Annotated in this window: 211 protein-coding genes, 5 tRNA genes, 1 other RNA gene, 2 pseudogenes and 1 riboswitch (2 of these 220 running past the window's edge); of the genes and pseudogenes, 139 read left to right on the top strand and 80 right to left on the bottom strand. The window is 59.5% G+C overall.

The genetic code is table 11. The features are described from left to right. A protein-coding gene (gene putA / locus HGT1_RS09255; protein WP_176249624.1) for a bifunctional proline dehydrogenase/L-glutamate gamma-semialdehyde dehydrogenase PutA crosses the window boundary here: on the bottom strand, positions 1-2,245 show its 5' portion. Its footprint begins 1,175 nt before the window's first position; the window shows 2,245 of its 3,420 coding nt (coding positions 1-2,245); the start codon lies at positions 2,243-2,245; the stop codon falls past the left edge of the window. 127 nt (positions 2,246-2,372) lie between these two features. On the opposite strand from putA, the gene HGT1_RS09250 reads away from it, so the two are divergent. From HGT1_RS09250 to HGT1_RS09240, 3 genes are all read left to right on the top strand, one after another. Continuing rightward, the gene (locus HGT1_RS09250) at positions 2,373-2,828 is read left to right on the top strand and encodes an Lrp/AsnC ligand binding domain-containing protein (protein ID WP_176249750.1); all 456 of its coding nucleotides are present in this window, start codon (positions 2,373-2,375) and stop codon (positions 2,826-2,828) included. A gap of 31 nt (positions 2,829-2,859) precedes the next feature. Beyond that, positions 2,860-3,414 carry a hypothetical protein gene (locus HGT1_RS09245; RefSeq protein ID WP_176249623.1) on the top strand — a complete coding sequence of 185 codons (555 nt, stop codon included), beginning with the start codon at positions 2,860-2,862 and terminating at the stop codon, positions 3,412-3,414. A gap of 41 nt (positions 3,415-3,455) precedes the next feature. Continuing rightward, positions 3,456-3,542, top strand: a tRNA-Leu gene (locus HGT1_RS09240). An 83-nt stretch (positions 3,543-3,625) separates the two neighbouring features. Here HGT1_RS09240 and HGT1_RS09235 read toward each other — a convergent pair. The 9 genes from HGT1_RS09235 to HGT1_RS09195 form a co-directional block, all read right to left on the bottom strand. Further along, the gene (locus HGT1_RS09235; RefSeq protein ID WP_176249622.1) at positions 3,626-4,723 is read right to left on the bottom strand and encodes a C45 family autoproteolytic acyltransferase/hydolase; all 1,098 of its coding nucleotides are present in this window, start codon (positions 4,721-4,723) and stop codon (positions 3,626-3,628) included. A 1-nt stretch (position 4,724) separates the two neighbouring features. Beyond that, positions 4,725-5,816, bottom strand: a complete 1,092-nt coding sequence (locus HGT1_RS09230; RefSeq protein WP_176249621.1) for a PHB depolymerase family esterase — start codon at positions 5,814-5,816, stop codon at positions 4,725-4,727. A gap of 30 nt (positions 5,817-5,846) precedes the next feature. Continuing rightward, positions 5,847-6,263, bottom strand: a complete 417-nt coding sequence (locus tag HGT1_RS09225; protein ID WP_176249620.1) for a CopG family transcriptional regulator — start codon at positions 6,261-6,263, stop codon at positions 5,847-5,849. A gap of 77 nt (positions 6,264-6,340) precedes the next feature. Beyond that, the gene (locus tag HGT1_RS09220; protein WP_176249619.1) at positions 6,341-7,762 is read right to left on the bottom strand and encodes a UdgX family uracil-DNA binding protein; all 1,422 of its coding nucleotides are present in this window, start codon (positions 7,760-7,762) and stop codon (positions 6,341-6,343) included. Next, positions 7,762-8,997: a putative DNA modification/repair radical SAM protein gene (locus HGT1_RS09215; protein WP_176249618.1), complete on the bottom strand. Its 1,236-nt coding sequence runs from the start codon at positions 8,995-8,997 to the stop codon at positions 7,762-7,764. The genes HGT1_RS09220 and HGT1_RS09215 overlap by 1 nt, the downstream gene beginning before the upstream one ends. Before the next feature lie 107 nt (positions 8,998-9,104). Next, the gene (locus HGT1_RS09210; protein WP_176249617.1) at positions 9,105-9,476 is read right to left on the bottom strand and encodes a response regulator; all 372 of its coding nucleotides are present in this window, start codon (positions 9,474-9,476) and stop codon (positions 9,105-9,107) included. Beyond that, entirely contained in the window at positions 9,476-10,567 is a 1,092-nt protein-coding gene (locus HGT1_RS09205) for an HWE histidine kinase domain-containing protein (RefSeq protein WP_176249616.1), read from the bottom strand. Before HGT1_RS09205 ends, HGT1_RS09210 begins: the two co-directional genes overlap by 1 nt. Positions 10,568-10,818: 251 nt before the next feature. Further along, on the bottom strand, positions 10,819-12,531 hold the full coding sequence (gene metG / locus HGT1_RS09200; RefSeq protein WP_176249615.1) for a methionine--tRNA ligase: 1,713 nt from the start codon (positions 12,529-12,531) through the stop codon (positions 10,819-10,821). A 55-nt stretch (positions 12,532-12,586) separates the two neighbouring features. Then, positions 12,587-13,825, bottom strand: coding sequence for an MFS transporter (locus HGT1_RS09195; RefSeq protein ID WP_176249614.1), 1,239 nt, complete (start codon positions 13,823-13,825; stop codon positions 12,587-12,589). Positions 13,826-13,988: 163 nt separating this feature from the next. On the opposite strand from HGT1_RS09195, the gene HGT1_RS09190 reads away from it, so the two are divergent. From HGT1_RS09190 to HGT1_RS09165, 6 genes are read left to right on the top strand one after another with little or no spacing between them, the layout of a single operon-like run. Next, a complete protein-coding gene (locus tag HGT1_RS09190; RefSeq protein ID WP_176249613.1) occupies positions 13,989-15,029 on the top strand; it encodes an aldo/keto reductase in 1,041 nt (346 codons plus the stop codon). A 22-nt stretch (positions 15,030-15,051) separates the two neighbouring features. Further along, the gene (locus HGT1_RS09185; RefSeq protein WP_176249612.1) at positions 15,052-15,960 is read left to right on the top strand and encodes a 3-keto-5-aminohexanoate cleavage protein; all 909 of its coding nucleotides are present in this window, start codon (positions 15,052-15,054) and stop codon (positions 15,958-15,960) included. Beyond that, a complete protein-coding gene (locus HGT1_RS09180; protein WP_176249611.1) occupies positions 15,957-16,451 on the top strand; it encodes a lipocalin family protein in 495 nt (164 codons plus the stop codon). The genes HGT1_RS09185 and HGT1_RS09180 overlap by 4 nt, the downstream gene beginning before the upstream one ends. Further along, positions 16,448-17,923, top strand: a complete 1,476-nt coding sequence (locus HGT1_RS09175) for a carnitine 3-dehydrogenase (RefSeq protein ID WP_176249610.1) — start codon at positions 16,448-16,450, stop codon at positions 17,921-17,923. The genes HGT1_RS09180 and HGT1_RS09175 overlap by 4 nt, the downstream gene beginning before the upstream one ends. Further along, on the top strand, positions 17,920-18,666 hold the full coding sequence (locus HGT1_RS09170) for an SDR family oxidoreductase (RefSeq protein WP_176249609.1): 747 nt from the start codon (positions 17,920-17,922) through the stop codon (positions 18,664-18,666). Before HGT1_RS09175 ends, HGT1_RS09170 begins: the two co-directional genes overlap by 4 nt. A gap of 43 nt (positions 18,667-18,709) precedes the next feature. Then, positions 18,710-19,627: a DMT family transporter gene (locus HGT1_RS09165; RefSeq protein ID WP_176249608.1), complete on the top strand. Its 918-nt coding sequence runs from the start codon at positions 18,710-18,712 to the stop codon at positions 19,625-19,627. A gap of 70 nt (positions 19,628-19,697) precedes the next feature. Here HGT1_RS09165 and HGT1_RS09160 read toward each other — a convergent pair whose 3' ends face one another. Beyond that, positions 19,698-20,393, bottom strand: coding sequence for an NUDIX hydrolase (locus HGT1_RS09160; protein WP_176249607.1), 696 nt, complete (start codon positions 20,391-20,393; stop codon positions 19,698-19,700). A gap of 50 nt (positions 20,394-20,443) precedes the next feature. Next, entirely contained in the window at positions 20,444-20,845 is a 402-nt protein-coding gene (locus HGT1_RS09155; protein WP_176249606.1) for a DUF983 domain-containing protein, read from the bottom strand. A 205-nt stretch (positions 20,846-21,050) separates the two neighbouring features. On the opposite strand from HGT1_RS09155, the gene HGT1_RS09150 reads away from it, so the two are divergent. The 5 genes from HGT1_RS09150 to HGT1_RS09130 all read left to right on the top strand — a co-directional run bounded on the left by HGT1_RS09150 (position 21,051) and on the right by HGT1_RS09130 (position 23,767). Beyond that, positions 21,051-21,671, top strand: coding sequence for an EF-hand domain-containing protein (locus HGT1_RS09150; protein ID WP_176249605.1), 621 nt, complete (start codon positions 21,051-21,053; stop codon positions 21,669-21,671). Positions 21,672-21,726: 55 nt separating this feature from the next. Further along, positions 21,727-22,326 carry an RNA polymerase sigma factor gene (locus HGT1_RS09145; RefSeq protein ID WP_255200154.1) on the top strand — a complete coding sequence of 200 codons (600 nt, stop codon included), beginning with the start codon at positions 21,727-21,729 and terminating at the stop codon, positions 22,324-22,326. Continuing rightward, positions 22,313-22,660 carry a hypothetical protein gene (locus HGT1_RS09140; protein ID WP_255200153.1) on the top strand — a complete coding sequence of 116 codons (348 nt, stop codon included), beginning with the start codon at positions 22,313-22,315 and terminating at the stop codon, positions 22,658-22,660. The genes HGT1_RS09145 and HGT1_RS09140 overlap by 14 nt, the downstream gene beginning before the upstream one ends. 3 nt (positions 22,661-22,663) lie before the next feature. Beyond that, the gene (locus HGT1_RS09135; RefSeq protein WP_176249604.1) at positions 22,664-23,170 is read left to right on the top strand and encodes a periplasmic heavy metal sensor; all 507 of its coding nucleotides are present in this window, start codon (positions 22,664-22,666) and stop codon (positions 23,168-23,170) included. 78 nt (positions 23,171-23,248) lie between these two features. Next, positions 23,249-23,767, top strand: a complete 519-nt coding sequence (locus HGT1_RS09130) for a hypothetical protein (protein WP_176249603.1) — start codon at positions 23,249-23,251, stop codon at positions 23,765-23,767. Between the two features lie 71 nt (positions 23,768-23,838). Here HGT1_RS09130 and HGT1_RS09125 read toward each other — a convergent pair whose 3' ends face one another. From HGT1_RS09125 to HGT1_RS09115, 3 genes are read right to left on the bottom strand one after another with little or no spacing between them, the layout of a single operon-like run. After that, positions 23,839-24,396, bottom strand: a complete 558-nt coding sequence (locus HGT1_RS09125) for a TadE/TadG family type IV pilus assembly protein (RefSeq protein ID WP_176249602.1) — start codon at positions 24,394-24,396, stop codon at positions 23,839-23,841. Beyond that, positions 24,396-24,923, bottom strand: coding sequence for a TadE/TadG family type IV pilus assembly protein (locus HGT1_RS09120; RefSeq protein ID WP_255200152.1), 528 nt, complete (start codon positions 24,921-24,923; stop codon positions 24,396-24,398). Before HGT1_RS09120 ends, HGT1_RS09125 begins: the two co-directional genes overlap by 1 nt. Positions 24,924-24,931: 8 nt before the next feature. Then, complete coding sequence (locus HGT1_RS09115; RefSeq protein WP_176249600.1) at positions 24,932-26,365, bottom strand: pilus assembly protein TadG-related protein; 1,434 nt, start codon at positions 26,363-26,365, stop codon at positions 24,932-24,934. Between the two features lie 352 nt (positions 26,366-26,717). Between HGT1_RS09115 and HGT1_RS09110 the strand changes: the two genes are divergently transcribed. From HGT1_RS09110 to rpoD, 8 genes are all read left to right on the top strand, one after another. Further along, positions 26,718-28,148 carry a Glu/Leu/Phe/Val dehydrogenase gene (locus tag HGT1_RS09110; RefSeq protein WP_176249599.1) on the top strand — a complete coding sequence of 477 codons (1,431 nt, stop codon included), beginning with the start codon at positions 26,718-26,720 and terminating at the stop codon, positions 28,146-28,148. A 175-nt stretch (positions 28,149-28,323) separates the two neighbouring features. Next, complete coding sequence (locus HGT1_RS09105) at positions 28,324-29,577, top strand: sarcosine oxidase subunit beta family protein (RefSeq protein ID WP_176249598.1); 1,254 nt, start codon at positions 28,324-28,326, stop codon at positions 29,575-29,577. A gap of 78 nt (positions 29,578-29,655) precedes the next feature. Beyond that, positions 29,656-29,928, top strand: coding sequence for a sarcosine oxidase subunit delta (locus tag HGT1_RS09100; protein WP_176249597.1), 273 nt, complete (start codon positions 29,656-29,658; stop codon positions 29,926-29,928). After that, positions 29,925-32,858, top strand: coding sequence for a sarcosine oxidase subunit alpha family protein (locus HGT1_RS09095; RefSeq protein WP_176249596.1), 2,934 nt, complete (start codon positions 29,925-29,927; stop codon positions 32,856-32,858). Before HGT1_RS09100 ends, HGT1_RS09095 begins: the two co-directional genes overlap by 4 nt. Beyond that, on the top strand, positions 32,851-33,396 hold the full coding sequence (locus tag HGT1_RS09090) for a sarcosine oxidase subunit gamma (RefSeq protein WP_176249595.1): 546 nt from the start codon (positions 32,851-32,853) through the stop codon (positions 33,394-33,396). Before HGT1_RS09095 ends, HGT1_RS09090 begins: the two co-directional genes overlap by 8 nt. Before the next feature lie 40 nt (positions 33,397-33,436). Further along, positions 33,437-33,745: a hypothetical protein gene (locus tag HGT1_RS09085; protein WP_176249594.1), complete on the top strand. Its 309-nt coding sequence runs from the start codon at positions 33,437-33,439 to the stop codon at positions 33,743-33,745. Between the two features lie 145 nt (positions 33,746-33,890). Continuing rightward, on the top strand, positions 33,891-35,864 hold the full coding sequence (dnaG, locus tag HGT1_RS09080) for a DNA primase (RefSeq protein ID WP_176249593.1): 1,974 nt from the start codon (positions 33,891-33,893) through the stop codon (positions 35,862-35,864). Positions 35,865-36,001: 137 nt separating this feature from the next. After that, positions 36,002-37,987 carry an RNA polymerase sigma factor RpoD gene (gene rpoD, locus HGT1_RS09075; RefSeq protein WP_176249592.1) on the top strand — a complete coding sequence of 662 codons (1,986 nt, stop codon included), beginning with the start codon at positions 36,002-36,004 and terminating at the stop codon, positions 37,985-37,987. Between the two features lie 286 nt (positions 37,988-38,273). Here the strand turns inward: rpoD and HGT1_RS09070 are convergent, their stop codons facing one another. Further along, on the bottom strand, positions 38,274-38,693 hold the full coding sequence (locus HGT1_RS09070) for an antitoxin Xre/MbcA/ParS toxin-binding domain-containing protein (protein WP_176249591.1): 420 nt from the start codon (positions 38,691-38,693) through the stop codon (positions 38,274-38,276). Positions 38,694-39,076: 383 nt separating this feature from the next. Here HGT1_RS09070 and HGT1_RS09065 point away from each other — a divergent pair, with 383 nt between their 5' ends. The 3 genes from HGT1_RS09065 to HGT1_RS09055 are packed head-to-tail and all read left to right on the top strand — an operon-like array spanning position 39,077 to position 40,365. Then, on the top strand, positions 39,077-39,487 hold the full coding sequence (locus HGT1_RS09065) for a hypothetical protein (protein WP_176249590.1): 411 nt from the start codon (positions 39,077-39,079) through the stop codon (positions 39,485-39,487). 20 nt (positions 39,488-39,507) lie between these two features. Next, positions 39,508-39,906 (top strand): hypothetical protein, encoded by a 399-nt coding sequence (locus tag HGT1_RS09060; RefSeq protein ID WP_176249589.1) that lies wholly within the window; start codon positions 39,508-39,510, stop codon positions 39,904-39,906. 42 nt (positions 39,907-39,948) lie between these two features. Continuing rightward, positions 39,949-40,365 (top strand): secondary thiamine-phosphate synthase enzyme YjbQ, encoded by a 417-nt coding sequence (locus HGT1_RS09055; protein ID WP_176249588.1) that lies wholly within the window; start codon positions 39,949-39,951, stop codon positions 40,363-40,365. On the opposite strand, the gene HGT1_RS09050 is transcribed toward HGT1_RS09055, so the two are convergent. Next, the gene (locus HGT1_RS09050) at positions 40,362-41,033 is read right to left on the bottom strand and encodes an SDR family oxidoreductase (protein ID WP_176249587.1); all 672 of its coding nucleotides are present in this window, start codon (positions 41,031-41,033) and stop codon (positions 40,362-40,364) included. The two genes, HGT1_RS09055 and HGT1_RS09050, sit on opposite strands and share 4 nt — an antisense overlap. A 195-nt stretch (positions 41,034-41,228) precedes the next feature. On the opposite strand from HGT1_RS09050, the gene nrdR reads away from it, so the two are divergent. Next, positions 41,229-41,696 (top strand): transcriptional regulator NrdR, encoded by a 468-nt coding sequence (gene nrdR, locus HGT1_RS09045; protein ID WP_176249586.1) that lies wholly within the window; start codon positions 41,229-41,231, stop codon positions 41,694-41,696. After that, on the top strand, positions 41,693-42,790 hold the full coding sequence (gene ribD, locus HGT1_RS09040; protein ID WP_255200151.1) for a bifunctional diaminohydroxyphosphoribosylaminopyrimidine deaminase/5-amino-6-(5-phosphoribosylamino)uracil reductase RibD: 1,098 nt from the start codon (positions 41,693-41,695) through the stop codon (positions 42,788-42,790). The genes nrdR and ribD overlap by 4 nt, the downstream gene beginning before the upstream one ends. A gap of 67 nt (positions 42,791-42,857) precedes the next feature. Here ribD and HGT1_RS09035 read toward each other — a convergent pair whose 3' ends face one another. The 3 genes from HGT1_RS09035 to HGT1_RS09025 form a co-directional block, all read right to left on the bottom strand. Next, positions 42,858-44,891: a capsular polysaccharide biosynthesis protein gene (locus tag HGT1_RS09035; protein ID WP_176249585.1), complete on the bottom strand. Its 2,034-nt coding sequence runs from the start codon at positions 44,889-44,891 to the stop codon at positions 42,858-42,860. An 8-nt stretch (positions 44,892-44,899) separates the two neighbouring features. Beyond that, entirely contained in the window at positions 44,900-46,036 is a 1,137-nt protein-coding gene (locus HGT1_RS09030; RefSeq protein ID WP_176249584.1) for a polysaccharide biosynthesis/export family protein, read from the bottom strand. 116 nt (positions 46,037-46,152) lie between these two features. Continuing rightward, the gene (locus tag HGT1_RS09025) at positions 46,153-47,445 is read right to left on the bottom strand and encodes a capsule biosynthesis protein (RefSeq protein WP_176249583.1); all 1,293 of its coding nucleotides are present in this window, start codon (positions 47,443-47,445) and stop codon (positions 46,153-46,155) included. Positions 47,446-47,577: 132 nt separating this feature from the next. Here HGT1_RS09025 and HGT1_RS09020 point away from each other — a divergent pair, with 132 nt between their 5' ends. The 5 genes from HGT1_RS09020 (at position 47,578) to nusB (ending at position 51,031) form a co-directional block, all read left to right on the top strand. After that, complete coding sequence (locus tag HGT1_RS09020; protein ID WP_176249582.1) at positions 47,578-48,165, top strand: riboflavin synthase; 588 nt, start codon at positions 47,578-47,580, stop codon at positions 48,163-48,165. Continuing rightward, complete coding sequence (locus tag HGT1_RS09015; RefSeq protein WP_176249581.1) at positions 48,162-48,737, top strand: hypothetical protein; 576 nt, start codon at positions 48,162-48,164, stop codon at positions 48,735-48,737. Before HGT1_RS09020 ends, HGT1_RS09015 begins: the two co-directional genes overlap by 4 nt. 139 nt (positions 48,738-48,876) lie before the next feature. Further along, entirely contained in the window at positions 48,877-50,001 is a 1,125-nt protein-coding gene (gene ribB, locus HGT1_RS09010) for a 3,4-dihydroxy-2-butanone-4-phosphate synthase (RefSeq protein ID WP_176249580.1), read from the top strand. A 5-nt stretch (positions 50,002-50,006) separates the two neighbouring features. Then, positions 50,007-50,555: a 6,7-dimethyl-8-ribityllumazine synthase gene (locus tag HGT1_RS09005; RefSeq protein WP_176249579.1), complete on the top strand. Its 549-nt coding sequence runs from the start codon at positions 50,007-50,009 to the stop codon at positions 50,553-50,555. Continuing rightward, the gene (gene nusB / locus HGT1_RS09000) at positions 50,552-51,031 is read left to right on the top strand and encodes a transcription antitermination factor NusB (RefSeq protein WP_176249578.1); all 480 of its coding nucleotides are present in this window, start codon (positions 50,552-50,554) and stop codon (positions 51,029-51,031) included. The genes HGT1_RS09005 and nusB overlap by 4 nt, the downstream gene beginning before the upstream one ends. An 88-nt stretch (positions 51,032-51,119) precedes the next feature. Here the strand turns inward: nusB and ssrS are convergent. From ssrS to HGT1_RS08985, 3 genes are all read right to left on the bottom strand, one after another. Next, positions 51,120-51,273: non-coding RNA, 6S RNA (ssrS, locus tag HGT1_RS08995), on the bottom strand. A gap of 47 nt (positions 51,274-51,320) precedes the next feature. Further along, on the bottom strand, positions 51,321-52,088 hold the full coding sequence (locus HGT1_RS08990; RefSeq protein WP_176249577.1) for a hypothetical protein: 768 nt from the start codon (positions 52,086-52,088) through the stop codon (positions 51,321-51,323). Continuing rightward, positions 52,085-53,368: a hypothetical protein gene (locus HGT1_RS08985; RefSeq protein WP_176249576.1), complete on the bottom strand. Its 1,284-nt coding sequence runs from the start codon at positions 53,366-53,368 to the stop codon at positions 52,085-52,087. Before HGT1_RS08985 ends, HGT1_RS08990 begins: the two co-directional genes overlap by 4 nt. A gap of 108 nt (positions 53,369-53,476) precedes the next feature. On the opposite strand from HGT1_RS08985, the gene HGT1_RS08980 reads away from it, so the two are divergent. Continuing rightward, a complete protein-coding gene (locus HGT1_RS08980) occupies positions 53,477-53,935 on the top strand; it encodes an MmcB family DNA repair protein (RefSeq protein ID WP_176249575.1) in 459 nt (152 codons plus the stop codon). A gap of 95 nt (positions 53,936-54,030) precedes the next feature. Here the strand turns inward: HGT1_RS08980 and HGT1_RS08975 are convergent, their stop codons facing one another. Next, positions 54,031-54,234 (bottom strand): DUF6324 family protein, encoded by a 204-nt coding sequence (locus HGT1_RS08975; protein ID WP_176249574.1) that lies wholly within the window; start codon positions 54,232-54,234, stop codon positions 54,031-54,033. A gap of 147 nt (positions 54,235-54,381) precedes the next feature. Here HGT1_RS08975 and HGT1_RS08970 point away from each other — a divergent pair. Beyond that, a tRNA-His gene (locus tag HGT1_RS08970) sits at positions 54,382-54,458 on the top strand. 67 nt (positions 54,459-54,525) lie between these two features. On the opposite strand, the gene HGT1_RS08965 is transcribed toward HGT1_RS08970, so the two are convergent. Beyond that, positions 54,526-54,810, bottom strand: coding sequence for a DUF6476 family protein (locus tag HGT1_RS08965; protein ID WP_176249573.1), 285 nt, complete (start codon positions 54,808-54,810; stop codon positions 54,526-54,528). On the opposite strand from HGT1_RS08965, the gene HGT1_RS08960 reads away from it, so the two are divergent. The 4 genes from HGT1_RS08960 (at position 54,809) to HGT1_RS08945 (ending at position 58,299) form a co-directional block, all read left to right on the top strand. Then, complete coding sequence (locus tag HGT1_RS08960; protein WP_176249572.1) at positions 54,809-55,843, top strand: RluA family pseudouridine synthase; 1,035 nt, start codon at positions 54,809-54,811, stop codon at positions 55,841-55,843. The two genes, HGT1_RS08965 and HGT1_RS08960, sit on opposite strands and share 2 nt — an antisense overlap. 177 nt (positions 55,844-56,020) lie before the next feature. Next, a complete protein-coding gene (gene rpoH / locus HGT1_RS08955; protein WP_176249571.1) occupies positions 56,021-56,917 on the top strand; it encodes an RNA polymerase sigma factor RpoH in 897 nt (298 codons plus the stop codon). Positions 56,918-57,039: 122 nt separating this feature from the next. After that, positions 57,040-58,002: a Gfo/Idh/MocA family protein gene (locus HGT1_RS08950; RefSeq protein ID WP_176249570.1), complete on the top strand. Its 963-nt coding sequence runs from the start codon at positions 57,040-57,042 to the stop codon at positions 58,000-58,002. A gap of 27 nt (positions 58,003-58,029) precedes the next feature. Then, a complete protein-coding gene (locus HGT1_RS08945; protein ID WP_176249569.1) occupies positions 58,030-58,299 on the top strand; it encodes a DksA/TraR family C4-type zinc finger protein in 270 nt (89 codons plus the stop codon). Between the two features lie 94 nt (positions 58,300-58,393). Here the strand turns inward: HGT1_RS08945 and HGT1_RS08940 are convergent, their stop codons facing one another. From HGT1_RS08940 to HGT1_RS08920, 5 genes are all read right to left on the bottom strand, one after another. After that, positions 58,394-60,214, bottom strand: coding sequence for a M3 family oligoendopeptidase (locus HGT1_RS08940; RefSeq protein WP_176249568.1), 1,821 nt, complete (start codon positions 60,212-60,214; stop codon positions 58,394-58,396). Between the two features lie 72 nt (positions 60,215-60,286). Continuing rightward, positions 60,287-61,885, bottom strand: coding sequence for an ATP-dependent DNA ligase (locus tag HGT1_RS08935; RefSeq protein WP_176249567.1), 1,599 nt, complete (start codon positions 61,883-61,885; stop codon positions 60,287-60,289). Next, positions 61,882-62,895 carry a ligase-associated DNA damage response exonuclease gene (locus HGT1_RS08930; protein WP_176249566.1) on the bottom strand — a complete coding sequence of 338 codons (1,014 nt, stop codon included), beginning with the start codon at positions 62,893-62,895 and terminating at the stop codon, positions 61,882-61,884. Before HGT1_RS08930 ends, HGT1_RS08935 begins: the two co-directional genes overlap by 4 nt. A gap of 122 nt (positions 62,896-63,017) precedes the next feature. Beyond that, positions 63,018-63,965 carry an alpha/beta fold hydrolase gene (locus HGT1_RS08925; protein WP_176249565.1) on the bottom strand — a complete coding sequence of 316 codons (948 nt, stop codon included), beginning with the start codon at positions 63,963-63,965 and terminating at the stop codon, positions 63,018-63,020. Next, on the bottom strand, positions 63,965-64,255 hold the full coding sequence (locus HGT1_RS08920; RefSeq protein ID WP_176249564.1) for an SCP2 sterol-binding domain-containing protein: 291 nt from the start codon (positions 64,253-64,255) through the stop codon (positions 63,965-63,967). Before HGT1_RS08920 ends, HGT1_RS08925 begins: the two co-directional genes overlap by 1 nt. A gap of 74 nt (positions 64,256-64,329) precedes the next feature. On the opposite strand from HGT1_RS08920, the gene HGT1_RS08915 reads away from it, so the two are divergent. The 5 genes from HGT1_RS08915 to HGT1_RS08895 all read left to right on the top strand — a co-directional run bounded on the left by HGT1_RS08915 (position 64,330) and on the right by HGT1_RS08895 (position 69,444). After that, positions 64,330-64,896 (top strand): hypothetical protein, encoded by a 567-nt coding sequence (locus HGT1_RS08915; protein ID WP_176249563.1) that lies wholly within the window; start codon positions 64,330-64,332, stop codon positions 64,894-64,896. An 18-nt stretch (positions 64,897-64,914) separates the two neighbouring features. Next, positions 64,915-67,848, top strand: a complete 2,934-nt coding sequence (locus tag HGT1_RS08910; protein ID WP_176249562.1) for a helicase-related protein — start codon at positions 64,915-64,917, stop codon at positions 67,846-67,848. Beyond that, on the top strand, positions 67,849-68,235 hold the full coding sequence (locus tag HGT1_RS08905) for an RNA-binding S4 domain-containing protein (protein ID WP_176249561.1): 387 nt from the start codon (positions 67,849-67,851) through the stop codon (positions 68,233-68,235). A 51-nt stretch (positions 68,236-68,286) separates the two neighbouring features. After that, a complete protein-coding gene (gene fdxA, locus HGT1_RS08900) occupies positions 68,287-68,625 on the top strand; it encodes a ferredoxin FdxA (RefSeq protein ID WP_176249560.1) in 339 nt (112 codons plus the stop codon). A gap of 303 nt (positions 68,626-68,928) precedes the next feature. Continuing rightward, complete coding sequence (locus tag HGT1_RS08895) at positions 68,929-69,444, top strand: CarD family transcriptional regulator (protein ID WP_176249559.1); 516 nt, start codon at positions 68,929-68,931, stop codon at positions 69,442-69,444. 67 nt (positions 69,445-69,511) lie between these two features. On the opposite strand, the gene HGT1_RS08890 is transcribed toward HGT1_RS08895, so the two are convergent. After that, positions 69,512-71,440 (bottom strand): cation:proton antiporter, encoded by a 1,929-nt coding sequence (locus tag HGT1_RS08890; protein ID WP_176249558.1) that lies wholly within the window; start codon positions 71,438-71,440, stop codon positions 69,512-69,514. Between the two features lie 48 nt (positions 71,441-71,488). After that, entirely contained in the window at positions 71,489-71,947 is a 459-nt protein-coding gene (locus HGT1_RS08885; protein WP_176249557.1) for an Lrp/AsnC family transcriptional regulator, read from the bottom strand. A 136-nt stretch (positions 71,948-72,083) separates the two neighbouring features. Here HGT1_RS08885 and hppD point away from each other — a divergent pair, with 136 nt between their 5' ends. Continuing rightward, complete coding sequence (hppD, locus tag HGT1_RS08880; RefSeq protein WP_176249556.1) at positions 72,084-73,178, top strand: 4-hydroxyphenylpyruvate dioxygenase; 1,095 nt, start codon at positions 72,084-72,086, stop codon at positions 73,176-73,178. A gap of 128 nt (positions 73,179-73,306) precedes the next feature. Here hppD and HGT1_RS08875 read toward each other — a convergent pair whose 3' ends face one another. Beyond that, entirely contained in the window at positions 73,307-76,009 is a 2,703-nt protein-coding gene (locus HGT1_RS08875) for a hypothetical protein (protein ID WP_176249555.1), read from the bottom strand. A gap of 198 nt (positions 76,010-76,207) precedes the next feature. On the opposite strand from HGT1_RS08875, the gene HGT1_RS08870 reads away from it, so the two are divergent. Next, positions 76,208-76,900 (top strand): SIMPL domain-containing protein, encoded by a 693-nt coding sequence (locus HGT1_RS08870; protein ID WP_176249554.1) that lies wholly within the window; start codon positions 76,208-76,210, stop codon positions 76,898-76,900. A 78-nt stretch (positions 76,901-76,978) separates the two neighbouring features. On the opposite strand, the gene HGT1_RS08865 is transcribed toward HGT1_RS08870, so the two are convergent. From HGT1_RS08865 to HGT1_RS08855, 3 genes are all read right to left on the bottom strand, one after another. Then, positions 76,979-78,271, bottom strand: a complete 1,293-nt coding sequence (locus HGT1_RS08865; protein WP_176249553.1) for an O-acetylhomoserine aminocarboxypropyltransferase/cysteine synthase family protein — start codon at positions 78,269-78,271, stop codon at positions 76,979-76,981. Positions 78,272-78,415: 144 nt separating this feature from the next. Beyond that, positions 78,416-79,417 (bottom strand): hypothetical protein, encoded by a 1,002-nt coding sequence (locus tag HGT1_RS08860; RefSeq protein ID WP_176249552.1) that lies wholly within the window; start codon positions 79,415-79,417, stop codon positions 78,416-78,418. A gap of 419 nt (positions 79,418-79,836) precedes the next feature. Next, positions 79,837-79,920: transfer RNA gene (locus HGT1_RS08855), tRNA-Tyr, on the bottom strand. Positions 79,921-80,047: 127 nt separating this feature from the next. On the opposite strand from HGT1_RS08855, the gene rlmB reads away from it, so the two are divergent. From rlmB to HGT1_RS08840, 3 genes are all read left to right on the top strand, one after another. Beyond that, entirely contained in the window at positions 80,048-80,824 is a 777-nt protein-coding gene (rlmB, locus tag HGT1_RS08850) for a 23S rRNA (guanosine(2251)-2'-O)-methyltransferase RlmB (protein WP_176249551.1), read from the top strand. A gap of 27 nt (positions 80,825-80,851) precedes the next feature. Then, a complete protein-coding gene (locus tag HGT1_RS08845; RefSeq protein ID WP_176249550.1) occupies positions 80,852-81,163 on the top strand; it encodes a hypothetical protein in 312 nt (103 codons plus the stop codon). Positions 81,164-81,389: 226 nt separating this feature from the next. Continuing rightward, complete coding sequence (locus HGT1_RS08840; protein WP_176249549.1) at positions 81,390-81,857, top strand: CoA-binding protein; 468 nt, start codon at positions 81,390-81,392, stop codon at positions 81,855-81,857. 94 nt (positions 81,858-81,951) lie between these two features. On the opposite strand, the gene HGT1_RS08835 is transcribed toward HGT1_RS08840, so the two are convergent. The 3 genes from HGT1_RS08835 to hisA all read right to left on the bottom strand — a co-directional run bounded on the left by HGT1_RS08835 (position 81,952) and on the right by hisA (position 83,825). Next, entirely contained in the window at positions 81,952-82,257 is a 306-nt protein-coding gene (locus tag HGT1_RS08835; RefSeq protein WP_176249548.1) for a phosphoribosyl-ATP diphosphatase, read from the bottom strand. Beyond that, positions 82,254-83,015: an imidazole glycerol phosphate synthase subunit HisF gene (hisF, locus tag HGT1_RS08830; RefSeq protein WP_176249547.1), complete on the bottom strand. Its 762-nt coding sequence runs from the start codon at positions 83,013-83,015 to the stop codon at positions 82,254-82,256. The genes HGT1_RS08835 and hisF overlap by 4 nt, the downstream gene beginning before the upstream one ends. A gap of 93 nt (positions 83,016-83,108) precedes the next feature. After that, positions 83,109-83,825 carry a 1-(5-phosphoribosyl)-5-[(5-phosphoribosylamino)methylideneamino]imidazole-4-carboxamide isomerase gene (hisA, locus tag HGT1_RS08825; RefSeq protein ID WP_176249546.1) on the bottom strand — a complete coding sequence of 239 codons (717 nt, stop codon included), beginning with the start codon at positions 83,823-83,825 and terminating at the stop codon, positions 83,109-83,111. Between the two features lie 143 nt (positions 83,826-83,968). Between hisA and HGT1_RS08820 the strand changes: the two genes are divergently transcribed. Both HGT1_RS08820 and HGT1_RS08815 read left to right on the top strand, forming a co-directional pair. Further along, positions 83,969-84,358 (top strand): DUF2147 domain-containing protein, encoded by a 390-nt coding sequence (locus HGT1_RS08820; protein ID WP_176249545.1) that lies wholly within the window; start codon positions 83,969-83,971, stop codon positions 84,356-84,358. A 179-nt stretch (positions 84,359-84,537) separates the two neighbouring features. Next, on the top strand, positions 84,538-84,891 hold the full coding sequence (locus HGT1_RS08815) for a DUF2147 domain-containing protein (RefSeq protein WP_255200150.1): 354 nt from the start codon (positions 84,538-84,540) through the stop codon (positions 84,889-84,891). Positions 84,892-84,951: 60 nt separating this feature from the next. Here HGT1_RS08815 and hisH read toward each other — a convergent pair whose 3' ends face one another. Together hisH and hisB are read right to left on the bottom strand one after the other, a co-directional pair. Beyond that, on the bottom strand, positions 84,952-85,590 hold the full coding sequence (hisH, locus tag HGT1_RS08810) for an imidazole glycerol phosphate synthase subunit HisH (RefSeq protein ID WP_176249544.1): 639 nt from the start codon (positions 85,588-85,590) through the stop codon (positions 84,952-84,954). Positions 85,591-85,593: 3 nt separating this feature from the next. Next, the gene (gene hisB / locus HGT1_RS08805; RefSeq protein ID WP_176249543.1) at positions 85,594-86,181 is read right to left on the bottom strand and encodes an imidazoleglycerol-phosphate dehydratase HisB; all 588 of its coding nucleotides are present in this window, start codon (positions 86,179-86,181) and stop codon (positions 85,594-85,596) included. Between the two features lie 146 nt (positions 86,182-86,327). Between hisB and HGT1_RS08800 the strand changes: the two genes are divergently transcribed. Together HGT1_RS08800 and HGT1_RS08795 are read left to right on the top strand one after the other, a co-directional pair. Then, the gene (locus HGT1_RS08800) at positions 86,328-86,567 is read left to right on the top strand and encodes an Lrp/AsnC ligand binding domain-containing protein (protein ID WP_176249542.1); all 240 of its coding nucleotides are present in this window, start codon (positions 86,328-86,330) and stop codon (positions 86,565-86,567) included. Next, entirely contained in the window at positions 86,564-86,899 is a 336-nt protein-coding gene (locus HGT1_RS08795) for a hypothetical protein (protein ID WP_255200149.1), read from the top strand. The genes HGT1_RS08800 and HGT1_RS08795 overlap by 4 nt, the downstream gene beginning before the upstream one ends. A gap of 5 nt (positions 86,900-86,904) precedes the next feature. On the opposite strand, the gene HGT1_RS08790 is transcribed toward HGT1_RS08795, so the two are convergent. Then, on the bottom strand, positions 86,905-87,849 hold the full coding sequence (locus HGT1_RS08790; RefSeq protein WP_176249541.1) for a PleD family two-component system response regulator: 945 nt from the start codon (positions 87,847-87,849) through the stop codon (positions 86,905-86,907). A gap of 273 nt (positions 87,850-88,122) precedes the next feature. On the opposite strand from HGT1_RS08790, the gene HGT1_RS08785 reads away from it, so the two are divergent. After that, complete coding sequence (locus tag HGT1_RS08785) at positions 88,123-88,833, top strand: hypothetical protein (RefSeq protein WP_176249540.1); 711 nt, start codon at positions 88,123-88,125, stop codon at positions 88,831-88,833. A 207-nt stretch (positions 88,834-89,040) separates the two neighbouring features. Here HGT1_RS08785 and HGT1_RS08780 read toward each other — a convergent pair. The 5 genes from HGT1_RS08780 to HGT1_RS08760 all read right to left on the bottom strand — a co-directional run bounded on the left by HGT1_RS08780 (position 89,041) and on the right by HGT1_RS08760 (position 93,310). Continuing rightward, positions 89,041-89,115 (bottom strand) — tRNA-Gly (locus HGT1_RS08780). A 110-nt stretch (positions 89,116-89,225) separates the two neighbouring features. Continuing rightward, on the bottom strand, positions 89,226-89,615 hold the full coding sequence (locus HGT1_RS08775) for an MAPEG family protein (RefSeq protein WP_176249539.1): 390 nt from the start codon (positions 89,613-89,615) through the stop codon (positions 89,226-89,228). 245 nt (positions 89,616-89,860) lie between these two features. Continuing rightward, on the bottom strand, positions 89,861-91,534 hold the full coding sequence (ctaD, locus tag HGT1_RS08770; protein WP_176249538.1) for a cytochrome c oxidase subunit I: 1,674 nt from the start codon (positions 91,532-91,534) through the stop codon (positions 89,861-89,863). A 387-nt stretch (positions 91,535-91,921) separates the two neighbouring features. Then, positions 91,922-92,614, bottom strand: a complete 693-nt coding sequence (gene lipB / locus HGT1_RS08765) for a lipoyl(octanoyl) transferase LipB (protein WP_255200161.1) — start codon at positions 92,612-92,614, stop codon at positions 91,922-91,924. 21 nt (positions 92,615-92,635) lie between these two features. After that, a complete protein-coding gene (locus tag HGT1_RS08760; RefSeq protein WP_176249536.1) occupies positions 92,636-93,310 on the bottom strand; it encodes a DsbA family protein in 675 nt (224 codons plus the stop codon). A 176-nt stretch (positions 93,311-93,486) separates the two neighbouring features. Between HGT1_RS08760 and HGT1_RS08755 the strand changes: the two genes are divergently transcribed. Beyond that, positions 93,487-93,572 (top strand) — tRNA-Leu (locus HGT1_RS08755). A 210-nt stretch (positions 93,573-93,782) separates the two neighbouring features. Here the strand turns inward: HGT1_RS08755 and HGT1_RS08750 are convergent. After that, positions 93,783-94,077 (bottom strand): annotated as a pseudogene (locus HGT1_RS08750) (transposase); the annotation flags it as partial. A 215-nt stretch (positions 94,078-94,292) separates the two neighbouring features. Here HGT1_RS08750 and dctP point away from each other — a divergent pair. From dctP to HGT1_RS08720, 7 genes and pseudogenes are all read left to right on the top strand, one after another. Then, positions 94,293-95,258 carry a TRAP transporter substrate-binding protein DctP gene (dctP, locus tag HGT1_RS08745; protein ID WP_255200148.1) on the top strand — a complete coding sequence of 322 codons (966 nt, stop codon included), beginning with the start codon at positions 94,293-94,295 and terminating at the stop codon, positions 95,256-95,258. 6 nt (positions 95,259-95,264) lie between these two features. Continuing rightward, a complete protein-coding gene (locus HGT1_RS08740; protein ID WP_176249535.1) occupies positions 95,265-95,759 on the top strand; it encodes a TRAP transporter small permease in 495 nt (164 codons plus the stop codon). 4 nt (positions 95,760-95,763) lie between these two features. Beyond that, entirely contained in the window at positions 95,764-97,080 is a 1,317-nt protein-coding gene (locus tag HGT1_RS08735; protein ID WP_176249534.1) for a TRAP transporter large permease, read from the top strand. Between the two features lie 236 nt (positions 97,081-97,316). Beyond that, on the top strand, positions 97,317-97,463 hold the full coding sequence (locus HGT1_RS18465; RefSeq protein ID WP_375708108.1) for a hypothetical protein: 147 nt from the start codon (positions 97,317-97,319) through the stop codon (positions 97,461-97,463). Next, positions 97,448-97,971 (top strand): annotated as a pseudogene (locus tag HGT1_RS08730) (IS3 family transposase); the annotation flags it as partial. The gene HGT1_RS18465 and the pseudogene HGT1_RS08730, both read left to right, overlap by 16 nt. 236 nt (positions 97,972-98,207) lie before the next feature. After that, on the top strand, positions 98,208-98,363 hold the full coding sequence (locus HGT1_RS08725; protein ID WP_176249533.1) for a DUF2182 domain-containing protein: 156 nt from the start codon (positions 98,208-98,210) through the stop codon (positions 98,361-98,363). Positions 98,364-98,500: 137 nt separating this feature from the next. Further along, positions 98,501-98,917: a VOC family protein gene (locus HGT1_RS08720; protein WP_176249532.1), complete on the top strand. Its 417-nt coding sequence runs from the start codon at positions 98,501-98,503 to the stop codon at positions 98,915-98,917. Positions 98,918-98,961: 44 nt separating this feature from the next. Here the strand turns inward: HGT1_RS08720 and HGT1_RS08715 are convergent, their stop codons facing one another. Beyond that, positions 98,962-99,858 carry a DMT family transporter gene (locus HGT1_RS08715; protein ID WP_255200147.1) on the bottom strand — a complete coding sequence of 299 codons (897 nt, stop codon included), beginning with the start codon at positions 99,856-99,858 and terminating at the stop codon, positions 98,962-98,964. 103 nt (positions 99,859-99,961) lie between these two features. Then, positions 99,962-101,584 (bottom strand): thiamine pyrophosphate-binding protein, encoded by a 1,623-nt coding sequence (locus tag HGT1_RS08710; RefSeq protein WP_176249531.1) that lies wholly within the window; start codon positions 101,582-101,584, stop codon positions 99,962-99,964. A gap of 147 nt (positions 101,585-101,731) precedes the next feature. Between HGT1_RS08710 and HGT1_RS08705 the strand changes: the two genes are divergently transcribed. Then, positions 101,732-102,193 carry an Lrp/AsnC family transcriptional regulator gene (locus tag HGT1_RS08705; RefSeq protein ID WP_176249530.1) on the top strand — a complete coding sequence of 154 codons (462 nt, stop codon included), beginning with the start codon at positions 101,732-101,734 and terminating at the stop codon, positions 102,191-102,193. A 208-nt stretch (positions 102,194-102,401) separates the two neighbouring features. After that, entirely contained in the window at positions 102,402-104,489 is a 2,088-nt protein-coding gene (locus tag HGT1_RS08700) for a molybdopterin oxidoreductase family protein (protein WP_176249529.1), read from the top strand. 28 nt (positions 104,490-104,517) lie between these two features. Here HGT1_RS08700 and arsJ read toward each other — a convergent pair whose 3' ends face one another. The 4 genes from arsJ to HGT1_RS08680 form a co-directional block, all read right to left on the bottom strand. Continuing rightward, a complete protein-coding gene (gene arsJ, locus HGT1_RS08695; protein WP_176249742.1) occupies positions 104,518-105,753 on the bottom strand; it encodes an organoarsenical effux MFS transporter ArsJ in 1,236 nt (411 codons plus the stop codon). Positions 105,754-105,779: 26 nt separating this feature from the next. Beyond that, positions 105,780-106,778: an ArsJ-associated glyceraldehyde-3-phosphate dehydrogenase gene (locus HGT1_RS08690; RefSeq protein WP_176249528.1), complete on the bottom strand. Its 999-nt coding sequence runs from the start codon at positions 106,776-106,778 to the stop codon at positions 105,780-105,782. 3 nt (positions 106,779-106,781) lie between these two features. Continuing rightward, positions 106,782-107,624 carry a helix-turn-helix domain-containing protein gene (locus HGT1_RS08685; RefSeq protein ID WP_176249527.1) on the bottom strand — a complete coding sequence of 281 codons (843 nt, stop codon included), beginning with the start codon at positions 107,622-107,624 and terminating at the stop codon, positions 106,782-106,784. Positions 107,625-107,759: 135 nt separating this feature from the next. Next, the gene (locus tag HGT1_RS08680) at positions 107,760-108,908 is read right to left on the bottom strand and encodes a PLP-dependent aspartate aminotransferase family protein (RefSeq protein ID WP_176249526.1); all 1,149 of its coding nucleotides are present in this window, start codon (positions 108,906-108,908) and stop codon (positions 107,760-107,762) included. 257 nt (positions 108,909-109,165) lie between these two features. Here HGT1_RS08680 and purB point away from each other — a divergent pair, with 257 nt between their 5' ends. The 5 genes from purB to HGT1_RS08655 all read left to right on the top strand — a co-directional run bounded on the left by purB (position 109,166) and on the right by HGT1_RS08655 (position 113,471). After that, on the top strand, positions 109,166-110,470 hold the full coding sequence (purB, locus tag HGT1_RS08675; RefSeq protein ID WP_176249525.1) for an adenylosuccinate lyase: 1,305 nt from the start codon (positions 109,166-109,168) through the stop codon (positions 110,468-110,470). A gap of 101 nt (positions 110,471-110,571) precedes the next feature. After that, positions 110,572-110,727, top strand: coding sequence for a hypothetical protein (locus tag HGT1_RS08670; protein WP_176249073.1), 156 nt, complete (start codon positions 110,572-110,574; stop codon positions 110,725-110,727). 100 nt (positions 110,728-110,827) lie between these two features. Further along, the gene (locus HGT1_RS08665; protein ID WP_176249524.1) at positions 110,828-111,349 is read left to right on the top strand and encodes a M48 family metallopeptidase; all 522 of its coding nucleotides are present in this window, start codon (positions 110,828-110,830) and stop codon (positions 111,347-111,349) included. Between the two features lie 79 nt (positions 111,350-111,428). Then, entirely contained in the window at positions 111,429-112,502 is a 1,074-nt protein-coding gene (locus HGT1_RS08660) for a FliG C-terminal domain-containing protein (RefSeq protein WP_176249523.1), read from the top strand. A 66-nt stretch (positions 112,503-112,568) separates the two neighbouring features. Beyond that, positions 112,569-113,471, top strand: coding sequence for a lysophospholipid acyltransferase family protein (locus HGT1_RS08655; RefSeq protein ID WP_176249522.1), 903 nt, complete (start codon positions 112,569-112,571; stop codon positions 113,469-113,471). Between the two features lies 1 nt (position 113,472). On the opposite strand, the gene HGT1_RS08650 is transcribed toward HGT1_RS08655, so the two are convergent. After that, positions 113,473-114,171 carry a thioredoxin family protein gene (locus HGT1_RS08650; protein ID WP_176249521.1) on the bottom strand — a complete coding sequence of 233 codons (699 nt, stop codon included), beginning with the start codon at positions 114,169-114,171 and terminating at the stop codon, positions 113,473-113,475. A 233-nt stretch (positions 114,172-114,404) separates the two neighbouring features. Between HGT1_RS08650 and acnA the strand changes: the two genes are divergently transcribed. The 3 genes from acnA (at position 114,405) to HGT1_RS08635 (ending at position 123,251) form a co-directional block, all read left to right on the top strand. Next, positions 114,405-117,179: an aconitate hydratase AcnA gene (gene acnA, locus HGT1_RS08645; protein ID WP_176249520.1), complete on the top strand. Its 2,775-nt coding sequence runs from the start codon at positions 114,405-114,407 to the stop codon at positions 117,177-117,179. Between the two features lie 280 nt (positions 117,180-117,459). Next, positions 117,460-119,280 (top strand): autotransporter assembly complex family protein, encoded by a 1,821-nt coding sequence (locus HGT1_RS08640; RefSeq protein WP_176249519.1) that lies wholly within the window; start codon positions 117,460-117,462, stop codon positions 119,278-119,280. Beyond that, the gene (locus tag HGT1_RS08635; protein ID WP_176249518.1) at positions 119,277-123,251 is read left to right on the top strand and encodes a translocation/assembly module TamB domain-containing protein; all 3,975 of its coding nucleotides are present in this window, start codon (positions 119,277-119,279) and stop codon (positions 123,249-123,251) included. The genes HGT1_RS08640 and HGT1_RS08635 overlap by 4 nt, the downstream gene beginning before the upstream one ends. Positions 123,252-123,253: 2 nt before the next feature. Here the strand turns inward: HGT1_RS08635 and HGT1_RS08630 are convergent, their stop codons facing one another. Continuing rightward, positions 123,254-123,772 carry a flavin reductase family protein gene (locus HGT1_RS08630; protein WP_176249517.1) on the bottom strand — a complete coding sequence of 173 codons (519 nt, stop codon included), beginning with the start codon at positions 123,770-123,772 and terminating at the stop codon, positions 123,254-123,256. 219 nt (positions 123,773-123,991) lie between these two features. Here HGT1_RS08630 and HGT1_RS08625 point away from each other — a divergent pair, with 219 nt between their 5' ends. Together HGT1_RS08625 and HGT1_RS08620 are read left to right on the top strand one after the other, a co-directional pair. Beyond that, positions 123,992-125,449: a PAS domain S-box protein gene (locus tag HGT1_RS08625; protein WP_176249516.1), complete on the top strand. Its 1,458-nt coding sequence runs from the start codon at positions 123,992-123,994 to the stop codon at positions 125,447-125,449. Further along, the gene (locus tag HGT1_RS08620; protein WP_176249515.1) at positions 125,442-125,852 is read left to right on the top strand and encodes a response regulator; all 411 of its coding nucleotides are present in this window, start codon (positions 125,442-125,444) and stop codon (positions 125,850-125,852) included. Before HGT1_RS08625 ends, HGT1_RS08620 begins: the two co-directional genes overlap by 8 nt. Before the next feature lie 115 nt (positions 125,853-125,967). On the opposite strand, the gene acs is transcribed toward HGT1_RS08620, so the two are convergent. Next, on the bottom strand, positions 125,968-127,920 hold the full coding sequence (gene acs, locus HGT1_RS08615) for an acetate--CoA ligase (protein WP_176249514.1): 1,953 nt from the start codon (positions 127,918-127,920) through the stop codon (positions 125,968-125,970). Between the two features lie 384 nt (positions 127,921-128,304). Here acs and HGT1_RS08610 point away from each other — a divergent pair, with 384 nt between their 5' ends. From HGT1_RS08610 to HGT1_RS08600, 3 genes are all read left to right on the top strand, one after another. Beyond that, positions 128,305-129,309, top strand: coding sequence for a C4-dicarboxylate ABC transporter substrate-binding protein (locus HGT1_RS08610; protein ID WP_176249513.1), 1,005 nt, complete (start codon positions 128,305-128,307; stop codon positions 129,307-129,309). A gap of 108 nt (positions 129,310-129,417) precedes the next feature. Continuing rightward, positions 129,418-130,053 carry a TRAP transporter small permease subunit gene (locus HGT1_RS08605; RefSeq protein ID WP_176249512.1) on the top strand — a complete coding sequence of 212 codons (636 nt, stop codon included), beginning with the start codon at positions 129,418-129,420 and terminating at the stop codon, positions 130,051-130,053. Further along, positions 130,053-131,453: a TRAP transporter large permease gene (locus tag HGT1_RS08600; protein WP_176249511.1), complete on the top strand. Its 1,401-nt coding sequence runs from the start codon at positions 130,053-130,055 to the stop codon at positions 131,451-131,453. The genes HGT1_RS08605 and HGT1_RS08600 overlap by 1 nt, the downstream gene beginning before the upstream one ends. On the opposite strand, the gene HGT1_RS08595 is transcribed toward HGT1_RS08600, so the two are convergent. Then, a complete protein-coding gene (locus HGT1_RS08595; protein ID WP_255200145.1) occupies positions 131,439-132,539 on the bottom strand; it encodes an AI-2E family transporter in 1,101 nt (366 codons plus the stop codon). The genes HGT1_RS08600 and HGT1_RS08595 overlap by 15 nt on opposite strands. Before the next feature lie 157 nt (positions 132,540-132,696). Between HGT1_RS08595 and HGT1_RS08590 the strand changes: the two genes are divergently transcribed. The 9 genes from HGT1_RS08590 (at position 132,697) to HGT1_RS08550 (ending at position 141,212) form a co-directional block, all read left to right on the top strand. Beyond that, positions 132,697-134,151 (top strand): aldehyde dehydrogenase family protein, encoded by a 1,455-nt coding sequence (locus HGT1_RS08590; protein WP_176249510.1) that lies wholly within the window; start codon positions 132,697-132,699, stop codon positions 134,149-134,151. Between the two features lie 42 nt (positions 134,152-134,193). Then, positions 134,194-134,400, top strand: a riboswitch (cobalamin riboswitch). A gap of 134 nt (positions 134,401-134,534) precedes the next feature. Then, positions 134,535-136,400, top strand: a complete 1,866-nt coding sequence (locus HGT1_RS08585) for a TonB-dependent siderophore receptor (RefSeq protein ID WP_176249509.1) — start codon at positions 134,535-134,537, stop codon at positions 136,398-136,400. Continuing rightward, the gene (locus HGT1_RS08580) at positions 136,381-137,271 is read left to right on the top strand and encodes an ABC transporter substrate-binding protein (protein WP_255200144.1); all 891 of its coding nucleotides are present in this window, start codon (positions 136,381-136,383) and stop codon (positions 137,269-137,271) included. The genes HGT1_RS08585 and HGT1_RS08580 overlap by 20 nt, the downstream gene beginning before the upstream one ends. Next, a complete protein-coding gene (locus HGT1_RS08575; protein ID WP_176249507.1) occupies positions 137,268-138,251 on the top strand; it encodes an iron ABC transporter permease in 984 nt (327 codons plus the stop codon). The genes HGT1_RS08580 and HGT1_RS08575 overlap by 4 nt, the downstream gene beginning before the upstream one ends. Next, on the top strand, positions 138,248-139,006 hold the full coding sequence (locus HGT1_RS08570) for an ABC transporter ATP-binding protein (RefSeq protein ID WP_176249506.1): 759 nt from the start codon (positions 138,248-138,250) through the stop codon (positions 139,004-139,006). The genes HGT1_RS08575 and HGT1_RS08570 overlap by 4 nt, the downstream gene beginning before the upstream one ends. Continuing rightward, positions 139,003-139,590, top strand: coding sequence for a MotA/TolQ/ExbB proton channel family protein (locus tag HGT1_RS08565; RefSeq protein ID WP_176249505.1), 588 nt, complete (start codon positions 139,003-139,005; stop codon positions 139,588-139,590). Before HGT1_RS08570 ends, HGT1_RS08565 begins: the two co-directional genes overlap by 4 nt. Beyond that, positions 139,590-139,967, top strand: coding sequence for a biopolymer transporter ExbD (locus tag HGT1_RS08560; protein ID WP_176249504.1), 378 nt, complete (start codon positions 139,590-139,592; stop codon positions 139,965-139,967). Before HGT1_RS08565 ends, HGT1_RS08560 begins: the two co-directional genes overlap by 1 nt. A gap of 4 nt (positions 139,968-139,971) precedes the next feature. Beyond that, on the top strand, positions 139,972-140,349 hold the full coding sequence (locus HGT1_RS08555) for a biopolymer transporter ExbD (protein ID WP_176249503.1): 378 nt from the start codon (positions 139,972-139,974) through the stop codon (positions 140,347-140,349). Continuing rightward, complete coding sequence (locus HGT1_RS08550; RefSeq protein WP_176249502.1) at positions 140,346-141,212, top strand: energy transducer TonB; 867 nt, start codon at positions 140,346-140,348, stop codon at positions 141,210-141,212. The genes HGT1_RS08555 and HGT1_RS08550 overlap by 4 nt, the downstream gene beginning before the upstream one ends. A 15-nt stretch (positions 141,213-141,227) precedes the next feature. On the opposite strand, the gene HGT1_RS08545 is transcribed toward HGT1_RS08550, so the two are convergent. Beyond that, on the bottom strand, positions 141,228-141,782 hold the full coding sequence (locus HGT1_RS08545) for a peptidoglycan-binding domain-containing protein (RefSeq protein ID WP_255200143.1): 555 nt from the start codon (positions 141,780-141,782) through the stop codon (positions 141,228-141,230). 197 nt (positions 141,783-141,979) lie between these two features. Here HGT1_RS08545 and HGT1_RS08540 point away from each other — a divergent pair, with 197 nt between their 5' ends. Continuing rightward, complete coding sequence (locus HGT1_RS08540; RefSeq protein ID WP_176249501.1) at positions 141,980-142,303, top strand: 2Fe-2S iron-sulfur cluster-binding protein; 324 nt, start codon at positions 141,980-141,982, stop codon at positions 142,301-142,303. Beyond that, the gene (locus tag HGT1_RS08535; RefSeq protein ID WP_176249500.1) at positions 142,303-143,085 is read left to right on the top strand and encodes a VCBS repeat-containing protein; all 783 of its coding nucleotides are present in this window, start codon (positions 142,303-142,305) and stop codon (positions 143,083-143,085) included. The genes HGT1_RS08540 and HGT1_RS08535 overlap by 1 nt, the downstream gene beginning before the upstream one ends. 71 nt (positions 143,086-143,156) lie before the next feature. Here HGT1_RS08535 and purD read toward each other — a convergent pair whose 3' ends face one another. Next, positions 143,157-144,422 (bottom strand): phosphoribosylamine--glycine ligase, encoded by a 1,266-nt coding sequence (gene purD, locus HGT1_RS08530; RefSeq protein ID WP_176249499.1) that lies wholly within the window; start codon positions 144,420-144,422, stop codon positions 143,157-143,159. A 94-nt stretch (positions 144,423-144,516) separates the two neighbouring features. Here purD and xseA point away from each other — a divergent pair, with 94 nt between their 5' ends. Continuing rightward, positions 144,517-145,992: an exodeoxyribonuclease VII large subunit gene (gene xseA / locus HGT1_RS08525; RefSeq protein WP_176249498.1), complete on the top strand. Its 1,476-nt coding sequence runs from the start codon at positions 144,517-144,519 to the stop codon at positions 145,990-145,992. Positions 145,993-146,014: 22 nt separating this feature from the next. Here xseA and HGT1_RS08520 read toward each other — a convergent pair whose 3' ends face one another. Continuing rightward, positions 146,015-146,410 (bottom strand): hypothetical protein, encoded by a 396-nt coding sequence (locus HGT1_RS08520; protein ID WP_176249497.1) that lies wholly within the window; start codon positions 146,408-146,410, stop codon positions 146,015-146,017. 52 nt (positions 146,411-146,462) lie between these two features. Beyond that, positions 146,463-147,473, bottom strand: a complete 1,011-nt coding sequence (locus HGT1_RS08515; RefSeq protein ID WP_176249496.1) for an alkane 1-monooxygenase — start codon at positions 147,471-147,473, stop codon at positions 146,463-146,465. Between the two features lie 211 nt (positions 147,474-147,684). On the opposite strand from HGT1_RS08515, the gene HGT1_RS08510 reads away from it, so the two are divergent. The 3 genes from HGT1_RS08510 (at position 147,685) to HGT1_RS08500 (ending at position 152,643) form a co-directional block, all read left to right on the top strand. Further along, entirely contained in the window at positions 147,685-149,397 is a 1,713-nt protein-coding gene (locus HGT1_RS08510; protein WP_176249495.1) for an NAD(P)H-dependent oxidoreductase subunit E, read from the top strand. Positions 149,398-149,677: 280 nt separating this feature from the next. Further along, positions 149,678-150,430 carry an ABC transporter substrate-binding protein gene (locus HGT1_RS08505; RefSeq protein WP_176249494.1) on the top strand — a complete coding sequence of 251 codons (753 nt, stop codon included), beginning with the start codon at positions 149,678-149,680 and terminating at the stop codon, positions 150,428-150,430. Next, positions 150,427-152,643: an ATP-binding protein gene (locus tag HGT1_RS08500; protein ID WP_176249493.1), complete on the top strand. Its 2,217-nt coding sequence runs from the start codon at positions 150,427-150,429 to the stop codon at positions 152,641-152,643. Before HGT1_RS08505 ends, HGT1_RS08500 begins: the two co-directional genes overlap by 4 nt. 25 nt (positions 152,644-152,668) lie before the next feature. On the opposite strand, the gene HGT1_RS08495 is transcribed toward HGT1_RS08500, so the two are convergent. Beyond that, positions 152,669-153,634, bottom strand: coding sequence for a lytic transglycosylase domain-containing protein (locus HGT1_RS08495; protein WP_255200142.1), 966 nt, complete (start codon positions 153,632-153,634; stop codon positions 152,669-152,671). A gap of 33 nt (positions 153,635-153,667) precedes the next feature. Here HGT1_RS08495 and ftsY point away from each other — a divergent pair, with 33 nt between their 5' ends. Genes ftsY through HGT1_RS08480 form a run of 3 tightly spaced genes read left to right on the top strand, consistent with a single transcriptional unit; the run spans position 153,668 to position 156,442 of the window. Then, on the top strand, positions 153,668-154,897 hold the full coding sequence (gene ftsY, locus HGT1_RS08490; RefSeq protein ID WP_176249492.1) for a signal recognition particle-docking protein FtsY: 1,230 nt from the start codon (positions 153,668-153,670) through the stop codon (positions 154,895-154,897). 25 nt (positions 154,898-154,922) lie between these two features. Beyond that, entirely contained in the window at positions 154,923-155,825 is a 903-nt protein-coding gene (locus HGT1_RS08485) for a DMT family transporter (protein WP_176249491.1), read from the top strand. An 11-nt stretch (positions 155,826-155,836) separates the two neighbouring features. Continuing rightward, on the top strand, positions 155,837-156,442 hold the full coding sequence (locus HGT1_RS08480; RefSeq protein WP_176249490.1) for an inner membrane-spanning protein YciB: 606 nt from the start codon (positions 155,837-155,839) through the stop codon (positions 156,440-156,442). Between the two features lie 68 nt (positions 156,443-156,510). Here HGT1_RS08480 and HGT1_RS08475 read toward each other — a convergent pair whose 3' ends face one another. Next, entirely contained in the window at positions 156,511-157,215 is a 705-nt protein-coding gene (locus HGT1_RS08475; RefSeq protein WP_176249489.1) for a glutathione S-transferase N-terminal domain-containing protein, read from the bottom strand. Between the two features lie 272 nt (positions 157,216-157,487). Between HGT1_RS08475 and HGT1_RS08470 the strand changes: the two genes are divergently transcribed. From HGT1_RS08470 to HGT1_RS08450, 5 genes are all read left to right on the top strand, one after another. Next, positions 157,488-158,672 carry an aminotransferase class V-fold PLP-dependent enzyme gene (locus HGT1_RS08470; RefSeq protein WP_176249488.1) on the top strand — a complete coding sequence of 395 codons (1,185 nt, stop codon included), beginning with the start codon at positions 157,488-157,490 and terminating at the stop codon, positions 158,670-158,672. A gap of 95 nt (positions 158,673-158,767) precedes the next feature. Then, positions 158,768-159,862: a GTP cyclohydrolase FolE2 gene (folE2, locus tag HGT1_RS08465; protein ID WP_176249487.1), complete on the top strand. Its 1,095-nt coding sequence runs from the start codon at positions 158,768-158,770 to the stop codon at positions 159,860-159,862. Between the two features lie 217 nt (positions 159,863-160,079). Then, the gene (locus tag HGT1_RS08460) at positions 160,080-160,316 is read left to right on the top strand and encodes a hypothetical protein (protein WP_176249486.1); all 237 of its coding nucleotides are present in this window, start codon (positions 160,080-160,082) and stop codon (positions 160,314-160,316) included. Positions 160,317-160,428: 112 nt separating this feature from the next. Then, positions 160,429-161,877: a TrkH family potassium uptake protein gene (locus tag HGT1_RS08455; protein WP_176249485.1), complete on the top strand. Its 1,449-nt coding sequence runs from the start codon at positions 160,429-160,431 to the stop codon at positions 161,875-161,877. A gap of 53 nt (positions 161,878-161,930) precedes the next feature. Continuing rightward, positions 161,931-163,478, top strand: coding sequence for a thiamine pyrophosphate-binding protein (locus HGT1_RS08450; RefSeq protein ID WP_375708109.1), 1,548 nt, complete (start codon positions 161,931-161,933; stop codon positions 163,476-163,478). Positions 163,479-163,541: 63 nt separating this feature from the next. Here HGT1_RS08450 and HGT1_RS08445 read toward each other — a convergent pair whose 3' ends face one another. Beyond that, entirely contained in the window at positions 163,542-165,383 is a 1,842-nt protein-coding gene (locus tag HGT1_RS08445; protein WP_176249483.1) for a serine protease, read from the bottom strand. Positions 165,384-165,540: 157 nt separating this feature from the next. On the opposite strand from HGT1_RS08445, the gene HGT1_RS08440 reads away from it, so the two are divergent. The 9 genes from HGT1_RS08440 to glmM all read left to right on the top strand — a co-directional run bounded on the left by HGT1_RS08440 (position 165,541) and on the right by glmM (position 176,838). Then, the gene (locus HGT1_RS08440) at positions 165,541-166,479 is read left to right on the top strand and encodes a glycine--tRNA ligase subunit alpha (protein ID WP_176249482.1); all 939 of its coding nucleotides are present in this window, start codon (positions 165,541-165,543) and stop codon (positions 166,477-166,479) included. Then, the gene (locus HGT1_RS08435) at positions 166,476-167,204 is read left to right on the top strand and encodes an FkbM family methyltransferase (RefSeq protein ID WP_176249481.1); all 729 of its coding nucleotides are present in this window, start codon (positions 166,476-166,478) and stop codon (positions 167,202-167,204) included. The genes HGT1_RS08440 and HGT1_RS08435 overlap by 4 nt, the downstream gene beginning before the upstream one ends. Before the next feature lie 9 nt (positions 167,205-167,213). Continuing rightward, on the top strand, positions 167,214-167,735 hold the full coding sequence (locus HGT1_RS08430; RefSeq protein ID WP_176249480.1) for a DUF6446 family protein: 522 nt from the start codon (positions 167,214-167,216) through the stop codon (positions 167,733-167,735). Between the two features lie 87 nt (positions 167,736-167,822). Beyond that, complete coding sequence (gene glyS, locus HGT1_RS08425) at positions 167,823-170,051, top strand: glycine--tRNA ligase subunit beta (RefSeq protein ID WP_176249479.1); 2,229 nt, start codon at positions 167,823-167,825, stop codon at positions 170,049-170,051. A 104-nt stretch (positions 170,052-170,155) separates the two neighbouring features. Further along, positions 170,156-172,678, top strand: a complete 2,523-nt coding sequence (locus tag HGT1_RS08420; protein ID WP_255200141.1) for a putative PEP-binding protein — start codon at positions 170,156-170,158, stop codon at positions 172,676-172,678. Positions 172,679-172,803: 125 nt separating this feature from the next. Continuing rightward, positions 172,804-173,442 (top strand): cell wall hydrolase, encoded by a 639-nt coding sequence (locus HGT1_RS08415; protein WP_255200140.1) that lies wholly within the window; start codon positions 172,804-172,806, stop codon positions 173,440-173,442. Between the two features lie 108 nt (positions 173,443-173,550). Continuing rightward, complete coding sequence (locus HGT1_RS08410; RefSeq protein WP_176249477.1) at positions 173,551-174,474, top strand: dihydroneopterin aldolase; 924 nt, start codon at positions 173,551-173,553, stop codon at positions 174,472-174,474. Between the two features lie 4 nt (positions 174,475-174,478). Continuing rightward, complete coding sequence (folP, locus tag HGT1_RS08405; RefSeq protein ID WP_176249476.1) at positions 174,479-175,495, top strand: dihydropteroate synthase; 1,017 nt, start codon at positions 174,479-174,481, stop codon at positions 175,493-175,495. Continuing rightward, the gene (gene glmM, locus HGT1_RS08400; RefSeq protein ID WP_176249475.1) at positions 175,492-176,838 is read left to right on the top strand and encodes a phosphoglucosamine mutase; all 1,347 of its coding nucleotides are present in this window, start codon (positions 175,492-175,494) and stop codon (positions 176,836-176,838) included. Before folP ends, glmM begins: the two co-directional genes overlap by 4 nt. A gap of 143 nt (positions 176,839-176,981) precedes the next feature. On the opposite strand, the gene HGT1_RS08395 is transcribed toward glmM, so the two are convergent. Together HGT1_RS08395 and ilvC are read right to left on the bottom strand one after the other, a co-directional pair. Then, positions 176,982-177,908 (bottom strand): DMT family transporter, encoded by a 927-nt coding sequence (locus HGT1_RS08395; RefSeq protein ID WP_176249474.1) that lies wholly within the window; start codon positions 177,906-177,908, stop codon positions 176,982-176,984. A gap of 138 nt (positions 177,909-178,046) precedes the next feature. Beyond that, on the bottom strand, positions 178,047-179,069 hold the full coding sequence (gene ilvC, locus HGT1_RS08390) for a ketol-acid reductoisomerase (RefSeq protein ID WP_176249473.1): 1,023 nt from the start codon (positions 179,067-179,069) through the stop codon (positions 178,047-178,049). A 135-nt stretch (positions 179,070-179,204) separates the two neighbouring features. On the opposite strand from ilvC, the gene HGT1_RS08385 reads away from it, so the two are divergent. The 3 genes from HGT1_RS08385 to HGT1_RS08375 are packed head-to-tail and all read left to right on the top strand — an operon-like array spanning position 179,205 to position 181,295. Continuing rightward, positions 179,205-179,660 carry an Lrp/AsnC family transcriptional regulator gene (locus tag HGT1_RS08385; RefSeq protein ID WP_176249472.1) on the top strand — a complete coding sequence of 152 codons (456 nt, stop codon included), beginning with the start codon at positions 179,205-179,207 and terminating at the stop codon, positions 179,658-179,660. Next, entirely contained in the window at positions 179,657-180,118 is a 462-nt protein-coding gene (locus HGT1_RS08380) for an Lrp/AsnC family transcriptional regulator (protein ID WP_176249471.1), read from the top strand. Before HGT1_RS08385 ends, HGT1_RS08380 begins: the two co-directional genes overlap by 4 nt. 49 nt (positions 180,119-180,167) lie before the next feature. Further along, a complete protein-coding gene (locus HGT1_RS08375) occupies positions 180,168-181,295 on the top strand; it encodes an aminotransferase class V-fold PLP-dependent enzyme (protein ID WP_176249470.1) in 1,128 nt (375 codons plus the stop codon). Positions 181,296-181,318: 23 nt separating this feature from the next. Here HGT1_RS08375 and HGT1_RS08370 read toward each other — a convergent pair whose 3' ends face one another. Both HGT1_RS08370 and HGT1_RS08365 read right to left on the bottom strand, forming a co-directional pair. Then, positions 181,319-182,521 (bottom strand): UbiH/UbiF family hydroxylase, encoded by a 1,203-nt coding sequence (locus HGT1_RS08370; protein ID WP_176249469.1) that lies wholly within the window; start codon positions 182,519-182,521, stop codon positions 181,319-181,321. 9 nt (positions 182,522-182,530) lie between these two features. Beyond that, positions 182,531-183,178: a pyrimidine 5'-nucleotidase gene (locus tag HGT1_RS08365; protein WP_176249468.1), complete on the bottom strand. Its 648-nt coding sequence runs from the start codon at positions 183,176-183,178 to the stop codon at positions 182,531-182,533. A gap of 99 nt (positions 183,179-183,277) precedes the next feature. On the opposite strand from HGT1_RS08365, the gene HGT1_RS08360 reads away from it, so the two are divergent. Further along, positions 183,278-183,931: a GntR family transcriptional regulator gene (locus HGT1_RS08360; RefSeq protein ID WP_176249467.1), complete on the top strand. Its 654-nt coding sequence runs from the start codon at positions 183,278-183,280 to the stop codon at positions 183,929-183,931. Here HGT1_RS08360 and HGT1_RS08355 read toward each other — a convergent pair. Continuing rightward, positions 183,928-185,841, bottom strand: a complete 1,914-nt coding sequence (locus tag HGT1_RS08355; protein ID WP_255200139.1) for a glycosyltransferase family 2 protein — start codon at positions 185,839-185,841, stop codon at positions 183,928-183,930. The genes HGT1_RS08360 and HGT1_RS08355 overlap by 4 nt on opposite strands. Positions 185,842-185,916: 75 nt before the next feature. Further along, positions 185,917-187,086, bottom strand: a complete 1,170-nt coding sequence (gene carA, locus HGT1_RS08350; RefSeq protein ID WP_176249465.1) for a glutamine-hydrolyzing carbamoyl-phosphate synthase small subunit — start codon at positions 187,084-187,086, stop codon at positions 185,917-185,919. Positions 187,087-187,281: 195 nt separating this feature from the next. Here carA and HGT1_RS08345 point away from each other — a divergent pair, with 195 nt between their 5' ends. Beyond that, positions 187,282-187,740 (top strand): GatB/YqeY domain-containing protein, encoded by a 459-nt coding sequence (locus tag HGT1_RS08345; RefSeq protein ID WP_176249464.1) that lies wholly within the window; start codon positions 187,282-187,284, stop codon positions 187,738-187,740. Here the strand turns inward: HGT1_RS08345 and HGT1_RS08340 are convergent. From HGT1_RS08340 to HGT1_RS08330, 3 genes are all read right to left on the bottom strand, one after another. After that, the gene (locus tag HGT1_RS08340) at positions 187,737-188,225 is read right to left on the bottom strand and encodes a DUF2244 domain-containing protein (RefSeq protein ID WP_176249463.1); all 489 of its coding nucleotides are present in this window, start codon (positions 188,223-188,225) and stop codon (positions 187,737-187,739) included. The two genes, HGT1_RS08345 and HGT1_RS08340, sit on opposite strands and share 4 nt — an antisense overlap. A gap of 106 nt (positions 188,226-188,331) precedes the next feature. Beyond that, positions 188,332-191,772, bottom strand: coding sequence for a pyruvate carboxylase (locus HGT1_RS08335; RefSeq protein ID WP_176249462.1), 3,441 nt, complete (start codon positions 191,770-191,772; stop codon positions 188,332-188,334). Positions 191,773-191,922: 150 nt separating this feature from the next. Further along, positions 191,923-193,071 (bottom strand): alpha-hydroxy acid oxidase, encoded by a 1,149-nt coding sequence (locus tag HGT1_RS08330; RefSeq protein ID WP_176249461.1) that lies wholly within the window; start codon positions 193,069-193,071, stop codon positions 191,923-191,925. Between the two features lie 163 nt (positions 193,072-193,234). Between HGT1_RS08330 and HGT1_RS08325 the strand changes: the two genes are divergently transcribed. After that, positions 193,235-195,655 (top strand): ATP-dependent helicase, encoded by a 2,421-nt coding sequence (locus HGT1_RS08325; protein WP_176249460.1) that lies wholly within the window; start codon positions 193,235-193,237, stop codon positions 195,653-195,655. 56 nt (positions 195,656-195,711) lie between these two features. Here HGT1_RS08325 and HGT1_RS08320 read toward each other — a convergent pair whose 3' ends face one another. Together HGT1_RS08320 and HGT1_RS08315 are read right to left on the bottom strand one after the other, a co-directional pair. Then, a complete protein-coding gene (locus tag HGT1_RS08320) occupies positions 195,712-197,085 on the bottom strand; it encodes an aspartate aminotransferase family protein (RefSeq protein WP_176249459.1) in 1,374 nt (457 codons plus the stop codon). 406 nt (positions 197,086-197,491) lie between these two features. Beyond that, positions 197,492-197,848: a cupin domain-containing protein gene (locus tag HGT1_RS08315; RefSeq protein ID WP_176249458.1), complete on the bottom strand. Its 357-nt coding sequence runs from the start codon at positions 197,846-197,848 to the stop codon at positions 197,492-197,494. Positions 197,849-197,989: 141 nt separating this feature from the next. Between HGT1_RS08315 and HGT1_RS08310 the strand changes: the two genes are divergently transcribed. Continuing rightward, complete coding sequence (locus tag HGT1_RS08310) at positions 197,990-198,784, top strand: AraC family transcriptional regulator (protein ID WP_176249457.1); 795 nt, start codon at positions 197,990-197,992, stop codon at positions 198,782-198,784. A gap of 310 nt (positions 198,785-199,094) precedes the next feature. Here the strand turns inward: HGT1_RS08310 and HGT1_RS08305 are convergent, their stop codons facing one another. Next, positions 199,095-199,307, bottom strand: coding sequence for a DUF1127 domain-containing protein (locus HGT1_RS08305; RefSeq protein ID WP_176249456.1), 213 nt, complete (start codon positions 199,305-199,307; stop codon positions 199,095-199,097). A gap of 472 nt (positions 199,308-199,779) precedes the next feature. On the opposite strand from HGT1_RS08305, the gene HGT1_RS08300 reads away from it, so the two are divergent. After that, the gene (locus HGT1_RS08300; RefSeq protein ID WP_176249455.1) at positions 199,780-200,850 is read left to right on the top strand and encodes an Mrp/NBP35 family ATP-binding protein; all 1,071 of its coding nucleotides are present in this window, start codon (positions 199,780-199,782) and stop codon (positions 200,848-200,850) included. A gap of 12 nt (positions 200,851-200,862) precedes the next feature. Here HGT1_RS08300 and HGT1_RS08295 read toward each other — a convergent pair whose 3' ends face one another. Next, positions 200,863-201,261 carry a c-type cytochrome gene (locus HGT1_RS08295; protein WP_176249454.1) on the bottom strand — a complete coding sequence of 133 codons (399 nt, stop codon included), beginning with the start codon at positions 201,259-201,261 and terminating at the stop codon, positions 200,863-200,865. A 786-nt stretch (positions 201,262-202,047) separates the two neighbouring features. On the opposite strand from HGT1_RS08295, the gene mraZ reads away from it, so the two are divergent. Genes mraZ through mraY form a run of 7 tightly spaced genes read left to right on the top strand, consistent with a single transcriptional unit; the run spans position 202,048 to position 209,729 of the window. Then, positions 202,048-202,551, top strand: coding sequence for a division/cell wall cluster transcriptional repressor MraZ (gene mraZ, locus HGT1_RS08290; RefSeq protein WP_176249453.1), 504 nt, complete (start codon positions 202,048-202,050; stop codon positions 202,549-202,551). 5 nt (positions 202,552-202,556) lie between these two features. Further along, positions 202,557-203,549: a 16S rRNA (cytosine(1402)-N(4))-methyltransferase RsmH gene (rsmH, locus tag HGT1_RS08285; RefSeq protein WP_176249452.1), complete on the top strand. Its 993-nt coding sequence runs from the start codon at positions 202,557-202,559 to the stop codon at positions 203,547-203,549. Further along, complete coding sequence (locus HGT1_RS08280; protein ID WP_176249451.1) at positions 203,546-203,899, top strand: cell division protein FtsL; 354 nt, start codon at positions 203,546-203,548, stop codon at positions 203,897-203,899. Before rsmH ends, HGT1_RS08280 begins: the two co-directional genes overlap by 4 nt. Continuing rightward, complete coding sequence (locus tag HGT1_RS08275; protein ID WP_176249450.1) at positions 203,896-205,683, top strand: penicillin-binding protein 2; 1,788 nt, start codon at positions 203,896-203,898, stop codon at positions 205,681-205,683. Before HGT1_RS08280 ends, HGT1_RS08275 begins: the two co-directional genes overlap by 4 nt. A gap of 16 nt (positions 205,684-205,699) precedes the next feature. Beyond that, a complete protein-coding gene (locus tag HGT1_RS08270) occupies positions 205,700-207,181 on the top strand; it encodes a UDP-N-acetylmuramoyl-L-alanyl-D-glutamate--2,6-diaminopimelate ligase (RefSeq protein ID WP_176249449.1) in 1,482 nt (493 codons plus the stop codon). Next, positions 207,178-208,614: a UDP-N-acetylmuramoyl-tripeptide--D-alanyl-D-alanine ligase gene (gene murF, locus HGT1_RS08265; RefSeq protein ID WP_176249448.1), complete on the top strand. Its 1,437-nt coding sequence runs from the start codon at positions 207,178-207,180 to the stop codon at positions 208,612-208,614. The genes HGT1_RS08270 and murF overlap by 4 nt, the downstream gene beginning before the upstream one ends. 32 nt (positions 208,615-208,646) lie before the next feature. Continuing rightward, positions 208,647-209,729, top strand: a complete 1,083-nt coding sequence (mraY, locus tag HGT1_RS08260) for a phospho-N-acetylmuramoyl-pentapeptide-transferase (RefSeq protein WP_176249447.1) — start codon at positions 208,647-208,649, stop codon at positions 209,727-209,729. A 130-nt stretch (positions 209,730-209,859) separates the two neighbouring features. Here the strand turns inward: mraY and HGT1_RS08255 are convergent, their stop codons facing one another. Beyond that, positions 209,860-210,771 carry a glutaminase gene (locus HGT1_RS08255; protein WP_176249446.1) on the bottom strand — a complete coding sequence of 304 codons (912 nt, stop codon included), beginning with the start codon at positions 210,769-210,771 and terminating at the stop codon, positions 209,860-209,862. Positions 210,772-210,819: 48 nt separating this feature from the next. Here HGT1_RS08255 and murD point away from each other — a divergent pair, with 48 nt between their 5' ends. Beyond that, positions 210,820-212,214: a UDP-N-acetylmuramoyl-L-alanine--D-glutamate ligase gene (gene murD, locus HGT1_RS08250; RefSeq protein ID WP_176249445.1), complete on the top strand. Its 1,395-nt coding sequence runs from the start codon at positions 210,820-210,822 to the stop codon at positions 212,212-212,214. 66 nt (positions 212,215-212,280) lie between these two features. On the opposite strand, the gene HGT1_RS08245 is transcribed toward murD, so the two are convergent. Next, positions 212,281-213,462: an NAD(P)/FAD-dependent oxidoreductase gene (locus HGT1_RS08245; protein ID WP_176249444.1), complete on the bottom strand. Its 1,182-nt coding sequence runs from the start codon at positions 213,460-213,462 to the stop codon at positions 212,281-212,283. A gap of 164 nt (positions 213,463-213,626) precedes the next feature. On the opposite strand from HGT1_RS08245, the gene HGT1_RS08240 reads away from it, so the two are divergent. The 15 genes from HGT1_RS08240 to HGT1_RS08170 form a co-directional block, all read left to right on the top strand. Further along, the gene (locus tag HGT1_RS08240) at positions 213,627-214,796 is read left to right on the top strand and encodes a putative peptidoglycan glycosyltransferase FtsW (protein WP_176249443.1); all 1,170 of its coding nucleotides are present in this window, start codon (positions 213,627-213,629) and stop codon (positions 214,794-214,796) included. Continuing rightward, entirely contained in the window at positions 214,793-215,899 is a 1,107-nt protein-coding gene (murG, locus tag HGT1_RS08235) for an undecaprenyldiphospho-muramoylpentapeptide beta-N-acetylglucosaminyltransferase (protein WP_176249442.1), read from the top strand. Before HGT1_RS08240 ends, murG begins: the two co-directional genes overlap by 4 nt. Continuing rightward, positions 215,896-217,311 (top strand): UDP-N-acetylmuramate--L-alanine ligase, encoded by a 1,416-nt coding sequence (murC, locus tag HGT1_RS08230; RefSeq protein WP_176249441.1) that lies wholly within the window; start codon positions 215,896-215,898, stop codon positions 217,309-217,311. The genes murG and murC overlap by 4 nt, the downstream gene beginning before the upstream one ends. A gap of 32 nt (positions 217,312-217,343) precedes the next feature. Beyond that, positions 217,344-217,595, top strand: coding sequence for a DUF2484 family protein (locus HGT1_RS08225; RefSeq protein WP_176249440.1), 252 nt, complete (start codon positions 217,344-217,346; stop codon positions 217,593-217,595). Further along, positions 217,592-217,852, top strand: coding sequence for a DUF2484 family protein (locus HGT1_RS08220; RefSeq protein WP_176249439.1), 261 nt, complete (start codon positions 217,592-217,594; stop codon positions 217,850-217,852). The genes HGT1_RS08225 and HGT1_RS08220 overlap by 4 nt, the downstream gene beginning before the upstream one ends. Beyond that, on the top strand, positions 217,849-218,145 hold the full coding sequence (locus tag HGT1_RS08215; RefSeq protein ID WP_176249438.1) for a hypothetical protein: 297 nt from the start codon (positions 217,849-217,851) through the stop codon (positions 218,143-218,145). Before HGT1_RS08220 ends, HGT1_RS08215 begins: the two co-directional genes overlap by 4 nt. A gap of 32 nt (positions 218,146-218,177) precedes the next feature. Next, positions 218,178-219,101 carry a UDP-N-acetylmuramate dehydrogenase gene (gene murB / locus HGT1_RS08210; RefSeq protein ID WP_176249437.1) on the top strand — a complete coding sequence of 308 codons (924 nt, stop codon included), beginning with the start codon at positions 218,178-218,180 and terminating at the stop codon, positions 219,099-219,101. Between the two features lie 129 nt (positions 219,102-219,230). Then, entirely contained in the window at positions 219,231-220,109 is an 879-nt protein-coding gene (locus HGT1_RS08205) for a D-alanine--D-alanine ligase (RefSeq protein WP_373029477.1), read from the top strand. Beyond that, positions 220,097-220,984: a cell division protein FtsQ/DivIB gene (locus tag HGT1_RS08200; protein WP_176249435.1), complete on the top strand. Its 888-nt coding sequence runs from the start codon at positions 220,097-220,099 to the stop codon at positions 220,982-220,984. The genes HGT1_RS08205 and HGT1_RS08200 overlap by 13 nt, the downstream gene beginning before the upstream one ends. A gap of 31 nt (positions 220,985-221,015) precedes the next feature. Next, positions 221,016-222,320 carry a cell division protein FtsA gene (gene ftsA, locus HGT1_RS08195; protein ID WP_176249737.1) on the top strand — a complete coding sequence of 435 codons (1,305 nt, stop codon included), beginning with the start codon at positions 221,016-221,018 and terminating at the stop codon, positions 222,318-222,320. 172 nt (positions 222,321-222,492) lie between these two features. Further along, the gene (gene ftsZ, locus HGT1_RS08190; protein WP_176249434.1) at positions 222,493-224,121 is read left to right on the top strand and encodes a cell division protein FtsZ; all 1,629 of its coding nucleotides are present in this window, start codon (positions 222,493-222,495) and stop codon (positions 224,119-224,121) included. 358 nt (positions 224,122-224,479) lie between these two features. Continuing rightward, positions 224,480-225,403, top strand: coding sequence for a UDP-3-O-acyl-N-acetylglucosamine deacetylase (gene lpxC / locus HGT1_RS08185; RefSeq protein ID WP_176249433.1), 924 nt, complete (start codon positions 224,480-224,482; stop codon positions 225,401-225,403). 187 nt (positions 225,404-225,590) lie between these two features. Further along, positions 225,591-226,463 carry an outer membrane protein assembly factor BamD gene (locus HGT1_RS08180; protein ID WP_176249432.1) on the top strand — a complete coding sequence of 291 codons (873 nt, stop codon included), beginning with the start codon at positions 225,591-225,593 and terminating at the stop codon, positions 226,461-226,463. A 37-nt stretch (positions 226,464-226,500) separates the two neighbouring features. After that, a complete protein-coding gene (gene recN, locus HGT1_RS08175) occupies positions 226,501-228,162 on the top strand; it encodes a DNA repair protein RecN (RefSeq protein ID WP_176249431.1) in 1,662 nt (553 codons plus the stop codon). A gap of 78 nt (positions 228,163-228,240) precedes the next feature. After that, positions 228,241-229,115: the 5' portion of a chloride channel protein gene (locus tag HGT1_RS08170; protein WP_176249430.1), read on the top strand. It continues 811 nt past the right edge of the window; the window shows 875 of its 1,686 coding nt (coding positions 1-875); it begins with the start codon at positions 228,241-228,243; its stop codon lies beyond the right edge, outside the window.

Below are 229,115 nucleotides of genomic sequence, written 5' to 3'. Positions count from 1 at the left end.
ACTGGCGGATCTTGAGGGCCGTCGCGGTCGAGCCGGTAAAGGCCACACCGCCAACGCGCGGATCAGAGGTCAGCGCCGCGCCCACATCCCCGCCACCGGGCAGCAGTTGCAAGGCCTCGCGCGGGACGCCCGCCTCGTGCAGCAGCGACACCGCAAGAAAGGCAATCAGCGGCGTTTGTTCGGCGGGTTTTGCGAGAACGGCGTTGCCAGCGGCCAGAGCGGCGCAGACCTGTCCACAGAAAATCGCCAGGGGGAAGTTCCACGGCGAGATGCAGGTAAAGATGCCAGCGGGGGGGACATCGGTTGCCTGCGATGCATAATAGCGCAGGAAATCAACGGCTTCGCGCAGTTCGCCAACGCAGTCTGGCAGGCTTTTGCCCGCTTCGCGGGTCAGCAGCGCAAAGATTTCACCGTAATGTGCTTCCAGCATATCAGCGGCTTTCAGCAGGATGTCCTGCCGCTCTTCCAAGGGCGCGTCCCAGGTTTTCGCGAGGTCAAATGCGGTTTTCACATCGGCCGGGGATGCATTGCACACGGTGCCGGGGCTGCGCCCTGCGGCTGCGGGGTTTTGCAGGCGGACGGCTTTTTGCGGCTTGGCCTCTCCGGCGATCAGCGGGGTTGCGGCCCAGCGATGGGCCTTCCAGGGAGCGCGCGCGGATTCGATCATATCCAGCGTGGGGGTGTGCATCAGGTCAAACCCCATCGAGTTCACCCGCATCGGCTGGAACAATTCCGGGCCGGTCGGGATCTGGAGCACAGTCTCGGACAGGCTCTCGAACGGATCGGCGGCCACTTGTTCGGGGGTGACGTCCTCGTCGACGATCTGGTTCACAAAGCTGGAGTTCGCCCCGTTTTCCAGCAGACGGCGCACCAGATAGGCCAGCAGATCCTTGTGGGCCCCGACAGGTGCATAGACCCGGCAATGGGTGCCATGCTTTTCCATGACGATGTTGTGCAGGGTCTCGCCCATGCCATGCAGGCGCTGGAATTCGAATTTTTCCTTGTCCTCGGCCATGTGCAACACGGCGGCAACGGTGTGGGCGTTATGGGTGGCAAACTGCGGATAGATCCGGTCTGTCATGCTTAACAATTTGCGCGCGTTGGCGATATAGGACACGTCGGTCGCGGCTTTTTGGGTGAAGACGGGGAAGCCATCGACACCTTTGACCTGCGCGCGTTTGATTTCGGTGTCCCAGTAGGCCCCTTTGACCAGACGGACCATGATCTTGCGGTCGTGGCGGATCGCCATGTCATAAAGCGCGTCGATCACGACACCGGCGCGCGGCCCATAGGCCTGCACAACCACGCCAAAACCGGCCCACCCCGACAAGGCCGGTTCGGACAGCACCTTTTCGATCACATCAAGGGACAGACCCAAACGGTCGGCTTCCTCGGCATCGACATTCAGGCCCATGCCGGCAGATTTAGCCAGCAGCGCCAGCGCCCGCAAACGCGGCACCAGATCGCGCATCACCGATGCTTCCTGCGCGACCTCATAGCGGGGGTGCAAGGCGGACAGCTTGACCGAGATGCCGGGGTTCTTGCGGCTGTCTTTGTTGGTGCAGGCAATCGCAATTGCCGAAATCGCACGGCTATAGCTTAGGTGATACCGTTTGGCATCGGCTTCGGTGCGGGCGGCTTCGCCCAGCATGTCATAGGAATAGGTATATCCCTTTTTCTCCATGCCTTTGGCGCGGTCCATCGCGCCGTTGATGTTTTCGCCCAGCACAAACTGGCGGCCCATTTCCTTCATCGCGCGGCTGACGGCGGTGCGGATAACCGGTTCGCCCAGACGTTTGATGGCGGCGCGGATGTGGCGCACGGGGCCGGGTTGTGCATCATCCAGCACGCGGCCTGTCAGCATCAATGCCCATGTCGACGCATTCACCAACGGCGAGGTCGAGTGGCCCATGTGACGGCCCCAATCGGAGGGCGCGATTTTATCTTCGATCAGCGCATCAATGGTTTCGGCATCCGGGACGCGCAACAGCGCCTCGGCCAGACACATCAGGGCAACGCCTTCGTTTGTGGACAGGCCATATTCGGCCAGAAACACCTCCATCATGCCGGGGGCGGTGTGGTTGCGAATGGCGCGCACGATGTCTGCTGCGTCTTTGGTGATCTTTACCCGATCTTCAGGCGACAACTGAGTATTGCGGACGAGTTCGCGCAAGACGTGATCTTGGTCAGTATAGGTGCCTGCATCAATCTGATGACGCAAAATCGGGGAAGAATCACGTGCCATATCGGCCTCCTTTGTTAATTGGGCTAGCGTAGTCCCGATTTTGAAGTAATAGTGACTGATTGGTGCCTGTTTCATAGGTAAACCGGTTTATTATTGGGTACACCACGTGACAAACGACGACTTTAAGATGGACCGCTTTGACCAGGCTATCCTGACGGTGTTGGCCGAGGATGGGCGGATCAGTATTACCGACCTTGCGAAAAAGATCGGGCTCTCGAAATCCCCCACTCAGGCGCGTCTGCGCCGGCTTGAAATCGCAGGTGTTATTCTGGGCTACCGTGCGTTGCTTGACCCGATCCGGCTGGGGTTGGATCACGTCGCTTTTGTCGAGGTCCGGCTAAGCGACACGCGCGAAGTCGCGCTCAAGGCATTTAACGCAGCGGTGTTAAAGGTGCACGAGATTGAACAGGTCCATATGATCGCAGGCAGCTTTGATTACTTGCTGAAGGTGCGGACCCGCGACATGGCGGCGTACCGGAATTTCCTGGGCGAAACGATTACCACGCTGCCTTATGTGTCGAACACGTCGACCTATGTGGCGATGGAAGCGGTCAAGGAAATCATGCTCGCAGATGTGACTTGACTGAAACAGGGTTACCGCGCTCCATCGGGGTATGCGTATCTTTTGTGTCCTTGCCCTGATTTGCAGCCCCGCGTTTGCGGCTGATTGCCCTGCGCCTGCGGATACGGCGGCCGAGCTGACCGATCTTTTCGAAAAATCCAGAACCGCCGCAGATTTCCGCGAAGGCGCGTCGGTTGCCAGTCAGATGTGGCTGGTCTGGCTGCGCGCGCCTGATGCTGCTGCCCAAGAGGTGCTGGACCGGGGCATTCGCAAACGGGATGCTTATGATTTTATTGGCGCACTTGCGGAGTTTGACCGGCTTGCCAGCTATTGCCCGACCTACGCCGAAGGGTTCAATCAACGCGCCTATATCAATTTCCTGCGCGAAAACTATGACGCCGCATTGATTGATCTGGATATCGCGTTGAAATTGCAACCTTTTCACGTGGCTGCGCAATCGGGCAGGGCACTCACCCTCATGAAGCTCGGGCGCATACCAGAGGCCCGCGCGCAATTGCTGATTGCTGTCCAAAACAATCCCTGGCTGTCGGAAGCGGCGCTTTTGGCCAAGGGCGCACCCCTTGGCCCGGTCGGAGAAGACATCTGACCATTTACACTGCCCGCAAGCTGGCTATTGTGCGCGGCGTTGCGGGCGTGATGGAATGGTAGACATACCAGACTTAAAATCTGTTGGGCCTTGTGCCCGTGTGGGTTCGAGTCCCACCGCCCGCACCACTTTTTCTACCTCACAGGCCCCACCGCCTTCCGGTCGGTTTGCCCGTGTCTGACGGTGGGTTCTGCGGTTTCGCGCGGGCTGCTCAGGCCACATCCACCCAGTCCGGCACAAAGCTGCGCCAGTCGGGGTGGCGTCCGGCGGCATAGTCCATGCCGATCCTGACCCAGTCGATGTTACCGGCCTGCGCACTGGCCCCGCCAGCCCCGCCTCCATAGATCACCTCCCGCGTGCCTTCCTCGAAGGCCTCAATCGACTGCGCCCAGGTGTCGCCGTCCCAATGCAGGGTCATCTGGCGGCGCAGGGGTTCGTATTCGGCGGTGAAAAGCGTGCCGAACCCTTCGGCGTAGCGGTCCTGTTTCAACGGGGCTTGGGTGAACTGACCAACAAGGGTGGATGGCGCTGGCGCGTCTGAAAGCACCCCCACCAGATGGTCGGCGCGCTCGAACGTGCGGGTAAAGCCACCGCGGTCCGGCGCGGTCCCGTTGGTCTGGTGGTTGGTGGCAACCAGACGCGGCTGCACCTTTGCACCGCCGCCTGCGTAAATCTCGACGCTTGCGGCCGCGCCGGATGCATCGGCGACCACCACGTTATAGGGCATGTGCGAGGGTACCCGTTGCAAGACACGCAAGGCTTGGGGGACGGTCTCGCAGGTTTCGAGCACATAGCGCAGGATCGTGGTGATCCCGAACCCGCGCCCGGTTTCCTGCCGCCCGCCATAGGCCAGCGCGATGCTGAGCCCCGCATCGTTGATCCCGTCGGACAGGCCCCACAGGAATTCGACCATGCCCATGACGCGCCGCCCGGTCCATGCGCTGTGCAACAGCAACCCTTCGTTCAGGTCAGGCGACAGGTCATAGTTGCGCACAAGGCGGATGTCGTCGCGTGAGGTGGCCACAGCCAGCGAGCAGCCCCCCAGATAGCTGGGCGGGCACCATGTGGACAAAAAGCGCGCGGCGCGGTCCGATCCACCCGCCAAAGCGGTGAGTTCCGCGTGAACCGGCACCAATTCGGGCATGTAGTCGTGCAAGGCGGCCTCGCAAGCCGCGCGGTCGGGGCCGGTGTCGCCACCATTTGCCACGAACCACGCCTCGTAGGCGGGCCAGGATCGTTGCCAGCGGGCGGCCCATTTGGGGCCGGGGGTGGCTTCGCTGATCGCATCAAAGGTCAGGGAATGGGTCATGTCATGCGCTTTTCATAGGGAGATCGAGGAAGAACCGCACCATTTCGGCGCTGGCATCGGGGCCGTCGGGATCGGTGTAAGACCCCGCACTGTGGCCACCGGACCACGCATGGCCAAGGCCCGCGATGGTCCAATGCTCCATCACCGGATGGCCGTGGGGCGACAGGGTGCTGCTGCGGGTAAAGCTGCGTTTGCCAGCGTTGCCGTCCTCTTGCACTTGGGGGCCAGTGGCGGCGGCACCGGCAATGTGGTGTCCATTCGCGGGGTGGACCGTGCTGTCGGCATCGCCGTGAAAGACGATCGTCGGGATCGGTCGGGCTTTTTGTGCATCAGGACCACCGGAGCCCATCGCCGCAAAGGCTGAACGAGCGTTATGCGCAGCCTTGTAGGGCAGGCCGGAATGGGCACCGACACCGCTGAACACATCCGTATAGGTTTGCCCCAAGATCACCGCCATCGCCGCCCCTGCCGACAGACCGGCGACAAAGCTGCGCCCGTGGGGGATTGCATGGTCGCGCTGCATCTTTTGCGCCAGACCGGCGAGGATCGCGGGTTCGCCCGCGTCCCGCATCTGGTCGGCGGGGCCAAACCAGTTCCAGCAGCTTTGCATGTTCGCCCTGCGTGATTGCGCAGGGTAAACCACGATCAGCCCGTGCCGGTCGGCCAGCGCGTTCATGCCCGTGCCCTTGGCGAAATCCACCGGAGATTGTTTGCAGCCATGCAGCATCATGATCAGGCCCTTGGCGGGCGCACCGCTCAGATCGGGGATATAGGTGCGATAATCGCGGCTGCCTTGCGCACAGGCAAAGGTGTCCCCGTCAAAACGCGCCCCCTGCGGGAGGGGCGGTTCGGTCACATCGGCGGCCGGCATGCGGGATCTCGATAGGGTGCCGAGCCGCGCCAGAGTTTCCCGCAGGCTGCGACCGATCTTGGCCGTGCCGAAGGCTGTAGCGTCGGGGGTTTGGGGCGTGCTGGGGCCGGACACGCCGCCCTTGGCAAGCGCTGCCTGTATCATCTTGGTCGCGTCAGCAGGGTTACCCTTGCGCACGAATTCACTGGCCCGGCGCATGGCCGACTTGAAATCATCAGTCATTCTTAGTTCCTTTAAGGGATTAAATCGGGGTCAGCTGATCCGCGCGCCAAGGGCCTTTTTCACCTCGGCACTGGCCTGAAGCGCGCCCAGCACGGTGATTGACCCGATGGTCGCAAGCGCCAGTTCGGGCGTGACATCGCTGGCGATGCGGGCAAGGCCCACGACCTTGACGTGCAACATTTCGTTCGCGGCGCGCACGGCTTCCAGATCGGCGACGGAGTAATCACGCAACCCCAGTTCCATCGTGTGGCGGTCAATCGATTGCCGCACGGTGTCGGATTGGTGGTCCAACTGGTTGCGAATGGCCGTGCGGATAAAATCGCTACGGTTCGAATAAAAGCCTTCCTGCACCAGCAGATCAATCCGGCCCAGATCGACAAAGCCCAGATTGATGGTGACCTTTTCGTTTTCCGGCATCTTGTCCCGGATCTGTCTGACGTTGGTCATGATGTTTCTCCATCCATGTGGATGGTATATGGATGCCGAATTCCGCATTGCAACAGGCGATTTCGATTTAGCCGCTTTTAGGCCAACATCCGCAGGGCTGTTTCCAGATCATCCCTGAACTGCGCAGTGGCATCTGCCTTGGCGGCGGGGTCGGGCAGGCGCAGCAGATAGGACGGGTGCAGGGTCAGCAGAACGGGTGTGCCGTTTGGCGTTGCCTCAACCGTGCCACGGCGGGCAAGGATCGCGTCACGGCGGCCTGTCAGCCCTTCGGCGGCGGTGGCCCCCATCCCAAGGATCAGCTTGGGCTGCACCTGTGCGATTTCCGCATCGAGCCACCAGCGGCAATGGTCAATCTCGGACCTGTTGGGCTGCTGGTGGATGCGCCGTTTGCCGCGTGGCGTAAATTTGAAATGTTTGACCGCGTTGGTGACATAGGCCTGTGTCCGGTCCAGCCCCGCCTGCGCGGCGATCTGGTCGAACATCTGCCCCGCAGGACCGACAAAGGGGCGACCGCTTAGGTCTTCCTGGTCGCCGGGCTGTTCGCCGACGATCATCAGGTCGGCATCCATCGGCCCTTCGCCCACGACCGCTTGGGTCGCGGTGCAATGCAGCGGGCAGCGGGTGCAGGCGGCAATCGCGGCGGGCAGCGCGTCTTGGGGGCCGTCCCACGCCGAATGATGTGCCGCCAGCTGCGCCTGAACCTGCGCCATGCGGGCGGGGGGCAGCGACGGGGCCGCTTCGGCCATGGCGCGCGCACGGGCGGGGGCATCGGCGATCATCTGGGGGATGAACGCCGCCTCGGGCATGTTCTTCCAGTATTTCTTGGGCATCTCGGATTGCATGGCTTTGACCATCAGCCGCGCGGGGTTAAAGATGTTCTGGAAATAGGTGATCCAAAGCTGTTCGCTGGCGTCTTCGGGCAGGTGCGGCTTTTCCTGCCCTTCGCGAAAGGACAGCTTGCCGTTTTCGAAAATCGCACAGACATCGGGTGTCAGGATGCGCCAGTCCATATCGCTGAAGCGGCGCACGAAAAAATCGGCCGTGGGCTCAACCGTGTGGTAGGTCGGCTCGAACCACGCGGCAAAAGACCGGCGCGGGGCGTCTGCGCTGCCGATCTCGCGGAAACGCACAAAGGCTTTCATCTTGTGCTGGCAGCGATGCACGTTCTTTTCCATCCTGCGCAAGAGCGACAAGTCGGCGTCACCGCGATCCGTCATCAGATGCGGCGCGTCCTTGAGCCGCCAGAGAAACGCATAAAGCCGCGCAAAACGTTCGGGATCACCGTGCCAGACCACGCTGCTGGCCATGCTGACAAAGCTGCGCGGCACGGTGACCTGGCGGTTTGGCCGCAGGGGCGCGTCAGTGCCAAACAGGTCGGGCGCGGTGGTGGCATCCCCCCACAGGATGTCTTCGGGACGGATACCGGCGGCCAGAAACTGCCGCGCCGCATCGCGCCACGCCTGCGCGGTGCCGATCTGTGGCATGACGGCGCGGTGCATCAGAACAGGGTCAACTGTTCTGGCGGTGGTGTGAAACGGGCGCGTAAATCGGCGCTGTCGGTCAGGCTGCCGGGGGACCAGCCTTCGGCGGTGATGAAACTGCGCGCCTTTTTCATCGAGGCACCCATGCGCAGCAGATCCTCAAAACGCAAGGTGCGGTGGCGGCGGGTGGACAGGATGCGGTTGACGGTTTTCACGCCAAAGCCGGGCACGCGCAACAGCATCTCGCGACTGGCGCGGTTGACGTCCAGCGGAAAGACCGCGCGGTGGACCAAGGCCCAGGCCAGCTTGGGATCAACCTCAAGATCAAGGTTCCCGTCGGCGGTCACGGACGTAATCTCGTCCAGCTGGAAATCATAGAAGCGCAGCAGCCAGTCTGCCTGATACAGCCGATGTTCGCGTTGCAACGGTGGCCGGATCAACGGCAGCTTGGAGGAACTGTCAGGGATCGGCGAGAAGGCGGAATAATACACCCGCTTGAGCTTGTAGCTGGAATAGAGCCGCGTGGATTGCCCCAGCACGGTGGCATCATTCGACCCGTCGGCCCCGATGATCATCTGTGTCGATTGCCCCGCAGGCGCAAACCGCGGCGGGCGCTTGCCCGTGTGGGAAGTGTCTTTTGACACCTCTTTGCGCAGCCGGAAATCGGCCATCGCCTTGCGGATCTGGTCGGGCTTTTTCTCGGGCGCATATTGCTGGACGGCGGCATCGGTGGGCAGTTCGACGTTGATCGACAGACGATCCGCCATCAGCCCTGCTTCGGCGATCAGTTCGGGGGCGGCATCGGGGATGGTTTTCAGATGGATATAGCCGCGAAAGTTTTCCTCGTGGCGCAGTTTCCGCGCGATTTGCACCATATCTGACATGGTGGCATCCGGCGACCGGATCACGCCCGAGGATAAAAACAACCCTTCGATGTAATTGCGGCGGTAGAATTCGATGGTCAGCTTCACCACCTCGTCCACACTGAACCGTGCACGGGCGACATTCGATGAGGCGCGGTTGATGCAATAGCTGCAATCGTAGATGCAGAAATTGGTCATCAGGATTTTCAGCAAGCTGATGCAGCGCCCGTCCGGCGCGTAGGCGTGGCAAATGCCGCTGCCCTCGTTCGACCCCAACCCTTTGCCATCCCGCGAGTCGCGTTTCGTGGAGCCTGACGAGGCACAAGATGCGTCGTATTTCGCCGCGTCGCTTAGAATCGCGAGCTTTTGTTCTACCGTATGTTTAACCATACGTTCACTGTATGTTCTTTTTTGGACTGTGTCATGTGAATAGGCTGCGATCAGTCGCCGCAGCCCGCTTTTTTACGCTCACATTTCAGTGGGACCCGCCTGACGCCTCAGGTTTCGAGGTTGGGGTACACACGGCGCAGGGTTTCAATCAGCTTTTGGCTGCTCACCGGCTTTTTTACCACACGGTCGTCTGGCCCAAGAAAGCTGATCTGGTCGCGATCATAGGCGGTGATGAACACAAAGGGGATGCCGCGTTCGCGCAAGATGTCGGCAACCGGTTTCGACGTTTTGTTATGCCCCAAATTCACGTCAAGAAAGGCGATATCAATGTCACCCTCGCGTGCCTTGATCTTGGCATCCTCAAGGTGGATGGACGGGCCAACGACGTTAAATCCAATGTCTTCAAGGATATCGGTCATTTCAAAGGCCACAACGACCTCGTCTTCTACGATGAAAATATTTTGAGGTTTATTGGCCATTAGCTTGCTCGGTCTTCCCTGTGTTGGGGCATCCGCAGATGCCAATTAAATCCTTGGGGCCCGAAATCCGAAGTGATCTCGCCGCCGGTCTCCATCTGCAAGGCGCGACCTGTGATAAAGCTGCCAAAGCCGGTTTCGTCCGGCTTTTCAGCAGCGGGGCCGCCTGTCTCGATCCAGTGCAGTTCTATAACCGAACCATCCGCCGTGTCCGATTGTTCCCACGTCAAATTGACGCAGCCATCGGGCACCGAAAGCGCGCCGTATTTCATCGCGTTGGTGGCAAGTTCGTAAAATGCCATCGAGAAGGACAAAGCCTGACGCGAGGGGACTTCAATTTGAGGGCCGCTCTGAATAATGCGGCCATGTCCGATCGGGTCCAGAACGTCTGCGGCCACGGCACCGATATCGGCGCGGTCCCATTTCGTGCCAACCAGTTTGGAGTGGGCCATGGCATAGGCATTCAGCCGTTGATCAATGGTTTCGCGCAATCCGCGCTGGATGCTCATCTTGCGCAGGGACTGGCTGACGATGGATTTTACCACGCTAAAGGCGTTTTTCACGCGGTGGTTCAGTTCCGCGATCAGGATATTTTGCGCCTCGCGCAGGCGGCGTTCTTCGTCGATGTCGATCAGGGCGACCGACGCGCCGATGCGCGTGCCATTGGCGTCGATCACCGGTCTGCCAATGATCCGCATCCAGAACATCGTGCCGTCACCTCGTTGGTAATGCACGTCAATCTCGGCATGGGCTTCGCCATCACGGATCACGCGCGACAGCGGGTATTCGTGGCTTTCGACCCGAGAACCATCCTCGTGGAAGGACACCCAATCGCCATAATCTTCGGTGTCTTCTGAATGGATCACCGGGTGGCGCACCATCATTTCGACATGGCTGTTGCCATAGATGATCTTGCCTGTGTCATCGGCCATCACCACGCCCACAGGCACGGTTTCCATCATCGCCTCAAGAAAAGTCAGGCGGTTGGAAGTAGCCCCCGAACCATGTCCGGCTGCTTGCGCTTCTTTGGCTGCCAATGCGCCTTGCAGGTGCACAAGTTCTGCTGCCATCTCGTCAATAGATCTTGTAGGCATTGAAATCCCCACGCCCTTTCATTGAATCACATGAGAGGTAAGCCGCGGGAACGATCTGTCCAATGCGAAGATCGCAAAACCTGATTATCAATAGATAATAAAGCCCTGAAACGGGCGTAGGGCGTTGGAACTAAAGCGTAATATATTCATCAAGGTTTATTCCGGAAGGGCGGGTTTCCGCTCTTCCGGAGTGCGAGTTTAATATTTTGCAGCGCCGCCAGTCTGGTTTAGCGCTGGTAGCGCGCCGTGGATCAGGTCCGCACACCTGCGAATTTTTCGGCCCATTCGTCGCGCTGTTCGTCGGTGATTTTCGCGAACAACACTTCTGGCACGTCAAAGGCGTGACCGGGTGCAAGCTGGGCCAAGGCCGCGGGCACATCATCGGGCCAGCCAGCGTTTTCCACATGCATGCTTTCCAACATGCTGGCCGCGGCCGTGGGGATGAAGGGCGCGGACAGAACCGCGTAAAGCGGGATCAGGTTCAACGCCAGACGCACTTGGGCCGCAGCCTTGTCCGGGTCGGTCTTGAAGGTGGTCCAGGGTGCTTCGGCTTGCAGGTATTCATTGCCCGCCGCCCAGATCGCCCGCAATTCAGCGGCGGATTTACGGACTTCCATCGCCTCCATCGCGGTTTGGTACCGCGCGACCCGTTCGGTCAGGTCCGCGATCAGCGCATGTTCGGCGGGCCCGTATTCGCCCGCTGCCGGCACGTCTTCGCTGAATTTCGAGCGGCAGAATTTCGTGATCCGGCTGATGAAGTTGCCCAGAACGTCGGCCAAATCCTTGTTCACCGAGGCCTGGAAATTCTCCCAGGTGAATTCGGCATCGGATGTTTCCGGCGCATGGCTCAGCAGCCACCAGCGCCATGTGTCGGCGGGCAGGATTTCCAGCGCCTGATCCATGAACACCCCGCGCCCGCGCGAGGTCGAGAACTGCCCGCCATCATAGGTCAGGTAGTTGAAGGATTTTATGTAGTCGACCAGCTTCCATGGCTCGTTGCTGCCCATGATCGTGGCGGGAAAGCTGAGCGTGTGGAAGGGCACGTTATCCTTGCCCATGAACTGGGTATAGCGCACGTCGTCGGCACCTTTGTCGGTGCGCCACCAGCTTTCCCAATCGGAACCTTTGCCCGCATCGACCCATTCCTGAGCGCAGGCGATATATTCGATGGGGGCGTCGAACCAGACATAGAACACCTTGCCCTCCATGCCCGGCCAGTCCTCGTCGCCGCGTTTGACGGGCACGCCCCAGCTTAGGTCGCGGGTGATGCCACGGTCTTGCAACCCGTCGCCGTCATGCAGCCATTTCTTGGCGATGGAGGTGGTCAACACAGGCCAGTCGGTCTTGGAATCGATCCAGTCGGACAGCCGGTCTTTCATCTGGGACTGCTTGAGGAACAGATGTTTGGTCGCGCGCATTTCCAGATCGGTGGCACCCGACACGGTGGAGCGCGGGTTGATCAGATCTTCGGGGTCCAGCTGCTTGGTGCAATTGTCGCATTGATCGCCGCGCGCATCCTCGAACCCGCAATTGGGGCAGGTGCCTTCGACATAACGGTCGGGCAGGAAGCGGCCATCGGTTTCGGAATAGATCTGGCGCTGCTCGACTTCCTCGATCAGGCCTTCTTTGTACAAGGCACCGGCAAAATGCTGGGTCAGCTTTTGGTTCTGGATGCTGGACGACCGACCGAAATGATCGAACGACAGGCCGAAACCTTCGGCAATCCGCGCCTGAACCTCGTGCATTTCGGCGCAATATTCCTCGACCGGTTTGCCCGCTTTGGCGGCGGCCAGTTCGGCGGGGGTGCCGTGTTCATCTGTGGCACACAGGAACAACACCTCGTGACCGCGCGCGCGCAGATAGCGGGCGTAAAGATCGGCAGGCAGCTGGCTGCCCACAAGGTTACCTAGGTGTTTGATCCCGTTGATGTAGGGAATGGCGGAGGTGATAAGGTGGCGTGTCATGGTAATGGCCCCGAAAATGCTTTGGCATGTCTCTAACGCAGGGACGGGCCAAGGGCTAGGGGGCGTTGTCGTTGCTTGCGTCGCGCTGGCGGCGCATCAGGCGGCCAATGGTGAAAGATGTGCGTGGCGCATAGACATAAGGCGTGCGCTTTTTCCGGGTGGGGCGGGCGCGCAGACGTGTCAGGCCGAAAATCACCAAGACCCCGTGCCCGACCGATATCATGGTGAACAACGCCGCCGGGCCGTAGCTGTCAATCAGCACCGACGCCAGATAGGGCGCAAAGATCGCGCCGACGGCAAACCAGAACATCAGCGCGGCAGACAGTTCGACGCGTTCCTCGCTGGTGGCAAAATCATGGGCATGGGATGCGGCGACTGAATAGATCGGAAATGTGGTCAGCCCGAAAAATGTTGCCGCGAAAAATACCGCCTGGGTGCCAAGCCCGGCCGTCATCACCGTGACCGCGCAGCTGACGATGGACGCGGCAGACATCCAGATCAGCACCCAGCGGCGGTCGAACTTATCTGCCAGCCAGCCAACGGGGAATTGCGCCAATGCGCCGCCCAGAACAAAGGCCGACAGGAACCACGCAATCTGGCCCGCGCTCAGGCCGACTTCTTCGCCATAGATCGGGCCGACCATGCGAAACGATGCGCTGGACAGGGCGGCAACCACAACGCCCGCCACCGCCAAGGGGGACCGGTCCAGCGCCAGCCGGGGTCGCAGGCGCGGCTGGGCAGGCGTTTCGGGCTGCGGCAACGTGGTCAGGGTCAGCGGGATCAGCGCCGCACAGCACAGGATCGCCAGCAGGTTATACGACACATAGGATGCGGGGGCCAAAACGCCGATGATCATTTGCGCGGCCAGTGATCCGCTCATGTCAACCACGCGGTAGGCCCCCATGGTGCGGCCCCGCGTTTCATTGGTGACTTTGGCGTTCAGCCATGCCTCGACCACGGTATAGCAGCCCGCGACGCACAGGCCCGACGCCACGCGCATCAGCGCCCAGGCATAGGGGTCAAGCACCAGCATATGCGCCATTAACCCGATCGCGCCCGATGCCGTGAACGCGGCAAAGGCGCGGCTGTGGCCGACGCTGCCCATCAGGCGCGGGGCCCACCAGCAACCGATAAAGAACCCCACGAAATGCGCCGAACCGAGCAGGCCGATTTCCTGATTGGAAAAACCCAGCTGAATGCCCGAAAGCACGTCCAGCGGCCCCACACCGCCCGAGGACAGTTGCAGCAGGATGACGGATAAAAACAGGGCGGCAAATGAAATGAGCAAGCGCATGATTTTTACTTTGTCGGCAATCAGGGGGGAAACCAACGGTCAAAACGACATGGTTTTGGAAAAAGCGCCGCAAATGGTGTTTTGTTGCGAAGGGCGGAAAACCCCCTTGCGATGGCGCAGCCGAAACGAGAGGGTGGCGCAAGATTCAGACAAGGATAACGCGATGAAGATGAACAAACTCGGCCGCACCGATATCGAAGTGACGGATTTCTGCCTTGGCTCCATGACATGGGGCACGCAAAACACCCCCGAGGAAGGCCATGCGCAAATCGACCGCGCCCTGGCTGCTGGCATCAACTTTATCGACACCGCCGAGATGTATCCGGTCAACCCGATCAAGGCTGAAACCGTCGGCCTGACCGAAGAAATCATCGGCCAGTGGATCGCGAAATCAGGCAAGCGCAAGGATGTCGTGCTGGCCACCAAACATTCGGGCGCAGGGGCTGCGCCGCGTGACGGGGCGGGGATTTCATCCAAGACGATCCGCCAGACCCTTGAGGGGTCGTTGAAGCGGTTGCAGACCGATTACGTCGATTTGTACCAGTTTCATTGGCCTGATCGCGGCAGCTATATGTTCCGCAAGAACTGGGACTATGACCCGTCCTCGCAAAACCGTGCCGATGTGATTGCCCATATGGAAGACTGCATGGGCGCGCTGCAAGACGAGGTCAAACGCGGCACGATCCGCAGCTTTGGCCTGAGCAACGAAAGCGCCTGGGGGCTGACCCAATGGGCGAATGCGGCGGAACGCACGGGCGGGCCGCGCCCTGTGTCGGTGCAGAATGAATATTCGCTGCTGTGCCGTCTGGCCGATACCGACCTGGCCGAAGCCTGCCACAACGAAGACATCGGATTGCTGTCGTTCTCGCCCCTCGCGGCGGGGTTGCTGACGGGAAAATACCAAAACGGCGCGCTGCCCGACGGGTCGCGCATGGCGATCAACGGTGATCTGGGCGGGCGCAAGACCGACCGCGTGTTCCACGCCACCGCCGCCTATCTGGACATCGCGCAGAAACACGGGCTGGACCCGACGCAAATGGCGCTGGCCTGGGCGCGGCAGCGGCCCTTTATGACGTCAATTATCTTTGGCGCGACGTCTTTGGACCAGCTTGAGGTGGCACTGGGTGCCATTGATCTGGAACTGGGCCAAGACGTTTTGGCCGATATCGCCACCGCGCATAAAGCGCATCCAATGCCGTATTAATCCGATCTAAGGGAGCAACCCCATGCCACTTACCATGAGCAAAGACGTTTTTATCACCTGCGCCGTTACCGGATCGGGAGCAACGCAAGACCGCAGCCACCATGTGCCGCGCAGCCCCGCGCAGATCGCCGACAGCGCGATTGCAGCGGCCAAGGCTGGGGCGGCGGTGGTGCATTGCCACGTGCGCGACCCTGAAACCGGCGCACCAAGCCGCCGGCTGGATCTGTACCGCGAGGTCACCGAACGCATCCGCGAATCTGAAACCGATGTGATCTTGAACCTGACGGCAGGCATGGGCGGCGACATTATTTTTGGCCCGACCGAACACCCGATGCCCCCGATCGCGGGCACCGACATGATCGGCGCATCCGAGCGGGTCCAGCATATCGCCGAATGCCTGCCCGAGATTTGCACGCTCGATTGCGGCACCATGAACTTTGCCGAAGCCGATTACGTGATGACCAATACGCCGGGCATGTTGACCGCCATGGGCCAGATGATGACCCATCTGGGCGTCAAGCCCGAGATCGAGGCCTTTGATACCGGCCATCTTTGGTACGCCAAGCAACTGGTCAAAGACGGTGTGCTGGACAGCCCCGCCTTGGTGCAATTGTGCATGGGCGTGCCATGGGGCGCGCCGGATGATCTGAACACATTCATGGCGATGGTGAACAACGTGCCGGATGACTGGACCTTCAGCGCCTTTGGCTTGGGGCGCAACCAGATGGCTTATGTCGCGGCATCGGTGCTGGCGGGCGGCCATGTGCGCGTCGGGCTCGAGGATAACCTGTGGCTGGACAAAGGCATGCTGGCCGAAAACTGGCAGCTGGTCGAGCGCGCAGGCAGCATTATCGAAAACATGGGCGCACGGTTGATGACCCCGGCGCAGGTGCGTGAAAAGCTGGGCCTGACCAAACGGGCACCTGCGTGAAACGGGCTCTGCTGGCGTTAATTTTGCTGGCAGGCTGCGCGGCACCTGTACCCGAGGTGCGCCAAGGGTATCGTGATCCGGCGGCGCTGATCGGATCAACCAGCCGCTATGATGCGGGGCGGTTCAAAGGCGCGTGGGTGATGCGCGGCAGCTTTGAGGCGGAGGCACCGGCAACGGTCGCCTTTGTCGACAGCACCGGCGGGCCGGCCTTTCAGCTTTGTGATGAGGCGGGCACCTGCGAAGGCCTGTGGCTGGCCACGCCCACAGGGCAGGGCCGTTTTGCCCTGACCCGGCCTGATGGCAGCACCCGCGATCTGTGGGTGCTTTGGGTCGACGAAGGGTTTCGCACGGCGGTCATCGGCAACCCTGCGGGGGATTTCGGCTGGATACTGGACCGCGCGCCCAAGGGCGGGGCGGACCGGATCAAGGCGGCACAAGAGATATTGGATTTCAACGGCTATGACATCAGCCAGTTAAGGATGCGGAAATGACGAAGATTGCAGCAGTTATTGGCGGTGGCGTGATCGGGGGTGGCTGGGCTGCACGGTTTGCGCTGAACGGATGGAACGTGCAGGTCTTTGACCCCGATCCGCAGGCCGAACGCAAGATCGGCGAAGTCATGGCCAACGCCCGCCGTTCCATGCCCGGCCTTACCGATGTGGCCCTACCGGACGAGGGCAAGATCAGCTTTCACGACAGTATTTCCGACGCGGTCGCAGGGGCGTCGTGGATTCAGGAAAGCGTGCCAGAGCGGCTTGAGATCAAGCACACCACCTTTGGCGCGATCCAGCAGGCCTGTGATCCGGATGCGGTGATCGGGTCGTCGACCTCGGGCTTCAAGCCGTCCGAATTGCAAGAGGGCATGGCGCGCCCCAACCAGATCATGGTCGCGCATCCGTTCAACCCCGTTTATCTGCTGCCGCTGGTGGAACTGGTGCCGGGCAATGGCATCGACGGGCCGATGGTGGACAAGGCCAAGGAAACCCTGACGTCGATCGGGATGTACCCGCTGCACCTGAAAAAAGAGATCGACGCCCATGTCGCGGACCGTTTCCTTGAAGCTGTCTGGCGCGAGGCGCTGTGGCTGGTCAAGGATGGCATCGCCACCACCGAGGAAATCGACAACGCCATCCGCTATGGCTTTGGCATCCGCTGGGCGCAGATGGGTCTGTTCGAGACCTACCGTGTCGCAGGCGGCGAGGCCGGAATGAAGCATTTCATGGCGCAGTTCGGGCCTGCACTGGAATGGCCGTGGACCAAGCTGATGGACGTACCCGAGTTCAATGACGAATTGGTCGATCTGATCGCGGGGCAATCCGATGAACAATCCGGCGCATATGGCATCCGCGATCTGGAACGCATCCGCGACAACAATCTGGTGTCGATGATGCGCGCACTGAAGCAGCAGGACTGGGGCGCGGGCCGGTTGATGAAAGCACACGAGGCGACGTTGCGCGCAGGCACTGTGCTGGCCGCACGGGCCGATGACATTGCAGACGCCAGCCAGCCGGTGCTGACCGTGCGCCGTGCCGTGCCGCTGGATTGGACCGATTACAACGGCCACATGACCGAAGCCAAATACCTGCAAGCCTTTGCCGATGCGACCGACCGGTTCATGGAACTGATCGGCTGTGATGCCGACTATATCGCCTCGGGCGGCAGCTATTTTACCGCTGAAACGCACATTCGTCACGTGGACGAGGCACATGCCGGCGCGCTGATCGAGGTCCGCACACGGGTGTTGATGGGGGCGGGCAAAAAGATGCACCTGTGGCACGAGATGTACGAGGGCGACCGCCTGCTGGCCACGGGGGAACATTTCCTGCTGCACGTCAGCTTGCAGACCCGCAAACCGTCCGACCCCAGCCCAGAAATCGAGGCTGCACTGGTGCGCTTTGCCCAAGGTCACGCCAGCCTGCCAAAGCCCGACGGCGTTGGCCGCTATGTCGGTGCACCCCGATGAAACGGGTTCTGATCACGGCGGGGGCGTCAGGTATTGGCCGTGCGATGGGGGATGCCTTTGCCGCTGCGGGGTTCGAGGTCTGGGTGACTGACACCGACCGCGCGGCGCTGGATCATTGTCCGGCCAAATGGCATCACCGCCTGGCCAATGCCACGGATGAGGCGGCGATGGCATCGATCATCGCCGAGATGGGCCATATCGACGTGCTATGTGCAAATGCGGGGATTGCGGGGCCAACGGCGCGGATCGAAGACGTGGCGCTGGATGATTTCCGCGCCTGCGTCAGCGTCAATCTGGAAGGCGCGTTTATCGCCGCCAAACATGCGGCCCCCTTGATGAAGGCGGCGGGCAGCGGTGCGATTGTCATCACCTCGTCAACGGCTGGCATCTATGGCTACCCCAACCGCGCGCCCTATGCGGCGGCGAAATGGGCGATGATCGGCCTGATGAAAACCCTCGCAATGGAGCTGGGCCCCTTTGGCATCCGCGCCAACGCGATCTGCCCCGGTTCGGTCGAAGGCCCGCGCATGGAAGGCGTGCTGGCCCGCGAAGCCGCAGCCAAAGGCATGACCCGCGATCAGGTCTATGAGGGCTATGCGTCGGGCACCTCGATGCGCAGCTTTGTCGAGGCGCGCGATGTGGCGAATATGGCGGTGTTTTTGGGGTCCGACGGGGCGCGGCTGGTGTCGGGGCAGGTGATCGCCGTGGACGGGCATACGGAAAATCCCGACCCCAAATTGTGATTGAAGGCTGGCAAGGGACTGCGAAACGCGCATAAGAGGCAGCATGACACATGCATTGCCTGATCTGTGGATCCTCGTCACCCTTGCCGCGGCGTTTTTTCAAACGGCGCGGTTCATGCTGCAAAAATATCTGGCGACAGCAACCCTGTCAGCCGCAGGGGCGACATTCTCGAGGTTTCTATATTCCGCGCCATTCATCGTCTGCGGTCTGGCAGCCTATCTGTTGGTCAGCGGCACGCAATTACCGCCGATCGCGCCTGCGTTCTGGGCCTATGGCTTGCTGGGCGGCACAGCGCAAATCCTTGCCACGGTCTGCGTCGTCTTGCTGTTCAAACAGCGCAATTTTGCGGTTGGGATCACGTTCAAGAAAACCGAAGTGATTTTGACCGTCCTGACCAGCTGGGTCATCCTGAACGAAGGCGTCAGCGGTTGGGGCTTTGCCGCAATCGGTCTGGGGGTGGTCGGGTTGTTCTTGCTGTCAGGCAATAAAGACGCGGTCGGGTTCCACTTAAGCGATCTGCGCAACCGGGCTGCGGGTTTGGGCATTGCGTCAGGTGGTTTGTTCGCGATCTCGGCTGTGACCTATCGCGGCGCGACGCTGTCTGTGATGTCAGACATGCCGGTGTTGCGCGCAGGGGTGACCCTTGCCGCTGTGGTCTGCATGCAGGCCGCTATTATGGCGGTGTGGCTGCGCTGGCGTGAACCCGCTCAGATGCGCGCGGTGTGGCAGGCGCGCAAGGTCGCGGTCTGGGTCGGGATGATGTCGCTGGGCGGGTCGCTGTGCTGGTTCATCGCCTTCACCCTGCAAAACGCGGCCTATGTCAAAGCATTGGGGCAGGTCGAGCTGATCCTGAGCGTCGCTGCATCGACCCTGTTTTTCCGCGAGAAAATCACCGGCCGCGAGTGGGCGGGGATGGCGGTTCTGGTCGGGTCGATCTTGATGCTGGTGCTCGTCGCCTGAGGCGGGCGCGGAATTTTTCAAAAATTCCGGACCGTTTTTTTTCGGAAAAAAACGGCTGCGCCAACCGGGGTTAGTCTGTCATCGGGCGGCCGCGCAGGCGCAGGAACAGGCTTTCCTCGTCGTTGTTCTTGAAAAACGGGACGGATTCAGGCGGGGCCAGTTCCTTGGCGCGGGCTTCGACTTCTGCCAGCACGACCTCGGTGATGAACGGCATGTCGAAAGACCGCGCATCGGACAGGGCAATCCACTGCAAATGTGAAAGTTCGTCACAGGCGGCATCGAAATCATCCAGATCGGTGGCCACATCATCGGCATCCACCAAAAAGAACCGCGCATCAAAGCGGCGCGGTCTGCCGGGGGGCGTCAGGGCGCGAAACACGAATTGCATGGGTGCCGCGTTGGGAAGGTATCCGCGCTGTGCAAATGTTGCCCAATCGTCAGGGGGGGTGCCATCCCAGGTGCCTTTTTCCCCAAGGATCAGCCCGGTTTCCTCCCACAATTCGCGAATGCCGGCGACAGCCAATGCATGGGCGAGCGACGCATCCGCATCTTCGGCCAGCCGGTCATGGCACATGTCGGGCAGGGGGCGGGCCAGCGGAATATGCGCATCGCCCGCATCCATGGCACCACCGGGAAACACGAATTTATTCGGCATGAAGACCGCCTTGGCCCCGCGTTGCCCCATCAGGATGTGGGGGTTTTCGTGGCGGTCGCGGATCACAATGACGGTGGATGCGTTGCGGATCTGGCTTTTGTCGATGGTCATGTATTGGCCCTTATTCTTGCGGATCGGCAGGGCCCGGGGTGTCTGGCCGACTATGTGTCGCCAAACCCGCCCATGCCTTTTGCCCATTGGAAGCCGATCAAGGCCCCCTTTAGTCTGGGCAGAAGGTAGAGCGACAAGCCGACACAGCCAACAGCAAAGATTGTAAACAGCGTCAAAGGTTCGGGGCGCCATGTCACAAACACGATATGCAGCATCGGGGCCATCAGGTGACCGACGATCAGAATGGTCAGATAGGCGGGGCCATCGTCTGCGCGGTGGTGAAAGAACTCTTCGCGGCAAACGGTACAGCTGTCATTGACCTTGAGATATCCCTTGAGCACAGGACCAGCCCCGCAATTGGGGCATTTACGCCGCCAGCCGCGCAGCAAAGAGGCGGCCAGCGGGCGCTGGTCTTTTTCGGCATGGGTGATTTCGGCGCTGTGATCTGTCATGATTTCTATCCTGAGGTCGGTCACATATGCGGGCGTTTGAGGTCAATTGAAAGGCGACAAGCTGCCCTTGCGGCGGGATGTCGCAAATCGGGGTCACTGAAATTATTTCTGTTTATCTGCGACGGAAGTTTCTGGCCACGCCGTTTGACCCAGTATCACCACGCCAAAACGGTGTGTGAGATTGAGATCACCGAAGGATAAACAAATGACAAACCGAGCAAATTTTCAAATCGCATTGTTGAGTGGCCTGATTGCCTTGGGCGGGACCGCCTTGTTGGCGCAAGAAACGCCGAAGCAGGATCGCTTTGTCCAGATCGACACCAACAGCGACGGTGCGCTGACGCAGGACGAGATGAAGGCCCACGCCGAAGCACGTTTTGCCGCCGCCGATACAGATAGCGACGGTTTCCTGAGCGAAGCCGAAATGCAGGCCGCCGCTGCGGCACGTCGTGTGGCGCGCAGCGAACAGTTGTTGGCAAAGCTCGACAAGGACGGCAACGGATCGCTGTCAGCCGAAGAGTTGCAAGCGATGGGCCAGGACAAGAGGGCCGAGCGGACCGCCAGAATGATAGAACGGAGGGATGCCAATGACGATGGCAAGCTGTCGAGGGAAGAAATGGCAGGTCGCCATTCGCCCGAAAAGATGTTCGCCAAGCTGGATGCGGATGGCAATGGCACGTTAAGCGTCGAAGAATTTGCCAAGGCGCGGAAGGGTGGCAAACACGGTCACGATCGCAAGCATGCTGGCAAGCACGATCGCAAGCATGGCGGCAAGCACGACGGTTATGGCAAACGCCACGGCCATGACGACGAAATGTCCGAGTAATCTAAGGGCACGGGCGCGCTTGAATGGTGCGCCCGCAGCCGTTAGCGCTAGGATTATGAGCTTTGATGCCTCCATTGATGATGTGGTCGACGACCCTGATGCCGCGCTCTTGGCGCGCTATGCGCAGGGCGATGCGGCGGCTGCGCGTTTGTTGACGGTGCAGTTGTCGCCCCGTGCTTTTGGCCATGCTTTCAGGGTCTTGGGGGATCGCTCCGAAGCAGAGGATGTGACCCAGGATGCGTTGATGCGGCTTTGGAAGATCGCACCGGAGTGGCGCAGCGGAGAAGCCAAGGTGTCAACCTGGCTGTACCGTGTTGTGGCAAATCTGTGCACCGACCGGCTGCGCAAACGTCGCGGCGGCGTCCCGCTTGAGGACATCGCCGAACCGGCAGACCCCGCCGAGAGCGCCGAGGCGAAATTGCAGCGCGGTGCGCGCGAGGATGCGCTTCAGACGGCATTGGACGCTTTGCCGGAACGCCAGAGGCAGGCGGTTGTGTTGCGTCATATCGAGGGGTTGGCGAACCCCGAAATTGCCCAGATCCTCGAGATCGGGGTCGAAGCGGTGGAAAGCCTGACAGCGCGGGGCAAACGCGCGTTAACTGCCCTATTGGCAGGACAGCGCGAAGCATTAGGATATGAAGATGACAAAACCTGACACAGATATGCTTGAGACCCTGTTTCAAGACGCGCGCGCGGCACCGCCGGCACTGCCTGACGGGTTGTTGGACCGGATTATGGCGGATGCGCTGGCGCAGCAATCCAATGCCAGATCCCGCGGTTGGCGGGGCATCTGGCAGGCCATTGGCGGCGCTCCTGCCTTTGGCGGGTTGGTCGCGGCGACCGCTGTTGGGTTCTGGATCGGGGTGGCCCCGCCCAGCACTCTGCCCGATATTGCGACGCAGATCATCACCGGTGCGAGCTATGCCGCGCTTGACGACACGGCCACGCCCGACCTCACAGCCTTTGGCTGGGACATTGACGAAGGATAGACCATGGCATCGGATTTGACAAAAAACGGCAAGTGGATGCGGTGGGCCTTGGGGCTATCACTGGGGGTCAATCTGCTGGTTGTCGGCCTGGTCGCTGGGGCTGCATACCGCTTTGACGGCCCGCATGGCGGACCCGGCGGCAGCGCGCGCGACTTTGGCACGCCCTATATTGCCGCCCTCGAGAAAGACCGCAGGCGCGAGATATTCAAGGGGCTGCGGCAGGACAGGCCCGCAGGTCATCTGGACCGCGCCGCGCGCCGCGCGCTGTATTCGGAGGTTGTGCAGGCCCTTCGGGCGGACCCGTTTGACGTCACGCGGGTCCGGTCGGTGCTGGATCAACAGGCCAGCGCCAGCGTTACCGTCCAGCAGGCCGTTCAAGACGCCTGGCTGGCAGAGATCGCATCGATGGATGCGTCAGAGCGCGCGGCCTATGCCGATCGCCTGCAAGAGGTCTTGGCCCGCGGACCCAAGCATAAGAAGGATCAGCGCAAAAGCCGTCAGGACGACTAATGCGCGCAAACACCCATTTGGCTTGCCAAGCGGGGACAGGGCAAGGTACGCAAAGCGACCCAAACCGGAGGCTTTGCCATGACGCTCGATTTTCCTGACACCGACACTGTTCTTGCCACTGCGCGCGCATCTGCGGGGCGGCGGCTGATCGGCCTGGTGTCGCTCGGATTTCTGGGGGTGTTCCTGATTTATGTGGCGTTCACGTCAACGCCCGGTCTGGGGTGGCAGCTGTTCTTGCTGGTGATTGGCGGTGGTGCGATCTGGATGGCCGATTTCATGCGCCGCTCAACGGCCGGAACGATCGAGCTGACGGCGGCGGTCCTGCGCAGCAGCGATGGTACATTGATCGCGCGTGTCGAAGATATCGAACATATTGACCGCGGGGTTTTTGCATTCAAACCCTCCAACGGCTTTTTGCTGCGCACGAAAAAGGAGACGGGGGCCGAGACGGTCTGGCGTCCGGGTTTGTGGTGGCGGATGGGACGGCGCATCGGTGTGGGCGGTATGACACCGGGCAATCAAACCAAATACATGGCCGAAATCATTTCAACGATGATTGCCGTGCGTAACCAACCGGACGAAACCGGAAGGCTTTGAGTTCCTGAAATAAAAAAGGCCCCAATGGAAATTTCCTTGGGGCCTTTTTTATGGGCTGTCATTGCTGTGCTTTAGGTGCCGGTGAACAAGACACGGGGCGCATAGCGGGCACGGGTGAAAACAAAGTTTTCAATTGTTGGATGCCCAAGCCCGATATTGAAGGGCGGGCTGAATGTCGTCGCCGTTTCAGTGACCACGATATATTCGTCATCGGGGATAAGGGGCAGGCGATTATGCCAAGTCGCAACATCATTATCGGTTACCGGCTCGCCGGCACCACGGGCACGCGACCAATGTACGTAAAACCGTCCTTCGGTTTGATTATACTTGAGCGAGGTCACCCGCAGCGTGGACTGTTCCGGCGAATTGGTCATGTAGTCCAGCAAATCCTGCGCACCGTCCAGATATCCGGTGTCGATGGGCAAGGTTTCGCGCGAAATCATGTCGCCAATCGTATAGGCCGCTTTCTGGTTCAGGCTGTATTCCTCGTATGTCTCAAAGATCGAGAACATCGACGCGTAGACCCAGAATAACATTGGCATCAAGATCAAGGCCTCAAGGGACACACTGCCTTCTTCCTGACCCGCAAAGCGGCGCAAGCCGAGGGTTTTGGTGAGATGTTTAAGCATTAACCTGGCTCCTGTACGAAGGCCGAGATGGCATACATTGCAGATTGGCCGGACCCATCAGTCGCATATTTGAAGCCAAGGCGGGACGTTGGAAGCATCGGGTCGAACTTCAGGCAAGCGCGCAGCATCATCAGGTCGTGCTGTTGGCCCAGGGTAAATCCGCGCTCCGGTGTGACGGGTTCCGATTTGTCGATGCAATCGATATCGGTCGGCAGCGTTTGGAAATTGCGCGGGTCAACTGTAATCATCTCGAGGCGCAGTGTTTCATCGCAATTGCTGACATTCCCGGCCCTCTCACACACCATCGTTTTGATCTGGTCGTGTGTCATTGGCGTCTGTGTGTTCAGGCGGATATACCGGACCGCATCTTCCAGGCCGCGGTTCAGGTGGACCTGACGCATGGCATAAAGGCTCATTTCAATCGAGGCGAGGAATATCCCAAAGATCAGCGGGAAAAGGATCACAAATTCAATCAGGAAGATTGATCCGCTTTCCTCTTTGCGAAAGTGCCGAAGGGCAGTTTGCATACAGGATATCATTGGATCAGCCTTAGTTGGTTGATTTGACGGGCGATGGCCTTGAAGGCTTCGGAGAGTTCAACACCGTCCACATCGAAGAAGTGGCTTGGCGATGAGGCGCAGTTTCTCATGACGTCGGCACCGTCGTTATTGTTGTACGGGTCATCCGTGACTTCAAAACCGATGGTCCAGATCACGATGCGCTTTGCCTTGGCCGCCGTACAGATGTTGCTCAGCAAGGAGTTGCCCAGCGAACGGTCATACTTTCGCCAGTAGAAACTCGAACGATTCCATGAAGACACATAGTTATAAAGATACCAGTTGAGGTTGTATCTATCCCAGTGGACGACTTCACTGTCGCTGTCATAGTAATAGCTGGCAATCCGGTTAGAGGCGGCATTTTCGCCATCGGTCATCAAGATTACAGTCTTGAGCGTTTCAGGGTCGTCGTAGTCGACGGGACGACCATAGAACTGGTTGTCGACTGCACCGGCGGAAACCAGGGAATTGTTAATGTCGCGGAACGACGGGTCTAGCATCGCTGCCGCCCATTTCATCCCGAGGAATATCGACGTACCGGCACGGGGTTGCAGACCGTCAATCTGGGTCTTTAGCGCAGTGCGGTCTTGCGAGAACGGTTTGATACGTTCGTCGGTGTAGCGCGGGCAGACCGTATCGTTGCGGTAGTTGTTCCGCCCGTCATAGTTCCATTGGAAATGCTGGGCCTGGTCATGCCATTTGGTGGTATCCAGTGCGGCGCTGTTGAATTCATCATTGTCGAATTCAACACAGTGCGAATAGTTGTGTTTGGCATTCATTCTCATGCGGTCAAAGATCAAAGGACCGGCATTCACCTGTTCGGAATAGGGGATCAAGGAAACTGAAATCAGGTCTTCGTTGCCTGCGCGCAAAACCGTATCGAGAAAAACGCCCGCGGCGTCTTTCATGTCGGTCATCCGCGTTCCCTGAGCCATCGAGCCCGAAACATCCAACACCATTGAAATCTCGACATTGGCCACGCGTTCTTCGGCGGTGCTATGTGCGGGGACGGTCATCGTATCAACGCCGAATTTGCGCAAATAGGGTGTATCAAGCTCTTTTGAGGCATTGACCGAGACTGTGCGATAGTTGAGGCCGTCATCGACTGTCACGCTCGACAGGTAATTTGCCATGCCTGACTTTGTAAAATAGTCTTCGACAACAGTCTTGGGGTCTTGCATCTGGTCGAGATCGGCCGCGGCGAGAACCGCGCGGTCAGATACCGCCTGAAGCCTTGAACGTTCAAGTTCGTGGCGCATGAAATCAAGCTGGATGCCGCCCACCGTCACCATCATCAGAATCACGAAAAGCACCCATACCGTCATGATGCCGTCTTCTTCGCGGGCGAACCGCCGCGTTTGGGCGGCAATTGCGTCTTTCATTGGTTGGATCGTCATAAAAGAATGCGACATAGTTATTTCCTCATTAACCAGAACATCACAGGGCCTTTGGACCCGCGCTGACTGCTTCTGTTGGTTACTTATAAGAAAGCTTCGTGGCCGAATTGCGGCAATAACGTTCAAAATCAGCGGCTATTCTGTGTGCTTTGTGGGAAGATGTTCCTTATTCAAAGTATTGTTGCATGGTCGGAAACGAAGTGGCGTTTCATCGCAATCAGGCGAATCGTGCCGGAAAAAGTTTTCATTCTGCTTAAAAAATATGCATTTCTTGCTTTTTACGGGTTCTCAAATCTTGCGGGCCATGTTCAACAGACGATGCGCCAAAATCTTTACCTTAGGTCACATTGCCAAACAGGAGCACTCTATGACCCCCGCAAATGAACCCAGCTTTCGCGACAGTGTGGACATCATGTTCAACAGGGCGGTTGCCCTGATGGACCTGTCGCCAGGGCTGGAAGAAAAGATCCGTGTTTGCAACGCGACCTACACGGTCCGTTTCGGGGTGCGCCTGCGGGGACGTATCCAAACTTTCACCGGGTACCGGTCGGTCCATTCCGAACATATGGAACCGGTCAAAGGCGGCATCCGCTACAGTCTTGGTGTAAACCAGGACGAGGTCGAAGCACTGGCGGCACTGATGACCTATAAATGTGCGCTGGTCGAAGCGCCCTTTGGTGGGTCCAAGGGCGGGTTGTGCATTGATCCGCGCGATTATGATGACCACGAGCTGGAACTGATCACGCGCCGTTTTGCCTATGAGCTGATCAAGCGCGACATGATCAACCCCGCGCAGAACGTGCCCGCCCCCGATATGGGCACCGGCGAACGCGAAATGGCGTGGATCGCGGACCAGTATAAACGCATGAACACCACCGACATCAACGGCGTCGCCTGTGTCACGGGCAAGCCGATCAATGCGGGCGGCATCCATGGCCGGACAGAGGCCACAGGCCGCGGTGTGCAATACGCCCTGCACGCGTTTTTCCGCGATGCCAAAGGGCTGGCCAAGGCCGGTCTTGAGGGCAAGATGAGCGGCAAGCGGGTGATCGTTCAGGGCTTGGGGAATGTGGGCTATCACGCGGCCAAATTCCTGAGCGAGGAAGACGGCTGCCTGATCACTGCGATTATCGAGCGCGATGGTGCGTTGCAAAACGATGCCGGTCTGGATGTCGAAGCTGTCCATCAATGGATTGTCAAACACGGCACGATCAAAGGCTATCCCGATGCCAAGATGATCGAAGACGGGGCCGCCTTGCTGGAAGGCGAATGCGACATCCTTATTCCCGCCGCGCTGGAAGGCGTGATCAACCTGAGCAACGCCAACCGGATCAAAGCCCCGCTGATCGTCGAAGCGGCGAACGGGCCTGTCACTGCGGGTGCGGATGAAATTCTGTGTGCCAAGGGTGTGGTGATCATCCCCGACATGTACGCGAACGCCGGCGGTGTGACCGTGTCGTACTTCGAATGGGTCAAGAACCTGAGCCACATCCGCTTTGGCCGGATGCAGCGCCGCAACGAGGAAAGCCGCCACCAGTTGTTGGTGGACGAGCTTGAACGTCTGAGTGCCGACAGCGGTGTCGGCTGGCAGCTCAGCCCGAACTTCAAGGAAAAATACCTGCGCGGCGCGGACGAGTTGGAACTGGTGCGCTCGGGGCTTTATGACACGATGGTCGATGCCTATCGGTCGATGGCTGAGATCTGGCATGGCCGGGATGATGTGACCGATTTGCGCACCGCCGCCTATCTGGTCAGCATCACCAAGGTCGCGGCAAGCTACCGTGCCAAAGGGCTCTAAACGCAAAAAGCGCAAAAGCCCGAACTGACTAAAGATTGATAAAAGACTGTCGCGGACGGACCCGTCCGCGGCGCAAAACGCCACCCATCCTGCGGCCAGCCATTGCACCTTTGTATCGGACTTGATTGAGTAGCCCCAAGGCGCTGCCATCAGGGCGGATGAAACGGGGGATGCGATGCGGTTTTCAGGATTGCGCGTGCTGCGCGAAGGATTGACCGGAAACAAGGGATGGGCACCGCATTGGCGTGATGCCGAACCCAAGGCCGAATATGATGCGATCATCATTGGCGGTGGCGGTCACGGATTAAGCACCGCTTATTATCTGGCCAAGGAACATGGCCTGACCAATATCGCCGTTCTTGAAAAGGGCTATCTTGGCGGCGGCAATGTCGGGCGCAACACCACGATCGTGCGGGCGAATTACTTTCTTCAGGGTAATTCCGAGTTCTATTCCCATTCGCTGAAGCTGTGGGAAGGGTTGGAAGAAGACCTGAACTATAACGTCATGCATTCGCAGCGCGGGTTGATCAACCTGTTCCATTCCGACGGCCAGCGCGACGCATTTGCCCGGCGTGGCAATGCGATGATCAACCAGGGCGATGATGCGGTGCTGCTGGACCGCGAGGGCGTGCGCAAACATCTGCCGTATCTGGATTTCGACAATGTGCGGTTTCCGGTTTACGGCGGTTTGCTTCATCCGCGTGGTGGTACGGCGCGCCATGATGCGGTGGCCTGGGGTTACGCGCGCGGGGCGTCGGATCGCGGGGTGGACCTGATCCAGCAATGCGAAGTCACCGGCATTGATATCGAAAACGGTCAGGTACGCGGTGTGCAGACAACGCGCGGGCCGATCCGCGCCAAGAAGGTCGGGATCGTGGTTGCGGGGCGGTCGGGTCAGGTGGCGGCCATGGCAGGGATGCGCCTGCCGATCGAAAGCCACGTCTTGCAGGCCTTCGTGACCGAAGGGCTCAAGCCGTGTATCGACCATGTGGTCAGTTTCGGCATGGGGCATTTCTATATCTCGCAATCCGACAAGGGCGGCTTGGTCTTTGGCGGCGATCTGGATTTCTATGCCTCTTATGCCAGCCGGGGCAATCTGCCGATGGCCGAGCATGTGATGGAGGCGGGGATGACCCTGATGCCGATGATCGGCAAGGCCAAGGTGCTGCGTAGCTGGGGCGGAATCATGGACATGACCCCCGACGGCAGCCCGATCATCGACAAGACGGATACCAAGGGTTTGTTCATTGATTGCGGCTGGTGTTACGGCGGGTTCAAGGCGGTGCCCGGATCGGGGTTCAGTTTCGCGCATCTGATGGCAACCGGTAACCACCATGCGCCTGCGGCGAAATACCGGCTGGACCGGTTCCGCACCGGCGTTGGTTTAATGGATGAAGAGGGCACCGGTTCCCAGCATAATCTTCATTGATGGCGCTTTGGGGATGGGGTTGGATTTGAGTATTTTTAAAAGGGTGAAGGGGCAGATGCCCGTTCAGAGGGGCTTGGCATGAGACTGGATTGTCCGATTTGTGGAAACCGTGACCGGCGCGAGTTTTATTATCAGGGGGATGCCGTGATGTTGGCGCGCCCTGCGGTGGATGCGGGTGCAGTCGCTTGGGACCGCTACTTGCATTTGCGGGGTAATCCGGCGGGCCAGACGCGGGATTTGTGGCAGCATGAAGCGGGCTGTGGCGCGTGGCTGGTGGTGACGCGCGATACGGTGACCCATGCGGTGTCGGCGGTCGAGCTGGCATCTGACGTGAAGGGGGCCATGGCATGAGGATCAAGGGCAAGGGTCTGATTGATCGGGCCAATACGGTCACGTTCAGCTTTGACGGGCGCAGCTATGACGGGTTTGCGGGGGACACTGTTGCCTCGGCTTTGTTGGCAAATGACGTGACGCTGATGGGGCGGTCGTTCAAATATCACCGTCCGCGGGGCGTTTTGACGGCGGGCAGTGAAGAGCCCAATGCGCTGGTGACTGTTGGCACGGGTGCGGCATCCGAGCCGAATGTGCGCGCCACCATGCAAGAGGTCTATGAAGGGTTGCGGGTGCGCAGCCAGAACGCCTGGCCGTCGCTGGATTTCGATGTGATGGCGGTGAACAATCTGGTCTCGCCGTTTTTGGGGGCGGGGTTTTACTACAAGACCTTCATGTGGCCGCGCAAATTTTGGGAGCGGGTCTATGAGCCGGTGATCCGGCGCGCGGCTGGTTTGGGCGGGCTGAGCGGGGCGCATAACCCCGACAGTTACGAGCGGGCCTTTGCGTTTTGTGATGTCTTGGTGATCGGTGCCGGGCCTGCGGGGCTTATGGCCGCCTTGACGGCGGCACGCGGCGGTGCGGATGTGATCTTGGCCGATGAGGACGCGCTAATGGGCGGGCGGCTGAATGCGGAAACCTATCAGATCGACGGCAAGCCCGGGCATGTCTGGGCGGCGGAAGCTGTGGCCGAGTTGGCGGGCATGGACAATGTCCGGTTGATGTCGCGGACCACGGTGACGGGGGCCTATGATCAGGGCACGTTTGGTGCGTTGGAGCGGGTAGGGCAACATCATGGGGACCGCAGCGCGGGCGCGCCGGTCGAGTGTTTCTGGCGGATCGTGGCCAGGCATTCGATCCTGACGGCGGGTGCGTTGGAGCGGCCGATTGCGTTTCAGAACAACGACCGCCCGGGTATCATGACGGCGGGGGCGGTGCGCGCCTATCTGAACCGCTGGGGGGTCAGCCCCGGCAAGGCGCTGACGATTTTTGCCAATAATGACGATGCGCATCGCACGGCGCGTGATCTGGCGGATGCGGGTGTGCGGATTGCAGCGGTGATCGACAGCCGTACCGACGCGGATATCGAGGGGGATTTCCCCGTCTATCGTGGCGCGCAGGTGTTCAACACCGGCGGTGGCAAGGAGCTGGAGAGCATCTCCATCCGCACCATCAGCGGCGTCGAAAAAATCCAGACCGATTGTCTGGCGATGTCAGGCGGTTGGAACCCGACGGTGCATCTGACCTGTCACATGAACGGGCGGCCCACGTGGCGGCCTGACATCCAGGCCTTTGTGCCGACCGAGGGGGCCATTCCGGGGATGGTCGTCGCGGGGGCGTGTAACGGGACGTTTTCGACCCACGGCTGTTTGGCCGAGGGGGCGCAGGTTGCGGGCAAGGTTCTGGAGGTGCTGGGCAAGAAGGTGCCGGATGTGGCGCTGCCGCAGGCCGAGGATGCGCCTTACCGGATGGCCCCGCTATGGGCCGTCGCGGGCAAGGGGCGCGCCTGGCTGGATTTCCAGAACGACGTGAGCGTGAAGGACGTTGCCCAAGCGGCGGTCGAGAACTTCCGGTCGGTCGAGCATATGAAGCGCTATACCACGCAAGGGATGGCGACGGATCAGGGCAAGAATTCGAATGTCGGTGCCTTGGCGGTGCTGGCCGATGCCACCGGGCGCGGGATACCCGAAACGGGGACGACGACATTCCGGCCACCCTATTCGCCGGTGACCATCGCGGCGATGGGGGCGGGGGCGCAGGGCAAGGGCTTTGCGCCGCAGCGGTTTACCACCTCGCATAATGCCAGCGTCGAAGCGGGTGCGCCGATGATCGAGGCGGGGTTGTGGTACCGCCCCAGCTATTTCCCGAAAGCGGGGGAAAAGACCTGGCGGCAGTCGTGTGATCGCGAGGTTGGATATGTGCGCAAGGCGGTTGGCATTTGCGATGTGTCGACGCTGGGCAAGATCGACATTCAGGGGCCGGATGCGGCGGCCTTGCTGGATTTCGTCTATACCAATATGTTCTCGACGCTGAAGGTCGGGCGTGTGCGCTATGGTCTGATGCTGCGCGAGGACGGCACGGTGATGGATGACGGCACCTGCGCGCGTTTGGGGGATCAGCATTTCGTGATGACCACCACGACCGCAGCGGCGGGCGCGGTGATGAAACACCTGGAGTTCGTCGCGCAATGTTTGCACCCCGAATGGCGTGTTGCGATGACATCGGTGACCGAACAATGGGCGCAGTTCGCCGTTGCAGGGCCAAAGTCGCGCGAGTTGCTAAACGGGGTGCTGGATGCGCCCATCGACAATGACAGTTGGCCGTTCATGGCGTGCGGCGACATGTCGGTGCTGGGCGTCAAGGGGCGGCTGTTCCGGATATCGTTCTCGGGCGAGCATGCCTATGAGATTGCGGTGCCTGCACGTTACGGCGAGAGCCTGTTTCGCGAGCTGGTTGCCCGTGCCCAGGGGCTGGGGGGCGGTGCCTATGGGATGGAGGCGCTGAATGTGCTGCGCGTTGAGAAGGGGTTCATCACCCATGCAGAGATCCACGGGCGCACCACTGCATTCGATGTGGGCATGGCGGGGATGATCAGCGCCAAGAAGGATTGCATCGGCAAGGTGATGGCCGCGCGGCCCGGCTTGGTTGCGGGCGACCGCGAGCGTTTGGTCGGGATGAAACCGGTGGGCGCGGTCAAGATGCTGAGTGCGGGGGCGCATATCTTTGAAAAAGACGCGCAAGCGGTGCGCGAGAATGATCAGGGCTATGTGACCTCGGTCTGTTTTTCACCCGAGGTTGGCACCTATGTCGGTTTGGGCTTCGTCAAGAACGGGCCCGAGCGATACGGCGAGGTAATGCGCGTGGTCGATCATCTGCGCGATTTGGAGGTCGAGGTGGAAATCTGCCCGCCTGTGTTCTTTGACCCAGAGGGAGGTCTTGCCCGTGGCTGAATTGAAAGCAAGAACAGCCTGTGAAGACGCCCTGCCGGTGACAGTGGGTGCCGCACAGCTGGAGGAACTTGACCTGGGGCCTGTGACATCCGTCATGGTTTGGGGGCAGGAGGCCGAAGTGTCAGCCGCGATGGAGGCGGCGCATGGGATGGCGTTCCCGAAACCCAACCGCAGCAGCAGTAAGGACGCAGGGCGCTGCGTTTGGTTCGGGCGCAATCAGGCGATCCTGATCGGTGTTGCACCCGATGCCACGCTTGGCAATCACGCCGCTGTGGTCGATCAGAGCGATGCATGGTGCGCCGTGTCGCTCAGCGGGTCAGCGTCAGAGGATATTCTGGCGCGTCTGGTGCCTGTGGACCTGCGCCGCGGGCAGTTCAAGCGGGGACATACGGCGCGCACGCAGGTCGGGCATATGATGGCGTCGGTCACGCGCACAGGGTCGGACAGTTTTATGATCCTTGTTTTCCGGTCGATGGCGATTACCTTGATTCACGAGCTAGAACAGGCGATGCAGGCTGTTGCGTCGCGCAGCACTTGAGCCATTTGCCGTTTCGGCAGACAGATTTGGAGAAGACGAGATGAAGATTGTTACCCTGGTGATTACCGCGGGCCTATTGGCCACGGCGGCCCCCGTTCTGGCCCAGACAGCCAAAGAGACCGACTGCACCTATCAAGCGGATGTTGTCGAAGCGGTACGCCAAGCGCGCATCGAACGGGTCAAGGAACGCAAGGTGGCAGCCCATGTTGAAGCGACCGCGCCAAGCTGGCCTGAAAAATACAACGCAGTTGTGCCGCTGGTCGCCCCTTGGGTCTACGAGATGAAAATGTCCGATGTGAAGGCCAATGATCTGGGTGCGGCCTGGAAAGAAATGTGTATGGGCCAATAAGGCCTGACAGGGCGGCTGGCGTCCGAGGGGGCCAGCCCCCATCGCCCTGACGGGCGATCCCCCCGAAGTTTATTTAGCAAAATGAAGCAGTGGTTTCGCGCATAGGGTTCTGGACTCTGTGCGGGCGCGGCCAATATATAGTGTTATGAGCCTGCCCCCTGGATTTTTAGATGAATTGCGAAGCCGTTCCAGCCTGTCTCAGGTGGTGGGGCGCAAAGTCTTGTGGGATGCGCGCAAGTCCAATCAGGGCAAGGGCGATATGTGGGCACCGTGCCCGTTCCATCAGGAGAAATCCGCCAGTTTTCACGTCGATGACCGCAAGGGATTCTATTATTGCTTTGGCTGTCATGCCAAGGGCGATGCGATTTCCTTTGTGCGCGAGACCGAGAATGTGAGTTTCATGGAGGCGGTCGAGATTCTGGCCCGCGAGGCCGGGATGCCGGTGCCAAAGCAGGACCCGCGCGCGCAGGAGAAATCTGACAAGCGCACGCAACTGGCCGAAGTGATGGAGCAGGCGGTGCAGTTTTTCCGGTTGCAGTTGCAGACCGGGGCTGCCAGTGCGGCGCGGGATTATCTGGCGCGGCGCGGGTTGAACGCGCAGGCGTTGGAACGCTGGGAGATCGGGTTTGCTGCGGATCAGTGGCAGGGTTTGTGGGATCATCTGAAGGCAAAGGGCGTCGAGGACGAGCTGATCTTTGGCGCGGGTCTGGCCAAGCCGTCGACCAAGGGCGGGCGGCCTTATGATACGTTTCGCGGGCGGATTATCTTTCCGATCCGGGATGCGCGGGGGCGGGCGATTGCCTTTGGCGGGCGGGCGATGGACCCAAATGACAACGCCAAATACCTCAATTCGCCCGAGACGGAGTTATTCGACAAGGGTCGCAGCCTTTATAACGTGAAAGAGGCGCGCACGGCGGCAGGTCAGGGGCAGCCGTTGTTGGTGGCCGAAGGCTATATGGACGTGATCGCGCTGGTGCAGGCGGGGTTTGGCGCGGCCGTTGCCCCCTTGGGGACAGCCATCACCGAGAGCCAGTTGCAGATGTTGTGGCGGATTTCGCCCGAACCGATCATCACGATGGACGGGGACACAGCGGGCCAGCGCGCGGCCTTGCGACTGATTGATCTGGCCTTGCCGCTGCTTGAGGCGGGGCAAAGTTTGCGGTTTGCGATGATGCCCGAGGGGCAGGACCCTGATGATCTGTTGCGCGCCCAGGGTGCGCCTGCTTTGCAAAAGCTGCTGGACGGGGCCCTGCCGATGGTCCGGCTGTTGTGGCAGCGCGAGACAGAGGGGCGCGTGTTCGACAGCCCCGAACGCAAGGCGGCGCTGGACAAGTCGCTGCGTGAAAAGATCATGCTGATCAAGGACCCGTCGATCCGCAGTCACTATGGTCAGGAGATCAAAGACCTGCGCTATCAGCTGTTCCGGCCGCAACAGGCGAAAAAGGCGTTTACGCCGGGGGCGCGCAGGGACGGGCAGGGGCGTTGGAATGCCGCACCGCAAGGGCCGTCGCCCAGTGCCAAGTCGTCGATGTTGGTGACGGCTGCCGGTGTCGGCGCGACAGAGCATTTTCGCGAGGCGGTGATCTTGTGTGCCTTGCTGGGGTGCCCCGCATTGATCGAGGAATTCGAGACCGGACTGGCGGCGATGCACTGCGCGCACAGTGATCACGCGCGTATCAGGGATTTGATGTTGCGCTACATGCACGAAGACCCCGCCGCGTTGCGCGAAAAGATATACAGCGCACTGGGGGAGCACACCCTTGAAAACATGACCTCGCAGCGCCACGTTGCTGTGACGCCCTGCATCAGAACGCCAGGCAATGTTGAAATGACCCGTATGACCGTCGCCGAGGAGCTGGGCAAACTGGAAGCCGTACGCGGGCTGGATGCCGAGATCGCCGATGCGATGGAAGACCTGAGCGGCGTGGCCGACGAAGGGCTGACCTGGCGGCTGAGCGAAGCGGCGCGAAATGCCGACCGTGCGCAGCGCAGCGGGCAGGAAGATACTGCCGAATATGACATCGCCGAAAACGGTGCGCATATCAGCCGTGACGAGCGCAGCGCATTCGATGCGTTGATCGGGGCGATCCGTGGCAAGGGCGTGGACGACGAGAAATGACCCCTGCGTGGCTTTTTCGCCGGGATGTTTAATAAAAAGCAGGGTAACGGGTTTAAGAATCACCCAGAACCCCGCATGATTCGGAAAATTGCGAATCGCCGTGGGTGATTCGCTTACGTTCGCTGGAGGAAGTATTAATGGCCGCCAAAGATACCAATGAAGACGCAAAGTCTGACGATCAGGATGCCGGCCACTCGCTGGACATGAGCCAGGCTGCCGTCAAGAAAATGATCGGTGATGCCCGTGAAAAGGGATATATCACCTATGACCAGCTGAACACGGTTTTGCCGCCAGAGCAGGTCAGCTCCGAACAAATCGAAGACGTGATGTCGATGCTGTCGGAGATGGGCATCAACATTATCGAGGACGAAGACGCCGAGGAAGAAGACGCCAAGGGCGGCACCGATGTTGCCACCACAGACAGCAACCGTGATATCACGCTGTCGGCTTCCACCTCGGAAAAGCTGGACCGTACTGACGATCCGGTGCGCATGTACCTGCGTGAAATGGGGTCGGTCGAGCTGCTGAGCCGCGAGGGCGAAATCGCCATCGCCAAGCGCATCGAGGCCGGTCGCAACACCATGATCGCCGGCTTGTGTGAAAGCCCGCTGACATTCCAGGCGATCACCATCTGGCGTGACGAACTTTTGTCCGAAGACATTCTGCTGCGTGACGTGATCGACCTCGAGGCGACCTTTGGCACCCAGATGGGTGAGGAAGAAACCACGCCCGTCGTGCCCGTCGTGCCCGGATCAGAGGCCAAACTATCCGAAGAAAAAAGCGAAGTCGACGCGGACGGCAACCCGATTTCCAGTGATGCCGACGATGATGATGACGAGGACGAACAGGCCAACATGTCGCTGGCCGCAATGGAAGCCGCGCTCAAGCCTCAGGTGCTTGAGGCGTTGGATATCATTGCGAACGACTATGTACGGCTGAGTGAAATTCAGGACAGCCGGATTTCAGCGACCCTGAACGAAGACGGGACATTCTCGAAAAAAGACGAGGAAGAGTACCAGAAGGTGCGGTCCGAGATCGTCTTGCTGGTGAATGAACTGCACCTGCACAACAACCGTATCGAAGCCCTGATCGACCAGCTTTACGGCATCAACCGCCGCATCATGCAGATCGACAGCGCCATGGTGAAGCTCGCTGACCAAGCGCGGATCAACCGCAAGGAATTCGTCGATAACTATCGCGGCTACGAGCTTGATCCGAACTGGATGGAGCGGATGGCCGAGAAATCCGGTCGCGGCTGGCAGATGTTTATCGAACGCTCCTCTGACAAGGTTGACGAGTTGCGCTCTGATATGGCGCAGGTCGGTCAATATGTTGGTCTGGATATCTCTGAATTCCGCCGCATTGTGCAGCAGGTTCAGAAGGGCGAAAAAGAAGCCCGTCAGGCCAAGAAAGAAATGGTCGAAGCAAACCTGCGTCTGGTTATCTCGATCGCGAAAAAATACACCAACCGCGGTCTGCAATTCCTTGATCTTATTCAGGAAGGTAACATCGGTCTGATGAAGGCCGTTGATAAGTTCGAATACCGTCGCGGCTATAAATTCAGCACCTATGCGACGTGGTGGATCCGTCAGGCGATCACGCGGTCGATTGCGGATCAGGCGCGCACCATCCGTATTCCGGTGCACATGATCGAAACGATCAACAAACTGGTCCGTACCGGTCGCCAGATGCTGCATGAAATCGGTCGCGAACCAACCCCCGAGGAATTGGCAGAAAAGCTGCAAATGCCTTTGGAAAAAGTCCGCAAGGTGATGAAGATCGCCAAGGAACCTATTTCGCTGGAAACGCCGATCGGCGACGAAGAAGACAGCCAGCTTGGCGATTTCATCGAGGACAAGAATGCGGTGCTGCCCCTGGACAGCGCCATTCAGGAAAACCTCAAGGAAACCACCACGCGGGTTCTGGCGTCGCTTACCCCGCGCGAGGAACGTGTTTTGCGGATGCGTTTCGGCATCGGCATGAACACCGACCACACGCTGGAAGAAGTCGGCCAGCAGTTCAGCGTTACCCGCGAACGTATCCGCCAGATCGAAGCCAAGGCGCTGCGCAAGCTCAAGCATCCAAGCCGGTCGCGCAAGCTGCGGTCTTTCCTGGACCAGTAAGAAAATCACGAAATGTGGAAAAGGGGGCGGGGTGAATACTCCGCCCTTTGCAGTAAATGATGCAAATGGCGTGGTGCGTTCATAGCACAAAGGGACGCAGACGACGTGAAGCTGCCGAAGAATTTTTCGTAAGCTTAATTGGGATCTGTTTCTCGGCGCTTGTCTATGTCTGGTAGGCGGGACTTAGTGAGCTTTCGCTGCAAGTGCGAGATACCCGACTTAACCGCTCAAAGCAGATACTCCACACTTTCGCCGGATACACCTCGTAAAATTTGCTGGGATTAGCTTAGCTAATAAGCAATTCGATCACGGCATCAGCGCCAGCAGGGCTTGAAATTGCCAGTGCCATTGGCGCGGCTCCTCCAAAATTTGGGTTGGGCTTCTCCAAAAACCGCATGATCTGCGGACCGTTGCCGTGGTGAATTCTGTCGGCAACTACATATGTGCGGGCAAAATCAAAAAGTTTCTGACTGTTAACCGCGCTTAGGGGCAGTTTCTCACTTTTTGCCCGGCGGAAGGACCGATCTGAAATTATGTTCAGCTCCGGTCGAGAAGCCAATACGTCGAAAATCTTCTCTACGGCTGAGACCAGCAGGCCGTTGGCGACCTTGGCATTCAAAGAATCTGTAGTATTAATTTCCTCAGGTAGCCCTAAGAGCTCAGAAACCCGTTCAACCTCTGTTGCGCGTGTGAGTTTATCATTCATTGTCAATCTCCCCTTGGGCGACCAACTGACAGCCATGCTACTGAAACACAACCGGATGAATTTTTTGAGAATTGCCACCAGCGCCTCCCGCACGGGCGGCGAAAGTTGGCGATGGACCTTTCACAACAGGCCGGATCTTCTGTTTTTGTGAAATGCTGCGAGACAGCATTTGGTAAAGAGGGCTCAAACCTGCCGTTCGCCGCGCTTGCACCATTTAATGCAAAGGGCTGGGGTGAATACTCCGCCCCTTTTTTCATGCGCAGGCATTCTGAACAGGTTGAAAAACTTGCCCGACCTGATCTGTGTCAGTCACTCAGCTGTGATTGTGAGATAAGCGATAGGGACCTATCTAAGAGTTTCAGCAACCAAAAGGAGTATTTGGCATGCGTTCTATTCTAGTTGCAGCGGTTTGTGCGACATTGCCCTTTGCGGCCAGCGCCCAGGGGTATCAGGCGATAAACGGTTTGCAGGTCGTCCCGCTCGGTGGATCAAGCTTCGAGGTGATCGAAGGCTTTGGCGAAGGCCCGCGCGGCATCTGGTGTGCTGCTGCCAGCTTTGCCTATGACAGGGCAGGTGCTGCCAGCACATCGCGTATCTATATCAAAACCCCCCGTGGCCCGTCGGTCAGTGGTGTCGGACGCATCGGCGTTGTTTTCACCTTGGACCCCAGTGATCTTCCCTCGCCACCGCGAAAATCCTATTCAGTCAGTGTCGATCAACAAAGCATCGGGCTGAGCGTCTCCCATTCCAGTCAGTTTTGCAAAGACTACATCATCGAATTGAATGATCTGTAGTCCAGCTCAAGGAGCATATGATGAAACGTATTTTTGTAGCGGCACTTCTGGCCGCAGCGGTATCGGGGCCAGCCTTTGCGCAGGCCTATTCTGCCGGCAGCGGGTTGCGCTTTACGCCGATTGAAAACGGTGTGCGCATCGAAGGGGAAACGGGCCATGGCGCGCGCGGAACATGGTGCGGGGCTGCTGAATATATGCAGGCTGAACTGGGTGCCCGCGGCGATCAGGATATCTATGTGAGCGAGCCGCGCCAGCGCGGTTTTGGCAAGTCGAACGCGGTGTCCTTTACCCTTGATCCGACAGGGCTGACCCCGTCTGATGTTTTCATTGTTGGTCCTTCCCTGACCCGCAAGGGGGCACGGCTGTCTGTGAACCACGCCTTGACTTTTTGTGCCGCCCTGCGTCTGCCCAGCCGTTAAGGGGCGGTTGTCTGTCCCGGGTTCCGGGCCTAATCTGGCTGTATGATTACAGAATTCGAGATTTCGACCAAGGGCCAGGGGCTTTATGAATTTACCCGTGATGTTGCCCGTTGGCTGAACGGGCAGCCGGGTGGAGTGCTGACACTGATGGTGCGCCATACTTCTGCATCCTTGTTGATCCAGGAAAACGCCGACCCCGATGTGCAACGTGACCTGTTGGCGTTCTTCAGTCGCGCTGTCCCTCGGGGGGATCATCCGTCGATGTCCTATCTGGCCCATAGGTCAGAGGGGCCGGACGATATGCCAGCCCATATCAAGGCCGCAATGCTGCCGATCAGCCTTTCCATTCCGGTCCAGAACGGGCGAATGATGCTGGGCACTTGGCAGGGCGTCTATCTGTTCGAACACCGCGACGCGCCCCATGTCAGGCGCATCGCGGCACATTTCGCGGCCTCCTAGCCGACAGGCATCAGGTGGATTTCACGGATGGCGGCATGGGCAGGGGCCTCTAGCGCATGCATCACCGCTGCGGCGACATCGTCAGGCTGCAACTTGTCCGGTTTGGCTTCGTCGAAAAACGCTGTGTTCACCATACCGGGGGACACAACCATGCAGCGGCCGCCCCATTCGGCCATCTCATCTGCCAGATTACCTGCAAAACCGTGGATAAAGAATTTCGTCGCCCCATAGATCGACCCTTTGATATGGCGACGCCCTGCTGCCGATCCGGTGACAACATATTGGCCGGTCGTCTTGCGCAGGTGCGGCATCGCGGCATGGGCGGTGTATAGCGCGCCCATCACGTTCAGATCGACCATCGCCTTCCAATCCTCGGGGTCGCCCTTTTCGGTGCCGCCCTGCGCTGCGCCACGGCCCGCGTTGGCAAATACGGCATCCACCTGCCCGAACTTACCCGCCAGAACATCCAGCGCCTCCTTTTGCGCCTCATAGGATGTTGCATCGCCGGGCAGGGCGATCGCCTGCGCGCCGATATCGTCGACCAAGGCGCCCAGCTTGTCCGCGCTGCGGGCAAACAGCCCGACATTCCAGCCCGCCGCCGCAGCCACCTTGGCTGTTGCCGCCCCGATGCCACTGGATGCGCCGGTGATAAATAATGTCTTGGCCATGATATTCTCCTGAATTTCTGTTCCTGTAAGAACTCAACGCGCAGGGTGGCTGTTGGGTTCATGTCACGGTTCATAGCACAACATCTAGCAGCGCATTTCGCCCCTACCCAAAACCTCGCGGGTATCCTATAGTTTTAGCCAAGAGAGCGAATTGCTCCACTATTGAGGCAGATCAGATAATAAAGGGGACCGGCCATGCGCTGCCCGTTTTGCGGAAATATCGATACCCAAGTCAAAGACAGCCGCCCGGCAGAGGATCACGTATCCATCCGCCGCCGCCGTTTTTGCCCGGCCTGCGGTGGCCGTTTTACGACATATGAACGTGTGCAACTGCGCGATCTCGTGGTCATCAAGACCTCTGGCAAACGCGAAGACTTTGACCGCGACAAGCTTGAACGCTCGATCCGTATTTCAATGCAGAAACGCCCGATTGATCCCGAACGGATCGATCAGATGATTTCGGGCATCGTGCGGCGTCTGGAAAGCATGGGCGAAACCGACATCGGTTCCAAACAGATCGGCGAAATCGTGATGGAGGCTTTGGCCCGCATCGACACCGTCGCCTATGTGCGCTTCGCAAGCGTCTACAAGAACTTCCAGGCAGCGGATGATTTCGACAAATTCGTCCAGGAATTGCGCCCAGACGTTCCGCCGGAAGAGTGACGCTCAAAGCCGACACCCGCTTTATGGCGCTTGCCCTGTCTTTGGGCAAACGGGGGGAGGGGGCCGTCTGGCCCAACCCCGCCGTGGGCTGTGTCATTGTCCAGGGCGACCGTATCGTGGGGCGCGGCTGGACCCAGCCGGGGGGCCGCCCCCACGCCGAAACCGAAGCGCTGCGTCAGGCCGGCACAGCGGCCCGTGGTGCGACGGCTTATGTCACGCTTGAACCCTGTGCGCATACCGGCAAAACGCCGCCCTGCGCACAGGCCCTGATTGATGCGCAGGTGGCACGGGTGGTGATCGCCTGCACCGATACCGATCCGCGCGTCAGCGGTCAGGGCATCGCGATGTTGCAAGCCGCCGGTATCACGGTCGAGGTTGGCCAGTCCGAAGGCGAGGCCCGCGCCGATCACATCGGCTTTTTCTCCAAGGTCGACCTTGGCCGCCCGATGGTCACACTGAAACTGGCCAGCAGCTTTGACGGGCGGATTGCAACGGCCACGGGCGAAAGCCAGTGGATCACGGCCGGCCCGGCCCGCCGCTTGGTCCATGCCATGCGCGCGCGCCACGACGCCGTGATGGTGGGCGGCGGCACCGCCCGCAAGGACGACCCCAGCCTGAACATCCGCGACCTCGGCATTGCCCGCCAACCGGCGCGCATCGTGATCAGCAAACATCTGGACCTGCCCCTGGGCGGTAAACTCGCGCAGACGGCAGCACAGATCCCGCTCCTGCTCTGCCACGCCCGCACCGCAGACCCGCAGCTTATCAAGGCTTGGCAAGGCATCGGCGCAACCTTGATCCCCTGCACCACCCGCGCGGGGCAAATCGACCCACATGACCTGCTGCAAAACCTAGGCACCCACGGCCTGACCCGCATCTTCTGCGAGGGGGGCGGCGGCCTTGCCGCGACACTTCTCAGCGCAGGGCTGGTGGACCGGCTCGTGGGCTTTACCGCGGGCGTCACCCTCGGCTCCGACGGGCTCGCGTCCATCGGCCCGCTTGGCATCAGACAGCTCGCAAACGCCCCCCGTTTCACGCTGGCCTCAACCCAGGCAATCGGCCCGGACGTCCTGCACATCTGGAACCGAACCTAACCTTCCCATTCCAAATGGCCAAAAATCCCGGGGGTCCGGGGGCTGGCCCCCGGTCCGTCGCCTGCCATTAGCGCCACACATGCGCTTTACTGGCAAACACGCCTTGCAGCTTGGCCAACAGCCGATTTCCCAAGCCCGGGTGCGGTAAATCACTGTCGCGCAACCGCTCCAAGACCACCTCGACAGGGCAGGCGATGCCGCTGCGCGGGTCAAAATAACGCGGATAATCGATCAATGCGGCGTGCACCAAGCCTTCGATGCTGACATCGCTGCGCCGGCGCGGGGGCACGTCGCCGCGATCCTCCGTCAGACCCCAGCCCGCATAAAACGGCGCACCCAGCGTGACGACCTTGACCCCTCGTACCAAGGCCTCGAACCCCAAAAGCGAAGTCATGGTCCAGACTTCATCGACATGGGCCAGCACGGCGATGGGGTCGGTATGGCTCAAGACAACATCGGCCAGTCCCGTTGCATCCACCGCACCGCTGCGCAGGCCCGCCTCGACGTCGGGGTGGGGCTTATACAGGATCACAGCCTCCGGATTTGCCGCCCGCGCGGCGGCAAGCAGGCCAAGGCTGGTTGATACGCCGTCAGTGCCGGTCTTGATCGACGCGTCATCCTCTACCTGACCGGGCACCAGAATGCGCAGCCCTTCGGGCAATCCGTCCAGTTCCGCCGTGCCACCAAGGTTGTATTTGCTTAACCCGCTGGCGCGCAGCGCCGCGATCAGCCGTTCCGCGCGCCGCTGCTGATCAGGTCGCAGACTGTGCCGGGCCTCGATCCATTTTTCCAGACGGCTGGGCTGGCGCGGGTCATAATAAATTCCCAGATCATCACAGACCAGCGACAGGGGCGGTATCAGATCAGCCCCCAGCCCGCGGGACCGCAAGAATCCGTCTTCGACCCGTATGGCATCTGCGTGACCGATATCGGCCTTGCCCGCCCAGACCATCCAGGGCCTGCCCGCGTTGCGCGCAGCGGCGGGATCGTCCTGGAACACCACAGGGGACCACGCGCCGAAAAACCGTTGCAGGGGGCGGCGTTTCCACATGCGCATGGCAGAGGCAGTCCAGCCCTTGTGATCCTCGCGCCAGGCGCGGGTCTGGGCGGCCAGCGCCTCGATCGCGGTTTCCAGATCGCATAATTGGTCGCGGTGCGGGTCGTACCATTTGGGATAAAGGATCATCGCGGCGGCAAAAAGCTGCGCGCGGGTCAGGGTGCGTTGGCGGCGCTGGACGGGGAATTCATCATCGGTCAGCCCCCAGCCTGCATAGAACGGCTGCCCGAAGACACGGGGTTTATGGCCGGCAAAAATCGCCTCGAAGCCCATTTGCGACGACACGGTGTAAACGCGCACGGCCCCCTCGAACAGCGTCCAGGGGCTGACAGGGGCGGTCAGCAGGGTGATCCGGTCGTTGGTGTCCTCCGGGCCGAAATGGCCGGCGCGATAGCCTTTGGCCGTCTCGGGGTGGGTCTTGATCAGGATGCGGGCACCGGGGTTTTCCTGTTGGGCAAAGACCAGCATTTCCAGAAACCGCGACCGATCCGCGCCAGAGGCCGTGACCGATGCATCGCCACGGGTCTGGTCGATCACCAGCACATAGCCGGGGGCAGGGGCGGGCTGGCCGGTTTCGAACCCTGTGTATTTGGTCAGATCGGCCTCGATCATGCGGGCGATGCAGCCGCGTGCGCGGTTCAACAGCGCGGTGTCGTCCAGCGGGTGCGTGGCCAGCAAGGTTTCCAGATCAGAGGGGCGGGAGGGGTCGAAATGCGCGGCTTTGTGGTCAATCAGTAGCCCCAGCGGCGGCTCGCCCGCGCGGCCGGGGAAAAGCGACCGCAGCAATGCGTCCTCAATCCGCACCACGGGCACGTCGCGTTTGGCGGCAATGGTCAAACCGCGATGGGCGGTGGGTGAATTGCCCCAGACAGCGATGGCATCGCCTGCGCGGCGCGGCAGGCCAAGATGGAGGGAATGCCCCGACAGCTGCAAGATGCGGCGCAGGCGCTTTTGCGTCAGAAAACCGCCGTTATACACGAAAAGCCGCCGGTCCTTTTCAGGGCCGGCGGCGGGGGTGTCGTATATCTCGGGCCCTAGAGCCATTTTTGCGGTCAGTTGCCCGAGGCAAGAGAGCTCAGTCCGTTGAGCGAGCTTGCCGAGCCTGTGATCGACGAGATGACCTTGCTCCATTGGGTGAACGGCGCTTCGGTGACGTACAGTGTGTCGCCGTCGCGGATCACGAAATCACGGGCCATGAACATGCCGTTGGGTTTGGTCAGGTCCAGCACATAGACCAGACGCTGAGCACCTTGCAGATCGTTGCGGCCCAGAACCAGTTCCGCGACTTCTTGTGCTTCGTTGCGGAAGACGAAAACCCCTGTGGGGTCGGCTGAACCCGCATTCAGACCACCAACCTGGGCAAGGCCTTCGAGGGCGGACAGGTTTTGCGATTCAAACGGTACTTTTTGCTGGGACCCTGTGGCACCCATTGCGGTGAAGGACCGTGTGTCTTCTTCGACCAGAATACGGTCGCCGCCGCGCAGGGCGATGTCCAGTTCGGGGTGGTCATAGAGGTCTTCGAACCAGATCTGCCCACGCTCGGTGCCGCGCAAGACAGTGATCTGCGCGATTTCCGGCGTGATCGACACACCGCCGGCACGGGCCAGCATCGTCGACAAGGTGCGCGTGGGGCGCTCGATCGCATAGACGCCTTGGGACCCGACAGACCCGATCAGCGATACGGTGGCACCGTCGCCTGCAACGCGGCGCACCTGCACCTGCGGATCGGGTGTTTGTTCGGACAGCCGTTCGGTGATGATGCGGCGTATTGCTTCGGGTGAATTGCCCGCGGCCCTGATGCGTCCGGCATAGGGCACAAAGATAAAGCCAGCGCCGTCAACCTGGACTTCTTCCAGTTGGGTGGCGTTGGTTGCCTCGTTGGCCAGCAGGCCGTCATCGACGTTTTCCCAGATCGTCAGACCCAAGGTATCGCCCGCGCTGATCGTGTCAGAGCCAAGCTGACCTGCGTTGATAAAGGATTGGCTGAACCCCAAGGCGGGGGTCACGGCGGTTGCTCGGGACACGCGGTCATTGACCTCGACGATGAAAGCATCCCCTTCGCGCTGCACCGAGCCCGAGTAAATCTGGCGTTTGTTCGGCCCCACCTGTGGCAAGCCACATGATGAAATGACGGCCACAGCCGCAAGAACTGCGATGGGACGCGCCCACCGGAAAGGTACGGATTTCACTGCCCGGTCTCCTCGACCTATTCAAACTCTGCCTCGAATTCGCCGATTGTTTCGACGTAATTCCCGCCACGCTATCGTAGTTCTGATCGAAAAGCTACTGTTTGGAAGGGATCGGCCTAGGTTACCGCGCGCAACTGTTGCCGTGGTGCCGCGGTGCCCTGTTCGAGCGCGTCATAGGGATCTTCGGCGGCCAGCATCATATCAACCACCTGACGCATCAATTGTGTGCGCCCGCGCGCGGCATAGAACCCGCCGGGCAGTTGCGATGTTTCCAGCAAATACCGGCGATAGTCCTTGTAGGCCTTGTTGTCGGGGCGGGCGGCGGCGGCAAAGAATTCGGCCAGCGGCTGGTCGGACACGAATTCGGGTTTGGCATAGACCGCGCGGCCAAACACCTTGAGCGGAATGCCGCGCCACAGCACTTGTTGGCCTGCGGTGGAATTCACTGTGACCGCCGTGCGCGCATCGTTCAAGAGCTGCGCCAGCTTGCCGCCGCGCACGTAATGCACCCGGTCGGATACGCCCAGTTCCTTGGCGATGCGTCTGATGTCGCGGCGCACGGGAACACGGCCATCTTCCAAAGGGTGTGCCTTGACCACCAGATGGTGATGGCGCGGCGCACCTTTGGCAAAGCCTTCAAGCACCACACGCAGGAAATCCGACATGGTCTCGAACGGGGAATGTTCCTGAAACGAGCTGTCATGTTCCAGCTGCAACAGCGCCAGATGATAGGGAAAGCCCCCCAAACGGATGCGCAAGGTGGCGAACAACCGGTCCAGTGCCAGCGCGGGCATCAGCAGCAGACGTTTGACGTAAAGGCCGAATTCCTTGGTGACCGGGATGCTGCGGTGGGGGCGGAAATTGCGGTAATGACCGTTCAGGAACATGACGAACCAATGATACAGCGCCCCATAGAACACATGCTGGCGCATGTCGCCCCAATGGCCGGGCGGCAAAGGGGCCTCCATATCGGAATTGGCCAGCGCCAGTTGCATCTGTTCGATGCTCATGTTCATCAGGCGCGAATTTCCGTTCGACCCGCCCCGCTCGTAGGTGACCCAATAGGGCCGCATATAGCCTTCCTCGAAGACATGCACCGTCAGGCCGCGTGCCTTGGCCTCGGTGACGGCCTGCGCGTGGATGGGGCGCGTGTCGCCATACAACACAATATCAGTGACACCCTTTTCAGCAAGCAGTGCAACGAATGTGTCTTTCCAGGTGTCGGCGTGACCGCGAAAGGGGATGTAGCTGGACGGATGAAACCAGAATGCGCGATCACCTGCGTTAAAGCCCACGCGCCACACATCAGCCCCGGCGCGGCGCAGCATCTTGCCCAATTTGTTAAAGAAGGGGCCATGCGGTCCTTGCAGAAACAAAAAGACCCGTTGGGGAGCGGAGGCGGAATTCATGTCTGGCATTCAGTTCATTTTGGTCAACGCGGAAGCAATCATGCGATCCGGGCTAAAGTGTGGCGTGGGTGCGGACTTGTCATGGTCGGGGCGGCGGTCTAATTCGTTGGGGGATACATGAAAGGGCTGCGGATGTTTACAGGAATTATCACAGACATTGGAAAGATCGCAACGCTTGCACAAGAAGGTGACCTGCGGGCGCGGATCGAGACCGGATATGACACCAGCCGGATCGACATGGGCGCGTCCATAGCCAGTGACGGGGTGTGCCTGACGGTGGTTGATCTGGGCCCAAACTGGTACGAAGTGCAGATCAGCGCCGAAACGGTCGAGAAAACCAACCTTGGCGATTGGAAACCGGGCAAACGCCTGAACCTCGAGCGCGCGCTCAAGGTCGGGGACGAGCTGGGCGGGCATATCGTGTCGGGCCATGTGGACGGCGTGGCCGAGGTGATCGCCATGCGCGACGAGGGCGACAGCACCCGCGTGACCCTGCGCGCGCCGCGTGATCTGGCGCGGTTCATCGCGCCCAAAGGATCGGTTGCGTTGAATGGCACATCCCTGACCGTGAACGAGGTCAACGGCTGCGATTTCGGCATCAACTTTATCCCCCATACCAAGGAAGTGACCACATGGGGCGATGTGGCCGTGGGCGACCGCATCAACCTCGAGATTGACACGCTGGCGCGGTATGTCGCGCGTCTGGCGGAAATGTCATGACGGCGGGTATCGGACATAACCAAGGCCCCAGCATGGAGCCCGGTCACACATGGCGGACGTTCCAGTGGCAAAAGGCGCGCGAGGCCGCGATGCCAAACACGATCCCGCTGATGGTGGTCAAGATGCGCGTCAAACGGGCGCGCGAGCTGGGGTTGGATTACAAGGCCTATGCCGCGATCCGGCAGGCCACGGGCCGCGATATTCTGGCGCTGCTGTTTTCAAACAATGCCCTGCGGGTGGTGCGCGCAGATGCGCCGCAAATGCCCGTGCGTCAGGCCGAGGTGCTGAATGCCGTGCAAGGCGCGCAAAAACTGGCGCTGGTGCACCGGCCGTTGGACCCTGCTGTGATCGGCGCGGCAAACCCCGTTCTGGACTTTGCCGGCGCGGCCCCGACATTCACCGACAGCTGGTCCGACATGCGCGACCATCTGGCCGGTGCCGTGCAGGGCCGCAAGCTGGTGGGCGATCAGGTCTTGATCATCGGCGATACCGCGATGGAGCGGGATTGGTCGGCTGCAAGTCGGGCTGCGGGCTATCTTGAAGCGGGGCGGTATTTCGGGGCAGGGGCCTAACGCAGGCGTGTGCGCGCAAATGACGTTGCGGGATTGAGTTTATTTGGCAAAATGAAACAGGGGCGTGGGTGTGCGTGCTCTGGCAAACTGGGTGATGGTGGGATATGTGCCAGATCACCTGATACAAGAGGAACGCCCTATGCAATTTGAAACGCCCGGCCCGGTTGAAGCTGAATTGGCATCGGCAATTTCCCCCATCGAAGACATCATCGAAGAGGCCCGTCAGGGGCGCATGTTTGTCTTGGTGGATCACGAGGACCGCGAGAACGAGGGCGATCTGGTGATCCCTGCGCAATTTGCCGATGCGGCCGCCATCAACTTTATGGCCACCCACGGGCGCGGATTGATCTGTTTGCCAATGACCGAACAGCGGATTGCCAAGCTGGGTCTGCCGATGATGGCGGTCAACAATTCGGCCCGGCATGAAACCGCGTTCACAGTGTCGATCGAAGCCCGCGAAGGGGTGACGACCGGTATTTCCGCCGCCGACCGTGCGCTGACCGTTCAGGTGGCGATTGACGAAGACATGGGCCAGGCGGATATCGCCACACCGGGTCACGTGTTCCCTCTGCGGGCGCGCGATGGCGGCGTGCTGGTACGTGCAGGCCATACCGAAGCAGCGGTTGATATTTCGCGCCTTGCCGGGCTGCACCCGTCGGGGGTGATCTGCGAGATCATGAAGGAAGACGGCACCATGGCGCGGCTACCCGATCTGGTGGCCTTTTGCCAAGAGCATGACATGAAGATCGGCACGATCAGCGATCTGATCGCCTATCGTCACAAGCACGACAACCTGTTGGTCGAGCGCACCAGCCGCATGGTGAGTTCTGCCTATGGTGGCGACTGGAAGATGCAGATCTTTACCGACGAGATCAGCGGCACCGACCATGTGGTGCTGTCCAAGGGCGATCTGACAACGGATGCCCCGGTTTTGGTGCGCACCCACGCCATCAACGCGCTCGAAGACATTCTGGGCCTTGGTCCCAGCCCCGCAGATGAATTGCCCCGCGCCATGCAGATTATCGCGGACGAGGGGCGCGGTGCCGTGCTGCTGTTCCGCGATCCCGATCCGCGCCTGCGGTTCGAGGACGAGGAAGACGAGCGCCCGCGCACCATCAAACGCACGGGTCTTGGCTCGCAAATCATGGCGACGCTTGGCCTGCACGAGCTGGTTTTGCTGACGGACAACCCCGATACGCGCTATCTGGGTCTGGACGCTTACGGCCTTAGCATTGTGGGCACGCGCCCCATCACAACGGAGTAACCGCAATGGCTGCTACACATCACACCACATTGGTCACGCCGCATTTCGACAAGCCCGTTAAGGTTTTGATCGTCCTGTCGCCCTATTATTCCGACATCGCGGACGGGTTGCTAAAAGGGGCGAAGGCCGAATTGGAAGCTGCTGGCGTTGAATGGGACGTGGTTGAAATGCCCGGCGCGTTGGAAATTCCGACCGCCATCGGCATTTCGGACCGCAAAAGCAACTTTGACGGCTATGTTGCCTTGGGCTGCGTTATCCGCGGCGAAACAACCCATTACGAGACCGTGTGCAACGACAGCAGCCGCGCGCTGCAACTGCTGGGCTTGCAGGGCCTGTGCATCGGCAACGGCATCCTGACCGTGGAAAATCATGAACAGGCGGCGGTGCGTGCCGATCCTGCCGGGCAGAACAAGGGGGGCGGCGCTGCTGCTGCGGCCTTGCATCTGATCGCACTCGCCCGTAAGTGGGGCGAAATTCGCAAAGACATCGGTTTCAAGCCGCGATCAGAAGAGATTCTGATGGCGGGCGACAATGACGGACCCACAACAGCATGACACCTTCGGCCGGCCTTTCGGGCAATCAAAAACGCAAGATGAAATCAGCCTCGCGGCTTTACGCGGTGCAGGCGCTGTTCCAGATGGAACATTCATCGCAAAGCTATGACACCGTGAAGGTAGAGTTCCTGAACCACCGTTTCGGGGCGACCTATGATGGCGAGGAAATGATTGATGGCGATATCAGCCATTTTGCCCATGTTCTTGAAACGGCTGTGAATTATCAGGCAGCAATTGACCAGATGACCGACCGCGCTTTGGTTGCGAAATGGCCGATTGCCCGGATCGACCCGACCTTGCGGGCCCTGTTCCGCGCGGCTGGGGCCGAATTACGCGACGCAGGCACACCCCCAAAAGTCGTGATCACCGAATACGTCGATGTGGCGCGCGCGTTTTTTGAAGGCAGCGACGAGCCCAAGTTCGTGAACGCGGTTCTCGACCACATGGCCCGCGAATCCCGTCCCGAAGCATTCTAAACTAAATTTCGTGAAATCAGGGGCAGGCGCTAGCTTTCTGGCGCGTGCTCAGGCGTAGGCGCTCGTTTTTCTGGCGCTTGCATAGTGTGACGGAACCACCACTGCCGTACCGTTGTATATTCCCGAGGACCTGTATGTACAGGTGGGCGCCAGGTAAAAGAACCAGGGTTCGAACAGAGCCAGCTCCCTCGGATTTGCTTAAGGCCACTGGAATGTAACTTTTACAAACAGGGCAGAACCGTCACCCTCAACAGGTAGGCTTGGACAGGCCCCGCGACAAGGGGCATTCTTAGCTGCCGTCAGGTTTTTCTACAAAGCGGTAGCGTTCCAACTCCTGGGGCAGTAGCACATAGATTTCATCGGGCGGTGTCACCAGCGCGTGCTGCATGACCAGCGGGTCGATGCCCATGTCATCAAGGTATCTCATCACCTCGCCCTGACCGCGCTGGATGTCTTCGACCGCGACAAAGGCGGGCAGCAACGTGCTTTCCCCGAAATAATGCTGGTGCACGCCAACAGACGCGTCATCGGGGATGGTCCGGCGCGTTCCGGCTGCCAGCAGATAGGGGCAGGCGGAATAGCAGACATCGCCGGATCGCAAAGCGGTTGTCAAATCCGCATCCCGCAAATACCGGCCCAGCAACAGCGCATCCTGAACCGACCCGCCGGGGGAATTCAGGATCACGCCTTGGGGTTTGGGATCAAGCCCGGCCAGTTGTTTTTCGATCCGTTCCGCATCACCCGCCACGATGCCGCCTTCCAGCAGCGCTCTTTGCCCGCCTTCAACCACGGTCAGCGTCAACCGGTCGGGCAGGGGCGAGCTGGGCATCGGACGGCCGCCCGGTGGCGCGCGATCGGGGCGGAACCGTCGGGTCTGGTCGCCGGGGCGCACCGGATCGGTCAGCTCGGGTGCACGTGGGCCGAAACCGGGCAAGCGCAGGCCATCGCGCAGATCGCCCCAGAACAGCAAGCCGGCCAACCCCAGCTGAAACGCCAGCACCCACATCAGCGCCCTGCCGATGGGGTTGCTTTTGGCGGTCTGCGCCGTGTCGCTCATGTGGATTTCAACGGCGTGACGCGCGGGATGTCTGCCGCCGCATCTATTGCCGTCCCCTTCATCGACGCCTCCACGTCGCGCATGGCGTTCACGGCGGCCCGCAGCTCTGCCAGCGTCAGGGTTTCCTCTATCGATGTGCCTTCGCGCCCTTCGCGGATCGCCGTTTGGGTGATCGCAAGGATGAACACCAAAACCGCAGGCAGCAGATCAATCGCGATGGCACCGGCCCAGGAGGGCACAAAATTGCGGGCATATTTGATCACCGCATCGGCGCTCGAGATCGGGGTATAGGTGGTCTCAGTAGGCGGCGGCATGGCCAGCACGGCTTGGGCCGCACGTTCCAGCGTTGTGGCACGTTGCGCCAGCACCGCCAGCACCGATGTAATGGTTGAAGCCTGATTGCCACGGGATTCCTCTGATCCACCGTCCAGTTCGGGCAGCACGACCGAGGCCGACAAATCTTGCGCCGCACGTTCCACCAACGAGGCGACGGACAGTTGGCGCAGTTGTGTGATCAAACCGGCAAGCCGCACCGCCTGTTCCGAAAACTCGACCGACCGTGCCTCGACCGGGCCGGGTTCAACCGTCAGGGCACGCATCCGGCTCAGCAGTTGGTTGCCTTCCACAAATGCCGCATCGACCAAGGGGGTCTGGGTGGCGATCTGGGCCTCAAGCCCGGCCAGTTCCGATGATTTCTGCCGCAGCACCCGAAACACGGCACCGCGCCCCGCAAGACCCGACAGGCCGCCGGTGGCTTCCTGTTCGCTCAGGTCCTCAAAACTTTGGCGCACGCGGGTGACATCGCGTTCCAGCCCTTGGGCAGACAGGGCAATCTCGTGGGCGCGTTCCAGCGATCCCTGATATTCCTGAACCGTTACGGCAAGATGCTGTTCCACCGCCGCCGATCCCGCAAGGGCCGCGGCGTTCAGCCAGCTCGACATGGCGATGATCGCCAGTGATCCCAACCCCATGGCCCCCAGCAATCCGGTCCGCGCCCGTGCGCCGCGCACCGCCGGAAACAGCCGCAACATATAGGACCAGAACACGAAAATACCGACCGACACGGCAATGGAATAGGCAATCGCGGCAAAGGCCGACATCGCACCATTGTCATCCAGCAAGGACGACACCCCAAGATAGGTATAGATGCCAGACGCGACGGCCAGCACACCCAATGCGGTGCCCGAAAACGTATCAAGCCAGCTCAAATGTCCCTCCAGCTCGCGGGCATAGCTTGCGCCACGCCGATGCTGGTTGGTCTGCGTTCTATCATCTGTCATGGATTGGCCCCTTACCCTACCGCATCAAAGATAGGGCTGCGCGGCAAAATTACCAAGCCACCAGGTCGGGGCTTGCCTCATGTTCACGTATTGTTCATAAATGCCACCATGACACCCGACGACCCCAAACCCCTGCAACCCGGCCAGATTCTGGCCCGCGGCGTGGCGCGCCACCTGTCGGCGCTCGGCTTTGTCTGCGTCGAAGAACTTGTCCCGACACGGGGCTTGCGCGTCGATGTGATGGCGCTTGGCCCCAAGGGCGACATCTGGATCGTCGAATGCAAATCTAGCCGCGCCGATTTCATGACCGACAGCAAATGGCAGGGCTATCTTGAATGGGCAGACCGCTTTTTCTGGGCGGTCGACGCAGATTTCGACACCGATCTTTTGCCCGAGGACTCAGGCCTGATCATTGCCGATGGCTACGGTGCCGAAGTCTTGCGCATGGGCGGGGAAACCCGCCTTGCCGCTGCGCGCCGCAAGGCCATCACCCATAAATTCGCAACCCATGCGGCCCGCAGACTGCATTATTTGCGTGATCCACACATGACCCCGCATTGGGACTGATCTTTTATTTCCAAATGGATCTAAATCCCGGGGGGCCGCGCCTTGGCGCGGTGGGGGCTGGCCCCCGTACCCCCTGTCAAAAAGCGTAACGCTTTTTATTTGCGCTTTTTATTCGCGTTTTTGCCTGCGCGATGCGCTGCGGCCATAATCTCTTCCGCAATCTCGACAGCTTCGTCAGGTGTGAAATCCATCGGAATTTCAATGCCGCCTTCGGCTTCGATGAAAAGCCGGACCATGCCTGCGTCGGTCGGGCCGATTTGCAGGTTTGCTTCGATGTCGCGTTCAGTGTCGATACCCATAGGTCCCTCCGAAATGATGTCGCCAGCGTTAGCGCGGGCGCGGATGAAAGGCAAGTTTCACCAAACATGCCAATGTGGCGAACAAATTAAATTCGCGCGTCTTAGGGTATTGCAATCTTTTTGCTTGGACGTTAGATCGGCGCAAGTGCCGCCTTAGCTCAGTTGGTTAGAGCGCCTGATTGTGGATCAGGAGGTCCCTGGTTCGAGACCAGGAGGTGGTACCATTACCCCCCCCCCGATTAATCACCCAGATAAGCTCGGCGGACTAAACGCGTCCTTTGGGGCAAACCGCTATTTGATATCGACGGTTTGGCGCAGCGCACCGCTGGTCCGGTCGAAAATCAGAATCTGGTTTTCTTTCGTCACAATCGCATACCAATCGGGCCCTTGGGTGAATGCCGTGGCCTTTTCACCGCTTGGCAATGCAATTACATCCGGTAAATCCGGCGCTTTGCTCGAGAACCGGATGACAAGCAGGCCAATCACGACTAGAAGGCCGCAAATCATCGTGGCGGTTAGCACCGTCACCAGCCTTCGTAGGAACTTAATGTTTGGGGGCTCGGAAGGATCAGTCATGTCGCACCGCCGTATCAGCTTTGTCATCGCGGACACACCGCCGCCGCGCCTTGATAAGGCGCTTGCCCGCGATGTGCCAGAGGACGCGAACCTGTCGCGCACCCGCTTGTTGCGCCTGATCACCGATGGTGCCGTGCAAATCGACAATTTCGTGATCACCGATCCGCGCGCGCGTGTCATGGAAGGCCAGGAAATCACCATCGACGTCGAAGAGGCCGAGGAAAGCCATATCGCGCCCGAATCCATCCCGCTGGAAGTGATCTTCGAGGATTCGGATCTGATCGTGATCAACAAACCCGCAGGCATGGTGGTGCATCCCGCACCGGGCAGCCCGTCCGGCACCTTGGTCAACGCGCTGCTGGCCCATTGCGGGGATGACCTGTCGGGTGTTGGCGGCATGAAACGCCCCGGCATCGTACACCGAATCGACAAAGACACATCGGGCCTCTTGGTTGTGGCCAAATCCGACGCCGCCCATCACGGGCTTGCCAAACAATTTGAAAAACACACGGTTGAACGCTATTATCAGGCGCTTGTCTACGGGGTGCCCGATGCGAACGACCCGCGTCTGCGCGGCATCAAGGGAACGAGCTTTGAGCCCGGCAATATCCTGAAAATGACCACGCAACTGGCCCGGCACCGCACAGACCGTCAGCGTCAGGCTGTCCTGTTCCAGGGCGGCCGTCACGCTGTGACGCGGGCCCGCACGATCAACCGTTTCGGCACGCCACCGGTTCTGGCCCTGATGGAATGCTGGCTTGAAACCGGTCGCACCCATCAGATCAGGGTTCACATGGCCCATGCCGGCCATTCGCTGGTGGGCGATCCGACCTATGGTGGCAAACGCAAGCTGCCCAAGGCCGCCCTGCCTGAAATCGCCTCCGACGCGGTACGGGCCTTTCCGCGTCAGGCGCTTCATGCCGCCGTCTTGGGGTTTGAACACCCTGTGACCGGCGAAATGGTCCGGTTCGAGGCCCCGTTGCCCAAAGATATGACGGATTTGCTGGACCTCGTGGGGCTGGTGCAGGCCTAATCGGTCACAAACCGCACGACCGCGTGAATGCGGTGAAGCAATGCTTTTCTTCATCGCGATTAAGATCATATTCATCAAACAGGGCAAGCCTAGCACTTGAAATCAGTGTTAGCGCTCTCCATATCTATGTTAAGCCCAATAACATGGGCCCCTGAAATTGGGGAAAGGGACAATAAAATGGCTAATTATGCAAATCTGCCAGCACCAACACCTGAAGGCGGCCTGAACCGCTATATGCAGGAAATCCGCAAGTTTCCGCTGTTGGAACCCGAAGAAGAATACATGCTCGCGAAACGCTGGGTCGAAGAGCAAGACACGGAAGCCGCGCACAGGATGGTGACATCCCACCTGCGTCTGGCGGCCAAAATCGCCATGGGCTATCGCGGCTACGGCTTGCCGCAAGCCGAGGTGATCTCGGAGGCCAACGTGGGTCTGATGCAGGCGGTCAAACGCTTTGATCCTGAAAAGGGCTTTCGTCTGGCGACCTATGCCATGTGGTGGATTCGCGCCTCGATCCAGGAATATATCCTGCGCTCGTGGAGCTTGGTCAAACTTGGCACCACGTCGGGCCAGAAAAAGCTGTTCTTTAACCTGCGCAAGGCAAAAAACCGCATTGGCGCGCTGGAAGAAGGCGACATGCGCCCCGAAAACGTGGCCCGTATTGCAACCGACCTTGGCGTGACCGAGACCGAAGTGATCTCGATGAACCGCCGTATGTCGGGCGGCGATGCCTCGCTGAACGCGACCGTCGGGTCCGAAGGCGAGGGGACCATGCAATGGCAGGACTGGCTCGAGGATGAAGACGCGGATCAGGCCGGCGACTATGCCGAGCGTGACGAGCTGGAAACCCGCCGCGAAATGTTGGCCGAGGCGCTGGAGGTGCTGAATGACCGCGAAAAGGACATTCTGACCCAACGCCGCCTGTCAGACGAGACCATCACGCTCGAAGATTTGAGCAGCCAGTATGACGTCAGCCGCGAGCGTATCCGCCAGATCGAAGTGCGCGCGTTCGAAAAGCTGCAACAGCGCATGCGCGAACTGGCCCGCGAAAAGGGAATGATGGCAACCGCCTGATCCCCGTTCACAGCCTGATACATTACCCCCCCGCAAGGCTCCGGCTTTTGCGGGGGTTTTTGCATCTCCCCCTCGTCATGCCCCGCAATCTTGCCTAAACTGCCCCAAAAAGGAGAGCAGACATGGACATAGTGAACTGGGGCATCTTGGGGGCGGCGCAATTCGCCTGTGAACAGATGGGCCCTGCGATCCACGCGGCGCGCGGTGCGCGGCTTGCAGCCCTCGCGACATCCAGCGCAGAAAAAGCCGCTCCTTTCAGCGCCTTCGCCCCCGACCTCAAGGTCTATACCGACTATGATGCGCTGCTGGCTGATCCGGATATCGACGCTGTCTATATCCCGCTGCCCAACCACCTGCATGTGGAATGGACGCTCAAGGCGCTGAAGGCCGGAAAACACGTGCTGTGCGAGAAACCGATGACGATGCAGGCCGCCGAATTTGACAGGCTGATCGCCGCGCGCGATACGTCTGGCCTGCTCGCGGCCGAGGCGTTCATGATCGTCCACCACCCCCAGATGACCCGCGCCCGCGAGATCATTGCCTCCGGTGCTCTTGGCCGCGTGCGCCACGTCGGCGCGACATTCTCGTTCTTTAACGACGACACCGATAACATCCGCAACAAACCCGCAGCGGGGGGCGGCGGTTTGCCAGATATCGGGATCTACACCTTCGGCTCCGTGCGCTTTCTGACGGGACAGGAACCGCTGTCGATCCCCTATGCCAAAATCGACTATGAAAACGGCGTTGATGTCTTTGCGCAAGTGGCCGCCAGGTTTGAAGGTTTCGACTATTCCGCCACCGTGTCCATGCGCATGTTCCCCCGTCAGGAAATCGTGGTGCACGGCGAAAAAGGCGTGCTGCGCCTCAGCTGCCCGTTCAATCCGACCGTTCATTCCCAGGCCGAATTGCATCTCGAGACGGAAAAGAACGTGATCACCACGGAACGTTTCCCCGGCACAAATCATTATATTGAACAGGTAGAAGCCTTTGGCCGCTCGGTCACAACAGGTGCTGCCTATCCGTGCCCGCTCGAATTCAGCAAAGGCACACAAGCAATGATCGATATGGCCTATGCAGCACGCTAGGTGATTTTCAGCGAAAGGTAGGCGAACATGGCCGGAGGATGGGCAAAAGACGGGGCCGTCAGCGAACAGATCGAGGCCTCGATCAACGACGAACTCGCCCGCCTCAAGGCGCGCAAGCAGCCACAGGGCGAAAGCCGCACCCATTGCGCGGAATGCGAAGAGCCGATCCCCCAAGCCCGCCGCGATGCGCTTCCGGGGGTGAAACTCTGCATCGAATGCGTCACTGAACGCGACAACCGGCCAGCGACCCGCGGCGGCATCAACCGGCGCGGCAGCAAAGACAGCCAGCTCAAATAAAAAACGGGCCCCTGATGTCTCAAGGGCCCGTCTTCAATTCCAAATGGTAAAAAATCCTCGCCGAAGGCATTCTTCTCTTCGGCGCAGCGTTTGCCTAGTCTTCCATTGCTTCCAATTCATCGATGAAGCCGGAAATCATCGACAGACCCTTGTCCCAGAACGCGGGGTCCGATGCGTCCAACCCGAAGGGGGCCAACAGCTCTTTGTGGTGCTTGGACCCGCCGGCTTTCAGCATTTCGAAATACTTGTCCTCGAACCCGGGCCCGCCTTCGGCGTAAACGGCATAAAGCGCGTTCACCAACCCGTCGCCAAAGGCATAGGCATAGACATAGAACGGCGAATGCACGAAATGGGGGATATAGGCCCAGAAGGTCTCGTAGCCGTCCATGAATTCGAATGCCGGTCCCAGGCTTTCGGCCTGCACGGACATCCACAACGCGTTGATGTCGTCGGGGGTCAGTTCACCGCCACGACGTGCGTCATGCAGCTTGCATTCAAAGTCATAGAACGCGATCTGGCGCACGACCGTGTTGATCATATCCTCGACCTTGCCCGCCAGCAGAACCTTGCGTTCTGCGTTGGTCTTTGCACCGTCCAGCATTTTGCGGAACGTCAGCATCTCGCCAAACACGGATGCCGTTTCAGCCAAGGTCAGCGGCGTCGATGACAGCATTTCGCCCTGACCTGCGGCCAGAACCTGATGCACGCCGTGGCCCAACTCGTGGGCCAGCGTCATCACATCGCGCGGTTTGCCAAGATAGTTCAGCATCACATAGGGGTGCACATTGGTTACGGTGGGGTGGGCAAAAGCACCCGGCGCTTTGCCCGGCTTCACACCCGCATCAATCCAGCCGTCCTTAAAGAACGGAGCGGCGATTTCGCCCATGCGCGGATCAAAGGCGTTATAGGCATCCATCACCATACGCTCGGCGCGGTCCCAGTTGACAATCTTGGGGTCTTCCATCGGCAGCGGCGCATTGCGGTCCCAGACCTGCATGACGTCCAGTCCCAGCCATTTCCGCTTTAGCTCGTAATAGCGGTGGCTCAGCTTGGGGTATGCGTTGACGACCGCGTTGCGCAGGGCCTCCACGACCTCGGGTTCGACGTCGTTGCTCAGGTGGCGGGCGGTTTGCGGGGTTGGCATGCCGCGCCAGCGGTCGAGCACTTCTTTTTCTTTGGCTTGGGTGTTGTGGACCCGCGCAAAGGTTTTGATATTGCTTTGAAACACATCGGCCAGCTCGCGGGCGGCTGCTTCGCGGATATCGCGAGCGGGGTCGGTCAAAAGGTTCAGCACGCCTTCGATGTTCAGCGGCTCGCCGTCGACCTCGAATTCAAGGCCCGCAATCGTTTCATCAAACAGCCGTTCCCAGGCATCGCCAACAACGCCCAGATCGTGCAGGAACTTTTCCAGCTCGTCGCTCAGCTGATAATCCTTCATCGCGCGAATGCGGTCGAACACGGGCTTGTACCGCGCAAGGTCGGCGTTCTGTGCCAGAAGCTTGCCCAGATGGTCATCTTCAAGGCGGTTCAGCTCGAGCGTGAAGAAAACCAGCGGTGTGGTGAAATTCGTGACGTTTTCCTGCATGTCGGACAGGAACTTGGCCCGGCCGGCATCTGTGGTCAGCTGGTAATAGCGCAAGCCCGCAAAAGACATGATGCGTCCGGCGATCTGGTTGATCTTCTCGTTGCGCAGCACACAGTTCAGAAAACCCGCCGCGTCCAGATCAGCCAGTTTGCCTTCGTAATCCGCGGCAAAGCTGCGGCAGGCCTCTTCCAGCCAGTCCAGATCGCGCTTGAGTTCCGGCGCGTTTTCACCGGTATAAAGATCGTCAAGGTTCCATTCCGGCAGGTTGCCCAAAGGAGAGGTGCCGGCACGGGCATTTGCATCACGGACGGGGTAGGGCAGTTGGAACATCGTATACCTCTTTTTGACGTTAAGGTTACCTAAGCGTGCCATAGCGTCAAAGCAAGCAGGGGAAGGATGGGATTAGCCGTAAATGCGCAATAACTCTTCAAGATCGGCCAGTGAATTGGCTTCTTGCAGCGGTTTGTCCTGCCGCCAGCGCAACATTCTGGGAAATCGCAGGGCGACGCCGGATTTGTGACGCGGGCTGCGCTGGATGCCTTCGAAGGCGATTTCAAAGACATGATGGGGCGTTACCTTGCGCACGGGGCCAAAGCGTTCGACGGTGTTCTTGCGCACCCAAGCGGTGATCTGGCGGAATTCGGCATCGGTCAACCCGCTGTAGGCTTTGGTAAAAGGCACCAGTTCGTTGCCGTTCCACACGGCAAAGGTAAAGTCGGTGAACAGGTTGGCGCGGCGGCCCGACCCTGATTGAGCATAGATCATCACGGCATCAATCGTCAGCGGGTCCAGCTTCCATTTCCACCAGTCGCCTTTCTTGCGTCCGGCCAGATAGGGGCTGTCGGCGCGTTTCAGCATCACCCCTTCGGCCTGGGCGTTGCGGGCACTCTTGCGCAGGGCTGCCAGATCATCCCATGTGTCAAACCCCAGTTGCGGCGACAGACGCACGGGGGCATCGGCGGGCAGGTCGGCGCAGGCGCTTTCCAGCAGCTTGCGGCGCATGGCAAAGGGGGTGTTGCGCATGTCCTGCCCCTGCCATTCCAGCAGGTCATAGGCGTGCAGCACCACGGGGGCTTCGGTCAGCAGCTTTTTCGGCACGGTCTTGCGGCCAATGCGCGATTGCAGCGCGTTGAACGACGACGGCACCGGTTGGTCTGACGGCCAGACCAGCAATTCGCCGTCCAGAACGGTGCCTTGCGGCAGATAATCGACCGCCCTTGCCAGTTCCGGAAAACGGTCGGTCATCAGTTCCTCGCCACGGGACCAGACGAAATACTGGCCATCGCGCAGAATCAGCTGACCGCGAATGCCGTCCCATTTCCACTCGGCGCGCCAGTCGGCCGTGTCGCCCAGATGCTGCGCCGTGTCCTCCAGCCCGTAGGCCAGATAGAAGGGGTAGGGGCGCGACGCATCGGCAGAGGCGTCTTCGGCTTCGACCAAAGCGTGCCATGTGGTGTCATCGGGGTGCCAGTTGCCCATTAGCCGGTGCGCCAGTTCGGCCTCGGGCTTGTCCGTGGCGCGGGCAAGGGCGCGGGTCATCAGCTTTTGGCTGACCCCGACGCGGAAACCGCCGGTGATCAGTTTGTTAAAGATGAACCGTTCGGCCCCGCCAAGCTGGTCCCAGGCCGACAGAACGAACGTCTTTCGGGCATCTTCGTCCTGGGTGTAAATCTCGCGCAGGGCGGCGATCCAGGCGGACAGGCTGCGGTCGTCCTGGGGGGTGTTCGGCGGCAGGACCAGCGCGATGGTTTCGGCCAGATCGCCGACGATGGCATAGCTTTCCTCGAACAGCCACAGCGGGATCGCCGCGCGCTCTGCCGCCCATTCGCGCAGCTTGGTCGTTGTCACCGCCCGCTTGGGCCGGCGGCCCGAAAACAGCGCGATGGTCCACAGCCGGTCGGTATCGGGTGCGTGCTGGAAATAGTCGGCAAGGGCCGCGACCTTTGCATTGGTTTTGGTGCTTTGGTCGATGGTGCTGAACAGCTGGGCAAAGCGCTTCATTCCGAGACATCCTTGTCCAGCGTCTCGCCCTCGAACTGGGTCGGGACGACCTGCGCATTCCAGCCGTTAATCTTCAGGTACCGGCTGAAGATATCCGTGTAACCATGCGTAACATATATATTTTCGGCCTCTGTCTCTTTGATCGCTGACAGCAGCCCGTCCCAATCCGCATGGTCCGAGATGATAAATCCCCGATCGCCCGCGCGCCGCCGCCGGACGCCCCGAATGGCCATCCAGCCGCTGGCAAAGGCGGTTTCCTGGGGGCCAAATTTCTTGGCCCATGCGCTGCCCAATGCCGAGGGCGGTGCAAGCACGATCGCACCGGGATGGTCCTTGGGTTTCAGATCCGCCTTCGCAAGGATCGTATCGGGCAGGCTGATCCCCTGATCGCGCATCACCTGATTGGTGTTCTCTGTCGCCGTATGGGTCAGGATCGGGCCGATGGCAGGGTCCAGCATGGTCAACAGACGTTGCGCCTTGCCCAAGGCATAGGCCCCCAGAAAAGCGGTCTTTCCTTCGGCGGCACAACCCGCCCACCACCCGTTGATCTGGGCTGCAACAGTTGCCTGGTCCTCCCAACGGAACACGGGCAGACCAAAGGTGCTTTCGGTGATGAAATGATGGCACTTTATCGGGGTGAACGCTTCGGACAGGCCGTCATTCACCACCTTGTAATCCCCCGATGCGACCCAGACCTCGCCTTGGACCTCGACCCTTATCTGGGCCGAGCCGGGCACATGTCCGGCAGGATGAAACGACACGTCTGCACCACCGATCCGCCGGACCTCGCCGTATGCGATGCCTTCGGCGGTGATGTCGCCCAGACGGTGGCGCATGACGGGCAGGGCGGCGTGGGTCGCCAGATACCGCCCCATGCCCCAACGCGCGTGATCGGAATGGCCGTGGGTGATCAGCGCGCGGTCCACCGGACGCCACGGATCAATGTAAAAATCCCCGGCGGCACAATAAATGCCGTTTTCGGTGAAACTAAGAACGGGTGCTTTGGTCATGCGAAACAGATAGGGGTGTTGCGCGATTTGAACAGGGGGAACGGTGATAAACGAAATGGGGCGGGTATAGTATCGTTTTATATCAGATGGATAGGGCGCATTGTTGATGCAGGTCGATCAAGCTAGCTTTTTGCATTTCCCAAAAACAACCGGGCGATATCGTCAAGCGCACTGTCGCGAAGCTTGGGCGTTTCCATGAGGATTTCATGTTCGGCACCCTCGACAATTTGCAGCTGGCCGCTGGTCCAGGTCGCCATCCGGTCCCTGATCCGGCCAAGGTGGACGATCCGTTCGTTGCTGCCAAGCAGGGTAATGCAAGGCAGGCTGGGGGCCGCACGCAAGGCAAGATGGTTTGTTTCGGACAATGCCTCGCGCAGCCAGACATAGCTGGGGCCGCCCAACGACAGGTCGGGATGCGCCGCCAACTGGTCGCGCATCATATCGTACATGGACGCATCCGTGGTCAGCATGTTGTCTTCAAACGGTTCAACCGTGACATAGGGGTCGAGTTTTGTTCCCATTGGCAGGCTGTGCCCCTGACCGATCTTTGGCATCAGATGCGACAGTACGGCGGCGAAGGGGCGCAGGTGTGGCGCGATGTGAATGCCCCACATCGGGCCGGTAAAGGCTGCTGCCTGAACCGAAAGCCCCTCCATGACGGCGCGCAAACCGATGCAGCCGCCCATCGAATGGGCCAGCAGGAAGAACGGGCGCGGCAGTTGCAGGTTGCGGGCCGCACGCATCATGGCGGCAACGTCTTTTTGATAATCCGAAAACGTATCGACATAGCCGATGCGGCGATCCGGCAACATCCGGTCCGCCAGCCCCTGACCGCGCCAGTCGATGGCCATCACCGCCAAGCCGCGTTTTGCGAATTCGGCCGCAATTACCCCATATTTTTCAACGTATTCGGTGCGGCCGGGGAACAAAAGGACAGTGCCTTTCGCCCCCTCGACCGTCCAATGTGCCACCCGCAGCCTTTTACCGTCAGACGTCTCTATCCAATGGGCAAGACCAGTGTCCGGACCAGGATAGATGCCGGTAAATAGGGGCGCGGGCGTCAGAGACATCAGGCGAGCACGGCCGCCAACTTCATTGCCATGCCCATGTCACCGTCGATCTTGAGCTTGCCGCTCATGAACGCGCCGGTGGGGTTTGTGTCGCCCGACAGGATCGCCTGAAACGTATCCGCGTCGGCAGACAGGGTTACGTCTGCATCTTCGTCTGCGGCACGTGCGCCGTTTGCGTCCATAATCACAGAACCTTCGCCTTCGATGTCGAACTTGGCTGTGCCGTCAAAATCCGCGCCGGCCAGTTTTTCGTTCAGTACAGTTACGGCTTCGTTCAAAATGTCGCTCATAGTGGGCCCTTTTTTGGCATTTGGTGCCGACACGTCTGGAAAAGTGGCGGCAGCCTGTTACATTCAACATTGTTATGGTCAATCACATCGTCAACCTCAAACATACCGTAGCGGCACTTGGTTTATGGGTGTTGCTTGCAGGTACTTGTTTTGCGCAGTCCACCCTGCCGCAAACCGATGAATTATTAGACAAGTTGCGAAATGCGCCTGCCGAAGAGGCGTCACGGCTCGAGCGTGAGGTTCAGACCGCATGGTCGCGATCCGGTTCGGCGACGATTGATCTGCTGATGAAGCGGGGCCAGGGCGCGTTGCAGGCGGGCGATATCAAGCTCGCGATTGAACATTTCACCGCGTTGACAGATCACGCACCCGCCTTTGCCGAAGGCTATCATGCCCGTGCGCAGGCCTATTTTCAGGCAGATCTATATGGCCCTGCGATAGATGATCTGGAATTAACATTGGCGCTTAACCCTCAGCAGTATAATGCTATTTTCGGGTTGGGTGCGATCTTGCAAGAAGTTGGGAAACTGCGCTTGGCCGCAGATCTATATCGTCGGGTGTTAGAAATTAACCCTCACCATGAAAACGCGCAAAAGGCGCTGGACGGGCTTCGGCGCGACGGCATCGGGCGCACACTTTAAGACGTCGGGAATATTCTGGTGACAGGCGAAGGTAGGGTCGTGGCCGTTTTGGGCCCGACCAACACAGGCAAGACAACCTATGCCATTGAACGGATGCTGGCACATCGTACGGGCATCATCGGGCTGCCCCTGCGGTTGCTTGCCCGCGAGGTATATGACCGCATCGTAGCGTTGCGCGGCCCGTCCGTTGTCGCGTTGGTCACGGGCGAGGAGCGGATTGTACCGCCGCGCACGCAATATTGGGTCTGTACGGTCGAAGCGATGCCCGAAGGCATGGGCGCGGATCTGGTCGCGGTGGATGAAATCCAGCTTTGTGCCGACCCCGAGCGCGGGCATGTGTTTACCGACCGGTTGTTGCGGGCGCGCGGTCTGCACGAGACGTTGTTTATGGGGTCTGACACCATGCGCGGGACCATCGCTGCGCTGGTCCCCAAGGCGCAATTCATCAAACGCGAGCGGATGAGCGAATTGACCTATGTTGGTCAGAAAAAGATAAGCCGGATGCGCCCACGCAGTGCGATTGTCGGTTTTTCGGTTGAGAATGTATATGCGATTGCCGAGCTGATCCGCCGCCAGAAGGGCGGTGCGGCGGTCGTGATGGGTGCACTTTCACCGCGCACGCGCAATGCGCAGGTTGAAATGTACCAAAACGGCGAGGTCGATTACCTGGTGGCCACAGATGCCATCGGGATGGGGCTGAACCTTGATGTTGATCACGTGGCGTTTTCTGCCCTGACCAAATTTGACGGACGGCGGATGCGCCCGCTGGCCCCGAACGAGCTGGCCCAGATTGCCGGGCGGGCAGGGCGCGGCTTCAAAAGCGGGACTTTCGGTGTGACCGGCGATGCGCCCCCGTTGGAAGACGGCGTTGCGCGTGCGATCATGGATCACAGCTTTACCCCGCAAAACAAGATCAACTGGCGCAACCCGTCGCTGCAATTCGGCAGCATCGACCGGCTGATCAACACGCTAGAGATGTCGCCGGATCACGAACGTCTGTTCAAAGCCCGCGAGGCGGATGACCTGCGTGTGCTCAAATCGCTGGGGCAGGATGCCGAGATCATGGCGCGCTGCACCGACGGGCCGTCGGTCAAGCTGTTATGGGATGTGTGCCGGATTCCCGACTTTCGCGGGATCAGTCATGCAGAGCACGCCAGCCTTCTTGAGACGATATTTATCTATCTGCATCAGCGGGGTTCTATCCCGGATGAGTGGATCGCACGACAAATTCAACGCATTGATCGAACCGATGGCGACATTGATGCGTTATCGAAACGTCTGGCGTTTATCCGCACATGGACATACGTCACGCAACGCAAAGGTTGGACAATTGACGAAAGTCATTGGCGAGACGAGGCGCGTGTCGTAGAAGACAGACTGTCGGACGCGCTGCACGAGCGTCTGACCCAAAGATTTGTAGATCGGCGCACGTCCGTGCTTTTGCGCCGGCTAGGACAGAAGGAAGCCATGGTGGCCGAAGTAAACGAGACCGGTGAAGTAACCGTTGAAGGCGAATTTGTAGGCAAGTTGGACGGTTTCCGTTTCCGGCAAGACAAAGGCGCTGGCGTCGCAGAAGACAAAACGATCAAGACCGCGTCATTGCAGGCTTTGGCCCCGCAATTCCATTTGCGTGCAGACCGTTTTTATAATGCACCCGATACCGAGATTGATTTCACAGAGCAGGGCGGCCTGATGTGGGGCAGCTCGGCTGTGGGCAAGCTGGTGGCGGGCCCTGATCCGCTCAGACCCGGTATCGAGGTTTTCGTTGATGATGTCGCAGGCCCCGAGGTTGCCCAAAAGGTGCAGCGCCGCTTGCAGCATTTCATTGATCGCAAGATTGCGGCCCTGTTCGAGCCGTTGGTCGCCTTGTCCAAGGACGAGGCCCTGACCGGTCTTGCCCGTGGTTTTGCCTTCCGCATGGTTGAAAATTTCGGCATTTTGCCGCGCACCGATATCGCTGACGATGTCAAAGCGCTGGATCAGGATGCCCGTGGTGCCTTGCGCAAGCACGGTATCCGTTTTGGCCAGTTCACCATCTTCATGCAGGCGTTGCTCAAACCCGCGCCGACCCGTTTGCGGCTGGTATTGTGGTCGCTCAGCAAGGGATTGCAGGAATTCCCTGAATCGCCCCCTCCGGGTTTGGTGACCATCCCTGTGGATGCAAGCGCGCCTGCGGGTGCCGATACCATGTCGGGCTACCGTAATGCTGGCACACGTGCGATCCGCATCGATATGCTGGAACGTCTGGCTGACATGCTGCGCTCAGAGGATTCGCGCGGCGGGTTCGAGGCAAAGCCGGATATGCTGTCGATCACCGGCATGACGCTGGAACAGTTCGCGGCCCTGATGGAAGGTCTTGGCTACAAGGCCGAGAAATCCGAGCGCACCAAGGTCAAGGCTGTTGATGCCGTGATCCCGCATGACGGCGCGAAGATGGAAGCTGACAAGGGCGCGGATGCAGACACACCAGTGATGGATGTCGCGGCCGAGCAATCTGCGGGCGGTATCATTGCTGACCCTGCGCCGGCTGAGCCTGCTGATGTCGTCCCTGAGACGGCTGACATCATCGACGAAGGTATTGCGCCGATCTTGTCGGAAACGGCGGAAACGCCCGAGGTATCGGACCACATCCCTGACACCGCTGCCGGGGAAAACCCGCAAGGTACTGCCCCCGATGCATCCATCGCCGGCGCAGAGACAGAGGTGTTTTACGTCTTTACCTGGGGTCGTCCGGCCCGTGCCAACCAGAATGCGCGGCGCGGCGGTGGTGATCGTCCGCAAGGCAAAGGCAAACCTGGCCCGCGTGGCAAAAAGGGTGGCCAGCGTGGTGACAAGGGCGACAAAACCGGCAACAAGTCGCAAAACTTTAGCGCGCGCCCTCCAAAGGCGGAAAAGCCGATCGACCCTGACAACCCCTTTGCTGCGGCCCTGATGGGTCTCAAGACCAAATAATTGTCGGAGGCGGCTTCAAAGCTGCGGCTGGATAAATGGCTGTGGCATGCGCGGTTCTTTAAGACACGATCATTGGCGGCGGCGCGCGTGCAAGCGGGCGCCGTTCGCGTGAACGGGAGCATCGCGCAGAAACGGGCTACGATCATCGTGCCGGGCGACGTGCTGACCTTTGCGATGGGCGATGACATTCGTGTGATCCAGATCGACGGCATCGGCACAAGGCGCGGCCCGGCCCCCGAAGCGCAGGCGCTTTATTCCGATCTGTCCCCGCCTGCGCCCAAGTCCGAGAAAAAACCGCCTGAAAATCCGGCTTTTGAGGGAAAAGGGCGTCCCAGCAAGCGTGATCGGCGTGTGCTTGATCTTTCTCGGGCCCGCCATCTTGAATGATGTGCTGTGCTGATTTAGCAATGCGCCAAACCCGTTATAAAAGATGACTCTATGACCTATATTGTTAACGACGCCTGTATCGCCTGCAAATACACTGATTGCGTCGAAGTTTGCCCTGTGGATTGCTTCTATGAGGGCGAAAACATGTTGGTCATCCACCCCGATGAATGCATCGACTGTGGGGTGTGTGAACCTGAATGCCCCGCTGATGCGATCCGTCCGGACACCGAGCCGGACATGGAAAAATGGGTTGAATTCAATCGCAAATATTCCGAATTGTGGCCTGTGATCATCACCAAGAAAGACCCACTTCCCGATGCGGAAGAACGCGATGGCGAAGCGGGCAAGCTGGATAAATACTTCTCGGAGGCACCGGGCGAAGGCGGTTAAGCGATTCGAAAATCGCCAGAGCTGCGGGGCGGCCAGACTGGTTTTTTCCGGTAAAACGGCCCCTCTATACGATAATTTAATACACAAGGCCCTTGCGATCGCTTTCGCAGGGCCCATTTTTATGGTATTATGCCTTCGATGAACTTACACACCTGCCACTTCTCAACCCAATCCCTGCGGGTGAACCCGAAATTCTGAAGTTATGATTCTTGGCTGTCGCCCTTTTGGGCTGGGCAGCCTTTGCCTTTGTGAAAAGGCCATCTACCCCTGCGGGCAACGCCCCGTGACCAAGGAGCCATTTTTATGAGCAAGTCGAAAAAGCTAGATTTCCGTCCAAACGAGTTCGTCGTTTATCCTGCGCATGGCGTCGGACAAATTGTGTCGGTCGAAGAACAGGAAGTCGCGGGCATCACGCTGGAACTGTTCGTGATCGCCTTTGTCAAAGACAAGATGACATTGCGCGTGCCGACCCATAAGGCGATTGAAATCGGGATGCGTGCGCTTAGCAGCCCCGACACGATCACCCACGCGATGAAAACCCTCAAGGGTAAAGCCAAGGTAAAGCGGGCCATGTGGTCGCGTCGTGCACAAGAATACGAGCAAAAGATCAACTCCGGTGATCTGATCGCCATTGCCGAAGTCGTGCGCGACCTGCACCGCACTGATGACCAGCGCGAGCAAAGCTATTCCGAGCGTCAGCTTTATGAGGCGGCACTGGAGCGTTTGACACGTGAAGTGTCTGCCGTTGCCGGTGGCGATGAACTGGCCGCAGCCAAGCAGATCGGTGATGTGCTGGAAAGCCGCGTCGCAGCAGCCTAAGCGACCCTACGACCCATTAAAAAAGCCGCGGCAGGTTTCCCTTGCCGCGGCTTTTGCCTGTCTGGTGTCAGGCTTGTTTCTTTTCTTCGTACTCGGTCCGGTTCATGAACGCGGTTTCCAGATCTTTTTGCAGCTCTTTCGCGCGGGCGACATAGGCCTTGTTTTCGCTCGGCGGGATGTCGGGGCGCCATAGGGCGGCCAGCTCACGGACCGATGCCCGGTCATGGCTATAGAACATGCGCTGCGCTTCGGCGGCCTCGTAATCGGACAGGCCCAGATTTTCCAGCACATAGCGCCCTGCACGCAGTGAACTGTCGAACATTTCGCGCACGATATCATCAGCACCGGCCTGATACTGGCGGTAAACATCCGTGCGGTCATGGGCGCGGGTCACGATATGCAGATCGGGGCGTTCCTTGCGGGCATAGGCAATCAGCTGAAGCGCGGATTTGGGATCGTCCAGCGCCACGACCAGCACCTTGGCATCGCGCAAACCGGCCTTGCGCAGGATGTCGGGGCGGGTCGGATCGCCCAGGAACGCCTTGAAGCCAAAGCGGCGCATGACGGCGATTGTTTCGGGGTTGTGATCCAGAACCACGGTGCGAAAGCCCGATGCCTGAACCAGCCGGTTCACGATCTGGCCAAAGCGCCCGACCCCCGCAATGATAACGGTGCCTTGTTCGTCGATTTCATCGGCGACGATGGGGCCTGCCTTGCTGTCAAAACGTTTGCTGATCTGGTCATACAGAATGAACAAAAGCGGCGTGATCAGCATCGACAGGGCCACCACCAGCAGCAACACTTCGGCGACCTGGCCGGGCATCACCCCCGTGGCGACCGAAAAGCTGACCAGCACAAAGCCGAATTCGCCCGCCTGAGCCAACCCAAGCGCCAGCAGCCATCTGTCGCGGCCCCGCAGACGGAACAACGTGCCAAGCCCGAACAGGATGATCCCTTTGACGATGATCACCAAGAGCGCCATGCCCATGATAATCACCGTATCCGAGTACAATAGCTCAAAGTTGATGCCCGCACCGACGGTGATAAAGAACAGGCCCAGCAACAGGCCTTTGAACGGCTCAAGGTCGGTTTCCAGTTCGTGGCGGAATTCACTGCTGGCCAGAACCACGCCGGCCAGAAATGCGCCAAGGGCAGGGGACAGGCCGACCAGCATCATCAGGAATGAAATCCCGACAACAATCAGCAGGGCCAATGCGGTGTACATCTCGCGCAGCTTGGCGGCGTGGATAAAGCGGAACACAGGGCGGGTAAAGAACACGCCGGTGATGATGATCCCCGCGATGGCCCCAATTGTGACAAGGGTAATACCCCAGCCGGGCAACCCCTGGATCAGCGATATCGCAGCTTGCGCCACCTCGGCACCCTGGCCCAAAGGCTCTTCGCTGCCATGACCGACGACCGGCGTGCCATGCGCATCCGGATCCACCGTAATCGACCCGTCCGGCAATGCCTCTGCTACCATTTTGGTGACCAGCAGCGGCAGGAAGGCAAGGATCGGGATCACGGCAATATCTTGCGTCAGCAGGACCGAAAACACCGATCGCCCGCCTGCGGTCTGCATCAGCCCCTTTTCCGACAGGGTTTGCAGCACGATCGCAGTCGAGGACAGCGACAGGGTCAGACCAACCGCAATCGCAACACCCACTGGCTGGCCATAGGCCATGGCAATGCCCATCAGCGCGGCGGCTGAAATCAGAACCTGCAAGCCCCCCAGCCCCAACAACCTGTGCCGCATGTTCCACAATGCGCGGGGTTCCAGCTCCAGACCGATCAGGAATAGCATCATCACCACGCCAAATTCCGCAAAATGCTGCAGGTCCTTGGTCTCTGACCCGACAAAGCCCAATGCGGGACCAATAAGGATACCCGCCGCCAGATAGCCCAGCACCGACCCCAACCCCAACCGCGAGGCAATAGGCACCGCGATGACTGCGGCTGCCAGATAGATTGTGGCTTGGAACAGGAAACCTTCCATGGGACGTTTTCTTTCATTGGGCCAGCGGGGAAACCGGCAAAGGGTCGTTTAGGTGGGCAAGGGCCCGTCGTGCTTTAGCTGGTCCATAACAATCTGACTATGCACTTTTGCGACAGCGCCATGGGGCAGCAACACATCGTGGATCAAACGGTTCAGGCTGGACAAGTCCACACAATAGACGCGCAGCAGGTAATCGGCATCCCCCGTCATGGTCCAGGCGCTCACGATCTCGGGGCGGGTGGCCAGTAGGCGGGCAAAGCTGGCAGAATGGTCGGGCCCATGGGTGCCAAGATGGACCTGGATGAACCCCTGCACCGCCAGACCCAACCGGATCGGGTTCAGCTTGGCGCGGTAGCCCTCGATATAGCCTTCGGTCTCAAGCCGCTGACGCCTGCGCCCCGCCTGCGAGGGGGACAGGTGCAACTGCTCACCCAGCTCCTGCGCGGTCAAATGCGCATTCTTTTGCAAGGCGGCCAGCAGACGGCTGTCTGTTTCATCCAATGTCATGCGGGTTTCTCGCTTGGTTTCCGTTAATTATGCGTGGTTCGCGCATATTTATCCAGAGCATAGGTCAATTTTGCGCAATTAACGCGGGGATCTGCCGATATCTTGGGCGAAATATATTACTGACAGGAGAATCCGCATGGGTCCGTTTCCACATGATGCCGAAAAGTCCAAAATAACCGATGAAAATCCGGCCGGCACCGACGGGTTCGAATTCGTCGAATTCGCCAGCCCCGACCCGCAAGAACTGCGTGATCTGTTCACGCGCATGGGCTATGCGCACGTGGCCAACCACAAGACACAAGCGATCGAGCTTTGGCAGCAGGGCGACATCACCTATGTGCTGAACGCCGACCCCTCCAGCTTTGCCGCCGCCTTCGTGCAAGACCACGGGCCTTGCGCCCCGTCGATGGGCTGGCGCGTGGTGAATGCACAGCAGGCCCTGGCCCATGCGCTGTCCAAAGGGGCCGAAGAATACACCGGTGCGGGCAAGGTTCTGGATGTTCCGGCCATCAAAGGCATCGGCGGATCCCTGATCTATTTCGTGGACCAGTATTACGACACATCCCCCTATAACGAAGAATACGACTGGATCGCACAGTCGAAACCGGCAGGGGTCGGGTTCTACTATCTCGATCACCTGACCCATAACGTGTTCAAGGGAAACATGGATGTGTGGTTCAAATTCTACGGCGATCTGTTCAACTTCCGCGAAATCCGCTTCTTTGACATCGAAGGCAAGTTTACCGGCCTGACCTCGCGCGCGTTGACATCGCCCTGCGGTCGTATCCGCATTCCGATCAATCAGGATCGGGATGAAAAGGGCCAGATCGTTGCCTATCTGAAAAAATACAAAGGCGAAGGCATCCAGCACATCGCCGTTGGCGCGCGCGACATCTATGACGCCACGGATCAGATTGCCGAAAATGGCCTCAAATTCATGCCCGGCCCCCCCGATGCCTATTACGCGCTCAGCCAGACCCGGGTGACCGACCATCAGGAACCCTTGGACCGGATGAAAAAACACGGGATCCTGATCGACGGCGAGGGCGTCGTGGATGGCGGCGAAACCCGCATCCTTTTGCAGATTTTCTCGAAAACCGTGATCGGCCCGATCTTTTTCGAATTCATCCAGCGCAAAGGCGACGACGGCTTTGGCGAAGGCAATTTCAAAGCCCTGTTCGAAAGCATCGAACAAGAACAGATAGACACGGGCGAGCTGAAATCAGCCTGATAGAAATACCAAAGGCCGCGTCAGTAGATGCGGCCTTGTCTCTTCTCTGGCTCGTAAATATCCCGCTCGTAAATATCCCGGGGGAACCGCCGTCAGGCGGTGGGGGCTGGCCCCCGACAGCGTCAGCCTCAGCTGCGCGGCATCTTCAAAACAACATCCCGCCCGCGTCGCGTATAGCGCAATTCGTTTTCGCCGATGGCCGACACGCGCCCGCCATCCAACCGGTCGCCAACCGCTACTTTTTGATAGCGCCCGTTGCTCAACCGGATCAAGGCGCGGCGGCTTGACGGTTTTCCGTAAACCCCGATCAGGTTGATATCACGCAGTTTGATAGCGTTCTTGACAGTTGCTTGCGTGGCCACAGATGCTTTTGACGGCAGGCTGGGGGCGACGGTGCGCGGTGCCACGGCGGCAGTACTTGCAACTTGCGTGGGTTCGGGCGTGGCCCGTTCGGCCCGCTTTACGATGCGGGCAAAGTTGCGGGGCCGCGTATCCGGGCGCACGGAGGCCTGAACCGCATAGGGGGTCGCGTTGTTCAGAACCGGTCCGGCAGGTTTCGGTGCAACAGTCACAATCGCGGCAAGCGACGCCCCCGCCGCCGCCGAGGCCGCCTGAACTTCGGGTGCGACGGCTTGCGGCACCGCTGAGGTTGCGGCAGTCTGCTGGACCGATGCAGGGCGCAACGACGGGCGCAGGCTGGCCAGTTCCGTGCGGGTCAGCCCGCCAAGGGTTGACCGCTCGTTGCTTTCCACCAGATCACCGGGCCGCACAACGGGCCGGAACTGAAGCAAAGCTGGCTGTGTTTCCGGCACCTCTGGCGCGGCTTCCGGCGTTTGGGTGCTGCTGCGCGTCAGGGTTTTGGGCGGCTCGGCAGGGGGGCGGCCCGCAATGACCTTGATCCCGTCGGCATTCAGCGCGCCATCCGGGGTCGGGACGACCAAGCCCTTGTCATCCAGCGTAAATGAGGTGCCGGGCGGTGCGGGGGAGGCTGGCGAAAATTCCACGGTATCCCCGCCAAAAGACGCCAATCTGGGCAGGGCCACGGCGTCGTTCGCGGAGCTGACCGGATCGATACTGGTCATATAAAGATCATCAATCGGCACCATGGCAGGGGCAATCGGGGTTTCGGGGGCCATCACCCAAATACCCGACGTGGCGTATTTCGCCTCGATCTCTTGCTGGGTCAGCGTGCGCGGTTGGGCCAGTTCGGGCACGCGCAAGGCATCCAGAACGGCGCTGTCTTCATCGGTCAGGCTGGGGTCCAGCGCCGCGACCCGTTCTTGGGCGGGTTGTGGTGTGGGGGGCTGTGGAGTGGTGACGGTGTCGGGCAGTGCAACAGATGTTTCCGCGCGGGCGGGGACGGTATTGGGGGCCGGATCGCGTGGTTCAACAGGGGCCGATGCAATCGCGGTCGTGTCGCGGCTGGTAAACCAGCGCGACAGCGAAAGCCCGTCATCCAGAAACACCGACGCCCAGGCGGCGACACCGGCAAGAAACACCAGCAGTGCGGCAGTCAGTGCCAGCCCGAGAAAGCGCGGTTTCCCCCCGACGTTATTCGACTTCCGCGCCCCGAAAATGGTCATCCGTTCCGCTTCGGACGTGGTTTTGGGCAGCGTGATGCTTGTGTCTTTGACTGCGACACCCGCGCCATAGGATGCGGCGGCGGGCGGGGGCGGCGTCTTGCGCGGTTTGCCTTTGCTCAGGAAACCCCATTTCCTGATCTTCGCCTTGGGCTTTTCGGCGGGAACAGCACTTAACGACCTGCTGTCTGGCACAGGTGCATCCGGCGTTGACCCTTTCGCTGCGGCATCGGCGCGTTTGGCCGTCCCGACAGGGGGAGCGGCTGCACTGCTGCGACGGCTTGAGAAAGCTGTAGGTGCGGGCACAGGGGCCGCAGCCGCAGCTTTCGGGGGCGCTTTGACACCTGCTGGCGCGGCACCCGTTGCAGCGGCAGCGGCGGAAATGGCTTTCCGGACCCTGGCCTTCAAATCCTCCGGTGCATCGTTCTGTGCGGGTTCTGATTTCACTTCGGGCTGCGCTTGTTTCGCAGGCTCCGTGGCCACGGCAGCGGCCATGTCTTCAGGCAAGGCAGGCGCGGGGGGGATCGCCGGTTTTGCCGCGATTATATCTTCCCGACCGCGCACAAAGCTGGTGGCATCATCGCCGCGCGGGGTGGCGGTTTTATCCTGTGGCGTTTCGGCATCCGGCCCGTCTTTGGCAGGGGCGGTTTGAAACAGATCGCTCAAGGCTTCGTCTGCTTGGGGCTCTTTTACCGGGGGCACATAGGGGCCCAGTACGACAACGGCATCGTCATCCGGTTCGATCGCTTCGTCACGCTCCAACAAGCTTGAGGCGACATCGGTGGGGCCGAAAAACGGCTCGCCCTTGAAAACGTGGCTGTCGGGTCTGGCGACGAAGCTGACCGGATAAAAGCGGTGTTCTGTGGCAAAGGCTTCGGCTTCGGCCAAAGTCTCAAGGGCAACGGCTGCCACATGGGTCTGTGCGCCATCGCTGCTGATATCAAACGCCAGATCGTCGACATCATAAGGGGTTGCCCCTTCAAGCGCGCGGCGGGCTTCGGACATGCGCGCCGCATCTGAAAGACCGGGTGTTTCAAGCGTCATAAACTTGATCTGGTCATTGGGGATCAGCAGTTTTGTGCGCACGCCGCCGGGTTCCAACGCGGCTGCGGTTTTGCGCAGCACGGCCAGTTCGGCAGACATGTCCGGTGCATCAATTGATACATCGCCAATGCTGCGCCAGCCGCCCGCAGTGCGGTGCAGCAAACTTATGCCATCAATGGACAGGGAAAGTGCAAAATTTGGCTTCATATCGACGCTTTTTTATCAGGCAGGTACCGGTAGAATTTTATCACGTGCCCGCGGATTAAAACAGCGCGCCAGAATATCATTCAGATTATAGCAGTAGTTTGCCTATGGAAAGGGCAGAGCGGCAACGGGGCTTGCGGTAAGGGCATAGGGCCGCCAAACATAATTCAGATTAGATTTATCAAACCAAAGGTTGAAATAATGCGAATTTTGCAATGGACCGCTGTGATTTGGATGGCGCTGGTATCGGGTGTCATCGCCCAAAACGTCCAGAATGGAATCACCGTGAGCGGCGAGGGCGTTGTTTCGCTGGCCCCCGATATGGCCACCATTCGTCTGGGTGTCTCGGAGCGTGCCGCGACCGCATCTGATGCCATGCGCCAGACGTCTGAAAAGGTGCGGGGCATTCTGGATCAGCTGGACGGTATTCAGGTGGCGGGACTGGATCGCCAGACCAGCGGTCTGTATCTGCGCCCGGTCTATGACAACCGCCCGCGCGACGACAATGGCCCGGCGCAGGTGGTCGGATACGAGGCGGGCAATACCGTCAGCGTCACCGTGCGCGACCTGAGCAAGCTGGGCGCGCTTCTGGATGCGGTCGTGGCTGAAGGGGCAAATGATTTCAACGGGTTGGAATTTGGCCTGCAAGACAATGCCGAGGCTTTGATTGCAGCGCGCAAGGGGGCCGTTGCCGATGCGATGGCCCGTGCAAGCCAGCTGGCCGAAGCGGCGGGGGTCAAACTGGGCGCTGTCTTGCAGATGTCGGAATCAAGTCAGGGCTACCGGCCGATGGAAATGAAAGCGTCGCAGATGCGCAGCATGGATGTCCCGATCGAAACCGGCGAAGTGGCCATTCGCGCCCAGGTCACCATGCAGTTCGCGATCTCGCAATAACCAGCGGGCCTGGGCTAGAAACGAAAAAGCGCCCGAGAGATCATCGTCTCTCGGGCGCTTTTTATTGATATGGCTGGATTAGCTGGTCGCTTTGGCCAGCGCCTGATCCAGATCGGCAATCAGGTCGTTCGCATCTTCGGTCCCGATGGACACGCGCACCACATTGGCACCGGCACCGGCAGCTTCTTGCTGCTCTGCGCTGAGTTGGCGGTGGGTGGTCGAGGCCGAGTGGATGATCAGCGACCGTGTATCGCCAAGGTTGGCCACGTGGCTGAATATCTCGAGCGCATTGACCAGTTTCACGCAGGCGTCATAGCCGCCCTTGACCGCAAAGGTGAACAAGCCGCCAGCGCCTTTGGGGCACACGGTTTTGACACGATCGAAATACGGCGATGATTCAAGACCTGCATAGGTCACGAAATCAACGCGGTCGTCATTCTCGAGCCATTGCGCGATCTTGGTGGCGTTCTCGACGTGACGCTCCATCCGCAAGGACAGGGTTTCGGTGCCCATCAATGTGTAGTGGGCCGCTTGGGGGTTCATGGTCATGCCCAGATCGCGCAGACCGATGGCAATGCCGTGGAAGGTAAAGGCAAGTGGGCCAAAGGTCTCGTGGAACTTGAGGCCGTGATAGGCGGGTTCTGGCTGGCTGAGCGACGGAAATTTGTCATTGGCAGACCAGTCGAATTTACCGGAATCGACGATACAGCCGCCGGTGACGGTGCCGTTGCCGGTCAGGTATTTCGTGGTCGAATGCACGACCAGCGTCGCGCCATGTTCGATGGGGCGGCACAGGTACGGGGTGGCGGTGGTGTTGTCGATGATCAGCGGGATACCGGCCGCATCGGCCACATCCGCGATGGAACGCACATCCATGATATAGCCGCCGGGGTTGGCAATCGCCTCGCCAAAGATCGCGCGGGTGTCATCGTCAACGGCAGCTTTGACCGCTTCGACATCATCGAAATCGACGAACTTGCACGACCAGCCGAAGCGCTTGATGGTCTGGCTGAACTGGGTGACCGTGCCGCCGTACAAACGGGTCGAGGCGATGATGTTCTTGCCCGGCCCCATCAGCGGGAACAAGGCCATGATCTGGGCCGCGTGACCCGAAGAACAGCACACAGCGCCGACACCGCCCTCAAGCGTGGCAATGCGTTCTTGCAGAACGGCCACAGTGGGGTTGGTCAGACGCGAATAGATAAAGCCGACTTCTTGCAGGTTGAACAAGGCGGCGGCGTGATCTGCGTCGCGGAACACATAAGCCGTGGTCTGGTAAATCGGCGTCTGACGCGCGCCGGTTGCCGGATCGGGCTTGGCACCTGCGTGAATTTGCAGCGTGTCAAAGCCGTAAGTTGGGCCGTCTGTCATGGTTATCCTCCCGTGGATTGGTTGGGTTATGGATATTGGAACGGGGTATGCGACACAAGAGAATGCACACGGCCAGCGGTGACGATCGGAATTTTTAAAAATTCCGGACCGGAAAATTTGAATTTTCCGACCAGCGCCGCCCTGTTAGCGCATCCAATAGCCGTTGGATTTAAGCCGATTGCGGATGGCCTGTTCCTTGCGGGGCAGGTTGTCTTGGTCAAACAGGGCCCGCGCTTTCTGGCCCCGCCCCTGATAGACCATGCGTTTGATGGGCTCGTAGCCCTTGAGCACTTTCTTGAGCTTGTTCGGGGCCGCAACCGTTTCCAGAACATCCACCGCTTGCTGGCTTTCGCGCGCATATAACAGCGGCAAGAACCGGTAGTGACAGCTGACGCTTCCATCCAGCAGCCCTTGGGGCAGGGTGTCGCGCCCGCCGCCTAATGCGTGGATGACCAGCGGCAGGGCCACCTGATCCAGCCAGGGATCAAAGCTTTGTGCGCAAAGCTCTACCGGGGGGGTGTCGCGGATCGCCAGCGCATATTCCAAAAACCGTGCGCCAAATTCATGGGGGCAGCGGTAAAAGAAGAAGCCTGCGTTGAAATAGAGATAGCGTTGCCAGTATTCGTCCGGGTGGCTCAGATCGAGGCTGCTTTCGAAATCCAGACCGAATTTGTCATAAAGCGATTTCCACAAGCCGTTGTATTGCGGCCCGTAAAGCTGCGGCACGGGCCAGGTGTTGGTGCGCCGCATTGATGCGGTGGGGCGGTCGAAATCGAAGGGGACTTGGGTAATATCGCCTGTAATCAGGGTGTCGGTGTCAAAAAAGACAAAGGGTTCACCCTTGGGCAGGGCGCAGAGCATCTCGATCTTGTTGCCATAGGGATAAGACGCACCAAAGTGTTTTGACTGGAACGGAATGATTTCCGCCCCCAGATCTTCCAGCGCCGCGCGCACTTCCGCGCTTTTGATTTGCGGATCATTTGGCCACAATACGCCGGGTTGCGGTTCAGCCACCAGCAGGCGGCCGCGAAAATCGGGGCTGCTGTGACGCAAAGAGGCCGCGAAAAGCAGTGCCTCATATGCCAAACGACCATGTTGGCCGACGATGACGATATTAAAGTCTTGCGAGGGGGATGTACTGGTCAACGCGATGCCTCATGCTTTTTTTGCCCGACTATAGGGGTAAACGCTGTTTCACAAAAGGTAGCAAATAAGCCCGGACCGATATAGCCGCCTGATTGACAGGTGCCGTTCTTGCGCGGCATCTTGTTTGCAAAAGGGAGTATCGCGGCAAGCATCGGGCATGATCAGGCCCCTTTTTCCGGCGCTGCGCTCAGCACGTTTTTCAAACTGTCTGACGTCAGACAGCAGAGACGATAGGGACGCGTGAGAGCCGAACACGGGACGCTTTTCCGAGACGGTGCTTGTCCGTTGGTAAAGGCCGCCTAAAGTAGAATATGCCGTGTTTGCTTAAGCTTAGATATAATGCGCTTCGCATGGTTGATGGTCCACCGTGGCGGCGCACCAAAGCACATTCTTGTCTGAGCCGTTGATAAGAAGTGAAATGGTGGGCGACCCAGGAATCGAACCTGGCGTGCGTCTCCGCGAGGGAGTTACAGTCCCCTGCCACACCTTGCGGCCTGTCGCCCACTTTCAGCCAGTGCATTGCACCGGCTGTGAAGGCGTGATTACAAGCGGTCCTGATAGGCGTCAAGGCGAAAACCTAGGCGAAAGGCAGGGAAATGATCCTTGCAGCATATGAAAGAGGGTCTGGGCATGAAAAAACCGAAGTGGGTCGTGCAAAAAGAGCAGGAAAAAAAGGTCGAGGCGAACCAGACCGTGTGGTTGTTCGGCTTGCACGCGGTGCGCGACGCACTGGAGAATCCTAAACGTGAAAAATTAAGGCTGATGGTCACGCCCAATGCGCAGATCAAGCTGGAAGAGGCGATTGCAAAGGCGGGAATCGAGCCCGAGGTCGTTGACCCCCGCAAATTCCGCCCGCCGCTGGATCAAGGATCGGTGCATCAGGGCGCTGTGCTTGAGGTCAAGCCGCTGTCATGGGGATCGTTGGAAGAGGTGTGCATCGGGGCCGAGGCACCGCGTGTGTTGTTGCTGGACCGTGTGACTGATCCGCATAACGTTGGGGCAATCTTGCGCTCGGCCGAGGTGTTGGGCGCGTCTGCGGTGATCGGCATGCGCCATCACGCCGCCCCCGAAACCGGATCGCTGGCCAAATCGGCAAGCGGGGCGCTGGAACGCCAGCCCTATCTGCGGGTGCGCAATCTGGCGGATTCGATCAAGGAGCTTCAGAACATGGGGTATCTTGTGCTGGGTCTGGATGGCGAGGCCGACATGACCGTGGAGGCCGCCCTTGAAGGCAAGCGCGACCGTCCGGTGGCGCTGGTGCTGGGGGCCGAAGGGCCGGGCCTGCGAGAAAAGACCAAAGAAACCGTCGATCTGTTGGTACGGATTGACGCAGATGGTGGATTTGGCTCGCTCAACGTCTCAAATGCGGCGGCAATCGCCCTATATGCTTCTCGTCCGCATGGGTAAGGCCCGCATGTAAAAGGAAGAGACGCCGTGAGCTATCCAGTAAAAATCGCGACTTGCTGCTTTTGCGGCAGCAAGGCCGCGTTGACCTTGGATGCGGGGCGTCACGAGCTGGCCTGCGCGCAATGCGGCGCGCCGCTGCATGACCTCAAGCAAATTCCTGTTCCGGCCCCGGCATCGGCCAAGCCGGCGGTTTCGCCGCGCTTGCGACAGTTTGCGCCGTCAAAGCCCGCGAAACCGGCGATGAAGCCGAAAAAAGAGAAATACCAAAAGCGCAAGAAATCCTGGCTGAAAAAGCTGACAGGCGAGGTTTTCGACATTGTGGAAGATATTTTCGACTGAAGCCATGTTACGCAGGGTTGGCGATATTTTGCCTAGATCTTTAGGTTTTGTTCACGCATTTGTCAGACGGTCTTTGAATTGCGCAAATAGTTCTTAACTCATGTGCAAGGCGGCAGGTTCGGAACTCCTGCCGGTCTTTAACTGTCCCTCGTTCCATACCTTCGCGCCCTCGGACATTTGTCTGCAGGGCGCTTTTTTTATCCGAGAATCAGTGTAGATGTGGGGGATGATATATCCAGACGCCCTTTTGAAAGATGTATTGACCCGGACCAAGCGGATTGCTGTGGTCGGTGTGTCGATGAACCCGGTGCGGCCCAGCTATTTTGTGGCGCGCTATCTGTCGCTGAAGGGGTTTGATGTGATTCCCGTCAATCCCGGCCATGCAGGCGAGATGTTGTTCGGGGCCAAGGTGGTCGCCACCTTATCCGACATCGAGGGTGATGTGGATATGGTCGATATTTTCCGCCGCTCTGAGGCGGTGCCCGCAATCGTGGAAGAGGCGCTGGCAGTCTTTCCCAAGTTGCAGACCATCTGGATGCAAATCGGTGTGGAGCATGCCGAGGCGGCGGCTTTGGCCGAGGCGCGCGGGGTGACGGTGATACAGAACCGCTGCCCCAAAATCGAATACCAGCGGTTGTTTTCGGAATTGCGCATGGGCGGCTTTGCGACAGGTATTATTTCGAGCAAGCTGTGACGCGAGGATAGTGCCTGCGGCGGCGGGAAAGGGGGCTTTGCCCCCCAGCCGAAAGATCGGCTTCCCCCCAGGATATTTGAGAGCCAGAGAAGGCCTAGCGGGCGGCTTTTTCAGCGATGCCGCTTTTGGATTGTCTGCGGGCGAGTTCGTCAAGCACGTCTGAGAGCGGGACATCGCGCGACGCGAGCATGACAAGCAGGTGGTACAGCACGTCGGCGGCCTCGGAGGTGAGGGCCGGTTTGTCGTTTTTCACCGCTTCGATGATGGCTTCGATCGCTTCTTCGCCAAATTTCTCGGCGCATTTTTCGGGGCCTTTGGCCAGCAATTGGGCTGTCCAGCTGCTGGACGGGTCCGCATTTTTACGGGCTGTGATGGTGGCGTAGAGATCATCCAGGGTCATGTCAGCCTCATGGGGATACCGGCGGCGGCCATGTGTTGTTTGGCCTGCGCGATGGTATATTCGCCAAAGTGAAAGATCGAGGCGGCGAGGACGGCGGAGGCACCGCCGATGGTCACGCCTTCGACCAGGTGGTCAAGATTGCCAACGCCGCCCGAGGCGATCACCGGCACGCTGACGGCGTCGGAAATGGCGCGGGTCAGGGGCAGGTTGAAGCCTTGTTTGGTGCCGTCGCGGTCCATCGAGGTCAGCAGGATTTCACCGGCCCCTTTGGCGGTAACCAGTTTGGCGAATTCCACGGCGTCGATGCCGGTGGATTTGCGGCCGCCATGGGTGAAGATTTCCCATTTTCCGGGGCTGACTGTTTTGGCGTCGATGGCACAGACGATGCATTGGCTGCCGAACTGATCGGCCGCGCGGGCGATGACATCGGGGTCTGCGACGGCGGCAGAGTTGAAGCTGACCTTGTCTGCACCCGCGAGCAGGAGGGCGCGCACATCAGCCACGGTGCGCACGCCACCGCCCACCGTGAGCGGGATATAGCAATGTTCAGCCGTGCGGGTCACCAGATCGAACATCGTGCCGCGGTTTTCATGGGTGGCGTGGATGTCGAGGAAACACAGTTCATCCGCGCCCGCCGCATCATAGGCGATGGCGGCATCGACGGGATCGCCCGCATCGCGCAGGCCGACGAAATTCACGCCTTTGACCACGCGGCCATCGGCGACATCAAGGCAGGGGATGATACGGGTTTTAAGCATAGCTATTCTTTAGAGGGGCTGTGGACGGGTGGCAAGGCGCTGGAGGGCTGTCTGCCCTCCAGACCTCCCGAGGATTTGGGGCCATTTGGAAGATCAGGCAAGGGCCTTGAGAGCTTGTTTCAGATCGATGGCACCATCGTAGAGGGCGCGGCCTGAAATCGCGCCGGAGATGACGTTGGTGGCTTTGAGCGCCTTGAGGTCGTCGAGCGAGCTGACACCGCCTGATGCGATGACCGGGATATTGACGGCGCGGGCGAGGGCGGCGGTGGCATCGATGTTTGGTCCGCCCATGGCACCATCGCGCAGGATGTCGGTGTAGATGATCGCGGCGACGCCTGCGTCCTCGAAGGATTTGGCGAGGTCGGTGACCATCACATCGGTTTCATTGGCCCAGCCCTTGGTGGCGACGCGGCCGTTGCGCGCATCAATGCCAACGGCGACTTTGCCCGGGAAGGCGCGGGCGGCTTCGCGCACCAGATCGGGGTTTTCGACGGCCACGGTGCCCAGGATCACCCGCGCGAGGCCTTTGTCCAGCCATGCCTCGATTGTGGCCATGTCGCGGATGCCGCCGCCAAGCTGGGCGGGGACGTTGCAGGATTTCAGGATCGCTTCGACCGGGGCGGCGTTGACGGGGGCCCCTGCGAAGGCACCGTTCAGATCCACCAGATGCAGCCATGTGCAGCCTGCATCGACAAAGGCGCGGGCCTGTGCGGCGGGGTCATCATTGAACACGGTGGATTTTTCCATGTCGCCGTGAACGAGGCGCACGGCTTGGCCGTCTTTGAGGTCGATTGCGGGGTACAGGATCATTGGGCAGGCCTTGGGTTGCGGGTGTTTGCGACCAAATCGCATGGCGGGCGGAAATGTGCAACGCAGCAGGCGCGGCCCCTACGTAAAGCTTGCTTGAATCGGTGAATTTTAGTCAAACTGCGGAGATATCGGGAGGATATATCATGAAAAGAACGATTTTGGCGGCAGTCATTGGAATCATGGCGGCGGGCACGGCAATGGCGGCGGATCCTGCGGTTGGGGTTTGGAAGACCCAGCCGGATGATGGTGCCTATGCGCATGTGAAGATGAGCCCTTGCGGGGCCGAGGTCTGCGGCACGATCATGCGCACCTTTAACGGTGACGGTGAATATAAATCCGAGAACATCGGCAAACAGCTGGTGATCGGCATGGCACCGGATGGCAAAGGCAACTATGCGGGCAAGGTCTGGCGGCCGTCGAACGATAAAATCTACATCGGAAAAATGAGCGTTTCGGGCAACAACCTGAAGCTTTCGGGATGTGTTGCCGGTGGTTTGCTGTGTTCAAAGCAAAGCTGGAGCCGCCTTCAGTAAACCCAAAGGATGATCTGCCCTGGGATTGAGCTGATTTGCGAGAATCATGGCGTTGGTGAATGATAACACCAGCGCCTTGGTTTTTGGCTGCGGTGCCAAAAGCGTGTAAGGCATCTGTGTTGCTTTGGGCCGTGATGCAAATGATTTCAAAGAAATGCATTTTTCTGAGCGCCCTATTTATGGCGATTTCGGCGCCGGTATTTTCTGATGTGGCGGAAGGTGTCTGGAAATCTGCACCAGATGTTAACGGATTGGTTGTTCATGTAAGGGCCAGGCCGTGCGGGCAGGCCTTGTGCGGTGTTGTCGAGCGGGCCAAAGACCGGCGCGGTTATGACAAGAAATCAACCGCTGTCGGCAAACGCGTGTTCTGGGACATGGTCCAACAGGCCGACGGGTCTTACGAGGGGACGCTGATAAAGCCGTCAGGCAATACGCGCAAACAGACGACGATGTTGGTCGATGGCAATGCCATGCATCTGGTCAAATGCACTGGGAACAGCGGCAATGAAGTGGTCTGGACCCGCTTGCGTTAAGCGGGCCCGGAATGCTGACGGGGCGCGGACTGATCAAGCGCAGTCTGAAGGGCTGTGGTCTTATGGCCGCCAGTTCAGGAAATTGGCGATCATGCGCAGGCCTGTTGCCTGGCTTTTTTCGGGGTGAAACTGCATGCCCAGCATGGTGTCACGGCCAATCACGGCGGTGACTTCGCCAGCATAGTCGACATGGGCCAGCCGCTCTGCGGGGTTGGCTACAGCCATATGATAACTATGGACAAAATAGGTGTGATCGCCGGTCTTGATGCCGTCGAAAACGGGGTGTGGATGGTCAATGACCAAATCATTCCACCCCATATGCGGCACTTTCAGTGCTGGATCGGCGGGGGTGATTTTGGTGACTTCGCCCTCGATCCAGCCCAGACCTTGGGTGTCTTCGTATTCGCGGCCCCAAGAGGCCATCAATTGCATCCCGACACAGATGCCCAGGAACGGGCGGCCTTTGACTTCGACGGCCTCGACCATTGCGGCATAGATGCCGCTGTGGCCCTTGAGGGCGGCCATGCAGGACGGGAACGCCCCGTCGCCCGGCAGCACCAGGCGGTCAGCGCTTGCGACAACATCGGCGTCAGCGGTGACGATAACATCGCCCGCGTCGGTTTCGCGGGCCATCCGTTCAAACGCCTTTTGGGCAGAGTGAAGATTGCCGGATTCGTAATCAATGATCGCGGTCAGCATTTGCTACAACGCACCTTTGGTTGACGGGATATCGCCGGATTTGCGGGTATCGACCTCGACTGCTTCGCGCAGGGCGCGGGCAACGGATTTGAACGCCGCCTCGGCGATGTGGTGGCTGTTGATGCCGTGCAGCATGTCCACGTGCAGGGTGATGCCGCCATGTGTGGACAGCGCCTGAAAGAATTCGCGCACCAGTTCGGTGTCGAAATTGCCGATCTTGGAGGTCGGCAGATCAACGTTCCAGATCAGAAAGGGACGGGCAGACAGGTCAAGTGCTGTACGCACCAGCGCATCATCCATCGGCAGCAGACACGCGCCGTAGCGCCGGATGCCACGCTTGTCGCCCAAGGCGTCGGCCAGTGCCTGACCCAAGGCGATGCCCACGTCTTCGACCGTGTGGTGATCGTCGATGTGCAGATCGCCCTTGGCGGTGATTTTCATATCAATCAGCGAATGACGCGCCAGTTGATCCAGCATGTGATCAAAAAAACCGACGCCTGTGTTGTTGTCATAGGCACCGGTGCCATCAAGATTGACCTCGACGGTGATTTCGGTTTCGGCGGTGGAACGGCTGATTGTGCTTTGACGCATGGGAATTCTCCGGCTGTTGATCCCCTTATAGCAGCGCGCGCGGCCACGCCAAGGGCCAGCCAATCGGATTTGAGCATCATAGGGGATTGCGGCCCTTACCCCGCTATGACAGCGTGGCGGTACTGCAACCAGTCGAAAGCGACCCGATGTCTACCTGCGTCTTTATCCAGATCCGTTGCCGGCCCGGCACAACCTACCGCGTTGCGGAGGAAATCGCCTTGCGTGAAATCCATTCGGAGCTGTATTCGACATCCGGCGATTTTGATCTGCTGATGAAACTTTATATCCCCAAGGGCGAAGACGTGGGGGTCTATATCAACGATCACCTGTTGGATATCGACGGGATTGAGCGGTCGTTGACCACAATGACGTTCAAAGTGTTTTGAGAAATTTCATCGCTCTTTGTGCGACATTGCTATGTGCAACGCCCGCCCTTGCTGACCGCACCTATGGGGGCGAAGAGGCGGCCGCTTTGCGATGTGCCAATATGCTGGCCTATACGGCCGTGACATTGGCGCGCGAAGAGATGATCGGTCAGGAAGAAAAAGAGGTCATGCTGGGCATCACCGTTCTGATTTTAGAACGGCATGTCAGCGGTACCCGGGCGCAGAAAAAGGCCGCAATGGCGGTCATGCGCGATCGTCGCGACATTGACGCCACGCTGCGCGATTACCGCCGCAACGCGGCCAAATGTCTGGTCCAGTTCCCGATTAACTGATCCGATCACGCGGCATTCGCCTTGGAGGAATGGCGCATCTCTGCGCGGCCAATCGCGCGGGTGAATGTGTTTTTCACACGTTGTGTCCGGTTGGCATTGGGGGCGATCGGGGTGCCGACAGAGATCGTGATCGGCGTGTTTCCCATCATCGTCAGGCCATAGGATGTGTCTTCAAGGCTAAGCTGGATGCCGGCTTCGAGCACTTCCCAATCGGCAAGCTGGGTGTCACGGCTAACGCAGATGAACTGGCCGTTGCCTTCGTAGGACATCAACAGATGGGGGCAGTCGACAGTGCTGATAATGCTTTCGCCCAGATCGGTCAAAAGCGTTGTGAAATCGGACGCGGCGCTGTGCTGATACAGATGTTGCGCATCATCAAGCGAGACACAGAAAACCTTGCACCCCTTTAGCGCCTTGCGATCAAGCTGGGTCAGGTAGTTGCCAAGCGAGAAGGACAGGATCAGACGGTCCACATGGGCGAGATGCAATTTTTCGCATAATTCGAAGTCATGAACGCCTGCTGCATCCTTTGCCCCGACGTCCAGCGCATTGACGCTCACCACGGTCTTTGACGCCTCGCTCAGCCGCTTTGCGACGCGGATACGGTTGTAGATGTCTTTCAGGTTAAACGGCTTTGAGATGTAGTCGTTTGCCCCCGAAGCAAAAGCGTTCTCGATTGAAATCGGGTCGGTTCTGGCGGTCAGCATCAGAATGGGTTTCTTGTCATAGCCGGGCAAGGCACGGATGCGCTGGCACAGTTCAATGCCGTTCATTTTCGGCATATCGACGTCCAGCACGAAGCAATCGAAAGGCTTGCCCTGCGCCGCTATGATATCGAGGGCTTCAAAGCCACCAGATGCCGAGTGGACATCGGTCAGGTCGGCCAGACCGAAAATTTCCGGGAACAGTTCATGGATAAACGGGTCATCATCTACCACTAGAATTTTCATGATTTGCTCCGGTTTCAGTCAGTGTTTTCGCATAGGCTGCGTTTTTTTATGTTGTGGTATAGCTAGGATTCAATCTGGGCAAGAATATGACGCGCAATCTGCATTCTGGACCTTTTTAATGGTATTGTTGGCAATTTTCCGGCGCCAAGTCCGCACAATGCAATTTTTATGAAATTTATCCAATAGGCCGCAAAATCGGCACATTGTTTCGATAGACCGTAGCGGAATTTTAGAGTTTTCACGAAGCTGTCTGTAGTACGAATGGAATTTCAGATGTCCAAACCACTGTTTCTTATACCTATCATCATTGGGCTGGGGCTGTCGGGCTGTGCAGTCCCGCACCACGCGGTTTCCAATCCGCCGACTGCATTTTCTTTTCAGGCCACAGGCCAGGACGGGGCGGTATTGATTGAGCAAACGGCCGCTTTGGACCGTATGATGAAAGACATCGTCCGCAACACGACGATCAAACACGCCGCCGTCGGGGCCGCTGTCGGATGTGGACTGGCGATCGTGACGTCCAATGCCTCGCATTGCTTGGCGGCGGCCGCGTCTGGCGGGGTCGTTGGGGCGGTTAACGGCCATATGGCAGGCAAAAAGGACGTTGCCCGCAGGATGGAACTTGTATCGGCCAATGCCATCGTCCGGAGCATTCGAACATCGAACGCGCAGCTCGATGATATCTCGATCCAGTTGCCCAGCTTCCTTGCGCGGCAAGAATCCGACATCGAGGGGTTGGCGGCGCTGCGCGGGGCAGGGACCCTCACTGAGGCAGAGTATGAGGCGCGGCTGGATGCGATCCGGGCCAGTCGGGCCGAACTGGCCGAGGCGTTGATGATGTCGTCGCAGCAGGCGCGTTTGGCCAGTGCCAACCTGCGCGCGGCGGCGGCCCAGGGGCAATCGGGTCTGGAGTGGCACATAAGTGCCGTTGAACAGATGGAACGCGAAACGGTTTCGGCGCGCTCGCAAATCTCTCTGCTGTAGCTGCTGGAGCGATAGGACCAAATTGAAGGACAATTTAAATCACAGGGCCGCCCCAACCGGGCGGCTTTTTCGTTTTGGACAAATGGCGCGGATCAGTCGCTGGCCCATGGTGACAGGGCAGGATCGGCTGAATAAACGGGTGCCGGAAAACACAAAGGCCGCCCGAAGGCGGCCTTGTTTTTTTCTGCTGGGTAAGCAGAAACCAGTTGGAGCGGGCGAGGCGATTCGAACGCCCGACCCTAACCTTGGCAAGGTTATGCTCTACCCCTGAGCTACGCCCGCATCCTCTGGTAGGGCGTGAGATACCCATAGGGCGCAGTGTCCGCAAGAGGGAAATTGCCTTTGAATGCACTTTTTTTCAGATTTTTTTCGGGCGGCTATTTTAGGTCCGTTCAGACCAGTGCATGGGCCAGAATCCCCAAGGCGGCAGCGGCGATCATTGCCAAGGTCAGGGCCATGCCAGCCTGCCGCAAGATGATCTTTTGCGGTGTGGAGGCGAAGCCATATGCGTGCAAAACGCGACCGGCCACAAATGCAGCGCCCATGGTATGGAGCGCGACGGGCGGTGCCCCGTTCAATTCGCCTAGCATCATCAGGATCAGCGCCAGCGGCGCATATTCCGCGCAATTGGCTTGGGCGCGCATACGTTTGAGCAGGTTCTTGTCGCCGCTGTCACCCAGCGAGATGACATTGGCCCTGCGGTAGCGGATGACGCGCCAGCTGAGGGCGAGAAATACCAAGGCGGTCAGCGCAGCATAGAGGGATGTAATGGGCAGGGGCATAGGGGGTCTTTCGGTCAGGGGCGTTCATTTGGCAGCCTATGGCAAAACGTGATTTCCGAAAGGGCGAAAGCGGCATTCATCTTTTTGATGGGGTGGGGGGCGTTGAACGGGGCTGAAAAAGGCAACGCGCCCTGACACGATCGGCACTGGGTGGACTGCACGGGGGGCTGGTCAGTCAAGTGAACGCCGGCAACGGAAAAGGGCCCCAACCGCCGTTGGAGCCCCTTGTTTCTTAGTACCTTGCCTTAGTGGCTTGGCTGCTTGTCCCAGTCTTCCTGCTTTGGAAGAATTTCGAACGTATGCTCTGGGGGTGGGCTTGGCAGTGTCCACTCCAGCGTGTCGGCATATTCGTTCCATGGGTTTGCGGCCGTGCTCCGTGCGCCCCGTGTCAGTGTGTAGAATATCACACCGAAGAAGAAGAGGAACGAAGCGAAGCTGAGGAAGGCACCGATCGAGGACCACAGGTTCCAGTAAGCAAATGCATCGGGGTAGTCGATGTAGCGGCGTGGCATGCCCTGACGACCCAGGAAGTGCTGTGGGAAGAAGGTCAGGTTCGCGCCGATGAACATCGCCCAGAAGTGCAGCTTGCCGGCCCATTCAGGGTACATGCGGCCCGACATCTTGGGCAGGTAGAAGTAGACACCTGCAAAGATCGCGAACACGGCACCCAGCGACATAACATAGTGGAAGTGTGCAACCACATAGTAGGTGTCATGGTAGTAGCGGTCGACGGCTGCCTGGGACAGAACGATACCTGTTACACCACCGACGGTGAAAAGGAACAGGAAGCCGAAAGCCCACAGCATTGGTGTTTTGAATTCGATCGAACCGCCCCACATGGTGGCAATCCAGCTGAAGACCTTAACACCGGTTGGCACCGCGATAACCATCGTCGCAAGCATAAAGTAGGCTTGCTGGTTCAGCGACATACCGACTGTGTACATGTGGTGCGCCCACACAACAAAGCCCAATGCGCCGATTGCGATGATCGCCCAAACCATTGGCAGGTAGCCAAAGATCGGTTTGCGGCTGAACGTGGCAATCACGTGGCTGATGATACCAAAGCCTGGCAGGATGATGATGTACACTTCGGGGTGACCGAAGAACCACAAGATGTGCTGGTACAGAACCGGATCACCGCCGCCTGCTGGGTCAAAGAACGCGAAACCAAAGTTGCGGTCCATGAGCAGCATGGTGATTGCGCCGGCCAGAACGGGCAGGGACAACAGGATCAGCCAGCTTGTGACGAAGATCGACCAGCTGAACAATGGCACCTTGAACAATGTCATGCCGGGGGCGCGCATGTTCAGGAAGGTGGTGATCATGTTGATCGCACCCAGAATGGACGAAGCACCGGAAACGTGAACCGCGAAGATCGCGAAATCCATCGACATACCGCCTTCACGTACGGAAAGCGGCGGGTACAGAACCCAGCCAACGCCGGACCCGGCCTGACCGTTACCGCCTGGTGCAAGCACCGAACAGACAGCAAGCGTGGTGCCGCCGACATACAGCCAGAAGGACAGGTTGTTCATGCGTGGGAACGCCATGTCAGGCGCGCCGATTTGCAGCGGCATGAAATAGTTACCGAAACCGCCGAAAAGCGCGGGAATAACCACAAAGAACATCATCAAGATGCCGTGGCCGGTAATCAGAACGTTCCAAAGATGCCCGTTTGGCGTACATGTTTCTGCACTATTGGCGATGAAACGCGCACCTTCCATACACATGTACTGAACACCGGGGTGCATCAGTTCAAGGCGCATATAGATGGTAAAGCTGACTGAGATAAAGCCAACGAGGGCTGAGACGATCAGATATAGAATACCGATGTCTTTGTGGTTCGTGGACATAAACCAGCGTGTGAAAAATCCACGCTCGTCGTGATGATCATGCCCGTGAATGGCTGCGTCGGCCATGCGGTGCCTCCTGAGATTGGTTGGTCAACCCACGCCCCGACAAGGAACGCGCGCTGGATTATCGTTTGTTCTAGTGCGCCTTGCCCAAAGGGGCAATGGCCACGATTGCCGCAGGTGCGGTATTTTCTGAAAAATCCGGGGTCGTTGCTGGCACGCCATCTTGTGAGCGCGAGCATGTCACGGCTGGATATAGTGACATGATTGCCAGCGAGCCAAGACCAGATAAGTGAAACATATGTGACTCTCAGAACGTAATCGCGTCTTGAGCGGGGGAAAATCCGGTGCCCTGGGGGTGTCGTGCTCAGGATAATGAGGGGATCGATATCCGTGGACACCAAAAAGCGTTTTACTGGCCAAGCAAACGAATCCCGCAGCAGGCCACGCGAATCAATCCGTCTGCGGGGTGTCTTCGAAAATGGCCGCGAATGCCGCCTGCAAGGCGACATCAAGCGTATCCATCGTTACGGGCAGCCCAAGATCGACCAGCGACGTCACGCCATGGGTGGTGATGCCGCAGGGAACAATCCCGCCAAAGTGGCTCAGATCGGGTTCGACATTGATGCTGATGCCGTGAAAGCTGACCCATTTGCGCAAGCGTATTCCGATGGCCGCGATTTTATCTTCGGGGGTCTGACCGTTGATATTCAACGGCTTGTCTGGGCGCTGGACCCAGACGCCGACACGGCCTTCGCGAATTTCGCCCTTGATGTTGAAACTGTCGAGGGTGGCGATCACCCATGCCTCAAGCTGCTGGACAAAGCGGCGCACATCGCGTCCGCGTTTGCCCACGTCGAGCATGACATAAACCACCCGTTGGCCCGGCCCGTGATAGGTGTACTGCCCGCCCCGGCGGGTTTCATAGACGGGAAACCGGTCAGGGTCGGTCAGATCGGTGATTTTGGCCGAAGTCCCCGCAGTATAAAGTGGCGGGTGTTCGACCAGCCAGATGCATTCCTCGGCGGTGCCGTCGGCGATGCGGGTTGCACGGTCTTCCATCCACGCCTCGGCGGTGCGAAAATCGGTCAAGCCGTCAGAGATAATCCATTCCACCATAGCCGTCTGCTTAGCGCCCCGCGTCAGGCTTGCAAAGCCATGCGATCGCTAGCCCGCCGCTTTTTCAGCCATGATCTGTTGAATGACTTGAGTGTAATTATCCGAACCCTGCGCGCCGGTGACCAGATATTTGCCCTCGAACACCATTGCGGGCACGCCGCTGATTCCCTGACCCGTCCAAACGCCTTCCAACTCGCGTACCGCATCGGCGTGGCTGCCGCTTTCCAGCACTTCGGCGGCTTTCGCGCGGTCCAGACCCACCGTTTCAGCCACATCGACCAGCACCGTGTGATCCGACACATCGCGCCCTTGGGTGAAATGCGCCTGAAACAGCGCCAGCTTGAGCGGGTGTTGTAGGTTGTGTTCCTGCGCCCAATGCAAAAGCTGGTGCGCGGCAAAGCTGTTGACGATGCGGCTGTCGGGGGTGAATTGAAAATCGATTCCCAAGCCTTGCCCGATCTGCACCAGATGCGCCCGATTTTGCGCCGATTGTTCAGGGCTTGCACCATATTTCTCGGCGATATGTTCCGCGGTATTCTGACCCTCGGGGGGCATCTGCGGGTTCAGCTCGAACGGGTGCCAGCGGATGAAGGCCCCCACGCCGGTCTGCGCCAGCGCTTGTTCCAACTGGCGATACCCCACGATGCACCACGGGCACATGACATCTGAAACGATGTCGATTTGCAGGGCAGGGGCGGTTTGTGCGGGCGCGTCATTGGTCACGTTGGATCACCTATTTTCATTGCTTGCACCTAAAGTCAGGTTTCGCGGGGCTAATTCAAGGGGGCAGTGGAATTACGCTGGGAAGGGCCGGTTAAATCATCTTGTTCGAAATGATGAGGATTGCCTCTTCACAAGGGGAAGAAGTTTGTCTAAACGAGCCTCACCATCCATGGCGTGCGGTCGTGGCGGAATGGTAGACGCGCAGCGTTGAGGTCGCTGTGGGGTAACACCCGTGAGAGTTCGAGTCTCTCCGACCGCACCAATTTATTTTACATTAGTTAATATTTTCAACGGCTTGCCGGCTGTATTTGGATTGGTATCCGCCAATTTATCCCTCAATACGTTTGAAAGGCCCACCAGCGGGGGGGGCCAGAGCGATTTAGGGTTCACATCGGCGTTGTTGCAGAAGTCCCTCGTAGGACGTGACTGCCCCTTTCCCGCTGGGGTTATGCCACGCGTTCGATCTCGGCGGTACCTTGCGCCATTGGCGCCGCCCCTGAACACCATGCTTGCGGGCCTGCCATCCGCAGCAGGCTGGCAACCTTCCCGGCGCTCTGGCGCAAAGGCAGCTTGAACAGCACTTTGATTGAGAGGCAGAACTGGATCGCAGCATCAGAGAAGACCGGCGGTCGCCCGTCACGCGGTGCGAGCCACGTCATCTCCTTGTCGACCCAGATCAGCAGCGATCCCGGCTTCCTGAGCGATGCATTGTAGCTGGACCAATTGGTGATGCGGTAGCGGGCGGGTGATGGCTTGCTCGTGCAGATCCTGTAACTGCATGGATTCACAATGTGAAACCGCCCTCTTCGGAGATATGCAACAACGCCTGCCCCATGCGAAACCTCGCAGCAAGGCCGCTCAGGATATGACTGATATGCGAAATTGACTGTACGGCAGGTTGTCGCTACGAATTATATGCAGATACATATAAAGTGGTGCCGGAGCGATAGACAACGGGCCACCTTCAACCGGGAGGATCGACATGAACACCTTGAGAATGCTTACTGCCGCTATCGTCACTGCCACCTCGCTAACCTCGCCCGCCTTCGCGCAAGAAGTCACGTTGCGCGGCGTGTCCGCCTTTAATCTCGGCACCACATTCAGCCGCGAATTTGAATCCTTCGTCGGATGGGTCAACGAGAACGGCAAAGGTGTTGTCCAGATCCAGATCATCGGCGGGCCCGAAGCAGTGCCCCCCTTCGAGTTGGGCAATGCCGTGCAATCCGGCGTGGTGGACATCGCCAACAATACGTCGGCCTTCTATCCCAATCTTGTCCCGACAGGTGACGCGATCCACCTGGCTGAAAATACAGTGCAAGAACAGCGCGCGAACGGCTGCTATGATGTCATCGACCGCATCCACCAAGAGCAGATGAACGCCAAATATCTAGCGCGTGCGGGTGACGGGATGGGCTTTCATCTTTACCTGACCAAGCCGGTCGAAGGGCCGGACCTGAGTGGTCTGACCATTCGCACCACGCCGGTCTATCAGGCAATGTTTGCGGCGCTTGGCGCAAATCTGGTGCGCACCGCACCGGGCGAGGTCTATAGCGCGCTGGAGCGCGGCGCGATTGACGGCTACGGCTGGCCTTCCCAGGGCGTGCTTGATCTTGGCTGGGACGAACAGACGAAATACCGCGTCGATCCCAGCTTTTACAATGTCGACGTAAACCTGTTGGTCAATCTTGATGTCTGGAACGGGCTGACCGATGAACAGCGCGCCAAGCTTGAAGAAGGGGCCGCCTGGATGGAATCGTTGAACGCCAACAACACCGACCTCAATGCAGCCGAATACGCCAAACAGGCCGAGGCGGGGATCGAAACGATCACCTTTGACGCGGCCGGTGCGGAAAAATGGCTGAACACGGCACGGGACGCCGGTTGGGCCGCTGTCGACGCCATCGATGCGCCGTTGGCCAAAGAACTTCGCGCCTGCCTGGTCAAGTAATCAAAGATGATCGGACACATCTTTGACCGGGCCCTCTGGATGCTTGCCGTGTGTTCGGCAGGCATCCTGGGTTTGATTGCCGTGACCATCGCGATCAACGTGGCATTGCGCAACCTTGGCTTGCCGGTCATCTACGGCGCGCTGGACGCGATACAATACGCACTGATGATTGCCACTTTCATGGGGGCACCTTGGGTCCTGGCGCAGGGTGGTCACGTCAAAGTCGACCTGCTCACCAGCGCTTTGCCCCCCCGGGCAGAGCAGACAGTAGGCCGTGTCACCAATCTGATCGGGGCGGTCACGGCGGGGATTCTGGGTTGGTACGGGCTTCAAGCCGCAATTGCCTCAGCCGCGCGCGGGTCGATGATCCGCACGTCATTTGTGATCCCGGAATGGTGGATGCTGGCATTCGTGCCTGCGTCCATGGCGCTTTGTGTTGCCGTCTTCCTACGCAAGGTACTGCAGCCTGGCATGCCCGACGCCCCGCTGAGCGGGCTTTAGCATCATGGATTGGGGATTAACTCTGACATTGATGCTGGGGGGCTTGGCGGTACTCTTGCTTATCGGCCTGCCCGTCGCCTTTGCATTCATTGCCGTCACCACGGTCGGCGCGTATTTCGTTCTGGGCGGTGAACGTGGCATCCTGCAATTGGCGCGAAATTCGGCGCAGTCGGTGGCGAACTTCCAGCTTGCCCCGATCCCGCTATTTATCCTGATGGGCGAGATCTTATTTCAGACCGGTGTCGCACACCGGGCCATTGACGCGATTGAACGGGTCGTGACGCGCATCCCGGGGCGTATGTCCGTGGTCACCATCTTTGGCGGTACGATCTTTGCCGCCTTGTCCGGGTCCACCATCGCAAATACGGCAATGCTGGGCAGTACGCTGTTGCCGGGTATGCTCAAGCGAGGCTACCACCCGTCGATGGCCATGGGCCCGATCATGGCATCCGGCGCGATTGCAATGCTGATTCCGCCCTCGGCACTGGCGGTTCTGGTTGGCTCGCTCGCGGGAATATCCATTGCCGGGTTACTGGTCGCAGGGGTCATCCCCGCGCTGCTGCTGGCGCTTTTATTCGTGGCCTATGTGGTCGGGCGCAGCATTCTTGATCCTTCCGTCGCCCCCCCCGACACGCAGGAAAAAATGAGCCTGAGGGAAAGGTGGACGCCCTTCGTCCTCTATGTGCTTCCGCTGTCGGTGCTGTTTGCCGTGGTGATCGGATCACTGCTGCTGGGGATCGCAACGCCGACAGAAAGCGCTGCCCTGGGCAGTCTGACCGCAGTCGCCATCGGCGCAGCCTATCGCGCGCTGACTTGGGCAAAACTGGGCCGCGCGCTGATGGAAACGCTCAAGCTTTCAGTGATGATCCTGTTCATTATCGCAGCAAGCCAGACTTTCGCGCAGGTTCTGTCCTTTTCCGGAGCCACAAACGGCCTCATCAACGCCATCAACAGCTTTGACCCGACCCCGCTGATGGTGTTGCTTGGCATGATAGCGATCCTACTATTTCTGGGCTGCTTCATTGATCAGGTGTCGATGCTGATGGTCACCGTTCCGGTCTTTGTGCCGCTGGCCAATGCGATGGGGATCGACCCGTTGGTTTTGGGCGTGGTCTATCTTCTGACGATGGAGATTGGGCTGCTAACGCCCCCCTTTGGATTGCTTTTGTTCGTGATGCGCGGCGTGGCACCACCCGAAATCCGCATGCGCGACATCTATGCGGCGGTGACGCCTTTCGTTCTGATCAAGCTTTTTGTGCTTGGCCTGATCGTCTGGCTGCCCGAACTGGGCACATGGTTGCCGGGGTTGATGGGCAGATAGGCTTGATTGAGAAACAATAAACTCGGCTTCTGAGCTAAATTACCTTTGATCGCCCACTCATCCAGGCCCGGCCCGACACTTGGAAGAGGCACATTGTGGTCACCCTTTGGATGGCGACAGATAACCGTACCAATTATCCATGATCCGCGATTGGTGTTACGAGGTCCCTAGGTGTCTGATTCCACGGTTTGATGCCGCTCCTTTGATCGCATTTGCTGCAACAAAGGAGACTGACCATGGGACTGAAACGGACGGGCGAATTCCGGCAAGATGCGGTGCGCATCGCGCTGACCAGCGGGCTAACGCGTATGCAGGTTGCTGATGATCCACTGCGCGGCAGGGTATTGCGCAGCTATGTCCCGAGAGTGGCAGCCCACGGATGACCGAAGAGCTGAAGGAGATCGGATTGGATATCGGTCACCGCCGTGTTGGCCGTTTGATGCGCCAGAACGGAATATCAGTGGTGAGGACGCGCAAACACAAGGTGACGACAGACAGCGATAATAGGTTCAACATTGCGCCGAACCTGCTGGAGCGGAACTTTACAGCAGATCAGCCAAACCAGACATGGGCCGGTGACATCACTTATATTTGGACGCACGAAGGGTGGCTGTATCTCGCTGTAATACTGGACCTGCATTCTCGGCGCGTGATCGGTTGGGCGGTGAGCAACAGGATGAAGCGAGACCTGGCGATCCGGGCGTTAAACATGGCGATAGCATTCCGCTCACCGCCCAAAGGGCTGCATCCATCACACGGATCTCGTGTCGCAATATTGTTCGCACGACTATCAGAAAATCCTGCGACAGCACGGCTTCAAAGTGTCCCCTCTCGCGCATGTGAACATGCACTGCCGGGCAGTGCATGAGTGGAAAGGGAAATTGCTATGACTGTGAGTATGGTATTGCGGCTTGATGGCCTGACCCATGTTACGATTGACTGCGTGTCATTGCGTTGACGTGTCGACCATCAAGCGCCCCGGCAACGGGCGAGATGTGACCTTATAGGAGCCTGACGGGAACGCCCCATCACAGTCCTGTCCCCTCGGATCGGTGCCTGGGCATTCTTAACAATGAGGGCCTCACGCTTGATAACCCGTTTTCCGGCTGTGTCAGACGTCAGCGCTGATGGGGCTTTTGTTCGTTGTCGGCGTGATGCAGGCTGCATGGATCATCGCGATCACGATCTTTGTTCTGATCGAAAAGGCCGTTCCCGCGGGCGATGTGGTTTCCAAGGTCGCTGGTGCGGGCATGATCGGGGCGGGGGTGTGGACCATGGTCTGAAACGGGGGGCGAGCCGGATATTGAAAAACTCCCGTTGCCAACTGCGCGTCGCGGTTGTTGAGCCGGTTCGCGCGTTGTTCTACCATCATCCTGTAAACGCGCCACAATATCCGAACGCCTCGAAAGGAACACGCAGCATGATTGCCTATGTCACCGTTGGTGCTGATGATATCGCCCGCGCGAAGCGGTTTTATTCAGCGTTCTTGCCAGCCCTCGGGTACGGGCTGAAAGAGGGGCCTGAGGGGCTGAGCTATGCGCTGCCGGTTCAACCGGGGCAGTCTGCCCCTTTGCCGGATTTCTACGTTAAACCGACCTTTGACGGTAATGCTGCCTCGGCCGGGAACGGGACCATGATCGCATTCGAGGCGCGCAATCAAGCTCAGGTTCGGGACCTGCACGCCGCTGCCCTTGCCGCTGGCGGCTTTGACGAGGGCCAGCCCGGTTTTCGCGTGTCATATGGACCGCATTTCTATGTTGGCTACCTTCGCGACCCCCAAGGCAACAAGATCGCGCTCTTTTCCAGCGATCCGTCTGAACCCGGTCGGGACGGGTAGCGGTGGCGACACAGGCTGCGACACCGCATTCCTTGCAGGTCAGATCACAAAGCTGCTTTGGCCTGTTTGCCTCTCCATAGGATAAAAAGGCCTGAAAACACGATCAAACCGGACCCGACCAGCATTTCCAGGCTCAGCCGTTCGCCAAACAGGATAACCCCGAATGCCAAGCCGAACAGCAATCGCGTGTATCTGAAGGGGGTGACGGCGGATACTTCACCGGTGCGCATCGCCTTCATCAGGCAGGAATAAGCCGCAACGCCTGCGAGGACTGCCCCAAGCAAGAACAGCCAAACCTCGGCATCGGGGCGCACGAAGGGTGCCGATTGCCAAACCGAAATGGCGACGCCGGCGATGATGACAGACAGGAAACCATATAGGCCAAGGATCGAGGTGTGCAGGGTGGCAGGTGCGGCACGGCTGGCCAGATCGCGGCCCGCAAAGCCGATCATTCCGATAATGGCCAGAACGGACAGGGCCGAAAAACTATCCGTTCCGGGCTGAAGGATGACGACAACCCCCAACAGCCCGATAAAAACGGCCAGCCATCTGCGCCAGCCGACCCGTTCGCCAAAGACCAAAGCGGCCCCTGCGACCACTGCCAGCGGGGTCGCCTGAAGGATAACGGTCGCCGCAGACAACGGGGTCAGCGCAATTGCCAGCACATAGAACAGACGGCCGATGATCTCAAAGAACATGCGAATACACATGGGGCGCGACACGACATCCTGGACGAACAGCGGCTGCTTGTTGGCGCGCGCCACAAGCGCAAAGACCAATGCGCCCCCCAAGCCGAACAGGATCAGAATTTGACCGACGGGCAGGGTTTCGGACACGGCTTTTACAAAGGCGTCCTCAATGGCGAAACCCGCCATCGACGCGATCATCCAGATGCTGCCGATCAGGTTGGCCCGGCTGTCCGTTGCAATGTCAATTCTCAAAGGGTGCCTCAATGCTGGTGAACTGCGCTGAAGCCAAGCATTTCCGCAGTCCCTTACCTTACACGTCAGTATTTGGCAGGCCGGGAACTTTCAACCTGATTGGTCAGATGCGCATGCGGGGGACATCATCAGGGTCAAGCCGAAGGTCGATCAGGAAGGGGCCCTTGCGGGTCTCAAGCGCTGCAAGCGCGTGTTCAAGCGCATCATTCGAGCGCACCTCGACCCCGTCTGCGCCAAGCGATTTGGCGATCTGGGCGAAAGACGGCCAGGTAAATTGGGTCAGGCTTGGGTCCATCTTGCGGTCGACGAACTGGATGTGTTCGGCCCCATAGGCGGAATCGTTCGCGATGATCACGATCAGATCCAGCCCAAGGCGCACGGCTGTGTTGAATTCATTGATTCCGCCCATCATGAACCCGCCATCGCCACTGAACAGCACGACCGGACGATCCGGCGCGGCAACCGCTGCCCCGATAGCTTCTTGCAGCCCCAATCCGATGGCCCCGAAATTCACCGTACTGACAAAGCTGCGCGGGTCGGGCACCGAAATGCGGCACCAGACCTCTGTCATGAAACGCCCCCCGTCCGTGACCAAGACGCGGTTTTCGGGCAGGGCCTGTTCCAACCGATCAAGCGCGTAGACATAATTCACGAAACCTTCCGGTGCCTTGCCCGATCCTGCCACATGGGCGGTAAGCGACGCGGTATCGAGTTCGCGGGTAAAGCCGCTGGCGGGGATCTCGGCCTCGTCCAGCCAATGCAGGATGGTGTCAGCGGTCAGCCCCGCATCGGCGATCAGGGCTGCGTCGGGGTGCAGCCCGCCCCCAATCGCGGTCGGGTCGCTGTCGATTTGCACGATCCGTTTGTCTTTCATCAACTTGCCACGGTCCGTTGTGAAATCATGCAGCGCGGTGCCAAAGCAGATAATGCAATCGGATTTCGCGATCAGGTCATAGGCGGCGGGGGTCGACAGAGTACCGAAGATATCAATGTTATAGGGGTGATCGTTGAAAAGACCCTTGGCCCGAAGCGTCGTTGCAAGCGGTGCTTCCAGCCGGTCGGCCAGTCGCACCAACTGATCGCGTGCATGGATGGCCCCGCCCCCCGCAAGGATCAAAGGACGCCGCGCCGAGGCGATCATCCCAATCGCATTATCCAGAATATCACCTTCGGCCACCCCGCCGGGGGTGGTGAACACATCCAGCACCTGAAGGGTGTAATCCGCTTCTTGCCACATGAAATCAGCGGGCATGTTCAACACGATAGGGCGGCGTTCGACACGGGCGCGGTAGAACGCCCGCGCGACGTCCTCGCAGACGGTTGCGGGCGTGCGAAGCTGCACAAACCCTGCGCCTGTGACCTTGACCAGTTCGCGCTGGTCGATGCTTTGCAGGTGGCGCGGATTGTCTGCGGGGGTGTCCCCGGCCAGAACGACCATCGGGCTATGTCCCCGCGCGGCTTCGGTCAGCGCGGTCAGACAATTGGAGAGCGCGGGCCCGTGGGTGACGGTTGCAACCCCGACATGGCCCGAAACATGGGCATAGGCCGCCGCCATCAGGATCGTGCTGCCCTCATGGGCTGCGGGGATGAAATCACCGCCACAATCGCGCACAAAACTGTCGACCATGAACAGGTTTGCATCCCCCATCAGGCCGAACATCTTTTGGGTTCCGTGGTCTTTGGTGGCACGTGCAATGGATTGATAAACATGGTTCTGGGGGGACATTGGCGTGACCTTTTCCTCAAATTTGACAGCTTCGACGGGCTTTGAGGGATGATACTGTCTGTGTTGCGTGAAATTGCTTCTAAATTGGTCTGTTTTGGGTCAGGCTGGGTGAGTTATGCCTGATATCCACAAAAAGTAGGTAAATCTTTGCTCGATTCATTTGAAAAGCTCATCCTGAAGGTTCTGCAACGCGACGGGCGCGCCAACACGCAAGCGCTCTCGGATGCGGTGGGGCTGTCGCCCTCTCCGTGCTGGCGAAGGGTCAAACGGCTGGAGGAAGAGGGCTACATCACCCGCTATGCGGCAATTCTGGATGGCAAAAAGCTGGGTCTACATGCTTTTGCCCATATTCAGGTGTCGCTGGTGGATCATGACGTTGCCTCGATTGATACATTCCAGGCCTTTGTGGACAAGAACGACCAGGTGCTGGAATGTTCGTCGATCACGGGTGACTTTGACTATATTCTCAAAGTTGCTGCCAAAGACCCCGAAAGCCTTGAGCAATTCATCATGCACAGCCTTCTGCGGCTCAAGGTCGTGCAGACGACGACAACTACCTTTATCCTGCGGCAAATGAAGGTGTCCGGCGCGCTGCCAGTCGATCTTTGAGCGGTTGTCAAAGCCAGCCTTGCTGCAAGCGCGTTTGCTTTGGCACGCGTTTGACCCGCTGTGACGTTACGGCGTTGCGCGGGAAACCCTTTCGCTTCTTTGGGAACTCGGTCTAGCCTTGGGCGGCAGCGGCTTTGCCGTTGCCCTGAATAATACCGATGGCGACGCAGGTATCACACCATAGCGCGACCAAGGGGGAGGGCAGATCATGACCGAACAAAAACACTATCGCACCTGCAATATTTGCGAGGCCATGTGCGGCCTGATCATCACCCACACCAAGGATCGGGTGATCAGCGTCAAACCCGACCCTGACGATCCCCTGTCGCGGGGGCATATCTGCCCCAAGGCCGTCGCGTTGCAGGATTTTCGCACCGATCCCGACCGTGTGACCGCGCCACTGCTCAAGGTGGATGGCGCATTCAAAGAGGTGTCTTGGGAGGAAGCGCTGGACGTGGCCACAACCCGCCTGCGCGCCGTGCAAGAGGCATATGGCAAAGACGCGGTCGGGGTTTATCTGGGCAATCCCAACGCGCATAAATTCGGCAATCTGTTGAACCTTCCGGGGCTGGTTCGGGCGTTGGGCACCAAGAACCGCTATTCCTCGGCGACGGCAGATCAGATCCCCCATCACGTTGCATCAATTCACATGCTGGGCCACCCGATGCTGATGCCGATCCCCGATGTGGATCGCACGGATTTCATGTTGATCTTGGGGGGCAATCCGCTGGTGTCGAACGGGTCGATGATGACCGCGCCCGGATTTGGCAAACGCATGGACGAAATCGCAGCACGGGGGGGGCAGGTGGTGGTGATCGACCCGCGCCGCACCGAAACAGCCGAAAAGGCTGCGGCGCATCACTTTATCCGCCCCGAGACCGATGCCGTTTTGCTGCTTGCGCTGATCCACGAGGTTTTCGCCACGGGCAAGCAGCGTCTGGGGCATCTTGAGCCTGTGGTGAGCGGTCTGGACGCGCTGCAAGCAGCCGCCGCGCCCTTTACGCCGGAAATGGCAGCCGAAGTGACAGGCATTGACGCGGGCACGATCCGTGCGCTTGCGGCCAGTTTCACCGGGGCCAAGCGCGCCGTGTGTTATGCGCGCATGGGGGCCTCAACCCAAAGCTTTGGCGGGCTGTCCCTGTGGGCGGCATATGCGCTTAATGTCATCACCGGAAACTTTGACGCCGAGGGCGGTGCGATGTTCACCACGCCCGCATTCGATTACGCGGGCATGACATCGCGCAAAGGCAAGGTGCGCAGCTATCCCGAGGCGCGTTCGCGTGTGTCCGGCCAGCCTTTGTACAACGGCGAATTTCCTGTCTCGGTGATGGCCGAGGAAATGGAAACCGCAGGCGACGGCCAGATCAAGGCGCTGGTCACCGTTGCGGGCAATCCGGTTCTGACCGCGCCAAACGGGCGGCGGATCGAGCGGGCCATCGAAAAGCTGGAGTTTGTGATCTGCGTGGATATCCACATCAACGACACCTCGCGCCATGCCGATTTGATCCTGCCCGGAACCGTTGCGCTGGAGGAGGCCGTCTATGACATGGTGTTCCACAGCTTTGCCGTGCGCAATACCGCCGCCTATGCCCGCCCGCTGTTTGATCCGCCCAAAAACGTGATGCCTGAATGGGAGCTGATCGCCCGACTGACCGCGCGGTTGAACGGTGCCAATGACATCGGCCCTTCCCCCGAAGACGTGCTGCAATCCGCTTTGACCAAAGGATACCACCCGCAGGTCACGGTCGAGGCGATGCTGGAGGCAGGCACCGCGCTGGACCTTGGCCCGTTGCAGCCCTGTCTGACCGACCGGCTCGAAACGCCCGATCAGCGGCTTCACCTTGCGCCGTCGGTCTATCTGGAAGATCTGCCGCGTCTGCTGGCGTTTGTGGATCAGCGGGACGCCGAATTTCCTTTTGCCATGATCGGCCGTCGGCAGGTCCGCAGTCACAACAGCTGGACCCAGAACAGCCCGCGTCTGGTCAAGGGGCGCAACCGCTGTACCGTCGAGGTCAATATCACAGATGCAGATCGTCTGGGGATCAGCGATGGGATGGACGTGCGGGTGTCGTCCCGCGTTGGGACGGTGACGTTGCCGGTCGAGATTACGGATACGATGGCACCGGGTGTCGTTTCGATCCCGCAAGGGTGGGGCCAAAGCGGTGACACGATCAGCGTGGCGGCAAGTGCGGGGACCGTTTCAATCAACGATCTGACCGATGACCGCCGCATTGACCCGCTGACGGGGAATGCCGCCTTTAACGGGGTGCCGGTGCGTATCGATCTTGCGTCCTGAGCGCGATCCGGCGCTCAGATCAGAAGGGTTACACCGCTGCCGTGTCAGGGGATCGGTCATCAAGCTGCGCTGTGGCAAGCAAGCTGATGGCGATCATCACCGCCGCCGTACCCAGGCACAGCGCAAGCCCGCCCAGTTGATAGGTCAGGCCCGACAGCACGGTCCCCACCAACCGCCCCGCCGCGTTGGACATATAGTAGAACCCCACATCCATCGTGACCCGTTTCGCATCGGTAAAGCTGAGGATCAAAAAGGAATGGAGCGCTGAATTCACGGCAAAAATCCCTCCGAAAACCAGCAGGCCCAGAACGAGTGTCACCGTGAGCGGGGTGGACGGCGCGGGGGCGACCCAGACCAAAGCGGCCAGCGCTGTCGGCACGATCACTAGCGCCGCGACCCATGCCCGCGCCTGCGCCAAAATCTGTGCGTCACTGCGGGATGCCGCCCGCAAAATGCGCGGTGCCCAGCCCTGCACGACGCCGTAAAGGATGGTCCACACCGCCATGAACGACCCGATCATAAAGAACGCGGCACGGTTACCGGCCTCTGATCCGTCAGACAGCACCGCATAGAAATAGATCGGGATGCCCACCACAAACCACACATCCCGCGCCCCGAACAAAAACAGCCGCGCAGCGCTGAGCCAGTTGATGTTGCGGTTCTTTGAAAACACCTCAAGGAATTTTGCATCCTTGCGCCCGACCGGCAGGCCCGTTGGCATCCCGACGACAACACCGGCAAGGATGACAAACAGGATCGCGGCCATCGTCAGCACCGACGGGACAAACCCCAGTATGGCCAACAGCGCCGCCCCCAGCAAAAATCCGCAGCCCTTGACGGCATTCTTTGAACCGGTCAGCAGCGCTACCCAGCGAAACAACCCGCCACCATCCGTAGGGGCAAGGATTTTCACCGCACTTTTGGAGCTCATCTTGGCCAGATCCTTGGCAACGCCCGACATGCCCTGCACCAGCATGACAAAGACGACAGACGCGGTGATGCCCCACGCCGGATCAAGCTGCGCCAGCGCCAGTAACGCGACCACCTGCAGGGCAAGCCCGGCATAAAGCGTCGCCGTCAGACCAAACCGCGCGGCGATCCACCCCGCCGACAGGTTGGTCACAACACCTGCGATTTCGTACAGCACAAACAGATAGGCCAGTTGCACCGGCGAAAAGCCCAGCGTGTGGAAATGCAGCAGCACCAGCATCCGCAGGGCACCGTCGGTCAGCATGAAGGCCCAATAGGCCGCCGTCACCGTCATATAGGCTGCAAAGCCCGCAGGGCGTGTCACAGCTTGCCCCCAACCATCAAGGCCACATCGACCAGCCGGTAGGCATAGCCGTATTCATTATCATACCACGCATAGATTTTCACCTGCGTGCCATTCACCACCATCGTCGATGGCGCGTCGATGATACTGCTGCGGGTATCGTTCGTGTAATCCGATGACACCAAAGGCCGGGTCTCATAGCCCAGGATACCCTGAAGCGGGCCATTGGCGGCGGTCTCGAACAGGGCGTTTACTTCCTCCACCGTCGTTTCGCGGGCCATTTCAAACACGCAATCGGTGATGGAGGCGTTCAGCAACGGCACGCGCACCGCATGGCCGTTCAGCTTTCCGGCCAGTTCGGGATAGATCAATGTGATCGCCGTCGCCGATCCGGTCGTGGTGGGGATCAGGTTGGTCAAAGCCGACCGCGCGCGGCGCAAGTCCTTGGCGGGGCGGTCCACAATCGTCTGGGTATTGGTCACGTCATGGATCGTGGTGATGGACCCGTGTTTGATGCCGATCCCGTCCAGCAATACCTTGACCACCGGTGCCAGGCAATTCGTCGTACAGCTTGCCGCTGTGATGATCTGGTGGGTGTCCGCGTCATAGATCTCGTCATTCACACCATAAACGATGTTCGCCGTGGGGCCGTCCTTGACCGGGGCCGATACGATGACCTTTTTCACGCCAGCTGCAAAATACGGGGCCAGCTTGGCTTCGGTCTTGAACGCGCCGGTGCAGTCGATCACGACATCAACGCCCTCCAAGGGCAGGTCTTCCAGATTGCGGGTGCCGGTGACCGGAATGCGCATGCCATCGATGCTGATCGCATCTGCATCGGCCTCGAATTTGGCGGGCCAGCGTCCGTGAACGGAATCAAATTCCAGCAGATGCGCGTGCATCGCCGGATCGCCCACCGCATCATTGATAAAGGCGATCTTGGCCCCGCGTTCCAGCAGGGGGCGCAGGGCAATTTTACCGATCCGGCCAAGGCCGTTAAGTGCATAGGTTGTCATGATCTATTCCTGTGTGGATATGTCTTTGCCGATGGCGTCGACGTGTTTTTGCAAGGCCGCACGGTCCAACGCTTCGAACGACAGCGACGTAAAAGCGCTGATCCGGTTGTGCAGCGCGCCATAGGTCTGGTGAAAGGCAAGACGCTTTTCCGCTTCGGTTCCTTCGGCTTTCACAGGGTCTGCCATGCCCCAATGGCCCGAAACGGGGTGTCCGCGCCATGTTGGACAGTCTTCGTTCGCGGCGCGATCACAAACGGTAAAGACGAAATCCATCTTGGGCGCGTCTGGCCCCTGAAACTCGGCAAGATTCTTGGACCGAAGGGGGGACACGTCATGCCCCTTGCTCCGCAGCATTTCAACGGCAAAGGGGTTCAGTTCGGACCGGTGCGCTGTGCCTGCGGAATAGGCCGTGAACCGGTCACCCGCCATGTCGCGCAAAATGGTTTCAGCCAGGATCGAACGGGCCGAGTTGCCGGTACACAGGAACAAGACGGTGAATTTCGGCCCAGATGCGGGGGCGATCCCCTCAAGAAGACCGGCAAACTGCGGCGGACACAGATCGGCGCGCCCCCGGCAGCAGTCCAGAAACAGATCCGACACGACCTCGCGGGTGGCATCCAGATTGACGGCATAAAGCAACCGCGTCCCGTCACGGCGTTGCGAAATCAGCCCCGCTTGGGTCAAGGCAGACAGATACACCGATGCCGTGCTGGCTTTGAGGTCCAGCGCTTGGGCAATTTCACCCGCAGGCAGCGCATCCGGACAGCGCCGCATCAGCAAGCGGAACACTCCCATCCTTTGCGGATGACTCAGGGTGGAGAGGCGGTCGATGAGCATTGATTCCATATTTCATGAATATTTGAAGTATGGAAGGCCTGTCAACGGGGTTTGATTTGATTTGCCGCAGAAACATGCCGCACGGGCAATAAAAAAGCGGCGCGCCCGTTCACCAGACGCGCCGCTTTTCATTGCAGGTCAAAGTCAGACCGCGAGGGCTTGGCTCAGATCCGCTTTCAGGTCCTCGATATCCTCGATCCCCACCGACAGGCGCAACAGACCCTCGGGAATGCCGGTATGCGGCTCGATCGTGTGGCGATGTTCGACCAGACTTTCGACCCCGCCCAAGGATGTCGCACGGTGAAACAGCGCCAGTTTGCCGGCAGCGGCCAAGGCGGCAGGTGCACCGCCTTTCACGACAAAGGATAGCAACGGCCCAAAGCCGCCGCTCATCTGGCGGGTGGCGACATCAAAGCCGGGATGATGCGGCAATCCGGGATACATCACGGTTTCCACCTGCTCATGCTGGTCCAGAAACTCAGCCAGGGCTTGGGCGTTGCGCGACATTTCCCGCATCCGCAAGGGTAGGGTCCGCATACCGCGCACCAGCAACCATGCCTCAAAGGGGCCAATGACCGCGCCCGCATCATGGCGGTCCGCCTTGATATCCGTCCAGATCGGCGCGTCCGCGTCGTTGGTTGCCAACACACCCGCCAAGACATCCGAATGGCCGTTGATCCCCTTGGTGGCCGAATGCATCACGATGTCAGCCCCCAAGGCCAGCGGCCTTTGCAACACAGGGGTGGCGGCGGTGCTGTCGACCATCAACAACCCCCCAACGGCGTGAACGGCTCTGGCGGCAGCCTCGATATCCGTGACCCGCAGCCACGGGTTCGACGGGGTCTCGATCAGCACAAGCGACGGTTCAAGCGCAACACAGGCGGTCTCGAACGCGGTGGCATCCGATGCTTCCACCTCGTGCAAGGCGATATCGCGACGGGTGCAGAAATCGCGCAGCCATTTGGTCGTCCCCCAATAGATTTGCGACTGCACCAAAACGCAGCCACCATTCGGAACGGTGCGAAACGCCGCTGCAATCGCGGCCATGCCCGAAGGGAACAACAACGCCTCGGCGGCCCCCTCAAGCTGGGCCAGCACGGTTTCCGCGACCCGCACGATATCGCTTTGATCGCGGAGGTAAATATTGTCAGGCCGCAAGGGCTGATACTGCGCATCGCGCAAATAGGTGGTGGCCATTTGCAAAGGCGGCACAACACCACCGCTTTGCGGGTCGACCGCACCGGCGGCCTGTGCTGCGATGGTGGCGGGGCTCAATCGTGAAGTATCAGACATGGTTTGCGCCACTCCTCAAAGATGACCTGTTTTCAATCTCCTACACCTAAACCCGCGCCTTGCAAAACTGCCAGCCCGTAAATCACTGAACGCCACGTTCCCTTTCATTTTGCCCCTTAAACTCCTGCCGGAGGCATCCTTAATTCCGGCCAAACGCCACGCCGGATGCCCGCAAACCCCCGTTGAGCCTTGTTCTTTACCCCCCCGCGGTCTATGCCGCGCTCGAACCCCTACGCCCCTAGATAAAGGTATCACGCATGATTCCCCGCTATTCCCGCCCCGAGATGGTTGCAATCTGGTCCCCCGAAACCAAGTTCCGCATCTGGTTCGAGATCGAGGCGCATGCCTGTGACGCGATGGCCAGGCTGGGCGTGATCCCGCAGGCCAATGCCGACGCGGTCTGGAAAGCCAAAGACGTTGAATTTGACGTGGCCCGCATCGACGAAATCGAAGCCGTGACCAAACATGACGTTATCGCGTTCCTGACCCATCTGGCCGAACATGTGGGCAGCGACGAGGCGCGTTTCGTGCATCAGGGCATGACATCTTCGGATGTGCTCGACACATGTTTCAACGTCCAGCTGACCCGCGCTGCCGATATCCTGATCGACGATATGGGGCATCTTCTGGCCGCCCTCAAGCGCCGCGCGATTGAACATAAAGACACATTGCGGGTGGGCCGCAGCCACGGCATTCACGCCGAACCGACCACGATGGGCCTGACCTTCGCGCGTTTCTATGCCGAAATGGACCGCAACCTGACCCGCCTGAAAACCGCCCGCGAAGAAATCGCCACCGGTGCGATCTCGGGCGCTGTCGGCACATTCGCCAACATCGACCCCCGCGTAGAAGAGCACGTCTGCGAGCAGTTGGGTCTTGTCCCCGAACCGATCAGCACACAGGTCATCCCGCGCGACCGTCACGCGGCGTTCTTTGCGGCCCTTGGTGTTGTTGCCAGCTCCATCGAAAACGTCGCCACCGAAGTGCGCCACATGCAGCGCACCGAAGTTCTCGAGGGTGCCGAGTTCTTCTCGGCAGGTCAAAAGGGCTCCTCGGCGATGCCCCATAAAAAGAACCCGGTGCTGACCGAAAACCTGACCGGTCTTGCCCGTACGATTCGAATGGCCGTGATCCCTGCGATGGAAAACGTCACCCTGTGGCACGAGCGTGACATCTCGCATTCCTCGGTCGAGCGTGCGATCGGGCCGGACACCACGATCACCCTTGATTTCGCGTTGCACCGGTTGACCGGCGTGATCGACAAGATGCTGATCTATCCTGACAACATGCTGGCCAACATGAATAAATTCAGCGGCTTGGTGATGTCTCAGCGGGTTTTGCTGGCGTTGACACAGGCAGGCGTCAGCCGCGAAGACAGCTATAAGCTGGTGCAGCGCAATGCGATGAAAGTCTGGGAAGAGGGCAAGGATTTCAAAACGGAATTGCTGGCCGACCCAGAGGTTCTGGCCGCGCTAAGTGCCGAGGAAATCGAAGAAAAATTCGACCTTGCCTATCACACCAAACATGTCGACACGATCTTTGCCCGCGTCTTTAAAGACTGATTTCAGGGCGAATTAACCGATCAGATAGGCTGATTTGCAATATTCCTTTGAGAACGCACAAAGCCGTTGTACGCTTTGATGCGTCTCAAAGGAGTAGTCTGATGAAACTTGCATTTACCTTGTCGACTTTGGCCCTTGTGGTGCTTCCAACCTTTGGCTTTGCAGCATGTTCGTCGCCAGAACATGCGATGTCTTGCGCCGAAGGGACCGTGTATGATGCCGAAACGGCGACATGTGTGACGGCGGCAACGTCCTGATCCCCAAGTAAACGTGAATATTATTTCACTAGTTTCACTTTGCCCTAGGTAAAGTAAAAGTAAGATCGAATTACTTTGAATAGGCTTAGGGAATTCCGTTATGCGCGTCCTTCTGGCGTCTGCTCTTGCCGCCGCTCTACCATTCGCCGCTTTTGCCGCTGGCGAAGAATCAACGCCGCCGAAACCAACGGTGACCTGTGAAAAGGGCATGGTTTTTGATAAAAAGACCAAAAAATGCACCTCTGCGCAGGACAGCCGTCTGACACCGGACGATCTGTATCAAACGGTGCGCCAACTGGCCTATGCCGGCGATTACGCGGGCGCGCAGATCGTGCTTGCTGCAATGCCGCAGGATGATGACCGCAGATTGACCTATATGGGTTTCACAAACCGTAAAATGGGCAATGCGGATATCGGCATGGAGTATTACTCCCGCGCGCTCGAAGTGAACCCGGCCAATATTCTTGCGCGGTCCTATATGGGGCAGGGCATGGTGGAGCAGGGCAATATTGCCGATGCTTTGGCGCAATTGCGCGCGATCCGGTCTTATGGCGGGACGGGTACATGGGCAGAGGCGTCTTTGCGCACTGCCATCGCAACTGGACAGACTTTTAACTACTGAGGTTAAATCTGTTCGTTTTTTGTTCATTTCTGGCTGCGACAACGCTGAAAGGCATAGTGGCAGTCAGAGATGAAATTTAATGAATGAACTTGCAACGTTAGGGCAAATTCAACCCGGTCAGATGATGGGATCTGCGCTGCCGGGCGCGGCCAGATTGTCACGGCGGGCGAAAGCCGCGATTGTGGTGCGTTTGCTGCTGAACGAGGGGGCGGATATCCCGCTGGAGGATCTGCCGGAGGCGCTTCAGGCCAGCCTGACCCAGCAAATGGGGGCGATGCGCACGGTTGACCGCGAAACGCTCGCCTCTGTCGTCGAAGAATTTGCTCAGGAACTGGACAGCATCGGGCTGTCCTTTCCCGGCGGGATGGTCGGGGCCATTTCCGCGCTGGACGGAAAAATCAGCAAACAAACCGCCGAACGCCTGCGCAAGGAAGCGGGCGTGCGCGAAATGGGTGACCCGTGGGACCGTCTGCGGGGGTTGGACGCGGCCAGCCTTTTGCCGATGGTGAAAAACGAAAGCATCGAAGTCGCGGCTGTGGTGCTGTCAAAACTCAAGGTCGCATTGGCAGCCGAACTGTTGGGGCTGCTTCCCGGGCCGGTGGCGCGCCAGATCACCTATGCGATATCGCTGACCAGCACTGTCACGCCCCAAGCGGTTGAACGCATTGGTATTTCCCTTGCCAGCCAGCTGGACACCGTGCCGCCCAAAGCATTTGATACAGGGCCGGTGGAACGGTTGGGCGCGATCCTGAATTCTTCAACCTCGCTGACGCGCGATGACATGTTAACCGGTCTGGACGAGGCGGACCGTGGCTTTGCCACCGCTGTGCGCAAAGCGATCTTTACCTTTGCAAACATCCCCGTACGGGTGTCGCCGCGCGACATTCCGGCCATATTGCGCCGCGCCGAACAGTCACAGCTGGTGATTGCCCTTGCCGGTGCCGAAGCCGCCGGGATGAAAGATGTATTCGACTTTATTCTTGAAAACATGTCGGGCCGGATGGCGGATCAGTTGCGCGAAGACGTCACTGATGCGGGGACGGTCAAACCCTCGGATGCCGAAGACGCGATGGCCGCCTTTGTCACCGTGATCCGCGATATGGAGGCGGATGGCGATTTGCAATTGATTGTCGAGGAGGAGGAGGAACCCTGATCCTGCTTGTTGCCTGCGTTTGCGCGCTGTAAACAGCGCGATAGTGCAGCCATCTGGCAGAGGTATATGACAGATCCGAAGCGTCCCCCCCAAGATCCGTTTGCGCGGCGCGCAGGTCACTACTTGACGAATGCGTTGATCGTCGGGCTGATCCGCGTCGCGCTGTTGATCCCGTTTCGGGCGCGGTTGGCCTTTGTGGGGTGGGTCGTGCAGCATGTGATCGGCCCCGCAGCAGGGTATCGCCGTCGCGCTGCCGAAAACCTGTCGTTGATCTGGCCTGATTTGACGCGCAAGCGCAGGGACGAAATCGTTGCCGGGTGCCTGAACAACGTGGGCCGGAGCTTTATCGAAAACTATTCTGCTGACGATTTTCCCGCGCGCATGGCGCAAAACACCCCTCGGGGCCCCGGTGTCAAAGCCTTGCAAGCCGCCGCGGCCAAGGGGCAGGCGGTCATTCTGGTCACCGGGCATTTCGGCAATTACGAGGCGACCCGCGCCTGCCTCGTTGCGCGGGGCTTTGACATTGGCGGATTGTACCGCGACATGAAAAACCCCTATTTCAACGCGCATTATGTGAAAACCATGGAAGCGTTCGGCGGGCCGGTTTTTCCGCAAGGGCGGCGCGGCACGGCAGGGTTCGTGCGGCACCTCAAGAATGGCGGGCAGCTTGTGTTGTTGTTTGACCAGCATGTCTTTGGCGCACCCAAGCTCGATTTTCTGGGGCAGCCCGCAAACACGGCCCTTTCAGCGGCTGAGCTTGCCTTGCGCTATGACGCGCTTTTGATCCCGTTTTACGGGATCCGGCAGTCTGATGGTGTGTCTTTCGATGCCGTGCTCGAGGCACCGATCGCGCATTCTGACGCGATAACCATGACGCAGGCCCTGAACGACAGTCTGGCCGCACGGGTCAAGGCGCATCCCGAACAATGGTTCTGGGTGCACCGGCGCTGGCGGCCAAACGAAGACTGAATTACTTGACGCGCGCCGCTGCCACAATGGGGCCGGCATTGCTGTGCTGGATGATCACCACCGCGGGCGAGGCCCCTTTTAACGGCGCGGTCAGGATCAGCGGTTGGTCTGCTGTCCAGGTCCCCAACACCGACCAGTTCTTGGCGATGTTGTGATATTCAAATGCGTGACCTGCGTTTTCGCCCCGTTTGATATGGGTCATTTCCATCGGCGTATATTGCAGCAGGTGCACCGTGAACGGACCTTTTGCCCCGTTTACTGTCTCCGCATTGATCGCAAGGCTATCGCCCTTGCGTGACAGGGTAAGATTGACGCGCAGGGGGTCGTTTTTGTGGGCGGCAATGGCCTGGGCAACGGCCATGGGTTTCGCGCCTACGATATCGGTGCTGCCATTGATGATCATCTCGGGGGTGTAGACCGATTTGCGCCCGCCGGCTGCGGCATAGGCGCGTTGGCGCGCGGCGTGGTCGGGGTTGCCGAACTGGTCCTTCCACCCGATGTAATCCCAATAATCCACGTGCAGCGCCAAAGCGATCACATCGTCGCGCTTGGACAGCTCTGCCAGAATCTCATCCGCAGGCGGGCAGGACGAACACCCTTGCGAGGTGAACAGTTCAACCACCACAGGCCGGTCCTGAGCGATCAAGGGCGCAGCCAAGGCGACGCCCGCGGCGAGAAGGGTGGAAAACAGGATGTTCATCAATCGGACAACTTTCACAAGGCAGGTTTTTTGTAGACCGGGCTTCGCTCAATTACCACTCAAGCTTTGTTGAGCCATTGTTACGTCCTGAAAGCCGGAATTTACATCAATTTCTGTACACAATGGTATACAAAAGCGATTTCCGTGATGGATTACAGTTGAAACGGCGCGCGCAATACGGCATCTAGGCGCCAAGCCGCCAATCTGTTTTCAACCCATCGAAGGGAGCTCCCATGACCATCATCGTTGGCCAGGACACCGCCAAGACACGCAAGACGCTGACGTCTGGCGATCAATCTATTGCCTATTATTCGATTCCCGCCGCTCAGGAAGCCGGGCTTGGTGATTTCTCGAAATTGCCCGCCGCGTTGAAAGTGGTGTTGGAAAACATGCTGCGTTTCGAGGACGGCAAGACCGTCACCGTTGACGACATCAAGGCATTTGCCGAATGGGGTGCCAAGGGCGGCCAGAACCCGCGCGAGATCGCCTATCGTCCGGCCCGCGTTCTGATGCAGGATTTCACCGGCGTTCCGGCGGTTGTTGATTTGGCCGCGATGCGCGACGGTCTGGTTGCTTTGGGTGGCGACGCTGACAAGATCAACCCGTTGAACCCTGTTGATCTGGTCATCGACCACTCGGTCATGATTGACGAATTCGGCAACCCGCGCGCGTTCCAGATGAACGTGGACCGCGAATACGAGCGCAACATCGAACGCTATACATTCCTCAAGTGGGGCCAAAAGGCGTTTAACAACTTCCGCGTTGTGCCCCCCGGTACCGGCATCTGCCACCAGGTGAACCTTGAATATCTGGCGCAAACCGTTTGGACCGACAAAGACCAGAACGGTGTTGAGGTTGCGTACCCTGACACGCTGGTCGGTACAGACAGCCACACCACCATGGTCAACGGCATGGCCGTTCTGGGCTGGGGCGTTGGCGGGATCGAGGCCGAAGCCGCGATGCTGGGCCAGCCGATTTCGATGCTGATCCCCGAAGTTGTGGGTTTCGAGCTGACAGGCCGCATGATGGAAGGCACCACTGGTACCGACCTTGTGTTGAAAGTCGTCGAAATGCTGCGTGAAAAAGGCGTGGTTTCCAAATTCGTCGAATTCTACGGCGAAGGTCTGGATCACTTGCCACTGGCAGACCGTGCGACCATCGCCAACATGGCACCTGAATATGGCGCGACCTGTGGTTTCTTCCCGATTGACGGCGAAACCCTGCGCTACCTGCGCACAACCGGCCGCGAAGAAGACCGCATTGCGCTGGTCGAAGCCTATGCCAAGGAAAACGGCATGTGGCGCGGCGATGATTATGCGCCGATCTACACCGACACGCTGTCGCTGGACATGGGCACCATCGTGCCTGCGATTTCCGGCCCCAAGCGTCCGCAGGACTATATCGCGCTGACCTCTGCGCACACTGCATTTTCCGATTACGTCAAAGGTGTCCGCGCGGGCAAAGACGCGTCACCCGCCGCCGAAGTGCGTTGGGAAGGCGAGGGCGGCCAGCCGGAGCCACAGGTGATCCCCGGCGACGAGGGCAACCACAAGCGCGGCTATGTGATGACCGACGATGGCCATTACCAGCTGCATGACGGGTCCATCGTGATCGCGTCGATCACATCGTGTACCAACACATCGAACCCTTACGTGATGATCGGTGCCGGTCTGGTTGCACGCAAAGCGCGCGCGCTTGGCCTGACCCGCAAGCCTTGGGTCAAGACATCGCTGGCCCCCGGTTCTCAGGTGGTTTCCGCCTATCTTGAGGCCGCAAACCTGCAAGAAGACCTGGACGCGATCGGCTTTAACCTTGTTGGTTATGGCTGCACGACCTGTATCGGTAACTCCGGCCCGCTGGAGCCTGCGATCAGCAAGGCAATCAACGACTACGACCTGATCGGTACCTCGGTCTTGTCGGGTAACCGCAACTTTGAAGGCCGCATTTCCCCTGACGTGCGCGCCAACTATCTGGCGTCCCCGCCACTGGTTGTGGCCTATGCGCTGGTCGGTGACATGAACGTCGATCTTGCACACGCACCTTTGGGTCAGGATCAAAACGGCAATGACGTCTATTTGAAAGACATCTGGCCAACCACGCAGGAAGTTGCCGAACTGGTCGAAAAGACCGTGACGCGCGCAGCCTTCCAAGAGAAGTACGCCGACGTGTTCAAGGGCGACGAAAAGTGGCAGGCGGTCGAGACGACGGATGCCAAGACCTACAACTGGCCACCCGCGTCGACATACGTTCAGAACCCGCCCTATTTCCAGGGCATGTCGCCAGAGCCGGGCGTGATCACCAACATCGAAGGTGCCAAAGTACTGGCTGTCTTGGGTGACATGATCACAACCGACCACATCAGCCCTGCCGGATCGTTCAAGGAAACCACACCTGCCGGTCAATATCTGATGGAGCATCAGGTGCCTGTGCGCGAATTCAACTCCTATGGCTCGCGTCGTGGTAACCACGAAGTCATGATGCGCGGCACATTCGCCAACATCCGTATCAAGAACGAGATGCTGGACGGGGTCGAGGGCGGCTATACAAACGGCCCGGATGGCAAGCAAACGTCGATCTTTGACGCAGCCATGGCCTATCAGGATGCCGGCACACCGCTGGTGATCTTTGGTGGTGAACAATACGGTGCCGGGTCTTCGCGTGACTGGGCGGCCAAGGGCACAGCATTGCTGGGCGTCAAGGCCGTGATCGCCGAAAGCTTCGAGCGTATTCACCGCTCCAACCTGGTTGGTATGGGCGTTATCCCGTTCGAATTCACCAATGGTGACACGCGCAAAAGCTTGGGTCTGACCGGTCAGGAAACCGTTTCGATCTCGGGTCTGGATACGATCAAGCCGCTGCAAGAAGTGCCTTGCACGATCACAATGGCTGACGGTTCGGTCAAAGAGATCATGATCAAGTGCCGCATCGATACCGCGATCGAGATCGAATATATCGAACACGGTGGCGTGCTGCATTACGTTCTGCGCGATCTGGCAAAATCGGCCTGATCCTATTGACATAAAGATTGAAACGCCCGCCAAGCATCGTCTTGGCGGGCGTTTTGCGTTTAGATGTGGTGCAAAACGGCGCATCTTCGCCTGTTCGGGCTGATTTAGTGTCAAATACCAGATTTTGTGTTCACAATTGCGCATTTCCCCAACAGAATATTTGTTGCAAGCCGATTGTTTCAGTTATGTAGCCAATATTATTGGTTCACTGCTGACGAGCCGCCTGAACGATCTATCTGATCTGCATCGGGTATCGTTCTTCGCAAAGAAGGGGTGGCGCATGTCGCGTTCGACAAAAGACAGATTTCTAGCGGGTTTGCTCGCCACCACGGCTGCTGCGGCGGTGCTGTGGGGCAGTTCGGTCGGCTTTGCGGCAACGCTGGATATCACGGGCGTCGAAAAAGGCTCCGACCTTTATGAGGCCGTGCTGGGCGGATCGCTGTTGCGCGAACAAACCGCCGAGGACGCAACCCCGTCGACCCAGGAATTGCTGGCGGCAGCGCAGGCCGATTATGCCAGATTGCTGGCCGTGCTTTACGATCAGGGGTATTTCGCAGCCGTGATCACGATCACCGTGGACGGGGTGGATGCGTCCACGATTGCGCCCGTGTCACCACCCGCGCGGATCGACAAGGCGGTCATCACGGTCAAGCCGGGCAAAAAGTTCAGCTTTGCCAAGGCGGAAATCGCGCCAGTCGCGCCTGACACCGAATTGCCCGAAGAATTCGCTGTGGGCGCGCCAGCCCGTCTGGGCGTGTTGAAAGACACGGTATCAGCCGGCATAAAAGGCTGGCGCGATCAGGGGCATGCCAAGGCGGCATTGGCCGATCAGCAGCTTACCGCGCGGGTTCCCGACAGCACAATCAGCGCGACCTTGCGGCTGGCCCCCGGTCCGCGCCTGCGGTTTGGTGATCTGACGGTAAAGGGCGACAGCGCCGTGCGTTTGCGTCGGATCGTCAAGATCGCCGGTTTGCCCACGGGGCAGGTGTATTCTCAGGACCAACTGGATCTGGCGGCCACCCGTCTGCGCCGCACAGGGGCTTTCAGCTCTGTCGCGATGCTTGAGGCCGACCAGATCACCGCGCCTGATCTTCTGCCGATCACCGCGCAGATTGCGGATGCACCACCGCGCCGCTTTGGCTTTGGGGCCGAACTGTCGTCGCTTGAGGGGCTGACAGTCAGCAGCTACTGGATGCACCGCAACCTTTTGGGCGGTGCCGAAAACCTGCGGGTTGAGGGTGAGATATCGGGCATCGGTGGCAGTTCGGGCGGGACGGATTACCGGCTGTCGACGCGTTTTGAACGGCCCGCGACCTTTAACGCCGACACCAATTTTTACGCCTTCGCCGAGATCGAACAGCTGGACGAGGTGAATTTTTTCTCGCGGCAGTTCGAGATCGAGACAGGGATTGAACGGATCGCCAGCGCCGAGCGGACCTATACGCTGGGCATGGGGCTGCGCACTGCCGAAACCCGCGATGCATTCGGCACGCAAAACTACACTTTGGTGACGCTGCCACTGACCGCCGAACATGATTACCGCGACAACCGTCTGGACGCCAAAGACGGTTATTACGCCAAGGCCAGCCTGACGCCCTTCGCGGCGGTTTCGGGGTCGTCCAGCGGGTTGCGCAGCTATGTTGATGTGCGCGGTTACAAGACCTTTGGCACCACCCGTCCGGTCACCTTTGCCCTGCGCGGGCAGCTTGGGTCGGTTTACGGTCCAACTTTGGCGCAGGCCCCGGCAGATTATCTGTTTTATTCGGGCGGCGGCGGCAGCGTCCGCGGACAGCCCTACCAGACGCTTGGCGTTGATTTGGGTGGCGGGAATACCGTTGGCGGGCGCAGCTTTCTGGGTCTGTCCGCAGAAGCGCGCGTTGCGGTGCGGGACAAGATCGGCATCGTGGCCTTTGCCGATGCGGGCTATATCGGGGCCGAGGCATTCTATGACGGGTCGGGGGTCTGGCATTCGGGTGCGGGGCTTGGCCTGCGCTATGAGACGGGCATCGGCCCGATCCGCGTCGATTTCGCGGTGCCGACATCGGGGCCTGAAACGGGCGAGAATTTTCAAGTCTATATCGGTATTGGACAATCGTTTTGATCCACTTTGTACGCAGCTTCCTTTTCACCTGTATGATGCTTCTGGCCTCGGGCGCGTTGGCCCAGGAGGACGACAAGGATTTCCTGACCCGCACCATCCAGAACGCGCTAAGCGGGGCGGGGCGGATTGTCAGCATCGACGGCTTTGCAGGCGCGCTCAGCTCGCGGGCGTCATTCGATCAAATGACGATTTCCGACGACCAAGGCGTGTGGCTGACATTGGAGGAGGTCGAGCTGGACTGGAACCGGTCTGCCCTGTTGCGCGGCCGGCTTGAAGTTCAGGCGTTGACCGCCAAGCGTCTGTCGGTACCGCGTCTGCCCGCCACGCAAGAAGACAGTTTGCCCGATCCCGAGGCCAAGCCGTTTACCTTTCCGGCCATTCCCGATTTGCCGGTTTCCATCGATGTCGCCAATTTCGAGGTCGAGGAAATTGTGCTGGGCGCGCCGATCCTGGGCGAAGCTGCGCAACTGAACCTCAAGGCCACCGCGAAGCTGAATGACGAAGTCGTGACCCTTGATATCGACGCCACCCGCACGGATGGCAAGCAAGGGTCGTTCAAGATTTCGGCTGATCTGAACCGCAGCGACAACCTGCTTGATCTGCTGGTCAACCTCTCGGAAGAGCAAAAGGGCATCATCTCGCGGACCCTGAAGATCCCCGGCGAACCTTCGGTTGATCTGACCGTTGCAGGGTCGGGGCCGGTGTCGGATTTCAAGACCGACATCAAGCTGTCGACCGATGGCGAACAACGTCTGGCCGGACAGGTGATCGTGGCCGAACAAGGGGCAACCGATGACCCCGACCGCCGCATTCAGGCCGATCTGCGCGGGGATGTGACGGCATTGATCCTGTCGCAATACCGCGAATTTTTCGGCACAGACGTGGCGCTGACGCTTGATGCCATGGTGCAGGCGGATGGCGGGCTTGATGTCAGTGATTTCGCCCTCAAGGCGCAAGCGGCCGAATTGCAGGGCAAGATCACCTTGAACAGCGATAAATGGCCCAGCCTGATTGATATCACCGGCACCGTGGCCGCAACCGATGGCGAACGGGTTTTGCTGCCGGTTGCGGGGGCCAGCACCTATGTGCGCCGCGTGGATCTGGGCGTGAAATATGATGCGGGTGATGGCGACACGATTACAGCGGTCTTTGACGTTGACGGATTGGCCACAGATGCGCTGGCGATTGACAGCACACAATTGAACCTGACCGGTACGCTGGCTGGAAAAGCGGGCAGCGTCGGTGCGTTTGACGGCGATCTGGATTTTGCGACCAAGGGGCTGACTTTTACCAACGCCGCCCTGTCCGAGGCCTTGGGCCGCGCGCTTAGCGGTCGCGCCACCATCACCTATGTCGAAGGGCAGCCCGTGCAGATCAGCGGGCTTGACCTGTCGGGCACAGATTACGGTTTGACGGGGGATATGACGATCAATGGCCCCGCCGAGAATTTCCTGACGCAGCTTAAGGCACGGCTGGAAGCCACGGAAATCAGCCGCTTTTCGGCCCTTGCCGGACGCGAGCTGGACGGTGCTGCAAACGTCGATCTGGCCGGTCAGGTCAAACCGCTGGACGGCATGTTTGATCTGAACATCACCGGCCTGACCCGCGACCTGAAGCTGGGCATCGCGCAGGCGGATGCGGTGCTTGCTGGCGAAACCACGCTAAGTGTCGCGGCCTTGCGCGATGAGACGGGCACCTTTGTGCGTGATCTGACGCTTGAGAACGCGGCTGTGTCCGTGACCGGCGGCGCAGAGCTGCGCAGCGATAATTCGCAAGCGCGGTTCACGGCCAATCTGGTCAATATCCACCTTGTCCTGCCGCAGTATTCCGGCCCCGTGACGATCACCGCCACCGCCGATCAGGACACCCGCGGCTGGACGGTGGATGCCGTGACCGACGGCCCCTATAACGCCGCGCTGACCGCCAAAGGTCTGGCGACCGGCCCGAACGCGACGTTGAACTTCACCGCGCAGGTTCCTGAAATCAAAGACTTCGTTCCGGACGCGCCGGTTGGAGGCAAGATCGCGCTGGATGGCATTTTGCGGCAGACGCCCGACGGCTGGCAGGTGGATGCCAAAGCCGCCGCACCAGAAAATGTATCGGCCACTGTCAAAGGGCTGCTGACCCCGCTGGATATCGAATTCGAGGCGCAAATCCCCCGTGTGCAGGCCTTTGCGCCGCAGGTCACAGGCCCGCTGACGGCGGCAGGCACCCTGAAACAGACCGACGCCGGGTTTGTCATTGATGCAAAGACATCCGGTCCCTATGACGCGCAGGTCGCGGTGCAAGGTGCGCTGACGCCGATGATCGACATCTCGTTTGATATAGCCGTGCCCAATGTGCAGCCTTTGGCCCCCGGCGTATCGGGGCCTCTGGCAGCCACAGGGTCGATCCGCCAGACCCCGGCGGGCATCGCCATTGATACCAATGCAACGGGCCCCTATGCGGCGCGGGCATCGGTGCAGGGCGTCGTGACCGGCGACACCCCTGCGCTGAACTATGACATCACGATCCCAAATCTCGCGGCACTGGTTCCCAAGCTGAACGGGCCGCTGAATGTGACGGGCACAGCCCGACAGGAAAGTGCGGGCTGGCGCGTGAACACCAATGCAAGCGGTCCGGCTGGCACGCAGGCGATCATTGCGGGGCTGGTGGGCAGCGATGGCACCCTGAACCTTGATATCAACGGCAACGCACCGCTGGGTCTGTCTGCGCCCTTTATCGCGCCACGCATCCTGCAAGGGCAGGCGGTCTTTGATCTAAGCGTGAACGGGCCGGCGCAGCTTGGGTCTGTGTCAGGCACCATTCGCACATCGAACGCGTCGCTTTCCGCGCCCAACCTGCGGATCGCCTTGAAAAACATCGCGGCCAACATCGACCTTGGCAACAATCGCGCGCAGGTCGATCTGTCGGCAGAAAACGTTGATGGCGGGCAGATCAAGGTCGGCGGTGCTATCATCCTGACCGGATCAATGACGGCGGATTTGCAGATCGGATTGAACAATCTGGTGCTGATTGACCCGTCGCTTTATCGCACGTCGCTGAATGGCGACTTGCGTCTTGCAGGCCCGCTCACAGGTGGGGCGCGAATTGATGGCCGGATTGATGTCGGTGAGACCAGCATCACGGTGCCGTCGACGGGGCTGACCAGTATTGGTGACATTCCACCGATCGATTTTATCGGGGCACCTGCTGATGTGATTGCCACCAGACGCAAGGCCGGGCTTGATGGCGCACGGGCGGACGCGGAGGGGGTCGCGGCAGATAAGGGGCCAGGCTTTGGGATGAACATCCAGATCAACGCGCCGAACCGTATTTTTGTACGCGGGCGCGGGCTGGACGCGGAATTGGGCGGGGGTCTGTTGCTGACAGGGACGACCAATCGCGTGATCTCGGCCGGACGGTTTGATCTGATCCGCGGGCGGCTGGATATCCTGGGCAAGCGCTTTGATCTGAACGAAGGGGCGGTGCAATTCCAGGGCGATCTGGTGCCCTATCTGCGCTTTGTCACGGCCACGGCGACCCAAACAGGCGAAGTGCGCATCATCATCGAAGGCCCTGCAACCGCGCCGGAAGTATCATTTGAATCGACCCCCGCATCGCCGCAGGACGAGGTCCTTGCGCAATTGCTTTTCGGGCGCAATATCTCTGAAATCTCGGCGTTTCAGGCGCTGCAACTGGCAAGTGCTGTCGCGACGTTGGCAGGGCGCGGCGGGGCTGGCGTGATTTCGAATTTGCGCACGGGGTTCGGATTGGACGATCTGGATGTGACCACCACAGACAGCGGTGCAACGGCGGTGCGCGCGGGCAAATACATCTCGGATAACGTCTATACCGATGTGACTGCCGCGTCTGACGGGACGGCTGATATCTCCATCAATCTGGACATCTCCAAGAACCTGACCGCCAAGGGGACGGTTCATTCAGACGGTAACACCGGCATCGGGATCTTCTTCGAGAAAGATTACTAGGCTTAGCTGGCGGATGTGCTGAACGCGCCGAACCTGCTTTGTTCGAACAGCAAGGCGGGGGCGTGTCGGTCCGGCTCATAGGCGCATTGCGTGACCTGACCCAGGATCAGTGAATGGTCACCCGCCGGATGGACGGCGAATGTATCGCAATGAAAAGTCGTCAGGCATCCGGCCAATGTTGGCGCGCCATTAGGCCCTTTGGACCAATCGAAACGGTCGAACCCGTCGCCATTGGCGGCAAAGTGATCTGCCAATGCCTGCTGGTCCGCGCCCAGAACATGGATTGCGAAATGCGGTGCCTGGACAAAGGCGTCATGGCGTTTTGACGATTTTCCGGGCGACCACAGCACCAATGCCGGATCAAGCGACACGGATGAAAACGAATTTGCGGTCATGCCCAGCGGGCCTTGCGGCGTCTGGACGGTGACCACCGTTACCCCGGTCGCAAAGCGCCCGAAGGCGCGACGCAGGTCTGAAGTGTCGTCAGAGGCCGGAACGAAATGATGCAAGCTTTTTTTCATGGTGCAGCGGTGCCACGGGGGGGCAGAATTGTCCAGACGGCAAAACCGCAGGGGCTTTGTGCGGTGGCAAAGCCGTAAGGGAAAGCGTTGCAAAGGGGTTTGAAACGGCCCGGCTCTACGCACCTTGTGACAGCGAACGGTTTCTTAACCTCCCTTGGATAGGTAGATCGAGGATGAATTTCAGTGTCGGGCTGCTGTCATAAATAAGAAGGGCTTGATGTGTCGCTAATTGATAAATTCCGTTTGGCGTTTGATATATCTCCGGTGCCGATGCTTTTGGTTGCAAGTGATGGTTCGATGTTGCTGGCCAATGACGATTTCCTTGATCTTTTTGAATACACCATTGAAGAGCTCCGCGGGTTGAACGTTGAGGCATTGGTGCCCGCCTCAATCCGCGAATATCACCCCGAATTGCGCAGTGCCTATAACCAGGTGTCAACGAAGCGGAGCATGGGGGCGGGGCGTGATCTGCATGGGGTGACAAAATCGGGCAATGTGATCCCGCTTGAACTGGGGCTTGAACCGGTCACCGATGGCGTCGAAAAAATGGCGCTTGTTGCAGCCATCGACATCAGCCATCGAAAGGTCCACGAGGACCGGATGCACCGCGCCATGGATGCCGCTGCCAGCGCCATGGTGATGGTGGATGGACGCGGGACAATCGTGTTCGTCAACAAAGCCGCGTCGACGTTGTTTGGCTATGATGAAGAAGATCTGCTGGGTCATAAGGTGGAGATGCTTATTCCCGAAGAATTCCGGCGGGCGCATCCTGTGTATCTTGGCAGTTTCATGAACAACAGCACCGAACGGTTCATGGGGTTGGGCAGGGATCTGTTCGCCCGGCGCAGTGACGGGACACGCTTTCCCGTGGAAATATCCCTCACACCTGTCGATGCACCAAGCGGGGTCTTGGTCATGAGCACGATTGTCGATTTATCCGAACGTGTCGCGGCGGCCGAGGCGGTTGCAAGGAAAAGCGCGGAGCTGGCGGCGCTGAATGTCGAGCTTTCGCATTTTGCCTATAGCGCGAGCCACGATCTGAAGGCACCGTTGTCGTCGATCACCGGGCTGTTGAATTTATGCATCGAGGATCTGGATGAAGGGAACCTTGATGAGGTGCGCGAGAACCTTGCAAGGGTGATTGATATCAGCCACCGCAGCGCCAAAAAAGTCGAAGGTGTGTTGCAAATCGCACGTGCGGGACGGGACGGGATGCCAAAGGTACCGGTCTTGCTGGATGCCATCATCGCAGAGATATGGATAGATCTCACAGGCGGAAAAAGCACCACAAAGCTGGAGCTGGAGTTCAATTATGCTGACCCCCTCGTGACAGAGCTGCCGACGTTGAAAGTGATCATCGAAAACATGCTGTCCAACGCATTGCGCTATGGCGACAGCTCGAAACCGGAGCATGTGATTTGCGTCAAAAGCGATGCCGTTGAAGATGGGGTGAAAATATCTGTCCGGGATAACGGGATAGGAATTTCAGAGCAGAATTTGCTCAAGGTATTTCAGATGTTCATCAGACTGGACGAGCGAAGTGGTGACGGGCTGGGTCTGTCATTGGTTCAAAAACAGGTTGAACGGCTTGGCGGGGAGATCACGATCAACAGCACCGTGGGGCAAGGCACCGAGATATGCTTTACCCTGCCATCGGAGGAAAAAACGCATGACTGATATTCCGGTTGTGGTTGTCGATGACAACGTTTCGGATCGATATATCGTAAGGCGGCGGCTTGCCAAAGCTGGCGGATTTGGGGAGATATTTGAGGTCACAAACGGCACTGAATTCCTTGAACGGCTGACAAGGGGCGATTTTCGCAGGGATGCTCAAGGCACGCCGTTTCTTATTTTGATGGATGTGAATATGCCGCTTTTGACGGGTTTCGAAACCATCCTCGAGATGGAGCGCAAGGCCCAAGCCGCAAACAGTCCGCCAGGCTTGGTCGTGATGATGCTGACCTCGTCCAGCAATCCGCAAGACATGGCAAAAGCAGCAGAAATCGGATCAATCAAAGGGTATGTTTTCAAACCCCTTGATGACGAGGGGGTTCAGAAAATCCGGAGGCTTTATGCATAAGGGCTAGGGACAGACGCCTGAGGCATGGCCGGTGTTGGGGGCGTTTCCCCCAGGGCCGGACTGCAAAAGGGGCACCCGACTGGATGCCCCCTTTTCTAATATGTGTGCGTTTCCCTTAGCGGTTCATGCGGTTTTCGATCAGTTCGTCCACCACTTCGGGTTCCGCCAGTGTCGAGATGTCGCCAAGCGCGCCAAAGTCGTTTTCGGCAATCTTGCGCAGGATGCGGCGCATGATCTTGCCCGACCGTGTTTTTGGCAGGCCGGGGGCCCATTGGATCAGGTCTGGCGATGCAATCGGGCCGATTTCGGTGCGTACCCAGTTGCGCAGTTCGGTGCGCAGCTCGTCCGTAGGTTCCTCACCCGCCATCAAGGACACATAGCAATAGATGCCTTGGCCTTTGATATCATGCGGATAACCGACCACGGCGGCCTCGGCCACCTTGGGGTGGGCAACCAGCGCGCTTTCGACTTCGGCGGTCCCCATGCGGTGGCCGGATACGTTGATCACGTCATCGACGCGCCCGGTGATCCAGTAATCGCCGTCTTCGTCGCGGCGGCAGCCGTCACCGGTAAAGTAATAGCCCTTGTAGTCGCTGAAATATGTCTGCTCGAACCGTTCGTGATCGCCCCAAACGGTACGCATCTGACCGGGCCAGCTGTCGGCGATGCACAACACACCTTCGACGCCATTGCCCTCGACGATCTCGCCCGAGGCGGGTTCCAGCACGACCGGTTTGATGCCAAAGAACGGCTTCATCGCGGCACCGGGTTTGGTGGCGTGAGCACCGGGCAGGGGGGTCATCAAGTGACCGCCGGTTTCGGTCTGCCACCATGTGTCGACGATCGGGCAATTGCCCTTGCCGACAACGTCATTGTACCAGTTCCATGCTTCGGGGTTGATCGGTTCGCCCACGGTCCCCAGCAATTTGAGGCTGCTCAGATCACAGCCGTCCACGAATTCGCGCCCCTTGCCCATCAGCGCACGAATGGCGGTGGGGGCGGTGTAGAACTGGTTCACCTTGTGCTTTTCGCAGATCTGCCAGAACCGGCTGGCATCGGGATAGGTTGGCACGCCTTCGAACATCAGGGTGGTGGCACCATTGGCCAGTGGCCCATAGACGATATAGCTGTGGCCCGTGACCCAACCCACATCCGCAGTGCACCAATAGACATCGCCATCATGGTAATCGAACGTGATCTCGTGGGTCATCGCGGCATAGACCAGATAGCCGCCGGTGGAATGCACAACGCCTTTGGGCTGACCGGTCGAGCCCGAGGTGTAGAGGATGAACAGCGGATCTTCGGCGTTCATCGCCTCGGGGGCGCAGGTGTCAGCGGCGTCCTTTGCCAGTGCTTTATAGTCGAAATCGCGGCCTTCGGTCCAGGTTGTCTGGCCGCCGGTGCGCTTGACAACGAGGCATTTGACGCTGTCCTTGCAGTGCAGCAGCGCTTGGTCGGCATTGGTTTTCAGCGGCGTCGCCTTGCCACCGCGCGGGGCATAATCGGCAGTGATGACGACCTTGGCCTCTGATCCGTTCACCCGCGATGCCAAGGCATCGGGCGAGAAACCTGCGAAAACGATGGAGTGGATGGCACCGATCCGCGCGCAAGCCAGCATCGCATAGGCGGCTTCGGGGATCATCGGCAGATAGATGACAACCCGGTCGCCTTTGGTCACACCCAGATCGCGCAGGATGTTTGCCATTTTGCAGGTCTGGGCGTGCAGTTCCTTGTAGGTGATGTGCTGCGCGCCTTCTTCGGGGCTGTCGGGCTCCCAGATGATGGCGGTCTGGTCGCCGCGTGTCTCAAGGTGGCGGTCGATACAGTTGGCGCTGACGTTCAGCGCACCATCGGCGAACCAGTTGATCTTGACCTGTCCAAAGGTGAAATCCACGTCCTTTACTGTGGTAAAGGGGGTCATCCAGTCAATACGCTGCGCCTGTTCGCGCCAGAACCCGTCTGCATCATCAATCGACGCCTTGTACATGGCATCGTATTTGGCAGCGTTCACATGGGCACCTGCAGCCATTTCGGCGGATGGCGGATAGGTCTTTGCAGCGTTGGACATCGGTTCCTCCCTCAAGGATCATAGCATTCAATCGACCGGCTGAGCCTGACGGCTCGTCGATCCTCCCTTGGCGGATCATAGCGGCAACTGAAAAGAAAGGAATAAGTATCTGTTATGGCGCGCTTTGTCTGTAAATTTTTTTCCGAAAGCGGCGGTGATTTGTAAATTTTGCGAGGGGTATTGGGAATTTTCCCGCCTTTGCCGCCGATTACATGTCAACATTTTCAAGCGGTTTTACAGGGCAAATTTGCGGCCTCAAACCATTTCAGGATCAAGCCAAAGGCCTAAAATCGGCACCGCATGTTCTGGGGTTGGCAGACCCGCTGTCCGCAGTTAGTGTTTTGGCAAGCGGAACGCATAGCTCCGCATCAAGGGAGAGACTACATGAAGAATCTACTAAACGGCGCAGCAATCAGCGCCCTCACATTCGCATTCGCATCACAAGCTGTGGCAACCGAGTGGAACGCATCTGTTTGGGGCAAGCGTCGCGCCTTTACCGAGCACATCGAGAAAATCGCAGAACTGGTTTCCGAAAAGACCGGCGGCGAATTCACCATTAACGTCAGCTACGGTGGTCTGTCCAAGAACACTGAAAACCTTGATGGTATTTCCATTGGTGCCTTCGAGATGGCGCAGTTCTGTGCAGGCTACCACGCGGATAAAAACCCGTCGATCACCGTGCTGGAACTGCCGTTCCTTGGCGTGCAGACCCTCGAAGAAGAAGTCGCGGCTTCCAAAGCAATCTATGCGCACCCGGCTACAGTTGCCGATCTGGCACGTTGGAACGCAACGCTGCTGATGCCATCGCCGATGCCACAGTATAACATTGCCGGTGTGGGCGACGCGCCCAAAACGCTTGCCGATTACGACGGTCTGACTGTTCGTGCGACAGGTGGTATCGGCGAAGCGCTGACGCTGATCGGTGCTGTGCCAACCTCCGTGACCTCGGGCGAGGCCCGTCAGGCAATGGATTCGGGCATCGTTAAATCGATCGCATTTGCCCCCCATGCGCACATGTCCTTTGGGATCATGGAAGCTGCGAAATGGTGGACAGAAAACCTCAACCCCGGCACCGTGAACTGCCCTGTTGTGGTGAACTCCGATGCGCTGGGTGCCTTGTCTGACGCCGAGCGTGAGGCCCTGTTGGGGTCGGTCGACGAGTCGCTGGCCTATTACATCGACAACTACAACAACAACACCATGACCAAGTGGTGGGCGTTGCTGGATGAAAAAGGCATCGAAAAGGTCAGCTATAACGAAGACAACCTTGCCGCGTTCCGCGAAAAGGCTGCCGGCCCTGTTGCTGCCAAATGGATCGAAGAGAACAACGCACGCGGTCTGCCTGCGCAAGAGCTCTATGATCTGGTGATCACGACACTGGGTAAGTAACCTCGGACATTTGAACGGCGCGCTGCCCTGGTATGGGCTGCGCGCCGTTTGCTATTTCCGAAGCGATTTTTATCGCCGTACAACCATCTTGATATTGGGGGGAACACCATGGCCATTCGTGCTGCGGTAATAACCGATGACAGTCTTCTGAGCCGTCTGGATCAGGGGCTATACCGGCTTGAAAGAGCCTTTGGTCTGGTCAGTGGGGTTGCCGTTTTTGCCCTGATGCTTCTGGCGGTTTATTCCGTCGGGGGACGTAACATTTTCAACTCTCCGGTGCAGGGCTATGTCGATCTGATCGAAATGGCGATGCCGTTGATCGCGATTATGGGGGTCAGCTATACCCAACGCGATGGCGGGCATATCCGGATGGACATTCTGGTGGGCAGGCTTCGGGGCCGTGCCCTGTGGACCGCCGAATTTATCACGACATTCCTGGTGTTGGTCCTGATCTTGTTGCTGATCTGGGGATCATGGGCGCATTTCCAACGCAGTTTCGACTTTGCCGCCCCGCTCTGGAGCCGAGACAGCAGCATCGACATCAAACTGCCGATCTGGCCAGCCAAGCTGATCGTGCCTGTCGCATTTTCCGTATTGGCCTTGCGTCTGATGTTGCAGCTTTATTCCTACGGCTTGGCGATCAAAAGCGGCACGGATGAACCTGTTGGTGTGCCGCTGGTCGAAGATGCAGCAACAATTGCGGCGCGTGAAGCGGCCGCTGTCACCGGACGGGAGGACCTCTGATGGACAGTATCGACATTGGTATTTACGTATCCATCGGCCTTTTGGTCATGGTCGTTTTGGGGATGCGCGTGGCCTTTGCCGCCGCGATGGCGGGTCTGGTCGGGCTGGTCTGGGTGTTCTGGGCCAAAAAGGGGTATGACCCCTCGCAATTCATGTGGGCGATGACCGTTGCCACGAAAACAGCCGGGCAGGTGCCGCATTCCAAAGTGGCCAGCCAGGCGCTGTCGCTGATCCCGACCTTTATCCTGATCGGGTATCTTGCCTATTACGCGGGTCTGACCAAGGCCCTGTTCGAGGCGGCAAAACGCTGGATCGCCTGGGTGCCGGGCGGGCTGGCGGTTGCCACTGTTTTCGCCACGGCGGGGTTTGCGGCGGTATCCGGTGCTTCGGTTGCGACTTCGGCGGTTTTCGCGCGTATCGCCATCCCAGAGATGCTCGAAAACGGCTATAACAAAAAATTCGCCGCCGGTGTTGTGGCGGCTGCGGGCACACTGGCTTCACTTATTCCGCCATCGGCGATTCTGGTGATCTATGCCATTATCGTGGAACAGGATGTGGGCAAGCTGTTGCTGGCGGGCTTTATCCCCGGTGCGTTTTCGGCGCTGGTCTATACGATCATCATCGTGGGCATTGCGCTGGTCTGGAAAAAGGTAGGCCCCCCGATCACCGGCTTCACATGGCGTGAACGGTTTGAATCCCTGCCACCGGCCTTGCCGATTGTGGCCGTTGTCGTGATCATCATCTTTTTCGTCTACAACCCGTTTGGCGATGCGTGGGGCACACCCACAGAAGGCGGTGCCATCGGGGCGTTTATCGTGTTCCTGATGGCGCTGTGGCGCGGAATGCGCTGGCCAGAGCTGAAGGACGCCTTGCTGGAAACCGCCAAGCTGACGGTGATGATCTTTAGCATCATCTGGGGCGTGTTGATCTATGTGCGCTTTCTGGGCTTTGCCGATTTGCCCGGTGCCTTTGCCGACTGGATTTCGTCGCTTGAAATGGCCCCGATGCTGATCCTGATCTGTATCCTGCTGGCCTATGCCGTGTTGGGCATGTTCATGGATGCCATCGGGATGCTGCTGCTGACCTTGCCTGTGGTCTATCCTGCGGTGATGGCGTTGAACGGGGGCGAATTCGTGTCCGCCGCCGACAGTTCCTTTGGCATGTCAGGTCCGATGTGCGCGATCTGGTTCGGGATCTTGGTGGTGAAAATGGCCGAGTTCTGCCTGATCACCCCGCCCATCGGGTTGAACTGTTTTGTCGTTGCCGGTGTGCGTGACGACCTGACGGTTCAGGACGTGTTCCAAGGCGTGGCCCCGTTCTTTGTCGCGGATGCCATCACGATCGCCTTGCTCGTGGCCTTCCCGTCTATCGTGCTGTGGCTGCCGTCACTGGCCAGCTAGATCAGCGCGTTGTTGTTCCCTGCTATCCTCGGGTTTGACCTGTTCTGCGGACAGGAAATTCCCGATGGTATGCAGGGGCTCAAAATTCTCGCAGATGACCTTGAAGACAACGAGGAAAGGCACCGCAACCAAGGCACCTGCAATTCCCCAAAGCCAGCCCCAGAACACCACGGTCAGAAACACGGCGACCGTGTTCATCTCAAGGCGGCGACCGACCAGCCATGGCGTGACGATCTGCCCCTCAAGCATGGTCAGCGTGAGATAGCCCAAGGGGGCCAGCAAGGCATAGCCAAGGCTGTCGAAGGTCACGATTGAAAAACCCGCGACCAAGATAACGCCACCGAACCCGCCGATATAGGGCAGGAAATTCAGCATGAACGCGGCAATCCCCCAGATATAGGCCGAAGGCAGGCCCAGTGCCGTCAGATACAGCCCGACGCAAATACCAAGCCCCGCGTTGATCGACGCGATGGTCAGCAGATACCGCGACACCCGTTTTTCCACATCATAGACGGTCTGCAGTGCACGTTTCTTGCCTGTCATGGTGGGCATGGACTGCACCAGCTTGAGGTAGAACATCTCTCCTGATGACAACAAGAACAGCGCGAGGATCAGGATAACCGCCAGCGACGCGCCTGTGGTGCTGACCGTATCCAGCGCCGTGTCCAGCAATCCGGGTTGGCGCACGACGACTTCGTTGCTGTTGTCGACTCCGCCATTGCTGATCTTGTCGACTTCCTCGCTGGCGCTGCGCATGGTTTCGACCGCTTGACTAAGGCTGCTGAGCTTTTGTTCGATTTCCCGGCCCATTTGCGGGATTTCGTCGCTCCAAAGGGCAACCGTCCCGGCGGAGAGCACCACCACCGACAGGATCAGCAGCGCGGTGGCCGACACGAGAATAAAGGCGGAAACGACATGTGGCACGCCAATACGGTACAAGCCACGGCCAACGGGGCTTAGGGTCAGGGCAAGCAAAAAGCCCAGCAAAATCGGCAAGATAAGGTCTTTGGCAAAATAGGCTGTGACAAAAAGCGATATCAGCACCAGCATTTGCAAAGAGCGCCGGATCGAGGGAATGTGTTCCACAGGAATGTCCAATGCGTCAGGGGTTACGGATCAAACGCCGCAACCGGGCAAAAGGTTCACGGCCAAGCACACGATTGTTGCATGTCGCGGCAATACCGCTCGCGAAGGGGGCGGATCTGTGCTGATGTGGGGGAATGTCTGATACGGAGAAACCAAAATGCCCGTCACGCCCCTAGGTCTGGACCCGTCCCTTTGCTTTATAGGGGGGGCTTGGGTGCCCTCTGCCACGTCGGCGCGTGTGACGCTGGTGAACCCGTCGGATGGATCGCGCCTGTGTGACATTGCGCGCGGATCGGACACAGACATTGATCGCGCGGTGCAGGCTGCCCATGCGGCGTTGCGCGGCGACTGGGGCCGCGCCACCGCAGCCGAACGCGGGCGGGTGCTGGCGCGGATCGGGCAGGGGGTTCTGGACAATATCGACGAACTGACCCGCCTCGAGGCGCTGGATGTGGGCAAGCCGTTGAAACAGGCCCGTGCAGATGTGCTGGCGCTGGCGCGCTATATGGAGTTTTACGGCGGTGCCTGTGACAAGCTGCACGGCGAAACGATCCCGTATCTGGACGGCTATACCGTCTATACCTTGCGCGAACCGCATGGGGTGACGGGGCATATTATCCCTTGGAATTATCCTATGCAGATCATCGGGCGTTCTGTCGGGGCGGCCCTTGCGATGGGCAACGCCACGGTGCTCAAGCCCGCCGAGGAAGCCTGTCTCACAGCCCTTGCCTTTGCGCAGATCGCCCATGCGGCAGGCCTGCCCGCCGGTGCGCTGAATGTGGTGCCGGGCTTGGGGGCCGAAGCGGGGGCGGCGCTGACGCGGCATTCCGGCGTGCATCATCTGTCGTTTACCGGCTCTGTCGGGGTCGGAAAGCTGATCCAGGAAACCACCGCCCGTAATGTCGTGCCTGTCACGCTTGAACTGGGGGGCAAGTCGCCGCAGCTGGTGTTTGACGATGCCGATATCGATGCAGCACTGCCGTTTCTGGTCAATGCGGGCATCCAGAATGCGGGCCAGACCTGTTCGGCGGCCTCCAGGATATTGGTGCAGCGCGGTGTCTATGACCGCGTGGTGGCACAGATGGGCGCGCGGTATGATGTCTTTCGGGTAGGCCCGGCCATGGCCGATCTGGATGTCGGGCCGCTGATTTCGTCGCGCCAAAAGGCCATCGTCGAAGGGTATCTGGCCAAGGGCGACGGTTTGGAGGTCGTCGGCCGTGGCCTGATCGTGGCGGATGCGCCTGAAAACGGGGCCTATGTCGCGCCGACATTATTCGCCGGTGTCGCCCCCGATCATGTGCTGGCCCAAGAGGAAATATTCGGCCCCGTGCAGGTCATCATCCCCTTTGATACCGAGGAAGAGGCCGTGCAAATCGCCAATGGCACCGACTTTGGATTGGTCGCCGCCGTGTGGTCGCAAAACGGGGCGCGGCAGATGCGGCTGGCCAAACAGCTGCGCGCGGGTCAGGTGTTCCTGAATAACTACGGCGCGGGGGGCGGGGTTGAACTGCCTTTCGGGGGTGTTGGCCTGTCCGGACATGGCCGCGAAAAGGGCTTTGAGGCGCTTTACGGGTTCTCGACCCTCAAGACGGTTGCGGCGTTCCACGGCTAGCGAAAAGTTAAGAATCGTCTTCACAAACGGTGCGACCGGTTGTAGCAACGGACTCACTTTGGTCCGGACGGTTCTGTCGTTCGGTTAAAAGGGAACGTGGTGCGGCACCTGCCCATTCCACGACTGCCCCCGCAACTGTAAGCGGCGAGCGATACCGGCAAAGGCCACTGTCATGTCTGTCATGATGGGAAGGTCCGGTTCAGCTTTGACCCGCAAGTCAGGAGACCTGCCAAGGTGATCACCCTGCTAAGGGCGCGAGGGGCGCTTTGGCTGCGGATTCTCCGCTGTGGTGGCTTCACCGTCTGCGGGGGGCAATCCAGTCCCTTTACTGACATTTACGACGTCAAACGACCGATTGCCGGTCGTTACCAAAGGGACTTAAGATGTTTAGAACATCCCTACTTTCATCCGCCGCGCTTATCGCGCTTTGCACCTCGGCCGCTGTTGCACAGGAAACACTGGCACTGGACGAGATCATCGTGTCGGGCGGCCTGTCGCCCATCGCCGCCAACGCCTATGGCCGCGCCGCAACTGTCATCACCGCACAAGACATCGAAGACCGCGGCATCACCAATGTCGCAGACGCCCTGCGCAGCCTGCCCGGTGTTCAGGTCAGCGGTGTTAGCAGCAACTTTACCCAAGTGCGCATCCGTGGCGGCGAAGCAAACCACACATTGGTGCTGATCGACGGTGTCGAAGCCGCCGGTGGCGACGGCGAATATGTGTTCAGCGGGCTTGAGACCGCCAACATCGAACGCATCGAAGTCCTGCGCGGCCCCCAGTCTGTGTATTACGGGTCGAACGCGTCTTCGGGTGTGATCAACATCATCACCCGCAAGGGCGATCTGGGCGAAACCTATTCCACCAGCCTCGAAGTCGGCTCTGCGACAATCGCCACCGCGTTTATCGCGCGCCGCAACGAACGGGGCGGTGTGTCGCTGTCCTTGGCGCATACCAATGACGCCGGCTATGACCAGTCTGGTGATGGCGGCGAAAAAGACGGGCTAGAGCGTAACACAGCGATCCTGAGCGGCGATTATCTGGTGACGGATGATCTGAAACTGGGCTTCGTTCTGCGCACATCCGATGAAAACTACGATTTTGATTCCACCTCTTTCGTGGCGACCGATCCGGCCAGCTATGTTGTTGACGATCCGTCGCAATATGCCGACCGCAAGGAACTGACAGCGCAGGTTTATGCCGAATACATGATGATGGGCGGGCGTTTGACGCACCGTCTGGCTTATGAGACCACCCGCAACCGCCAAAGCTCTAACGGGGCACCTTTGGGGCAGACCGAGAGTGAAGCGCTGAAATACCGCCTGAGCTATGGGTTGGACGGGCGCAGTGTTGCTGAAACCGATCACCTGCTGAACCTGCTTGTCGAGCGTCAAAGCGATACCAGCGACAGTAACCCGGCCTATAACCGCGCGGCCCAATCCATTGCCTTGGAATATCGCGGTGCGTTCAGCAACGGTGTTGATCTGCAAGCCGGTGCACGTTTCGACGACAACGATGTTTTCGAGAACGCCACGACGTGGAATGTTGGTCTGGGCTATACCTTGGCTGGATCGGGCATCCGTTTGCACGCATCGGCTGGTACGGGCGTTGTGAACCCCTCGTATTTCGAGCTTTTTGCCAATGCATTTGGCTATACCGGCAACCCAAACCTGCGTCCGGAAGAAAACAAGAGCTTTGATATCGGGGCCGAATTCCCGGTGTTTGAGGGGCGCGGCACGATTGATGTGACGTATTTCAACGAAAAGCTGACAGACGAGATTTCTTCCCTCTCGCTTGGTGGTGGTGCATTCACCTACGAGAACCAGGCCGGTGAAAGCACCCGCGAAGGTGTTGAGATTTCGGGCAACATGCAGGCGACCGACACCGTTTCGCTGCGCATGTCCTATACCTATCTGGATGCGAAGAACCCCAATGGCAGCGTGGAAATCCGCCGTCCGCGTCACGAATTCACCCTTGGTGCCACAGTTGAAACCTTTGGCGGCCGTGGGTCGGTTTCCGCAGACCTGCGCCACGTGTCGGCAAATTATGACACGCAGTTCTTTGGGACCTATTCGACGATCAAACTGCCGTCCTATACCACGGTTGATGTGGCCGCCGATTACGACCTGAATGACCGCGTGACGCTGACAGGGCGGATTACCAACCTGTTTGACGATGATGCAGTTGACGTCTGGGGCTATGCCAGCCGGGGCCGCGCGGCCTATATCGGTGTCCGTGCGAACTTCTAAACCCATCCACGCCATGTGGCTTGCGGGTGCGCTGTTTTGCGCGCCCGCTGTTTGCTTTGCCCAAGCCGCGCCGCAAAGGGTCGTGTCCTCAGACGCGCCGCAAAGGGTCGTGTCGATGAACCTGTGCACCGACCAGCTGGCAATGCTGATCGCAGGCGAGGGGCAGCTCTTGTCTGTCTCACAACTTGCCAGTGATCCGCGCAGCTCTGCTATGGTGGTGCAGGCGGACCAGTACATCACCAACCACGGACGCGCCGAAGAAATCTATCTGATGCAGCCCGATCTGGTGCTGACCAGCCCCTATAGTGCGCGCGCCACCGTGCGGATGTTGGAACGGCTTGGCATCAGGGTCGAGACCTTTGAGATCAGCAACAGTCTGTCCACCATCCCCGACCAACTGACCCATATGGGCGAGATCTTGGGCCAGCAAGACAAGGCGGCGGCACTGGTGGCCGAGTATCAAACCGCACTTGCCGCGTTTCAGGCCACCCCCTCCAACCGGCCCACAGCGGCGGTGTATCAGGCCAATGGCTATACCACAGGGGATAGGTCCATGGCGGGGGAGATCCTGACCTTGGCGGGGTTTAAAAATGCGGCCGTTGCGGCGGGCTATGCGGGTGGCGGGATCATCCCGCTTGAGGTTCTGGCCATGGCGCAACCCGATGCCGTGATCCAAAGCCTGCCCTATGAGGGCGGATCACGCGCCGAAGAAATTATGGACCATCCCGCCGTTGCCGCGCTGCGCAAGAATGGCGAAAGGGCAGGGCTGACAGATCACGATTGGGTCTGTGGTACACCATTTGTCCTGCGCGCCATCGCCAAGATGACGGAACTGCGTATACGCATTCAAGCCCAAGGAGCGGTGGAATGAACCGCCTTGCATTGTTCTTGTGCACCATTGTGGTGCTGTTGTTCATCGGTGCGCTGGTGATCGGCCCGGCACAGCTGAGCGTGGGTCAAAGTCTGAACGCCCTGATGTTTGGCGACGACGGCCCGATGACGCTGGTGATGCGCGAAATCCGTTTGCCACGTGCCATACTGGGGGTGCTGGTCGGCGGTGCTTTGGGGCTGGCCGGGGCCGCGATGCAGGGCTATCTGCGCAACCCCCTGGCTGATCCGGGGCTGATCGGCGTGTCGGGCTCTGCGGCTTTGGGGGCGGTTTTGTCGATCCAGACCGGGCTTGCGGCGACGATGGTTCTGGCCTTGCCGATGATGGCGCTGGCGGGGGCATTGGTGGGCGTCTTGCTGGTCTTGGTGCTGGCCGGACCCCGCGGATCGTCCCTGACCCTGATCCTTGCCGGGATCGCGATTTCCGCCTTTGCGGGGGCGCTGACATCGCTGGTGTTGAACCTGTCGCCGAACCCCTATGCGGCGAGCGAGATAATATTCTGGATGATGGGGTCGCTGGCGGATCGATCGATGATCCATGTCTGGATCGCCTTGCCCCTGATCATCACAGGAAGCCTGCTGCTGTCGACCCTGTCGCGCGGGCTGGATGCGCTGACCTTGGGCGAAGACGCGGCCGAGGCGATGGGGGTGAACCTGACCCGCCTGCGTCTGTCACTGATCTTTGGCACGGCGGCGGTTGTGGGGGCGTCCACTGCGGTTGCGGGGGCGATCGGGTTTGTCGGTCTTGTGGTGCCGCATTTACTGCGCCCTTGGGTTGGTGCACGGCCCGGTGCCTTGCTATGGGCCTCGGGGCTTGGCGGGGCGGCGATGATACTGGCCGCAGATATACTGGTGCGTGTGGTGCTGCCTGAAAGCGACCTCAAGCTGGGGGTGGTCACGGCACTGGTCGGGGCACCGCTGTTCCTGCACCTGATCTACCGCACGCGGAGGGACGGGCTATGACCATGCTCAGCCTGCGTGATTTCGCGGTGAAACGCCGGGACAAACAGATATTGCAGGGCATCAACCTCGAGATCGGACCGTCTGAAATCGTAGGGCTGATCGGCCCGAATGGCGCGGGCAAGACGACGCTGATGCGCGCCTGCCTGGGCTTGATCCCGTCGCAGGGGCACAGTTCGCTGGCCGCCATGTCATCGCGGGATCGGGGCCGCGCCGCCGCGTGGATGCCGCAAGCGCGTGAAATCGCCTGGCCTGTGGATGTGGAAACCCTGATCCGCCTTGGCCGCATTCCCCATCTGGTCGCAGGCCAAAAGCCAAGCGCGGCAGACACAGCCGCCGTGGAACGCGCCATCGCCCGCATGGGCCTTGAGGATTACCGCCACCGCACAGCGACGCATTTGTCGGGGGGCGAACAGGCGCGCGTGCTGATTGCCCGCAGCCTTGCCCAAGAGGCCCCTTTGCTGATGGCGGATGAACCCACGGCGGGGCTTGATCCCGCGCACCAGATTGCGACCATGCAAACCTTTGCGGCCCTTGCCCGGACGGGGCAATCTGTGTTGGTATCCCTGCATGATCTGGGTCTTGCCGCCCGCCATTGCACCCGCATCGTGATGTTGCACAGCGGTGGCATTGCAGCCGATGGACCGCCGCGTGACGTGCTGACCCCCGATCTGATCCGCGCCGCCTTTGGCATCAGCGCCTATTTGCAAGAAACACCCGACGGCATCATTTTCCAACCGCTAGAGGTTCTGTCATGACACCCGAAATGCTCGCTTTCCTGAACACCGGCGGTCCGGCGCTTTGGGCGATTGCGGTTCTATCCGTGCTGGTACTGGCCATCGTCTTGTGGAAATTGTGGCGTTTGTCGCTGATGGGCGCGTGGTCTCGTGCCCGCGCCGAGGCGATTGTCGCGGGCCAGTCTGTGCCCGCCAAAGGGCTGCGCGCCCGTTTCGCTGCCGATGTGATTGGCGCGCGCCGTTTACCTGACGGCCTTGCCCGCGAAGAGGTGATGCGCCTTGCGGGCCGTGTGCTGGTGCAACTGCGCAGCGGCTTGCGCCCGCTTGAACTGATTGTGACCATCGCGCCGCTGATCGGCTTGCTGGGCACCGTTTTGGGCATGATTGACGCGTTTCAGGCGCTGGAAACCACCGGCGGTCAGGCCGACCCGTCGGTTCTGGCCGGCGGCATCTGGGAGGCACTTTTGACCACGGCGGCAGGCATGGGCGTGGCGATCCCCGCCGCAGTCGCCCTTAGCTGGTTCGAAGCCATCGCCGAACGGGTGCAGGGCGACATGGAGGACATCGCCACACGTATCTTTACCTCCGGGGGGCAGGCGGGCTGATGTTTGCCTTTGCATCCCCACGCCGCAGCCGCAGGCCAAGCCTAACGCCAATGATCGACGTGGTGTTCTTGCTGTTGGTGTTTTTCATGCTGGCCTCGCAATTCGGTCAGGATGCGGCGGTGCGCCTGTCCGGTGCAGGGGCGGGGGCGGCCTATTCCGGCCCGCCGCGCCTGATCGACATCGCCCCCGACGCTCTGACGTTGAACGGCATGGGCGTTGATATTGCGGGCCTGCCCGATGCGCTGACCCCGCTGACCCAGGACCGCGCCGACACCGTCATTCTGCGCGGCACCGACGGGGCCAGCCTGCAACGGTTGCTGGATGTAGCACAGGCGCTGCAAGCCGCCGGGTTCGCCAATCTGGTCGTGGTGGAGTAGCGCCATGAAGTTCGCCCAACCCCGCCGCCGCCAGCCTGCTGAATCCATTGTTCCAATGATCAATGTCGTCTTTTTGCTGCTGATATTTTTCATGATGTCCGCCACGATCACGCAGGCCCCGCCGTTTGATCTGACCCTGCCCGAAACGCAGGCCAAGGGCGAAGTGACCGGCGACCAGACCTTGTATTTGTCGGCGCAAGGCACTGTTGGCTATGACGGCGCATTGGATGATGCCGCGTGGGACCTGCTTGGCGCGGTCGACCCTGCGCCGCTGACGGTCCGTGCGGATGCAACGCTCGAGGCCCGCAGGTTGGCGCAGGTTCTTGCGCGGCTGTCCGCGATGGGCCACGCAGATGTCGAATTGGTGATCCGTACGCCATGAAACAGTTCTTTGAATTCTCTGCCTTTCTTGCGGGTGCCACGGCGCTGCACCTGACGGTGGGCTATATCGCACCAACGGGTACCCAAAGCGCTGCGGGCGCGGGGGGCGATGCCACTGTCACGCTGGCGGCGGCAAACATGTCTGTGCAAGACATGGTGACCGAATGGGAAAAGCCCGTCGAGGTGGTGCAGAACGTGGTGCAACCGGCACAATTGCTCCCCGAATTGGCCGCCCCTGAACCCGCGATGCCACAAAGCGCTGTCACTTCGCGCGCCCCGTCACCTATGCCCGCTGCGGGTGCCGCCCCTGCATTGCCCGACGTCGATCAAACCCCGGCAGCCAAACCAAAACTGCCAGAGCAGCGCCCCAAACTGCGGCCAGAGAAGGTTGCAAAGCCAAAGCCAACGCCGAAACCGGTGGCCAAGGCCAAGTCAGTGCAGACCCCCAAAGCCACAGCGCAAAAACCGCAGCCCAAGAAATCTTCGCAATCCAACGCGCCACAAAAGGCGGCGGGCAGCGGTGGCAAAACCGCCAAGGGCTCCGCTGGCACCGGGGCCGCAACCAAAGCGAAACCGGCCAATCGCAAAAATCTGATGGCGTCCTGGGGCGGGCAGATCCGCACCAGCATCGAGCGGCGCAAGCGCTATCCATCGGGCACACGGGCGCATGGCACGGTGACGCTGGCCATTTCGGTCCATACCAAGGGGCAGGTGACGGGCGTGTCGGTGCGCAAATCTTCCGGCGTGGCCCAAATCGACCGCGCGGCGGTGGCTGCCGTGAAATCCGCCCGCATCGCTTCTGCGCCAAAGGGGCTGAAATCAGGGGTTCACAGCTTTACGCTGCCGATGAAGTTCGCGCCGTAACGCCTTGAAATCAGATTACTCGAGCGTGGTCGGATCGACCGCGATCAGGCCCAACCCACGCGCGGTGCTCATTGCCAGAATGGGGCTGTCCGGGCCGCCGGTGCTGATCTGGTAGGCGCGCATCGCCTTGCGGGTGGCGGTGTCGAAATTGCCTGAAATCTCTCCGGCATATGCCCCCCGCGCTTCAAGCGCGCGCTGGAAGGTTTCGATGAATTGCGGTGTCAGCTGATCGGCGCACAGGGTCTCGAACCAGTTGTCCTTGCGCGGGGTCACAATTTGCTGCCGCGTTTCGGTGCGGTAAATCGGCAGGGCCTGAATTTCTCCGGTGGTGCTGATCTGGGCGGGCTGGACCTGCACCTGTTCGGTCACGGTCTGGATCACCGCAGGCGACACGGTGCGGCCCCAACAGGATCCGGGAGGTGCCCCTGCGGGCCCTTGGGTGGTGGCCTCGATCACGCCCGGCTCTGGCGGGGGGGAATCCGCACCCGACATGTCGCAGCCCGACAGCGCTGCAAGGCAAAGGGCGATGGAACACCCTGTTAACACCAATTTTCGTGAAATTGCCTGCACGCCATGCCTTTGTCGGTCTCGTCTTTTGCGGCAATCTAACGCGTTTTTCCGGCGCTGCCTAGATCAATGGATAGGGGACTAACTGATTGGCACGTTTCTGCGGCAATCACGAGGTGTCATTGGTGGGCAAAAGGGGCTGGCGAAGGGCCGCGGGGCTGGCTACACATAGGGCGATATTTATTGCACAGGGGGTCACAATGGCCAAAATCACCTACGTAGAACACAACGGCACGGAACATGTGGTGGATGTGGCCAATGGCATGACCGTCATGGAAGGCGCACGCGACAACAACATCCCGGGAATCGAAGCCGATTGCGGCGGGGCCTGCGCCTGCTCGACCTGCCATGTCTATGTGGACCCGGCGTGGATCGACAAAGTACCGGCAAAGGACGACATGGAAGAAGACATGCTTGATTTCGCCTATCAGCCCGATCCTGAACGCTCGCGCCTGACCTGCCAGATCAAAGTGACCGACGCGCTTGATGGCTTGCGCGTCCAGATGCCAGAAAAGCAGATCTGATGCTGGCCGGGGCGCGGCGTCTTCCGGCGCGCCTTGCCACAGGGTTCGCCCGCCGCGCACAGCTGATATTGTGCGCGGGGTTGGCGGCGCTGCTGCCCGGCCTGGCCGTGGCAGATACCATCATGGCCGCGCGCTACACCGACCCGACAGATCGCTACGCTCATGGGATCTTGGGCGATGCGGTTGAATGGGGCACCCTCGAGGTCACGCTAAAGGATGGCACCCAGCGGCGCTTCATCCTGCCCGAAACGCTGGTGTTCGAAGACGTTGCCCCAAGGCTTTCCGATCTTGATGCAGACGGCTCCCCCGAAGTGATCGTGGTCGAAAGCAGCCTGACCTTGGGCGCGCGTCTGGTCGTCTACGGCCCCAGCGGCCGCCTTGCCATGACCGATCACATCGGGCGGAAGAACCGCTGGCTGGCCCCTATCGGCGCTGCCGATTTCACAGGCGACGGCCGGTCCGAGATCGCCATGGTGGTAACCCCGCATCTCGCCGGAAAACTGGTGATCCTGACATTTGACGGCGCACACCTTACACCTATTGCCACCACAAACGGCCTGACCAATCACCGCATTGGCGACACGGATATCGCAGGCGGTATCCGGAACTGTCAGGGCACCCCCCAGATGATCCTGGCAGAAATGCCGTGGCGCACAGGCGGGGATGCAAAAATGGTCGCGGTCAGCCTCTCGAAAGGCGCACTCACCCGCGCGCCGTTCAAAGAACCATTTACACAACAGAACATCGCACAAGCGCTGACCTGCGCGATAGACCCAAGCTGATATCCCAGCCTGATTTCCAAATGGTAAAAAATCCTGGGGGTCCGGGGGCTAGCCCCCGGTCCGGCCCCTGATTATGTCAGCGCCCGCCAGCCGATATCGCGCCGGAAGAAACCACCCGGCCAATCAACCGCGTCAACCATCGCATAGGCCCGCGCCTGCGCCTCGGCCAGACTGTCGCCCCGCGCGGTGACGTTCAGCACGCGCCCGCCCACAGCAACGATCTGCCCGTCTTTTTCGGCGGTGCCTGCGTGAAACACCATGTTGCGACTGTCTTCGGGCAAGGCGTCGAGCCCGGAGATGACGCTGCCTTTGTCATAGTCACCGGGATAGCCCAACGCGGCCATCACCACTGTCACCGCATGATCCTCGGCCCAGTTCACCTGCATGTCGGACAGGCGGGTTTCGGCGGCAGCGTGCAGCAGGTCAAGAACCTGCGCGCCCAGTCGCATCATCAACACCTGACATTCAGGGTCGCCAAAGCGTGCGTTATATTCCACCAGCCGGGGGGCACCGTCCTTGATCATCAGGCCCGCATAGAGAACCCCCTGATAGGGCATGCCGCGTCGGGACATCTCGGCCATCGTGGGCCGGATGATCTCGGCCAGGGCGCGTTCGGCGATGGCGTCGGTCAGCACGGGCGCAGGGGAATAGGCCCCCATGCCGCCAGTGTTGGGGCCTGTGTCGCCGTCACCCACGCGCTTGTGGTCCTGAGCCGTGCCGATGGGCAGCACGGTGTCGCCGTCGCACAGCACAAAGAACGACGCTTCTTCGCCGTCCATGAATTCCTCGATCACGACCTCGGCACCGGCATCGCCAAAGGTGCCGTCGAACATGGTGTCAACGGCGGCGAGCGCTTCTGCATCCGTCTCGGCGATGATCACGCCTTTGCCAGCGGCCAGACCGTCGGCCTTGATCACGATGGGGGCAGGGTGGTCGGCCAGATAGGCGCGCGCAGATGCGGCATCGGTAAAGTGGCCGTAGGCGGCTGTGGGCGCTTGCGCGGCATCGCAGATTTCTTTGGTGAACGCCTTTGAGGCCTCAAGCGCTGCGGCGGCTTTGGAGGGGCCAAAGACCAGAAAACCCGCATTGCGCAGATCGTCTGCTACGCCGGCGGCAAGCGGTGCCTCAGGCCCGATGATCACGAAATCAATGCTGTTTTCGTCGGCAAACCCGACCACAGCCGCGCCATTGTTAATGTCAAAGGACGCGCATTCGGCAATCGCGGCGATGCCAGCATTGCCCGGTGCCACGATCAGCTTGTCGCATTTGGGGTTTTGTAAAACGGCCCAGGCAAGGCTGTGTTCACGCCCGCCGCTGCCCAAAATAAGGATATTCATGAATGCGCTCCCTTGGCCTTGGTTGCTGCGCGTTCTAAGCTGGGGTTGTGAAATACACAAGCCGGACACGAGCCCAGACCCGAAGGACGCCCGCATGGACCTGATCGACACCCCCCGCGAGGGCGAAAACAGCCCCGAATTCACCGTGACCGAGCTGTCCGGCGCGATCAAGCGGGTGATCGAGAGCGAATTTTCCCATGTGCGGATTCGCGGCGAAGTGGGCCGTGTCAGCCGCCCGCGGTCGGGGCATATCTATCTGGACCTCAAGGATGACAGTTCGGTGATTTCCGGCGTGATCTGGAAGGGCGTCGCCGGTCGTCTGGAAACCCAGCCCGAAGAGGGGATGGAGGTGATCGCCACGGGCCGCATCACCACCTTTGGCGGGCAGTCGAAATACCAGATCGTCATCGAAGACATCAAACCGGCGGGTATGGGCGCGCTGATGGCGCTGCTGGAAAAACGCAAGGCGGCGCTGGCGGCTGAAGGGCTGTTCGCCCCCGAACGCAAACGCGCGCTGCCCTATTTGCCGGATGTGATCGGGGTGGTGACCTCGCCTTCAGGGGCGGTGATCCGCGATATTCTGCACCGGTTGCGCGACCGTTTTCCGCGCAAGGTGCTGATCTGGCCGGTGGCCGTTCAAGGTGCGAAATGCGCACCCGAAGTGGCCCGTGCCATCGAAGGCTTCAACCGGCTGACCCCCGGCGGGGCGATCCCGCGCCCTGATCTGTTGATCGTCGCGCGCGGTGGTGGGTCGGTCGAAGACCTTTGGGGGTTCAACGAGGAAATCGTCGCCCGTGCGGCGGCCATGTCGGAGATTCCGCTGATCTCGGCTGTGGGCCACGAGACGGACACGACCCTGATAGATTATGTGTCGGACAAGCGGGCACCGACCCCCACGGCTGCGGCTGAACTGGCGGTGCCTGTGCGTCACGAACTGGTCGCGTGGCTGGACGGGCAAGAGGCGCGGATGACACGGGCGCTAAGCCAGGGACTGGCGCGGCGCGATCAACGTCTGCGCGATATGACGCGGGCCTTGCCACGGGCTGAAAGTCTGTTGGACGGTCCCCGGCAAAAGCTGGATGTTCTGGGCGGGCGGCTGGGGCCGGCGCTGACCGCAGGCGTGCAAAAGCGCAAAGTGCGGCTGGCGAATATGTCCGGCGTCTTGCGCCCCGGCACGCTGACCCGCGCCTTGCAATCCGAACAGCGGCGGTTGGCGGCGCTGTCATCGCGGTTCCGCCCCGAGGCGTTGGTGCAGGATCACAAGCGTAAATCCGATGCATTCCAAGCGCTTGCGCGGCGTCTTTCAGATGCGGGGCAGCGCCAGACCCAAGGGTGGCGCAAACAGGTTGCGGGGCTGGACCGCTTGCATGAAATGCTCAGCTACAAGTCGACATTGGCGCGCGGCTATGCGGTTGTGCGCGGCGACGGCAATCTGGTCACGACCAAAAAGGCCGCCAAGGCTGCGACATCGCTTGAGATCGAATTCGCAGATGGCAGGATGCAGATCGGCGGGGCCGCTGCGCCGCGCAAGCCTGCGAAAAAGCCCCCCGAACAGGGCAGTCTGTTTTAGACGCCAGCTTTAGAAACCAGCTTTAGACGCCGATCTTGGGGCCAAGGCATAGCAGCTTTTCGTCGATGTCTTCGGCCTCGTAAAGTTCGGTCGTGGCGGGGTCGTTTTCAAACCGCGCGATCAAGCCGCTGCTGCCCAGCTGAAACGTCCAGCATTGCGCATCGGGCTTGTCGTCATAGGTGAAACAAATCTGGCCATTGTCCTCGTACCATTGGCCGGGTTTGCATTCGCCATCCAGAAACGACCATTCAACGCGGCGGCCTTCAAGATAGCGTTCCGCGCCGTAGGTCTGCCCATTGCTGTTGTAAAACAACGTCTTGCCGCTGGTGTAGGCTTCGAATTCCTTGGCCGTCATGGTGGTTTGCGCGGCCAAAGGTGCGGCGGTGATCAATGCAAGGGCGGCAAAAATATGTTTCATGACCGTAACCTGCCAGAAAGGATGCGCCTGATCCAGCAATCTTGAAAACGTGTCAGGCAGGATTTTGCCACCGCGCCACGCGCCTGTCCATGACGCGCCGCCAGATTGGCGGGACCAGCGCAAGCGCCGCCATCACCGGTAGGGATCGCGGCAGGATCGGCATCGTGTCAGCCGTGATCTCGAGCGCTGGAAAGGCGCGGGCGGGGCGTATGTGGTGGTCGGAATGGCGCGGGGCGTTCAGCATCATCGCTGATGAATACCACGCCGGGGCGTTCCAGCTGTGCTGCGGGCCGACAGGCTCCATCCGCCCGTCCTCGCGGATATGGCGGCGCAACCCGTAGTGCTGCACATAGTCGGACAGCAGCAATTGCATTTGCGCATAAAACGCGAGGGCCAGCAGGGAGAACACGCCATAGGCTCCGCCGATCAATGCGGCACAGCCCAGCGACACAGCGGCCCCCGCAAGATATCCGACATAGGGATGGGTCAGCACCGACTGTTCGGCCGCGCGCGCGCGCTGTTGGGTGTCGGCGCGCAGCCCCGCCATGAATTCGCCGCGCACCGCCCGCAGCGCATAGGCATAGAACCCTTCACCCAGACGGGCAGAGTTGGGATCGGCATCGGTTGCCGCGTGAATATGGTGCACCCGCAGATGCGCCGACACGTGATGGCCGTGCAAAAGTGAACAATAGATCGCCGTGCCGATGCGCCTTGGCCAACGGCTGCTGGCGTGGATCAGCTCGTGTGCGTTGGAGTTCGAGATCTGGCCGAAGAACAGCCCCGCCCCGAGGTAAATCAACACGTTATCTGCAAAATTTGACCCGCTGTTGCCTGCCAGCGCCCATACGGCCAAAGGCAGCAAGGCGAAATGTGAGGCGGCCAAAATCAGGCTCAGGCCGCGCCCTGTGTCGTCGCGGGGCGGTATCAGCCGTTCGATGCGGTCAAGGAAGAACACCAGCACCGTGATCGACAGCAATGCCGCGAGCGGCCACGCCCCGCCAAACAGGCAGGCCAGCGCCAAAAGCACGGCGGGGGTCAGGCTGGCGATGGCATACCAGATCATCTTTGCGGCTCCGTCTTTGTTACCTTGCCTTTGTTACGTCGTTTTGGTCGCATCTGGGAATGCGAAGTTTCTGATAGGCGAAATGCGGCGTGGAAAAGGACGCAAGCCGTACCAGACTCCGCGTAAAGTGCGAGGGAAAGGTCGTTTTTCGAATGTGAGCATCGGTGCAACTTTGATAGCTTGGGCGCAACAACCAGGCGAGGGGGCCGATATGGCATTGGATGAGCATAAAAAGTCTGACGGCAAAGGCCCTGAAAAAGGCGTCTGGAAATCCGGCAAGGGCAAGGGCCGCACCCATACCAAGGGCCGCCAGCTGGACGATGCCGCATGGGACGACGTGCGTGCATTGCTGGGTGACAAACCCCGCCGCGCGGATTTGCTGATCGAACATCTGCACCTGATCCAGGACGAATACGGCCATCTGTCGGCCGCCCATCTGCGCGCCCTGGCCGAGGAAATGCGCCTGAGCATGGCCGAGGTTTACGAGGTCGCCACGTTTTATGCGCATTTCGATGTGGTCAAAGAGGGCGAGACACCTCCGCCCGCGCTGACGATCCGTATCTGCGATTCTCTGGCCTGCGAGATGGCGGGCGCACAGGCGTTGAAGGCAGCACTTGAGGATGGCTTGGATGCGGAGCAGGTGCGTGTCGTGCGCGCGCCTTGCATGGGCCGTTGCGATACCGCGCCCGCGCTTGAGATCGGGCATAACTTTGTCGATCACGCCACATTGGAGAAGGTCGAGGCGGTGATTGCCGCTGGCGACACCCATGTGCATATCCCCGACTACGAAGATTTCGCGGCCTATGCGAAGGACGGCGGCTATGAGACGTTGAAAAACCTGCGCGCCACCGGCGATTGGGAGGCAGTGCAGGACCAGATGCTTGAGGCGGGTCTGCGCGGTCTGGGCGGCGCGGGTTTCCCGTCGGGCAAGAAATGGGGCTTTGTGCGTGGCAATGCCGGTCCGCGTTATATGGCCGTGAACGGGGACGAGGGCGAACCGGGCACCTTCAAGGACCGCTGGTATCTGGAACGCGTGCCGCATCAGTTCCTTGAGGGGATGTTGATCGCCGCATGGGCCGTCGAGGCTGAAAAAGTGTTCTTGTACATGCGCGACGAATATCCGCAGGTCTTGGCGTTGCTGCGCACGGAAATCGCGGCACTGGAAGAAGCGGGCATCGTCGAAGCAGGTTACATTGATCTGCGGCGCGGGGCGGGGGCTTATATCTGCGGCGAGGAATCCGCGATGATCGAAAGCATCGAAGGCAAACGCGGGATGCCCCGGCACCGCCCGCCCTATGTGGCGCAGGTCGGTATCTTTGGCCGCCCCACCTTGGTGCATAACGTCGAGACATTGCATTGGGTCACGCGGGTGTGCCGCGAGGGGCCGCAGGTGCTGAACACCACGGTCAGGAACGGTCGCAAAGGGCTGCGCAGCTTTTCGGTTTCGGGACGTGTGGCCAAGCCGGGCATGTATCTGTTGCCCGCCGGATCAACGATCACCGACATCATCGAGGCCGCAGGCGGCATGGCCGAAGGCCACGTGTTCAAGGCCTATCAACCGGGGGGGCCGTCTTCGGGACTGCTGCCAGCGTCGATGGCCGATATCGCGATGGACTTTGACGTTTTGCAGGCACACGGGTCATTCATCGGCTCGGCGGCGGTTGTTGTGCTGTCTGAGGCCGACAGTGCCAAGGCCGCAGCGCTGAACATGCTGCGGTTCTTTGAGGACGAAAGCTGCGGCCAATGCACGCCCTGCCGCGTGGGCTGCGAAAAGGCGGTCAAGCTGATGCAGGCGGACCGCTGGGACCAACCGCTGCTAGAGGAACTGTCCCAAGCCATGGTCGATGCGTCGATATGCGGGCTGGGGCAGGCTGCGCCGAACCCGATCCGGCTGGTGATGAAACATTTCCCAGACGAGGTCTAGCCCCGGGTTGACCGCAGCGTAATCCGGTCGATTATGCTGAATACACCGTGGTCTGGCGCGAGAGTGCCAGACCCGCTTGCGGGTATTCAACGCAGGATTTCCCGCGCGCCCAAGGCCACCTGCGACAGCGTATCGGATGGTTTTTTCCAATCGTCGGTTGTCTTGACCTTGGTGCGGACTTCTCCAAATTGCAAATTGCCGCGATTTGGGCCATGGTAGATTTCTAATTTACCCGCAATGACAGTCGTGGGTAAGGCACCGCAAGAATGGAGACGCAGCAATGGCCATACGGTCTATACGCCCGCTTGTTAGTTTATGTGTATTTGCCATTTACGCCTTGGCCGGGCCTGTACAGGCCGACCAACCACAGCTCAACTTCGCCGTGGCGCTTAGTCCGCCGCATATCACCGTTGAGCAAAACGGTGATATCGACCTTATCGTCAAGGAAACTTTCAGGCGCGTCGGCGTTACGATTGCCTATCAGCCCACATCGGTCAGTCGCGGATTATATGGCACCCTCACGGGTGAATTTGATGGTTTTTTCGCAACCCCGATATTGACTGCGCCAATGTTAAAGCCTTTGGTGCGCGTCGAGGAACCGATTTTTTCCAGCATTGCCGGCGGTGTCTTTCTGCGCGACGACATCACGATTTACGAACTTGCGGATTTCAAGAAATACCGTGTCGGCTATGGCAAGGGATGGAAGCAGCCGGGCATACTGCTGAAAGATGTGCCAGAAACACATACGGCCAACTCTCCCGAGCTTTTGATGGAAATGCTGGCCCAGGACCGGATTGATGTGGCCTTTATGTACTTCACTCATGCCCGATATATCGCCGACAAGAAAAAGATCACGGGGCTGAAATTCTCTAAATTCATCGACTATTCCGGCCTCTTTATTCATCTTAACCCGAAACATGCGGATCTAGCGGCCGATCTTGCCCAAGCGCTTCGGGACATGCGGGCTGACGGGACTTATATGGATATCCTGAGCCGCGCCGATCTTTCGACCAAGCAAGGTTTGTCGGAATGATATGCCGATTTGTCCCAGAGGGCATCCGTCGGGAAATCTGTCGGGCGATCTGGGGGCCGATGACCGGTCTGGTGATCGTCGCATGTCTGGTCCCGGCGGTTTTCTACTATGATATTTCCGAAGCGCGGCTGAAAGAACGTGTCGACAGCCTTGCGGCCAGCACTGCGGCGACGATGCAAGATGACATCTGGCAATATGATCTGGAAAGCGCGCAAAGGCTTCTGGACAGCTATGTCGAGCTTGGCGTCGTCACCGGGGCGGGGGTGTCGGATGGCAGATTGATCAACCTCGTTGCTGGGTCTCTTGACAACAGCACGCTTGCCTACCGGTTGGAGGTGCCGCTTTTCGGGGCGGACCGGTCAAGGGATGTGCAAATCGCCACATTGGTCTTTGAGGTGTCGCATGGCGAGATCTGGGAGGTGATCCTGCTGCGGCTGGCCGTCACGATGATCATCTCGGTTGTCTTTATTTTCTTTACGGCAATGCAGGTGCTGCGGCTGATGGATCGCACGGTTTTGCAGCCGATCCTGAATGTTTCAGATACGCTTAAGGAGTTTCCCGACGATTGGAAAACGCTGAAAATCGAACTGGATGACGGACCGACCCCGCGTCCTCGGGACGAAGTGACCACCTTGGTTGATGCGATCCACGGCATGCGCGACCAGATTTTGTCATCGCAGGCGGCCGGCGAAAGTTCCGAGAAAAAGCTGGCCTATGCAGCCTCTCTGGCGCGGCTTGGCTATGCCACGTTTGATATGACAACAGACAAGTTTACCGAATGTGACCCGATCTTTGCCCAGGCGCTGAACATGACCATGCAGCAGGTCATCGACATGGATATGCGCAAGGATTTCGTCGGCACGTTGTTGCGCGGCGAGAGTGCTGAGAAGCTGCAATCGATCGGCGAGCGGCTCCAAAGCGGGGAGCCTGTAGATACCATCCTGAAATATACGATGGAAGACGGGGAATCCCGGTTTTTACGCCAGATCATCCAGCCGTTGCGACACCCCAAGACCGGCGATCTAATGCTCGAAGCCGTGTCTTTGGACGTTACAGACCAGAAAATCCTCGAAGAACAGCTTTTGCAGGCGCAAAAACTGGACGCCATTGGCAAGCTGACGGGCGGTGTTGCCCATGATTTCAACAACTTGCTGGCGGTTATTTCCGGCAACATCGAACTGACGCTTTTGACGCTGGAAAACCAAAGCGAACGTGTTTTCCTTGAGGTGGCTCTTTCGGCGGTGCGCAACGGGGCGAATTTGACCCAACAATTGCTGTCCTTCGCGCGCAAACAGCCTTTGTCGCCGACCAATTTCGATGCCGCAGTGCTGATCAACAAATCCCACGCCTTGCTGGGGACGTCTGTGGGGGATGCGATAGATCTGGAAATCCTGACCGAAGACGGGCTTTGGAAAACCTTCGCCGATCCGGAAAAGCTGAAAACCACGATGCTCAATCTGGTGCTGAATGGTTGCGACGCCATGCCGGACGGGGGCAGGCTGACGATCAAGATCAGCAACTGCAAGATCGGCCCGGACTATGTTTTGCGCCGCGCAGAGGTGGAGGCAGGCGACTATGTGTGCATATCCGTCAACGATACCGGCCATGGCATGTCAGATGAAACGCTCCAGCGTGCGGTTGAACCGTTTTTCACCACCAAAGGTGTCGGCAAGGGTACCGGGCTTGGTCTGCCGATCGCGTTTGGATTTGCCAAACAATCGAAAGGGCATCTTGAGATATATTCCGAACAGGGGATCGGCACGTCGGTCAAGCTGTATCTGCCACGCGCGCTAGAGGTCGAAAACGCGGTCGAGATTGAAAGACCGCCCCCGTCTCGCGCCAATTTCGCAGGGATGGTGGTGCTGCTGGTCGAAGACAACGCGGAGCTTCGGAAAATGTTCAAGCTCATGCTCGTGGCGATGGGCTGCGTTGTGCATGAAGCCGACGACGGTCCCGTGGCCCTGGCGCTGGCTGAAAACCTGCCGAAGGTTGATCTGATCCTGAGCGATATTGTTTTGCCGGGGGGCATGGACGGGACGCAGGCGGTCAAAAAGCTTGCAGTGTTCTTCCCTGATGCCGCCGTGATCTTTATGTCGGGGTTCACCGAAAATCCGATCATTCAGAACGGCCGTATGGATGCGGGTATTACCTTGCTGCAAAAGCCCTTCGGGGCAGCTGAACTGACTGCGGCAATCGCAACACTGCGTGGTTGAAACGGCACGCAGGCCCGGCTTTGGGCTAGTTCTTGACCACGAGGCAGGTACATCTTTTCTGGCGCAAACCCGCGCAAAGCTGTTGGGCGCTTGTGCGGGTGTCCGCGCCATATTGCGCAAAAAAGAACCCTTTGCGCCCTGACACGCGGTTTTTCTTATAAAGCATGTCCAGTTTCCGGCCCTTCACTGTGGCCCGGCAGGACGACATATTCGATGCCGCCTTGGACTGTGCCGCCCGTTTGCTGGTGCCAAAAGCGACCTGCACCCCCCAGGGTTTCAGCACCGGTGGCGGCGGCGTGAGCTTGAGCGGTGTAATGCGGCGCGATGCGGCCATCATGTAGCACGCAGGCAGGAATGGCGCGTCTTTTGACAAACGAAAATCGGGTGCTTTCGGGGGGGTGTCGCGCCAGATATCGGCGGCCAGACCGGTGATGATGGGGACGTAATTCACCGTTTCAGGGGCCAGCCCTTTGCCTTGCAAAAACCCTTCGGCGCGGCGTTCGCCACCGTTATAGCCAATCGCCGCCATGCCTTCGTTACCATATTTCCCAACCATTTCAGCAAGGTACTGCGCGGAATGTTCCAATGCGTCGGCCGGATTATAGGGGTCTTTCAACCCACGCAATGCGGCGGTTGACGGAATGAACTGTGCGATCCCGCGTGCGTTTGCATGGCTCAGGGCGTTTTGGTCAAAGCGGCTTTCTTGCCAGATCAGCCGCGCAAAGAAGTCGCGGTTCAGCCCGTGCCGGTCCGAGAAAACCTTGATCGCATTGCAGGTGTCATAGACGAAATGCGCGGGTCTGATGCAATGGGCATGGCCCCATTTGGTGCTGGAACAATAGCGTTGGTCGGGGTCCGCGCGACCCGCGTTCCCCAAGAGCAGAAGGGCAAATATCAAAAACCAACGCATGATAACTTGGTGGGGCAGGCTGCGCGGGCTGTCAATTCCTGTTGGTGCCCTTTCCTCTGACCCGTTGAGCCTATAGATCATAGCAAACGCCTGATACTTTTGCGGAGACTGCGCTTGGCCTTTTTCAAGAAACTGAAAAGCAAACTGTTCAAATCATCGTCCAAGATTGACGAAGGGCTTGAGGCGATCATTGAGGACGGCGGTGTTGTTGACGCCCCCGAAACCATTGACGAACTGCCCGTCGATCAGGTGATGGACACCCCCGTCGCCGCAGTCGAGGCATTGCCCGAAGCGGTCGATGAGGAGCCGGCACCTATGCCTGCCGACACGGTGGATGCGCCTGAACCCGTGTCCATCCCCAAGGCGGTTGAACCGGCCAAGCCCGAGCCCGTGCAGCCGAAACCCGTACAATTAGAGCCTGTAAGCCCCGAGCCTGCCACGCCCGAGCCCGCAAAGCCCGGTCTGATGGGGCGCTTGATGGGGCGCAGCACCGCCGCACCTGTTGTGCGTCGCGTGTTGGATGACGAGATGCTCGAGCAGCTCGAAGAGCTGTTGATCTCGACCGATATGGGCGTTGATACCGCCTTGCGCGTCACGGCGAACATGGCCGAAGGCCGCTTTGGCAAACGTCTGTCGGTCGAAGAAATCAAACGTCTGCTGGCTGCGGAAATCGCGCGGATCATGGACCCGATTGCCAAGCCGTTGCCGCTATATGCCAAGACACCACAGGTGGTGTTGGTTGTGGGCGTGAACGGGTCGGGCAAAACGACAACCATCGGCAAACTGGCCAGCCAGTTCAAGGCGGCGGGCAAGCATGTAATGATTGCCGCCGGTGATACCTTCCGCGCCGCCGCGGTTGAGCAGTTGCAGGTCTGGGGCGACCGTGCGGGCGTGCCTGTCTTGACGGCGGCCCAAGGGTCCGACCCCGCCAGCCTTGCCTTTGAGGCAATGGGGCAGGCCGAACGCGATGGCGCGGATCTGCTGTTGATCGACACCGCCGGACGCCTGCAAAACCGGGGTGACCTGATGGAGGAACTGGCCAAGATCGTGCGGGTGATCCGCAAGAAAGACCCGTCGGCCCCGCATAACACCCTGTTGGTGCTGGACGCGACAACGGGCCAGAACGCGCTTAATCAGGTCAAGGTATTCCAAGAGATTTCGGATGTGTCGGGTCTGGTCATGACCAAGCTGGATGGCACAGCCAAGGGCGGTGTGCTGGTGGCCTTGGCGGATAAATTCGGCCTGCCGATCCACGCGATCGGGGTGGGCGAACAGATCGACGATCTGCAACCGTTTGATCCGCAGGAATTCGCGGATGCGCTGATGGGGCTGGACCCGCAGTGACCCTGTCGCATAACGGGCCGCGCCCGTGACCGAATGGCTGGCCCAGATCGAGGGCACCGCAGCAGGGCATCAGGCCGCTTTGTATCTGGCATTGCTGGCAGCCTTCCTGCACGCAGTATTCGGCGCGCTGCAAAAGGGGCGGCATGACCCGTGGATGACCCGTGGCGCGATTGATTTTTCCTACTGCCTGATGGCCGCGCCCTTTGCCTTGTTTGTGGTGCCTTGGCCCGAACCGCATATGTGGGTGATCTTTGCCGGGGCTTTTGCGATCCACATTGTGTATAAGGTGCTTCAGGCGTGGGCCTATACCAAGGGGGCCTATACGGTGGTCTATCCTGTGGTGCGCGGCACGGGGCCGCTGTTCACGGTGATCGGGGCCTATCTGATCTTCGAGGAAAGCTTTACCCTGACGCAATGGATGGGCGTGGGCGTGCTGATGGCCGGCATCTTTGGGTTGGCGGTGTATAACATGGTCTATCTGGTGTCGGAGCGTGACACGCTGAACACCGCGCTTGGGCTGGCTGTGCTGACCGGTTTATGTGTCGCCGTCTATACCACCTTTGACGCCTATGGCATCCGTGCGACGGAAAACCCGTTCACCTTTCTGGCATGGTTTTTCATGATCGACGGTCTGGTGATGCCTGTGATTGCCGCGCGGCGTTACGTGAAAATGTCCAACCCGCCCGCGCTTGGCCCGCTGATGCTGCGCGGCGTCATCGGCGGTATCGTCGCGTTTTTCAGCTTTGGGGCGGTCATGCTGGCCACACGGTTGGACAAAGTCGGCGAGGCCGCGGTGCTGCGCGAAACCTCGACCGTGTTTGCGGCGATAATCGGCTGGTTGGTCCTGAAAGAAACAGTCGGCCCGCGCCGCGTGGCGCTGATGGCATTGATCGCAGCAGGCGCTGTGATAGTGGAGATGGGCGGCTAATGGAGAGCAAGATGACCGAGAAACGCAAGATCAACCCGTTGCTGAAATCTGCCCTTGAATTCGGGCCCGTGCTGATCTTTTTTGCGGCCTATCTGCGCTACAAGGATGACGTGTTCACGGTCTGGGGCACGGAATACAGCGGCTTTATCCTGATCACTGCCGCCTTTGTGCCGCTGCTGATCGCCTCGACCGCGGCGCTATGGGCCTTGACCGGCAAGCTGAGCCGGATGCAGGTCGCGACCGTGATTTTGGTCACCTTGTTCGGCGGGCTTTCGGTCTGGTTGAACGACGAGCGGTTCTTCAAAATGAAGCCTACGGCGATTTACCTGCTGTTTGGCGGCTTGCTGGGCATCGGGCTGCTGCGCGGGCAATCCTATCTGAAATACGTGATGGAAGAAACGATGCCGCTGGAAGACGCGGGCTGGATGATCCTGACCAAGCGGCTGATGCTGTGCTTTTTCGGGCTGGCGCTGGCGAATGAATTGATCTGGCGTTTTGCCAGCACCGAAACCTGGGTTTATTTCAAAACCTTCGGTCTGACGGCTGCTGTCTTCGTGTTCTTCATGTCGCAGGGCAAATTGTTTCAGACATACGGCCTGGAAAAAGACAAAGCCTGATGCGCCGAAGGGGCCTGTTCGTGGCCCCTTCGTTTGCCAGGATCACATCGTGATATGCGCCAGCCGTTCTATTTTGATTTGAACAAGGTCGTCTGTGCCGCGCTGTCTTTGCTGAAATCCGCGCGCTTTTCCGCAAATAACGCGCGCCCCGCCTGAACGCCTTTGCGGGCACCCATCATTGCCAGCCAGCGGGCCATGTGGGGTTTGTCATCCAGCGTCTGCTGTTGCCCTTCCCACAGCGATGCCCAGCCCCAAATCGCGAAATCGGCAATCGACAGAAAATCACCTGCCACGAATTCATGTTTTGCCAGTTGCCGGTCCAGAACCCCGTAAAGCCGTGCCGTTTCAGCGCGGTAGCGGTCTTTGGCATAGGGTAGATCGTTGGGCGGATCCATCTGGGGGGCGTATTTCAGAAAATGATGCGCCTGGCCTGCCATTGGCCCAAGCCCGCCCATTTGCCACATCAGCCATTCCTGCACGGCGATCATTTCGCGTTCGGTCGTGCCGCCGAACTGGCCGGTTTTGCGGGCAAGATATTGCAGGATCGCACCGGATTCAAAAATCGACACCGGCGCACCGTCCGGCCCGTCCGGATCAACGATGGCAGGCATACGGTTGTTGGGCGCGATCTTTAGAAATTCGGGTGCGAATTGTTCGCCAGCGCCAATGTTGACCAGATGGGTGGTATAGGGCAGGCCCATTTCCTCGAGGGCGATGGATATTTTCCAGCCGTTCGGCGTCGGCCAGTAATACAGATCAATCGGGGCGGTCATGCAAAGTCACCTTTTGGAAACACGGGTTGGCCTATACTGCGCGTTTCTTTGGCACCTACAAGGGAAAGGGCACTCTGCTATGACGCTGCCTGTTGACGTGAGGGCCGCACAGGCGTAGCAGATGTCGCGTGGCGATTTGTTACCGGATTGCGGGCCACGGGCAGGGCGACTTGCTGAAATACCGCTAAAAGGTCAGGATGAAAGCCCCCTTTCGCTTGACCGCGTCTGGGGTTTTTTTACGCCCGATCTGTCGGGTCAGAAGGATGATAAAGATGAGCAACGATTGGAAACCACGCACGAAGGCCATTCACATGGGCACCCGCCGCAGCCAGTATAACGAGCTGTCCGAGGCGATGTTCATGACGCAGGGCTTTGTCTATGAAAGTGCCGAACAGGCCGAGGCACGGTTTCAATCGCTGGGCGATGACGAATTTATCTATGCACGCTACGGCAACCCCACCGTGCGCATGTTCGAAGACCGTATCGCAGGCATGCTGGGCTATGAAGACTGCTTTGCCTGTACATCGGGCATGGCGGCGGTCAGCGGCGCATTGACGGCGTTGCTGAAAGCGGGCGATCACGTGGTTGCCGCACGCGCGTTGTTCGGGTCGTGCCTGTACGTGCTCGAAGACATCCTTGCGCGGTTCGGCGTCGAGATCACCCTGATTGATGGTACCGACAATGCGGCATGGGATGCAGCGATCCGCCCCGACACGCGGATGGTGTTCTTCGAGAGCATCTCGAACCCCACATTGGAAGTGGTGGACATGCGCCATGTGGTGGCTAAGGCTCATGCGGTTGGCGCGTTGGTGCTGGCCGATGATGCGATGGCCACGCCGGTCTATTCCTATGCACGCGACTGCGGGGCCGACATTGCGATCATTTCGACCACGAAACACGTGGACGGGCAGGGGCGTCTGCTGGGCGGTGCGATCTGCGGGTCCAAAGACCTGATCCGCGGCCCGATCGAGGCCTATATGAAACACACAGGCGGCGCGATGAACCCGTTCACCGCCTGGACCCACCTGAAGTCGCTGGAAACCATCGACCTGCGGGTCCGCGCCCAGTCAGACGCGGCCTTCAAGCTGGCCGATGCTTTGGACGGTCACCCGCGTTTGAGTGCCGTGCGCTATCCGACACACCCGTCCCACCCGCAGCACGCGCTGGCGCTGGCGCAGGCCCCGTCGGGCGGCACCGTCTTTGCGATCGAGGTGAAGGGCGGCAAGGAAGCTTGTTTCAAGTTCCTGAATGCGTTGGAGATTATCACCATTTCCAACAACTTTGCCGATGCCAAATCAATTGCCACGCACCCGGCGACCACCACGCACCAGCGTCTGCCACAAGAACAAAAAGACGTTTTGGGCATCTCGGACGGATTGGTGCGCATGTCGGCAGGTCTTGAGGATGTGGATGACCTGCTGGCGGACATCAAACAGGCCTTGGACAAATCAGCGTAATTTTCTGACACCCATTTCCACTATTTTGAGCAGTTTGTTGGAAACGGTGCGGTGATTGCCCTATATATGGTCCAGCTACCAAGGGGGGCTTTATCATGAACGTCATCGCACCTGTTTCCGGCGCACCTGACCGCGACGCCGCTATGACCGCGCTTGATACGTTGCGGGCCTGGGCTGCGGCGGCAAGCCAGTCGGAGATCGACACGCTTGACCCCTCCTTGGCGCGGCTGTTGACCAAGGTTGATGACTACCCCGAATTCAACCGCGTCTACCCCGAAGATTTCGCGGTAGGCGATAATTACAAGGCCACCTTGCCGGACCTGCAAAACGGGCCGTCCAGCCTGATCCGCGGGGCCAAGCAGCAAATCCAGCATGTCGGTATCTCGAACTTTCGACTGCCCTTGCGGTATCACACCCGCGACAACGGCGATCTGACCTTAGAGACCTCCGTGACAGGGTCGGTCAGCCTTGAGGCGGATAAAAAGGGCATCAACATGTCCCGCATCATGCGCAGCTTTTACAAGCACGGGGATGCGACGTTCAGCTTTGAGGTGATGGAAGCCGCGCTGGATGACTATAAGGCCGACCTGGAGAGCTTTGACGCGCGCATCCAGATGCGTTTTTCCTTTCCGATGAAGATACAAAGCCTGCGGTCGGGACTGTCGGGATACCAATATTACGACATCGCGCTGGAGCTGGTGGAAATCGGCGGTCTTCGTAAAAAGATCATGCATCTGGATTACGTCTATTCGTCCACATGCCCCTGTTCGCTGGAACTGTCCGAACATGCCCGCGCCACACGCGGTCAGCTGGCCACCCCGCATTCGCAGCGGTCCGTGGCGCGGATTTCCGTTGATGTGAATTATGATGCGGAATGTCTGTGGTTCGAAGACCTGATCGAGGCGGCGCGCCGTGCTGTCCCCACCGAGACCCAGGTGATGGTCAAACGCGAAGATGAACAAGCCTTTGCCGAGCTGAACGCCGCCAATCCGATCTTTGTCGAAGACGCGGCGCGGCTGTTTTGCGAGCAGTTGCAGGCCGACCCGCGCATCGGTGATTTCCGTGTGGTTGCCAGCCATCAAGAAAGCCTGCACAGCCATGACGCGATCAGCATCCTGACCCAAGGCGACACCTTTTCCGCGCAAAGCATCGACCCCAAGCTGTTCACAACCTTGTTTCACGTCGGTTGATCTGACGGCCTCGTACGGGGGCAAATTTTCACGCCGCTCAAATTTTGGGCGGCGTTTTACTGTCTGTGCCGGTTTTGTGATGTCGGTTGTGCTGCGATGCGGCATATCCGGGATGCTGCTATGCAGAATGGGCAATTCTCATCCGGGCTGTGGCGTATATATTGAAGTCAACACAGCGTAACGGGCGGAAATGCCTTAACAAACCGAAAGATCTATCATGGCTTACAGCAGCACAATCTCCCACACCGGTGGCGTCTCCCTGAAATCCCCATTCGTTGCAATCGGGGCGTTCTTCTCGCGGATCGGTCACGCAATGATCACAGCCAACGGCAATTCCGGTCGTTTGCGCGAAGTCGAGATGCTGAACGCAAAATCCGACGCAGAGCTGGCTGAAATGGGCATCACGCGTGACAAGATCGTTCACCATGTATTCCGCGACCTGTACTATATCTAAACAGGTCTGACGGTGCAGAAAATGCGGCCCCGCTGACATCAGCGCGGGCCGTTTTCGTTTTCCGGCCGCCTGATCCTTGACTCCGCCGCTGCGGCGCGCCAACGCTGCCCCCATGTTGGATATGAGACCCGTTGGATATGTGATCGGCTTGTTGGTCGCAGTGCTAGGCATTGCGATGATCGTGCCGATGCTGGTGGATATTGCCGAAGGGCGCGGGCATTGGCCGGTCTTTGTTGAATCGGGCCTGATTACCATTCTGGGCGGCAGCATGATCGCCTTGGCCTGCGCCAATGGCGTCAAACAGGGCCTGACCATCCAGCAGACGTTCTTGTTGACCACTGGCGTCTGGCTGATGTTGCCCTTGTTCGGGGCCTTGCCGTTCATGCTGGGTGCCACCGAGGCGCGGCTGGTGGATGCGGTGTTCGAGGCCATGTCGGGGCTGACCACCACGGGATCGACGGTGTTCACGGGGCTGGATGATCTGCCCAAGGGGCTGTTGCTGTGGCGCGGCATCCTGCAATGGCTGGGCGGGATCGGTATTATTGTTGTCGCCATGGTGTTCCTGCCCGAACTGCGGGTCGGCGGTATGCAGATTTTCAAATCCGAAGCCTTTGATACGTTTGGGAAAATTCTGCCACGCGCGGGGCAGATCGCCAGCCAGATCTCGGTGATTTACGTCTGGCTGACCTTTGCCTGTACCCTGACCTATCTGGCCCTTGGCATGAACCTGTTTGATGCGACGGTTCATGCGCTGACCACTGTGTCGACGGGTGGTTTTTCGAATTACGACGCGTCTTTCGGCACGTTTTCAGGCAAGGCCGAATATGCCGCGTCCTTCTTTATGATCCTCGCGGCACTGCCGTTTGTGCGCTATGTGCAACTGCTGAACGGGCACCCGATGGCCCTGCACCGTGACCCGCAGGTGCGTGGTTTTCTGTTGGTTGTCAGCGTCTTGGTGGTGGTGATCTTTATCTCGATCCGGGGGCTGTTTCCGCAGCATTGGGAACAATCCCTGCGCGAGGCCCTGTTCAACATTACCTCGATCATCTCGGGCACCGGCTATGCGTCGGTTGATTATATGGAATGGGGGTCGTTTCCCATTGCGCTGTTCTTTTTCACCGGCCTGATCGGGGGCTGTGCGGGGTCCACCGCCTGTTCGATCAAGATCTTCCGCTATCAATTGCTGTTTGCGTCGATCCGGGCGCAATTGCAGCGGATCAGATCACCCCACGGCATTTTTACCCCGCGCTATGACGGTCGCCCGATCAGCGGCGATGTCATGATATCGGTCATGTCGTTTTTCATGTTCTTTACCCTGACGCTGGGCCTTGTGGCTGTGGCGCTCAGCATGACGGGGCTGGATTTTGTAACCTCGGTATCGGGGGCAGGGGCCGCCCTTGCCAATATCGGGCCGGGTCTGGGCGATATCATCGGGCCGGCTGGCAATTTCAGCACGTTGAATGACACGGCCAAATGGATCCTCACGGCAGCAATGTTGATCGGGCGGCTGGAACTGATGGCGGTTTACGTCATTCTCACCTTCAAATTCTGGAGAGCATAATGGCGAATTCAAAGACAGCGCAGACCCGCCCCTTGGGCGCGCAGATATCGCATATGCTCAAGGATCGCGGGGTCGAGGTGATTTTCGGCATCCCCGGTGTGCATAATCAGGAAATGTACCGCGGGATCGAAGAGGCGGGCCTGACCCATGTGCTGGCGCGCCACGAACAAGGAGCCGGTTTCATGGCCGACGGATATGCCCGCGCCACAGGCAAGCCGGGGGTAGCTTATGTGATCACGGGGCCGGGGCTGTGCAACATCATGACCCCGATGGGCCAGGCCTATAGCGATTCTGTGCCCCTGCTGGTGCTGTCCTCCTGTCTGGACGAAACGGCAGCGCGCAAGGGGCAGTTGCACCAGATGAAAGACCAGCAAGCCGCCGCCGCGACTGTCTGCGATTGGTCCGAGGAAGCCCGCACAAGCGCCGCTGCCTATACGTTGATCGACCGCGCATTGAACGAATTCGCATCGCAGCGCCCGCGCTCCAAACATATTCAGGTGCCCATCGGCGTGCTTGAGGCGGCGGCGCAGGGCCACCCGCCTGTTGCTGGAACCGCGATGGCCCCGTTGGCGGCCAAAGCCGACGACGTTGCAAAGCTGAGCGACCTGCTGGCCGCATCGAAACGGCCGCTGTTCATCTTTGGTGGCGGGGCAAAGCGCGCCGAGGGCGTCGCCACGATGTTGCACCGCATCGGGGCCGCGTCCTTTACCACCTATGCCGGTCGTGGCGTGGTGGCCCCTGATGCGCCCTTGCATTTCGGGTCGACGCTGGCCCGTCCGGGCAGTGCCGATGTGATCGCCAGCGCCGATCTGGTGATCGCAGTCGGGACCGAACTGGCCGAGGTCGACATCTGGCGCGCGCAACTGGGGCACACCGCGCCGCTGGTAAGGGTCGATATCGACCCGACCGTGCTGACCGACGCGCAAGGGGCGCAGGTTCATATTCAGGGCGATGCCGCGGCATTTGTCGCGGCGCTGAGCGAGATGGATTTGGGGCAACCGCGGACGGGCTGGACCGCGCAAGAGGTCGCGGCGGCTCGTGCGCGCTGGCGCTCGGAGATCGAAGCCGAACGCCCCGGGTTGTTGCCGGTCATCGAGGCGCTGCAAGCCTCGGTGCCCGATGACGTTATGATCTACTCCGACATGACCCAATTCGCCTATGCCGCAAAAGAGGTGTGGGACATGAACGCGCCGGGCCATTGGCACCATCCTTATGGTTTTGGCACGTTGGGCTATGCCACCCCTGCCGCGATTGGCGGGGCGATTGGTCGGGCCGGATTGCCCACGATGGCCATTATCGGCGACTACGGGTTCCACTACACGGTGCAGGAACTGGGGGCTGCGGTTGAGCTGGGCCTGTCGCTGCCGATCATCCTTTGGGACAATGGCAAGCTGGGAGAGATCGAGGACAGCATGACACGCGCCCAGATCGCCCCCAATGCCGTGGTGGCGCATAACCCTGATTTCTGCAAACTGGCCGAAGCATTCGGTGCCTTGTCAGCAGCACCCAAATCTTTGGAAGACCTGCCAGCGGTATTGAAAGCCGCCTTTAGCGCCGGTCGCCCGACGCTGATCTATTTGACACCCGCCATCACCGGCTAAGACGTTTTCTTTCAAAGAAAACGGGCCGGAATTTTTGAAAAATTCCGCACCCGCTGGCGATTGTTATTCCCAGCAGCTGACCAGGACTGTCATGCCTTTTGCCTTGGCGCGCAGGTCTTCGGGCTTGAGCGCGCTTGCGTCCTGGGCTGTCTGAACGGTGATGCCTGCCTTTTTCGCGACATCCGCGATCAGGGTCGCTTCGACCGCGAAATTCACATCGTCGGGCAGTTGTTGCACGCCATCGGCGCGGGGCAGGAGCATCCCCAACACGCGGCCATTGCCGTCAAAAACCGGCCCGCCCGCATCACCGGATTGCGACGCCAGTTCCAGCCGTGCGATGTTTTCCTCGCCTTTCAGGCCCCGCACATCAGCCAGCGCCCCGAATGTCACGGTCGCGGCCCCCAACACGCCCTCGTAAGGGAAACCGGCAACGGCAATTTCCGATTGCAGGCGGGGTGGGACGGTGTTGAAATTTGCCACTTCGACAGGGGCCAGACGGTTGCCTGGCTTGAGCAGGGCAACCCCGCTGGCAGCATCGTCCACCACGACTGTCAATTCGGTGTCGTCGTCCAGCGTCATGCGGCCACAGCTTTGCACGGCTTGCGATGTGGTTGCGATCGTGCCTGCCGCGTCGATGAAAAAACCGGAGCGTGACAGTTTCGGCAGCCGGATCTGAAGGCCGGATACCAGATCAATCGCCTGATCATCGCCCCCGCCCGCTGCGGCATCCAGAACACCTGGAATACGGGTAAAGCTTTTGGCGAGCTCTGACATCACACGGCGGCGGCGGTCTTCGTCACCGGCGGGCCATATCAGGGTAAAGCCTTTGATCTGGCCATTTTCCAGCGATGCCTGGGTCTGGCTGATGATGCTGCCATTCTCGCCGATCAGTTCAAAGCTGTTGGATTTGCGTTCACGCGGCCCGTCCTGAGGGACGATTTCAAGGGTCTGCATGATATCATAGAGCCCGTACAACGTGTCCTGATCGCCGGCCTGACTGATCAGCAAGACGCGGGCATTGATGTCGCCCGTGGCATTGTACTGCACAAAGGGCGGTTCAAGCTTGTCGAGCGCCACAATCTTGGTGGGCATGAGCATTTCAATGCCCGCATCGCTGTTGCGCACCGTTTGCAGGCCCAATCCTTCGAGCACGGCATTGTATTGCCGGTTCAATGCAGCGCGTTGCAGTGTCGTCAGGACGCCCGTCGCGTCATAGCCATTGGCGGTTTGCCACTGGGCCATCGACCCGCGCGTGCCGCGTCCGAATGCGCCATCAATTGCACTGTCGTAAAACCCTGCCCATTTCAGCGCGATTTGCAGTTGCTCGCGTTCCTCGCGGGTCAGGTTGCGTTCGCCACGCTGCGCTTCTGCCAGTGTTTCATCGGCGGGTGGTTCGGGCAGCACCGGGACCATTGTGGTTTGTGCAGGTTCCGCATCAACAGATGTGCCAGCATCAGCCGGTTCCAATGTGGTCTGGGTGATCGGATCGGCGGGATCTTCTGCTGTAACGGCGGGTTCGTTTTCTGCCAGATCGGTTGCAATCGGGGCAATCAGGGGGATGTTCAACACATTCGCACCGACCGGCCAGAATTGTTGCGCGAACCGCTCTGACACCTGAACAAAGCTGTCGCTTGGCACCAGACCTTCGCGGCGGTAGTTGCGCAACAGCAGCTCTGCATCCGCGCGGCGATAGGGGCCGACCACGATTGCATACCAGTTACCGCCCAGCGAAAACCCGTTCACATCTTCAATGCTGTTGCTATAGGCCTGCGCCCGACTTGTTGCGCCAGACAGGGTGGGCTGGGCTTCGATCTGTAACCAGACCACGTCACCGGCAGATTGCGCCTTGAGGGAAAAAGGGGTCAAAATCAGGGTGGCAAGCAGCGCCACAATCAATCGCTTCATGGTTTAAGTGCTCTCGTGCATTGAAATTTAACGCAGATAAGCAGGAACGGGGGTAAAATGCCATGGCAGATGCGCGTTAAATCATCACAAAGCTGCCAATTGACCCTTGGCCATGCGCGCCGTAGGAAAGGCGCGCAGCAGTAGAGGCTTTTATCCCATGTCCGACCCGGTTCAACGCCCCCGTTCCTTTCAGGAAATCATCCTTGCCCTCCAAACCTATTGGGCGCGGCAGGGCTGTGCGATCCTGCAACCCTATGACATGGAAGTCGGCGCAGGGACGTTCCACCCGGCGACGACGCTGCGGTCCTTGGGGACAAACCCCTGGGCTGCCGCCTATGTGCAACCTTCGCGCCGCCCCACCGACGGGCGCTATGGTGAAAACCCGAACCGTTTGCAGCATTACTATCAGTATCAGGTCTTGATCAAACCTAGCCCGCCCAACCTTCAGGACCTGTATCTGGGATCACTTCAGGCGATCGGCATCGATATGGCGCTGCACGATATCCGTTTCGTGGAAGACGACTGGGAAAGCCCCACCCTGGGCGCATGGGGCTTGGGCTGGGAAGTCTGGTGTGACGGCATGGAAGTGTCGCAATTCACCTATTTCCAACAGGTCGGCGGGCATGATTGCCACCCGGTGTCGGGCGAATTGACCTACGGGTTGGAACGTCTTGCGATGTATGTCTTGGGCGTGGATCACGTGATGGACATGCCGTTCAATGACCCAAATGCGCCGATCCCGCTGACTTACGGCGACATCTTCAAACAGACCGAAGAAGAATTCGCACGCTGGAACTTTGACGTGGCCAATACCGACGTGCTGCTGGACCATTTTGTCGAGGCCGAAAACGAATGCAACGCGATCCTGTCGCAAGAGGCGCTTGACCCCAAAACCGGCAAGCGCATCATCATGGCACATCCCGCCTATGACCAATGCATCAAGGCCAGCCACATCTTTAACCTGCTCGACGCGCGCGGTGTGATCTCGGTTACCGAACGTCAGGCCTATATCGGGCGCGTGCGCACGCTGGCCAAAGCCTGCGCCGATGCCTTTGTGCAAACCCGCGCCGGCGGCTGGTCCGAGGATGCAGCATGACAGATCGCTATCAACCCAAGATGATGCCGCAGCAACCCGAAGGCTTGTTTGAAAAGGCAATGCATGCGGGACAGAACCTGCCGGGAAAACCGGGGTTTATCTGCTACCGCAAGCTCAAGCGGCGCTATCGCTGGCGCAACGAGGACATCTGGCCGAAACTGGTCGCAGACCTGCGCGCGGGTGATCTGTGCATCGATCTGGGGGCCAATCTGGGCGAGGTCACAACACAGCTTGCAAACGCCGGTGCCGAGGTGATCGGGTTTGAGCCCGACCCCGATACATTCGCGCGCCTTGTGCAAAACGTGGGCCAGATGCCCGGCGTCACCCTGTACCAGCAGGCGGCAGGGGCCAAGGCCGATACGCTGAACCTGCGCCGCTCTGCCAGAATGGCCGAAGATCCGGACCGTTTTTCGCAATCGGCCTCGCTGGTGCGCAATGACGCAACGATGGATGACACCAATACGGTGCCGGTCGAGGTGATCAACCTGCCGGAATTCCTTGCCGGGCTAGACCGCGATATCCGCATTTTGAAGATGGATATCGAAGGCTCCGAATGGGATCTCATGCCCGCGCTGATGGAGCACCCTGTGCTGGACCGCATCGACACGATCTTTGTCGAAACCCATGAATGGATGGACCCTGCGCGCTACATGCCGATTGCGCACCGCTTGCAAGCGCAGGCCGAGGCGCGCGACCATCCCTATATCAACCTTTTCTGGCATTAGGGGCGCAATATGAATGGCAAAATCGTAGGAGGCGTCATCTTGGTCGCAGCAGCCATCGCGGGCATCACGCTTTATTATCTTCAGGTCTATGGCTATTACCGCGAGGCCCCGACGCCGCCACAGGGCGTCGAGCTGGTATCGCTGTCGACAGATATGCCCGAACCCATCCTGACCGACAATTTCCGCGCCATCGACGCGGACAGCTCTCCGATCCGGTATCGCGCGTGTTTTGACACGACACTCAGCCTTGCCATGCTGTCCGAAACCTATGTGGTCAGCGACGAAATCGAGCCGCGCAACGCGCCCGGCTGGTTTGACTGCTTTGACGCCAAGGCCATCGGCGAGGAACTCGAGGCCGGGACAGCCCTGACATTCCTGAGCCAGAAGAACATCCACTTCGGCGTCGACCGGATCGTGGCGATCACATCGGACGGGCGCGGCTATATCTGGCACGAGCTGAACGATTGTGGCGAAAAATCCTATGATGGCACCGTCGTTGGCGAAGCCTGCCCCGACCAGCCAAGCCGATAGGGCCTTCTCTGGCTCTTAAATATCCTCGCGCGAAGCGCAAAAAATCTAAGCCGTGCCCCCATAAACGGCCCCCGAAAGGTACCACCCATGCCCGACCTGCTGATTGAGCTTTTCTCAGAAGAAATTCCCGCCCGTATGCAAGCACGGGCTGCGGATGATTTGAAAAAACTGGTAACCAACGGCTTGGTCGAGGCCGGGTTGACCTATGCCTCGGCGGCTGCGTTTTCGACGCCGCGCCGGTTGACCCTGACCATCGAGGGCATGTTGGATGCCAGCCCGTCCATCACCGAAGAACGCAAAGGCCCCAAGGCCGACGCGCCCGAAAAGGCCATCGAAGGGTTCTTGCGCGGTGCCGGTCTGACCCGCGACCAGCTGGAAGAACGCGAAACGCCCAAGGGCAACATCCTGTTTGCAATGATCAAAAAGCCGGGCCGCCCCGCGGCCGAGATCGTGGCCGAAGTGCTCGACACCACCATCCGCAATTTCCCTTGGCCCAAATCCATGCGGTGGGGCACCGGTTCCTTGCGGTGGGTGCGTCCGTTGCACTCTATTCTATGCATCCTGTCTGCCGAAGACGGTGCGCAGGTTGTCCCGATGAATGTTGACGGGATCGAAGCAGGGGCCACCACGCGCGGCCACCGTTTCCTTGCACCAGACATGATCACGGTCAATAATTTCGACGACTACGCCGCCAAGCTGAAACGCGCCTTTGTGGTGCTGGACCCGGCAGAGCGCCGCGATGCGATCTGGCATGACGCGACCAACATGGCCTTTGCCAACGGGCTTGAAGTGGTCGAGGACGCAGGTCTTTTGGCCGAGGTCGCAGGGCTGGTCGAATGGCCCGTGGTGCTGATGGGCCGGATCGGGGATGCCTTCCTTGATCTGCCGCCAGAGGTTTTGCAGACCTCCATGAAAGAGCACCAAAAGTTCTTTTCCGTGCGCAGCCCCAAGACGGGCCGTATTGAACGCTTTGTCACGGTCGCCAACCGCACCACCGCCGATGATGGTGCGACGATTTTGGCAGGCAATGAAAAAGTCCTGAGCGCGCGTTTGTCGGATGCGAAATTCTTTTGGGAAAACGACCTGCGCATTGCCAAATCTGATGCGGGTATGCAGGTCTGGGTGGACCGTTTGTCGAACGTGACCTTCCACAACAAGCTGGGCACACAGGCCGAACTGATCTCGCGGATGGAGGTACTGGCGGGCGAATTGGCCCCGATGGTCGGTGCCGACGCAGACGAGGCCCGTCAGGCTGCACGTTTCGCCAAGGCCGATCTGTCGTCCGAAATGGTCTATGAATTCCCCGAACTTCAAGGGCTTATGGGCAGCTATTACGCGAAAGCCGCTGGTAAATCCGGTGCCATCGCCGCCGCCGCGCAAGACCACTATGCGCCGCTTGGCCCGTCGGACGATGTGCCAACTGCGCCGGTTTCCATTGCCGTGGCACTGGCCGAAAAGATCGACAAGCTGACAGGGTTCTGGGCGATTGATGAAAAGCCGACAGGGTCGAAAGACCCGTTCGCGCTGCGTCGTGCCGCCTTGGGTGTGATCCGGATTCTGGTGGAGAACGACCTGCATGTGCGGTTGGACCAGTTGCACGCCGCCCAGTTGCTGCGCAACAAGCGCAAGGTGATGCCGGGGCTGGAAGACCACCACGTCGAAGACCTGCTGCATGACATCGCCAAACATGGTGTGTTCGGGGCTGCATTTGATGCGTTCATTCACCGCAATGACAAAAAAGCCCCCAACGACGACATCGCCAAGCTGGAAACGGCTGTCCCTGAGAAAAGCGGTGATCTGATGTCCTTCCTCCACGACCGCCTCAAGGTCTATCTCAAGGACCAAGGTGTGCGGCATGATGTCATCGACGCTTGCATCGCGATGCCCGGCAACGACGATCTGACCTTGCTGGTCAAACGCGCCAAGGCGCTGTCGGAAACGCTGAAGACCGATGACGGTGAAAACCTGATTCAGGGTTTCAAGCGCGCCAATAACATCCTGTCGCAGGCAGAAGCGGCGGATGGGGTCGAATACTCCTATGGTGCGGATATCAAATTTGCCGAAACGGACGAGGAACGCGCCTTGTTCGCCGCCCTTGACGCGGCAGAGGCGCAGATCAATCCGGCGATGGCGGCCCAGGACTTTACCGATGCCATGTCCGCCATGGCGTCTTTGCGCGCCCCGATTGATGCGTTTTTTGATGCCGTTCAGGTCAATTCCGACAACAGCACCGTGCGGCGTAACCGGTTGAACCTGCTCAGCCGTATCCGCACGATCTGTTCGTCTGTCGCGGACCTGACCAAGATCGACGGCTGACACGCAGTTTCTTTGGTCTGGCAGGGCGCATCAAGTCTTGCCAGACACCAATGAAAGCCTATGCTGCGGACAAACCAAAAGGTGCCGCAGTGCAGAAAACGCCCATGACAACGCTGGTAACCCAGACCGCCCCCATCGCCACGGACACCCACGGCGGGCGGGCGAAATGTTTGCAACGTCTGGTGCGCCTTGATCTGCCGGTGCCGCGCACGGTCACGCTGCCCTTTAATGTGGTTCACAAGATTGCGGGCGGTGATATGCCCGATCTGCAAGCGGTTGCTGATGAATTTCCCCGCGGCGCGTTGCTTTGTGTGCGCCCGTCCAGCCAGGACCCCGATTGGGGCGGGCCGGGCGCGGTTCTGAACATCGGCATGAATGATGCCCGTTTCATGGAATATTGCGAACGCATGGGCGAGGGGCCGGCATCGGCGCTGTATACCCGGTTCGTGCAATCCTATGCCGTCAATGTGGCGCGGCTGGACCCTGACATGTTCGACGAGGTGATCGGGGACGGGCGCGAGGCGCTGGAACAATCCCTGCGCGCCTACGAGCTTGAGACCGAAGAGGCGTTCCCCCAGGACCGCGTGACCCAGTTGACAGCGGTGCTCAGTTCGATGGCCCGCGCATGGGAAGGCACGTCTGCGCGTCTGTTGCGTCAGGCAAAAGGGGCACCGGCCGATGCGGGGCTGGGGCTGATTGTGCAGGAAATGGCCTTTGGCGTGGGCACGGGGCTCTGCGGGTCGGGCGTGTTGCAACTGGTCGACAGCGACAGCGGTTTGCCGCAAATTACCGGCCGCTATCTAAGCCAGTCACAGGGGCGCGACGCGCTGCAAAACGATGCCGACGCGATGTATCTGACCCGCGATCCGCGCGGCCCGTCGCTGGAAGAACACGCCCCCGAGGCATTCGAGACGCTGAAACAGCATGCGGCCTTGATGCGGGTTAAACTGCGCGCCGAGATGCAGCTGGAATTTGTGATCTCGGACGGAGAGTTGTTTATTCTGGACGGTGTGCGGGTGTCGCGGTCTTCGCGGGCTGCCGTGCGTATCGCCGTGGCGCTGGCCGACGAGGGCATCATCTCGCGCGAGGAAGCGTTGATGCGGGTGCAGCCGCGCACCTTGACCGAATTGTTGCACCGGCAGGTCGATCCGCGCACCAAGCGCGATCTGATCGGGCGCGGTATTGCCGCCAGCCCCGGTGCCGCAACGGGCAAGATCGTGTTCAACGCCAATGATGCGCAGGCCAGTGCCGCACGGGGCGAGCCGTGTATTCTGGTACGCCGCGAAACATCGCCCGAAGATATTCGCGGGATGCATGCGGCCCAAGCGGTGCTGACCGAACGGGGCGGCATCACCAGCCACGCCGCCGTGATCGGGCGCGGCATGGGCTTGCCTTGTGTTGTGGGCGCGTCGTCGATGAAATTCGATCTGGTCAAAGGCCAGATCACCGCGCCGGATGGCCGCGTGTTCAAGGCCGGTGACGAGATCACGATTGATGGCACCAAGGGCGAGGTGCTGGCAGGGGCCGCGCAGATGCTTGAGGCGCTGTTGGATACGACCTTTCAAAAGCTGATGGAATGGGCCGAAAATGCCGCTGATATCGGTATTCGCGCCAATGCCGACACGCCTGCCGATGCGCAGACGGCGCGCAATTTCAACGCCCATGGCATCGGCCTGTGCCGCACCGAACACATGTTCTTTGACCCCAGCCGCCTGACCGTGATGCGCGAGATGATCTTTGCCGATGGCAGCGAAGAACGCCGTGCCGTGCTGGACCGGTTGTTGCCCATGCAACGCGAAGATTTCATCCAGCTTTTCCGGATCATGCAGGGCCAGCCCGTGTGCATCCGTCTGTTCGACCCGCCCTTGCACGAATTTTTGCCCACCAGCAGGTCGGGGCAGCGCGATCTGGCCGAAGCGCTGGATTTGCCGCTGTCGGATGTGACCCGCCGGATCGAGGCGATGTCGGAATACAACCCGATGCTGGGTTTGCGCGGCGTGCGTTTGGGCGTCACCGTGCCCGAAATCTATGAGATGCAGGCCCGCGCGATTTTCGAAGCCACGATCGAGGCCAGCCGGGATGGCGACCCTGTGGTGCCTGAAATCATGATCCCGCTGGTGTCGGCCAAGCGCGAGGTCGAATTGGTCAAGGCCAGCATCGACAAGATCGCGACCGCCGTGCGCAATGAACGCGGGGCGACATTTACCTACCGGTTGGGGGTCATGGTCGAAACGCCGCGTGCCGCCTTGCGTGCGGGTGAAATCGCGCCGCATTGTTCGTTCCTCAGCTTTGGGACAAACGACCTGACGCAGATGACCTACGGGCTTAGCCGCGATGACGCGGGGCGGTTTATGTCGACCTATGTGCAGCAGGGTGTGTTCCCCGAAGATCCGTTCCATATGTTGGATCAGGACGGGGTGGGCGAGCTGTTGCAACTGGGGGCATCGCGCGGTCGCGCGGCGCAACCGGGCATCACTTTGTCGATCTGTGGCGAACATGGCGGCAACCCCGAATCGATTGCATTCTGCCGCGAAGCGGGCTTCGACTATGTCTCTTGTTCACCATTTCGGGTTCCGGTGGCCCGGCTTGCGGCGGCTCAACTGGCGATTGCACACAAGATAGGGTAAAAGGCAAGGCCGTAAATCAACATCTAGAAATTTGGGCGGCTTGCCGCGCAAGCGACCATCCAAGGGTTTACGTAAGGGATTATGTTGTCTAGTCGCCTTGTTTGAAATTACCTGCGAGGCGCTGCATGCGTTATTCTACCTTTCTGCCAATCTGCGCCGCTGTGGCGTTGTCCTTTTTGTCCCCCAACGCCGTGATGGCGAACTCTCAACAAGCCGAGACATTGGCCGAGATCGAGGCAAAAGGGCTGCAAGCTGTCGGATCAGAGCGGCTGGAACGTATGATAGCGGCCACTGAATCGGCCAGCGATGTCGAATTCACCCGAAGCTGGTTGGCCCAGCAGCCCAAAGCATCCGGTGGCGAACAATGGAAATGCCTGTCCGAGGCGCTGTATTTCGAGGCGCGGGGCGAGACCGTCAAGGGCCAGTTCGCTGTGGCCGAGGTGATTGTGAACCGGGTCAAATCCAGCCGCTTTCCCGGATCCTTGTGCAATGTTATCCATCAGGGCACCGGCAAGAAATACCAGTGCCAGTTTACCTATACATGCGATGGCAATGCCGAAGTGATCGCAGAACCGCGTGCCTATGACCAGGTTGGCAAAATCGCCCGCGCTGTTTTGGATGGCAAGGTGCCCGCGTTGACCGATGGTGCCACCTATTACCACACAACTGCTGTAAAACCGCGCTGGTCGCGGGTGTTTACGCGCACGGCGCAAATCGGCGTGCACCTGTTCTATCGTGACGGGGTGCAGACCGCGTCCAACTAAGCTGCAATTCCGGTCGTCTTTGAGGTCTGGCCAGCCGCAACTGGCTTTGTTACATCCGGCCAAGCGGTCTAGGATCGTGTTGACTGTGTTAACAAAAAGGCCCGCATGATGACCACCGATACAAGGCTTGCCTTTGCACATCCCTCCGAGCGTGCGGCGGCCACTGCGGGGCCGGAACCGTTGGACCGTATTTCCCTGCGCGATCATATCGTCGAGGTCGAGATCGGCGCATTTCAGGCCGAACGCGGTGTCACGCAGCGCATCTGCTTTAACGTGGTGGTCGAAGTTCAACCGTTAACCGGCCCGGTGGATGACGATGTGGACCGTATCCTGTCTTATGACCGGGTGACCGAAGCGATTGCGCACGAGCTGTCGGACGAGCGGTTGAACCTGTTGGAAACCCTTGCCGAACGTGTGGCCGACCGGATCTTGCTGGAACGTCAGGCGATGCGGGTTTTTGTACGGATCGAAAAACTGGATCGGGGGCCGGGGGCCTTGGGCGTGGAAATCGCGCGCGCCCGCGATGATACGCCGGACGCAAGGTCTGACGCTGCCGAAGTCCCGCATCCTGAACTGGTGTATCTGAGCAATGACGCGATCGGGTCGCCGCATCTGGCCGGGTGGCTGGACCAGCTTGAGCAATTGGGGCGTCCGCTGATCTTATGTGTCGGGGCGTCTGACACACCGGCCCCGCAGGTCGCCCATAAAATGGCGCAGCGGCGCATTGACCTGTTGGCTATCGAACAAAACGCCTGGGTTCTGGCCTCCAAGGACAAACGCTGTGTGGTTGTATCGACGCGCACGGAACTGGATTGGGCGATGAAGAACGGCCAGACCAGCGTTTGGGCCCCGTCAAAGATCGTGTTGGACAGTGTGGATACCCCATCAGCGCAGCCCCGCGATGCGGTCGCATTGGCCGCCTGGTTTGCCGCGACCTTTGACGCGACAGAAATGCTGGTGATTGGTGCGGCACTGCCCAAACAGGCGTCTGTTCCCCTGCGCATGGTCCCTGCGGATCAGGATCAGATTTGAAACCATGACCGATTATTTCAGACCGCTTGTGCAAATCGGCCCCGCACGGCCTGAAACGGCTGTACCCTTGGCGGGCGGCTGGGGGTGGTTCACCCATGTCGAAGTCCTGTCGCGCAACGCGCCTGCGCAAGTCATCCCTGCGGGCGACATGCCGGCGGACAAGGCAGCGCGGCTGACGGCTCCGCGCGCCCCGATTGCAGGCATGTCATTGGACCGCCCCCGCATCATGGGCATTTTGAACACGACGCCTGACAGTTTTTCCGATGGCGGGCAGCATGCCGATGTTGCGGATGCCGTGACCGCTGGGCTGGCGATGGCGCAAAGCGGTGCTGATATCATCGATATTGGCGGTGAATCCACGCGCCCCGGTGCCAGCTTTGTCCCCATCGAGACCGAAATAAAACGGACCGCCCCCGCGATCAGCGCCCTGAGGGCGGCGGGCCTGACCCTGCCCATATCCATCGACACGCGCAAGGCTGCCGTGGCCGAAGCCGCTGTGGGGGCGGGGGCTAATCTGGTCAATGACGTGTCGGGCTTTACCTTTGATCCCGGCTTGGCACCGTTTTGCCAGAAACATCAATTGCCGGTCTGCGTGATGCATACGCAGGGCGATCCTGCGACAATGCATTTGAACCCCAGCTATTCAAATGTGGTGCTGGATGTTTATGACACCCTTGAGGACCAGATCAGCAAGCTGGAAACCGGCGGAATTGCGCGCAATGCGATCCTTGCCGATCCGGGCATCGGGTTCGGAAAAAACCTTGAGCACAACCTGGCGTTGCTTGCAAGGATCAGTATCTTTCATATGCTGGGCACGGCTTTGCTGCTGGGTGTGTCGCGAAAAAAGTTTATCGGGACACTTGGCAATGCCCCTGATGCAAAAGATCGTGCCCCTGGGTCAATCGGCGTTGCCCTTGCAGGATTGGCGCAAGGTGTGCAATTGGTACGGGTGCATGATGTGGCTGAAACACGCCAGGCGATTGCGCTTTGGTGTGCCGCGAGTTCGGAGAGTATCTTATGACGAAACTATTTGGCACAGACGGGATTCGCGGCGAAGCGAATGTATATCCCATGACCGCAGAAGTTGCGCTGCGCATCGGGGCGGCGGTTGGCCGCTATTTCAGCAGCAGCAGAGGCGGCGAACATCGGGTGGTGATCGGCAAGGACACGCGCTTGTCCGGCTATATGTTCGAAAACGCGCTGACGGCGGGGCTGACATCTTCGGGGATGAATGTGCTTTTGCTGGGGCCGGTCCCGACACCTGCCGTGGGCCTGTTGACCCGGTCGATGCGCGCCGATCTGGGCGTGATGATTTCGGCCAGCCACAACCCTGCGACGGATAACGGGATCAAGTTTTTCGGCCCCGACGGTTTCAAGCTGAGCGATGCGGTCGAGGCCGAGATCGAGGACTTGATCGCCAACGGGGTGCAAATGGCCCCCTCGGATAAGATTGGCCGGGCAAAGCGGATTGATGATGGGCGGTTCCGCTATGTCGAGCGGGTCAAATCGTCGTTTCCGCGCGGCATGCGGCTGGACGGGCTTAAGGTCGTGGTGGATTGCGCCAATGGTGCGGCGCACCGTGTGGCCCCCGAAGCCTTGTGGGAACTTGGTGCCGAGGTAATCCGGATCGGGGTTGAGCCGAATGGTTTCAACATCAACGACAAATGCGGATCGACCCACCCCGAGCAAGCGGCGGCGGCGGTTTTGCAGCACAAGGCTGATGTCGGGATTTGTCTGGATGGCGATGCGGACCGGGTTATCTTGATTGATGAAGCGGGCAATGTCGGCGATGGCGACCAGTTCATGGCACTGATGGCGTCGCGGTGGGCGGCCGAAGACCGTCTGGCCAATAATGCGCTGGTGGCGACCGTGATGAGCAACCTTGGGCTTGAGCGGTTCTTGCAAGGGCAGGGCGTGCAGTTGGAACGCACGTCGGTCGGGGACCGCTATGTGGTTGAACGGATGCGCGAAGGCGGGTTCAATCTGGGCGGCGAGCAATCGGGTCATATCGTTATGACCGACCATGCCACCACCGGTGACGGGCTGATGGCGGGGTTGCAGTTTCTGGCGGAGATGATCCGGTCGGGCAAGCCGTCTTCGGAGTTGCTGCGCAATTTTGATCCGGTGCCGCAATTGCTGAAGAACGTGCGCTTTGCCGCCGGGCAGACCCCGTTGGAGGACACGCAGGTCAAAGCAGCGATTGCGCAGGCCGAGGCCGATCTGGCCGGTCAGGGGCGTTTGTTGATCCGCAAGTCGGGCACCGAACCTTTGGTGCGTGTGATGGCCGAGCATGAAGATGCGGGCCTGATGGCGCGGGCGGTGAATTCGGTCGTCGATGCGGTCACGCAGTCGGTTCAAAGCTAAAGGAGCGCTTGCGCGCATTCGATTTTTTCCGGGGTGACCGGCGCTGCGGTGCGGTGCCGGTTCAGGTGTTTTGGACAAGCCTTGCTGTCGGATGCCTTCGGCGAGGATTTTTTACCATTTGGAATTCGGGTCGGGCTTTGGAATTAGGCCTGGGTTTTGGTGAAGAGCCTGCGGAAGGCACCGTATTGGCTGAGGCCGACGCCTGTCAGGATCAGGGCCAGCGACCAGAGCAGTGAGACCGGCAGGGGTTCGCTGAGGACCACTGCGCCGAGGCAGACCGACCAGACCGGAACCTGATAGTTGACCAGTGACATGAACACAGGCCCCGCGCTGCGCACCACCAGCACGCGCAGGAAATTTGCCGCCGCTGTGGGAACGAGGCCGAGGAAGGCGAGAACACCGAAGATATAGGCGGAAGGGATGGGCGGGAGGCCTTCGGTTAGCAGGGCAAGGGGGATCGTTATTGCGCTGGCGATGATCAGCAGGATGGTCGCGAGGCCGATCGCGTCGATGGCGGGCAGGCGGCGCATGGCGATGGAGCTGAGCGCATAGCAGCTGGCGGCCCCGATACAGGCCAGACGGCCCGGGGTTTCGAAGGCGGAGCCTGTGGTCTCGAAGGCCTGAGCGCCGATCAGAAGGGTTACGCCGATGAAGCCGATGACGAAACCGACGGTTTTGCGGGGTGTCATCCGTTCGCCGTCAACGAAGAAATGCGCCAGAGGCAGGACGATCAGGGCGACAGCGGCCATGGAAACGCCGGCAAAGCCGGAGGTGACATATTGCTGGCCCCAGGCGAGCAGGCTGAAGGGCACGGCGGAGCTGGCAGCGCCGATGAAAAACAGGGCGGCCAGGTGTTTTCGGGTCGGGGGGGCCGCAAAGAGCCGGAACCCGCGCAGGGACCAGATGGCGACCATGACCAGTGCCGCGAGACTGACCCGGCTGGCGGCGATCCAGAACGGGGGCATTTCGGTAAGGGCGATTTCGGTGACCAGAAAGGTGCCGCCCCAGATGAAGGCCAGAAGGGCGATCATCAGCCAGCTGCTGGCGGTGATATTGGGGGCGTCTTGCATGGGCTGGCCTTTGTAGAGCGAAGCCCTTGCTTTATGGCAGTCCCTTGGGGGCTGCAACAGGATGTGGCTTTGGTTTCGACCCTCGAGGGGCCGAGGGGGAAAAGGCCCGGAGGTTTATACCTCCGGGCCGTTCTTGGTTTAGTTCTTGGCTTTGTCGACCATTTTGCCTGCGGAGATCCACGGCATCATGTCGCGCAGTTTGCCGCCGACGATTTCGATCTGGTGTTCGTCGTTGGACCGACGCGATGCTTTGAGGGTGGGCTGGCCCACGGAGTTTTCAAGCATGAAGTCGCGCACGAATTTGCCGGACTGGATGTCGCTGAGGACGTCCTTCATGCGGGCTTTGGTTTCGGCGTAGGGCAGGATGCGCGGGCCGGAAACGTACTGGCCATATTCGGCAGTGTTGGAGATCGAGTAATCCATGTTGGCGATGCCGCCTTCATAGATCAGGTCAACGATCAGCTTGGTTTCGTGCAGGCATTCGAAATAGGCCATTTCGGGCTCGTAGCCGGCTTCGACCAGTGTTTCAAAACCCATGCGGATCAGTTCAACGATACCGCCACACAGAACCGCTTGTTCGCCGAACAGGTCGGTTTCGCATTCTTCGCGGAAGTTGGTTTCGATGATGCCGGAGCGACCGCCACCGATGGCCGAGCAATAGGACAGGCCGATTTCCAGCGCTTTGCCGGAGGCATCTTTGTCAACGGCCACGAGGCAAGGCACGCCGCCGCCTTTGGTGTATTCGCCGCGTACGGTGTGACCTGGGCCTTTGGGGGCCATCATGATCACATCAATGCCGGGCTTGGGTTCGATCAGGCCGAAATGGACGTTCAGACCGTGGGCGAATGCGATGGCGGAGCCTTCGCGGATGTTGTCGTGGACGTATTTTTTGTAGGTATCAGCCTGCAATTCGTCGGGCATGGTGAACATGATGACGTCGGCCCAAGCGGCGGCTTCGGCGATGCCCATTGTTTTCAGGCCTTCGCCTTCGGCTTTGGCGATCGAAGGGGAGCCTTCGCGCAGAGCGACGACGAGGTTCTTGGCACCGGAATCGCGCAGGTTCAGGGCGTGGGCGTGGCCTTGGGAGCCGTAGCCGAGGATGGCGACTTTTTTATCCTTGATCAGGTTAACGTCGCAGTCACGGTCGTAATAAACGCGCATTGGGGCGTCCTTTCGTATGCGTTGAAATCTGGGGTGGTTATAACGGATGGTTCGGGTGATGCCATTGTCGGATTATGAGTTTATTTGGCAAAATGAAGATGGTAATGCGTGGATTTGTAAAAATATGGAAAAATCATGCTTGATGATGAAGATCGGCGTATTTTGCGTCACTGGCAGGCGGATGCGGGGCTGAGCCCGGGCGAGTTGGCGGAGCGGACCGGGATCAGTTCCGGCAAGGTCGCGCGACGCATTGTACGGATGCAAGAGGCGGGCATTGTCGAGGGTGTGGGGGCTGTCGTTGATTGGGCGGCCCTGGGCTATGCGGTCGAGGTGTCGTTGCGCATTACCCTGGACAAGACACAAGGCAATGCGTTTGACGCGTTTCTGGTCGCGGCGCGCAAGGTGGCGGAAGTGATCGAGATCCAGACGTTTCTGGGGCGGGTGGATGTGCGCCTGTCGATCATTGCACGCGACATGGGGCATTATCAGGCGATCTATCGCGGCAAGATCCTGACCTTGCCGCATATCGCCGACATCGAGGCGTTGATGCATGTGGCGCGGATCAAGTCGGACGAGGCGTTGCCGCTATGATTGCCTTGGACGATATTGACCACCATTTGATCCGGTCGCTGGCGCGGGATGCAACGCAAAGTGCCGGTGCTTTGGGGCGGCATCTGGGCTTGTCGCAACCTGCCACATGGCGGCGCATCCGGCGGCTGGAGGAGGCAGGCATCTTGCGCGGCAAGCGGCTGCGGCTGAACCGCGAGGCGTTGGGCTTTGGCGTGACGGTATTTCTGGGCGTCAAGCTGGCCACCAAGGGGCGTGTCAGCCTTGAGGATTTTGAACGTGCGGTCAGTGCGATCCCCGAAGTGCAGACGGTGGAGCATGTTTTGGGGCTTTATGATTACCGTTTGCGGGTCGTGGCGCGGGATCTGGCCGATTTTGAACGGGTCTTGCGGCGGCGGATCATGACCTTGCCCGGGGCCGGCGCGGTGGAGGCCAATGTGCTGTTGAGCGAAGAACGTCTTGCGGGGCCTTTGGGTCTATGACTTTGACGGGCAGCGCTGTATCCTTGGGGCAAATATAAAGGATGTTCCCATGCCAGCTTTGCTGAATACTGTTGACCCGCAAGGGCTTGAAGAATTCTCGGTCGTGTTCACCGACCGGTCGTTGAACCATATGTCCGCCGCATTCCAAGGCGTGATGCGCGATATCAGCGCCATGCTGAAAGAGGTGTATAATGCCGATGCCGTGGCCATCGTGCCCGGGGGTGGGACATTCGGGATGGAGGCCGTGGCCCGCCAGTTCGCCCGTGATGCCGAGGTTGTCGTGGTGCGCAACGGGTGGTTTTCATACCGCTGGAGCCAGATCATCGAGAACGGCGATCTGACCGGAAACACCACTGTGCTTAAGGCGCGGATGCAGGGCAACAGCACGCCAGCGCCTTTCGCACCATGCCCGATCGAGGAGGTGGTCGACACGATCCGCAGCAAAAAACCGCAGGTCGTGTTCGCGCCGCATGTGGAAACCAGTGCCGGTGTGATCCTGCCGGATGCCTATATCAAGCAGATGGCCGATGCGGCCCATGAGGTCGGCGCGTTGATGGTGCTTGATTGCATCGCGTCGGGCTGTGCCTGGGTGGATATGAAGGCGCTTGGCGTTGATGTGTTGATTTCGGCCCCGCAAAAGGGCTGGAGCGCGTCGCCCTCAGCCGGGTTGGTGATGATGTCGGAGCGTGCGGTTGCGCGGCTGGCCGAGACCAGGTCGGACAGCTTTTCCATCGATCTGGGTAAATGGCACAGCATCATGAAAGCCTATGAGGACGGCGGCCACGCCTATCATTCGACCATGCCCACCGATGCACTGCGCGCGTTCCGAGATACCATGAAGGAAACACAGACCTATGGGTTTGCACGGCTGAAAGAGGCGCAGTGGCGTCTGGGTGACGGCGTTCGCAAAATGCTGGCAGAGCGGGGCGTTGTTTCGGTGGCGGCGGACGGATTTGGCGCGCCGGGCGTTGTGGTCAGCTATACCACGGATCCGTCCATCCAGAACGGCAAGGCCTTTGCCGCCGAAGGGATGCAGATCGCCGCAGGGGTGCCGCTGATGTGCGACGAGCCGGAAGACTTCAAGACGTTCCGGCTGGGTCTGTTCGGCTTGGACAAGCTCTATGATGTCGATGCGACGCTGGCGCGCTTGGCGCGTGTGGTCGACAAGGTTCTGTAATTTCAGGGTGTTGCGGCAGGGTCTTAATCCTGTTGCATGCCCAACCCCATTTCCATCAACATTTTGCGCACCGGGGCCATCGCGTAAAGCGCGTTCAGCCCGGTTGCACGGGCATCGCGGGCGATGGGCCTGGTTGCCTGGCTGGCACGGTTCAGCAGATCAATGCCCCGTACCCGCAGCATGATGTCGCCAAACCGCGCTTTCTGATAGGCATCCAGCATCTTTTGACTGCCCAGATCGGCGGGGTTGGCTTGGGCCAGTTCCAGCAATGTGGCGACGTCTTGGAGCGACATGTTCAGCCCTTGCGCGCCGATGGGTGGCATCACATGGGCGGCCTCTGCGATCAGGGCAATGCGTTCGCCGGACAGACGCGCGGCGTGCTGGGTGATGATCGGCCAGACATTGCGCGCGGTGACCAGGGTCAGCGGGCCAAACAGATGGCAACTGCGGGTCGATGCTTCGTGCGAAAACGCATCTGCATCCAGCGTCATGCGGCGGGTGCATTCGGCGGCGCTGTCCATCCAGACCACGGCAGAGCAGGGCATCCCGTCATGGTCGGGCAACGGCACCAGCGTGAACGGCCCGCCGGTGCGATGGATTTCGGTCGAGACATTTTCATGGGGCACAGGGTGCGTGACCGAAAAAACCACCGCTTTTTGGCCATAGCCGGTTTTCGTCACGCCAATGCCTGCGGCCTTGCGCATCGGGCTGTTGCGCCCGTCTGCGGCGATGACCAGCGGCGTGGTGATGCGGCTGCCGTCGCTCAGGCCCACGCGGGCTTGCGCGGTGCGGGTGAACAGCGATGTCGTGCCGGTGCCGGGACGGAAATCGACATTGGGCAATTCGGCCAAACGTTCCAGAAGGGCGCGGCGCAGCAGCCAGTTGGGGAAATTCCAGCCAAACGGCTGGTCCGAGATTTCGGCTGCATTGAATTCACGGGTGACGCGGGCTTCGGGGATTTCGCCGCCTGCATCGACAATGCGCATGATTTGCAAGGGGGCGGCGTGGGCTTCAAGGTGGTTCCAGATGCCCGCGGCCTCCAGCACCCGGCGGGCCGGTTGCAGCATCGCGGTGGACCGCAGATCGGCCCCATCGGCATCGCCGTCGGTAATGGGGGGGGCGGGGTCGACGCAGATCACCTTGAAACCTGCGCTGCCAAATGCGGCCGCTGCGCAGAGCCCGGCAATGCCGCCGCCCGAAATGAGAATATCACAATCCATAGTCATCCTCGAAAGCTAGCCCGTGATCCGCCCAAGAAAAGCGCTGAGATCGTCGGTGTGAAAATGAATGTGGTCGCCGGTCTGCGGTTCGGGGGCGACATGCACCGTGCCCATGCCCATCGCATGGGGGGCGGCCAGATTGCGGGCATCGTCCTCGAACATCACAGCTTTGGTCGCGTCCAGCTTGTCGGTGGTGAAAACATGCTCAAATGCGGCGCGCTCGGGCTTTGGCAAAAACTGTGCATGTTCAACGCCATAGATCGCATCAAACAACCCGTCCAATCCGCGCGCCGCTGCGACGCGTTCGGCATAGGGGGCGGTGCCGTTGGTATAGATAATCCGCCGTCCGGGCAGGGCGCGAATGCGATCGGCCAGCACAGGGTCGGGGGTGAGCACGTCAAAGGAAATATCGTGAACGTCATGCAAATAGGGGGCCGGGTCCACCGAGTGTTCGCGCATCAACCCCGCCAGCGTTGTGCCGTAGGTGTGCCAGTAATGCTTGCGCAGGTAATTTGCGCGGGCATGATCCACACCCAGCGTGTCCATAACCCAACGGGTCATCCTGACTTCGATCTGGTCAAACAACCGGGCCGAGGGCGGGTAGAGCGTGTTATCAAGGTCAAAGACCCAAGTATCCACATGAGAAAAAGCGTGCTTTGGCATGAGCCCTAGCTACGCTTCGTCGCAGGCTTGCGCAAGATCGCGGGCTTGTACAAATGGACGCGGGGGATAAACTGCCCCAACCTTTATGAAAGTGACCCGATGACTGCCCCAAGACCCGGACCAACCGATGCTTATGCCATGATTCTCGAGGCAATTGATCTGGGCACCTACCGCCCCGGAGACCGTCTGGTGGAAAGCGAATTGGCGGAACGCTTTGGCGTCTCGCGCACACCCATTCGCGAGGCATTACAACGGCTTGAGACGCAATCACTGCTGGCGCGCGATGGCCGCAGTCTGATTGTCGCATCGTTGGATCACAACCAGACAGCAGAGCTTTATGTGGTGCGCGGAGAGCTGGAGGGGCTGGCCGCCCGCCTTGCTGCGCGTCATGCCACGGTTGAAGAGGTCCGCGTTCTGCGCGAGATGGTCGAAAATGACAACGCCCTGCGCGATGATCCGGTGGCTTTGGCGCGGGCAAACCGGCGGTTCCACAAACAAATCCATCTGGCGTCGCACAACAGATATTTGGTGCAGCAGCTTGATTTGGTGCACCGGTCGATGGCCCTGATGGCGACGTCATCGCTGGCGGTCGAAGGGCGGGGCCACATTGCGCAGGCCGAACATGACAAGATCGTGCGGATGATCGAACAGCGCGACGAGGATGGCGCAGACGAAGCGCTGCGCTTGCATATTTCGGTGGCCTTCATGACCCGCCTCAAGCAAGAGGCCGCGCGGCGCGAAGAAGAAGGCTAACCCGCAGGGACGGGTGTTTCCCCTTTGGCCTTTCGGGGCATTTCTGGGGTCACGCCATGTTCGGTCTTGTCCCAGTAAAACGGGTGAAAAATGAATTCATACAAGGCCTTATACGCCGCAAATGTGCCCAGCATAAAATAAATCGGCAAGCTGAATGCCCAAGGGATCAGATGACGATGCTCTTTACCCCAAACGGCACGCACTGCTATGGAAATATTCAGGATTTCCGCGAAAATGAAAAAGCAGAACAATGCGGTCAACATATCCGTGCCCAGGGTCATTTCGACGGGGTGGGTGACGCCCAGCAGGGTCAGGCACAGCGTCCACAACAGGGGCGCGCATAGAAATTGACTGACCGTGGCCAGAAAAAGCGTTTGCAGCCCTAGAAAACGCAGAAATCCGATCTGTTTTATCAGGTGAAGCGGATGGCGCATGTGGACGCACCAGGTGATCAGGAAGCCTTTGAGCCAGCGGGAGCGCTGCTTGACCCAGGGCCAGGCGCGGCAATTCGCTTCTTCGTAGGTGACGGTGGGCAAAAGGTCGGTTTTATAGCCGTGCCGCGCGAGCCTGACCCCCAGATCGGCGTCTTCGGTCACATTATGGGCGTCCCAGCCGCGCAATTCCTCGAGCGTGTCACGGCGGAAGAACAGGGTCGTGCCGCCCAAGGGGACAATCAGCCCCAACCGCGCAATGCCGGGCAGGATCACGCGCCACCACGCGGCATATTCGATGGTGAAACAGCGCGAAATCCAGTTTGTGCGGGCATTATAGTAGTCAAGAACCCCTTGAACGCAGGCGACATCCTTGGGGGCGTGGGCAAAATGCCGGACGATGCGGTCGACCTGATCGATTTCGGGCGCGTCCTCTGCATCCCAGACGCCGATAATGCTGCCTTTGCAGAAATTCAGGGCATAGTTTAGCGCACGCGGTTTGGTGCGCAAGTTATTGGCTTGCGGTACCACAATGACGTCAAACCACGCGGGCAAGGGGGTGCGGGCAATGGTCTGGTGGGTTATGTCGTCGCCTTCCTCAAGCACCAGCAGGATCTGGAGCAGGGATTTTGGATAGGTCAACTGTGTCAGCCGCGCGATCAGTGCCGTCGCGATTTCCTTTTCCCGAAGCAGGGGAACAAGGACGGAAACGCGGGGCAGGGGCGTTTGATCCGCAGGCTGTCGGGGTGGAGGTTCGGGCGGTGCCTTGGACAGGAATAGTTGTGCGAAAAAAGAACATGTCCGCAAACAGACCGTCAAGATACTGGTGCATAGCGCCCATAGGATGATGATGGTAAAGCCCCATGCAGGCTGCAACACCAGCATGATTGCCAGCAGGGCGAAAATGGAAATGGCCCATGCGCGTCTGACATTCATATCCAGCCGCCATGTCCGGCAGCTTTCGATCGGGGCCACCCGGATTGCTGCGTTTTGTGCCAGTTCCGCCCCGTAAAGCGCTGTAATCGTATGATTTATCTGCTTTTCATCGGCGATGACGGGCAGCAGGGTGACGTCCTTGCGGGCCAATGCCGATGCCGCTTGGTCAAATTGATCGGGCTGGCTGATGGCAACCAGAATCGTATTTCCCAAGGACCGCCACGGGACGACGCTAAATTTCAGGCAATCCATCGCGTCGAGATGTTGGGCCATGGCGGGGTTTGGCGGGTCGATCCTAAGGTCGATATGCTGAAGATTGTATTGTGTCGCAAGCGCCGCGCAGACCTGCGCCGGCGAAACCACCCCTTTGGCAATCAGGCATTCGCCCAACGGCACATCAAGCGCTTGCTGGTCGTCCAGCGCACGCACGAGGTCGGCCTGATCAATCGCGCCGGAATTGACCAATATCCGGCCCAAAGGCTGGTGGGCCTGCGCCAGTGACGCAGGTTCGGGCGTTGTAAATTGCAGACGTAGATCGCTCACCCCGCGAATCCCTCCCCTCATAGGTCGGAGCAGGATGCCGCAGATTGCCTTAATCAGGTCTTAACAGTTGATGAACTAGACGGTCTGCGTTTCGCGTTCGGCCATTGCTGCTGCAAAACGCTCAAACAGGTAAAAGCTGTCTTGCGGCCCGGGGCTTGCTTCGGGGTGGTGCTGAACGGACCAAACGGGGCGGCCTTCCATCCGGATACCACAGTTGGACCCGTCAAAAAGCGACCGGTGCGTTTCGACAACGCCGTCGGGCAACGACTGCGCATCCACCGCAAAGCCGTGGTTCATCGAGGTGATCTCGACCTTGCCGGTTTCCATGTCTTTCACCGGGTGGTTGGCACCGTGATGGCCGTGGCTCATCTTGATTGTCTGACCGCCAAGGGCCAGTGCAAGCATCTGATGACCAAGGCAAATCCCGAAAACCGGAAGGTCGGTCTTGGCAATCACGTCTTTGATCATCGGCACGGCATAAACGCCGGTTGCCGCCGGATCGCCGGGGCCATTGGACAGGAAAACCCCATCGGGGTTATGGGACATCACATCGTCAAAAGTGGCGGATGCCGGCAGAACGGTCACATCGCAACCCGCCGAGGCAAGGCAGCGCAGGATGTTGCGCTTGGCACCGTAATCGACGGCAACGACCTTGTATTTCGCGTCGGTTTGCGCGGCATATCCCTCGGGCCAGGCCCACCGCATTTCGTTCCAGCGGTAGGATTGCGCGCAGGTCACGTCTTTGGCCAGATCCGCACCTTCCAGGCCGGCAAACCCGCGGGCTGCTGCAACCAGTGCTTCGATGTCGAAATTGCCTTCGGGATCATGGGCGAGCGCGGCATGGGGGGCCCCTTGCTGGCGGATGGCGCGGGTCAGGCGGCGGGTATCAATACCGCCGATCGCGATGCGGCCCCGTGCCGCCAGCCATTCGGACAGCGGCTGGACCGAACGCCAGCTGCTGGGGTCGGTGGGCATCCATTTGACAACCATGCCGGCGGCAACCGGATCGCCGGCTTCATCGTCTTCGGGCGTGGTGCCGGTGTTGCCGATATGGGGGAAGGTAAAGGTGACGATCTGCCCCGCATAGGACGGATCGGTCATGATTTCCTGATAGCCGGTCATCGCCGTGTTGAAACACAGCTCGGCCACGGTTTGCCCTGTCGCGCCAAATCCCATCCCGTAAAATATCGATCCGTCCGCAAGTGCTAGGCAGGCGGTCGGGCGGGGGGATACTGGCGCAGTCATGGGAGGGCCTCCAAAGGCAGATAGGTGGGGCTAAACGGGTGCAACCTAAAGCCGGGGGCGGGCCGGGTCAAGACCGTGTGAAAAATGATATATCGTTTGTAAACAGTGCCTTATCTAAGGTGCGGGGCATTGCCTGTTTTGGGGGAATTGTCTATGTTGCGCAGCTTACACCGCATTGGTCGAAGGACGATAGCAATGGAACTGCGCACACGCATCACAGACGCGATGAAACAGGCGATGAAAGACAAGGCCGCTGACCGGCTGTCTACCCTTCGTTTGATCAACGCGGCCATCAAAGACAAAGACATCGCTGCACGCGCAGATGGTGGGGATGATGGCGTCGGCGATCCGGAAGTTCTGGCGATCTTGGGCAAAATGGCCAAGCAACGCATGGAATCGGTGCGCGCCTACGAGGAAGGCGGTCGTCTGGACCTTGCCGACCGCGAGCGCGAAGAAATCAAGATCATCGAGGAATTTCTGCCCCGTCAGTTGACCGAGGAAGAATCCGCAAAAGCCGTTGATGATGCGATTGCCGAAGTCGGCGCAACATCGATCCGCGACATGGGCAAGGTGATTGGTTTGCTCAAGGGAAAATACACAGGCCAGATGGATTTTGGCGCTGTCGGCCCAAAAGTCAAAGACCGGCTCAGCTAAGCCCCGCGCAGCAGCGAGCGGTTCAATTCGTCAAACAGCGCGATCCGCTCGTCTTCGCTTAGAAATTTACCAATCTCGACCTCGCGGCCCTTGCCGCGCAGGGTCACGTAATGCGGCACGGGCCCGTCTTTTTCGTATTTGGTCACCACGGTCCAATAGCGGTTGCAGTCCCATTCTTTGACATCGCCCTTGGGCGTGGTGTGGGTCAGATGCACGGTATCATCGGTGAGGGTGAACACCTCTTCGATCTGGCGGGACTTGTAGTTTCCTTGCAGCGCGAAATACATGCCCCAGACCGCAGCCAGCACAAAGGGCAGCAACCCCCACAGCAACGGCGTGCCCAACAGCGGCAGCGTCGGAATCAGGATCAGCGTGAATGTCGTGAGGATAAATGCGGCAAACCCCTTGGGCGGCAAGGATTGGTGCGGCCAAAGGCGCAGTTCCTGCGTGCGGGCGGTGGGGGATGTTTTCCATTCATAGGGCATGGGGCGGTCGGTCCGGTTGATTAAGATTAACCTGTGTTACAACCGCTAATTTAGGACGTTTCAGGGGCCAGACAATGCGACAGATCGCGTCTGGCCCCCGATTTCATTATTCCAGTTCGACCAGCAGATCCTTGGCGTCGATCTGGCCGCCGGGGCTGACATGCACCGCTTTGACCACTGCGTCGCGTTCTGCGTGAATGCCGGTTTCCATCTTCATCGCTTCGATGGTGAGCAGCAGATCGCCTGCTTTGACGTGCTGGCCCACGACCGCACCGACCGATGCCACAACCCCCGGCATCGGTGCGCCGATGTGGTTGGGGTTGCCGATTTCGGCCTTGGGACGCTGGGCGGTGGTGGCTTTGACCAGACGGTTTGGCACACGCACGACACGGGGCTGGCCGTTAAGTTCAAAGAACACTTTGACCTCACCATCCTCGTTGGTTTCGCTCAGCGCTTGCAGGCGGATTTCCAGCGTTTTGCCGGGGTCGATTTCGGCGGTGATTTCCTCGCCCGGTTCCATGCCGTAAAAGAACGTGCGTGTCGGCAGTACGCGCACGGGGCCATAGGTCCGGTGGCGGCCCATGTAATCAAGGAAAACCTTGGGGTACATCAGATAGCCCGACAGATCGTCGTCTTCGACCGTGGCACCCTCCAATTGGGCTTCCAGTTCTTTGCGGGTTGCCTCAAGATCCGTTGGCGGCAGATGCGCACCGGGGCGTTCTGTATTGGGTTGTTCGCCCTTGAGCACCTTCTTGACGATGCCAGCAGGAAACCCGCCCGGAGGTTGGCCCAGATTGCCGCGCATCATGTCGATCACAGAGTCGGGAAAGGACATTTCCGCGTTGGGGTCTTCGACCTGCGCACGCGTCAACCCTTGGGACACCATCATCAGCGCCATATCCCCGACCACCTTTGACGACGGCGTCACCTTGACGATATCGCCGAACATCTGGTTCACGTCGGCATAGGTCTTGGCGACCTCGGGCCAGCGGTCGTCCAGCCCCATCGACGCGGCCTGCGCCTTGAGATTGGTGAACTGGCCACCGGGCATTTCGTGCAGATACACCTCGGAGGAGGGGGCCTGCATGCCGGTCTCGAAAGCTGCGTATTCGCCGCGGACTTCTTCCCAATAGTTCGAAATCTCGCGCACGGCGTCCATCGACAGACCTGTGTCGCGGTCGGTGTGTTTCAGCGCCTCGACGACCGACCCAAGGGTCGCCTGCGACGTGTTGCCCGACAGCGCATCCATCGCGCAATCGACCGCATCCACGCCCGCCTCTGACGCCGCCATGATGGTGGCAATGGCAACGCCGGCGGTGTCATGGGTGTGGAAGTGGATCGGCAAGCCGACTTCGGATTTCAGCGCTTTGATCAACACCTTGGCGGCGTTGGGTTTCAGCAAACCTGCCATGTCTTTCAGACCCAACACATGCGCGCCTGCGGCTTTCAGCTCTTTGCCCATCGCCACATAATACTTCAGGTCGTATTTCGCGCGGTCGGGGTCAAAGATATCGCCGGTATAGCAAACGGTGCCTTCGCAAACCTTGCCGTTATCAATCACCGCGTCCATTGCAACGCGCATGTTTTCAACCCAGTTCAGACTGTCAAAGACACGGAACACATCCACACCTTCGGTGGCTGCGACGCGCACGAATTCCTGCACCACGTTGTCAGGGTAATTGGTGTAGCCCACCCCGTTCGATCCACGCAGCAACATCTGTGTCATCACGTTGGGGATCGCGGCGCGCAGGTCGCGCAGGCGCTGCCACGGGCATTCCTGCAAGAAGCGGTAGGCCACGTCAAAAGTCGCACCGCCCCAGCATTCCATCGAGAAAAGCTGCGGCAGGTTGGCGGCATAGGCAGGGGCGACCTTGATCATGTCATGGCTGCGCATCCGCGTGGCCAACAGCGACTGATGCCCGTCACGCATGGTCGTGTCGGTGATCAACAGTTGTTGCTGCTTTGCCATCCAGTCGGCGACAGCCTGCGGGCCTTTTTGTTCCAGCAGATTGCGGGTGCCCATCGTCGGCTCGGTTTTTGCGACGGGGGGCATCGGGGCACGCACGGTTGCGGCAGGGCGCTCGAAGCCTTTGGTTTCGGGATGCCCGTTCACAGTGATGTCGCCGATATAGGTCAGCACCTTGGTCGCGCGGTCGCGGCGCTTTTTAAAGGTGAAGAGTTCCGGCGTCTGGTCGATGAACTTGGTATGATAGGTGTTGTCCAGGAAGGTCGGGTGCTTGAGCAGGTTTTCCACAAAGGCGATGTTGGTCGACACGCCACGAATACGGAATTCGCGCAACGCGCGGTCCATGCGGGCGATCGCCTGTTCGGGGGTTTGCGCCTTGGCTGTGACCTTGACCAAAAGGCTGTCGTAATAGCGCGTGATCACGCCGCCGGAATAGGCGGTGCCGCCGTCCAGACGGATGCCCATGCCCGTTGCCTCGCGAAAGGCGGTGATGCGGCCATAGTCGGGGATGAAGTTGTTTTGCGGGTCTTCGGTGGTGATGCGGGTTTGCAGCGCATGGCCGTTGAGCTGCACATCGGCCTGGCTGGCTTTACCCGTCGCCTCTGCAAGGGTCTTGCCCTCGGCAATCAGGATTTGCGCGCGCACGATGTCGATGCCGGTGACTTCTTCGGTCACGGTATGTTCGACCTGAACGCGGGGGTTTACCTCGATAAAGTAGAATTTGTCGTCGTCCATATCCATCAGGAATTCGACAGTGCCCGCGCATTCATACCCGACATGGGCGCAGATCTTGCGGCCCAATTCGCAGATCTCGGTGCGCTGTTCTTCGGTCAGATAGGGGGCGGGGGCGCGTTCAACGACCTTTTGGTTGCGGCGCTGCACGGAACAGTCGCGCTCAAACAGGTGGTAAATCTCGCCGTGTTTGTCACCCAGAATTTGCACCTCGACGTGGCGGGCCTTGATGATCATCTTTTCCAGATAACCTTCGCCATTGCCAAAGGCGGCTTCGGCCTCGCGGCGGCCTTCAAGAACCTTTTCTTGCAGTTCCTTTTCAGAGTTGATCGGCCGCATGCCGCGCCCGCCGCCGCCCCAGGACGCCTTGAGCATCAAGGGGTAGCCGACCTCGGCTGCCTGTTTGCGCACCAGATCCATGTCGTCGCCCAGCACGTCCGTGGCGGGAATGACCGGCACGCCTGCCTCGATCGCGACGCGGCGCGCGCTGGCCTTGTCACCCAAGGCGCGCATGGTTTCAGCGCGCGGCCCGATAAAGGTAATGCCGTTCTGTTCGCAGGCATCCACGAAATCGGGGTTTTCCGACAGCAACCCGTAGCCCGGATGGATCGCATCCGCGCCCGAAGCTTTGGCGACACGGATGATCTCTTCGATGCTAAGATATGCCGCAACCGGACCAAGCCCCGCACCGATGCGGTAAGCTTCGTCGGCCTTGAAACGGTGCAGGCCAAGTTTATCTTCTTCGGCAAAGACGGCCACCGTCTTTTTACCCATTTCATTGGCCGCCCGCATAATACGGATGGCAATTTCACCACGGTTGGCAATCAGGATTTTCTTGAACTCTGTCATCGGGCCTCGCTTAGGATACGCTGGGCGGGGCCGCGGCGAGAGGGCCGGACCCGTGGGGTTAATGCGGCAGTGCAGCATTGTTGCGTGTGTTTGGCGCGGGGTGCAAGGAAGTTTTTATGCCTCCGGCGGGGATTTTAGACCATTTGGAATTTAGACGCGCTGATCGAGGTCGATCGGAGCGGGCAAATCTTGCAATGATCTTGCGCCCATCTGCCCCATGTTTGCGATTAGGTCCTTTTTGAAGGTGTCAATCAGGTGATCGACGCCAATTGGTCCCAATGCCGCGAGGGCATAGTGGAAGGCGCGGCCCATCATCACAAAATCCGCCCCAAGGGCCAATGCGCGCAAAATATCGAGGCCGGTTTCGACGCCGCTGTCAAAAATAATCGGCAAAGTAGTGGCGGCGCGAATCGCGGGCAGCATGTCGATTGACGCAGGGGCCCCGTCGAATTGCCGGCCCGCATGGTTGGACACCCAAATGCCGTCGGCACCTATGGTTTCGAGGGTGGTGGCATCTTCTGGGCGCAACACGCCTTTGATCATGAAAGGCCCGTCCCACGCATCGCGCAACCATTTGACATAGTCCCAATCGGGCGAGGTGCGCAGCAGGTATCCGACATGCGCGGTGGATGACAAACCTTGGGTGCTGGTGCTTTTGTATTTGTCCAGCATCCGCATATGCGGCATCCCGCGCTGCGCAATGCCCATGGCCCAGGCCGGACGCATCGCCACTTGGGCCAGCAAGCGCGGTGTCAGGCGCGGCGGGTTGGTCAGGCCAGAGCGCGTTTGCCGTTCGCGGCGGCTGGCCACGGGGACATCGACGGTCAGGATCAGCCCGTTGAAACCGGCGGATCTGGCGCGGTTCAACATGTCGGTGCGAATGTCGGGGTCGCGCGGGGGGTACATCTGGAACCACGCGTCCTTGCCGATATGGGGGGCAAGGTCTTCGGGGCTTTGGGTGGCGACTGTGGACAGGCAATAGGGAAGGCCGGCGCGGGCGGCGGCGCGGGCAAGATGGCCTTCGGCATCGGGCCAGATCAGCCCGGACATGCCAATCGGGGCGATCCCGAAGGGCAGGGGGAAATCGGCCCCGAATAATGACGTCGACAGGTCAGGGTCGAATTCGCCATGCAGCACCGATGGCATGAAGCCGATCCGGTCCAGCGACTGGCGGTTGCGGTGTTTGGTGGTCTCGGCTCCGGTGGCGCTGTCCAGATATTCCCAGACGAATTTCGGAATCCGCCGTTTGGCGCGGCGGCGCAGGTCGGAGAGTTCGGGGTAGTTTGTGTGCAAATCCATGCGCTTATTTGGGCAGGACAGTCGGGGTTTGTCCAGCCGCCATCTGCACCGGATTGAACATCACAGAGGCGGAAATACCGGCGGCAATTACGGCCGTTTTCTGCCAAGAACATTTTGCGAACGTGTCTTTCATTTGGACGCATGGCGCGCTAGGTTATGGCCCATGAATGATTTCGACGAAATGGACGCCTTTGAGGGCGCATCTTTATCAGCGCGCGCCATGGCCGCGCGTCCGCAACCCTATCTCGACGGGCTGAACCCCGCGCAACGGGCTGCCGTTGAACAGATGGACGGGCCGGTGTTGATGCTGGCGGGGGCGGGCACCGGCAAGACCAAGGCGTTGACTGCGCGGATCGTGCATTTGATGAACACGGGCCGCGCCCGCCCGAACGAGATTTTGGCGGTCACCTTCACCAACAAGGCCGCGCGCGAGATGAAGAACCGCGTCGGTGGCATGTTGGGGCAAAGCATTGAAGGCATGCCGTGGCTGGGCACGTTCCATGCGATCTGCGTCAAGCTGTTGCGCCGTCATGCGGAGCTGGTGGGGTTGAAATCGAACTTTACCATTCTGGATACGGACGACCAGTTGCGCCTGCTCAAGCAGTTGATCAAGGCCGAAGGTATTGACGACAAGCGTTGGCCTGCGCGGATGCTGGCGGGGATCATTGACGGCTGGAAGAACCGTGCGCTGACACCGGAAAAGGTGCCAAGTGCCGATGCGGGTCATTACAACCACCGTGGCACCGAACTTTATGCCCAGTATCAAGCGCGGCTGAAAGACCTGAACGCCTGCGATTTCGGCGATCTGCTGTTGCATATGGTGACGATTTTCCAGACTCACGAGAACTTGCTGAAACAGTATCAACGCTGGTTCAAGTTCATCCTTGTGGACGAATACCAAGACACCAACGTCGCCCAATATCTGTGGCTGCGGCTGTTGGCGGCGGGGCATAAAAACATCTGTTGTGTGGGGGATGACGACCAGTCGATCTATGGCTGGCGCGGGGCCGAAGTGGGCAATATCCTCAAGTTTGAGAGCGATTTCCCCGGTGCCCATGTGGTGCGACTTGAACAGAACTACCGGTCGACCCCGCATATTCTGGCTGCTGCGTCCGGCGTGATTGCGGGCAACGAAGGGCGGTTGGGCAAGACGCTTTGGACCGAAGCGCGGGATGGTGAAAAGGTTCGGTTGATCGGCCATTGGGATGGCGAGGAAGAAGCCCGCTGGATCGGGGACGAGATCGAATCCATGCAGCGCGGGACCCGCGATCTGCGCAAGTATTCGCTGGATGATATGGCGATCCTCGTGCGGGCCTCGCACCAGATGCGCGCCTTTGAGGACCGGTTTCTGACCATCGGTCTGCCCTACCGCGTCATCGGGGGGCCGCGCTTCTACGAACGGCTCGAGATCAGGGATGCGATGGCCTATTTCCGCGTCGTGACATCGCCCGATGATGATCTGGCGTTCGAGCGGATCGTGAACACGCCCAAGCGCGGGCTGGGCGATAAGGCGCAGCAGAATATACAGGTAACGGCGCGTGAAAACGGCGTGAACCTTGTGGAAGGCGCGCGGATATTGCTGGCCAATGGCGGGATCGGCGGCAAGGGGGCGGCGCAGTTGCGGCTGTTGATTGACGGCATTGAACGCTGGGGCGAGATGGCGCGCGGGCCGCGCATTCGCACCGAGATCGACGATAATTCAGTGATCGACGATGGCGTGCCTATTGCGCGCTATGAATACGGCCCGCCCGAGATGAGCCATGTCGAGCTGGCGCAGATTATCCTTGATGAGTCCGGCTATACTGGTTTCTGGCAGAACGACAAAACGCCAGAGGCACCGGGGCGGCTTGAGAACCTCAAGGAATTGGTCAAGGCCTTGGAACAGTTCGAGAATCTGCAAGGTTTCCTTGAACACGTCAGCCTGATTATGGACAACGAACAGCAAGGCGAGGGCGAAAAGGTGTCGATCATGACGCTGCACGCCGCCAAGGGTCTGGAATTCCCCGCCGTGTTCCTGCCGGGCTGGGAGGACGGGCTGTTTCCGTCGCAACGGTCTATGGATGAAAGCGGGGTCAAGGGCCTCGAGGAAGAGCGCCGTCTGGCCTATGTCGGCATCACCCGCGCCGAGGAAATCTGCACCATTTCATTTGCCGCGAACCGGCGGGTGTTTGGCCAATGGCAAAGCGCCATGCCGTCGCGGTTTATCGACGAATTGCCGCAGGATCACGTGGATGTCCTGACCCCGCCCGGCCTTTATGGGGGTGGGTTTGGCGCTGCGATGCCGAAATCCGATCTGCATGAAAAGGCCGCCGAGGCGAATGTCTATAATTCACCGGGTTGGCGGCGTCTGCAATCGCGCAGCAATGATCGCGGGATGAGCCAGCCCAGGGAATCGCGCAATGTCACCATTGATATGGCCGCGGTCAGCAGCTTCACCATGGGCGAACGCGTGTTCCATCAGAAATTCGGCTATGGCAATGTGATCGGGATCGAAGGTGACAAGCTTGAGATCGAGTTTGAAAAAGCCGGGATCAAAAAAGTCGTGTCGCGGTTTCTGACCGGATCGGATGACGTACCGTTTTAAAGGATTGGTTCATGGGGCGCGGCAGATGCAGCGCCCCATGAGTATGTCAGCCGGATTTAGCCCAGAACCGATGTCACGGCCTGATGGGTTGCGGCAACGACCTGATCGGCCTCCTCCTTGCTAAGGCAGAAGGGCGGGGCAAAGCCCAGAATATCCCCTTGGGGCATGGCCCGCGCGATGACGTTGCTTTGCTCAAGCAGCTTGCCGGCGATCTGCGGCCCGATCTTGTCGGCCGCGTCATAGAAGGTGCGGCTGTCTTTGTCGGCCACGAATTCAACCGCGCACAACATGCCTTCGCCACGCACGTCGCCCACATGGGGGTGGTCGGCCAAGGCGGCGCGCATCTGGGTGTTCAGATAGGCCCCAACCGTGCCTGCATTTTCCATCAGCCCCAGTTTGTCGATCAATTGCAGGTTCGCAACGCCCGCAGCAGCGCCGATGGGATGGGCCGAATAGGTCCAGCCGTGCCCGATCGGGCCGTTTTCATCGGTGCCTTTTTCAAGCACGGCCCACATTTTGTCAGACACAATCGACCCCGAAAGCGGCGCATAGGCCGATGTCAGCCCCTTGGCGATGGTGATCAGATCGGGGCGCATGCCATAGTGATCGGACCCGAACATCGTGCCCAAACGGCCAAAACCGGTCACGACTTCGTCTGCGACCAGCAGAATATCGTGGCGGTCCAGCACTTCTTGGATGGCGGGCCAATAGCCTGCGGGCGGCGGCACGATGCCACCGGTGCCCAAAACGGGTTCACCGATAAAGGCCGCGATGGTGTCGGCCCCTTCGGCGTGGATCATCGCCTCAAGCTCGGACACGCAATGGGCGACGAATTCGCTTTCGCTTTGGTCCTGATTCTTGCGCTGGAAATAAAACGGTGCCTCTGTGTGGATCACCTGCGCGAGGGGCAGGTCGAACTTCTTGTGAAACAGGTCGAGGCCCGTCAGCGATCCGGTCATCAGGCCCGATCCGTGATAGCCGCGCCAGCGCGAGATGATCTTTTTCTTCTTCGGGCGACCCAGTATGTTGTTGTAATACCAGATCAATTTGATGTTGGTCTCGTTGGCATCGGAGCCGGACATGCCGAAATACACTTTGGACATGTGATCGGGCGCGCGGTCCATCACCATCTTGGCAAGGGTGATCGACGCTTCGGTGCCGTGGCCGACATAGGAATGGTAATAGGCCAGCTCTTTCGCCTGCTCGGCGATGGCTTCGGCGATCTCGGGGCGGCCATAGCCGACGTTGACGCAATACAAACCCGCGAAGGCGTCCAGCATCCGGTTGCCATCGCGGTCTTCGATATGCACGCCGGACGCGGTTTTGATCACGCGCTGCGGGATGTTGCCCCGTGCGAATTCAGCCAGATGGGTCGAGGCGTGAAAGAAATTCTCGCGGTCCCATTGTTCAAGTTTATCATTGTGTAGCATGGTCTTACCCTTCGACTGTGGCGGCGCGCCGCCTGTTCATTCTGAAAGGAGCCGGTTGCACGCAAGGGGCCAAACAGGGGCCGGAGTGTGAGCAGAACGGCTCCGCTCACCCAAGCAGCAGCGCGCAATGCCTTTATTGCCAAGGTAATGCAGCATTTTAACCACGGTTGTGCGGGGAAACCAACAGATTTGTCGTCGGGTGCGGGTTTTCGGGATTGGAGTTGGCGGGGAACTGCGCTCGAATTAGGCAGAACTGCTTGGCGGGGCGGCTTCATGGTGGATCGAGGCTTCAGTTCGGCGACCGCGTTCGCTTGCGGTTTCGGAGGATGATGCAGGCCGACTTCGAGCCCAGAGCGACCGATGCTGCGGCGGGCATTAACGTCACCTATCCCGCCGCTATTATTAATCAGATGCGGGTCTTGGGGGCAGCTTTGCGATCTGAGTCACCTGAATTGGGTTCGCCTTTCGGCTCGATCAGAAGTACCTTGACCTCACTGTCAGCGCGTGGCCGATGGACCACGCCCTTTGGGACAATAAACAGCTCGCCCGCTTTGACCGTGCGCGACGGCTCCCCTTCAATATCCATTTGCATCTCACCCTCCAGCACATAGAAGAAATCATCTGTGGAGTCATGTTTATGGAATGGATACTCACCGATCAATTTGACCACCATGACTTCATTGTCGTTATAATCGGCAATCACATGTGGGTCCCAATGCGTTGAAAACTGTGCCAGTTTTTCCTCAAGGTTGACTGATTTCATTGATGATGTCCTTTTTATTGTTTTTACAGGTATGGCCACGAAGCCATCAGGAGTTGTCCGATTAAAAGCGAACGACAATCCAGTGAGACAAGATCACACGACCTCACGCCGGGTCTTGAACGATCGTGCGCGCGCGATTGGGTGGCAGCAGCGCCCTGGCAGGCCGGCATCCAGAGGATCGAGGCACATTTTTCCGGTGAGGCTTACGCCCCGCATCGACATGACACTTACGCAATCGGATATACCATCAATGGCGTCCAGAGCTTTGATTATCGTGGTGCGCGTTCGGATAGTGTTGCCGGTCAGGTAATTGTTCTACACCCTGACGAAGTACACACTGGCGAGGCCGGAACAGAAGACGGGTTCCACTACCGGATGCTGTATGTCGAGCCATCTTTGGTACGTGAGGCTTTAGGGCCGTCGGCAAGCACGCTTCCTTTTTTGCGTGACGCGGTTCTTACGGACCCGCGCTTGATGCACGCAATCCATGCTGCATTCTCCGATATGGCCACAATTCTGGAAACGGTTGCGATGGATGAACTGGCCGTTTTATTGGCGGACGGGTTGCTGGCACACGACACGTCTGCCCATCGCACAACAGGCTCCTTGATAGACTTAAGAGCGACAAACCGAGCGAGAGAATACCTTGACGGCAATCTTGATCAGACCGTCCATTCCGAAGAACTGGAAAAAATCACCGGCTTGGACCGGTATGCGCTGGCGCGTCAGTTCAGAAAAGCGTTCGGAACCAGCCCGTATCGATACCTGACACTGCGTCGTCTAGATCAGGTTCGCGGCGACATTGTTTCTGGAGCTACTTTGGTTGACGCTGCTTTAAGAGCGGGTTTTAGCGACCAGCCCCACATGACGCGACAGTTCAAAGCGAACTTCGGTATCTCTCCGGGAGGCTGGCAGCGCTTGATACAAAGACGATAGAGTTCATCGACCAAAGCGGAGCTTCGCTAGATGATCTTGAAGATCCGTTTTGTCCCCCAGAGCAAACCTTGGCCCACCACGCACCTGATGCCCGTAAATACCGGATTTCTGAAAATGGGTGCCTTTGAAATAAAGAACGGCGGCGCTTTGGGAGGAAAGCACCGCCGTCTTTTTCGACGTCTCCAATCCAATCGGGAGGAAAGGAGGAAGGAGACGTTTATGAAGGCCGTGGTTTCAGGGAGGAGGAGGAAACCGTAGGCCTTCTACAGACACACAACAGGGAGGATGTGTGTGTCCGATCTCAATTCATTTAGGCAGCGTTGCGGCCTGTTTCCAGAGCGATGCTGCGGATTTGTGAACGGCTCATGCCGAGGTCTGCCAATTCACGGTTCGAGAGCGAGCTCAGCTCGTCGAATGTGGCGCGGTATACGCGGGCTTGTTTGCGGCGCGTCGCGATCATGGACAGAACAGCGTTAAAGCGGTCTGCGATGGAAGGAGCGGTTGTTGCGTTTACATATGCCATTTCAGCACCTCGTTTGTTTCGTCTGCGTTTGCGTCGTCTGCGTTTCCTTGTGATCCATATGTAGGAAGATGCTGCGTCTGCACAATGCACATGTCGTCAATGCTGCTATGCAGCAAATGCATAAGCAAAGTTGACGTAAGGTCCTGAAAAATTTTGACAAAAAAATGGCGACGACACCAGGGAGGAGGAGGGTGCCGTCGCCTAAAACAGAAACATCCGGGAGGAGGATGGATGCGTCTGGTCTTTCTGTTGGTCAGCAGCTTGTGCTGTCCTGAAACCTTTCTGACCTATTTGCTGCAGTTGCACAAATATAAATTCTGCAATGCAGCTATGCAGCAGAAACATAGGGGGTTTGATTATTTTCTAGGCAGATATTTCGGGCTTTGCTGCTTGCGTGGGCAGTGTGGCGACAGGCTCTTGCGGTTTGGTCAAAAACTGCCATGTCAAAACCCTGGATAAGAAGGAAAACGATATGCCCGTTACAAAAGCTCAAGTCGAAGCTGAACTGGAACGCGTCACAATGCCGGATGGGAAATCCATCCTTGCCCATGATTTGATTCGTGCTTTGACGATCGACGGGGATGTCGTGCGTTTCGTGATCGAGGCCCCGAATGCGCAGGTGGCCGCGCAAATGGCCCCTTTGCGTGATGCGGCCGAACAGGTGGTAAAGGCGATGGAGGGTGTGAGCTCCGTCACCGTGGCCCTGACCGCCCATGGCCCCGCGCCCAAGGCTCCGGCACCCAGCCTCAAGATCGGCGGCCATCCCAAGCCGCAGGACGGCCCCACCAAGCCCAAAGGCGTGCAGCGGATTCTGGCCATCGGGTCGGGCAAGGGTGGCGTTGGCAAATCGACCGTCAGTTCGAACCTTGCGGTGGCGCTGGCGCGGGCAGGGCGCAAGGTTGGCCTGCTGGATGCTGATATTTACGGCCCCAGCCAGCCGCGCATGATGGGGGTCAACAAACGCCCCGCATCGCCCGATGGCAAAACGATCATTCCCCTGCACGCCCATGGCGTAACCCTGATGTCGATCGGCTTCATGATGGAAGAAGGCAAAGCCGTGGTTTGGCGTGGCCCGATGCTGATGGGGGCGCTGCAGCAGATGTTGGGGCAGGTTGAATGGGGCGAGCTTGACGTGCTGCTGGTCGATCTGCCGCCCGGAACAGGCGATGTTCAGCTGACACTATGTACCAAGTCCGAATTGTCGGGGGCCATTGTCGTGTCCACCCCGCAAGACGTGGCGCTGATTGATGCGCGCAAGGCCATCGACATGTTCAACACCCTGAAAACCCCGGTTATCGGCCTGATCGAAAACATGTCGATGTTTGTCTGCCCCGATTGCGGGTCCGAACATCAGATATTCGGCCATGGCGGTGTCGCGGCCGAGGCGGACAAGATCGGCGTGCCCTTGCTGGGCAGTCTGCCCATTGATCTGGATACCCGCCTTGCCGGCGACGGTGGCACGCCGATTGCAGCGGGCGATGGTCCCATGGCGCAGGCCTATGCCCGCATTGCCGAAGGGTTGATAAAGGGCGGGATGGCGTAAGCCCCCGCCTTTCTACTGCTGAAGGGTCTCAAGATAGGTGGCGATGTCGATGAGCGCCTGCTGGGTTTCGATCACCTCACCCGACGCTGTCTGGTACCGGACGGTCGTGCCCGACAGTACATGTTCGAACTCAGGCATGCCGCCAAAGTCGTGACGCCCGGGATAGCCGTTGATCTGCGCCATCACGCCCTCAGACGGGAAAACGCCCCCGTTGTTCTGGCTAAGCAACGTCAGGTTTGCCGGCCGCATTCCGTATTGCGCGGCCAACGGCCCGTCCCCTTGAGCGGATTTGCCGTGGCAGCTGATGCAATGCGCCGCGTATAGATCTGCGCCGCGGTTTTGCGGGGCGGGTTGGGTACATGCTGCAATCGCGACAGGTATAGCGGCGATCAGGAGGACGGTAGGTTTCATGCGGTGCCTTTTCATAGTCTGTGCGCAGAATGCGTTTTGACCCGACAGGGGTCAATGCAGATAAAAATATCGCGCCCGATCTGGGAATTTCGGCCCACAGCATCCCAGGTCGATGCCCCGCGCGGGAATTCATGGGATTTTTGGCGGGTCCGGATTGCCCGTCGCGGAGGTGATTCGGCTGAAATGTGCCGATTCAGCTTTAAATCCGGGTTCCGGCTCTTGATTTCGGTTGTCTAACCCCGTTGATTTATGGAACAAGGCGGGAACATGGCTTGTGGATAAGTTTGAGGATGAATTTTTTCCGGGAAACCGTGGGAAATTCAGGGTCAGGATCGTTCGCACTACATCTGGTGTGCTGGCGATGAATATAAACATGATGCGGTAATATTTCTGTGATTTCCCAATCTACATGTTGTTTATGTCCCCTGTGCAAAACCAAATCCGGTGCCTTTTCCCGAAAAAAAATGTAGACGCCCATGATTTCCCATGGCATCCCTAGTGCATCGGATGAGAACGAGACACGGGGCACCAAACGACCCCATCGACCAAATAAAACTCTAGCAGGTTCATACAGGCACCTCGCTTTCATCAGACCAAGAGATCCGGCGCGCGAGCGAGCAGACATCCCCCCAGGTGGCGCGCGCAGTCGGACTTCCCCGCAACGGCGGGATACGCGGCGGGTTGATCAGTGGCAGCAGATCAACCCGCCGTTTTTACATCAAACGTCGGGCATCACCGGGGACATGAATTTCAGGCGCGAAACGCGTCATAGGCAGGGACTAAAACGTGAGCCGCAGGTTCAGAGGCGAAAGCCAGCACAAGGTCGATACGAAGGGGCGGGTGTCTATCCCAGCCTCTTTTCGTCGTGTGTTGGAAGCCGGTGATCCGAATTGGCAAAACGGCGGCACGCCCGAACTGGTCATCGTCTATGGCGACAGCCGCCGCAGCTATCTTGAATGCTATACCATGCAGGCGATTGACGAGGTCGACGATAAAATCGACGCGCTGCCGCGCGGATCAATGGAACGCAAGATGCTGCAACGGCTGTTCCACGGTCAGTCCTTTCCCACATCCGTTGATGAAACGGGCCGCCTGGTGCTGCCTGCCAAGCTGCGCAACAAGATCGACCTGGAAGGCGAGGCGTTCTTTATCGCTGCCGGTGACACGTTCCAGATCTGGAAGCCCGAAACCTATGAGACCGAGGAAAAAGCCCGCGAAGAGGAATGGCTGGATGAATTGCCAGAAGACTTCGATCCGATGGCCTTCCTGGACGGCAAGCCGGGGGCTTAAGCGATATGACCGCTGCCTCTGACACCCCTTCAGCCCCCCACACACCGGTTCTGTTGCGCCCCTTGCTGGCTGCGGTTGCCCCTGTCACGGGCCGCTGGCTGGACGGCACATTCGGCGCGGGCGGCTATACGCGCGGCTTGCTGGATGCCGGTGCCGATCAGGTCATCGCCGTTGACCGTGACCCGCTGGCCTTTGAGATGGCGAAAAGCTGGGCCGCTGACTATGGCGACCGGATTATCATGCAGCAGGGCGTTTTCTCCAAGATGGACGAATACGCGCAGGACCTTGACGGTGTTGTGCTGGATCTGGGCGTATCGTCGATGCAGCTTGACCTGGCCGAACGCGGTTTTTCCTTTATGCGCGACGGGCCTTTGGACATGCGGATGAGCCAGCAAGGCCCCTCAGCCGCTGACATCGTCAACGAGGCCGAAGAAGAAACCATCGCCAATATCCTGTTCCAATACGGCGAAGAACGCGCCAGCCGCCGCATTGCCAAGGCGATTGTGCGGGCCCGCGAAGAAGCGCCGATTACCACAACCTTGCAACTGGCAGGGTTGGTCGAGGGTTGTTTGCCCCGCTCCAAACCCGGTCAGTCGCACCCCGCGACCCGCAGTTTTCAGGCGCTGCGCATCGCGGTGAACAACGAATATGGTGAATTGTTCGAAGGGCTTATGGCCGCTGAACGGGCGCTGAAACCAGGCGGGCAACTGGCCGTCGTCACCTTTCATTCGGTCGAAGACCGCATGGTCAAACGCTTTTTGACGGCGCGGGCAGGGACCGGTGGCAATGCCAACCGCTTTGCGCCTGAAATGGAAACCGAAGCACCGCAATTCATCGTCAAAAAGCGCAAGGCCATCGGGCCGGATGCGCAAGAGCTTGAGGAAAACCCGCGCAGCCGTTCTGCCAAGCTGCGGGTTGCCATTCGTACCGATGCGCCTGCCGGACCCGTTGATGCAAAATCGCTCGGGATGCCCGTCGTCAAAGGAATTCTGCCATGAGAGCCGTGCTTTACGTCCTCACAACATTGTCTGTCATCGGGTTGGCATTTTGGGCCTACCGCGAAAACTATGCCACGCAAAAGGCGTTGAGCGATACCGACGGTCTGCGTCACGAAATCCGCGAAGCGCACAGCCGTCTGGCCGTTTTGCGCGCCGAATGGGCCTATCTGAACCGCCCCGACCGGCTGCGTGATCTGGCGGAAATGAACTTTGACCGCCTTGGCCTTTTGCCGCTGCACCCCGACCAGTTCGGCGCGATTGATCAGGTCGGCTATCCGCCACTGCCTGAATTCCCGCTGTTCGAGATCACCCAAGGCGTCGACGTGTCCACGATGGAGGCATCAGAATGATCCGCACCCCGCTGCGTCCACTGGCCCGTATCCTTGAGGCACGCCAAAAAGGCGAAAACCCCGACGCGATTGAACGTGAAAACACCCGTATCCGGCACGAACAGATGCGCGATTCCTCGCGCCAGCGTGCCGAAGGGCGTTTGCTGGTCCTGGGTGTGTTCTTTTTCTGCGCCTTTGCCGTTGTGGGTGCGCGCATGGGCGTCATGGCCACCACGGACCCGACAGAACCCCGCGCCGCAGCCCCCGGATCGGTGATTTCGGCCACCCGTGCCGACATCGTTGACCGCAACGGTAACCTGCTGGCAACGAATTTCGAGACCCATGCGCTCTATGCACAGCCGCATCACATGATCGACCCCGAACGCGCCGCCAAAAAGCTGATGAAGGTGTTCCCCGATCTGGACGAGGAACGGCTGATCCGCGACTTTACCGGCAAGCGCAAGTTCCTGTGGATTCGCAAGAAAATCAGCCCCGAACAGATGCAAGCGGTTCACGAAATCGGTGAACCCGGCCTGCTGTTTGCCCCGCGCGACATGCGCCTGTACCCCAATGGCACGCTGGCCGCGCATATCATGGGCGGTGCCAGCTTTGGCAAAGAGGGCGTGCACGGTGCCGAGGTGATCGGCGTTGCCGGCGTGGAAAAATACTTTGATACCTACCTGCGTGACCCCGCCAACGGGAACAAGCCGCTGGAACTGTCACTTGATATGACGGTGCAGGCCGCCTCCGAGCGGATTTTATACGGCGGCATGAAGCTGATGAACGCCAAGGGCGCGACATCGGTCTTGATGGATATTCACACAGGCGAGGTGATCAGCGCGGTGTCGCTGCCGTCATTTGACCCCAACGACCGCCCGCACGTCGCCGTAAAGGGCGACGCGTCAGACAGCCCGCTGTTCAACCGGTCGGTTCAAGGCGTGTACGAATTGGGCTCCGTCTTCAAGATTTTCGCGGCAGCGCAGGCGATTGATCTGGGGTTGGTGAATGCGGACACTGTGATTGACACCTCCGGGCCGATGAAGGTCGGCGGGTTCAAAATCGGAGAGTTCAACGGCAAGAACTACGGAAAACAATCGGTTACGGGCATTATCGTGCATAGTTCGAACCGCGGATCGGGTCGTCTTGCCTTGCAAATCGGGTCAGAGCGGCAACAGGCATTCCTGAAAAGCCTCGGCTTTTTTGAACCCACCCCCTTCGAGATCGTTGAAGCGTCGGGGGGCCAGCCCTTGCTGCCCAAACGCTGGGAAGAGCTCAGCTCGGTCACGATTTCCTACGGGCATGGTTTGTCCTCCAGCCCGATGCATCTTGCGGCCGGATATGCTGCGATTGCGAATGGCGGTCTGAAGGTTTTGCCGACCTTGGTGAAACAGAACGGGCCTAAAATGGGCGAACGCCTGATGTCCGAGCGCGCCGCCGCCGATGCGCGGATGATGCTGCGCAAGGTCGTCACCGAAGGGACCGCCAGTTTTGGCGAGGTTCCCGGCTATCATGTGGGCGGCAAAACCGGCACTGCCGACAAACCCGGCCCCCGTGGCGGATATCTTGAAGACAAGGTGATCAACACATTTGCCAGCATATTCCCGATCACTGATCCGAAATATGTGCTGATCCTGACCTTGGACGAACCTGTTGAAACATCGGGTGAAAAACCGCGCCGCACAGCGGGTTGGACGGCTGTGCCCGTCGCCGCCGAGATGATCCGCCGGATCGCACCTTTGCTGGGGCTCAGACCAACTGTTGAACCGGACAGTGTCGCTGGTATAACGCTGTCCAGCAGCAACTGATAAAAGAGCGTCCCCCATGGGCACACAGACCATCCCCCTTTCCTCACTTGGTCTGACCGCAAAGGGGGAGGCCAACCCCGACATCACCGGCATTGCCGTTGACAGCCGACAGGTAAAAAGCGGCTTTCTGTTTGCCGCCATGCCCGGCAGCAAGGTTCACGGGGCCGAATTCATTCAATATGCGGTGCGTATGGGCGCGGTTGCGGTTCTGACCGATGCCAAAGGTGCCGAAATCGCCGGTGATCTGATGGCTGATGCCGGCATTGCCGTCGTTGTCACCGATGCCCCCCGCGAGGCGCTGGCGCGTTCTGCGGCGCTGTGGTTCGGCGCGCAGCCTGCCACGATGGTTGCCGTGACCGGCACCAATGGCAAAACATCCGTCAGTACCTTTGTCCGCCAGATCTGGATTGAAATGGGCCTGTCGGCCGTCAACCTTGGCACCACAGGGGTCGAGGGCGCATGGACCGCCCCGCTGGCCCACACCACGCCCGAACCGATCACCCTGCACCGTGCGCTGGCCGAAGCTGCGGCTAACGGCATTACCCACGCGGCGATGGAGGCGTCCTCTCACGGGCTCGACCAGCGCCGGCTTGATGGCGTGACGCTCAAGGCCGCCGGGTTCACCAACTTCACCCAGGATCATCTGGATTACCACGCGACCTTCGAGGCGTATTTCGACGCCAAAGCGGGTTTGTTCGCGCGCGTCCTGCCCGAAGACGGCACCGCCGTGGTCAATATCGACGACCCCAAAGGCATCGACATGACTGCCATCGCCCGTGCGCGCGGTTGCGAGGTGATCAGCGTGGGCCGGGATGGCGGCGATCTGCACCTGACGGGCCAGCGCTTTGATGCCACGGGGCAGGATCTGCGCTTTGACTGGCGCGGCAAGACCTATCAGAAACGGCTCAACCTGATTGGCGGGTTTCAGGCCGATAACGTCTTGCTGGCCTGCGGGCTGGTCATTGCCTGCGGGGCCAATTCTGCGGATGTGTTCGACACGATCCCCCACCTGACGACCGTGCGGGGCCGGATGCAACTGGCCGCGACCCGCGACAATGGCGGGGCGGTGTTCGTCGATTATGCCCATACCCCCGATGCCATCGCGACCGCGCTTCAGGCGATGCGCCCCCATGTGATGGGACGTCTGGTTGCGATCATCGGCGCTGGCGGCGACCGCGATACGACAAAGCGGCCCTTGATGGGGCAGGCGGCGGCGGCACATGCCGATGTGGTATTTGTGACCGACGACAACCCGCGCTCGGAAGACCCGGCCCTGATCCGTGCAGCGGTCATGGCAGGTGCCCCCGGCGCAACCGAGGTTGGCGACCGTGCCGAGGCGATCTTGCGCGGCGTCGATGCCATCGGCCCCGGCGATGCGCTGCTGATTGCGGGCAAGGGCCATGAAACCGGGCAGACCATCGGCGATGATGTCTTGCCCTTTGATGATGTGGAACAGGCCAGCCTCGCGGTTGCGGCACTGGACGGGAGGCTAACATGAGCTTGTGGACAGCAGCAGAGGCGGCAAAAGCCACCGGAGGCCGCGCGGTCGGTGATTGGTCTTGTGACGGGGTGTCGATCGACACCCGCACAATTCAGGCGGGCGATCTGTTTGTCGCCCTCAGGGATGTGCGCGACGGGCATGATTTCGTTGCGATGGCGCTGGAAAAAGGCGCAGGTGCGGCGCTGGTCAGCCATGTGCCCGAAGGGGTGGCCGCAGATGCGCCGCTGCTGATTGTTGATGATGTGTTGACGGGGCTTGAGGCGCTTGGTGCTGCTGCGCGTGCGCGCACGAAGGCCAAGGTGGTCGCGGTGACGGGCAGCGTCGGCAAGACCTCGACCAAGGAAATGCTGCTGGCGATTTTCGCGGATCAGGGGCGGGCACATGCATCGGTGGACAGCTATAACAACCACTGGGGCGTGCCTCTGACACTCGCGCGGATGCCTGTCGATACCCAATATGCCGTGATCGAGATCGGGATGAACCATCCCGGAGAAATCTCTCCGCTGGCGATCCTGACCAAGCCTGATGCGGCGATGGTCACCACCGTTGCGGCGGTGCATCTGGAAGCGTTCGACGATGTGGCGGGCATTGCGGTGGAAAAGGCGGCGATTTTCGACGGCCTTGAACCCGGTGGCGTGGCCGTGATCAATGCCGATATCGACCATGCCGCGATCCTGATGGCCAAAGCCGTGGACCGCCGCCTGCGCGACATCGAGTTCGGCGAAAATGCCTATCATTTCAAGCTTAAGGATGTGCAGGTCCAGGGCGATGTGACCGTCGTGCAGGCGGATGCCGACGGCACGCCGCTGCTGTTCAAGATCGGCACGCCGGGGCGGCATTTCGCGATGAACGCGCTTGGCGCGCTGGCTGTGGCGCAGGCCATGGGGGCCGATCTGGCGCTCGCGGCGGCATCGCTGGGCCGTTGGACGCCTTACAAAGGGCGCGGCGTCCGCGAGGTCATCCATCTTGATCGCGTTGAAATCAACATGACGCTCAACCTGATCGACGACAGCTATAATGCCAACCCCACCTCAATGGCGGCCGCACTGGAGGTGTTGGCGGCAGCAGAGGTCACCCATGACATTGGCCGCGTCAGCAAGGGACGGCGCATTGCCTATCTGGGCGACATGAAAGAACTTGGCCCCGATGAAATCGCCTTGCACGCAGGGCTGGCCCATCTGGAAGCGACCAAAAAGCTGGATGTGATCCATTGCGTTGGCCCGTTGATGCGATCGCTTTACGATCTGATTCCGGCGCATCAGCGCGGTGAATGGGCGGCGACATCGGCAGAACTATTGCACGGATTGTCGGGACATCTGGACAGCGGCGATGTTGTGCTGGCCAAAGGGTCTTTGTCGATGAAATTGGGCCTGATCGTTGACGCGATCCGCAAAATGGGCCATCCGGTCACCAACGAAGAACAGGGCTGAGGCCCGCAAGATTTTGAGTTAGGACGCGCACAATGCTCTATTGGTTGACCCTGCTGTCGGATGGCGGCGATTTCTTCAACCTTTTCCGCTACATCACCTTTCGGGCTGGTGGTGCGTTTCTGACCGCGCTGATTTTCGGCTTCCTGTTTGGCAAGCCGCTGATCGCAGTTCTGCGCAAACGTCAGGGCAAAGGCCAACCCATTCGCGATGATGGCCCCGAGGGGCATTTCGTCAAGGCGGGCACACCGACGATGGGTGGTTTGCTGATTGTGGGGGCTTTGCTGACCTCGACGCTGATGTGGGCGCGGCTGGACAATCCGTTTATCTGGATGGTGCTTTTCGTGACAATGAGCTTTGCCGCCATCGGTTTTGCCGATGATTACGCCAAGGTCAGCAAACAGACGACGGCGGGTGTTTCCAGCAAGATGCGCCTGATGTTGGGGCTGATCATTGCCGCAATCGCGGGATTCTGGGCCGCGCAATACCATCCTGAAGGCCTGCAAAACCAGCTGGCGCTGCCGGTGTTCAAGGACACGCTGATCAACCTTGGTTTCCTGTTTGTGCCGTTTTCCGTCATTGTGATCGTCGGGTCGGCCAATGCGGTGAACCTGACCGACGGTCTGGACGGGCTTGCGATCATGCCGGTGATGATTGCTGCGGGGGCTTTGGGTGTGATTGCCTATGCGGTCGGACGGGTCGATTTCACCGATTATCTGGATGTGCATTATGTGCCGGGCACAGGCGAAATCCTGATCTTTACGGCGGGTATTTTTGGCGGGGGCCTTGGGTTTTTGTGGTACAACGCCCCGCCTGCCGCCGTGTTCATGGGCGACACCGGATCGCTGGCGCTTGGCGGCGCGTTGGGGGCCATTGCGGTTGCCACCAAACACGAATTGGTACTGGCCATCGTCGGCGGTTTGTTCGTGGTCGAGGCCCTGTCGGTGATCATTCAGGTGCTGTATTTCAAACGCACCGGCAAACGGGTGTTTCTGATGGCCCCGATCCACCACCACTATGAGAAAAAAGGCTGGGCCGAGCCGCAGATCGTGATCCGGTTCTGGATCATCTCGCTCATCCTGGCGATGATCGGCTTGGCGACGCTGAAAGTCCGGTAAGACCTGCGGGGTCCTTGGTCGTTGGTGTTCTGACGGTTGGGGATGCGCCTGCGGCGGGCGGTGTCGGGGGCCAGCCCCCATCGGCCGTTGGCCGATCCCCCCGGAGTTTATCTGGCAAAATGAATTTGCTTTAGAAGATCGACCAGCTCATTTCACGGGCGAGGCGGGCCATGGCTTCGGTGCCTTTTTGGGAATTGCCGTAGCGGTTCAGGCCGGGCGACCAGACAGCCACGCTGGCGACGCCGGGCACAATGGCCAGAATGCCGCCGCCGACGCCGGATTTGGCGGGCAGGCCGACGCGGTAGGCAAAATCACCCGAGCCATCGTAATGCCCGCAGGTCAGCATCAGCGCGTTCAGGCGGCGGATGCGTTGGGGCAGGATCAGGCGCGGCAGTTTTGGCGTGTCGATCAGGAAGCGGCCGGACATGGCGAGTTGGCGGGCCGACATTTCGATGGCGCAGTGGTGGAAATAGGTGCCGAGGGTTTTTTCCGGCGCGTTGTTGAGGTTGCCGCAGGAAGCGAGGAAATGGGCCAGCGCGAAGTTGCGGTGGCCGTGGGCTTTCTCGGAGGCGGCGACGGTTTCGTTGATGTGGATATTGTCATCGCCAGCGGCCGCGCGGATGAACTGGAGAATTTCGGCCAGCGTTTCGCGGGGCAGGCGGCCGGTGAGGATTTCATCGGTGGTGACGATGGCACCTGCGTTGATGAAGGGATTGCGCGGGCGTCCGTTTTCCTGTTCGAGCTGGACAATCGAGTTGAACGCCTTGCCCGAGGGTTCGCGGCCCACACGCCGCCAAAGTTGATCGCCCGACCGGCCAAGGGCGATGGCGAGGGTATAGACTTTGGTGATTGATTGCACCGAAAACGGTGTGTCGGCATCGCCTGCGGTAAACACCTCTCCGTCGGCGGTGGTCACGGCGATGGCGAATTGCGCAGGGTCGATATGGGCAAGTTCGGGGATATAGCTGGCCACAGCGCCCCAGTCATCGTCGCGGCGCATGTCGTCGTTGAGCTGGGACAGAATATCTGGCAGAGGGGGCATATGGGCTCCGAAGGTCACTTCAGGGGCATCGCTAACAGGAGATCGGGCATGATACCAGTTCAGGGTTTGACAGGCGCACGGGTCGCTATTTTGGGCTTGGGGCGGTCTGGCCTTTCGGCGGCGCGTGCCTTGGCCGCGGGGGGGGCTGTGCCTGTGTGTTGGGATGACAATCCGGCCGCGCGCGACACCGCACAGGCCGAAGGGTTCGAGTGTCTTGATCTGGTGAAGGCGGGGGCGTTTGACGATATCGCGCGTCTGGTGGTCAGCCCCGGTATTCCGCATCTGTATCCCGCGCCCAACCCCGTGATTGTTGCCGCGCAGGATGCCGGCGTTGCGGTTGATAACGACATCGGTTTGTTTTTTCAGAGCTTTGCCACGCAGGATTGGGATAGTTTCGACCAGACCCCCAAGGTGATTGCGATCACCGGATCGAACGGGAAATCGACCACCTCGGCGTTGATCCATCATATTTTGAAACATGCAGGGCGGCCGACGCAACTGGCGGGCAATATCGGGCGCGGGGTTCTGGATATCGAGCCTGCGATCGATGGCGAGGTCGTTGTGCTGGAACTGTCGAGCTATCAGACCGATCTGGCGCGCAATCTGACGCCGGATATTGCGGTATTTACCAACCTTAGCCCCGATCATCTGGACCGTCATGCGGGGATGGGCGGCTATTTCGCGGCCAAGCGCCGGTTGTTCGCCGAAGGCGGGCCGGACCGTGCGATTATTGGTGTGGACGAGGCCGAGGGGCGGTTTTTGGCGGGGCAGCTCAGCGAAGGGGCGGCGGATGATCGGGTCATTCGCGTGTCAGTGGACCGCAAGCTGGTAGGGCTTGGGTGGAATGTCTTTGCACGCAAGGGGTTTCTGGCCGAGTTTCGCAATGGCAAGCAGGTTGCTTCGATTGATCTGCGCAAGGTTGAGGGGTTGCCGGGGGCGCATAACCATCAGAATGCCTGTTCGGCCTATGCGGCCTGCCGGACTTTGGGGTTTGCGCCCAAGGTGATCGAGGCGGCATTTCACAGTTTTGGCGGCTTGCCGCATCGCAGCCAGACGGTGGGCGAGCTGCGCGGCATCCGCTTTGTCAATGACAGCAAGGCCACCAATGTGGACAGCGCGGTCAAGGCGGTTGCGGCCTTCCAGAACATCCGCTGGATTTGTGGCGGGCTGGAGAAAGAGGGGGGCTTGGGCGATCTGACCAAACCCCTGCCGACAGTGCGCAAGGCCTATGTGATCGGGCGCGAGGCGGCGCAGTTTGCGATGAAGCTGGGGGTCGAGGCCGAGGTCTGCGGCACGATGGAGGTGGCTGTGGCGCGGGCTGTGGCGGAGGCAGAGGCGGGCGATGTGGTTCTGCTGGCCCCTGCGGCGGCGAGTTTCGATCAATATGACAGTTTCGAGCGGCGCGGGGATGATTTTGTCACCCAGGTGCAGAAGTTTCTGTAGGCGGGGCCGGGGGCGCTGCCCCCGCAGCCTTTGGCTGCTCCCCCGGGATTTTAGTCCATTTGGAACTTAGCTGTGCTGTGCAATGTGGCGGGCGACGGCCATTCCCGAGGACCATGCCCATTGGAAGTTATACCCGCCGAGCCATCCGGTGACGTCGACCGCTTCGCCGATGAAAAACAGGCCAGGCGTGGTTTTGGTTTCCATCGTCTTGGAGGACAGCGCATCGGTGTCGATCCCGCCAAGGGTGACTTCGGCGGTGCGATAACCTTCGGTACCGGAGGGGGTCATTTGCCAGTTTGACAGGCTGTCGCAGAGGGTTTGCAGGCGGGCATCGGACCAATCCGCAAGGTTGCCGGTCAGATCGAACTGGGTGGCAAGGTGGTCGACCAGACGGGAGGGCAGGTGTTTGGCCAGTTCCGTTGTGAAGTTGCGGCGGCCATAGGTTTGGCGTTGGTCGCGCAGTTTTTCGAGCAGGTCATTGGCTGGAAGAATGTTGAGGCGGATTTCCGTGCCTTCTTCCCAGTAGCTGGAGGCTTGCAGGATCGCAGGTCCGGACAGGCCGCGATGGGTGAACAAGAGGGCTTCGTCGAAAGTCGTGTCGCCAGCGGTGACACGGGCGGGCACAGCGGTGCCGGAGATCGGGGCAAACCGCGCATCGGTGAAGGTGAAGGGCACAAGGCCCGCGCGGGTGGGCGTCACGGGGATGCCGAAGCTTTCGGCGATCTCGTAGGCGCGGCCCGTGGCCCCCATCTTGGGGATGGATTTGCCGCCCGAGGCGATGACCAGATGGGTGGCGGTGATTTGCGTGCTGGCATCCGGCGTGGTTAGCATCATGGTAAAGCCGTTGTCGGATTTGGCGATATCGGCAAGGCTGCTTTGCAGGCGCAGCTCGACGCGGGCCTTGTCCATCAACCCGCGCAGCATGGCGACGATTTCCTTGGCCGAGGTATCACAGAACAGTTGCCCGAGGGTCTTTTCATGCCAGGCAATGCCATGGGCATCGACAAGTTCGATGAAATCCCACTGGGTGTATTTTGCCAGTGCTGATTTGGGGAAATGCGGATTGGCGCAGATAAAGGCGTCAGCCGTGCAATGCATGTTGGTGAAATTGCAGCGCCCGCCGCCCGAGATGCGGATCTTTTCGCCGGGGGCTTTGGCGTGATCGACCAGCAACACCCGCCCGCCTGCGTGGGCAGCGCACATCATGCCGGCGGCTCCGGCGCCAAGGATGACGGTATCATAGTGCATGGACCGCGCTTTGCCTGAGGCGGGCAGGGTGGTCAAGGGCCGCGTGGGCATGGGCAGCTTTGCGCGGGCCGCGCGAAAACGGGCTAGCGCCGATGGAAAATTCGCGTTACAGTTAAAGCCAGACCCCGAAAAGGGGCGTTTTGAGGCAGTGTAAGGCAGATTCCATGACAGAAATGGTCTATGGCGCAGTTCCCGTTCGGGATGGCGAACCTATCCTTCCAAAATGGTGGCGGACGATCGACAAATGGGGCATGTTCTGCATCCTCATGTTGTTTGCCGTGGGCATTTTGCTGGGGCTGGCCGCGTCGCCGCCGCTGGCTGCCAAAAACGGGTTCGGGTCCTTTCATTACGTTCAGCGACAGGCCGCGTTCGGTTTCCTTGCCATTGTTGCGATGATGCTGACGTCGATGATGACACCAACCATGGTGCGCCGTCTGGCGGTTTTGGGGTTTCTGGCGTCCTTTGTGGCCTTGGCCCTGCTGCCGTTTTTCGGGACGGATTTTGGCAAAGGCGCGGTGCGCTGGTATTCGATGGGTTTTGCGTCGTTTCAGCCGTCCGAGTTCTTGAAACCCGGTTTCGTCGTTGTTTCGGCGTGGATGATGGCCGCCTCGGTCGAGATTAACGGCCCGCCGGGCAAGACATGGTCCTTTGCCTTGTGCATTTCGATCGTGCTGATGCTGGCGTTGCAGCCCGATTTCGGGCAGGCCTGTCTGGTGTTGTTCGGTTGGGGCGTGATGTATTTTGTGGCCGGTGCCCCGCTGGTGTTGCTGGTGGGCATGGCCGGAATGGTCGTGATTGCGGGCACTGTCGCCTATTCGAATTCCGAACATTTTGCCCGGCGGATCGACGGGTTTCTGTCGCCCGATATCGACCCGCGCACGCAGCTTGGCTATGCTACCGATGCCATCCGCGAGGGGGGCCTGTTCGGGGTTGGCGTGGGCGAGGGGCAGGTGAAATGGTCTTTGCCCGATGCACATACGGATTTTATCATCGCAGTCGCTGCCGAGGAATACGGCCTGATCCTGGTCATGATCGTGATCGCGCTTTATGCTGTTGTGGTTGTCAGATCGCTGCTGCGTCTGGTACGGGAACGTGATCCGTTTATCCGGCTGGCGGGCACCGGGCTGGCCTGTATGTTCGGGGTTCAAGCGATGATCAACATGGGCGTTGCGGTGCGGTTGCTGCCGGCCAAGGGGATGACCTTGCCCTTTGTCAGTTATGGCGGATCGTCCGTGATCGCGTCCGGCATTGCGGTTGGCATGTTGCTGGCGTTTACGCGCACACGGCCGCAGGGCCAGATTTCAGATTTGTTAGGTCGGGGGCGAAACCGATGACCACACGCGCACCATTATTGATTATCGCAGCGGGCGGGACCGGGGGGCATATGTTCCCCGCGCAGGCTTTGGCCGAGGTCATGTTGGCGCGCGGTTGGCGGGTCAAGCTGTCAACCGATGCACGCGGCGCGCGCTATACGGGGGGCTTTCCGCATTCTGTCGAAATTCAGCAGATCAGCAGCGCCACCTTTGCGCGCGGCGGGATTTTGGCCAAGGCGCTGGTGCCGTTTCGCATTCTGGGCGGCGTTATCGGTGCGGTGTTTGGCATGTTGCGCGACAGGCCCGATGTGGTTGTAGGCTTTGGCGGCTATCCGTCGATACCTGCCTTGGCAGCGGCATGGATCTTGCGCAAACCGCGGATGATCCATGAACAAAACGGGGTGTTGGGGCGGGTGAATACGATTTTCGCCAAGCGCGTCGATGCGGTTGCCTGTGGCACCTGGCCGACCACCTTGCCCGAAGGCGTCGAGGGCTATCACGTGGGAAATCCGGTGCGGTCCTCTGTGCTGGAGCGCGCGGGTGCAGGCTATATCGAGCCGGGTGATTATCCGATGGAACTGCTGGTGATGGGCGGCAGTCAGGGCGCGCGCATCCTGAGCGAGGTGGTCCCGCCTGCGATTGCCAATCTGCCGATGGAAATGCTGCGCAACATCCGCGTCAGCCATCAGGCGCGGGATGAAGATGCGCAGCGGGTCTCCGAATTTTATGCGCAAAGCGGTATCAACGCCGATGTGCAGCCGTTTTTTCACGACGTGCCGCGCCGCATGTCCGAAGCACAGCTGGTGATCAGCCGCGCCGGTGCGTCGAGCGTGGCGGATCTGTCGGTCATTGGCCGCCCTGCGATCCTGATCCCCTATGCTGCGGCAACGGGGGATCACCAGACCGCCAATGCGCGGGGCCTAGTGGATGCGGGCGCAGCGATCATGGTCCCTGAAAACATGGCCAACCCCGAAAGCCTGACGGCGCAAATCGAAATGGTGCTGTCCAATCCGCGCGGCGCGCAGCAGATGTCCCAAGCGGCCTTGTCTGTGGGCAAGCCCGACGCGGCGGAAGAACTGGCACAAATGGTAGAACACCTGGGAAATAAAGGACCCGCAACATGAACGCAGCCACCAAGCTTCCCACCGATGTGGGCCCGATCCATTTTGTCGGCATTGGTGGCATCGGCATGTCCGGCATTGCCGAGGTTTTGCTAAACCACGGCTACCGCGTGCAAGGGTCCGACCTGAAGACAACCAAGATCACCGACCGTCTGGTCGACCTGGGCGCGACCGTGTTCGAGGGGCAAAAAGCCGAAAACATCCAAGGGGCCGAGGTCGTTGTGATTTCCTCGGCGATCAAGCCGGGCAATCCCGAACTGGATGCGGCGCGCCGTGCCGGTTTGCCGATTGTGCGCCGTGCCGAAATGCTGGCCGAATTGATGCGCCTGAAATCCAACATCGCGATTGCGGGCACCCACGGCAAGACGACGACCACCACGATGGTTGCCGAATTGCTGGTCAAAGGCGGCATTGACCCCACTGTCGTGAACGGCGGGATCATCCACGCCTACGGGTCGAACGCGCGGATGGGGCAGGGCGAATGGATGGTGGTCGAGGCCGACGAATCCGACGGCACCTTTAACCGCCTGCCTGCGACCATCGCGATTGTGACCAACATCGATCCCGAACATATGGAGCATTGGGGTGATTTTGACACCTTGCGTCAGGGGTTCCTTGATTTCGTGTCGAACATTCCGTTTTACGGCTTGGCGATCTGCTGCATTGACCACCCCGAGGTTCAGGCGCTGGTCGGCAAGATCACCGACCGCCGTGTGATGACCTATGGCTTTAACGCGCAGGCCGACGTGCGTGCGGTCAACCTGCATTACAAAGCCGGCGTTGCGCATTTCGACATTCAGTTGCAGGCCGAAAACATTGTGATCAAGGATTGCAGCCTGCCGATGCCGGGGGATCATAACGTATCGAACGCGCTGGCCGCTGTCGCCGTGTCGCGTCACCTTGGTATGAAGGCCGAGGAAATTCGCGCCGCCCTTGCCGGTTTCGGGGGGGTGAACCGCCGCTTTACCAAAGTGGGCGAAGTGGACGGCGTCACGATCATTGATGATTATGGCCATCATCCGGTTGAAATCACCGCCGTTCTCAAGGCCGCGCGCCAAGCAACCGAAGGCCGCGTGATCGCGGTGCACCAGCCGCACCGTTATAGCCGTTTGCATCACCATTTCGAAGAATTCTGCGCCTGTTTCAACGATGCCGATGTTGTGGGCATTGCCGAAGTCTATGCCGCTGGCGAAGACCCGATCGAAGGGGCAAGCCGCGATGATCTGGTGGCCGGTCTGATCCGTCACGGTCACCGTCACGCCTGCGCCGTGCGCAGCGAAGAAGACCTTGCCCGCCTTGTGTCGGAGCAAACCGGACCGGGCGATATGGTGGTCTGCCTTGGGGCCGGTACAATCAGCGCCTGGGCCAATGGCCTGCCCGCAGCCCTTGAAGCGTTGAAAAAGGAAGCCGTCTGAATGGCACGCCCCGTCATCCTTAGGTGCGTTGCGTGACCTTGGTCTGGCTGAGCCTGATCTGGGTTTTCCTGTCCGCCACCGTCGCCACCCTTCCGATGCGCATGCAATATATTCCCGGCTCGATCCTGCTGGTTGCCGGACCGGTTCTGATTGTCGCGATCGGTTTCGAGGTCGGCTTTATCTTTAGTGTGCTTGCTCTTGCTGCCTATGTGTCCATGTTCCGCAACCCTTTGCTGTTTCTGCTGGCAAAACTGCGCGGCAAAAACCCCGAGGTGCCAAGATGAGCCTTTCCCTGACGCTTGCCTGTTTATGGGCCGTGATCGCCAATATCATCGCGCTGACCCCAAGTTCGGATAACCATTGGCGCAATGCCTATGGGTTGATCGCGATTGGCATTCCGATTCTGGGCTATGTCACGATGCAGCATGGCCCATGGGTCGCCATGCTGGTGCTGGCGGCGGGATGTTCGGTGCTGCGCTGGCCGGTGATATATCTGATGCGCTGGTTGCGCCGCGTGACCTTTCAGGGCCCGGCCGAATGACGCCGACACTGGCGCTTTTGATTGCTGTGCTGGTGGTCTGGATGTTTGCCTTGGGCTGGTGTGGCTATGCCAAACGGTTTTTGCTGGCGCTGCTGGTGCTGTTGATCGGGCTTGGCCTGAACTGGGCGTGGATGATATTCGGCCTTGGCGCAAAGCTGATCGAGCCTCCGGTGGTGATGGCGCAAATCTCGGCCCTGATGTACGCGTTTTGCGCCTTGGCGACCGGGTGGCTGATCGGTCGGTTCATGCGCCAGTGGCGGGCCAGCCGCGTTGAAAAAGAACCGCAGGTTTGACGCCATCCGAAAACAGCGCTAGGCCCCACGCCATGACCGATATTTCATTCCCCGATATGCGCGGCAAACTGACGCCGCAACGCCCGCTGAGCGATCTGACATGGTTGCGTGTCGGCGGTGTGGCCGATTACCTGTACCAACCCGCCGATGCCGAGGATCTGGCGGCGTTCATGCGCGCATTGCCTGAAAATGTGGCAGTTTTCCCCATGGGCGTGGGGTCAAACCTGATCGTGCGCGATGGCGGGTTGCGGGCGGTGGTGATCCGGCTGGGCCGCGGCTTTAACCAGATCGAGATTGACGGCGACCATGTTACCGCAGGGGCGGCGGCGCTGGATGCCCATGTGGCACGCAAGGCGGCGGATGCAGGTCTGGATCTGACATTCCTGCGCACGATCCCGGGCAGCATCGGTGGTGCCGTGCGGATGAACGCAGGCTGCTACGGCAGCTATACGGCCGATCATTTTGTCAGCGCGCAGGCGATTACACGCAGCGGCGATCTGATCACCCTGACCGCGCAAGACCTTGATTTCAAATACCGCCAGACCACGCTGGACGAAGGCTGCGTGGTGATTTCCGCCACGTTTGCCCCGCCAAAAGGCGACCCCGAAACGCTGCATACCCGCATGGAAGACCAGCTGCGCAAGCGCGATGAAACCCAGCCGACCAAAGACCGCAGCGCAGGATCAACCTTTCGCAATCCTGCCGGATTTTCCAGCACGGGGCAGGCGGATGATCGCCATGATCTGAAGGCGTGGAAGGTCATTGATGATGCCGGGATGCGCGGCGCAACCTTGGGTGGCGCGCAGATGAGCCCCAAACACCCGAACTTTCTGATCAACACAGGCGGGGCCACTGCCGCAGAGTTGGAAGGATTGGGCGAAGAGGTGCGAAAAAAGGTTTACGATTCCAGCGGTATCACGCTAGAGTGGGAAATTATGCGGATCGGCGAAAGATAAACGCGCGGGCGCACAGGCACGAGGCCGCATTGCGGCAAACTACATAACAAATAGGGTCAATAAGACCCAGTTAAAAAGGCACATTGAGTGGGCATGTCGAGCAGGACAGACCCGAAAGTGGTGGTATTGATGGGTGGCCCTTCCGCAGAGCGCGAAGTGTCGCTTTCAAGTGGGCGTTCATGCGCTGCTGCTTTGCGGGACAGAAACTTTAACGTAACCGAAGTGGACGCGGGTCCTGATCTGTACGCAGATTTGCGTGCCGCATCCCCTGACGTTGTGTTGAACTGTTTGCACGGTCGCTGGGGCGAAGACGGCTGCGTTCAGGGTATCCTTGAATGGATGCGCATCCCCTACAGCCATTCGGGCGTGCTGGCCTCTGCCCTTGCGATGGACAAACAACGCAGCAAGGAAGTGTTCCGCTCTGCCGGGTTGCCCGTTGTCGAAAGCATTATCGCCGCAGCTTCGGATGTACGCGCGCGGCACTTGATGGAACCGCCCTATGTGGTGAAACCCAATAACGAAGGGTCATCCGTCGGCGTCTATCTGGTTGAAATCGAAAACAACGGCCCGCCGCAGCTTGATGCCGATATGCCTGCCGAAGTCATGGTCGAAAAATTCGCCGCCGGTCGCGAATTGACCACCACTGTGATGGGCCAGCGCGCCTTGACCGTGACCGATATCCTGACCACCGGCTGGTATGATTACGACGCGAAATACAAAGAGGGCGGCTCCACCCATGTGGTGCCTGCCGATATCCCGCACGAGATTTTCGAACTTTGCATGGATTACGCCCTGCGCGCCCATAACGCGCTTGGGTGCCGTGGTGTCAGCCGCACGGATTTCCGCTGGGATGAAACCCGCGGTGCCGACGGCCTGATCCTGCTGGAAACCAATACCCAACCGGGCATGACGCCCACATCGCTGTCGCCCGAACAGGCGCAGGCGGTCGGGATTTCCTTTGGCGAACTTTGCGCCTGGATGGTGGAGGACGCGTCATGCAATCGCTGATCCGGCGCGTCAAACCCTCCAAGACGCTCAAGTCTGATCCGGCACCGTCCCGCTGGGCGTGGCGGATGCAGCGTCTGATGCTGACGCCGACATTCCTGTTCGGTCTGCGCGTCGGTGTACCGTTCAGTTTGGCGCTGGTCGCGGGTACAATATACTTGGCCGATGATGCGCGGCGCGGGCAGCTGACCGAAACCTATGCCGAATTGCGCGACAGCATCGAACAACGCCCCGAATTCATGGTCAAACTGATGGCCATCGACGGGGTCGGCGCTGAATTGGCGGCGGATGTGCGCGCGGCGGTTCCTGTTGATTTTCCCACCAGCTCGTTTGATCTGGATCTGCCGGGGATGCGTATTGCCATCATGGAATTGCCCGGCGTCAAACAGGCAAGCTTGCGGGTGAAGCCGGGCGGTGTTTTGCATGTCGAGGTGCAGCCGCGTGTGGCTGTTGCCGTCTGGCGCAGCGAAGACAGTCTGGCGCTGATTGACGCCGAAGGCACCTTTATCGGTGAACTGGAGCATCGCACAGATCGCCCCGATCTGCCGCTTGTTGCCGGTGATCAGGCCAACGTAAGTGTCACCGAGGCGCTGGACCTGTTGCGGGTCGCGTCCCCCTTGGGCGACCGTTTGCGCGGGTTCGTGCGCATGGGCGGGCGTCGGTGGGATGTGGTGCTGGACCGCGAGCAGCGGATTTTGCTGCCCGAAAAGGGCGCGATACAGGCATTGGAACGCGTCATTGCGCTGGAAGGTGCCCAAGAGGTTCTGACCCGCGATGTAGCACGGGTCGATATGCGGTTGGCACAAAGACCAACCGTACAAATGAATAAAGAGGCCACCCAAGAATGGTGGCGCATCAGGCAAATTTCGGGACAGTAACGCTATGGATCTTTACGACAGTCAACGGTCGATGCGCCACATGCGCAAGCTTGCAATGCAGCGGGGCGTTGTGGCTATTTTGGACGTGGGCAGCTCCAAAATCGCGTGCCTTGTCCTGCGGTTTGACGGGTCCGGCCGCATGTCGGACGAGGGCGAGATCGGCTCGCTTGCCGGTCAGTCCGGTTTCCGCGTCATCGGGGCGGCGACAACCCGTTCGCGCGGGGTGCGTTTTGGCGAAATTACCGCCATGCAAGAAACCGAACGTGCGGTGCGCACGGCGCTTCAGGCCGCCCAAAAGATGGCCAACATCCGTGTTGATCACGTGATCGCCTGTTTCTCGGGGGCCGAACCGCGCAGCTATGGTCTGGATGCGCAGATTGATCTGGAAGGGCAGGTGGTGTCCGAGCAGGATGTCGCACAGGTTCTGGCCAGCTGTGATGTCCCTGAATACGGTGAAGACCGCGAAGTGCTGCACGCGCAGCCCGTGAACTTTGCCATTGATAACCGGTCGGGTCTGTCGGACCCGCGCGGGCAGCTTGGCAATTCCCTTTCTGTCGATATGCATATGTTGACTGTCAATGCCGCCGCCGTGCAGCATCTGGCCCATTGCATCAAACGTTGTGACCTTGAATTGGCGGGCATCGCGTCTTCGGCCTATGTGTCGGGGATATCGGCGCTGGTCGAGGACGAACAGGAACTGGGTGCTGCCTGTATCGATCTGGGTGGCGGTTCGACGTCGATTTCGATCTTTATCGGCAAACACATGATCTATGCAGATAGTGTGCGCATGGGCGGGGATCACATTACCTCGGATATTTCGATGGGTTTGCAAGTGCCCACCAACAACGCCGAACGGATCAAGACATTTTACGGCGGGGTACATGCGACAGGCATGGATGACCGCGAGATGATCGATATCGGCGGGGACACCGGCGACTATGAACATGACCGCCGCACGGTCAGCCGCGCCGAATTGATCGGCATCATGCGCCCCCGCGTCGAAGAGATTCTGGAAGAAGTCCGCGCGCGTCTGGATGCCGCAGGGTTCGATCACCTGCCCAGCCAGCAGATCGTGCTGACCGGTGGTGGCAGCCAGATACCGGGCCTTGACGGATTGGCCAGCAAGATTTTGGGCCAGCAGGTGCGCCTTGGCCGTCCGCTGCGCGTGCATGGGTTGCCGCAGGCCGCGACGGGGCCCAGTTTTGCCTCTGCCGTGGGTCTGGCGCTGTTCGCGGCAAATCCCCAAGACGAATGGTGGGACTTTGACATTCCGGCAGATCGCTATCCTGCGCGGTCGTTAAAGCGCGCTGTCAAGTGGTTCAGAGACAACTGGTGAACGCAAGATAGGGTGCTTTGGTCGAAATCGGGTAAGAATCGGCAAAAAAACGCCCAGATAATGTGTTGGAATTGTGTTTTTCGGGTGACGTAAAGCTTTAATCCCTATACTCTGAAGGGGATTGAACCACAAAATGCCCCGCAAGTGGGCAAGCAATACAGGCGGACGGCACATGACTCTTAATCTTTCAATGCCCGGACAGGGCGATCTGAAACCACGGATTACCGTTTTCGGTGTGGGTGGTGCAGGCGGCAACGCTGTGAACAACATGATCGAGAAGAACCTCGACGGTGTTGAATTCGTAGTGGCAAACACCGATGCGCAAGCGTTGCAGCAAGCCAAGGCCGAGAACCGCATCCAGCTGGGCATGAAAGTGACCGAAGGTCTGGGTGCCGGTGCGCGCGCAAGCGTCGGGGCTGCCGCTGCCGAAGAAAGCATTGAGCAGATCGTTGATCACCTTGCCGGTGCGCACATGTGCTTTATCACGGCTGGTATGGGCGGGGGCACCGGGACAGGTGCCGCACCGATCATCGCGCAGGCCGCACGTGAATTGGGTGTTCTGACTGTTGGTGTTGTGACCAAGCCGTTCCAGTTTGAAGGCAACAAGCGCATGCGTCAGGCCGAAGAGGGTGTCGAAGCCCTGCAAAAGGTCGTTGATACGCTGATCATCATTCCCAACCAGAACCTGTTCCGTCTGGCGAATGAAAAAACCACATTCACCGAAGCGTTCTCCATGGCGGATGACGTTTTGTACCAAGGTGTTAAAGGTGTGACCGACCTGATGGTCCGTCCCGGCCTGATCAACCTCGACTTTGCTGACGTTCGCGCCGTAATGGACGAAATGGGCAAGGCGATGATGGGCACAGGCGAGGCCGAGGGCGAAGATCGCGCGATCCAAGCCGCAGAAAAAGCCATCGCAAACCCGCTGCTGGACGAAATCAGCCTGCGCGGTGCCAAGGGCGTTCTGATCAACATCACCGGTGGCCACGACCTGACCCTGTTCGAACTGGACGAAGCGGCGAACCGCATTCGCGAAGAAGTCGATCCGGATGCAAACATCATCGTCGGTTCCACGCTGGATACCGAACTGGGTGGCATCATGCGCGTAAGCGTTGTTGCAACAGGTATCGATGCGGTTGACGTGAACACGGAAATGCCCGTGCCGCGCCGCTCCATGTCGCAGCCTTTGACACAACGCGTGTCGGCACCGATGCCAGCGGCCTTTGAAGAAAAAGCCGAGCCTGTAGTAGCACAAGAGCAGTATGAAGACGAACAGCCACAGCTGTTTGAAAGCGCGTCCGAAGGGAACGGCGGCTTTGGCGAGGATGACATCTTTGCAGAAGACGCAGGCGAAGCAGATGATCTGCCACCGCCCGCATACCGCCCCGAAGTCGCATCCTTTCAGCCGCGTCGCGAAGAAGTAGCCCACGAGCCCGAGCAGGAAACCTTTGTTGCACCGCGTGCGCCTGCACCCGGTACACCATCGCCCGAAGCGCTGGCCCGTTTGCGTGCCGCTGCACAGAAATCCTCGCCTACCGGTGGTCAGCAGCGTCCTCAGCCTCAGCCACAGCAGCGCCCACAGCCTGCCGCGGCAGAGCATGGTGAAAAGCGTTTCGGCATCAATTCGTTGATCAACCGCATGACAGGCCACGGCGAGCCAGAGGCGCAGCAGCGCCCCACACGCCAGCAGCCACCGATCCAGACCCGCGTTTCCTCGGCCGCACCACAGCCGCGCGACGCCCAGGACGAAGATCAAGAACGCATCGAGATCCCTGCGTTCCTGCGCCGTCAGGCGAACTAAGACGACGAAGACCACCTCGTAAACGATCGAAAAGGCCATCCTTCGGGGTGGTCTTTTTGCATTTCGGGCCGGTTTCCGGGGGCGGCGCGGGGCGACGGGCGGTCGGTCGCAATGTAATATTTGGCCGATTTTCGTGAGTTTATGACAGAAAACAGATCACGCTTTTGACGGTAATGGCAGGGTTGTAGCGGTTAAAAATCAATTTAATTCAGTGTGTTGATGGGCCGTAAGCGCCTTTGCGCCCAATTGTAACATTCATGTTTCAGACCGTAGCAATGATTGAGTTGAGCATGAGGAACCACGCCGATAGGAGATTGTTCAACTTAGACAGACGTTCTTTGACCACTGAGGTTTCATCGTGCAGACAACAATCAAGACAGAGATCAGTTTTATCGGTAAGGGCCTGCATTCGGGCCTTCCGGCGACTGTTACGATCCGTCCGGCTGCTGCACATCACGGCATCTGGTTTTCGCGCAGCGATCTGGACGTCGGCGATCGTTTGATCCCCGCCCGTTGGGACGCGGTGAACCGCTCCCCTTTGTGTACCAAGCTTGAGAACGCATCGGGTTTGCAGGTTTCGACCGTCGAACACCTGATGGCCGCGATTGCCGGTTGTGGCATTCACAACGCCCTGATCGAGATTGATGGCCCAGAGGTTCCGATCCTTGACGGGTCTGCCGCCCCCTTCGTGCGCGGCATCATGCAGCGCGGTGTGCGTGCCCTGACGGCACCTGTGATGGCCTTTGAAGTGTTGAAAACGGTCACCGTGACCGAAGGCGACGCCTCGGCCACCATCGCCCCCAGCGACACCATGAAAATCGATTTCGAGATTGATTTTGTCGATGCCGCCATTGGCAACCAAAAGAAATCTCTGGTCATGAACAACGGGTCCTTTGCCCGCGAGCTTTGTGACAGCCGCACCTTTTGTCGTCAGGCCGATGTGGATGCGATGCAGGCGAACGGCTTGGCCCTAGGTGGCAATTCAGGTGAAAACGCGGTCGTGTTTGACGGCGACAAGGTGCTGAGCCCTGGCGGTTTGCGCCATGCCGATGAACCCGTGCGCCATAAAATGCTGGATGCTTTGGGTGACCTGGCCTTGGCCGGTGCCCCGCTGATCGGCCATTATACAGGCCTGCGCGCGGGTCACACGCTGACCAACACCCTGTTGCGCGCCTTGTTTGCAACACCCGGTGCCGTGCGTCTGGTGGAGTGTGACGAGGCGATGGAGAAGCGTTTGCCGGGCTATGGTCTGGTTTGGGACGAGATTCCTGCGGTTGCCTAAGGGCTCGCGCTTGTGGAGTTGAAACTCCGCTCCAGCTTGGTTAATCCTATCCTTGAAAAGCAAACCGGTGGCAGTAAGACTTTGTCTTGCGGGATTAATCATCGTTTTGTTGCGCGATCTATTGTGCTAGTCACATGCAAAGGCGTATCAAAAACGTGGCTGAAGAAATGAAGCGAGGGTGTAGGGCATGACAATTGCAAAGTCGCGCAAGCGGTTGGTCGGTGCGGTGGTTATGGTCGCTGTGCTTGGCGCATGTAGTGGCAACCAGAACACTGGTCGTATTACCAACAGTTTTTTCAACCGCAAAGAAATCCCGCTTGAAACATATACAGCCGAGCAGATCTTCGAGCGTGGCGAATTCGAACTGAACCGCAAGCGCCCTGCTGAAGCGGCTGAATACTTCTCTGAGATCGAACGCCTCTATCCCTATTCCGAATGGGCCAAGCGCGCGTTGATCATGCAAGCCTTTGCGTTTCATCAAGATCAGGACTACCCCAACAGCCGTTCTGCGGCCCAGCGGTTCATTGATTTCTTCCCCGATGATGATGATGCGGCCTATGCCAGCTATCTTTTGGCGCTCAGCTATTATGACCAGATTGACGAAGTCGGTCGCGATCAGGGCCTGACCTTTCAGGCGTTACAGGCGTTGCGTCAGGTGATCGAAACCTATCCCGACAGCGAATATGCGCGCTCGGCTGTTTTGAAATTCGATCTGGCCTTTGACCATCTTGCGGGCAAGGAAATGGAAGTCGGTCGCTATTACCTGCGCCGTAACCATCCTTCCGCCGCGATCAACCGTTTCCGCGTCGTTGTCGAGGATTTCCAGACAACAACCCACACAGCCGAAGCCTTGCACCGTCTGGTGGAGGCCTATCTCCAGCTTGGTCTGACCGACGAAGCCCAGACAGCCGGTGCGATTTTGGGCCACAACTACCAGTCCACGGAATGGTACGAGGCTAGCTATAGATTGCTGACGGGCAAGGGTCTTCAGATGAAATCGTTTGGAAACAACTGGCTGACCGCGATTTACCGCCAAACCATCAAGGGCGAGTGGATCTGACGGACGCAAGCAAAGCGTCCCATACGGAATTTGACCCATGTTACGCGGCCTAGATATTTCGAATATGTTGATCATCGACCGGCTGGAGCTTGCGTTCCAGCCGGGTTTGAACGTTCTGACGGGCGAAACCGGGGCCGGTAAATCTATTCTGCTCGACAGTCTGGGGTTTGTGCTGGGCTGGCGCGGTCGTGCCGATCTGGTCCGCCAAGGGGCCGATCAGGGCGAGGTCACGGCCTGGTTCGATCTGACCGACACCCATCCCGCCCATGCCGTGCTGGAGGAAGCCGGATTGCCCGGTGGCCCCGAATTGATCCTGCGCCGTATCAACGCGTCTGACGGGCGCAAGACCGCTTGGGTCAACGACCGCCGCTGTTCCGGCGAAGTGTTGCGGGCGCTGTCGGAAACGCTGGTGGAACTGCACGGGCAGCATGACGACCGTGGCTTGCTGGACCCCAAAGGCCACCGTGCGATCTTGGATGATTTTGCTAGCACATCGGGCCTGCGCGACAAGGTCCGGCAGGCGTGGATGGCCCTTGCAGCCGCGCGCAAGGCCGCGACCAAGGCCGCACAGGAACGCGCCGCCATTGCCGCCGAAGAAGAATTCTTGCGTCATGCAGTGGGCGAGCTGGACAAGCTGAACCCGCAGGAAGGCGAAGAGGCGCAGCTGGATGCCCGCCGTCGTTTGATGCAGGGCGCTGAAAAGATCCGGTCTGATGTGGTCAACGCCTATGAAATGCTGGGGCAGGGCGGAGCAGAGACCCAGTTGGGCGATGCATTGCGATGGCTGGACGGTGTGGCGCACAAGGCCGAAGGCACGCTGGAGGCCCCGATGGCGGCCCTTGCACGCGCCATGGTCGAACTGGACGATGCCATGGAAGGTGTGGTTGCCGCGATCGACACCATGTCGTTCAACCCGATCGAGCTGGAAGAAACCGAAGAGCGTCTGTTCGCGATCCGCGGTCTGGCCCGCAAGCACGAGGTCCAGCCGGATGATCTGGCGGGGTTTGCCGATACATTGCGCGACAAGCTGGATGCGCTGGATGCGGGCGAGGCGGCACAGGCGGGGCTGGAAAAGGCCGTTCGCGATGCGCAGGCGGCCTATGATAAAGCCGCAGATGCGCTGTCTGCGGCCCGCTCCAAGGCCGCTGGCAAGCTCGACAAGGCCGTGGGCGGCGAACTTGCCCCGCTCAAGATGGAACGCGCCGTGTTCCAGACCCAAATCAGCCCCGAAACCGCTGGCCCCGAAGGGCGCGATGCCGTGTCATTCACCGTGGCCACCAACCCCGGTGCGCCTGCCGGCCCCTTGGGCAAAATCGCATCAGGTGGTGAACTCAGCCGCTTCCTGCTGGCGCTCAAGGTGGTTCTGACCAAGGGGCAAAGCGGGCTGACGATGATCTTTGACGAAATCGACCGTGGCGTGGGCGGGGCGACTGCCGATGCCGTCGGGCGCAGGCTTGCGGCGCTTTCGCAGGGCGAACAGGTTCTGGTCGTGACCCATTCGCCCCAGGTGGCCGCCCTTGGCGCGCATCACTGGCGGGTGTCCAAGGCGGTTTCAAAGGGCATGACCCTGTCCACGGTCACGCCCCTGTCAGATGCCGAACGGGTGGACGAAGTCGCCCGCATGTTGTCCGGCGACACGATTACCGATGCTGCACGGGCCGCCGCGCGCGAACTTTTGGGCGGTCAATTCGCAGAGTAATCTGCGCGCTGCTGTTGCAGGGGTTTTCCTATGGGCAACTGTGTCCTAGACAGGATGTACCCTTGATGAAAAGCAGTCTTGCCCGTGAACCCGCACCCCTATCTGACCCAGCAATATGATGTTGCCCGCGCCAAGGCGCGCAGCGGTTGGGATGTGTTGCGCCAAAAGGGGCCGGGCAAGGTCACTTTCTGGTTCATCGCTCTGGCCGTTGGCATCGCCGCCGGATTTGCCGCACTTCTTTTCCGTAAGGGAATCAACCTGATACAGGCGTTTCTTTACGGCACCGAAGACGTACAGCATCTGCATAGTTTTATCGGTAGCCTTGACTGGTACTGGGTTGTCCTGATCCCGACCACGGGTGGTTTGGTGGTTGGGCTGATCTTGCATATTTTCACCCGCGACGCCCGTGTGCGCAGTGTCGGGGATGTGATCTTGGGCGCGGCCATGCACGAGGGCAGGGTCGAAACCCGCGCCGGTCTGGCATCTGCCCTGGCGTCGATGATCACGCTTAGCACGGGCGGGTCTTCGGGGCGTGAAGGGCCGGTTGTCCACCTTGCCGGCGTGATTTCCACCCTTGTCAGCCGCAGGATCAACGCCAGCGGCATCACGGGGCGCGATCTGTTGGGCTGTGCTGTGGCAGCTGCCGTGTCCGCCAGCTTTAACGCGCCGATTGCGGGCGCGCTTTTCGCGCTCGAGGTGGTGTTGCGGCATTTCGCGGTGCATGCGTTTGCGCCGATCGTCATTGCCTCGGCCGCCGGAACGGTGATCAACCGGCTGGAGTTTGGCGGCTTGACCGAATTTGCCCTTCCGACCGTCGGTGACGTGGCCTTTTACGCCGAATTGCCGGCGTTCTTGCTGTTGGGCCTGACCTGCGGGCTGGTCGCTGTCATCTTGATGCGCAGTATTTTCTGGGCCGAAGACATCGGCAACTTCATTCAGGACAAAACGAGGCT

Origin of the sequence: Sulfitobacter sp. HGT1, from assembly GCF_013282155.1 — a bacterium.
Taxonomy (GTDB): domain Bacteria; phylum Pseudomonadota; class Alphaproteobacteria; order Rhodobacterales; family Rhodobacteraceae; genus Sulfitobacter.
Note: the sequence above shows the minus strand (reverse complement) of the source record. Positions and strands in the feature narration are given on the sequence as shown.

Coding starts and splice junctions, on each gene's coding strand:
- HGT1_RS08245 (WP_176249444.1), bottom strand. CDS start 213,462: ATGCACTATGATACCGTCATCCTTGGCGCCGGAGCCGCCGGCATGATG.
- HGT1_RS08495 (WP_255200142.1), bottom strand. CDS start 153,634: ATGATCTATAGGCTCAACGGGTCAGAGGAAAGGGCACCAACAGGAATT.
- HGT1_RS09070 (WP_176249591.1), bottom strand. CDS start 38,693: ATGAATGATAAACTCACACGCGCAACAGAGGTTGAACGGGTTTCTGAG.
- HGT1_RS09235 (WP_176249622.1), bottom strand. CDS start 4,723: ATGACCCATTCCCTGACCTTTGATGCGATCAGCGAAGCCACCCCCGGC.
- HGT1_RS09160 (WP_176249607.1), bottom strand. CDS start 20,393: ATGACCATCGACAAAAGCCAGATCCGCAACGCATCCACCGTCATTGTG.
- HGT1_RS08920 (WP_176249564.1), bottom strand. CDS start 64,255: ATGAGCGACATTTTGAACGAAGCCGTAACTGTACTGAACGAAAAACTG.
- dctP (WP_255200148.1), top strand. CDS start 94,293: ATGAACACCTTGAGAATGCTTACTGCCGCTATCGTCACTGCCACCTCG.
- HGT1_RS08925 (WP_176249565.1), bottom strand. CDS start 63,965: ATGTCTCTGACGCCCGCGCCCCTATTTACCGGCATCTATCCTGGTCCG.
- HGT1_RS08985 (WP_176249576.1), bottom strand. CDS start 53,368: ATGACAGATGATAGAACGCAGACCAACCAGCATCGGCGTGGCGCAAGC.
- HGT1_RS08300 (WP_176249455.1), top strand. CDS start 199,780: ATGCCCGTTACAAAAGCTCAAGTCGAAGCTGAACTGGAACGCGTCACA.
- carA (WP_176249465.1), bottom strand. CDS start 187,086: ATGACTGCGCCAGTATCCCCCCGCCCGACCGCCTGCCTAGCACTTGCG.
- HGT1_RS08550 (WP_176249502.1), top strand. CDS start 140,346: ATGAAACAGTTCTTTGAATTCTCTGCCTTTCTTGCGGGTGCCACGGCG.
- HGT1_RS09155 (WP_176249606.1), bottom strand. CDS start 20,845: ATGACAGATCACAGCGCCGAAATCACCCATGCCGAAAAAGACCAGCGC.
- HGT1_RS08835 (WP_176249548.1), bottom strand. CDS start 82,257: ATGACCCTGGATGATCTCTACGCCACCATCACAGCCCGTAAAAATGCG.
- purB (WP_176249525.1), top strand. CDS start 109,166: ATGATTCCCCGCTATTCCCGCCCCGAGATGGTTGCAATCTGGTCCCCC.
- HGT1_RS08475 (WP_176249489.1), bottom strand. CDS start 157,215: ATGACCGCCCCGATTGATCTGTATTACTGGCCGACGCCGAACGGCTGG.
- HGT1_RS08720 (WP_176249532.1), top strand. CDS start 98,501: ATGATTGCCTATGTCACCGTTGGTGCTGATGATATCGCCCGCGCGAAG.
- hisH (WP_176249544.1), bottom strand. CDS start 85,590: ATGCTGACCGCGATCATTGATTACGAATCCGGCAATCTTCACTCTGCC.
- HGT1_RS08990 (WP_176249577.1), bottom strand. CDS start 52,088: ATGAGCGACACGGCGCAGACCGCCAAAAGCAACCCCATCGGCAGGGCG.
- HGT1_RS09205 (WP_176249616.1), bottom strand. CDS start 10,567: ATGCCTACAAGATCTATTGACGAGATGGCAGCAGAACTTGTGCACCTG.
- HGT1_RS08200 (WP_176249435.1), top strand. CDS start 220,097: ATGCAATCGCTGATCCGGCGCGTCAAACCCTCCAAGACGCTCAAGTCT.
- ctaD (WP_176249538.1), bottom strand. CDS start 91,534: ATGGCCGACGCAGCCATTCACGGGCATGATCATCACGACGAGCGTGGA.
- HGT1_RS08540 (WP_176249501.1), top strand. CDS start 141,980: ATGGCCAAAATCACCTACGTAGAACACAACGGCACGGAACATGTGGTG.
- HGT1_RS09095 (WP_176249596.1), top strand. CDS start 29,925: ATGAGGATCAAGGGCAAGGGTCTGATTGATCGGGCCAATACGGTCACG.
- metG (WP_176249615.1), bottom strand. CDS start 12,531: ATGACACGCCACCTTATCACCTCCGCCATTCCCTACATCAACGGGATC.
- HGT1_RS08515 (WP_176249496.1), bottom strand. CDS start 147,473: ATGATCTGGTATGCCATCGCCAGCCTGACCCCCGCCGTGCTTTTGGCG.
- HGT1_RS08510 (WP_176249495.1), top strand. CDS start 147,685: ATGGCATTGGATGAGCATAAAAAGTCTGACGGCAAAGGCCCTGAAAAA.
- HGT1_RS08590 (WP_176249510.1), top strand. CDS start 132,697: ATGCCCGTCACGCCCCTAGGTCTGGACCCGTCCCTTTGCTTTATAGGG.
- HGT1_RS09015 (WP_176249581.1), top strand. CDS start 48,162: ATGACGGCGGGTATCGGACATAACCAAGGCCCCAGCATGGAGCCCGGT.
- HGT1_RS08180 (WP_176249432.1), top strand. CDS start 225,591: ATGACAATTGCAAAGTCGCGCAAGCGGTTGGTCGGTGCGGTGGTTATG.
- folP (WP_176249476.1), top strand. CDS start 174,479: ATGACCGATTATTTCAGACCGCTTGTGCAAATCGGCCCCGCACGGCCT.
- HGT1_RS08935 (WP_176249567.1), bottom strand. CDS start 61,885: ATGAAGCGCTTTGCCCAGCTGTTCAGCACCATCGACCAAAGCACCAAA.
- arsJ (WP_176249742.1), bottom strand. CDS start 105,753: ATGACGGTGACGGCGGCCTATTGGGCCTTCATGCTGACCGACGGTGCC.
- HGT1_RS09065 (WP_176249590.1), top strand. CDS start 39,077: ATGCGTTCTATTCTAGTTGCAGCGGTTTGTGCGACATTGCCCTTTGCG.
- recN (WP_176249431.1), top strand. CDS start 226,501: ATGTTACGCGGCCTAGATATTTCGAATATGTTGATCATCGACCGGCTG.
- HGT1_RS08480 (WP_176249490.1), top strand. CDS start 155,837: ATGACCGAGAAACGCAAGATCAACCCGTTGCTGAAATCTGCCCTTGAA.
- HGT1_RS09055 (WP_176249588.1), top strand. CDS start 39,949: ATGATTACAGAATTCGAGATTTCGACCAAGGGCCAGGGGCTTTATGAA.
- HGT1_RS09220 (WP_176249619.1), bottom strand. CDS start 7,762: ATGCACCGCGCCGTCATGCCACAGATCGGCACCGCGCAGGCGTGGCGC.
- HGT1_RS08340 (WP_176249463.1), bottom strand. CDS start 188,225: ATGCCCTATGAATGGAAAACATCCCCCACCGCCCGCACGCAGGAACTG.
- HGT1_RS08930 (WP_176249566.1), bottom strand. CDS start 62,895: ATGACCAAAGCACCCGTTCTTAGTTTCACCGAAAACGGCATTTATTGT.
- HGT1_RS08220 (WP_176249439.1), top strand. CDS start 217,592: ATGAGCCTTTCCCTGACGCTTGCCTGTTTATGGGCCGTGATCGCCAAT.
- HGT1_RS08335 (WP_176249462.1), bottom strand. CDS start 191,772: ATGACAGAGTTCAAGAAAATCCTGATTGCCAACCGTGGTGAAATTGCC.
- HGT1_RS09005 (WP_176249579.1), top strand. CDS start 50,007: ATGGCTGCTACACATCACACCACATTGGTCACGCCGCATTTCGACAAG.
- HGT1_RS09195 (WP_176249614.1), bottom strand. CDS start 13,825: ATGCGCTTGCTCATTTCATTTGCCGCCCTGTTTTTATCCGTCATCCTG.
- HGT1_RS09190 (WP_176249613.1), top strand. CDS start 13,989: ATGAAGATGAACAAACTCGGCCGCACCGATATCGAAGTGACGGATTTC.
- HGT1_RS08610 (WP_176249513.1), top strand. CDS start 128,305: ATGAAGAATCTACTAAACGGCGCAGCAATCAGCGCCCTCACATTCGCA.
- hisF (WP_176249547.1), bottom strand. CDS start 83,015: ATGCTTAAAACCCGTATCATCCCCTGCCTTGATGTCGCCGATGGCCGC.
- HGT1_RS08305 (WP_176249456.1), bottom strand. CDS start 199,307: ATGGCATATGTAAACGCAACAACCGCTCCTTCCATCGCAGACCGCTTT.
- HGT1_RS08820 (WP_176249545.1), top strand. CDS start 83,969: ATGAAAAGAACGATTTTGGCGGCAGTCATTGGAATCATGGCGGCGGGC.
- purD (WP_176249499.1), bottom strand. CDS start 144,422: ATGAATATCCTTATTTTGGGCAGCGGCGGGCGTGAACACAGCCTTGCC.
- HGT1_RS08420 (WP_255200141.1), top strand. CDS start 170,156: ATGACAACGCTGGTAACCCAGACCGCCCCCATCGCCACGGACACCCAC.
- HGT1_RS08655 (WP_176249522.1), top strand. CDS start 112,569: ATGACAGATCCGAAGCGTCCCCCCCAAGATCCGTTTGCGCGGCGCGCA.
- HGT1_RS09130 (WP_176249603.1), top strand. CDS start 23,249: ATGACGCTCGATTTTCCTGACACCGACACTGTTCTTGCCACTGCGCGC.
- HGT1_RS09245 (WP_176249623.1), top strand. CDS start 2,860: ATGCGTATCTTTTGTGTCCTTGCCCTGATTTGCAGCCCCGCGTTTGCG.
- HGT1_RS08700 (WP_176249529.1), top strand. CDS start 102,402: ATGACCGAACAAAAACACTATCGCACCTGCAATATTTGCGAGGCCATG.
- HGT1_RS08365 (WP_176249468.1), bottom strand. CDS start 183,178: ATGCCAAAGCACGCTTTTTCTCATGTGGATACTTGGGTCTTTGACCTT.
- HGT1_RS08710 (WP_176249531.1), bottom strand. CDS start 101,584: ATGTCCCCCCAGAACCATGTTTATCAATCCATTGCACGTGCCACCAAA.
- hisA (WP_176249546.1), bottom strand. CDS start 83,825: ATGATCCTGTACCCCGCAATCGACCTCAAAGACGGCCAAGCCGTGCGC.
- HGT1_RS08865 (WP_176249553.1), bottom strand. CDS start 78,271: ATGACAGACGGCCCAACTTACGGCTTTGACACGCTGCAAATTCACGCA.
- HGT1_RS08380 (WP_176249471.1), top strand. CDS start 179,657: ATGATTGCCTTGGACGATATTGACCACCATTTGATCCGGTCGCTGGCG.
- HGT1_RS09115 (WP_176249600.1), bottom strand. CDS start 26,365: ATGTCGCATTCTTTTATGACGATCCAACCAATGAAAGACGCAATTGCC.
- folE2 (WP_176249487.1), top strand. CDS start 158,768: ATGAACGTCATCGCACCTGTTTCCGGCGCACCTGACCGCGACGCCGCT.
- HGT1_RS09185 (WP_176249612.1), top strand. CDS start 15,052: ATGCCACTTACCATGAGCAAAGACGTTTTTATCACCTGCGCCGTTACC.
- HGT1_RS09145 (WP_255200154.1), top strand. CDS start 21,727: ATGAGCTTTGATGCCTCCATTGATGATGTGGTCGACGACCCTGATGCC.
- rpoD (WP_176249592.1), top strand. CDS start 36,002: ATGGCCGCCAAAGATACCAATGAAGACGCAAAGTCTGACGATCAGGAT.
- HGT1_RS08960 (WP_176249572.1), top strand. CDS start 54,809: ATGTCGCACCGCCGTATCAGCTTTGTCATCGCGGACACACCGCCGCCG.
- HGT1_RS08270 (WP_176249449.1), top strand. CDS start 205,700: ATGGGCACACAGACCATCCCCCTTTCCTCACTTGGTCTGACCGCAAAG.
- HGT1_RS08500 (WP_176249493.1), top strand. CDS start 150,427: ATGATATGCCGATTTGTCCCAGAGGGCATCCGTCGGGAAATCTGTCGG.
- ftsA (WP_176249737.1), top strand. CDS start 221,016: ATGCGCCACATGCGCAAGCTTGCAATGCAGCGGGGCGTTGTGGCTATT.
- HGT1_RS09060 (WP_176249589.1), top strand. CDS start 39,508: ATGAAACGTATTTTTGTAGCGGCACTTCTGGCCGCAGCGGTATCGGGG.
- glyS (WP_176249479.1), top strand. CDS start 167,823: ATGCCCGACCTGCTGATTGAGCTTTTCTCAGAAGAAATTCCCGCCCGT.
- acs (WP_176249514.1), bottom strand. CDS start 127,920: ATGTCCAACGCTGCAAAGACCTATCCGCCATCCGCCGAAATGGCTGCA.
- HGT1_RS08275 (WP_176249450.1), top strand. CDS start 203,896: ATGATCCGCACCCCGCTGCGTCCACTGGCCCGTATCCTTGAGGCACGC.
- HGT1_RS08895 (WP_176249559.1), top strand. CDS start 68,929: ATGAGCAAGTCGAAAAAGCTAGATTTCCGTCCAAACGAGTTCGTCGTT.
- ftsZ (WP_176249434.1), top strand. CDS start 222,493: ATGACTCTTAATCTTTCAATGCCCGGACAGGGCGATCTGAAACCACGG.
- HGT1_RS09215 (WP_176249618.1), bottom strand. CDS start 8,997: ATGGTTAAACATACGGTAGAACAAAAGCTCGCGATTCTAAGCGACGCG.
- HGT1_RS09135 (WP_176249604.1), top strand. CDS start 22,664: ATGGCATCGGATTTGACAAAAAACGGCAAGTGGATGCGGTGGGCCTTG.
- HGT1_RS08360 (WP_176249467.1), top strand. CDS start 183,278: ATGACTGCCCCAAGACCCGGACCAACCGATGCTTATGCCATGATTCTC.
- HGT1_RS08975 (WP_176249574.1), bottom strand. CDS start 54,234: ATGGGTATCGACACTGAACGCGACATCGAAGCAAACCTGCAAATCGGC.
- HGT1_RS08605 (WP_176249512.1), top strand. CDS start 129,418: ATGGCCATTCGTGCTGCGGTAATAACCGATGACAGTCTTCTGAGCCGT.
- HGT1_RS08980 (WP_176249575.1), top strand. CDS start 53,477: ATGACACCCGACGACCCCAAACCCCTGCAACCCGGCCAGATTCTGGCC.
- HGT1_RS09085 (WP_176249594.1), top strand. CDS start 33,437: ATGAAGATTGTTACCCTGGTGATTACCGCGGGCCTATTGGCCACGGCG.
- HGT1_RS08785 (WP_176249540.1), top strand. CDS start 88,123: ATGTCCAAACCACTGTTTCTTATACCTATCATCATTGGGCTGGGGCTG.
- HGT1_RS08670 (WP_176249073.1), top strand. CDS start 110,572: ATGAAACTTGCATTTACCTTGTCGACTTTGGCCCTTGTGGTGCTTCCA.
- murD (WP_176249445.1), top strand. CDS start 210,820: ATGATACCAGTTCAGGGTTTGACAGGCGCACGGGTCGCTATTTTGGGC.
- rpoH (WP_176249571.1), top strand. CDS start 56,021: ATGGCTAATTATGCAAATCTGCCAGCACCAACACCTGAAGGCGGCCTG.
- HGT1_RS09140 (WP_255200153.1), top strand. CDS start 22,313: ATGACAAAACCTGACACAGATATGCTTGAGACCCTGTTTCAAGACGCG.
- HGT1_RS08460 (WP_176249486.1), top strand. CDS start 160,080: ATGGCTTACAGCAGCACAATCTCCCACACCGGTGGCGTCTCCCTGAAA.
- HGT1_RS08255 (WP_176249446.1), bottom strand. CDS start 210,771: ATGCCCCCTCTGCCAGATATTCTGTCCCAGCTCAACGACGACATGCGC.
- HGT1_RS08875 (WP_176249555.1), bottom strand. CDS start 76,009: ATGAAGCCAAATTTTGCACTTTCCCTGTCCATTGATGGCATAAGTTTG.
- HGT1_RS08870 (WP_176249554.1), top strand. CDS start 76,208: ATGCGAATTTTGCAATGGACCGCTGTGATTTGGATGGCGCTGGTATCG.
- HGT1_RS08735 (WP_176249534.1), top strand. CDS start 95,764: ATGGATTGGGGATTAACTCTGACATTGATGCTGGGGGGCTTGGCGGTA.
- HGT1_RS09165 (WP_176249608.1), top strand. CDS start 18,710: ATGACACATGCATTGCCTGATCTGTGGATCCTCGTCACCCTTGCCGCG.
- HGT1_RS08650 (WP_176249521.1), bottom strand. CDS start 114,171: ATGAACATCCTGTTTTCCACCCTTCTCGCCGCGGGCGTCGCCTTGGCT.
- hisB (WP_176249543.1), bottom strand. CDS start 86,181: ATGCGTCAAAGCACAATCAGCCGTTCCACCGCCGAAACCGAAATCACC.
- HGT1_RS08240 (WP_176249443.1), top strand. CDS start 213,627: ATGACAGAAATGGTCTATGGCGCAGTTCCCGTTCGGGATGGCGAACCT.
- HGT1_RS08280 (WP_176249451.1), top strand. CDS start 203,546: ATGAGAGCCGTGCTTTACGTCCTCACAACATTGTCTGTCATCGGGTTG.
- ilvC (WP_176249473.1), bottom strand. CDS start 179,069: ATGCGCGTTTATTACGACCGTGACTGCGACGTTAACCTGATCAAGGAT.
- HGT1_RS08395 (WP_176249474.1), bottom strand. CDS start 177,908: ATGCAAGACGCCCCCAATATCACCGCCAGCAGCTGGCTGATGATCGCC.
- HGT1_RS08535 (WP_176249500.1), top strand. CDS start 142,303: ATGCTGGCCGGGGCGCGGCGTCTTCCGGCGCGCCTTGCCACAGGGTTC.
- HGT1_RS08790 (WP_176249541.1), bottom strand. CDS start 87,849: ATGAAAATTCTAGTGGTAGATGATGACCCGTTTATCCATGAACTGTTC.
- dnaG (WP_176249593.1), top strand. CDS start 33,891: ATGAGCCTGCCCCCTGGATTTTTAGATGAATTGCGAAGCCGTTCCAGC.
- HGT1_RS08680 (WP_176249526.1), bottom strand. CDS start 108,908: ATGTCTGATACTTCACGATTGAGCCCCGCCACCATCGCAGCACAGGCC.
- HGT1_RS09120 (WP_255200152.1), bottom strand. CDS start 24,923: ATGCAAACTGCCCTTCGGCACTTTCGCAAAGAGGAAAGCGGATCAATC.
- HGT1_RS08450 (WP_375708109.1), top strand. CDS start 161,931: ATGCTCAAGGATCGCGGGGTCGAGGTGATTTTCGGCATCCCCGGTGTG.
- HGT1_RS08800 (WP_176249542.1), top strand. CDS start 86,328: ATGTCTACCTGCGTCTTTATCCAGATCCGTTGCCGGCCCGGCACAACC.
- HGT1_RS08570 (WP_176249506.1), top strand. CDS start 138,248: ATGACCATGCTCAGCCTGCGTGATTTCGCGGTGAAACGCCGGGACAAA.
- HGT1_RS08215 (WP_176249438.1), top strand. CDS start 217,849: ATGACGCCGACACTGGCGCTTTTGATTGCTGTGCTGGTGGTCTGGATG.
- HGT1_RS18465 (WP_375708108.1), top strand. CDS start 97,317: ATGGGACTGAAACGGACGGGCGAATTCCGGCAAGATGCGGTGCGCATC.
- HGT1_RS09225 (WP_176249620.1), bottom strand. CDS start 6,263: ATGACCAACGTCAGACAGATCCGGGACAAGATGCCGGAAAACGAAAAG.
- HGT1_RS08620 (WP_176249515.1), top strand. CDS start 125,442: ATGACTGATATTCCGGTTGTGGTTGTCGATGACAACGTTTCGGATCGA.
- HGT1_RS08440 (WP_176249482.1), top strand. CDS start 165,541: ATGTCCGACCCGGTTCAACGCCCCCGTTCCTTTCAGGAAATCATCCTT.
- HGT1_RS08885 (WP_176249557.1), bottom strand. CDS start 71,947: ATGACATTGGATGAAACAGACAGCCGTCTGCTGGCCGCCTTGCAAAAG.
- murB (WP_176249437.1), top strand. CDS start 218,178: ATGACCGATATTTCATTCCCCGATATGCGCGGCAAACTGACGCCGCAA.
- HGT1_RS08565 (WP_176249505.1), top strand. CDS start 139,003: ATGACACCCGAAATGCTCGCTTTCCTGAACACCGGCGGTCCGGCGCTT.
- HGT1_RS08950 (WP_176249570.1), top strand. CDS start 57,040: ATGGACATAGTGAACTGGGGCATCTTGGGGGCGGCGCAATTCGCCTGT.
- HGT1_RS08775 (WP_176249539.1), bottom strand. CDS start 89,615: ATGCCCCTGCCCATTACATCCCTCTATGCTGCGCTGACCGCCTTGGTA.
- HGT1_RS08370 (WP_176249469.1), bottom strand. CDS start 182,521: ATGACTATGGATTGTGATATTCTCATTTCGGGCGGCGGCATTGCCGGG.
- HGT1_RS09170 (WP_176249609.1), top strand. CDS start 17,920: ATGAAACGGGTTCTGATCACGGCGGGGGCGTCAGGTATTGGCCGTGCG.
- nusB (WP_176249578.1), top strand. CDS start 50,552: ATGACACCTTCGGCCGGCCTTTCGGGCAATCAAAAACGCAAGATGAAA.
- HGT1_RS08600 (WP_176249511.1), top strand. CDS start 130,053: ATGGACAGTATCGACATTGGTATTTACGTATCCATCGGCCTTTTGGTC.
- nrdR (WP_176249586.1), top strand. CDS start 41,229: ATGCGCTGCCCGTTTTGCGGAAATATCGATACCCAAGTCAAAGACAGC.
- HGT1_RS08915 (WP_176249563.1), top strand. CDS start 64,330: ATGGTCAATCACATCGTCAACCTCAAACATACCGTAGCGGCACTTGGT.
- HGT1_RS08410 (WP_176249477.1), top strand. CDS start 173,551: ATGACCACCGATACAAGGCTTGCCTTTGCACATCCCTCCGAGCGTGCG.
- HGT1_RS08375 (WP_176249470.1), top strand. CDS start 180,168: ATGCCAGCTTTGCTGAATACTGTTGACCCGCAAGGGCTTGAAGAATTC.
- HGT1_RS08815 (WP_255200150.1), top strand. CDS start 84,538: ATGGCGATTTCGGCGCCGGTATTTTCTGATGTGGCGGAAGGTGTCTGG.
- HGT1_RS08430 (WP_176249480.1), top strand. CDS start 167,214: ATGAATGGCAAAATCGTAGGAGGCGTCATCTTGGTCGCAGCAGCCATC.
- HGT1_RS08890 (WP_176249558.1), bottom strand. CDS start 71,440: ATGGAAGGTTTCCTGTTCCAAGCCACAATCTATCTGGCAGCCGCAGTC.
- HGT1_RS08295 (WP_176249454.1), bottom strand. CDS start 201,261: ATGAAACCTACCGTCCTCCTGATCGCCGCTATACCTGTCGCGATTGCA.
- HGT1_RS09210 (WP_176249617.1), bottom strand. CDS start 9,476: ATGGCCAATAAACCTCAAAATATTTTCATCGTAGAAGACGAGGTCGTT.
- HGT1_RS08945 (WP_176249569.1), top strand. CDS start 58,030: ATGGCCGGAGGATGGGCAAAAGACGGGGCCGTCAGCGAACAGATCGAG.
- murG (WP_176249442.1), top strand. CDS start 214,793: ATGACCACACGCGCACCATTATTGATTATCGCAGCGGGCGGGACCGGG.
- HGT1_RS08725 (WP_176249533.1), top strand. CDS start 98,208: ATGGGGCTTTTGTTCGTTGTCGGCGTGATGCAGGCTGCATGGATCATC.
- rlmB (WP_176249551.1), top strand. CDS start 80,048: ATGAAAAAACCGAAGTGGGTCGTGCAAAAAGAGCAGGAAAAAAAGGTC.
- HGT1_RS08965 (WP_176249573.1), bottom strand. CDS start 54,810: ATGACTGATCCTTCCGAGCCCCCAAACATTAAGTTCCTACGAAGGCTG.
- HGT1_RS09025 (WP_176249583.1), bottom strand. CDS start 47,445: ATGAATTCCGCCTCCGCTCCCCAACGGGTCTTTTTGTTTCTGCAAGGA.
- HGT1_RS09100 (WP_176249597.1), top strand. CDS start 29,656: ATGAGACTGGATTGTCCGATTTGTGGAAACCGTGACCGGCGCGAGTTT.
- HGT1_RS08520 (WP_176249497.1), bottom strand. CDS start 146,410: ATGAAACATATTTTTGCCGCCCTTGCATTGATCACCGCCGCACCTTTG.
- HGT1_RS08575 (WP_176249507.1), top strand. CDS start 137,268: ATGAACCGCCTTGCATTGTTCTTGTGCACCATTGTGGTGCTGTTGTTC.
- HGT1_RS08740 (WP_176249535.1), top strand. CDS start 95,265: ATGATCGGACACATCTTTGACCGGGCCCTCTGGATGCTTGCCGTGTGT.
- HGT1_RS08385 (WP_176249472.1), top strand. CDS start 179,205: ATGCTTGATGATGAAGATCGGCGTATTTTGCGTCACTGGCAGGCGGAT.
- HGT1_RS09035 (WP_176249585.1), bottom strand. CDS start 44,891: ATGGCTCTAGGGCCCGAGATATACGACACCCCCGCCGCCGGCCCTGAA.
- HGT1_RS08330 (WP_176249461.1), bottom strand. CDS start 193,071: ATGGATTTGCACACAAACTACCCCGAACTCTCCGACCTGCGCCGCCGC.
- HGT1_RS09175 (WP_176249610.1), top strand. CDS start 16,448: ATGACGAAGATTGCAGCAGTTATTGGCGGTGGCGTGATCGGGGGTGGC.
- HGT1_RS08690 (WP_176249528.1), bottom strand. CDS start 106,778: ATGACAACCTATGCACTTAACGGCCTTGGCCGGATCGGTAAAATTGCC.
- HGT1_RS09150 (WP_176249605.1), top strand. CDS start 21,051: ATGACAAACCGAGCAAATTTTCAAATCGCATTGTTGAGTGGCCTGATT.
- murC (WP_176249441.1), top strand. CDS start 215,896: ATGAACGCAGCCACCAAGCTTCCCACCGATGTGGGCCCGATCCATTTT.
- mraY (WP_176249447.1), top strand. CDS start 208,647: ATGCTCTATTGGTTGACCCTGCTGTCGGATGGCGGCGATTTCTTCAAC.
- HGT1_RS08205 (WP_373029477.1), top strand. CDS start 219,231: ATGGGTGGCCCTTCCGCAGAGCGCGAAGTGTCGCTTTCAAGTGGGCGT.
- HGT1_RS08505 (WP_176249494.1), top strand. CDS start 149,678: ATGGCCATACGGTCTATACGCCCGCTTGTTAGTTTATGTGTATTTGCC.
- rsmH (WP_176249452.1), top strand. CDS start 202,557: ATGACCGCTGCCTCTGACACCCCTTCAGCCCCCCACACACCGGTTCTG.
- murF (WP_176249448.1), top strand. CDS start 207,178: ATGAGCTTGTGGACAGCAGCAGAGGCGGCAAAAGCCACCGGAGGCCGC.
- HGT1_RS08940 (WP_176249568.1), bottom strand. CDS start 60,214: ATGTTCCAACTGCCCTACCCCGTCCGTGATGCAAATGCCCGTGCCGGC.
- HGT1_RS08315 (WP_176249458.1), bottom strand. CDS start 197,848: ATGAAATCAGTCAACCTTGAGGAAAAACTGGCACAGTTTTCAACGCAT.
- HGT1_RS08435 (WP_176249481.1), top strand. CDS start 166,476: ATGACAGATCGCTATCAACCCAAGATGATGCCGCAGCAACCCGAAGGC.
- hppD (WP_176249556.1), top strand. CDS start 72,084: ATGGGTCCGTTTCCACATGATGCCGAAAAGTCCAAAATAACCGATGAA.
- HGT1_RS08630 (WP_176249517.1), bottom strand. CDS start 123,772: ATGAAAAAAAGCTTGCATCATTTCGTTCCGGCCTCTGACGACACTTCA.
- HGT1_RS09050 (WP_176249587.1), bottom strand. CDS start 41,033: ATGGCCAAGACATTATTTATCACCGGCGCATCCAGTGGCATCGGGGCG.
- HGT1_RS08640 (WP_176249519.1), top strand. CDS start 117,460: ATGTCGCGTTCGACAAAAGACAGATTTCTAGCGGGTTTGCTCGCCACC.
- HGT1_RS08415 (WP_255200140.1), top strand. CDS start 172,804: ATGCGTTATTCTACCTTTCTGCCAATCTGCGCCGCTGTGGCGTTGTCC.
- HGT1_RS08445 (WP_176249483.1), bottom strand. CDS start 165,383: ATGAAGCGATTGATTGTGGCGCTGCTTGCCACCCTGATTTTGACCCCT.
- HGT1_RS08555 (WP_176249503.1), top strand. CDS start 139,972: ATGAAGTTCGCCCAACCCCGCCGCCGCCAGCCTGCTGAATCCATTGTT.
- HGT1_RS08685 (WP_176249527.1), bottom strand. CDS start 107,624: ATGGAATCAATGCTCATCGACCGCCTCTCCACCCTGAGTCATCCGCAA.
- HGT1_RS08660 (WP_176249523.1), top strand. CDS start 111,429: ATGAATGAACTTGCAACGTTAGGGCAAATTCAACCCGGTCAGATGATG.
- HGT1_RS08560 (WP_176249504.1), top strand. CDS start 139,590: ATGTTTGCCTTTGCATCCCCACGCCGCAGCCGCAGGCCAAGCCTAACG.
- HGT1_RS08470 (WP_176249488.1), top strand. CDS start 157,488: ATGAGCAACGATTGGAAACCACGCACGAAGGCCATTCACATGGGCACC.
- fdxA (WP_176249560.1), top strand. CDS start 68,287: ATGACCTATATTGTTAACGACGCCTGTATCGCCTGCAAATACACTGAT.
- glmM (WP_176249475.1), top strand. CDS start 175,492: ATGACGAAACTATTTGGCACAGACGGGATTCGCGGCGAAGCGAATGTA.
- HGT1_RS09020 (WP_176249582.1), top strand. CDS start 47,578: ATGTTTACAGGAATTATCACAGACATTGGAAAGATCGCAACGCTTGCA.
- HGT1_RS08320 (WP_176249459.1), bottom strand. CDS start 197,085: ATGCTACACAATGATAAACTTGAACAATGGGACCGCGAGAATTTCTTT.
- HGT1_RS08345 (WP_176249464.1), top strand. CDS start 187,282: ATGGAACTGCGCACACGCATCACAGACGCGATGAAACAGGCGATGAAA.
- HGT1_RS08455 (WP_176249485.1), top strand. CDS start 160,429: ATGTTGGATATGAGACCCGTTGGATATGTGATCGGCTTGTTGGTCGCA.
- acnA (WP_176249520.1), top strand. CDS start 114,405: ATGACCATCATCGTTGGCCAGGACACCGCCAAGACACGCAAGACGCTG.
- ribB (WP_176249580.1), top strand. CDS start 48,877: ATGCAATTTGAAACGCCCGGCCCGGTTGAAGCTGAATTGGCATCGGCA.
- HGT1_RS08585 (WP_176249509.1), top strand. CDS start 134,535: ATGTTTAGAACATCCCTACTTTCATCCGCCGCGCTTATCGCGCTTTGC.
- HGT1_RS09110 (WP_176249599.1), top strand. CDS start 26,718: ATGACCCCCGCAAATGAACCCAGCTTTCGCGACAGTGTGGACATCATG.
- HGT1_RS08840 (WP_176249549.1), top strand. CDS start 81,390: ATGATATATCCAGACGCCCTTTTGAAAGATGTATTGACCCGGACCAAG.
- HGT1_RS09125 (WP_176249602.1), bottom strand. CDS start 24,396: ATGCTTAAACATCTCACCAAAACCCTCGGCTTGCGCCGCTTTGCGGGT.
- xseA (WP_176249498.1), top strand. CDS start 144,517: ATGGACCTGATCGACACCCCCCGCGAGGGCGAAAACAGCCCCGAATTC.
- HGT1_RS08325 (WP_176249460.1), top strand. CDS start 193,235: ATGAATGATTTCGACGAAATGGACGCCTTTGAGGGCGCATCTTTATCA.
- HGT1_RS09250 (WP_176249750.1), top strand. CDS start 2,373: ATGGACCGCTTTGACCAGGCTATCCTGACGGTGTTGGCCGAGGATGGG.
- HGT1_RS09230 (WP_176249621.1), bottom strand. CDS start 5,816: ATGACTGATGATTTCAAGTCGGCCATGCGCCGGGCCAGTGAATTCGTG.
- HGT1_RS09105 (WP_176249598.1), top strand. CDS start 28,324: ATGCGGTTTTCAGGATTGCGCGTGCTGCGCGAAGGATTGACCGGAAAC.
- HGT1_RS08665 (WP_176249524.1), top strand. CDS start 110,828: ATGCGCGTCCTTCTGGCGTCTGCTCTTGCCGCCGCTCTACCATTCGCC.